The sequence below is a fragment of the Pseudomonas sp. GW821-FHT03A09 genome, assembly GCF_059421065.1.
The window spans coordinates 1-230,686 of sequence record NZ_JBWKUX010000006.1; the positions used below are offsets into that span (position 1 = coordinate 1).

Consider the following 230,686-nt stretch of genomic DNA (forward strand, 5'->3'; position numbering starts at 1 on the left):
GGGAGCTGGCTTGCCTGCGAAAGCGGTGGTACTGCCGATGAATAGTTCGCCTGTGCCGCCGCCTTCGCAGCCTCGCTGAAGCTCGACAGCTCTCACAGAGGTCGGCTTTGTCGAAAGGGTTCAACTGCCTGCCAGGCAACTGGGCGTGCCAGCCACCAAGGCATCGATGGCGCAGCGTACCTTGGCTGGCATGTGCGGTGCCGTCGGCCAGATCACATGGATCGGCGCCGGTTGGTCGCGGTGGCCTGGCAGTACCGCCTCCAGTTGCCCACGCAGTACGTAATGCGCAATCAACCAGCTCGGCAACCAGGCCAGACCGACGCCCGCAATCGCGGCATCGGCCACTGCCTGGAGGTCGTCAAGCATCAACGGCGATGTCACACCCGAGCGCTGGGACATATTGCAACGGTAGGCAATGCCTCGGTGACCGACGAGGTCATCGAGGCACTCAATCTTCCCGACACGCTGCAAGTAGGCCGGTGAAGCGGCCAAGCCTACCGATTGTTCGCCCAGGCGACGCGCGCTCAGGCGGTCGGTGTCCGGCAGCGGGCCGATGCGCACGGCAACGTCGAAGCCTTCCTGCACCAAGTCCGTCAACCGGTCCGAGAATGAAATCTCGACCTCCAATTCCGGATAACGGTCCATCAAGCCCCACAAGGCTGGCGCCGCGTAGTGGTGGCCGAACGCCAAAGGCAAGCTTGCTCGTAAACGCCCGCGTGGCTGCTGCCTGCCACTTTCGAGCACCGACTCGGCGGCTTCCAGCTCGGCCAGTGCGCGCAGGCAATGTTCGTAATAGGCCTGTCCATCTTCGGTCAGGCGCTGGCGGCGGGTGGAGCGCTGCAACAAGCAGGTGCCCAAGCGCGCTTCCAATCGCGCCAACCCCTTGCCCACGGCGGAGCGTGTGAGGTTCAGGCGCTCGGCGGCTTCGGTCAGGTTGCCGCTTTCGACGATTTGCAGAAACAGTTCAACGCCGTCAAAACGTGGAGTGGCCATGGCTCAATTGTCGCTCTTGATTCCCCTATCAGAGGAAAACTTATCACGAATAACGAATCATGTTCCCGTGAGAATAAAGCCCTCATTCAACCGAAAGGAACATCCCATGCCGCCCGCCGCCGCTGTATCGGCCGTCAGCGCCCCACGTACCGCCAGAGATGGGCTCGCGCTCACCGCCGTGTGCCTTGTTGCCCTGATGTTCGGCCTGGAAATTTCCAGCGTGCCGGTCATCCTGCCCACCCTCGAACAACAACTGGGCACCGGCTTCCAGGATGCCCAATGGATCATGAACGCCTATACCCTGGCCTGCACCAGTGTGCTGATGGCGGCGGGCACGCTGGCTGATCGTTTTGGTCGACGGCGCATGCTGGTGTTGTGTTTGTGGCTGTTCGGCCTGGCCTCGCTGGCCTGCGGGCTGGCCGACACGGCGCCTACGTTGATCGTGGCGCGCTTCGTCCAGGGCGTGGGCGCCGGGGCGATGATGATCTGCCAGTTCGCGATACTGTCGCACCAGTTCCGGGAACCGGCAGCGCGTGCACGAGCGTTCGCGGTATGGGGCGTGATTGCCGGTGTGGGCCTGGGCTTCGGGCCGATGGTCGGGGCGTTGATCCTGGCGGTGGCGGATTGGCGCTGGGTGTTCCTGGTGCATGTACCTCTCACCTTGCTGACCTTGGTGTTGCTGCGGGTCAGCGTGCAGGAATCCCGCGACCCGGCCGGCCATCGCCTCGATATTGCCGGCATGCTCACCTTGACGCTGTCGGTGTTCGCGCTGGTGTACTTCATTACGCAGGGCAGCGAGCACGGCTTCGGCACACCGGCCATGCTCGGCTGGGCGGTTTTGTCCCTGGTCGGGTTACTGCTATTCATCGTTATCGAGCAACGCAGTGCCCACCCGATGTTCGATTTCTCGGTGTTTCGTATCCGGCGTTTCAACGGGGCACTGATGGGCTCGGTCGGCATGAACTTCAGCTTCTGGCCGTTCATGATCTACCTGCCGCTCTACTTCCAGGCGGGCCTGGGCTACGACACCCTGACCACCGGCGGTGCCTTGCTCGCCTACACCTTGCCCACCCTGTTGGTCCCGCCGTTGGCTGAACGCCTGGCCCTGCGCTATGGCGCCGAGCGCATCATCCCCGTGGGCCTGGGTTCAATGGGCACTGGTTTCATCGCCATGGCCGTCGTCAATGCCGTGCAACAGCCGAGCATCGTGCTGGTGCTGTTCAGTTGCGTGATCGCGGGCGTAGGGTTGGCACTGACCAACTCACCGACCACCAACACCACCACCGGCTCGGTCTCGGCTGACCGTGCTGGCATGGCGTCGGGCATCGACCTCAGCGCACGGTTGATTACGCTAGCGCTGAATATCGCGCTGATGGGTCTGGTGCTGTTGCTCGGGATCAGCCATCAACTGGCCAATGTGCTACCCGCAACCACTGCAATGGATTGGCCCGCCATCAGCCAACACATTGCGGCGGGCAAACTGGACGTGTCGGGCCTGACCACCCAGGACGCCCAGGCGGCACTGCGCCATGGCGCCGGTTGGGCGATGCTCTTTGCCGGTATCGGCGCTGGCGGGTTGGCGCTATTGAGCCGGTATTTTTTCCGCAGCCACTAAACGAAAACGGGCCTGCGTATGCAGGCCCGTTTGGGTAGGGATGAAAGCGCTGTCAGCTGTTAATCGCTGCCTGCAGGTTTTCTTCAAACTCCGCTTCAAGCGCACCCTCGTTCACTTTGTTGGCTGGCAGGCCTTTCCCGGCAGCGCGTGGCTTGCCCTGCAGTTTGCCGAACAAATGTTCCAGCGCGTGCTCCAGCTTGATGGCCGCACCGTCAATCGCCTGTTCCAGCGTATCGGCTTTATCGCAGACCGAGACCGGTTGATGGCCCTTTGGCCGTGCTTCCAGACGGCAACTCAAATCATGGGGACCGGGCTTGTCGCCGTTCTCATCCCGCAGGTAGACCTCAACGCGGGTCAGGTGCTCTTCATAACGTTCGAGCGTGCTCTCAATGGTAGTACGTACCCACTCCTCCAGTCGGATGCTGCTTTCAATATGGTTATCGCTATTGACTTGGATTTGCATAGTTCTTCCCTTATTTCAGCTAGCTCGCGGGAGGTCACAACTGCAACACCGATGTGGTGAAACCATGACCTCTTGATTACACAATTGAGCAGTCAGAGAAACAATTCAACCCCTTTGCAAAGATAAATCCCACATTACAAATTAAGTCTGACTACGAGCAAAAACGCTGTTAGGGTGGGGAGTTAGTTGCATCTTCCTATCCCCTGCAAACCTTACAATTGCCCCTCTCCCAACGGGTGCAATCCACGAAAAATCCCCGCTTCTTCCACCAGCCAGTCATGCACCGCACGCACGCCCGGATGGTTCAGCGCGCCCGGCGCATACAGCAGCACGTAACGCTTGTGGTTGGGCACGGCCACGCCGAATGGCACGATCAAGGTGCCGCGCTCCAGTTCATCGTTGAGCAAGGTACGCCGGGCGATCGCGACGCCCATGCCGGCGATCGCGGCTTCAATGGTCAGGTGATTACGGTTGAAGGTGTGCCCGCGCCGCACATCGGCATCGTGATAGCCGATGGCATTCAGGTAGAACTCCCACTCGGCGTACTCGTAACTCCCACGCCAGGCGGTGATGTCGTGCAACAACGGGAAATGCACCAGATCCGCCGGGCCGTGCAGCGGTGGCCGGCCGCGCAGCAGGCTGGGAGCGCACACCGGGAATATCTGCTCGTCCAGCAGGGCTGTGGATAACAAACCGGGATAGCTGCCGTCGTTGAGGTCAATCGCCAGGTCAAAGTCGCCCTCATGCAGGGCGATACTGCTGTCTTCGGCCACCATGCGCAGCTGGATATCCGGGAAACGTTGCTGCAAACGCGGTAAACGCGGAGTCAGCCACTTGCCCAGAAACGACGGGATGGAGCGCAGGCGCAAAGTGCCACTGATCATACCCGCGTCCAACCGCTGCAATTCGGCATCGATGCTGCCGTAGGCCTCCCCCACCGTTGCCGCCAAACGCTGGCCCTCGGCACTCAGCTCAACCCCACGCGCCCGGCGATGGAACAGCCGAAACCCCAGGCGCTCTTCCAACTGGCGAATTTGCTGGCTCACCGCCCCCGGTGTGATGTGCAGTTCTTCGGCGCAACGGGTGAACGACAGGTGCCGTGCCGCACAGGAAAAAACGTGCAACCAGACGTAGGTCTGACCGTGGAGAGGGCGAGCCATAGGGTTTAGTCCTGCTAAAGGGTGTCTTAGGATAATTCGTTGGTCAGTGCCGATCCAGAGGATCAGTATCGCGCCAATTGCGCTCGTCCTACAAAAATGGCAGCGATTTCTACTCCATTGCTTGTAAGGCTTTAGCATGGCTATCAGTGTTTTCGATCTATTCAAAGTGGGCATCGGCCCGTCCAGCTCCCATACCGTCGGCCCCATGCGGGCGGCAGCGAGCTTTGCCCAGGCACTGACCGACCAACATTTGCTGAGCGACACGCGCCGGGTCGAAGTGCGCCTGTATGGCTCGCTGTCCGCCACCGGCGTCGGCCACGCCACCGACCGCGCCTGCGTCATGGGCTTGATGGGCGAGTGGCCGGATCAGGTCGACCCGACCTCGATCAACACCCGTATCCAGCAACTGCGTGAGTCCGGCCGGCTGTTGCTCGCCGGCACCCAGGACATTGCCTTTAACTGGCACACCGACCTCCTGCTGCTGGACGAAAGCCTGCCCTACCACCCCAACGCCATGTCGCTGCACGCCTACGGTGAAAACGGTCTGCTGAGCGAGCAAACCTATTACTCGGTGGGGGGCGGTTTCATCATCGAAGCGGCTGAAGCGGCCTCAGGCGTTGCTCCGACCAGCGATGTTGAATTGCCCTACGACTTTTCCAGCGCGGTCGAATTGCTGGCCTTGTGCAATAAGCACGGCTTGCGGGTTTCCGAACTGATGATGGCCAACGAACGGGCGTGGCGCAGCGACGAAGACATCCGCAGCGGCCTGTTGCATATCTGGTCGGTGATGCGCGAATGCGTGGAACAAGGCCTGCGCGACGAAGGCATCTTGCCCGGTGGTCTGAATGTGCCGCGCCGCGCGGCAAAATTGCACCGTAGCCTGCTGGAAATCGGCAAGCCGAATGTCATCACCTCAACCCTCTCCGCGATGGAGTGGGTCAATCTGTTCGCCCTCGCCGTCAACGAAGAGAACGCTGCCGGTGGGCGCATGGTGACGGCACCGACCAATGGCGCAGCAGGGATCATCCCGGCGGTACTGCACTACTACATGAAGTTCAACGCCGATGCGTCCGACGACGATGTGGTCAATTTCTTCCTGGCGGCCGCTGCCGTCGGCATCCTGTGCAAGAAAAACGCCTCGATCTCCGGCGCCGAAGTCGGTTGCCAGGGCGAAGTCGGCTCGGCCTGCGCCATGGCCGCTGCCGGGCTGGCCGATATTCTCGGCGCCACCCCTGAGCAACTGGAAAACGCTGCCGAAATCGGCCTGGAGCACAACCTCGGCCTGACCTGCGACCCAGTCGGCGGCCTGGTGCAGGTGCCGTGCATCGAGCGCAACGCCATCGCCGCCGTGAAGGCGATCAACGCCACGCAAATGGCCCTGCGCGGTGATGGCAAACACTTCATTTCCCTCGACCGGGTGATCCGCACCATGCGCGATACCGGCGCCGATATGCATGACAAATACAAAGAAACTTCACGGGGCGGCCTGGCGGTCAGCTGGGTGGAGTGCTGATCGGAGCACTGCTACCCGCCCCAACGTGAGCCCGCGCAAAAATAATAACGAGGCAATATCGATGACTGATGTACGTACACCCGCTGCCGAAAGTCCCGCTACCAGCACTACAACCGTGAGCAAAGGCTGGACCAAACACGACACCACCTGGATGCTCGGCCTCTACGGCACCGCCATCGGCGCCGGCACCTTGTTCCTGCCGATCAATGCCGGTGTCGGCGGCTTCTGGCCACTGATCGTGCTGGCGTTGCTGGCCTTTCCGATGACCTTCTTCGCCCACCGTGGGCTGACGCGCTTTGTGCTGTCAGGCAAATCCGGCGATATCACCGAAGTGGTCGAAGAGCACTTCGGCGTCGGTGCGGGCAAACTGATCACCCTGCTGTACTTCTTTGCGATTTTCCCGATCCTGCTGGTGTACAGCGTGGCGCTGACCAACACCCTGGGCAGTTTCATGGAACACCAGTTGCACATGGCACCGCCACCCCGGGCGATCCTGTCGCTGGTGCTGATCCTCGGTTTGATGGCCATCGTACGTTGCGGCCAGGGCGTGATCGTCAAGGCCATGAGTGTGCTGGTGTACCCGTTCGTCGCCGCCCTGCTGCTGCTGGCCTTCAGCCTGATCCCCAACTGGAACGGCGCCTTCTTCGCCTCGGCAGGTGAAGGCATGCCGCTGTCGCTGTTCTTCAAGACCCTGTGGCTGGCGATTCCGGTGATGGTGTTTTCCTTCAACCACTCGCCGATCATCTCCGCGTTCGCCGTCGACCAGAAACGTGTCTATGGCGCCCAGGCCGAACGCAAAAGCAGCGGCATCCTCGCCACCGCCCACGGCATGATGGTGCTGACGGTGATGTTCTTCTGCTTCAGTTGCGTGCTGGCCCTGTCACCCGCAGACCTGGCGGCCGCCAAGGCGCAGAACATTTCGATCCTGTCGTACCTGGCCAACCACTTCCAAACACCGGTCATTGCTTACGCCGCACCGTTGATTGCGCTGGTGGCGATTACCAAATCGTTCCTGGGCCACTACATCGGCGCCAGCGAAGGCTTCCAGGGCTTGATCGTCAAATCCCTGCGCGGGCGTAACCGTTCGATGTCGTCCAAAGCGCTGGAACGCTGCACCGCACTCTTCATGGTGCTGACCTGCTGGGCCGTCGCCACGTTCAACCCAAGCATCCTGGGCATGATCGAGACGATGGGCGGGCCGATCATCGCGTGCCTGCTGTTCCTGATGCCGATGTACGCCATCCGCCGCGTGCCATCTCTACGCCAGTACTCGGGCCAGTTGTCGAATGTGTTTGTGGTAGTGATCGGGCTGATTGCGCTGTCTGCGATCGTTTTTTCCGTGTTGCCCTGAAACGGGTCACCTACCTAAAAAACAACACAGAACAAATGTGGGAGGGGGCTTGCCCCCGATAGCGATCCTCCAGCCGAGTATTCATTGGCTGACACACCGCTATCGGGGGCAAGCCCCCTCCCACATTGGGACCTCAACGTCTGACAAGTCGCTATACGGCACGCCCCTTGCTGTACAGCCTATGAGGCAAACGGATTTTGTGAAACCTCAGCGACGGAGTGGCCGGTGGTCAGGCAACGCGAACTATTCCCGACACCGGCCGTCAATGACTGCATGTTCCTATCAGGCGGTAACGCACCATGGACAATCCATTTCAGATCATCACGGACACTTTCACCCCCCACTACCGCGTCAACCTGAGTATCCAAAGGCTTGATGGCAGCATCATGCTCACCCTCTCGAATGAAACAGGCGTGGTGGCCAAGCGCATGATCAGCGCCGCGCAACGCAACGACCCGCAACGGCTCAGACGGCTGGTGCAAAGCATCCAATTCGGTATCGCCATCGAACAGGGCCACAGCGCCATGGAAATCCTGGCAGTGATGACGGACGGCGACAGCCACAAACTCCTGCAGCCGCCACCTTCTCGCCCCCTGCCCTTCAGCGTCGGACTTTAAAGCTCGCCCTTCTCGGTGTCCTGGCTCGCCTCGCCCTTGCGACGCGGGCCTTCAACCTTCACCGAGGGGAACGCCGACGAAGCGTAACGCACCACCAGAATCGAGAAGGCCAACAGCAGAATGCCGCCGCACAGGTAGATGATGCCGATGTCCGGCGGGTTGTGGTGGGACACGTTGGAGATCAGCAGCCGCGTCAGTGCGGTGATCGCCACGTAGATCAGGAAGCGCACCGGCATGTGGTTGGTCTTGAAGTAAATCCCGACCATCGCGCCCAATTCCAGGTAGATGAACAGCAGCAAGATGTCGTCGATCTTGATGTGACCGTTCTCCAGCATCCCCAGGAATTCCATCACCGCCGCCCAGGCCGTCACCGCGCCAATGGCGAACAGCGCCAGGTAATGGAACGACTCGACAAACAGGTTACCCAGCGACTCGGCCAGCCCATGCACGTTCTGGCGCAGCCTTTCGGCCCAGTTGATTTTCACGATGATACTTCCTTAGGTCAGCTCGACCGGATAATGCGGGTTGGACGTGACGGTTGTTCTGCATGCAGAAAAAAGGCCAGCGGCTAGGAAATAAGATGATGGCTGCGTGATATGAGGCACGCCAAACCTGCATTTCCCGACTACATTAAAAAACTGCTACCCAAACCCCACGGTTTGGCTTACCCTTTTAGCTGTATATAAATACAGTAGTCGCAAAAGACAACTATCGTGAAGGCATGTGAGGTGGTGAATGGCCGTCGAAGTGGTATACCGCAGCAGCCGAGATCTGGAGCGTTTGTTCATGGATAAAGCCGAAGCTGACCGTCATGACAAGATGCTTGAACTCGCTGAGTTGCTGGCAGAAGTGTTGCAAAAAGCCGTGCCGTCCCTGAGCGAACAGCAGGTGGAAGAGGCCGGGATCTACATGGCGAAGAATCGCGATGTGTTTGCCAAGGCGTTCAAGAGCCAACCGGACGCGCTGTCCGAGTTGCTGAACCCTGCGGCGGAATAAAGCCCGAATTGAACAGGCCCTGAGTCACTGACTCAGGGCCTTTTTAATACCTGGGTTATTTGTACAGCAGGCGCTCGGCCAGCTCATCCGCGACACGGGCGGGGGAGCGCTTTTCGGCTTGGGCATGGGCAAAGATTTCGGTCAGGCGCGTGCCGATGTTCGACAGGTGGGCAGTGATGCTCGGCAGCTCGGCGCCACCGTGCTTGAGGGCGACGTAGATCAGGCCTCCGGAGTTGATCACGTAGTCCGGCGCATAAAGGATGCCGCGCCCTTCCAGTTGATCGGCAATGTCCAGGTTGGTCAGTTGCGCACTGGCAGAACCGGCCACGGCGGCGCAGCGCAGTTGGCCGACAGTGTGACGGTTGAATACCGCGCCAACCCCGCAGGGCGCGAGGATGTCGCAGGGGGTGCTGAGCAAGGCGTCGTTGGCGATGGGGTGCGCGCCGAGTTGCTCCATGGCCAGTTGTACCTTGCCATGGTCGATGTCGCTGACCAACAGCTCGGCACCCGCCGCGTGCAGTTGCTCAGCCAGGGCATACCCCACATTGCCCAGGCCCTGGACTGCCACGCGCAAGCCTTCAAGGTTGTCGCTGCCCAGGCGGGCCATGGCGGTGGTGCGGATGCCGGTGAACACCCCCATGGCGGCGTGGGGCGCTGGATCGCCAGCGGCGGTGGTGCTAGTGACGAAACGGGTGTGCTGGGCGATGCAATCCATATCCGCGACCGAGGTGCCACTGTCGATGGCCGTGATGAAACGGCCGTCGAGTTTTTCGATGCAGCGGCCGAAGGCTTCGAACAAGGCGGCACGGTTTTCCACATGCACGGGGCGGATGATCACCGCCGTACCGCCGCCTACCGGCAGGCCAGCCAGGGCGGCTTTGTAGCTCATGCCTTGGGCTAGGCGCGCAGCGTCCGCCACGGCACTTTGATCGTCGGGGTAAGCGAGGTAACGACAGCCGCCCAAGGCAGGCCCCAGGCGACTGTTGTGGATGGCGATGATCGCCTTCAGCCCGGTCACAGGGTCGACGCTCAGGTGCAGCGATTCAAGGCGGGTGCTGTGCATGAGCGCAAACATCAATGAGCTCCCGAATCACTTCTGGTAGTGGCCCAAGTATAGGCTTGCGGTAAAAAACTGCTGGACTGCACTGGAATAAGACTCCCGGTTTTGTAGGCCGTAAGACATAAGGCAGCGGGATATTTCTCAAGACGCTGGACGAAAATACACAGCAAGGCTAAAACGGGGCATCCGCCGGAGAACGCAATGAATCCCCGCCAAGCCTTTTTCGCCTGCCTGGAACGTTCACCCCCTGCGCTGTTTGAAGCGGCGCTGTGGATTGCCGCCGAGCACGACCCCGCCGTGCAGCCGTTGCTGATCCTGCAAGATTTTACCTTGCTGCAACAACAGGTCGCGCAGGGTATGCCCATGTTGCCGGCGGACGAACTGGGCCAGCCACTGTTGCGGCGTTTGAACGACCTGGGGTTTGCCCAGGATGATTTCACCCCGCTACGCCCCGCCGCCGCCCTGCTGGACAAGGTCCTGCAACGCAAGCGCGGGCAGCCCTTGGCCATGGGGCTGATTGCCTTGGAGATGGCACGTCGCTTGGACATCCCCATGGTGGGCGTGAATTTTCCCGGGCACTTTCTGCTGCGGGTGCCCGGCGCCGACCATCTGCTAGACCCTTGCGGCGGTCGACGCCTGTACCCCAATGACTGCCGTGAATTGCTGCACCGCCAGTACGGGCCGAACCTCAAGTTGCAGGCCGACCACCTGCACACCGCCGAGCCACGCGCGATCTTGCAACGGCTGTCACGTAACCTGCGCCAACTGCATCTCTCCAATGACGCCCCGCTCGACGCATTGGTCGATGCCGAGCGCGTGCTGGAACTGGGCAATGCCAGCGCCGCCGACTACCTCGCCCGAGCCAGCCTGTATCAACGCCTGGACTGCCCAAACGCGGAGCGTTTTGACCTGGAACACGCGCTGCTGCTCAGCGAAGACCCGATCCAGCGCCTGCGTCTGGCCGAACGGTTGGGGCATCTACCGCCCAACACCGTGGTGCATTAAACCTGCGGTTCCTTAAGGATATCGGTATGCAACGGGCTCTTCGGTTCGCTCACGGCGGGCGAACGCACCTGAATAATCAACAACGTCGCAATCACCGCCGGAATCGCGCAGAAGAAGAAAATCTGCTGCACCGGAATGTGCATCGCCAACAGCATGCTGCCAAACAGCGGCCCCAGGATTGAACCGAATCGTCCCACACCCAAGGCCCAACCCGTGCCGGTCGCGCGCACGTGTGCCGGGTAGAAGTTGCTGGCGAAGGCATTGAGAGTCAACTGGCCGCCAATGATGCAGAAGCCGGCGGCGAACACGCAGGCCACCAGATACCGTGGGTTGTCATGGTTCAGCCCCAACAGAAGGGTGCACAGCGCCGCTGCCGCCAACACTGCGGACAACAAGCGCACTTTGCTTTTCAGACGGTCGGCGAACCAGGCCATGCCAATGGCGCCCAGGGTGCCGGCGAACAGGAACATCGACGTCACCAGGTTGGCTTCTTTCAAGGCCAGGCCACTTTCCAGCAGCAGCGACGGCAGCCAACTGATCATGAAATACAGCAGGATCAGGCTGACAAAAAAGGTCGCCCAGATCAGTACGGTCGGGCGTGCGTAGCCATTACGGAATAACTCCACCACCGTCAGTTTGCTGCCCTGCTCCTGCTGGTTTTCGGCCTCGGTGGCCAGTGGTGGCTGCCAGTTGGGCAGCATGCGCGCCGTGACCTTTTGCAGCCGTAAATAGGGCGGCGAATCACGCAGCAAACGCGGCAGGGACTCCGGTAGCAGCCACACCAGGAATGGGAAGAGCAGCAACGGCGTCACACCACCCGCCAGGAATACCGCCTGCCAACCGTAGTTTTCGATAAACCCCGCTGCGACAAAGCCACCCGCTGCGCCGCCGAACGAGAAGCCGCACGCGGCCAACGTCACCATCAAGGTGCGCAAACGGGGCGGGGAATACTCCGACATCAATGCCATGGCGCTCGGCATCGCACCGCCCATGCCAATGCCACAGATAAAGCGCGCGGCCATCAGTGTGGTCAGGGAGTTGGCGAAGACCATCAGTACCGTGAGGCTGGCGTAGATCAGCACGCAGCCCAGCAGGATGCGCCGCACGCCAAACCGGTCGGCCAGGGGCGTCACCAGCAACGAGCCCAGCGTCAGGCCCAGCAGGTTGGCACTGAATACCGGGCCGAACGCGGCTTTTTCCAGGCCCCAATCCTTGGCCAACGCCGGCACCACATAGCCCAGCACCTGGGCATCGTAGCCATCGGTCACCAGCAGCAGCGCCAGCAACAGGAGAATCAACCACTGATAGCGCGACACCGGACGGGCATCGAGTGCCGCGCGAAAGCTGGCAATCTGATTGTGCATCGCAAGGTACCTATTATTGTTCTATGGATGACGCCGACCTAAATGTGGGAGGGGGCTTGCCCCCGATGGCAGTGGGTCAGCCACACTTTTGGTCACTGATGTACCGCAATCGGGGGCAAGCCCCCTCCCACATTGGTTTTGTGCAAGTGTTGGGGGTTAGGGTGTGTCTGGTTGATTGGCAGGGTGGGCTTGAATGAACGCCGGATGCTGCGCCGCCAACACCGCTACCCGCCCGATACGCGGATACGCCGCCAACGACACCTTGAAACGCTCGGCCGCATACAGCTGAGGAATCAGAAACACATCCGCCATCCCCGGCTGCTCGCCAAAGCAAAACCCTTTGTCGCCAATCAACTGCTCCACGGCGCCCAAGCCCTGGCTGATCCAATGGCCGATCCATTCCAGCAACTGCGCCTCGTCATGCCCCCACTTGCGTAGCAGGTTCTGGGTACTGGAGTTGTGCAGCGGGTGAATATCGCAGCCGATGATCGACGCCACCGCACGCTCATGGGCGCGGGTCGCCAGGTCCTTGGAGAGCAGCGGTGCCTGTGGATAACGCTCCTCCAGGTACTCGATGATCGCTGGCGACTGAATCAACAGCTCGCCCTCATCAGTCCGCAAGGCCGGTACACGGCCCTGGGGGTTGATCGCCAGGTATTCCGGCTGACGGTTCGCACCACCGGCCGGCACCAGCAAGTTGACCGGCACGGCGGTGAAATCCAGCCCCTTCAGTGCCAGGGCGATACGCACCCGGTACGACGAGGTGGAACGGTAGTAGGTATAGAGTTCCATCGCCCTGCCCCCTTAGCGCGCCGCAACCACGGTACCCCGGCATTCGCCGAAGCCAATGGAGGTAAACCCTTCGCGGCTGCAACGGGCGCGCAGGATGATTTCGTCGCCGTCTTCGAGGAACTTGCGCACCTCGCCGGAGGCCAGTTCAATCGGCTTTTTACCACCTTCAGTGATTTCCAGCAGGCTGCCGAACTGCCCCGGCTGCGGCCCGGACAAGGTGCCCGAACCAAACAGGTCACCGGCCTGCAACTGGCAACCATTGACGCTGTGGTGTGCCACCATTTGCGCCACGGTCCAGTACATGTGCTGGGTGTTGCTCAAGGTCAGGCGATGGGCCGGCAGGTTCTGCTCGCGCATCGAAGCGGTGGTCAGCAGCACCTCCAGTTCGATATCGAAAGCGCCCGCTTTCTGGTCACGGTTATCCAGCAGGTACGGCAGCGGTTGCGGGTCGCCTGCAGGGCGTGCCGGCTGCGCTTTGCGGAACGGCTCCAGTGCTTCGGCCGTCACCACCCATGGCGAGATGCTGGTGATAAAGCTCTTGGACAAAAACGGCCCCAGCGGCTGGTATTCCCAGGCTTGGATATCCCGCGCCGACCAGTCGTTGAGCAGGCAGAAACCGGCGATGTGTTCAGCCGCGTCGCCAATGGCAATCGAGTCCCCCATGGCATTGCCCTGGCCGATCCAGATACCCAGTTCCAACTCGTAATCCAGGCGCGCGCACGGGCCGAAGGTCGGCTCGGTCTGGCCTGCTGGCAGGGTCTGGCCCTTGGGACGGCGCACGTCCGTGCCCGATGGACGAATGGTCGAGGCACGGCCGTGATAGCCAATCGGCACGTATTTGTAGTTCGGCAGCAAGGGGTTGTCGGGACGGAACAGTTTGCCGACGTTCTGCGCGTGTTCGATACCGACATAGAAATCGGTGTAGTCGCTGATCTTCGCCGGCAAGTGCATCTGGCAATCCACGGCGCGGTGCAGCACCTGGGCCTCGCGGGTTTGCAATGGGCTGCCTTCGGCCAGCAGCTCCAACAGGCGCTCGCGCAGGGCAACACGTGGGCCACGGCCCAGTTCGAAAAAACCATTCAACTGGCCGCCAGCCGTTGCCTCGATGGCACGCCGGGCTTCACCCTCGAACTCGTTCAGGGCGGCGTGCAGATCGAAGATTGCGTCGCCAATCGCCACGCCGCTACGCGGGGCCGAGCCATTGATGCTGAACACCCCCAGCGGCAGGTTTTGCAGGGGAAAATCGCGGTGACCGTTGGCGGAGGCCACCCAGCTGCGGGTTAGCGTTGGTTGGGTCATGGGTTATCTCCGGTTCGGGTTGAAGGTGGCGGGCAGCGAAGCCCAGCACGCGTCGTAAGTGTTTTGCAACTGCGGGCAGTCCAGAGCGAACTGCGTGGGACGCAGCACTTGGCTGGTCTCGAACATGAAAGCCATGGTGTTATCGATCCTGTGCGGCGCCAGCTCCACGTTGATGGCCTTGGTGCAGGTCTCGCCGTCCGGGCCGTGGGCGCTCATGCAACTGTGCAGCGACGCGCCACCGGGCAGGAAGCCTTCGGCCTTGGCGTCGTAGACGCCCTGGATCAGGCCCATGTACTCGTTCATCAGGTTGCGGTGGAACCAAGGCGGACGGAAGGTGTTCTCGGCCACCATCCAACGCGGCGGGAAGATCACGAAGTCGAGGTTGGCCAGGCCGTGAGTGCTGGTGGGTGAGGTCAATACGGTGAAAATCGACGGGTCCGGGTGATCGAAACTCACGGTGCCGATGGTGTTGAAGCGACGCAGGTCGTATTTGTACGGCACGTTGTTGCCGTGCCAGGCCACGACGTTCAACGGCGAATGGTCCAACTCGCAGGCCCACAGCTCGCCGAGGAATTTCTGTACCAGCGTGGTCGGTTGCTTGAGGTCTTCGTAATGCGCGACCGGCGTCAGAAAGTCACGCGGGTTCGCCAAGCCGTTGCTGCCGATAGGCCCGAGATCCGGCAGGCGCAGCGGCGCGCCGTGGTTTTCGGCAACGTAGCCGCGGGCTTCGGCGTCCAACAGCTCGATGCGGAATTTCAATCCTCGCGGCAGCACCACGATTTCCAACGGTTCGACATCCAGCACGCCCAGTTCAGTGGCAATGCGCAGGCGGCCCTGCTCGGGCACGATCAGCAGCTCGCCGTCGGCGTTGAAGAACACGCGCTCCATCGAGCGGTTGGCGCGGTAGTTGTAGATACTGATGCCCGAGGGTTTTTCCGACCCCGAATTGGCAACCATGCCGACGAGCCCATCGATAAAGTCCGTCGGTTCGCTGGGAATATCCAACGGGTTCCAACGCAAGCGATTCGGCGTCACTGCGCCCAGTGGCCCACCCGCCAGTTGACGATCCAATTTTACGAACGCCGGGTGATTGGCCGACGGCTGAATACGGTACAGCCAGGTGCGGCGGGCTTCGCTGCGCGCCATGGTGAAAGCCGTGCCGGAAAACAGTTCGGTGTAGAGGCCGTAGGGCGCTTTTTGCGGGGAGTTCTGGCCGACGGGCAGCGCGCCAGGCAGGGCTTCGCTGGCGAATTCATTGCCAAAACCCGATTGGTATTCGAGGTTCATGGATCATCCTCTGTATGGAAGTTGTTTTTATCGTAATCCAGTTACGCATAACGTAATTTGAACACTATCGACCGTCAAGCTATAAAGACGCCCATTCATCTCTCGGATTCTCGCCCTTCCATGGAAAAGCCCCGCGACACCGGTAAACAGAAAGTCCGCTCGGCCGAAGTGGGCACCGATATCCTCAAGGCCCTCGCCGAACTATCGCCGGCCACCTCACTGTCGCGCCTGGCCGAACATGTGCAAATGCCGGCGAGCAAGGTCCATCGCTATTTACAGGCGCTGATCGCCTCGGGCTTTGCCGAACAGAATACCGCCACCAACCATTACGGCCTGGGCCGTGAAGCCTTGCGTGTGGGCCTGGCCGCGCTGGGCAGCATGGACGTATTGAAAGTCGGTGCGATGCCCCTGGCGGAACTGCGCGACGAGTTGAACGAAACCTGCTTCCTGGCGGTGTGGGGCAACCAGGGCGCGACCGTGGTGCAGATCGAGCCGGCCGTACGCGCCGTCACCGTGGTGACGCAATTGGGTTCGGTGTTGCCGCTGCTCAGTTCGTCCACCGGGCTGGTGTTCAGCGCCTACCTGCCGTCGCGGGAAACGGTTGAATTGCGCGAGCGTGAGATCCAGGCCGGTAGCGCCCACACCCTGGCCGACGACCAGGCTTACGCCAGCGCCTGTGAACAGATCCGCAAGCGCGGCCTGCACTTTGTGCACGGTTTGCTGATGCCTGGCGTGGACGCGTTGTCGGCCCCCGTGTTCAACGCGGTCGGACAAGTGGTGGCGGTGATGACCGTGGTTGGCCCCACCTCCTTGTTCCACGCCGATGAAGATGGCCCGGCGGCGCAGCACTTGCTGGCGGCGACCCGGGCCGTGAGCTGGCGCATGGGCTATCAGCCCTGAATCAATCGTTCCAGCGTGACAGCGCCTCTGCCACACGGTTTTCCACGCCCTTGACCTGCGCGCCCGCCACCACATAGTTGTTGCTGATCATGGAGAACACCAACCGGCGTCCGTGGGCGTCGGTGATGTAGCCGCTCAAGGACGACACACCGCCCATGGAGCCGGTCTTGGCATGCAGGTTGTTTTCCGCTGGCGTGCCCTTCAGGCGATAACGCAGGCTGCCGCCGGTCATGCGGTCGATATTGCCGGCCACCGGCAGCGCGTTGTACCAGGCGTTGAACCACGGCTGCTTGCTGGCGGCCAGCAGCACATCCGTAAGGTTTTGCGACGACACCAGGTTACGCCGCGACAGACCCGAGCCATCCACCTGGTTCAGCGTCGCCGTATCCAGCCCCTGACGCTTGAGAAACCCGGCCACCGCCACCGCGCCCGCCGCCGCCGTGCCGCTGTTGGCAGTCTTGCGGCCCATGGCCTTGAGCAAGGCTTCGGACATATTGTTGTTCGAGAGCTTGAGCAACGGAGTGATCAACTCCTGCAGCGGCGCTGATTGGTGCTCAGCCAGCACGGTCGCCGTGGCCGGGCTCGTCCCGCCCATCACTCGACGCCCCGACACGCTGATGCCCTGCTGTGCCAGCGCTTGCTCAAACAGGTTGGCCACCAACTGCGTCGGCTCCCACACGCTGACCAATTGCTCGCTCTGCTTGCCCGGGGCGACAGCGCCGCTGAGCTGCAACAGGTTGGTGCCATGACGGCGGTTGATCCCGTAGGTGTTGCCCGGGCCGCTGGTGGCGTGGTTGCTCAGTTGCAGGTAGTTGGTCGGCGGAAAAATATCGACCGTCACCGGCAAACCGACGCGCACCGGTGCCTTGGCCGTGACCAACACACTGCCTGCATCAAAATCGGTATTGGGTGATACGGTCAGCGCCGAAATCTGCGCGCCGTAGTAGGTGGTTTCATCATCATGGGACCAATCCACACCCAAGCGCTCGGCATCGAACCAGGTGTCATCAAACACCAGGTCGCCCTGTACCTGGCGGATGCCCTGGCTGGCCAACTGCGCCGCCAGTGCCTGGTAGTCGGCAAACTGGATGGTCGGATCGCCCAAGCCGCGTAGGTAGAGGTTGCCGGTGAGGCGATCACCCTGGCGTAGGCCATTGCTCAACAGCTGTGTCGAGAAACGGTATTGCGGGCCCAACACGTCCATCGCCGCCGCAGTGGTCAACAGCTTGAGGTTGGAAGCCGGCACCAGCCGTGTACGCGGGTTGTGCTGATAGAGCGTGGCACCCGTATTGGTATCACGCACCATCAAGGAAACGCTGGCGCCGTGCAGTGCCGGGTCGGCCAGCAGTTGGTCCAGGTTATGCCCGCCCGCCGTCTTCGACGGCGTGGCGCAACCACTGAGCAACAGCCCAAAACCCAGCGCCATTGCGCCGGCGTGTATCCATCGTCCCCACTGCATAAACCTGGCATTCCTGAATCGTCGAGAGTGCGCAGCTTGGTTAATTAACCGCGCTCAATCAAGTGCCAGGGTGGTGACAGAGAATGTACCAGCCTGAAACTGCGGGTCGGGCTTGGGTTCGGCCTGGCTCGGTGCGGGCTGGTTGAAATCCATCGCCGGCAGGTAAACCCGCTGGCGTTGCGCGTCGAAGGCCATGTTGTAGGCCATCGGCACGGTGCTGACGGTGGCTGCCAGGGCGTAATGATCGGCATCCTGCTGATCGATCACCATCAGGTTCGCGTCCACGCCGCTGGGAATCAGCAAACGACGATGTTGCGCGTCATAGGCCAGCGCGTTCACATCGCGCCCAATCGGCAGCTTGGCCTTGACCTCACCGGTTTCACGATCCGCAACGATCAGTACCGGCGCGTCACCTCGGCATGCTACGAACAAACGCTGGCGTTCGACATCCTGGGCCAATGCACTGGGTCTGGGGCAGTCAGTGAATTGCCAGGTGTCGAGCACGGCAAAGGTGTCGGCCGCATATCGGGCGACCTTGCCTTCATCACGCATTGGCAGGAAGAAACTGCCATCGCCCTTGAGCAGCAGCGGATCAATCTTCTTCACCGCCAACTCATGGGCGCCTGTAATGCGCTCCTGCTTGGGATCGAACTCAAACAGCGTCGAGCGATCCGCCCGGCGCCCACTGACGATGATCACCTTGCCGGTCGACGGCTCGTACACCGCGCTGTTGAGGTTGCTTTGCGCCACGGCAATGCGCTTGAGCGATTTGAGTGTGGATAACTGCACCACACTCAAGCTGCCATCGGTGTTGAGCACGAACACGCGGTCCAACTCAGGCACGAACACCACACCGTTGGCGCCGTCGGACTGCGCGACGGTCTTGACCACTCGCTGATGCTGTACGTCAAACACCGTCAGGCCGTTCTCGCGGCGGGCCAGGAACAGATAGGGGCGCGTAGGATCGAGGCCGACGAAACCCCAGCTGTGCCCAGAGCCGGGCAAGGTCACCCGGTGTTCGCGGTGAATGGCGGCAGTGTCTGCTGCCGCTGAGGTGCTGATAAACAGGGCCAGTAACCAGGCGTACTTTTTCATCAGAAGGTCAACGTGCTGGAAATCGACACCTGCCGGGCATCGCCGACAGATACGAACTGCGTGTTCACCGAAGAGGTGTAGTAGGTGCGGTCGAACAGGTTCTTCACGTTGAGCTGGAACTTGACCTTCTGCCCATCAATCTTGGTGTCATAGGTGGCAAACGCGTCGGCGACGGTGTAGCTCGGCAGTTCGAAGCTGTTGGCCGCATCCCCTGCCCGCTCGCCCACATAACGCGCACCGGCACCGACCCGCAGTTGATCGCCGCCGAGGATACTGCCGAAGTCATACACTGCCGACAGCGAGGCGGTGTTCTTCGCCACGTTTTGCAGGTCGTTGCCTTTGTATTTGCTGTCCTCGACCACCACCGCATCGGTATAGGCGTAGCTGCCGATCAGGCTCCAGTTGTCGGTCAACTGCCCGCTGGCATCCAGTTCCAGGCCACGGGAACGCACCTTGCCGGCGACGCTGTACACCGAGGCCAGCCCATCGCCCACTTGCACCAGCACGTTGCGTTTTTCGATGTTGAACAGCGCCGCACTCGCGGTAATGCGCCCCGGCATGTCGAACTTGGTGCCCAGCTCCCAGGCTTTGGATTGCTCCGGTTCAAGGCTGCCGTCCAGTACGGTTTTGTTGGCCAGCGGCGCGATGGTGGAGTTGGGTTTGAACGACTCGGTGTAGCTGCCATAGAACGACAGCTGGTCGGTGTAGCGGTACACCAGGCCGGCACGTGGCACCCACTTCTGACCATTGCCATCGGTGTTGGCGGTGAACGGCACGCCTTTGCCGGCGTATTGGTCGTACATCTGGTAGCGCGCGCCGCCCACCAGGATCCACTGGTCAGTCAGGTGGATGGCATCCTGGAAGAACAGCGAGTCGCTGCGCAGCAGGTCCGTCTGGTTGCTGTCCGGAGCACTGACGGTGGTGCCGGCGACTTCGTTACCGTACACCGGATTGTTGTAGTTAAAAACGCCACGCGGCGACTGGCGGATCAGGTCGGCGCGGTAGATCTTGCGGTACTCATCGTCCAGGCCGAACACCAGGTCGTGCTGCATGCCGGCGACGTTGACCTTGCCTTCGAGGCTAGCGGTGGCGAAGCGGTCGGTGGTCAGTGCACCTTGAGTGCCGTCCATGCTGCGGGTCAGGGTGCCGTTGGTGTTGACCTTGACCACGCGTACCTGGCTGGCGTCGTAGGTCTCGCGGTTCCAGCTGTAGCCGAAGTGGGCTTTCCAGTCTTCGTTCAAGTCGTGGTCGACTTCCAGGCGGTACAGGTCGGAGCGGCCTTCCATATTGTTGAACGGCTCGTCCAGGCGGCGGGTCGAGGGGATGTTCAATGGATGGTTGGTCTTGGGATCGATGGCGGTGCCACGGTCGAACGGCGAGAGGAATTCGCGGTGTTCATAGGCGAAGACCACCTTGGTGGTGTCGCCGTACCAGGCCAGGGATGGCGCCACCAGCGTCTCGCGGTGGGTGCCGAAATTGCGCCAGTAGTCTTCGTCTTCATGGTCAACGATCAGGCGATAAGCCAAGCCGCTGTCACCAACCGGGCCGGTGGTGTCGAGGTTGCCGCCGCTGCCGTTCTTGCCGTCGCCGAAGGTCGAGCCACGGACCGTCAGGGAGGTGGACTGCACCAACTCGGGCTTTTTACTGACGATATTGACCACGCCGCCCGGGTCCTGGATGCCGTACAGCAACGACGACGGGCCTTTGAGCACTTCGACGCGCTCGGCGGTGGAATTCAACGCGCGGCCCTGCACCAAGGGCATGCCGTCTTGCATGATCGAGCCGTTACGGTTGTCGCCAAAGCCGCGCAACATGACCGCGTCCTGGGTGCTGCCGAGGGTGTTGGCCTGGGTGATGCCGCTGATGTTACTCAGCGCGTCATCCAGGTTGCGCGGTTGTTGATCACGCAGCACTTGGGCAGGCACCACGTTGACGGTTTGCGGGGTTTCCAGCAGCAGCCCCTGGGAGCGCATCACCGAACTGGTGGGTGGCGGCTGGTAGCTGGTGGTGTCCTGGGATGGGCTGGCACCGCTGATGGTCGTCGCACCGAGGTTGACCGCACCTTCGGTGAGCGCAGGTTCCAGGGCCAGGGTCCGGGCGTCGATCTGGCGGAAGGTGAAACCGGATTGGCTCAGCAGACGCTGCAAGGCCTGGGTCGCGCTCATCTGGCCACTGACCGCCGGGGCGTTGAGACCGTAGGGGGCTTCGTCGGTGTAGATCACGCTGATCCCGGTGACCCGGCTGAAATCGCTCAAGGCCTGGGGCAGCGGCTTGGCTGCCAGGGCAAAGTTGAACTGGGCGCTTTGCTGCTCCTGCGCCTGTGCCACGGCCAGGGGCAGCAACGCCAGCCCCGACACCGCCAATACCGAGGCTCCCAGCCACTGTTTAACCAAACCGCCCGCCGTCGACTTCATGCTGTGAGAACCCGTGTAGAAAACGCTGTTAATGCGAATAGATCGCAGTTTCAAGCACTACACGGATGGGCTGGCGATTTACCTCACCTTTGTTTGCAAATATTTTTGTTTATTGCGCCTGAATGCGAAAACCCATGCGCGGGAAGTGCACATGCACGGTGCCGGCGCGGTCATCGGTGCGGCGCAGGATCAGCTCTTCGCGGCCTGCGAACAGCAGCTCACCCGCCACTGGGTCGGTGCCGTAGTCGGTGGCCGAAATGGTCACCTGCTGGCCCGCCTTGAAGCCGTTCAAATCCTCGAACACCTCATCGGGCAGCACGGCTGGAGCGGCATGACGCGCCACCTCCAAGGCTTGCGCGGCGCTCATCTCACTGGCGGTGCCATGACCGAAACTCAGCACCCGCGCCAGCCAGGCGCTGACGGTGGGATAGGCATCAACGAGCGGCGCCGTCACCGACGAGCCTTTGAGGAACCACAACGGGTGGGCCAGGGCAAAGTCGGCAATCGAAGGCTCGCCGAACAGGAAATCCCCCGCCTCGTGGCGCAATTGCTGGTCGATACGGCTGATGATCGCCGGCCATTGGTGCTTGGCCTGATCCAACTGTAGGCGGGTCATCGCACCGCCGCTGAACAGTTTGGCGCGGTCGGCCACCAGCACTTCGATCATCTGCGGTGGCACCTTGGCGAATTTAACCGCCAGGGATTCCGGCTGGAACACCAGCGCCACGGCATGGGAGAACACCACCGAGTCGGCCCAGGCGGCGAAGCCTTGGGTCACCAGTTCCAAGCCAAGGGGGAACAGTGCCGGCGAGGTTTTTTCCTGTTCCAGGCGTCGTGCGATCAATGCGGTGTCACAGTAGATATCGGCGCCAACCTGCAACACCGGTGTCTTGCGATAGCCACCGGTGAGCGCGGTGAGGTCCGGCTTGGGCATCACCGGCGAGATCATCACCGAGCGCCAGGACAACCCCTTGAAGCCCAGCAGCAGACGGGCTTTTTCAGCGAATGGGGACTGCGGGTAGTGATGGAGAATCAACTCAGACATACCAGGCTCCGCTCGAATAGGTGAGCCGCTAGCTTAGCCTGCCAGACCAGCAGTGCGTCAGATGGGAACCTATCAGTCAGGCTGATGAACCACTCGCCGCCAGGCATTCCTTGGCGCTTTTCCTGAGTTTCTTGATCAGCCGCTCCTGGCGCAGGGCATCGGCTTTGCTGGCACACGCTTCGGTGTACACCAACGCAACTGCCGGACTGGAAAGAAAGAACCGCGCCCCCTTGCCACTCTGGTGCATGGCAAACCGACGCACCGGATCATTGCTGATGCCGCAATACAGCGCGCCATTGGCGGCGCGCACCAGATAAACGAACCAGGGTTTGGGGTCAGGCGTGTTCACAGATGGCGTCGGCAAGGGAAAGAAGCGCCAAGCTTATCAACGACTGGCCTGGAATGCCTTCAAACCGCGCAGTGCCTGGGTACGCACGGCGTTTTTCACCAACGGTGTCCAGCCCAACAGCAGCCCCTTGGCACCCAGTGCCTGACGCGACCAGCGCCACAGGTCGAAGCTGTCGTGGTGTTCGCAGATCTTGCCGTCCCGGAATACAAAGCGTGCCTGGATATCATTGACCACGGTGTTGCCGGTGGCGCTGAACAGGTAGCTGGCGACCCAATGCGCACTGCCGCTGCGTTCATCGCTGCGCACGTTGTCGAAGGTCAGGGAGAAATCCTTGGCGCGAGTGGTGAGCATGCGCCACATATCGCCAACATCACGCCCACGCAGTTCGCCGAAGGCCGGGTCGCTGAAGACCACGTCGTCGGTGTAGCAGGCAGCCATGGCTTCGGCGTCCAGACGCTGGAATGCCTCGTAGAAACGGGTGATCAGGGCAGTGTGGGCATCACTCATGGGCAGGCTCTTCGATTATGGACAGGTGAGCTGCACGATAATCCGCAGCGTAGGGGAAAGCCATGGGCATTCGCCAGCCGAATGAGTGATGCACTTGTCGTTACAGGTAGACAATATCCAAGGTCGCGCTGCCGTCGATCAGGATTTCCTCTGTCACCGGTAGTTGGCGCTTGTCCGTGATCGTCGTTGCAATGACCACATCGGTTTTAAACACCTGCATGGGAAGTGGTACGGCACCTATCCCCCCGGCGCTCGTGAGGGAACGCATCCAGTTTGGCTGCCAGATAGTACCATCAGAAGCATCCATCCAGGTTTGACCATTCACGGACTCAATGACGGCCTTCGGAATATCGTCAGCGGTAGCGTTAAGCATTTTCAATCTATACCAGCCGATTTTCTTGTTGCCCGTGGCCAGTCCCAAACCGTAATTGGGCATTCCATGATCCGGCTCCGCAGAAGTTCCTGCTCGGTTATCCGTCCCCTTGAGAGCGATCAAGGTCGCAGCGTCACAATTGACTATCAATTGCAGGGTAGCTTCGGGTAATGGGGTAGCTGAGTTGCCAAGGTCCTGAACCGATATTTTCCCATGGTCCACCACCCCGCCGGCCGACAGCGTCGGTGTACAGGCTGATGGGGTAATGGTTCCTGTGACATTCAAGTCCACGCTGGAAGCGGCATACACAGGGGACACTGCTGCCAATACGAAGGCAGCAGCCATTAAAGTCAACGACTGTTTCATAAGGGTTGCACTCATACTTAGAATCTAAGTAAACGATTCAATTATCAGACTAGGGTTTTAATGCCACCTTCTAACAAGACGGCAGCACCCAACCAATGTAATAGATTCACAAACCCGTCCAAATACAAGTATTACGAATACCCTCTCACAACTAACCACAAATAAAACCCAAACCATCACAGGAAATAATTTTAAATTTTAGGCACCATGCCACTTTCCCTGGCATACGCGTACAAATCGACGTCGGTCGAAATACACAACCGCAACATCGCCGTACTCTTTTGCTTACTGATGGTGGAAATACTGCGATTGACCTGAGCGGCGATCTGGCTGACGGTCATGCCACTGGCCAGCATTCGCACCACTTCGCGCTCCTTGCCAGAAAGTTGAGGTAACTCCCTTGTACTCGAAGTGCCCGCAAGATCCATCTGGGCACGAAGGCATTCACTGACGAAAGTTCGCCCATTGATCACCGTCTTCAAGGCCAACGGCAGTTCCCTCGCTGAAGCGCTCTTGGCCACAATGGCCCGAGCACCATGGTTGAACGCGGCCCTCAGTGTGGTGACATTGGCAAACATGGTCACCAGAATCACCGGCAGCGACGGGTACTGGCGCTGGAGCAAACCCAGCAACCCATAACCGTCAGCCTGCTGGTCACCCGGCATGGCGAAATCCGTGACGATTGCATCGCACGGCATACTGGCAACCAGCGCCAGCAGTTGGTCGGGGCCATTGGCCTCACCGACGACTTTGCATAAACCACTGGCCTCGATCACTACTTTCTGCCCAACACGAACAATCGGGTGATCGTCGGCAATAATTATCCGAAGCATCGTATTTTCCATGATGGCAAGTTGAATTCTTTCAAAATACATCGACAAGTCTTACACAACAACCAGCGTTCTCGGACAAACTCCCCGCAGGTAGCCAGTACTTATGAAGCACCAACTTACACCTACAAAATAAAAAGAATTAGACGACAGAAACAACCTACAAACAAAATTAAAAATTCCTACATATTCATATAAACAATCACAGACTCGCCAAATACAACAGGTAACGCTCGATGTCTCCGTTAAAGCGCTCAAGCAGTGAACGGTTCGCCGTGACCCCTGTGCGATTCACCCGTTCGATCAGGTGTATCGCACGCTGCTCAAGACCGGTATCGCCCAAAAACGCTACGCCACCGACCAGCCGGTGCAAGTGCTGGGTGGTCAGGGTGACGTCAAGGTCGTTACGCGCTTGATCCAGCGCGGCCAGATCATCGTGGGCTTCCTGAATCAGGCAAAACAACAGCGGCTCCACGATCTCCCAGAAACCGAAGGTGGCGATCAGGCTGGCACGCGTGGGGTACCTGCCGTGTAGACGCGCCAAATTGGCGGGGCGCCTGGCCTGCCGCCAATACGTTGCGGGGTCAGGCAACCAATACAACAGCACCTCGCGCAATTGCCCAAGGGTGATGGGTTTGAGCATCCAGTCATCCATGCCGCACGCCACGCAACGCTGGATCTGTGCCATATCCAGGCAGGCAGTCAAGGCAATCACAGGAATACGCGCCGCCCCTGTTTCACTTTCGCGGTGGCGCAGTTCGCGGGTCATGGCATAGCCATCCATCACCGGCATACGACAGTCGCTGATAACCAGATGAAATGGGCGTACAGCCAACACATCAAGCGCCTGCTGCCCATCCTCGACCGTTTCATGAGCCACTCCCAGCGTGTGCAGAAATGAGCCGATCAACAAGCGATACGCGCCGTGGTCATCTGCCAGCAACACCCGGATCGCTTGCCAATGCGGCGACTGGGGCATTGCACTGCCAGGACTACGACCGGCACTCGTATGCTGCATAACGACCTCACGCAAAACGATCAGCGCGTCGGCCCTGCAAGTGGCTGACGGGTGCCGACCTGACGGTCGACCTCACTCGAATAAAGGCTCTTTGATGGCGCGAAAAATATCCGAATGAGCAAATCAAGGCGATACAACAACTACGACAATTCAGTTTTTCCTACAGGCACAACCTCATTTTCCAGAGAACACCGGCACAGTCGACCACTATCGTAATAGTTGCATTCAACCGCTGAAGCCCCATCGATAAAGTTGCCGTCGCTCAGGCTAAAGAAGGCGCGATGGGGCTAAAAACCATAAGCACACTGCCAACCCCCATCCGCGCACCGCCAGAGCTCCCTGAGTCCCATTCGTTACTAGGAGCCCGATTCGATGAAAGCCTCATTTGCCACGCTGGTGGCTGCCACACTGTTTGGTGCTACATCAGGTGTACTGGCCGCCAGTAGTGTGGATTTGACCGTCAAGGGAAGTATCACCCCCAGCGCGTGCGTTCCCAGCCTTTCCCAGGGTGGCACGGTGGATTACGGCAAGATCCCGGCCAAGGATCTGTCTGTCGACACCCCAACCGAATTCCCCCCCGCCACCCTCCAGCTGAGTATCCACTGTGAGACCCCGACCCTGTTTGCCCTTAACGCAAAGGACAATCGCTTTGGCTCGTCAATCTTCCCTAGCCTGAGCTGGTATTACGGCCTGGGCTATATCAATGGTGATGAGAAATTAGGCAGCTACTCCCTGGAACTGCTTAACCCTGTCTCTGACTCCGCCGTATTCACGATCAGTTCATTCAATCAAGGCCAGAGTTGGTTGAAGTGGGGCGGCGATATGAGACATACCTACTGGAACTCATTTAGCGATACCCCGGGCACCGGTGGCCCTTACTTCCCCAAAGCGCTGAAAACGGTAACCGCCGACCTTCAGGTCATCACCTTTATTGCGCCCACCAATAGCCTGACCTTGAAGGGAGAAGCGCCCCTGGACGGTAGTGCTTCGTTGGATCTTCTGTATCTCTGACCCCGCAACTCAAACGCCACTCACAAGGACCTGTGCCCATGGATAAAACCCCCTCTGCTGCGCTTGCCATCCTGCTGGTGACGTGCGCACCCAGTGCATTTGCTTCCAGCAATACGGACTTGAGCGTCACCGGGATCATCACCCCGGCGTCCTGCACCCCCAGCCTGTCCGGTGGAGGTGTTATCGACCACGGCAAGCTGACCGCCAAGGACTTGCATCTGGAAGCGCCGACCAGCTTGAAACCCGGAGAAATGAACCTGCAAGTGCATTGCGAAGGCGAAACATTTTTCACCCTGACCACCGTCGATAACCGCGCGGGAACCTCGGCGATCAACCCGATGCACCACGGGCTGGGCATGATCAACGAGAGCCAGAAGCTAGGTAGCGTGGCCTTCGGGGTATTCGACCCAATGGCCGACAGCGTGCCAGTGCAGGCTATTTTTTCTAGCGATGGCGGGGCCAGCTGGCGTACGTCGTCGTACTTGGGGCACGCCGGCTTGACCTCGTTCGCCGCACCGAGCGATCCCACCACACCCATTGCTCTGCAAGACCTGAGCGCACGCCTGCGTGCCTTCACCATCCTCGTGCCTGCTACCGACCTGACGTTGCTCGACGAAGTACCGATCGACGGCCAAGCCACGCTGCAAATCAAATACTGGTAAGCCACCTCTCCCCTCTGCCTCTACTCAGGAGCCACACCATGAACACCGCTTTCAAATCCCTTACCGCCGCCCTGTTGCTCGCCTGCAGCACCAGTGCCTTCGCCGCGTCCAGCGTCGACTTGACTGTCAAAGGCTTGATCACTCCAAGCGCCTGCACCCCAGCCATGTCCAGTGGCGGTCTGGTGGACTACGGCAAAATTTCGGCCAAGGACCTGAATGTCGACCAAGTAACCCAGCTCGGCGAGCAAACCGTGCAACTGACCGTCACCTGTGACGCCGCAACCCTGATGGCTTTGGACGCCGACGATAACCGCGCCGGTTCGAACTACGGCAACGACATGATGGAGTTCGGCCTGGGCCTGATCAATGGCACGGAAAAACTTGGCGCCATGACCCTGCGCTTGCTCTCACCGGTCGCCGATGGCGTGGCAGCCAGGGCCATCGGCTCCGTAGACGGCGGCGTGACTTGGTTCAATGAGCCAAACCTGATGCCTTACAACCTGATCTCGGTGGCCGACGCCACTGTCGACGCCCCCATCCCGGTTCAGGTGCTCACCTCGGACCTGGTCGTCAGTCCAAAAATCGCTCCGTCCAGCCAATTGACGCTGACCAACGAAGCCGCCATTGACGGCTCGGTGACCGTCACTGTGCGCTACTTGTAAACACACCTTGAAGCGAGCAACGGCAGGTCTCGAAACCTGTCGTTACCCCCTATCGAAACGATGAACCAGGCAACCGGTGAACCTCCCCCATGAAGCACACCTCTTCACGCCTTCTTGCCATGTTTTACCTGTTGAGTGCTGGCCCCATGGCGCTGGCGGCATCCAGTACCGAATTGAACGTTACCGGGCTGATCACACCCAGTGCCTGCACACCTACATTGTCGGCCGATGGCATCGTCGACCACGGCATGGTGCCCGCACGCAGCCTCAACCAGTACGAATTCAGTGCCTTGCCGCCCCAGACCCTGGACCTGAATGTGAGCTGCAACGAGTTGGTGCTGTACGTATTGGTGGGAATGGACAATCGCGCCGATTCATCCCTGGGCCCAGGTTTTTACTATGGCCTGGGCAATAACATCCATGCGCCCGCGGAACGACTCGGCACGGTATCCGTCGCCTTTCGCGAAGTGATGGGCGATGGCAAGCGCGTGCTGGTCCTGGCATCCAGCAACCAAGGCCTGACCTGGTTCCCGGAAACCAATGCCTACCCCAACAACTACATGGGCTTTGCCCAACCGGGAACGTTGGTGCCAGAACCCCACCGTCTGATCACGGCCACCTTGCAAGTCAACACGTCCATCAACGCGGCCGCCTATTTGACCCTCAAGCAGGAGGTGCCGCTGGACGGCTCCATCGTGCTTGACCTGAGGTATTTGTAATCATGCCCCCCCTACCTTGTTTAACCAGAACGTTCCTCGTTGCTCGCTTCACCGGCCTCTACCTCGGTGCGCTGGCCCTGGCGTTCGGTACCCCCGCGTGGGTTCTAGCCGACGGCATGGTGCCGGACACCTCGGTGGTGATCGTCAATGAGGCCGATGGCGAAGCCTCAGTCACCGTGACCAACACCGATAACAAGCTGGCGCTGCTGCATGTGACCCTCGAAGACATTCCCGAGGACAAAGCCTCTCTGTTGTTCGTGACCCCGCCCCTGGCCCGGGTCGAGCCGGCCAAGAGCCAGCTCATCCGCTTCATTCTGCAATCGCCTGAACCCTTGACGACACAACGCCTCAAGCGGGTGATTTTCGAGGGTATGCCCCAAGGCCGCTCAACGGCCCAGGCCGGGCATGCGCGCGTCGGTGTGACGGTCCGTCAGAACCTGCCAGTGATCCTGCATCCCAAGGGGCTCGCGCCCAATCGCACGCCTTGGACGGGACTTGAGTGGCGTTTGAACAGCGATCAATTAAGTGTGAGCAACCCGACACCGTATGTAGTACGCCTGGCCCAGGAGCTTCGGCTGCTACCCGGCAATGGTTCTGCCCTGTTGCCACGCACCTATGTGTTGCCCGGCGAAACCCTGAAAGTGACAGCCAGCGGCGTCGGTGCCAACCGCGTACAACTGCAGCCAGCCACCGTGTATGGCTTCGCTGTTGCGCCCTATGAAGCACCGTTCTCCCTTTAGAAAAAGAGTGGCCTGCCAACGCCACCCACCAGCCTGACTGCACCGCAGAGTCAGCAGGCAACCACATGAGTATGACCTTGTGAGCACAGCAATAACTGATCGCGACGGCACAGCCGTGCCTGGCGTTTCACCGCGCCGCGCACGCAAATTACTGGCAGGGCTGGCGCTGACGCTGGGCGGCACGCTGCCGTCCGAGGCACCACTGGCGAGTGACAACCTGATTGCCGGTTCTTTCGACCCCCAAACCTTGTCCCGTAGAGGCATCGACCCGGATCTGGCCAACCTGCTACTGGAAGCTCCGCGCTTTGCCGCGGGCCGACATGCCGTCAACCTGAGCGTCAACGGCCAACGCCGGGGTCGGGTGGATATCGAGTTTGATCGCCAAGGGGGGCTCTGTTTCAGCCGGCCGCTACTGGATGCGGCCAACCTGACTGTGCCTGACGACACAGGCAACCCAACCTGCCATCGTTTTATAGAACGCTACCCGCAAACCGTGGTCGAGCAAGACCCGGCCAGCTTGAGCCTGACCCTGGTCGTGCCCACCGATGCCCTGCGTCCTGCCCAACAAGATATCTCCGGCTACCAGACCGGTGGGTTCGCCGGCCTGCTCAACTACGACCTCACCGGTCTCTACAACGAGTTCGGTGACAACACCAGTCGCTTCGGCTCAGCCAACACCGAAGTGGGTTTCAATGCCGGTGACTGGATCGTGCGCAGCCGTCAGGTCAAGACCTGGCAAGACAGCCGCTCGCGCACCACCCACCTGGATGCTTATGCCCAGCGTACCTTTGCCGAACAGCAGGCGGTGTTGCAAGCCGGACAGATCAGCCTCTACAACCCGGTGCTGGCGGGTACGCAAATCACCGGCGCCCAAGTGCTGACCGAAACCGCCCTGCAAGACCAGAACCAAGGCGCGACCATTACCGGTATCGCCAACAGCCCGGCCCAGGTGGAGGTACGTCAGAACGGTGCGTTGATTCACTCCACGGTAGTGCCGGCAGGGCCGTTTGCGCTGACCGATGTACGTCGTTTGAACAGCCGCTCCGACGTGGAAGTGACGGTCAAGGAAACCAGCGGCGAAGAGCGCCGCTTTACCGTGCCTGCCGCCATGCTGGGCCTGGGCTTGCCAGCTCCGGGCTATTCCGTGGCCGCCGGGCGCGTGCGGCAGATCGGCGACAGCGACGGCACCGAACCCTGGGTAGTCAGCGCGGGCTGGAGCGGTGCCGTGCACCCGCAAGTCAACCTGGGCGGCGGCGTGCTGGTGGCCGACGCCTATCGCTCGGCGGGTATGAACCTGGGGTGGCTGCCCTGGCAGGACAGCCAATTGCAGTTTTCGGCACAAGCAGCCCAAGCCAATCATCAGGGGCGTGAACGGGGCGTTCAGACCGACCTGTCGTGGTCCCAGCGCTTCAGCGAAAACTGGTCGGTGAGCACCGCCAGCTCGTGGCGCTCACAAGGCTATCGCGACCTCGAAGACTCGACCTTCGTCGGCAACAGCCGTGACCAACAGCGTTCGCGCTATCGCGACCAGCAAAGCCTCACGGCGTCCTGGGCACATCCGCAACTGGGTGCATTCAGCGCAGGCGTCTCGCGAACAGCGTCCTATAACGGTGAAAGCAGCAGCCGTGCGCTCGCGTCCTGGGGCACCAGTTTTGGCCGGGTGTCGGTGTCCGCCAGTGCCGAATGGCAAGTGGGCGGCCGTCAGCAGAACGATGACAGCCTCTACCTGAACATCAGCATGCCGCTGGGTGAAAACCGCCGAGTGCGCACCTGGGCGCGCAGGACCGGGAGTGAGCACCGACTCGGCGCGGGCTTGAGCGAACAACTCAACGACCAACTGAGCTACCGGGTGGGCGTGGAACACGATAGCCGTGACCGCGAAGTGGAGTCGTCGATTGGTGTGTCCGCACTGCCGTGGTACAGCCAACTGGATTTCAACTACACCCGCAGCGACGACGAGCGCACCAGTTATCAGGGCGGCGCCCGCGGCGGCGTGGTACTGCATGGCGACGGTGTGACGTTCTCGCCGTACCCGGTGCGCGACACCTTTGCCGTGATGTCAGTGGGCGAAATGGCAGGGATCAAGGTCAGCACCCCAAGCGGCCCAGTCTGGACCGATTGGCAAGGCCGGGCGGTGGTGCCGCAAGTCAGCGCCTATGGCCGTAGCCCGGTGGAAGTACAGACCCGCTCGCTGCCGCGCAATGCCGATATCCACAATGGCCTGGCGGTGATTTCTGCCGGGCGCGGAGCCGTGGACAAGGTGCAATTCGGCGTAGCCCTCACCCGTCGTGCGCTGCTCAACGTAACCACCGACAACGGCCAACCGCTACCGCGTGGCGCCACCGTGAGCACTGCCGAGGGTGAGTTCATCACCCTGGTACAAGAAGGCAGCCAAGTATTCCTGCCCGACGTGCTGGATACGCGCCCCTTGTGGGTCAAGGCCCCCGGCCACGCGCGCTGTCGCCTGAGCTTCGAACTGCCGAAAGAGGCTGACCCCGAGGTGTATTTCGAAACCGCACCGGCCCGGTGCCACCAGCCATGAGGACTTTGATCATGGACCTGAAACCTGCTTTGTACGTTCTGGGCATTCTGCTAAGCCATCACGCCCTGGCCACTGAAGAATGCCAGCTCAACCTCAGCCAGACGCACGTGGACTTCGGCTTGATGAACCGCGCCGTGGCGTTGGTCCCCGCGCCTGAGCGGTTGCTGGGAGAGCGGCGTATCACCCTCACGCTGAACTGTGCGCAGCCCACCGACATGAGCGTGTTTTATCGCGGTCCGGGCGCGGGGCCCGAACGCTTTCGTTTTACCGAGCGCGGCAGCTACGGCCTGCGCATCAGCGACGCGGTCCTCGACGGTCAGGCGGTGGAGCTGGGTTTGATTGCTGGCCAGGGGCAGGCGCCGTCCGCTGTCAGCACGCAACTGCCCTGGCAACCGGACCACGGCATAGTACCGATGCGCGGTGGCGTGGCGGTGACCGGGCGCAACTTGTCGCTGCAGATCGATGCCAGCGCCTGGGCCAACGAGAACGCAACGCGAGTACGCGACGCCGTCACCTGGGACGTCGCCGGATTATTCGACGCCCTCGCTGCCGGGCGTTCGCGGGAGCTGCACCTGCAAGCGCGATTTGCGCCGGCAGCTTGCACACCCACCCTGTCCAACGGCGGGCATGTGGAGCTGGGCAAGTTGTCGGTCAGCGACCTGAATGTCGACAAGGACACTGTCTTGGCACCACGCACCGTGTCGTTCAGCGTGACCTGCGACGCCCCCACGGCCTATGCCCTGCGCATGCAGGACAACCGCCAGGGTTCGGCAACCGGCGCGGGCGACGAAAGCACCTACGGACTGGGCCTGGACGCCCGCCAGCAGAAAATCGGGCGCTATCGGTTGCTGTTCGATCCCACCCATATCACAGCCGACAGCGTCACTCAGGTCTTCAGCACCGATTCCGCCACGGGCGGCCTGCCCTGGAGCAGTGCCAGCCTGCGCATTGCGCCCATCGGTGCCAGTCGTTACCTGGGGTTCAGCGCCACCTCCGGCAGTAACGGTGGACCCGACGCCATTCAGAACCTCAACACCACTCTGAGCCTGGAGGCAATCATTGCCCCCCTGGGCTCCTTGGACTTAGGCAATGAGGTGCGGCTCGACGGTTCGGGCACCCTCGAAATTCATTATTTATAGGAGCACACCGTGAAATTATTCCTGGCCCCCCTGGCCTTCCTAGCAGGGCTGACCACAACGATGTCGGCCCATGCCGCCTCCGCCGTTGACTTGAACGTCACCGGCCTGATCACCCCCAGCGCCTGCACACCGAGCCTATCCAATGGCGGCGTGTATGACCTGGGCAAGATTGCCGCCAAAGAGCTGAACGTCGATCAACCCACCAAATTGCCGACGCACAACCTGCAATTGTCGATCAGTTGCGAGGCGCCAACATTATTGGCGCTGGAGCCCAGGGATAACCGCCTCGGCTCCAACAGTGAAGTGGGAACGACGCGGTTCGGCCTGGGGATGGTCAACGGCACCGTACCGCTTGGCTATATGTCTCTGAACCTCAACTCGATCGTAGCCGACGGCGTCGGTATGTACCCCATCGGCTCCAGCGGCACCTCTACCTGGGCACCAATAAGCCTGCTGTCCCATTACTTTCTCTCCTCGTTTTCACTTACCCCAAATCCAACAGTGCCGGCACCGGTGCAACAAGTCACCGCCGGTGTGCTGATCACGCCCACCATCGCTCCGAGCAACACGCTGCCTTTGACCGAAGAAGTCCCCATCGACGGTTCCGTGACCCTGTCCATGAACTACCTGTAGGAGCTTGACCATGAAAACGTTACTGATTCCTCTGACGGCCTGCGCATGGTTGTCTTGCATAGGAACAGCCCAAGCCGCCTCCACCGTCGAACTGACCGTCGGCGGGCTGATCACACCTATGGCCTGCACACCGGTGCTCTCAGGAGGCGGGTTGATCGACTTCGGCAAGATCTCCCAACAAGACCTCAACCAAACCACCGGCACTCGGCTGCCGCTCAAATCACTGACGTTGACGGTGAGCTGCAACGCGCCTGGCCGCTATGCCTTGCGCATGCGCGATAACCGTGACGGCAGCGCCCATGTCAACAGTGAAATCTACTACGGCCTGGGCCTGGACAGCGCAAGCAACAAGATTGGCGTGTACTCGGTGAAATTCGACCCCAAGCAGACCGTGGCCGATGACCTGCCCGTGACCTACGGCACCGAATCGACCACCGGTGGTCTGGCCTGGCGCACATCCAACACCAACCCCATCGACATCGGTTCGCGCAGCTTGCTGGGCTTCACCGATGTGGCCGGCAGCACGGCTGGCCCTTCGGCGATCCAGAACCTGACCAGCACCCTGAGCCTGGAGGCGGTGATCAACGCCAAGCAGAACCTGGACCTGAGTGTGGAAACGCCGATGGACGGCTCCGCCACACTGGAAGTGGTGTACCTGTAATCAGGCCTTCTCGCTGGTGACTTCGACGTACCGCGCGCGACCTGCGCCGCAACCGGTAATGATAGCCCCCACGCCGATCACTCCGAACACCCAACCGGTGGCGCCCCAGCCACCGGTCCAATCATGCAGTACACCCACCGCCAGCGGCCCCATCGATGCCAGCGTGTAGCCGATACCCTGGGCCATGCTCGACAGGTTGGCCGCCACATGGGAATCCCTCGAGCGCAGCACAATCAACGTCAGCGCCAGGCTGAACGTACCACCCTGCCCCAGGCCCAACAGGATTGCCCATCCCCACAAGCCATCAATCGGCGCATATAGGCAGCCGAACAGACCGCCAAGGGTCAACACCATCACCACCACGATTGCCAGGCGCTGGTCCTTGCCACGGGTGGCCAGCCACGGCGCGGCAAGGGAGCTGACCAATTGCACGATGATGGAACCCGACAACGCCAATCCTGCCTCGGTGGCACTCAAGCCACGGCCGATCAGGATCGATGGCAGCCAACCAAACACGATGTATGCCAGGGACGATTGCAACCCCATGTACAAGGTCACTTGCCACGCCAATGGATCACGCAATAACCCCTTCACGCGATAGGCCACCCGGTGCGCGCCGTGTTTCTGCCCCACTTGCGGCAACCAGAACAGCGCCGCCACCAATGCGGGAACAATCCAAAAACCCAGGCCTAAGGCCCAGCTATCGCCGAAGTATTGGCTGAGGGGCACCGTGGCTCCCGCGGCCAGCGCCGCGCCCAGGCACAACGCCATGGTGTAGACACCGGTCATGGTGCCCGCCTGCTTGGCGAAATCACGCTTGACGATGCCCGGCAGCAACACGCCGATGATGCCGATGCTCGCACCAGCGATCAGGCTGCCGGCAAACAAACCGACTTCGCCAAAAGCACTGCGCAGGATGATCCCGGCGGCCAGTGTCAGCAGGATGCCCAGCACCACCCGCTCGGCACAGAAACGCCGGGCGAGGATCGGTGCCGTCGGCGCGAACAGGCCCAGGCACAACACCGGCAAGGTGGTCAGCAACCCCGCCTTGGCCGCCGACAACCCGAGGCTGGCGGAGACCTCACTGAGCAAGGGCGACAAGCTCGACAGCGCCGGGCGCAGGTTCAGCGCCACCAGGATCAGGCCCAGCAGCAACAGCCAGGGGCGACTCACCACCGGGTGAGTGTGTTGCACCACTTCATCATCGGCTTCGGCGTCAATCAACAGTTCTTCAAGCTTGGTTTCAGGGTTCATTGATCAACTGCCGGCAGAGGGATTTGGCGCGTTCCGGGTCTTGGTTTTCCACGGCGTCGAGCAAGGCGATATGCAGGTCGAACACCGCCTGGCGACGCGGTGAGATGTTCAAGGTCTGACGCAACTGGGCGGCGACGATGGCCGAGAAGTATTGGTACAGCTCGCTCAGTGCCGGGTTGTGGGCGGCGTCCACCAAGTGTTTGTGGAAGGTCAGGTCAGCGCTGATGTAGGCCTCCAGGTCACCGTGGTACAGCGCCGCGCTGACATCAAGGGCCTCGCGTAGCACCATGAGGTCTTCCTCGGTGCGGCGAAGCGCTGCAAGACCAATGGCCTCCACTTCCAAAATCTGCCGCGTCTCCTGCGCCTGCTCCAGCGTGCAATGGGAAAGCGCGCGCATGGCCCCCATCGGGTCGGTCATCGAGCGCAGGTAACTGCCGTCGCCCTGGCGTATCTCGATCAATCCGGAAAACGCTAACACACGCATGGCCTCACGCACGGTATTGCGGCTGATGCCGAGTTCGGCGGACAGCTCCGGCTCGGTGGGCAAGCGCTCGTCAATGGCCCACACGCCCTGGCTGATGCGCAAGCGCAGTTGCTCCAAGGCCTGGTCCACCAGAGAGCGTTTGATCAGGGGGGTGATGTCTGTCATGGGCTTTGTACTTTCGTCCAATCATAGGATGAATTTTCCTACAGCCTATTAGGAGTTGCCTACAAAGGCAACGCACTAGGGTTCTTAGGCAGGGAAAGGAGCAGTATTTTCGATTGGTAAAATTACCCTCTGAGGGTAATTATTGGACTCAGGTGTCTTATGGAAAAGTACACACCTCACTATGATTTGGCGGTGATAAAGGCGGATGTGAGGCGGCTTGGCAGGAGAGCGTTTACCCAGACAGCACAACGGTGCGGCAGGGAACTCCACTTCAGTATCAAGGAGATGCAGCATGCCATCTATGAGTTACAAAACTGGATGTTGTACAAGTCGATGACCACTCATAGGGACCATCGAATTTGGCAGGACGTGTATCACACGCACTCAAAAGATAGGGAGATTTACATCAAGGTCACTTACTCCCCGGACGGTGACCCTCCGGTGATCTCCTTCAAGGAGAAGAACCTATGAAGGTAAAAAATTGCTACATCTGTGGCGCCCCCGAAGCATTGCATTATTTTGAGGGCCGCAGTGAAACCATCAGGGTCAAAGGTATGGAGCGCCGGGTAGACAATCTTTCCGGCTGGGAATGTCACGTATGCGGCGACGGCTTTTGGGACCCAGATACCGATAGTGCGGATCGTTATGGAGAAGCAGGCGATGAACTCGTCATAGCTGCCCAAAAGATGATTGGCGCGGAGATGAAACGTATCCGCCGCAAATTGCACCTTACCCAAAAAGAGGCGGTGAAATTGCTGTCCGGTGGCGGCCACAACGCCTTCTCTCGCTACGAACGTGGCGAGCTTCTTCCTCCCAAGCCGCTGGTATTACTGATGCGGTTATTGGATCGTCACCCGCATTTGCTGGCGGATGCAGAAGTCTTAGCCGAAGGCGCTGACATGCGTGGCGCCTTCACCTACACCGTGAACAACGACACTGAAGCACTCAAAGCGTCCTAGCACCAAAAAATAAACCCGGCACCAGGCCGGGTTTATTTATTCAAACCTCGATCAATGCAAAATCTGGCTCAAGAACAACTTGGTCCGGTCATTCTGCGGGTTGTCGAAGAAGTCATTCGGTGCCGCCTGTTCCACGATCTCGCCCTTGTCCATGAAGATCACGCGGTTGGCCACGGTGCGCGCAAAGCCCATTTCGTGGGTGACGCACAACATGGTCATGCCGTCTTCGGCCAGGCCAATCATGGTGTCCAGAACCTCTTTCACCATTTCGGGGTCGAGTGCCGAAGTCGGCTCGTCGAACAGCATGATTTTCGGTTTCATGCACAGAGCACGGGCAATCGCCACACGCTGCTGCTGACCACCGGACAACTGCCCGGGAAACTTGTGGGCCTGCTCCGGAATACGCACGCGCTCCAGGTAGTGCATGGCGATTTCCTCGGCCTTGCGCTTGGGCATCTTGCGCACCCACATCGGCGCCAGCGTGCAGTTCTGCAGGATGGTCAGGTGCGGGAACAGGTTGAAGTGCTGGAACACCATGCCGACTTCACGGCGGATCGCTTCGATCTGCTTGAGGTCGTTGGTCAGTTCCACGCCATCGACCACGATGCGGCCCTGCTGGTGCTCTTCCAGACGGTTGAGGCAGCGAATGGTGGTGGACTTGCCCGAACCCGACGGCCCGCACAGCACGATACGCTCGCCCTGCTTGACGTTGAGGTTGATGTCTTTCAACACGTGGAACTGGCCGTACCACTTGTTGACGCCCTGCATCTGGATAATGCCTTCAGGGCCCACAGGCTTTTTGATTGCTTCGCTCATAAAAGAACTCCTAACGCTTGTGGCCTGTGTCGAGCTTGCGTTCCAGATGCATGGAATAGCGCGACATACCAAAACAGAAAATCCAGAACACCAGGGCCGCGAACACGTAGCCTTCGGTGGCCATGCCCAACCATTTCGGGTCGGCGGCGGCTTGCTTGACGCTGTTGAGCAGGTCGAACAGGCCGATGATGATCACCAGGCTGGTGTCCTTGAACAACGCGATAAACGTGTTGACGATGCCCGGGATCACCAGCTTCAAGGCTTGGGGCAGAATCACCAGGCCCATGCTGCGCCAGTAACCCAGGCCCATCGCCGCAGCCGCCTCGTATTGCCCCTTGGGGATCGCCTGCAGACCGCCGCGCACCACCTCGGCCACGTAGGCCGACTGGAACAGGATCACGCCGATCAACGCCCGCAGCAGCTTGTCGAAGTTCATGCCTTCGGGCAGGAACAACGGCAGCATCACCGAGGACATGAACAGCACCGTGATCAACGGCACGCCGCGCCAGAACTCGATGAAGGTCACGCAGACCACTCGAATCGCCGGCATGTTCGAACGTCGCCCCAACGCCAACACGATGCCCAACGGCAAGGCTCCGGCGATACCGACGGTAGCGATCACCAGGGTCAGCATCAGGCCGCCCCATTGGCTGGTCGCCACGTTGGTCAGGCCGAACACACCGCCGTGCAGCAAGAAGTAGGCAATGATCGGGTACAGCACCAGGAAGCCCAGGCCGTATATCGCCTTGCGTTGAAAGCGCGAGATGAACAGCGGCGCCACGCCGACGATGGCCAGCCACACGGTCAGGTCCACACGCCAGCGCAGATCGGCTGGGTAATAGCCGTACATGAACTGCCCGAAGCGCTGTTGGATAAACACCCAGCAGGCGCCCTCCTTCGTGCAATCAGCGCGTGTCGTGCCGACCCAGTTGGCATCCAGGATGGCCCAATGCAGGATCGGCGGCACCACCAGGTACACCAGGTAAATCGCCAGCAAGGTCAGCAGGGTGTTGAGCCAGCTGGAGAACAGGTTGGCGCGCATCCAGGCCACCGGGCCGAAGACTTTGCTCGGCGGCGGCATGTCAGGTTTGAAAGTATGCGTAGTCATGCTGGTGTCCTCACCGCTCGATCAGCGCAATGCGCTTGTTGTACCAGTTCATCAGCAGGGAAATGCTGATGCTGATCGCCAGGTACACGCTCATGGTGATGGCAATGACTTCGATGGCCTGGCCGGTCTGGTTGAGCACCGTGCCAGCAAACAGCGAAACCATTTCCGGGTAACCGATACCAGCGGCCAACGACGAGTTCTTCGCCAGGTTCAGGTATTGGCTGGTCAGCGGCGGAATGATCACCCGCAGGGCCTGCGGGATGATGACCTTACGCAAGGTCGGCCCAGGGCGCAGGCCCAGGGAGCGCGCGGCTTCGGTCTGGCCGTGGCTGACCGACTTGATGCCCGAACGCACGATCTCGGCGATAAACGCTGCCGTGTAGACGGTCAGCGCCAGGGTCAGTGCCAGCAGCTCTGGGATCAGTACCCAGCCGCCGACGAAGTTGAAACCTTGCAGCTTCGGCATTTCCCAGTGCAGTGGCGCGCCGAAGATCAAGGCGCACAACGCCGGGATCACGATGAGCAACGCCAGGCCCACCCAGAATTTGTGGAACGGTACGCCAGTCGCTTCGAAACGCTTGTTGGCCCAACGCGCCATGAACACGATTGCCACGATGGCAACCACGATGCTTGCCACGAACGGCCAGAAACCGTCAGCGGCGATCGCTGCCGGCATATTCAGGCCGCGGCTGCTGACAAAGAAGGTGTCGCCGAAGTTGTGGCTGTTACGCGGCCCCGGCATGGTCAGGAATACCGCGAAGTACCAGAACAGGATTTGCAGCAGCGGCGGAATGTTGCGGAAGACTTCCACATACACCGTCGCCAGCTTGTTGATCATCCAGTTCGGCGACAAGCGTGCCACGCCGACGATAAACCCCAGGATCGTCGCCAGCACCACGCCGATCACAGTCACCAGCAGGGTGTTGAGCAAACCGATCACAAAGACGCGGGCGTAGCTGTCCGATTCGGTGTAGTCGATCAAGTGCTGCGCGATGCCGAAGCCAGCACTGCGCTCAAGAAAGTCGAACCCCGAGGTAATGCCCCGGTGTTGAAGGTTGGTCTGGGTGTTGTTGAAGAGGTACCAGCCCAGCGAGACCACCGCCACAATCGTGATGATCTGGAAGAGCCACGCACGCACTTTGGGATCGCTGAAGCTGAGCTTCTGCTTGGGTGCGCCGATTTGATTTTGCATGAAGTGCCCCGAAGAGAATGGAACAGAACATCACCCGGCGGTTGGCCCACCGGGTGACAGAACCATCAGCGATCAGCGCACAGGGGGTGCGTATTGAATGCCGCCGTTGTTCCACAGCGCGTTCAGGCCACGGTCGATTTCCAGCGGGGTGCTCTTGCCGAGGTTTTTCTCGAAGATTTCGCCGTAGTTACCGACTTGCTTGACGATCTGCACAACCCAGTCTTTTTTCAGTTTCAGGTCTTTGCCGTATTCGCCGTCAGCACCGAGCAGACGTGCAACGTCCGGGTTCTTGGTGGACTTGGCTTCTGCTTCGACGTTTTTCGAAGTGATACCGGCTTCTTCAGCGTTGAGCAGGGCGTAGCCCACCCAGCGCACGATGGCCAGCCACTCGTCGTCACCGTTACGGACCACCGGGCCCAGAGGCTCTTTGGAAATGGTTTCCGGCAGCACCGAGTAGTCTTTCGGCGAGGCCAGCTTGCTGCGCTGGGCGAACAGCTGGGACTTGTCGGAGGTCAGCACGTCGCAACGCCCGGATTCCAGCGACTTGGCGCTTTCATCGGAGGTGTCGAAGGTGATCGGGGTGTATTTGAGGTTGTTGGCGCGGAAGTAGTCGGAGACGTTCAGTTCTGTGGTGGTACCGGCCTGGATGCAGATGGTTGCACCGTCCAGTTCCTTGGCACTCTTCACGCCCAGCTTGTTGTTCACCAGGAAGCCAACACCGTCGTAGTAGGTGATGAAACCCGGGAATTTCAAGCCCATGCCCGCATCGCGGGAGCTGGTCATGGTGGTGTTACGCGACAGGATGTCGACTTCGCCAGACTGCAGCGCGGTGAAACGCTCCTTGGCGTTCAACTGGCTGAATTTGACCTTGGTCGCATCACCGAAGACGGCAGCGGCAACGGCACGGCACACGTCAGCGTCGATCCCGAGGATCTTGCCGCTGGCATCCGGCACCGAGAAACCCGGCAGGCCGTCACTCACGCCACATTGCACAAAGCCTTTCTTCTGTACGGCGTCCAGGGTGGCGCCGGCTTGGGCGAACCCACTGACACCCAATACAGCGGCCGCGGTGACGATGGCCAGGGTGGATTTCAATACCTTCATTCAAACCTCCAGTTGCTCTTGTTGTGTCGGAGCTCGAACCTCAGCGCACCCTTATGAGGCGATATCGACCCGTGTTGGCTTTTTATAGGGTCAAGCGGCATGAAGTCGTCGCGGTAATTCCAGTTGCTATCCCACCAACGGCACTCACTGATAGTGTTACCGTCAGCGAACAGTTCTGACATCGACCTACACATAGCAAGGCGCGTACCAGAGTGCCGGCGGAGTCGCTTCAGCCCCTGTTCAATAGAAAAAGATTCAACCTTGCGACATTCTCTTAACAGATCAACCTTTCACGCACCGTTCCGACGCACCCAATCGGAGCGCACGCACATAGATGGAGCAGACATGACCGAACCCTTGATTCTTCAGCCCGCCAAGCCCGCAGACGCCTGCGTAATCTGGTTGCATGGCCTGGGTGCCGATCGCTACGACTTCCTGCCGGTGGCCGAAGCGTTGCAGGAAAATTTACTGACAACCCGTTTCGTTTTGCCCCAGGCACCGACCCGTCCAGTGACGATCAACGGTGGTTATGAGATGCCCAGTTGGTACGACATCAAGGCCATGAGCCCGGCGCGTTCCATCAGCCTGGAAGAGCTGGAAGCATCGGCGAAAATGGTCACCGATTTGATCAAGGAACAAAAAAGCACCGGGATAGACGCTTCGCGGATTTTCCTCGCCGGTTTTTCCCAAGGTGGCGCCGTGGTGTTCCACACCGCTTTCATGAAATGGCAGGGCGCCCTCGGTGGTGTGATCGCCCTCTCCACCTACGCACCGACGTTCGGTGATGAGCTGGAATTGTCCGCCAGCCAACAGCGCATTCCAGCCCTGTGCCTGCACGGCCACTACGACGACGTGGTACAGAACGCCATGGGCCGCAGTGCCTATGAGCATTTGAAGACCCGTGGTGTCACCGTGACATGGCAGGAATACCCAATGGGCCACGAAGTGTTACCCGAAGAGATCCGTGATATCGGTGCCTGGTTGAGCGCTCGCCTGGGCTGAAAACCAGCGTTTATGTAGCCGTATGACAGACGCACTACGCCGCGCCCGATTCTTGCATTACACTGGCCGGCGTACATTCCTTAACCAATTAATGAGATCACCGTGCTCAAAGCACTTAAGAAGATGTTCGGCAAAAGCGAGGCTGAGCCGCTCGCGCCAGTTCCCAGTGCTCCCGTTCCGACGCCCGGCAGCCGCAATGACGGTCAACAGCCCGCCCGGACCGCACCTGCCGCCCAGCCGAAGAAGCCAACGGTGACACCACCCGAACAGGCAAAACCGGCCGAGGCCACACCCGCGCCAGTCGCGCCAAAGCCACGCCGCGAACGTGCGCCAAAACCGCCGGTCATTCCGTGGAAACTCGAAGACTTCGTCGTCGAGCCCCAGGAAGGCAAGACCCGCTTCCATGATTTCAAGCTCGCCCCGGAACTGATGCACGCCATCCAGGACCTGGGTTTCCCGTACTGCACGCCGATCCAGGCGCAGGTACTGGGCTTTACCCTGGCCGGCAAAGACGCCATCGGCCGTGCCCAGACCGGTACCGGCAAGACTGCCGCGTTCCTGATCTCGATCATCACCCAATTGCTGCAGACGCCGCCGCCGAAAGAGCGCTACATGGGTGAACCGCGCGCCCTGATCATCGCCCCCACCCGGGAGCTGGTGGTGCAGATCGCCAAGGACGCCGCCGACCTGACCAAGTACACCGGTCTCAACGTGATGACGTTCGTGGGCGGCATGGACTTCGACAAGCAGCTCAAGCACCTTGAAGCCCGTCACTGCGACATCCTGGTGGCCACGCCGGGCCGCCTGCTGGACTTCAACCAGCGTGGCGACGTGCATTTGGACATGGTCGAAGTGATGGTGCTGGACGAAGCCGACCGCATGCTCGATATGGGCTTTATCCCACAAGTACGCCAGATCATTCGCCAGACGCCACCGAAAACCGAGCGCCAGACCCTGCTGTTCTCCGCGACCTTTACCGACGACGTGATGAACCTCGCCAAGCAATGGACCACCGACCCGTCCATCGTCGAGATCGAAGCGGAAAACGTCGCCAGTGAAAACGTCGAGCAACACATCTACGCCGTCGCCGGGGCCGACAAGTACAAGCTGCTCTACAACCTGGTCAACGATAACGGTTGGGAGCGCGTGATGGTCTTTGCCAACCGCAAGGACGAAGTACGCCGCATCGAAGAACGCCTGGTGCGTGACGGCGTCAACGCCGCGCAGTTGTCGGGCGACGTGCCGCAGCACAAACGCATCAAGACCCTGGAAGGCTTCCGCGAAGGCAAGATCCGTGTGCTGGTGGCCACCGACGTGGCAGGTCGCGGGATTCACATCGACGGCATCAGCCACGTGATCAACTTCACCCTGCCGGAAGTACCGGACGACTACGTGCACCGCATTGGCCGTACCGGTCGTGCCGGCGCGGCGGGTGTGTCGATCAGTTTTGCCGGTGAAGATGACTCGTATCAGTTGCCGTCGATCGAGGCGCTGCTGGGCCGCAAGATCAGCTGTGAAACACCGCCGACGCATCTGTTGCGGGCGGTGGAGCGCAAGCGCCCCTAGGCTGGGACGCAGTAAGAAATGTGGGAGCTGGCTTGTGTGGGAGCTGGCTTGCCTGCGATAGCATCACCGAGGTGTGACTGACACATCTCGGTGCCTGTATCGCGGGCAAGCCCGGCTCCCACACAAGCCAGCTCCCACATTTGTTTGGCGGTGCTTTCAAGTAAGTATTCCAGGAGGAACCATGAACCACGCCGACTACATCATCATCGGCGGCGGCATTGCCGGTGCATCTGCCGGTTACTGGCTGTCGCAGCATGCCCGAGTCATCGTGCTGGAACGTGAGTCGATGCCGGGTTATCACTCCACCGGACGCTCCGCCGCGTTGTATATCGCCGCCTACGGCACACCCCAGGTACGTGCCCTGACGCTGGGCAGCCGCCCATTTTTCGACCACCCACCCGCCGGTTTTACCGAACACCCTCTGCTGACACCCCGTGGCGAACTTCTGGTGGATTTGCTCGGCGATGAGCAAGAATTGCAGCGCCACTACCAACGTGCCAAAGCCCTGGTGTCAGCCACTCGCCTGCTGGACGCCGATGAGGCCCTGGAACTGGTGCCGATCCTGCGCGCAGAAAAAATCCATGGTGCGATCTACGACCCCACCGTGTGTGACATCGATACCGACGCGCTGTACCAAGGTTATTTGCGCGGCATACGGCGCAATGGCGGCGAGATTCATACCCACAGCGACGTGCAGCACCTGGAGCGTGACAGCCAGGGCCAGTGGCAAGTACAGACCTCGAGCGGGCACTTCTGCGCGCCCATCATCCTCAACGCAGCAGGTGCCTGGGCCGATGCGATTGGCGAACTGGCCGGCGCGCAAAAAATCGGCCTGCAACCCAAGCGCCGCAGCGCCTTCATCTTCGCCCCACCACCGGACACGGATATCCATGCATGGCCAGAGCTGGCGGCACTGGACGGCTCGTTCTACATGAAGCCGGATGCAGGCATGTTCCTCGGCTCTCCCGCCAATGCCGATCCGGTAGAGCCCCACGACGTGCAGCCTGAGGAACTGGACATCGCCATGGGCATTTACCAGATCGAAGAAGCCACTCACCTGACTATCCGCCGCCCTACCCGTACCTGGGCGGGGCTGCGCAGTTTCGTCAGCGACGGTGATCTGGTGTGCGGGTTTGATCCCCGGGTGGAAGGCTTTTTCTGGATTGCTGCCCAAGGTGGCTATGGCATCCAGACCTCGCCCGCCATGGGCCAGGCCAGCGCGGCGCTAGTGCGGGGCGAGCCATTGCCCGAAGCGCTCAGCGGTTTGGGCCTGACCGAAACGATGCTGTCGCCCAAGCGGCTTGGCTGATCACTTCCAGCGATCCGCCGCCGCGTGATCGCTGCTGCGCCCTTCCACCCAGCGCGGGCCTTCGGCGGTGTTCTCTTTCTTCCAGAACGGCGCACGGGTCTTCAGGTAATCCATCACAAACGCACACGCATCGAACGCAGCCTCGCGGTGGGCGCTGGCCGCCGCGACGAAAACGATCGGCTCACCCGGCTCAAGCGCGCCGATGCGATGCAGCACCTCAAGCTTGAGCAACGGCCAACGCTGCTCGGCCTCCACGGCGATCTTGGCCAGGGCTTTTTCGGTCATACCGGGGTAGTGCTCCAGGAACATCCCCGACACTTCACGGCCATCGTTGAAGTCGCGCACATAACCGACAAAACTCACCACCGCGCCTACGCCGACATTGGCGGCGTGCATCGCGTTGACTTCAAAGCCTGGATCAAACGCCTCGACTTGCACACGAATGGCCATGTTCAGCCTCCGGTCACAGGAGGAAAGAACGCCACTTCGTCACCTGCCTGCACCGGCTCATCGAGGCCGCACAGTTCCTCGTTGCGGGCACACATCAGGCTGGTCTCGTTGAGTACGGCAAACTCCGGGTCACTGGCCAACGCCAGACGTACAGCATCGACAGTGGCGAAATCACCCTCCATCTCCAGCGAATCAAAGCCCACCGCCTCCGCGTAACGCGCAAAAAACAGTACGTTGATACTCATGCCTGGTCCGCCTTGAAATGCCCGCTTTTGCCGCCGAGCTTTTCCAGCAGGCGAATGTTTTCGATGGTCATGCCGCGGTCAACCGCCTTACACATGTCGTAGATCGTCAGTGCCGCGACGCTGGCGGCGGTCAGGGCTTCCATCTCCACGCCGGTCTGGCCGGAGAGTTTGCACCGCGCCAGGATATGCACCGCGTCCACGCCATCGGCGCGCAGTTCGACCTTGACGCCAGTGAGCATCAGCGGATGGCACAGCGGGATCAGATCACTGGTTTTTTTCGCGGCCTGGATGCCGGCGATACGGGCCACGGCAAATACGTCGCCCTTGGGGTGGGCGCCGTCGACAATCATTTGCAGGGTTTCGGGCAGCATGCGCACCCGCGCTTCGGCCACGGCCTCACGGAACGTCACGGCTTTTTCGGTGACGTCGACCATATGGGCGCGACCTTGGGAATCGAGATGAGTCAGCACAGGGATACTCCTGATCAGGAGCGGCAATTGTAAACCCGTGGGTCAATTTGCGCAGGGCTGTTTATCCCATACAAAAAGGGGCGCAATGCGCCCCTTCATGCACAACAAGCAGGGTCAGAAGCGGAAGGTAAACCCGGCATTGATCCCGTTGTTGTTACCCCGGTTGGACAGCAAACCGCTGTAGCTCAAGGACACCAGTGTGTCCGGGGTCAAGGCCATTTCCGCACTGGCCTTGATCACCGCACCATCGCGGGCTACGGGCACGCTGTTGACCGCAAATGCCGTGTCGCTGCCGGCGAACTTCAAAGAGGCTTCGCGATCGGTATCACCGAACTGATGCTCCCAACCCAACTCACCGCGCAACGTCACCGCCGAAGTCGAGCTGACCGGCAATTGGGTATGCGCGCGCAGGCCCAGTGTGGAGAGCGTGGCATCCTGGCTTTGCTTGCTGGCATGCAAGGCTGCGGCACCGCCTTTTTCCTTGAACGAGTCGCTCTGATAGTTCAGGTAAGTGAGGTTGGCAAAGGGTTCGAACTGGCTCCATTGGGTGTAGCCGATCTCGCCGAACACTTGGTCGGTACGGGCGTTGTAGTCGGCTTTGTCGTAATCCGACTGGTTGGCGTAGGCCACACGGCGCGAGGCGTCGATACGGTGCCACGTGGTGCCGCCGCCCAGGCGCAGGGCAATCGTGTCGAAGCGTTTACCACCGTAGATCGACAGGTGATAGTTGTCGCTGTCCGCCGAAGCCGATGCGCCATTGAGGTGACTCTGGGTATAGCCGGTAGCGGCACCCACACGCCAGCCGTCACCAACCTCGGTGTCCAGGCCTAGCAGCACACCGCTGGTGGACGACGAATAACCGCTGGCGTTGTTGTCACCACTGACGTTGTTGCGACCGCCCAGCAACTGCACCCAGCCGCCGTTGTCGCTGGCCTGGATCTGCGCGCTGGAATCCAGTGCCTGAGCCTGTTGCAGGCGGCCGTTGACCGCTTCACGCAGGTAACGGCTGTCGGCCATGTGCGCCGCTGCCACGTCCGAGTGCAATTGCCCGGACAGTTGCTTGAACGCCTCTCGCGCCTGCACCGCCGAGTCGGAAGCCAACAGGCTTTCATACACAGGGCTGCCGGCACCCAAGGCCTCGGCCGCCGTCGCTACCGCACGCTCGTTGCGGGTTTGCGCAACACTGGCGAAGGTCGTCTGGTTACGCGCCACCGCCAGGCTCAGTTGATTCGGCTGATAGTTAAGCTGAGTGCCGATAAACAGGTAGTTGGGGGTGATCGCGGCAAACTGGCCGTTGATGCCCTGGCTGGCGCTGAGGATGTTGAACTGCTGGCCCAGCAGGCTGCGTGCTTCGCTGGCGGACAGCAGGTTGGGGCTGTTCTCCAGGGACACGGTCACCACACCGCCGTTGAGGGTCGCGACACCGCTGCTCTGGATCTGGTCGCTGCGCCCATTGGGGCCCACTTCGACGGCGTACACCGAGCCTGGGTTGAAGGTCACGTTACCCGTGTGCAGCGTGCCAATCGAATGCCCCGGCGCCACGCGGCCGCCACTGTTGACGGTCAAGGCACCCACCGTGCCGTTGCCGGCCAGTGTGCCACCCAACGTGGTCGCCACGCCGTTATCCGTATTCCGTGTACCCACGGCACTGCCGTCGACTGTCACGGCGGAGGTCAGCGAGCCGTCCACCGACAGCTTGCCGCCACGCACCCAGGTGCTGCCCGAGTACGTGTTCTGGCCTTCCAGTACCAGCTCGCCATCTCCGGACTTGGCCAGGCTGCCAACATAGGTGTTGCCAGTGAGCAAATCCTTGCCCCGAGCCAGGGTAGCTTGCTCCCGTGCGCTGCCGATCTCGTACTCGAACTGATCATCCGCCGAGGCATTGGTGGGCAGGCCATTGATCCAGCCTTTTTGCTGTTTGGTCGCCGCCCAGGTCGCCTGCTCGGTGGCGTCTTCTACACGGCGAGCGCGAATGGCTTCATCGGAAATAGGGTTGGCCCAGATGTCACGCGTAGCCGAAGGCAAGGCCACCGCCACCGAACCCAGGAACTGCCCCGGCCCTTGCATGGCTTTCTGCAGGTTGGGCAGGCCCCAGCCACTGACCACTCCCGGCACTTGCGGCGTGCCCGGCGCGGCATCGTGCACCGGTTGCAGGTTGTCGTAGGTGCGGCCACCAGTCAGGTTGCCCACCGGGGTGTCCGGGCCATCCGGTGCTTGCAGGCTGGAGGTGGTCAGCAACACATCCCGGGCCTGGCTCGCGGTCATGTAGGGGAAGCGCTGGATCACCAGCGCCAGGGCGCCGGAGACGCTCGGTGCAGCGGCCGATGTGCCGTTGGCGTTGGGGATGATTTCCCCTTCGGGCCCGGTGGACGGAATCCCTGAAACGCCCATCACGCACCACCATTTCGAGGTGCCGCAGCGGTTGTAGACCTGGGCACTGGTCTCGTCATAACCAGTGATCGAGAGGAACTTGGTTTCGATATCCGGCTTGAAAAACGGCAGGTTGGCGTTGGTGTCCGGGTTGGCGCCGTGGCTGTCGTTGCCTGCCGAGATGATCTGGATAAAGGTGTTTTGCCGAGCGGCGTCGGCCATCGCGTCCATCCAGGTTTTCTGCCCGGCGTGAGCCTTGTCCCAGAATGGGCGGTAGGCGGCCTTCATGTCACGCAGGTTATCCGCCGCGCTGTCGCCGACATTACCGAAGTGGTTTTCCACGTCATTGCGCGAGTTCTGCCCCCAGCTCTGGTTGACGATCGACACGTTCTTCGCGGCGAGGGCATTGTAGCTGGCCATGAACGCGTTGTAGTCCAGGTCGTTGGAGCCCTGAAAACGGTTGTCGTCGGTGCCGCCGGTATTGGCGACGAAAATGTTCGCGTCAAAGGCAATGCCATGCATGCCAGTGCCGTTACGACTGGCGCCCAGCACACCGGACATTTCCGTACCGTGACCGTCGTTGATGGTGGGGTCATACTCGCCGGAAATACTGAAGTGCTCACCCTTTTGAAACTCGCCGTCCGGGGTGTCGTGGATATAACGCGGATGGGTAGCGTAGTACTCACCGGTCGCCGTCACCGCCTGCACCCGGTCCTGGCCCTGGGCATTCTTGCCCTGGAATTCGAAGTGTTCTGTGAGGATGCCTGAGTCGAGCACGCCAACATTCACGCCCTTGCCGGTCATGCCCAAGGCATAGGCGTAATAGGCGTTGGTGCGGTCCAGACCGGAGTTGACCTCGGCTTCGGGAGTCTTCCAGGTTTGTGCGTTGGCGCTCCAGTCACGGGTGGCGACGGCCCAGGACTGGCCGGCGTTGAGTTGCCCGTTCAGGTTGCTGCTGACGCCCGGTTCTACATAGGTGTAGGGCTTGGCAGCCGGCAGGTTGGCGATGATGGCCTTGGAGAAATCGAGAATATTGGTGGTGTAGCGGCCGCTGTTGCTGAACAGCCGGCTGCGGTAGTAATCCAGCCGCGAGGCGTAGTCCAGCGGACGCTTGGTGTCGCCGAGCATGGCGCCGATGGTCAGGTTTTCCGGTTGCAGCTCGTAGTTTTGCTTGAGGGCTGAATCAAACTTGGCGGACTGGGCTGCAAAATCCTTTGCGGCGAGATCGACGATATCCGGAAATGCGAACCGCAGGTTCTTGTACACATCGGTGTTGGGGCCGAACGAGGCGACCGCTTTGCGGAAGGCCGACTCCAGCACTTGAGCCGTGTAGGGGTTGCTGTCATCCGCCCAGGCCATTGGGCCTTGGCCCAGCCATAAAGCCAGCCCGAGTGCGATAGGGGTGAGTGGTATCGATTTGAAGCGCTTGCGTTGAGACAAAATGAAGCCATTACCTGCTACGTCCATTTTCCTTTCCCTTTGGATATGTGCGTCGTCAATGAGCGATGTATCGGGCTTTTTGTAATAGGCAGGATCACGCGAAAAACCCATGAGGGTTTTCAAGGTTTCGTCGAATGAATGCGGTGGTTTTCCGACGGGGTCACGCAGCGTTCTTATTGTTTTGGTAGCGGCAAAAAATGTAACAAAATAATTACAAATACTACAAGCACCCTAGGCGCATTAACGAAGACAAATGTCGCCCACAACAAAAACCCCGGATTTCGTGAAAAATCCGGGGTGGTTCGTGGCATTTAGCCACCAACTATTACAGGTGTGTTTTTACAGGTGCGACTCGGCGTATTCAGCCAGGATCGAACGAGGCACCCCTTGCAGCGCGATGTGCACGCCGTTCGGGAAATCCTTGAAGCGTTCCGTCAGGTAGGTCAGCCCGGAGCTGGTCGCGGACAGGTAAGGGGTGTCGATCTGTGCCAGGTTGCCCAGGCACACCACTTTGGAACCGGCACCGGCACGGGTGATGATGGTTTTCATCTGGTGCGGTGTGAGGTTCTGGCATTCATCGATCAAAATCAGGCTTTGCTGGAAGCTGCGACCTCGGATGTAGTTGAGGGATTTGAACTGCAACGGCACTTTGCTGAGGATGTAGTCGACGCTGCCATGGGTGTTTTCGTCATCCATGTGCAAGGCTTCGAGGTTGTCGGTGATCGCCCCCAGCCACGGTTCCATTTTTTCCGCCTCGGTGCCGGGCAGGAAACCGATCTCCTGGTCCAGGCCCTGCACACTGCGGGTGGCGATGATGCGGCGATAGCGCTTGGTCACCATGGTCTGTTCGATGGCGGCGGCCAGGGCAAGGATGGTTTTCCCCGAACCTGCGGCACCGGTCAGGTTGACCAGGTGAATGTCCGGATCAAGCAGCGCATACAGCGCCAGGCTCTGGTAGATGTCACGCGGTTTCAGGCCCCAGGCTTCCTGGTGCAACAGGGGTTCCTGATGCAGGTCGAGGATCAGCAGCTTGTCGACCTGGATCTCTTTGATCCAGCCCACAAAGCCCTGTTCGTCGACGATGAACTCATTGATATGCACGGCCGGCAGGTTTTCGATCAGCTGTACCTGGTGCCAGGTGCGGCCATGGTCCTGACGGGTTTCGACCTTGCTGACGCGGTCCCAGAACGAGCCGGTAATCATGTGATAACCACGGGACAGCATCGACACGTCGTCGACCAGTTGGTCGGTACTGTAGTCCTCGGCAGCGATCCCACACGCTCGTGCCTTGAGGCGCATATTGATGTCTTTGGTCACCAGCACGACGCGCAGGTCCTTGTCGCGTGCATGCAGGTCGATCAATTGGTTGATGATTTTGTTGTCGTTCAGATTCTCCGGCAGCAGGCTGTTGGGCTCGCTGCGCCTGCTCATCAGAATCGACAGCAAGCCCTTGGGCCCGCCTTTGCCACGCTGGATCGGCACGCCGACTTCGACATCCTCGGGCGAGGCCTCGCCCAGGGTCTTGTCGATCAGGCGGATGGCCTGGCGGCATTCGGCGGCCACGCTGTGGTGCCCGCTTTTGAGTTTGTCGAGCTCCTCAAGCACGATCATCGGGATGGCGACGTGGTGTTCTTCGAAGTTAAGCAGTGCGTTTGGATCGTGGATCAATACGTTGGTATCAAGCACATAAAGGATTGGCTGGTCGGAAGAAGGGTTACGTCCATGATCATCCATACTCGGTCACCTTTGTGGGAGCCAGTCGACGCAATACCTGGGCGGTGCTGCGCCTCGATTCGACCACCGACCGCACCTGAGTGACATCAAGTGCAGTGCCCACATGAGGAGTCTTGGAAGACGCCACCTGTGCTGCAGGTTTCGGCGATCTGACTTCGTAATACCGCAAAAACCATGACAGGAAAAAGCACTTTGACGCTTTTTTGAAGTTTATTTTTCAGGATGACGAATAGCACTAGCCGAGTGCTGGCCACCCCGTTAAAGTCGGAAGTCCGCCTGCATCGATTTGTCGCACAAAATCGCCCCCAGAATGCCTCATCCCCAACAGGGCCGGGCACTTCATCTTTTTAACGAAATGCTTCCCGGCAGTCCTGCCAGCCCAACCCACTCTGCGCCGTCGCCTGCAACAACATAGGCAAAGCGAGCCGTGCCTTGTCCTGGGTGTCGTGAAACACAATCACCCCTTTGCGCCACAACAGCATCAGCGTCAGCACCCGCTGCGCCGACTCATCGGCCTTGAGCTGGCCTGGGTCATCCTGGGAATCGATGTCCCACAACGCCACTTGCAGACCTTGGGCCTGGAAGAAACCCTGGCTGTCCCCACGACGCTGGCCGTAAGGCGGGCGAAACAACGGCACGTAGTTTTCCGGCATCAGGTTTTGCGTCAGCGATGCACTGCGCGTGATGGAGCTTTGCCAGTCGACCCAATGGCTGTGGGAACGATACTGCCAACCCTGGATGCCCACGCACTGATCTTGGTACAGCGCCTGCACATCACTGGCGGAGCTGCGCTCTACCCGGGTTTGCAGGCTGCTGCCAAGGATGAAGAACGTGGCGCTCATCTTCTGTTTGCGCAGGTAGTCGGCAAGCCAATCCGTGTTGCCGTTGAGCGGTGCCGGGCCGCCTTCGAAGGTCAGCAGGAACATGCGGTCATTGAGTTCGTCGCCATTGCGCTCATGGTCGCCGAAGCGCGCCACTTCACTGCTGATCTGCGGGAACAGCGCAGCCTTGCGCAGCAGCTCATCAAGGTAACGCTCATGGAAGCGGTGGCTCGGGCCAGCCCAACCTATATAGAAGGAGTTTTCACTGACCTCGAACTTGCCGGCCTGCTCGCGCAGGTCATCCATGTTCTCGACCAGATAGCAGAACGACGCATCCTCCTCGCAGCTCTGTTGGGCGAAGGTGTAATTCTCCAACAGACGCTGCCAGAGTTGGCGCCGCACGTCGTTGATGGACGCCAGGTTGATGATCTTCAAGCCCAGGCGCTGCTTGAGCGCCATGTCATCCTGGGCCTCACTGGCCAGCAGGCTGTGGGCGAACATCAGGATTTCCGCGCGCGAAGCCACATCGAACAGCGCCGGGCTGCTGAGCTTTTCGGGCCAAGTGCCACGGTCCAGGCTCGCCACATCCACCGGCGCGGCCTGGACGTTCAGGCATAACAAACAAGCCGAGATTAAAAGCGCGATTCGCACACAGGGTCTCCCTCTCCAGAGTTGTCGGGCACTATAGCCGATCGCCTACGCAGGCTCTTGGGTTGGTGTGTATATCCGGTGTTTGGGTGATGGCAAAAACGGTCAAATGTGGGAGCTGGCTTGCCTGCGATGGCCTCTACTGGGTATGCCTGATGTACCGAGGTGCTTTTATCGCAGGCAAGCCAGCTCCCACAGAAAAGCAGCGAACAAAAAACCACACCCCTCTATCACCATCATAGGTGGAGTCAAAACGCCCCAGCCCCTAGAATCCCCCCACGATTACAGGAGCCAAACTCATGCTGATGGTGATTTCCCCCGCCAAAACCCTCGATTTCGAGTCCAAGCCGGTCACCCCGCGCTTCACCCAGCCGCAATACCTCGACCACTCCCAGGAGCTGATCGAACAATTGCGCGAACTGAGCCCAGCGCAAATCAGCGAGTTGATGCACGTCTCTGACAAGATCGGTGGCCTTAACGCCGCCCGCTTCGGCAGCTGGACGCCCGCCTTCACCCCGGCCAACGCCAAGCAGGCACTGCTGGCCTTCAAGGGTGATGTGTACACCGGCCTGAACGCCGAAACCTTCACCGACGCCGATTTCAGCTACGCCCAGGACCACCTGCGCATGCTCTCTGGCCTCTACGGCCTGCTGCGCCCCCTGGACTTGATGATGCCGTACCGCCTGGAGATGGGTACCAAACTGGCCAATGCCCGTGGCAAGGACCTCTACGCGTTCTGGGGCACGCGCATCAGCGAGTGGCTCAATGAAGCCCTGGCCGAACAAGGCGACGATGTTCTGCTCAACCTGGCCTCCAACGAGTACTTCTCGGCGGTCAAGCGCACAGCCCTGAACGCGCGCATCATCAATACCGAGTTCAAGGACCTGAAGAACGGCCAGTACAAGATCATCAGCTTCTATGCCAAGAAGGCCCGGGGCATGATGAGCCGCTTTGTGATCGAAGAACGCATCAACGATCCAGCCAAGCTCAAGCAGTTCGATGTGCAGGGTTATCGCTTCAATGCGGAGCAGTCCAAGCCGGATAACCTGGTGTTCCTGCGCGATCACGCCCCGGAATAAAGCCGAACCTGCTTCTTCCAGGCAATTAAATCCAAATGTGGGAGGGGCTTGCCCCCTCCCACAATTTCATTCGCATTTCAGCCCAAGAAATGACATTTATTTGACGTCAAAAAATATATTGACGCACTCCTAACGAATCTTTCACTCGACATTCGTCATTTTTTTTCGTAGTGGCACCACTTTTTTCAAACGGTAGTGGCACAAAACTATCCCCTCTCTGTAACTCCCTACAACTACTGGCCCAAGTAGCAAGTGCTATCAATATAGTACCAGTGCCATCTTTCCTAATAATTCAAGAAATTTCAGGAAACAGGATGAGCGGCTCGGAACTTCACCCAAACACGCGGCTCATACCACCGGTAACGAAATTCTCTGTTTCTGTAAGAGATAACTTACATAACGGCTCGAGCAGTAATTAAGTTGTCATAACAACTTATAAGGCGAGGTCACATCATCAACTGATTGAGTTGAGGGCGGCGATAAGGATGAGTTGCCACCCCCTACAGGCCAAGGCAACGCTTACCTAAATGTGTCAGTGACAAAACCCAAGACATTGATTTTCAAGGCCTAAAAGCCACGATCAAATCCTTGAGGCACTGGCGCCAGGCTCACTCCACCAGGAAGCCTGGCTGCATTTCGGGGCAAGCCCCAATAACAAGGCCAAGTTGCGCACAACTTGAGTGCAATAGTTAGTCACTCGTTATTCAACATGCCTATCTGCGGTAAGTCGGCGTCTATTCGCCCAACTTTCGCGGCATCCGTGACGTTTGCAAACATGAACTCCAGCCATCTAATGGCATGATTTAAACAAAGAGGTAATTGCGATGCGCATCAGCATATTTGGTTTGGGTTACGTTGGCGCAGTCTGTGCCGGTTGCCTGTCTGCACGTGGCCACGAAGTGGTTGGCGTAGACATCTCCAAGGACAAGATCGACCTGATCAACGCAGGCAAATCGCCCATCGTTGAACCGGGTCTGGGCGAACTGTTGAGCCAGGGCATCGCAAACGGCCGGCTGCGCGGCACCACCAACTTCGCCGAAGCGATCCGTGACACCGACCTGTCGATGATCTGCGTTGGTACGCCGAGCAAGAAGAACGGCGACCTGGAACTCAACTTCATCGAATCGGTGTGCCGTGAAATCGGTTTCGTCCTGCGTGACAAGACCACCCGCCACACCATCGTGGTGCGCAGCACCGTGTTGCCGGGCACCGTGGCCAATGTGGTGATCCCAATCCTCGAAGACTGCTCCGGCAAGAAAGCCGGTGTCGACTTCGGCGTCGCGGTCAACCCGGAGTTCCTGCGTGAGTCCACCGCCATCGCCGACTACGACCAGCCACCGATGACCGTCATCGGCGAGTTTGACAAGGCTTCCGGCGATGTCCTGCAGTCGCTGTACGAAGAGCTCGACGCGCCGATCATCCGCAAGGACATCGCCGTCGCCGAGATGATCAAGTACACCTGTAACGTATGGCACGCCACCAAGGTCACCTTCGCCAACGAGATCGGCAACATCGCCAAGGCCGTCGGCGTCGACGGTCGCGAAGTGATGGAAGTGGTGTGCCAGGACAAGACGCTCAACCTGTCCCAGTACTACATGCGTCCCGGTTTCGCCTTCGGTGGCTCGTGCCTGCCCAAGGATGTGCGCGCCCTGACCTATCGCGCCGGTTCCCTCGATGTGCAAGCGCCGCTGCTCAACTCGCTGATGCGCAGCAACGAGTCCCAGGTACAGAACGCCTTCGACATCGTTTCCAGCCACGACAAACGCAAAGTCGCCCTGCTGGGCCTGAGCTTCAAGGCCGGCACCGACGATCTGCGTGAAAGCCCATTGGTGGAACTGGCGGAAATGCTGATCGGCAAGGGCTACGACCTGAGCATCTACGACAGCAACGTCGAGTACGCCCGAGTACACGGCGCGAACAAGGACTACATCGAAGGCAAGATCCCCCACGTGTCGTCCCTGCTCAACTCGGACTTCGATGATGTGATCAACAATTCCGACGTGATCATCCTCGGCAACCGCGACGAGAAATTCCGTGCCCTGGCGCACAACGCACCGCACGGCAAACAAGTGGTCGACCTGGTGGGCTTCATGTCCAAGGCCACCAGCGTCAGCGGCCGTACCGAAGGCATTTGCTGGTAACAGCAACGGCAAGTTCCAGGCTGCAAGCGTCACTGTCCCCAGCGCTTGCAGCCGGGAGCCTTCTTCACCTTCGGATGACGCTTATGTCCAAGTTAAAACACGTACTGCTCCAATCGGCCGGCTGGCTGTTCTTTCTCAGCCTGCTGATGGGACTCGCCCTGCTGCTGCCGGCGAGTACGTTCGACTCGCAGTCGAAGAATTTTATTTTCCTGATTGGCGCCGTGGGTATCTGGCGCTACTCGATGGGCATCACGCATTTCTTTCGCGGCATGCTGTTCCTGTATGTGGTCTACCCGCACCTGCGCCGCAAAGTGCGCAAGCTGGGCAAGGCGGCGGACCCGTCCCATGTGTTCCTGATGGTCACCAGCTTTCGTATTGATGCGCTGACCACGGCGCAGGTGTACAGCTCGGTGATTCGCGAAGCCATCGAATGCGGCTTCCCCACCACGGTGGTCTGCTCGCTGGTGGAAATGTCCGATGAGCTGTTGGTGAAGAGCCTGTGGGAGCGCATGAACCCACCGGCACACGTGAAGCTCGACTTCGTGCGCATCGCCGGCACCGGCAAGCGTGACGGCCTGGCCTTCGGTTTCCGCGCCATCTCCCGTCACCTGCCGGACGACCGCGCCGTGGTGGCCGTGATCGACGGCGACACCGTGCTCGCCGAGGGTGTGGTACGCAAGACCGTGCCGTGGTTCCAACTGTTCGGCAATGTCGGCGGCCTGACCACCAACGAGTTCTGCGAAGTGCGCGGCGGCTACATCATGAGCGAGTGGCACAAGCTGCGCTTTGCCCAGCGCCACATCAACATGTGCTCCATGGCCCTGTCCAAGCGCGTGCTGACCATGACCGGGCGCATGTCGGTGTTCCGCGCCAGCGTGGTCACCGACCCAGGCTTTATCGCCGATGTGGAAAGCGACTCGCTGCAACACTGGCGCCTGGGCCGCTTCAAGTTTCTGACCGGGGATGACAAGTCCAGCTGGTTCAGCCTGATGCGCCTGGGCTACGACACCTTCTACGTGCCGGATGCCGCGATCAATACGGTGGAACACCCACCGGAAAAGAGCTTTATCAAGGCCAGTCGCAAGCTGATGTTCCGCTGGTACGGCAACAACCTGCGCCAGAATTCCCGCGCCCTTGGCCTGGGTGTGAAGCGACTCGGCCTGTTCACCAGCATCGTGCTGTTCGACCAACGTGTGTCGATGTGGACCTCCCTGCTCGGCCTGACCGTGGCAATCATCGCCACCGTCAAATACGGCGGCGCGTTCATCCTCGCGTACCTGCTGTGGATCGGCATCACCCGTCTGATTCTCACCCTGTTGCTGTCGTGCTCCGGACACAGCATCGGCCCGGCTTACCCGGTGATTCTCTATTACAACCAGATCATGGGCGCGCTGGTGAAGATCTACGTGTTCTTCCGCCTCGATCAACAGTCCTGGACCCGCCAGGACACCAAACTGACCCGCGATTTGGCCAGCTTTCAACGTTGGTTCAACACCTGGTCGTCTCGGACCATGACCTTCTCCGCCGGCAGCATTTTCGTCGCCGTGTTGCTGATGATGGTCTGACCCTACCAAGCCTGAATTAACTCTAGGAAATTGCCCTGATGAACAGCCAAGTAAACGCCAACGTAGTCCACGAATCCGAAGCCCAGCGTCAACACGCCCGGGTCAAGATCCCGGCCAAACTGCGCTTCTTCAACACTGACCGCACACCGACCGAAGCACGGGTGATCGACCTGTCCGCCGGTGGCCTGGCCTTCACCTCCACCCAGCCGCTGACCGTCGGCGAAGTGCACAAGGGCCGCCTGCAATTTGTGATCGATAACCTGGGCCTGGCGATGGACGTGGAGCTGCAGATCCGCTCCTACGACCGCCAGAGCGGCCGCACCGGTTGCCAGTTCCAGAACCTGGAGCCGCAAGACATCTCCACCTTGCGCCACCTGATCACCTCGCACCTGTCCGGCGACATCGTGACCATGGGCGACGTGCTCGCCACCCTGCAACGCGACAACTTCACCAAGGCGCGCAAGGTCAAGGACAGCGGCAGTGGCATGACGGCATTCGGTCGCCTGCGGGCGGTGACGTTCAGCGCGGGAATCTTCATCGTCGGTCTGGCCGCGTTCGGTTTCGTCTTCAAATCGGTGTACGGCATGTACTTCGTCAGCCACGCCCAGGCCGGTCTTGTGAGCGTGCCCGGCATGAACGTGACCATGCCGCGCGACGGTACCGTGCAGAGCCTGCTCAAAGGCGACGCCGTTGCCGCCAAGGGCGCGCCGCTCGCCACCTTCAGCACCAGCATGCTGGATGTGCTCAAGGGCCACCTGGACGAAGATCAACTGCAACCGGCCAAGGTCGAAGAGCTGTTCGGCAAGCAAATGACCGGCACCCTGACTTCGCCCTGCGATTGCGTGGTGGCCCAGCAACTGGTCGCCGACGGCCAGTACGCCAGCAAGGGCGACGTGATTTTCCAACTGGTGCCGCGCGGCAGCCTGGCCAACGTGGAAGCCCGCTTCACCTATCGCCAGTTCGCCGACGTTCGCCCAGGCACGCCAGTGAACTTCCAGGTGGCCGACGAAGAACAGGTACGCACCGGCACCATCATCAGCAGCACCAGCCTGAACAGCGCCGATTTGTCCTCCGACATCCGCGTGCAGATCAAGCCTGACGCCCCGCTGGACAGCACTTACGCCGGTCGCCCGGTGGAAGTGACCAGCGACCGCGGCCCATCGTTGAACTGGCTGATCGATAAAGCCATGGCTCACGGTCTGTAAGCGAGGACATGCCTGTGATGACTCTTCCGAATACGCCGTTGACCTCTGTGGGAGCCGGGCTTGCCCGCGATGGCGGTGGTGAATCCAACACCGCCATCGTAGGCAAGCCAGCTCCCACACAGAGCAGATCCCACTTCGCTTTGGGGTATTGCGCACTGGCACTCGCCGTGAGCCTCGCCGGTTGCGCCGGCCTGCCCGACCAACGCCTGGCCAATGAAGCGCTCAAGCGTGGCGACACCGTCACCGCGCAACAGAATTACCAGCAACTGGCAGACCTGGGTTACAGCGAGGCCCAAGTGGGTCTGGCCGACATCCAGGTCGGCACCCGCGACCCGGCGCAAATCAAACAGGCTGAAGCCACCTACCGTGCGGCGGCGGATACATCGCCCCGCGCCCAGGCCCGTCTCGGTCGCCTACTGGTAGCCAAGCCCGGCGCTACCGAGGCCGAGCAGCACGAAGCCGAGGGCCTATTGAAAAAGGCCTTCGCCAATGGCGAAGGCAACACCCTGATTCCGCTGGCGATGCTGTACCTGCAATACCCGCACAGTTTCCCGAACGTGAATGCCCAGCAGCAAATCAGTCAATGGCAGGCCGCGGGCTATCCGGAAGCCGGTCTGGCCCAGGTGCTGCTGTATCGCACCCAGGACACCTACGACCAGCATCTGGATGATGTGGAGCGCATCTGCAAGGTTGCGCTGAACACCACCGATATCTGCTACGTCGAGTTGGCCACGGTCTACCAGAAAAAAGCCGAACCGGAGAAACAAGCCGAACTGCTCAAGCAGATGGAGGCCGGCTACAGCCGTGGCACCGTCACTGCGCAGCGTGTCGACAGTGTTGCGCGCGTACTTGGCGATGCGACTCTCGGCCAGCCGGATGAAAAAACCGCCCAGGCCCTGCTGGAAAAAATCGCCCCCGGCTACCCGGCATCCTGGGTCAGCCTGGCGCAACTGCTCTACGACTTTCCCGAGTTGGGCGACGTCGACCAGATGATGAAGTACCTCGACAACGGCCGCGCCGCCGACCAGCCGCGCGCCGAGCTGCTGCTGGGCAAGCTCTACTACGAAGGCAAGTGGGTGCCGGCTGACGCCAAGGCCGCCGAAGCCCACTTCGAAAAAGCCGTAGGCCGTGAAGTCGCCGCCGATTACTACCTCGGCCAGATCTACCGCCGTGGCTACCTGGGCAAGGTCTATCCGCAAAGAGCCCTGGACCATCTGCTGACCGCTGCGCGCAACGGCCAGAACAGCGCCGACTTCGCCATTGCCCAATTGTTTTCCCAAGGCAAGGGCACCAAACCCGACCCATTGAACGCTTATGTCTTCAGCCAATTGGCCAAGGCCCAGGACACCCCGGAGGCCAATGAGTTGGCGACGCAGCTCGAAGCTCCGCTGACGCCTGAACAACGCACCCAAGGCCAACGCCTGGTGCAACAGGAGCTGGCCACCCGCGGCACCCTGGCCCAGAGCACGCTGCAACTGCACGCCCTGCAAGAAGAAGACGGCGAGGAATCCCTATGAAGCTCAACCCATTCGTCAAGGCCGGCATCGGCCTGACCTTCGCCCTGCTATGGTCGTGCCCGACCCTGGCCGCGCTGACCGAAGCCAAGAACTTTGGCCTGGAAGTGAAAATCACCGGCCAGTCCGAAGACGACCGCGACCTGGGCACCAAGCCCGGCGGCGACGTCAACGGTATCGGCCTCGACCTGCGCCCGTGGGTCTATGGCGAAAGCGGCGCGTGGAGTGCCTACGCCATGGGCCAGGCCGTGACGTCCAGTGACATCATCGAGACCGATACCCTGCAACAGTCCGCCGATGACGCCACCCAGCAGTCAAGCAACGACGACCGCAAAACCAAGAAAAACTACCTGGCCCTGCGCGAATTCTGGGTCGGCTACAGCGGCTTCACCCCCTACCCCGGCGAGATCCTCAAGCTGGGCCGCCAACGCCTGCGCAACGACGACGGCCAATGGCGCGACACCAATATCGAAGCACTGAACTGGACCTTCGACACCTCCTTGCTCAAGGCCAACGTCGGCGCCGCCGAACGCTTCAGCGAATACCGCACCGACCTCAAGGAACTGTCGCCCAAGGACAAGGACCGCCAGCACTTCTACGCCGATGCGTCCTACCAGTGGATGCCGGGCCAGTGGATCGGCCTGCGCGGCCACCACACTCACGACGACGGCAAGCTCGACTACGCCGAACCGGGTGTCGCCACAGACCCGTTGGACAAACGCGAAAATGGCGACCTGACCTGGCTCGGCCTCGAAGCCAACAGCGACGCCTATAACTGGCGCAACACCAACACTGTCAACTACTGGGCGAGCATCACCGGCATGCAGGGCAACCGCGACACGGTCAATGCCTTGAATGCCGACGGCACTCGCCCAAGCAATGCCAAGCGCAGTGATGACGTGAATGGCTGGGCCACCGATATCGGTGTGCGCCTGCGCCTCGATCCGCAATGGCAAGTCGGTGCGGCCTACTCCCGCGCCAGCGCCGAGTACGAACAGAACGGCCTGCAGAGCAACCGCTCGAACTGGACCGGCACCCAGTCCCGCGTGCACCGCTTCGGCGAAGCGTTCCGCGGCGAGATGAACAATATGCAGTCCATGAGCCTGTTCGGTTCCTGGCAGTTGCGCGAGGACTATGACGCCAGCCTGGTGTACCACAAGTTCTGGCGCGTCGACGGCAACAAGCCGGTGGGTAGCAACGGTATCGATGCGGTACAGAACAACACCGATGACGTGACCGGCGCGATCCTCTCCAGCACCTCCCTGCCCCTTGAGGACGGCAAAAAAGACCTCGGCCAGGAGATGGACCTGGTGGTCACCAAATACTTCAAAAAAGGTCTGTTGCCGGCCGCGTTGAGCCAGTCGATCGATGAGCCCTCGGCCCTGGTGCGCTTTCGTGCCGGCGTGTTCAAACCGGGTGACGCCTATGGCAGCCAAGTCGACTCGTACATGCACCGCGCCTTTGTCGACGTGATCTGGCGATTCTGATGGGAACCTGCGCAATGAATGCTCAAAGCCTACTCGTCGCAGCAATCCTGCTGGCCAGTGCCACGGCCTCTGCCGACCCGGTGGCCAAGGCGCCAACCATCGCCAAAGGACTGCAACAGGCCAAGACCTACACCATTTCCAGCCCGCCCACCGCGCCGCTGGAAATGGCCAAGCCAGCCTTGCCTGACCTGAGCGGCTACACCGCTGCGGCGATGGAAAAGAAAATCGTACGAGCCCAGCCAGGCAAGATCAGCATCCGTCGAATGATGCAGGAAGACGCGCTCAAGGACTTCATCGGCGGTGACAACAAGATGGCCGAATGGGTGGTCCGCCAACACGGCATTCCCCAGGCGATCTTTGTCGACGACGGCTACATGAACCTCAAGGACCTGCTCGGCAAGGTACCCAAACAGTACCTCAGCGAAATGTCGCCGGGCGTGTTCCTGGCCAAGCTGCCGATTGTGGTCGGGCGCAAGGGCATCCTGGAGATCGACAAGAGGACCCAGGAACTGCGCCTGTCCCAAGAGTCGGGTTCGTTCCTGATCAACGACGGCCAGCTGTTTGTGCGTGATACCAGGATCACCGGTTGGAGCGAAAAGGCCAACGGCCCGGCGCTGTTCAAGTCGCCCAAGGAATTTCGCCCGTTCCTGTTGGCCTGGGGTGGTACCGAGACCTACGTCGCCAACAGCAAGATGGCCAGCTTCGGCTACGCCAACAGTAAGTCGTACGGGGTGAGTATTTCCCAGTACACGCCGAACATGGCCAAGGTGCTCAAGCGCCCCGAACCCACCGGCTGGATCATCGACTCCGAGTTCTCGGACATGTGGTACGGCTTCTACTGCTACGAGACCACGGGTTTTGTGATCAAGGGCAATACCTACAAAGACAACATCGTCTACGGCATCGACCCCCACGACCGTTCCCACGGCCTGATCATCGCCGACAACACCGTGTACGGCACCAAGAAGAAGCACGGCATCATCATTTCCCGGGAAGTGAACGACAGCTTCATCTTCAACAATCGCAGCTACGACAACAAACTCTCGGGCCTGGTGATCGACCGTAACAGCGTGAACAACCTGATCGCCGACAACGAGATCTACCGCAACCACACCGACGGCATCACCCTCTATGAGAGCGGCGACAACCTGCTGTGGGGCAACAAGGTCATCAGCAACCGTCGCCACGGCATCCGCGTGCGCAACAGCGTGAACATCAAGCTGTACGAGAACACCGCCATGGCCAACGGCCTGACCGGCGTGTACGGCCACATCAAGGACTTGACCGACACCGACCGCGACATCGCCCTCGACCCGTTCGACACCAAGGTCTCGCTGATCCTGGTCGGTGGTGAACTGGCGGGTAACGGCAGCGGGCCGCTGTCCATTGACTCGCCGTTGAGTGTCGAGCTGTACCGCGTGGCGATGTTGGCGCCGACCAAGTCCAGCGGCATCAGCTTCAACGGCGTGCTGGGCGACCGCCAGGAAGAAATTCTCGACCTGCTGGTACGCCAGCAGAAAGCCGTGTTGATCGACCCTGTCGAACGCCAGACCGAAATGCAGGACTGAGGATGACCCTTATGCACCCACACATGATCAAACTGTTGAGCCTCTCGGGTCTGACCTTCGGCCTGCTGGCGGCCAGCCAGGGCGTACGCGCCGATGAAGTGAAGGCCCCGTCCTTTACCGCCGAACCGTGCTGCAGCCTGTGCCCGGCCGCCCACGACGCGAAGAACTACACCACGCGCTACCAGCAGAACTTCACCACCCTGGTGCAAGCCCAGGGCGACTGGCTGTTCCGGACCCAGGAAGACTTGCGCACCGAATTCGACACCAGCCCCGCCGGCTACAAACGCATGCAGCAACTGCACGATGCGTTCAAGGCCAAGGGTGTGGAACTGGTGGTGGTCTACCAGCCGACCCGTGGCCTGGTGAACCGCAACAAGCTCAACCCCGAGGAAAAAGCCAAGTTCGATTTCGACAAGGCACTGGGCAACTACAAGACCATGCTCGGCCGTTTTGCCAAGATGGGCTATGTGGTGCCGGACTTGTCGCCGTTGACCAATGAGCAGTTGCCCGATGAATTGCCGGCCCACGATTTCTACTTCCGTGGCGATCAGCACTGGACCCCGTACGGCGCCCAGCGCACGGCGAAAATCGTCGGTGCCAAAGTGCGCGCGATGCCTGAGTTCGCCGATATTCCAAAGCGTGAATTCGAAACCAAGCGCTCCGGACGCATGGGCAAGACTGGCACCCTGCACAACATGGCCGGACAACTGTGCGGCACCAGCTACGCGATCCAGTACATGGACCAGTTCACCACCGAGCCCAAGGGCGAAGCGGGTGACGGCGATCTGTTCGGCGATTCGGGCAACCCGCAGATCACCCTGGTGGGCACCAGCCACAGCGGCAAGAACTACAACTTCGCGGGCTTCCTGGAGCAGGAAATCGGTGCCGACATCCTCAACGTCGCCTTCCCTGGCGGTGGTCTGGAAGGTTCGATGATCCAGTACCTGGGCAGCGATGAGTTCCAGAAGACGCCGCCGAAAATTCTCATCTGGGAATTCTCGCCGCTGTACCGCCTGGACCAGGAGACCATCTACCGCCAGATGATGGCACTCCTCGATAACGGCTGCGAAGGCAAGACCGCGCAGATGTCCGCCAGCACCACACTCAAACCCGGCAAGAACGAGCTGCTGGTCAACAGCTCGAACAAAGACCTGCGCAATGCCAACCATCAGGTTGATATCCGCTTCGCCGATCCATCGGTGAAAACCCTGCAAGCCACCCTCTGGTACATGAACGGCCGCCATGAGGACATCAAGATCGAGAAACCCGAGACATCCGATACAGACGGGCGTTTCGCCTTTGAACTGCGCACCGATGAAGACTGGGCCTCGCAGAACTTGCTGGCCGTGGAAGTCCAAGGCCCCGAAGCAGGCCAGGCCGCGCAGAAGGTTGAAGCGAAAATTTGCACACGCAACGTATTCCCAAGCGGCGGTCAACGCACCGCTCAACTTGGGCAATGAGGTTACCTATGCAGAAGTTATTGATCCCCACGTTACTCGGCCTTGCGATGTTTGCAGGCGTGGTCAACGCCGCCGCCCCACTGCGTCCACCCCAGGGCTACTTCGCCCCGATCGAGGCGCTCAAGACCGGCGACTTCAAGAATGACTGCGACGCCATGCCAGCGCCGTACACCGGCTCACTGCAATTTCGCAGCAAGTACGAAGGCTCGGACAAGGCCCGCGCCACCCTGAACGTGCAATCCGAAAAAGCCTTTCGCGACAGCACCGCCGACATCACCAAGCTGGAGAAAGACACCAGCAAACACGTGATGCAGTTCATGCGTGACGGTCGCCCTGAACAACTGGAGTGCACGCTGAACTGGCTTGCGTCGTGGGCTCGGGCAAATGCCTTGATGTCCAAGGACTTCAACCACACCGGCAAGTCCATGCGCAAATGGGCGCTGGGCAGCATGGCCTCGGCCTATGTACGCCTGAAGTTTTCCGATTCCCATCCGCTGGCCAGCCATCAGCAGGAATCACAGCTGATCGAGGCGTGGTTCAACAAGCTGGCCGATCAAGTGGTCAGCGACTGGGACAACCTGCCGCTGGAAAAAACCAACAACCATTCCTACTGGGCCGCCTGGTCGGTGATGGCGACCTCCATCGCGACCAACCGTCGCGACCTGTTTGATTGGGCGGTGAAGGAATACAAGGTCGGCGTGAACCAGGTCGACGACCAAGGCTTCCTGCCGAATGAATTGAAGCGCCAGCAACGGGCTTTGGCGTACCACAACTACGCCCTGCCGCCACTGTCGATGATCGCCAGTTTTGCCCTGGTCAACGGTGTGGACCTGCGTCAGGAAAACCACGGCGCGCTCAAGCGCCTGGGCGATAAGGTACTGGCCGGAGTGAAAGACCCAGCGATCTTCGAACAGAAGAACGGCAAGGAACAAGACATGAAGGACCTCAAGGAAGACATGAAATATGCCTGGCTTGAACCCTTCTGCACCCTCTACACCTGCGCGCCGGATGTGCTGGAGCGCAAGCACGGGATGCAGCCGTTCAAGACGTTCCGCCTGGGGGGTGACCTGACCAAGGTCTACGACCCGACGCATGAAAAAGGCAACAAAGGTTCCTGAATAGCTGACTGACTGAACTGAATTCAAATGTGGGAGGGGGCTTGCCCCCGATAGCAGTGTGTCATTCAACACAGATGGCGACTGTTGCACAGCAATCGGGGGCAAGCCCCCTCCCACATTTAGAGCCAGTTTTGACAGTAGGAATGTTGTACAGCCCTCCTCGAATTTTCGTGGGGGGTTTGGGGGGGCTTTGGCCCTTGAATGTTGGCTAAACATGGAGAGATCGGGATGGTTTTCTCGTCCAATGTGTTCCTGTTTCTGTTCTTGCCGATTTTTCTCGGCTTGTACTATTTGAGCGGGCAACGCTATCGCAACCTGCTGCTGCTGATTGCCAGCTATGTGTTCTACGCCTGGTGGCGAGTGGACTTCCTGGCGCTGTTCGCCGCCGTGACGCTGTGGAACTACTGGATCGGCCTCAAGGTCGGTGCAGCGGGCGTGCGCACCAAGCCGGCCCAGCGCTGGCTGCTGCTCGGCGTGGCCGTTGACCTGTGCATCCTCGGCTACTTCAAGTACGCCAACTTCGGTGTCGATAGCATCAATGTGATGATGAAGTCGGCGGGCCTGGAGCCGTTCATCCTTACCCACGTGCTGCTGCCGATCGGTATCTCGTTCTACATCTTCGAGTCCATCAGCTACATCATCGACGTGTACCGTGGCGACACGCCGGCCACGCGCAACTTGATCGATTTCGCTGCATTCGTGGCGATCTTCCCGCACTTGATTGCCGGCCCCGTGTTGCGTTTTCGCGACCTGGCCGACCAGTTCAACAACCGCACCCACACCCTCGACAAGTTCTCCGAAGGCTGTACGCGGTTCATGCAGGGTTTCATCAAGAAGGTCTTCATCGCCGACACCCTGGCGGTGGTGGCCGACCATTGCTTCGCCCTGCAAGACCCGACTACCGGGGATGCCTGGCTCGGCGCGCTGGCCTACACCGCGCAGTTGTACTTCGACTTCTCCGGCTACAGCGACATGGCCATCGGCCTGGGCTTGATGATGGGTTTCCGCTTCATGGAAAACTTCAAGCAGCCGTACATCAGCCAATCGATCACCGAGTTCTGGCGGCGCTGGCACATCAGCCTCTCTACCTGGCTGCGCGACTACCTCTACATCACCTTGGGCGGCAACCGCAAAGGCACGCTGACCACTTACCGCAACCTGTTCCTGACCATGCTGCTCGGTGGCCTGTGGCACGGTGCGAACATCACCTACATCGTGTGGGGCGCGTGGCACGGCATGTGGCTGGCGATTGAAAAAGCCATTGGCCTGAACACCTCGCCACGCAGCTTCAACGTGGTGCGCTGGGCCTTTACCTTCTTGCTGGTGGTGATTGGTTGGGTGATCTTCCGGGCCGAAAACCTGCACGTCGCGGGCCGTATGTACGGCGCGATGTTCAGCTTCAACGAGTGGTCGCTGTCGGAACTCAACCGCGCCAACCTCACCAGCCTGCAAGTGGCAACCCTGGTGGTGGCGTACGCGACACTGGCGTTCTTCGGCCTGCGCGATTTCTATCGCGACCATCCAGCCACGCCGAACCCGGCTCGCAGCGTACCGGGCTATGCCATGCGCGCCTGTGTGCTGCTGCTGTTCGCGGCGTCGATCCTGAAACTCTCGGCGCAGAGCTTCTCGCCGTTCCTTTACTTCCAATTCTGAGGGAGCCGACATGACCCGTTCATTCCGCGTGCTCTATATCGCCCTGTTCCTGGCCATGCTGCTGGTGCTGGGCCTGTGGTCGATGCGCAGCTTCTTCGGTTTCAGCACCAACGCCGATGCCACCGTGCTCAACGGCCGCTGGACCAAGGCCGTCGAGACCCACTACGACGACGAGTTCCCGATCAAGCGCCTGGGCACCAACCTCTGGGCGGCGCTGGACTACAAGCTCTTCAATGAAGGCCGCAAGGGCGTGGTGCTTGGCCGCGATCACTGGTTGTACAGCGACGAGGAGTTCAACCCCATCGTCAACGAAGACCAGAACCTGCAAGGCAACTACGCGCTGGTCGAAGGCGTGCGTCAGAAGCTCAAGGCCCAGGGCGTTCAATTGGTGATGGCGATCGTTCCGGCCAAGGTGCGCCTGTACCCGGAGCACTTGGGCGACGTGAAACCGGCGAGCATCCACGCCAATCTGTACCAGGACTTCCACGCCCGCGTGGCGGCCGACAAGATCATCGCGCCGGATCTGCTTGGCCCGTTGCAACAGGGCAAGCTGGGCGGCAAGCAAGTGTTCCTGCGTACCGACACCCACTGGACCCCGGACGGTGCGGAAATTGCCGCCAAGCAACTGGCCAAGGTGATTGCCGACAAGACTCCCCTGAGCGGCGAGCCACAGCGCTTTGTCACCGAAGCTGAAAAGACCGCGCCCCATACAGGCGACCTGCGCCTGTTCCTGCCCCTGGACCCACTGTTCGAAAACCTGATGCCACCCAAGGAGCCGCTGGAAAAACGCGTCACCCACCTGGCCGAAAACAAAGGCGACGACGCCCTGTTCAACGACAGCGAAACCCCAGTCGCCCTGGTCGGCACCAGCTACAGCGCCAACCCCAACTGGAACTTCGTCGGCGCGCTCAAGCAGGCCTTGCACAGCGACGTCATCAACTATGCCGAAGACGGCCACGGCCCGATCCAGCCGATGCTCAGCTACTTGAAAAGCGACGACTTCAAGAACAGCCCGCCCCAGGTGCTGATCTGGGAATTTCCCGAACGTTATCTGCCCGTGAACAACGAAATCGGCGATGCCGACCCACAGTGGGTCGCGCAACTTAAACAAGCCGGTACGCGCCAACAGCACATGGCACTGAACACCCCAGTCAATAACCAAAAATCCGAGACGCCCGACCGGGCGCAAAACTGAAAGAGAGGTAACTCACATGACTTTCACTACTACTCCGCGTCGTCTCGCCAAGACCCTGGCTATCGCTGCCGGCCTGAGCTTCGTGTCGATGTCCGTTTTCGCCGGCGGTGACGCTGCGCTCTACGGTCCCACCGCACCAAAAGGCTCCAGCTTCGTGCGCGTCTACAACGCCAGCAACCAGGAAGTCAGCGCCACCGTCGGCGCCACCAACCTGAGCGACGTCGCCCCGCTGGCCAGCAGTGACTTCAGCTTCATGCCGGGCGGCGACTACAGCGCCAAGGTTGGCAGCCAGACCGTGCCGGTCAAACTTGTCGCCGACCACTACTACACCCTGGTCAACAGCGGCAGCGGCCAACCGCAACTGATCGAAGAACCGCCGTTCAAGAACAAGCAGAAATCCTTGGTGCGCGTGCAGAACCTCAGTGACAAGGCCCTGACGCTGAAGACCGCCGACGGCAAGACCGATGTGGTCCAGTCGGTGGCGGCCAAGGGCCGTGGCGAGCGTGAAATCAACCCGGTGAAGGTGAGCCTGGCGTTGTATGACGGAGACAAGAAAGTCGGCGATGTGAAGCCGGTTGCGTTGGAACGTGGTGAAGCGGCGGTGCTGTATGTGACGGGCTCCGGTTCGAGCATCTCGTCAGTCTGGGTGAAACGCCCAGTGTCGGCCCGCTAATGATTTTTTCGGATTGACACATCCCCCCTGTGGGAGCCGGGCTTGCCCACGATGGCGGTGGTGAATCCAACACCGCTATCGCAGGCAAGCCAGCTCTCACAGGGACCGAGGTGTCCATTCGGACCGAGACAAAAACAAGAGTGAAACGACAAACCCTCGTAGCTCTGACCCAAATCGATTCAAGGAGAAACACCCATGATCCCAGTAATCCTTTCCGGTGGTAGCGGCTCACGTCTTTGGCCGCTTTCGCGCAAACAGTTCCCCAAGCAATTCCTGGCCCTGACCGGCGAGCACACGTTGTTCCAGCAAACCCTGGAACGCCTGGTGTTCGAAGGCATGGACTCACCTATCGTGGTCTGTAACAAAGACCACCGTTTTATCGTCAACGAACAGCTGAACACGCGTAACCTAGACTGTCAGCGCATCCTCATGGAACCCTTCGGCCGCAACACCGCACCAGCCGTGGCCCTGACGGCGATGATGCTGGTCAATGAAGGCCGCGACGAGCTGATGCTGGTGCTGCCCGCCGACCACGTGATCGACGACCAAAAAGCTCTGCAACGTGCCCTGGCCCTGGCCACCGTGGCCGCCGAGCGTGGCGAGATGGTGCTGTTTGGCGTGCCGGCGACCCGCCCGGAAACCGGCTACGGCTATATCAAGTCCGCCAACGATTCGCTGCTGCCCGAAGGCGTGAGCCGCGTGCAACAGTTCGTGGAAAAGCCCGATGAAAAACGTGCGGTGGAATTCGTCAAAAGCGGCGGTTACTTCTGGAACAGCGGCATGTTCCTGTTCCGCGCCAGCCGCTTCCTCGAAGAGCTGAAAAAGCACGACCCGGACATCTATGACACCTGCGTATTGACCCTCGAGCGCAGTGCGCAGGATGCTGACACCGTGACGTTCGACGAAGCCACCTTCGCCTGCTGCCCGGACAACTCCATCGACTACGCCGTGATGGAAAAGACCCAACGCGCCTGCGTGGTGCCGCTGAGTGCCGGTTGGAGCGACGTGGGCTGCTGGGCCTCACTGTGGGCGGTCAATGATAAAGACGTGCACGGCAACGTGAGCAAAGGCGACGTGGTGATCCAGGACAGCCGCAACTGCATGATCCACGGCAACGGCAAGCTGGTGTCGGTGATCGGCCTGGACAATATCGTGGTGGTGGAAACCAAGGACGCGATGATGATTGCCCACAAGGACAAGGTCCAGGGCGTCAAGCAGATGGTCAACACCCTCAACGATCAGGGCCGCAGCGAAACCCAGAACCACTGCGAAGTCTATCGCCCATGGGGCTCCTACGACTCGGTGGACATGGGTGGCCGCTTCCAGGTCAAGCACATCTCGGTCAAGCCGGGCGCGTGCCTGTCACTGCAGATGCACCACCACCGCGCCGAACACTGGATCGTGGTCAGCGGCACCGCCGAAGTCACCTGTGACGAGAATGTGTTCCTGCTGTGCGAGAACCAGTCCACTTATATCCCGATTGCCTCGGTGCACCGTTTGCGCAACCCGGGCAAGATTCCGCTGGAGATCATTGAAGTGCAGTCGGGCAGCTACTTGGGCGAGGACGATATCGAGCGCTTTGAAGATATCTACGGGCGATCGACGCCGGTTGAACGTGGTGTGTCGGTGAAAACCATCGCACAGTAACACTGTCGTACAAGAAGCCCCCGTCCAGCCGACTGCGTCCCCTATCCGCAGCCGGTTGGGCGGGGGCTTTTTTATTTGAACCGCATCCTGTTATGACGTGCTCTGGCCTCCCCAGTTCGAGGGGGAGTAGGCGTTGTAATTGCCGGTACTGTTAGTGGTGCTACCCGCGCTGTCGAATCTATCCTTGCCATATTCCTGGGCAGTCCTGCCCCCATAGACCATGGCGGCGCCCAGGACTTTACTGAACATACCGCCACTCGAGCCAAGTCTTTTCCCAATACCCTCTGCGGCGGCACCGCCCACCATATAACCAGCTCCCTTCGCCTTCTCAGTGTCCGTACCCTGGTTATAGAGTGCGGTGGGAAAAAGCGCAGAAGTCCCTTGCAGCAGTGTCTGTCCCAGGTTGGTAAGCCTTTGATTTTGCATACGAGGCGATACATGGGCGTCGCGGTCTGTCGCTGGATTGGATGCTCCAGCAGTGCTACGCGCTGGCGCAGGTTGAGGCGTAAGGAGAGAGGTGGCCACTGACCCAATTGCGGAGATGGCAGCCGGTGTAATAAGGGCTGAAGCAATCATAGTTCGTCTCACTCAAGTAACCGAGGTAAGTACCCTCCTGGATAATCCGCATTTCCCTATGCTGACTCTGTGGAAAAAATGAGTTATCAGGTTCCCTCGTAAACGAAAACTGATCCCCACGATAGGCATCACGCCCAACCCGCGAGTAGGATGTTTTATCTGCGTATGAGGTTGTCATCATGTTCTTCGGCGTCCTGCTCATCATCACCTGGCTGGTCCTGCTGCTGCGCTACCCGGCCAAAGCCTTGCCAGTGTCGTTGGCCGCTGCGGTCGGCCTGGGTTTCGTGGCGATCTGGGTGGTGTGGCTGGATAACCGTGAAGCCTCACAGCTGGCACGCCTGGAACTGCGCATCACCTATGCGCCACAAGACTGCCAGGCCGACCGGCCACTGAAGCTGACCTTGAAGAACACCAATGACGTGCCCTTGACCGAGCTGCGCTGGCGTGTGGCAGCCTATGCGCCGGGCGACACGGTCAACCTGGCCGACAACGTCTACGCCGCTCCACGCTATCGCGGCCCCGGTGAACTGCAGGCCGGTGAAACCTGGGAAGACTGCCTGCCCACACCATCACTGCGCCCCGGCTACCGCCCGCAAACCCTGGAATTTCGCGCCGAGCACCTGCAAGGCAGTTTCTCGGACTGACAAAGGATTGACCCATGCCTAACGTACTCATCACCGGTTGCTCCAGCGGCATCGGTCGCGCCCTGGCCGAGGCCTTCAAGACGTCCGGTTATCACGTGCTGACCAGCGCCCGTCGCGAAGAAGACGTGATCGCCCTCAACGACGCCGGCTTCCATGCCGTGCTACTGGACGTGAATGACAGCGCCGCCCTGCAAACCCTGGCCACCCAGGTGGATGAGCTGGACGTGCTGGACGTGCTGATCAACAATGCCGGCTACGGTGCCATGGGCCCGCTGCTCGACGGCGGCACCGACGCGATGCAGCGCCAGTTCGAAACCAACGTGTTCTCCATTGTCGGCGTGACCCAGGCACTGTTCCCCGCCCTGCGCCGCAGCAAAGGTCTGGTGGTGAATATCGGCAGCGTGTCGGGTGTGCTGGTCACGCCGTTTGCCGGCGCGTACTGCGCCTCGAAAGCCGCCGTCCATGCCTTGAGCGATGCACTGCGCATGGAACTGGCGCCGTTTGGGGTGCGGGTGATGGAGGTCCAACCGGGGGCGATCAACACAAGCTTTGCCAAAAACGCCGGCGCCCAGGCTGAACTGTTGATCAATGAACAATCGCCGTGGTGGCCACTGCGGGATGGCATCCGGGCGCGCAGCCAGGCTTCCCAGGACAAACCGACCCCGGCCAACGTGTTTGCGGCAGATGTACTCAACGCAGTGCAACAAAATCAGCCGCCGCGCCTGTTGCGTTCCGGTAATGGCAGCCGGGCGTTGCCGTTGATGGCCGCACTCTTGCCCAAAGGGCTGCTGGAGAAAGTCTTGATGAAACGCTTCGGGCTGACGAAAACGCTCTAACTTTTCATAAAATCAATAAACGCCCGCACCTTCATCGGCAAATGCCGCGTATCCGGATACATCGCATAAACCCCCTGTGGGGCGAAGCGATGGTCCGGCACCAGCCGCACCAGCCTTCCGGCGTCCAGATCATCCTGCACCAGCCATTGCGGCAGCACCGCTACACCATGGCCGCGTACGGCAAATGCTTGAAGAACAGCGGCACTGTCGGCCACCAGTGAAGAATGCCCTGGCCGATATTGATGCTCGCCACCTGACGGATCAGTCAGGCTCAACTCGGTCAGTCGGCCATGGCCCAGCTTGGGCAACTGCTCCAACTCATCCAGCGTATGGACGCCGACAAATGCCGGGGCGGCCACCGCGAACACCTCGAATGTCGACAACTGTAGCGCGCGGTGGCTGGAGTCCAGCAGGCGCCCCAATCGAATCGCCACGTCAAAGCGCTCTGAAATCAAATCGGCGTGGGTGGAGGATGTGGATAAATGGATATTCAGGTCCGGGTGCAAGCGGCGGAATGCTTCCACCGCCGGGGCAACCACCGCCAGCGCATATTCCACGGTGGTGGTGATGCGCAACGTGCCTTTGAGCTGATCATGTTCCGAACGGGCTTCTTCCACCGCCAATCGCGCTTCGTCCAACATCCTCGTGCAACGCAGGTAGAAGCGCTCCCCGGCATCGGTCAACGCCAGTTGGCGGGTGTTGCGGGTCAGCAGCGTGACGCCTAGCTCGGCCTCCAGGCGCTTGAGGTTGAAGCTGACCACCGCGCGGGTCTGGCCCAGCAGATCGGCTGCGGCAGTGAGTGAGCCGGCCTCGACCACGGCTTTGAAAGTGTCGAATCGATCCAGGCTGACCATGGGCCAGGCACTCCTTTGTCAAAATATTTTTGACAAACTAACAGGCAAACCGGCGTATCCCAAACATGGCATCACCCTTACCCTGCCCGCTTCACTCGCAGGATCGCGTCCATGACCTACCGCTCGAAAGTCGCCTGGATCTTTTTGCTGGGCTTTGCCCTGGACCTGGTGAACATGTTTGTCGCCACGGTCGCCTACCCGGATATCGCCCAAGAATTGCACGCCTCGGTGACGCAACTGGCGTGGATCAGTAACGCCTACATGCTCGGCCTGACCGTGATCATTCCGTTCAGTGTCTGGCTGGCAGCCCTGTTGGGAGAACGTAACTTGATTGCTGCCAGCCTGCTGCTGTTCGCCGGGGCCTCGGTGATGGTGAGCCAGGCAGGCTCCATTGAAGCGCTGATCGCTTGGCGCTTGCTGCAAGGCTGGGGCGGCGGCCTGCTAATCCCGGTGGGGCAAGCGTTGGCTTACCGACACTTTCCACCCGCAGAGCGTAGTCAGCTCACCGCTCGGGTCATGTCGGTGGCCCTGTTGGTGCCGGCGCTGTCCCCGGCATTGGGCGGGCTGATCGTCGACAGTGTGTCGTGGCGCTGGATTTTCTACGCCAACCTGCCGCTGGCATTGATCACCCTACTGCTGGCGTTGCTGTGGATAAAACCGGACGCACCTGCGAGCATCCGCCCGCCTCTGGACCTAGTCAGCATTTTCAAGCAGGCCCGTAGCCCCATGTTGCGCGTGGCAATGCTGGTGTACCTGTGCATCCCCGGCATATTTATTGGCACCAGCCTGATCGCCATCCTTTATCTGCGCGGCCTGGGCTATGACGCAACGCGAACCGGCGCGCTGATGTTGCCGTGGGCGCTGGCCTCGGCACTGGCCATTTACCTCAGCAAAAAGCTGTTCAACCGCTGCGGCCCGAAGCCGTTATTGTTGGCGGGCATGGCCCTGCAATGCATCGGCATCCTGTTGCTCAATGGGCCAGCCCTGATCATTCCTGCCTACCTTTTGATGGGCTTGGGCGGTAGCTTGTGCAGCAGCACCGCACAGACCCTGGCCTTTCTGGATATCCCCGCCGAACGTATGGGCCACGCCAGCGCCTTGTGGAACATCAATCGACAGTTAAGCTTCTGTCTGGGCGCCGCAGCGATGAGTGCGATGTTGTCGGCCTTGGATTCCTTCGCCATTACCTTCACGATGGCGGCAGCCATGACCCTGCTGCCTCTTTTTGCAGTGCTGCGCCTGGATGCATCCAGAGTACGCACACTGCTTCACCTTGCCAGCGAGCCTCACCGATGATTGATTACAGTGACTTTTTTGAAGAAGTGATCCAGACCCACGTCGAAATCGAGCAATGGTTTGCCGGAGTCGCGCCTGAAGGCACCTTGCAAAGCCTGCTCGCGCGCTTCTCCCCGGAGTTCAGCATGGTCGCCCCGGCCACCGGAGCCCGCGTGAATGCAGCCGGGGTCAATGCCCTATTCACCCGTCTGGGCGGCATGCGTCCTGGACTGAAGATCACCTTGAGCGAGATGGCCGGTATTGACCGGCATGCTCGCGGGGCAACCGTGACCTACCGCGAGCATCAGGTGGATGACAGCGGCACCCAGACAGATCGGCGGGCCACGGTGGTGTTCGAAAAACAGGCCAGCGGTGTACTGCTATGGCGTCACCTGCATGAAACCTTTATCAAGGCTTGAATCAGACAACTATCCTAAGCCTCTACAAGACATTCATTACGCTTCAATACAATTTCGCTACAGAACTGAACGGGGGCCACGCGTAAAGTGGCGCCCTGATTGCACACTCGAAGTTACAAATAATCACCTCGCCCCTATCCCGTTTATCATTGATCGCAGTCCGCACAGCTCTACTAAAGCAGTCCTGGTCTCTCTTGGGTGAACCCTATCAAGCCTTTTAACAGATCGCGCTCTTGCCGCACGCTTTGCACACTATCACTGGTGTTGGTAGCAGTGACTGGCTGTTCAGTAGCTCCTCTACCGGCGTTAAAGCCACCCACGCCAGAGGCATGGCGTAACGCGTCGTCTCCTCTGTCGCCGCTCAAACCTGACCTGACTCAGTGGTGGCGTGCATTCAATGACCCCGAACTCGATACCCTGGTGGATCGGGCCTTGCAAAACAATCTGAATGTCGCAGCGGCAATCGAGCGCCTGCGTGCCACGCGTGTCCTGACCCAACATTCACAGTCCCCCTATTTACCCTCGCTGGCGATAAAGACCCACGATGCCATAAGCCCTGACACCAGCACTTCGTACTTCCTGATCGGCTTCGACTCGCAGTGGGAGCTTCCATTGTTTGGAGCCAAGCAAAGCGCCGATCGCCTGGCCCAGGGCAACGAAGCATTGGTACAAGCCGACTTGCGCAGCATCCAGGTCTCATTGGTCGCGGAGGTCACACGGCATTGGATTGAACTGCGTTCGGCGCAGCAGGCAGAACGTGCGCTGACGGCCATCCGTGACACTCAGCGTGAAAAACTGCGGCTGTTGCAGGTGCGCGAACAACTCGCACTGGCACCCCACTCTGACGTGGTTGGCGCGCAGGCTGATCTGGCGCGTGCCGAGATGATGCTGACCGGGCCGCGACAACTGATTAACCGCAACGCACAACAGTTGGCACTACTGTCCGGCAAACCTGAACCCGACGCTCTCTGGCTGCAGCCCGGCCCGCCACCCACGCTTGGCCAATGGCAACTCAACGGTGTACCGGCGGACCTTTTGCGTACTCGTCCGGAAATTGCCAGCGCTGAAGCCGAGGTCCTGATGGCCGCCGGGGAACTGGGGATGAGCCGAGCCGATATGTACCCGCACCTCAGCTTGGGCGCCTCGTTGCAGTGGTCGCTGAACATTGCCAGCAATCGCAAGCACACACCCAGCGGCAACAGCATTTTCTCGGCTGGACCCGGGATTAATATCCCATTGCTCGACTGGGGCCAACGTGCCGCGACGGCGCAAGCCAAGGACCATCAGATGCAAGCGGCGGTCCTGGCTTATCGGCAGGCCGTCTTGCAAGGCGTCGCAGAAGCCGAGATCGCCATGGGTGATCTCGAACAAATGCGTCTACGCGAACAAGCGTCCCGCCAGGTCTATGCCGAGACGCAAACCCGTCTGGATGCGTTGCAACAGCGGGCTACCCTGGGGCTGATGAGCACACTGGATCTGGCGACGGCCCGGGTGGAAGCGCTGCATGCCATGCAACAGGCCGACAGCGCGAGTACTGAACGAGGTATCGCCTATATAGCGCTCTACAAGGCGCTCGGCGGAGCGCCATTGCCGGCGACGACGTTGAAGGATGCTGACTGATGGTAGCGCTTGCCCGCCTGACACTGATCCATGAGTGGCGCCGCTTCCTACCCGCGATGATTGCGGTGGGTTTCGCAGGCTTGCTGCAATTGCTCCAGGCCGCCCTGGTACTGGGGATCTTCGGCAGTGCCAGCCTCTATATCACCGGCTCCACGGCTGACCTTTGGGTCGGCTATCCCGGCACCCAAAGTGTCAACCTCGGAAGGCCGATCGACCCAGGGGTAGAAATGCGCTTGCGCATGGATGCCGACATACTCAAGGTGGAATCGTACCGCTGGGTAGACGCCGACTGGCGCGGTACACGAGACACCGGTGGCGTGTCGGTCTTTGTCTCCGGTATCGATGCCGGGCCACACGGCATGATGTTTGGTCGCGTACTGTCGCCGGAGCTGCGTGCCCGCCTGGACGAACCCGGTGCGGTGATCGTTGATCGGGCCGACCTGGACAGCCTGGGCGTCAACCTGGGGGATACCGCGACCATCAACGGTCATCGTGTCCGCGTGGTCGGCGTCACCAGCGGCTTGCGTGCGCTGGGCGGGGTGAATGTGCTGGCGTCGCTGTCCAGCGCTCGGCAACTCGACACCACGGCCACGACTGACGGCATTACCTACCTGGTGGCGAAGCTGCGCGATCCCGCCCAGGCGGATGCGGTTGCCACGCGCCTGGGCACCGGTTCCGCGTTCGGCAGCTACGCCGTATGGACAGCAAAAGAGTTCGCCCAGCGCTCGCAGATGTATTGGATGTTCGACACGGGTGCCGGCGCCGGCGTGCTATTTCTGGCGGCGATTGTCTTCCTCGTGGGCGCGGTGATTACCAGTCAGACGCTGGTCGCCGCCATCGTGGGTTCAATCCGCGAATACGCAACCTTGAACGCCCTTGGCGTCGGCGTGAATGCCTTGCGCAAAGTGGTGATGGAGCAGGCGTTCTGGGTCGGGGCACTGGGGCTGCTTGGCAGTTCGGTCCTGGCCGGCCTCTTCTTCGTACTGGCGGGGCACTACAACGTGCCGGTGGAACTCTCGCCCGTCGCGGCCCTGGCTTGCCTGTTCCTGAGCATGATCCTGGCACTTGTGTCGGGCCTGGCGGCCATCCGTACCTTACGCCACGCCGACCCAGCAAGCCTTTTGAGATAGACCGCCCATGAGCCTCCTGACTTCAGCCACACCCGTCACGCTTCAAGCCAGCGGTATCAGCAAATCGTTTACCTCAGGTCGAGTCGTAACCCCAGTGCTGCATGATATTAGCCTGACGATACATCCCGGCGAACTCACCCTGATCTCAGGTCCGTCCGGCTGCGGTAAAAGTACACTGTTGGCCATTCTCAGCGGCTTGCAGCGACCGGACCAGGGTAGCGCGACAGCGCTTGGGCAAGACCTGGCCAGCCTGGATACTCGGGCGCTGGAGCACTTTCGCCTGCAGCACACCGGCTTCGTCTTCCAAGGCTTCAACCTGTTTCCAGCCTTGACTGCGCTGCAACAGGTCGAGTTGCCGTTGAGCTACCTCGGGCTACCGGCAAGGCAAATACGACAACGCGCCATCGAAGCCCTGGAAGACGTCGGGCTGGGCCCGCGCATGAAACTGCGCCCGGCCGAATTATCGGGCGGCGAAAAACAGCGCGTCGCCATTGCCCGCGCCGTGGCCAAGGCCCCGCAGTTGTTATTCGCTGACGAGCCCACCAGTGCCCTCGATGCCGCTAACGGCCAAATCGTGATCGACATTTTGCACAGGATCGCACGCACGCGTGGGACCACGGTGCTGTGTGTCAGTCACGACCCCCGCCTGATCAGCAACTCCGACCGGGTATTGACCATAGAAGACGGCCGCATCTTGAGCGATCACCCCATCCCCTTCCAACCGGCCACTGCGGCCGGAGCCCAGGAACACTCCGTATGAACGCGCGTTCGCTTCGCCCATGGCTGGTTCTAAGTACCGCACTTTTGCTGCTGACCGGCTGCTCCCGTGAAGACCCACCTTCGAAGCCGGCGGCATCAACCCCGACTTACCTCGCGGTGGCTCGCGGCCGTATTGATGTGGAAGGCGGTTTGCTCAAGCTCGGCATCACTCGCGACGGCGTCGTTGCCGAGATCAAAGTCAGTGAAGGTGAGCATGTCAAAAAGGGCCAACTGCTCGCCACCCTGGACAGCGAACTGGCGCAACTGGCCGTCAGCGCCGCACAGACCGAGCAACAACAGGTTCAGGTTCAAGCCAAACAACTCGCAAGACAGCTTAAGTTTGCCGAGCAGAAGGCCAGTCGCCTGACAACGGCAGCCACTGCAGGCGCGGGCGACAGGCAAAGTGCCGATGAGGCTCATGAAATCGCCGAACGGTTACGCGACGATATTGAAAGAAATAAAGGAGAGGCCGACGTTGCAGCGAGAAAACTGACGGCTGCTCGCTACGAACTGGCGAAGCGCAGTCTGCGGGCGCCGATAGACGCCGAGGTGGTCCGTCGCCTGATCCAACCTGGCGCCACGGTCTCTTCACAGTCCGGGCCGGCCTTTGTCTTGCTGCCGAACCAGGCACGTATCGTGCGGGCCGAGCTGAATGAATCGTTCACCGGCGCGGTACTCCCTGGCATGAAGGCTGAAATTACGGATGACAGCGGCAATGGTTCAGCCCCCCTGTCGGGCCACGTTGTACGCATCAGCTCGGTATTGGGCAACAGCACCCTTGAAGAGGATGCATTGGTCAGGGCCAACATGCGCACAGTTGAATGCATATTGGCTTTCGATCAACCACCGCCGGAGTCACTGCGGGTGGGTCAACGCATGCTGGTGCGGTTCGGGCCTTAGGTCTATCTCATGAACAGGCAGCGCGGCTTGCACATTCCTAGTGGTGTGTTGGGTCGACGATTACCGTGCAAGTAATCCCCGCTGCCAGCAACACCCCTTCCGGTACTTCATCAATATGAATCCGCACCGGCACCCGCTGGGCCAAACGCACCCAGTTGAAGGTCGGATTCACATCGGCAATCAACTCGCGACTTTCGGGGTTGTCACGGTCATAGATGCCCCGCGAGATGCTTTCCACGTGGCCCTTGAGCGTCTCGCCACTCATCAACTGCATATCGGCTTTGTCACCGACTTTGACGTGGGGCAGCTTGGTTTCTTCGAAGAAGCCATACACCCAGAACGAGTTCATATCCACCACGGCCATCTTGGCTTCGCCGATGCGTGCGTAGTCGCCGCGATGCACATTGAGGTTGGTGACATAACCGTCGACTGCCGCGACCACTTGCGTGCGTTTCAGATTCAGTTCAGCCGCTTCCAATTGCGCCAGCGCGTGTTGGTAATCCGCCAACGCCGAGTCAGCGATGTTGCTGGCGTCGTCACGGTTTTCCTTGGAGATCACCAGCGCATCCAGGTCAGCCCGGCGATGCGCGTTGACCTTGCGCATCTCCCAGGTGGCTTTGCGTGAAGCCACCAGCGATTGCGCCTGCTTGACCGCGATGCGGTAGTGCTCAGGGTCGATCTGCATCAGCAGGTCGCCTTTTTTAACCAACTGGTTGTCACGCACCGGCACGTCGACCACTTCCCCGGTCACGTCGGCGGCGACGTTGATGATGTCGGCGCGCACACGCCCGTCGCGGGTCCACGGGGTTTCCATGTAATGCACCCACAACGTGCGGCCAATCCAGATCGCCAAGGCCAGTACCAACAAGGTGGCGAGCAGGCTGAAAAACTTTTTCATCGGGGCATTCTCAACGGTAGACGGTCAGCGCCAGGGCGCCGAACAGGCAAACGAACAGGCTCAGGCGCAGCAACGCCGGGTGCCAGAAAAAACGGTACAGGTCGAACCCGGCCAGGAAGCGGTCCACGCCCCAGGCCAGCCCCGCCGCGATCAGGAACATCAGGGTCATGGTCGGCATGTAGATGCCGTGGAACGCGATTTCACGGGGCATGCGCAGCTCCTTTGAAGGCAGCGAGTGGCGATTGCGGGTCCAGCAACGAAGTGCGGATAAAGTGCAGGTAGCTTTTCACCCGGCGCAGGGCCGAGGTGTCGAAGTGCGGGGCGAAGGGTTCGTCGGTGGCCTGCACGCGGCTGATGGCATGGTCGACGGCGATCAGGCCGCGCTCCAGGTTGCTCGCGCTGGGTTGCAGGAACAGCCGCACCAGCGAGCGCCCCATCACGCGGATCGCTTGGCGCCACGGTTGGGATTCGGCGTACGCCGGGTGCACCGGCAAGATCGCCTGTTCCTTGCGCAGTTCGATGATCGCGTGGCCGACTTCCAGCACCACGAACATCCAGCGCAGCAGGTCGCGCTGTACTTGTGGCTGGCCCGCGGCAAGGCCGTAGGCTTGGTGCAGCAAATCGCGGGTGCGGCTTTCAAAGCTCGACGCCAACCCCTTGAGCTTGCCACTGATGGCATACACCACCTGCTCGCGCAGGTCTTGCTCCAGGCGGCGCCACAGCCAGCGGCTGTTGGGCGGCAGGATGATCGCCCCCGCCGCCGCGCAGACCAGCATGCCGATGACCATGGCGATGTAGTCGTTGATAAAGGTGTAGGGGTTGTAGATCGTCAGGTTGTCCGGCACCGAGCCGGTGCTGAAGAAGATCAGCAGACCTACGCCGACACCGGCGTACTGCGGGCGTGAAGCGAGGAACGCACCGAAGATGATCACCGGCGCGAGCATCACGCATAACAGCGGGAACCCGTCGATCCACGGGAACACGAAAAACATTTCGACGAAGCCCACCAACGCGCCGATCAAGGTGCCGCAAGCCATTTGAAAGGCCATGCGTTTCGGGTTGGGCGTGGCGGCGGACAGACCAACGGTGGCGGCGGCGATCAGGGTCATCGTCGCACCGCTGGGCCAGGCAGTGGCCACCCAGTAACTGCCCAGTACGATCAGGATGAACGACGCGCGAATCCCTGAGGCGGCGCAGGCCAGCCAGTTGGTTTTCGGCGTGTAGGGCTCGTCCCAGTCTTCCCGTGCGTGACTGTGGTCGGCCAGGGAAGCGTGGGTCAGCGCGTAGTTGTGCAAGTCGTCGACGAAGCGATACAGCAACTCGTAGGCGGTGTGGAAATCCAACTGCTCGGCGTCGCTTGGGTCTTCCTCCTGAAAGGCTGCACGCAAGGCACGCACCTTGGCGGGCAAGCTGTCTTTGTAGGCGCTGAGTTGAGTCACCAGCCGCGCCGCATCAGGACTGGTGAGGGCACGACCGGAGAAACCGTCGAGCACTTCGGCCAGATCCTGCAGTCCAGGTTTGATCGCCGCGACGACGTGATCCGCTGCATCCGTGCGCAGCCGCTCCAGCAGTTGATGCAACGCATTGAAGCGCGTGGTGATGCTCATGAACTCGCTGTTGAGGCGACTGAGCCGGCCATTGCGCCGCCGCATATGCGGGTCTTCGAACACGGTGACGCTGCGCAAACCTTCCAGGCCCACGGCTTCGGCGATGAAACGCACGTTGCTGGCCTCGAAACCTTCGCGCTGGCTGCGCCCACGCAGGCCATCGGTGACGAACAGCGCGAACACGCCAAAGCGTTGGTACAGCGCGTTGCGCATGGCGGCACTGGAGGTCTGCGGCAGGATCGCCGCGCTGACCAGCGTGGAGCACAGAATCCCCAGGGAGATTTCCAGCACGCGCCACACTGCCGCCATGAAGGCACCGTCCGGATGGGCCAGCGCGGGCAAACCGACCATCGCCGCCGTGTAGCCTGCCAGCACGAAACCATAGGCGCGGAAGTTGCGGTTACGGGTGGCACCGGCAGTGCAAATACCGACCCAAATCGCCAGGGCACCGAGGAACAGCTCGGTGTTCTGCGCAAACAGGGCGATCAGGAACACCATCACCGCCGAGCCCGCCAGGGTGCCGAGGAAACGGTAGAAGCTCTTGGCAAACACCTGGCCGCTTTGCGGTTGCATCACGATGAACACCGTGATCATCGCCGTGCGCGGTTGCGGCAGTTCCAGGCGCATGGCCAGCCATAACGTGAGGAACGCGGCGATCAGCACCTTGAAGATGTAGACCCAGGTCACGCCGTCGCTGCGTGCCCAGTCGAAAAAGCCACGGCGCCACTCAAGGGAATGCAGCCAGCGCAGCGGTGCAGGCAAGGGAGTCATCAAATCCTACTCAGTGATCAAACACGGCGAGTGCCGCCGGGGTCTTGCTCGGGAGGGTCTTGGCCGGTTGTGGCACATCGTCGCCGGCCTGGATGCCGCCACCCAGGGCCGTCACCAGCTCGGCGTGGGCGCTCAAGCGTGCGGCCTGCACCTGTTGCTCGACCTGTTGCTGGCGGAACAGCAGGGTCTGGGCGTTCAGCACGTTGAGGTAATCGGTGAGGCCGCGTTGGTAGGCGATCATCGCGATGTCATAGGTTTTCTGTGCCGAAGCCACCGACTGCGCGGCGAAGGCCGATTGTTTGTCCATGGACTCGCGGCGGATCAGTTGGTCGCTGATGCCCTTGAGCGCGTTGACCAGGGTCTGGTTGTACTTGGCCACGGCGATGTCATACCCGGCACTTGCCTCGCCCAATTGCCCCCGCAGCCGGCCACCGTCGAAGATCGGCAAGCTGATCGCCGGGCCGACGTTGTAATTGAATTTCTGACCGCTGAGAAAACCGAGCATAGTGCCGCCGGTAGCCATATAGCCGAGGCTGCCGACCAGGTCGACATTGGGGTAGAAACCGGCATGGGCCACATCGATACCCCGGGCCTGGGCCGCCACCTGCCAACGGCTGGCGACCACGTCGGGGCGCTGGCCGAGCAATTGCGCAGGCAGGCTGGAAGGCAGCTTCAGCGCAGCGGCGAGGGACAGCGTCGGGCGCTGCAACGTCGCGCCTTCCCCCGGGCCTTTGCCCGCCAATGCCGCCAGCTGGTTGCGGCTCAGGGCGATTTCTTCGTCGAGAGCATCCAATTGGCGGTGGGTTTCCGGCAATGGGGTCTCGGCCTGGCTGACGTCGAAATGCGTGCCGATCCCGGCGTCCAGGCGCTTGTTGGCCAGGTCGAGGATCTGCTGTTGCTGGGCCAGGGTGGCGGCGACGATATCGCGGCTGGCGTAGTGCAGCGACAGCTGGATATAGGCGCGCACCACGTTGTTCTGCAATTCGAGCTGGGCTTGGCGCGCTTCGGCGACGCTCATGTGGGCCAGGTCAACGGCCCGTTCGGTGGCGTTGCTTTCGCGGCCCCACAGGTCGAGGGCATAGCTCAGGCCCAGGGTGGAATTGTTGTCCCAGGTGTTCGCGCCGCTCAATTCTCCCGGGCCGTAGAACTGATCCTTGGGCCAGTTGTGACGTTTGAGGGTGGTGTCGCTGTTGATCTGCAACGACTCGGCCGACTCGGCAACCCCCGCCATGGCCCGCGCTTCACGCACCCGTGCGGCGGCCATGGCCATGCTTGGGCTGTTGTGCGTGGCGAGTTCGACCCAGCGGTTCAGTTGCGGGTCGCCGTAGGCCTGCCACCAATGGGCTGTGGGCCAGTGGGCGTCCTGGGCGGCGCTCTGGATGGCTTCGTCGGTGGCCAGGGTATTGGCGTCGAGGGTTTGGCCTTGTGGGGCGATTCCTCCGGTTCCGATGCAGCCGCTGATTGCTAACGATAAGGCGCAAACACTGAGAGCCTTCAGCCCTCTGTTAATGAGAGTCTTCAGCTCTCTGCTGATGCAAAGCGGCACGGCAAGCGAATTCCTGAGAGGGTGGAGCGGGGAAAGTGGCGCAATTCTAGGCGGCGGCATGGGCAACGATAAGCTGGCATTCCTGTGAATCTTTGTTACCGTTCAGGCGATAATCCGTTGGTAGGGATCACTGGACGGCGTAACTTTCTGTCACAATTTGTTATCTCCCTTGAGAACACTCCATGGACACTTTGCAAAACATGCGCGCCTTCAGTTGTGTGGCCGAAGCCGGCAGCTTCACCGCCGCCGCCGTGCAACTGGACACGACCACTGCCAACGTCTCGCGCGCGGTCTCCAACCTTGAGGCCCATCTGCAAACCCGCTTGTTGAACCGCACCACCCGCCGCATCGCACTGACCGAGGCCGGCAAGCGCTATTTGCTGCGCTGCGAGCAAATCCTCGCGTATGTCGAGGAAGCCGAGGCCGAAGCCAGTGACGCCCACGCGCGCCCCGCCGGGCAGCTGAAAGTGCACACCATGACCGGCATCGGCCAGCATTTCGTGATTGATGCGATTGCCCGCTACCGCCGTACCCACCCCGACGTAACCTTCGACCTGACCCTGGCCAACCGTGTGCCGGACTTGCTCGATGAGGGTTATGACGTGTCGATCGTGCTGGCCAGCGAGCTGCCGGATTCGGGTTTCGTGTCCCAACGCCTGGGCATCACCTACAGCATCGCGTGCGCCTCGCCGGATTACGTCAAGGCCAAGGGTTGCGCGCAGCGTCCACAGGATTTGCTCAACCATGCGTGCCTGCGCCTGGTCAGCCCGGTGATTCAACTGGATAAATGGACCTTCAACGGCCCCGAAGGCCAGGAGAGTGTGGCGATCAACACCTCGCCGTTCCTGGTGAACTCGGCCGATGCGATGAAAACCGCGATCACCAGCGGCATGGGCGTCGGCCTGCTGCCGGTGTACGCCGCCATCGAAGGCCTGCGCAATGGCACGTTGGTGCGGGTGATGCCGACCTACCGCTCGCAAGAGCTGAACCTGTACGCCATCTACCCTTCGCGCCAATACCTGGATGCGAAGATCAAGACCTGGGTGGAATACCTGCGCGGCTCGCTGCCGGAGATTCTGGCGGCGCATCAGGCGGAACTCGCGGCGTATGAGCTGACAGGTGGCCTGGGCACGGCTCGTCTGGTGAACTGATCTCTGTCAGGCAACAAAGATCCACTGTGGGAGCTGGCTTGCCTGCGATAGCGGCGGATCAGCCATTGTGATGTTGGCTGAAACACCGCCATCGCAGGCAAGCCAGCTCCCACATTTACCCTGCCCGCTTTAGATCTGCAGTGTCCTGACAACCGTGGCCAAGAATGTTAGCGTGCTTGGCATTCTCCCGTAGTCGATGAGCCCGCCTGCAATGAAAAAGACTGTCCTCGCCTTCAGCCGTATCACCCCGCCCATGATCGAACGCCTGCGGCAGGAGTTCGAGGTGATCGTGCCCGACCCCAAGCGTGGGGACATCAACGCTCAATTCAATGAAGCCCTGCCCCACGCCCACGGTCTGATCGGTGTGGGCCGCAAGCTAGGCCGTGCGCAGCTCGAAGGCGCGAGCAAGTTGGAAGTGGTGTCCAGTGTCTCGGTGGGCTACGACAACTACGACGTGCCGTACTTCAACGAACGCGGGATCATGCTCACCAACACCCCCGATGTGCTCACCGAAAGCACCGCCGACCTGGCTTTCGCCCTGCTGATGAGCAGCGCGCGCCGTGTGGCCGAGCTGGACGCCTGGACCAAGGCCGGTCAGTGGAAAGCCAGTGTCGGCGCACCGTTGTTCGGTTGCGACGTGCACGGCAAGACCCTGGGTATCGTCGGCATGGGCAATATCGGCGCGGCCGTGGCTCGACGTGGGCGGCTAGGCTTCAACATGCCGATCCTGTACTGCGGCAATAGCCGCAAGACGGCACTCGAACAGGAGTTGGGCGCGCAGTTCCGCAGCCTGGAGCAGTTGCTGGCCGAGGCCGATTTCGTCTGCTTGGTGGTGCCACTGAGCGAGAAAACCCGTCACCTGATCAGCACGCGGGAGTTGGCGCTGATGAAGTCCAGCGCGATCCTGATCAATATTTCCCGTGGTCCCGTAGTCGATGAACCGGCACTGATCGAGGCCCTGCAAAACCAGCAAATCCGTGGTGCCGGCCTCGATGTGTATGAGCAGGAGCCATTGGCTGAATCGCCGCTGTTCCAACTGAGCAATGCCGTGACCCTGCCGCATATCGGCTCGGCGACCCATGAAACCCGCGAAGCCATGGCCAACCGCGCCCTGGACAACCTGCGTAGCGCGTTGCTGGGTGAACGCCCACAGGATCTGGTGAATCCGCAAGTCTGGAAGGGCTGACATAGATCCCCTCCCACATTGACCGAGTTCAACAAAAGATCCGGTTAAAGCCTGGCTCTCCCAAGTCGATAACTCTGTATAGATCGTCATCCCTGATCCACAGAAGGTTTTTATGTCCACCACCAAAGCCCGCGCAGACTCACTCTCGCTTCTGCTCTTTACCTTGCGCAGCGGCAAGCTGATGGCGATCAACCTGCTGAAAGTCAGTGAAATCATTCCCTGCCCGCCGCTGACCCGGTTGCCAGAGTCTCACCCCCACGTCAAAGGCATCGCCACCTTGCGCGGCGCTTCGCTGTCGGTGATCGACCTGAGCCGAGCCTTGGGTGAAATGCCGTTGCAGGACCCGGACGGCGGCTGCCTGATCGTCACCGATGTCAGCCGGTCCAAACAGGGCCTGCATGTGCAGGCGGTGAGCAAGATCGTGCACTGCCTGACCACCGATATCCGCCCTCCGCCCTATGGCTCCGGCGGCAACCGTGCGTTTATCACCGGGGTCACCCAGGTCGAGGGCGGATTGGTGCAGGTTTTGGATATCGAAAAGGTCATCCACGGCATCGCACCGGCGCCGATTGAAGCGGCACCGACCGACCTGACCATGGAAGAAGCCGAAGTACTGGGCAATGCGCGCATCCTGGTGGTGGATGACAGCCAAGTCGCGTTGCAGCAGTCGGTGCATACCCTGCGCAACCTCGGCTTGACCTGCCACACCGCACGCAGCGCCAAGGAAGCCATTGATGTGTTGCTGGAGCTGCAAGGAACAGCCGAGCAGATCAACGTGGTGGTGTCGGACATCGAAATGTCCGAAATGGACGGTTACGCCCTCACCCGCACCTTGCGTGAAACCCCTGACTTCCAGGCGCTTTATGTGCTGTTGCATACCTCCCTGGACAGCGCAATGAACAGTGAGAAAGCGCGCCTGGCCGGTGCCGACGCGGTGCTGACCAAGTTCTCCTCGCCCGAGTTGACCAAATGCCTGGTAGTCGCCGCCCAGACCGTGGCGCAAAAAGGTCTCTGAGCCATGAGTGCGTTCTTCCAATTGCTGCGCCGTGACCTCACGGGCAGCTTGCCCGCGCCGCAGTGGCCGGCGGGAATCCTGCTGGACCATTACCGCGACGAACTGGCCCCCGCCATCCATTCGGTGTTGTGCCTGACCCAGGATCAAGGTGGTGGCCGCGTGGCCAGCCTGGAAAAATGGCAACAGCAGTTCATCACCGATGCCGAATTCGACCCGACACTGTGCCTGGTGGTCAGTAACAGAGAGGGTGTGCTCGGTGTGGCGCAATGCTGGACCAGCGCCTTTATCAAGAATCTCTCTATTCATCCCTGCGCCCAAGGCCAGGGGCTGGGCCGAGCCCTGTTGTTGCATGCCTTCCAAGTGTTCAAGCAGCGCGGCGAACCCTGTGTGGACCTCAAGGTATTGGAGAGCAACCTGCGCGCCCGGCAGTTGTATGAAAGCGCAGGGATGAGATTTGTCCTTCGCGATACAGTGCCCGAGGACTGACAGGCACTGGCGTGCAACTTGCTTCAAGAGAGCCCGAATGGTGGATAGAGGTAAAAACCCGTCACCGTTCCCGTGTGCCCTCTGACCTTGCCTGGTGACAGATCCGCCATGAACACTCACTTTTCCTGCGTAGGTTGCGGCAAATGCTGCAGCGACCATCACGTCCCCTTGACCCTCGACGAAGCCCGACAGTGGGCGGCGGACGGCGGTCATATCATCGTTCTCGTCGAAGGTTTCCTGGCCAGCGGCCTGGGTTTGCCACAGCAGCAACGCGAACACGCCGAGCGCCGTTCGGTGGTGGTGCCCAGCGGCAATGTCGAGGCCTTTGTGGCAATCACCTTCGCCGCTTACAACGCCGGGCGCTGCCGGAATCTTGACGAAGACAACCGCTGCCGCATCTACGAGCGCCGGCCGCTGGTGTGTCGTATCTACCCGATGGAGATCAACCCGCATATTCCGTTGAACCCGGCCGCCAAGGATTGTCCGCCGCAATCCTGGGAACAAGGGCCGGCCCTGATCGTCGGGGGTGAGCTGATGGACCCGGAGTTGGTCGAATTGATCCGCCGCTCGCGCCAGGCTGACCGCGATGACGTGCAGACCAAAGAGGCGGTGTGTGCCTTGCTCGGCATTCGCACTACAGCGCTGAAGGGGGATGGATTTACCGCCTACTTGCCGGACATGAATGCCTTTGCCCAGGCGCTTGAGTTGGCGGTTGATCGGCCATCCGTGGCCAATGAGTGGGTGTTTCATGTGTCCGGGATGGATATCGCCGAACAGGTATTGGATGCCGGGGCGCAAATCGCGACCGAAGTGCCGGCCAACTACGCCTTCATCTCCTTGCGCGCCACCTGACCGCGGCGGCCCCAGAACTCCTGCGCCAACTGACGCAGGTCTTCCGCCAGCGCCGCCACATCGCCTGAACTGAGTTGGCTCTGCTGCCCGGCGCTGACCGTGGCTTCGCCAGCGTTGCGGATGTTGACGATATTGCGGTTGATGTCCTCGCTGACGGCGCTTTGTTCCTCCACAGCCGTCGCGATCTGCTGGCTCATGGCCGTGATCTGGTTGACCCGCTGGCTGATGCCGTCCAACGCTGCCGCTGCCCGCTGCACGTGTTCGACACTGGCGTCGACATGCTCGCTGCTATGGGTCATGGCTTGCACAGCATCGCGGGCGCCGCCCTGCAGTGTGCTGATCATGCGCTGGATTTCATTGGTCGATTGCTGGGTACGTTGCGCCAGGCCACGCACTTCATCGGCGACCACGGCAAAACCACGTCCCTGCTCACCTGCTCGCGCAGCTTCAATGGCCGCGTTAAGGGCCAACAAATTGGTCTGCTCGGCAATCGTACGAATCACATCCAGCACACCGCTAATGTCCCCGCTGTGGCCTTCCACCTGATGAATCACCTCGGTGGCGTGTGCCAGCTCCTGGGACAAGCGCAGCACCGCGTCGCGGCTTTCACCCACGCGTTGATGACCCTCGCGGGTTTCGCTGCCGGCCTGGTCCGCCGCCCTGGAGGCCTCCAACGCATGACTGGCGACCTCGGCCACACTCGCGGCCATCTGGTGGATAGCGGCCGCCACCTGGTCGGTCTGGGCTTGTTGGCCAAGGGTGCTGGCGTGGCTGCTGTCCAATTGCTCGACCAGGCGGGCGGCATGCCCCGACAGGCGCTGTGACGCATCACCGATCCGCCCGACCACCGCCCCCACCTGGGCTTCGAGCATTTGCAGGGCAAACTCGATCTGCCCGCATTCGTCGTGGCGACCGGTGTAGATCGCCTGGCTCAAGGGGTTGTCGGCGATCAAGCGGGCACGCTGACTCAACTGCGCCAGCGGGCGAGCAATCGTCCTGACCCCGACAATGCCGATTGCACACCCGCCCACCAGCCCCATTAACTGCCATACCAGCGAGTAGGCCGCCAGGCCCAGGCACAAAGCCCCGGTCACCGCGCCAGTGCCCGCCACCCATGCCGACAACTTTACGCCCATGCCGAGGGCAGGCAGGGCCTGACGCTTACCCGCTCGCAACTGCGCGTAGGCACGCTCCGCCACCACCACACTGCGCGCATCTGGCTTGGTGCGCACCGACTGATACTCCACGGCGATCCCATCCCGAGTGACCGGGGTGACATAGGCGCTCACCCAATAGTGATCGCCGTTCTTGCAACGGTTCTTGACCATGCCCATCCATGAACGGCCGCGCTTCAAGGTCTGCCACATATGCGCGAACGCCACGGGTGGCATATCCGGGTGGCGCAGCAGGTTGTGCGGCGAACCGATCAGCTCATCACGGCTATAGCCGCTGACGTCAATGAAGTCTTGGTTGGCGTAGGTAATCGCGCTGGTCAGGTCGGTGGTCGAAAGAATGTTGGCGTCGGGGGCAAAGTCCACATTTCGACCGGTGACCGGCAGATTGATCTTCATGGATAAGCGCGCTCGTAATTATTGGAGGAGTCGGCAGGGCCGTCGACTCTAAGCGCACCAATGGGGTAAAGATTGATCCAGCTCATGTTCCGCGCAATTAATTAGCCATCATGGGCAGGAATGCAGCGCGTTAAGACGGTAAGGCGCAAGGATGCGTTGGTATTCACCGTTCTGCATCAGTTGCTCAAGCGCATGATTGAGTTCACTGAGCAACGCCGTATCGGTTTTGCGCACCGCAATCGCTACGCTGTTGCCCAACAGATCCGCCGAGACAACGGGGCCGACAAAATCGAAATCCAGGCCATAAGGCGTGTCGAGCAGTGCTGTGCGAATTTCCGCCGAGCCTTGCAGGGTCGCATCAATATCGCCCTCGACCAGGCTGCGAACCAGTTGGTCATTGAGCCAGAAGCTCTCGATGATCACACCCGCCGGCGCCCACTGCGACAGGGCAAAGGCTTCACGATTACTCTTTACCAATACCCCGACACGCTTACCCTTGAGCGACCGTCGGTCAGGGGTCAAGCCCGATGATTTACGGGCCACCAGGCGGGTAGTGATCGGGTAGAGGTCATCGGTGAAGCTCACCCACTGACGCCGAGCCGGCGTAGGTGTCATACCCATGATTGCGTCGAATTGTCGGGCCTCAAGAGCGGGGAAGTTTTCCATGACCACTTGGTCAACCCAGGTGCAATGCACATTGAGCTGCACGCATAGGGCGTTGCCCAGTTCAATATTCAGCCCCACCAACTGGCCTTGCTGATTACGGCTTTGAAAAGGAGGGAAATGGGCGGCGACAGCGAAGCGGATTTCGTGTCGGGGTTGATCACTGGCAGTTGCAGTACTGAACATGACGAACAGCGGTAACACGGCAAACGCAGCACAGAGCTGTTTCAGCATCCGGGGATATCCTTTCCAGAAAAGCCTGCCTCATCCCACCTCCGCCCCAGCAAAAACAGCTAGGGTGGCGTGGGTACTGTGCAAGCTTTCAAGAAAGGTCTGCGAGCCTACAATACGAAATTTCATATATTGCCGTAGGCAATGATCGGTATTGCTCGCGATTTTTTACTCTTAACGTTTACCCATCGAACGGCGAGTCCCTGGCGGTGCCATGCCTGGCGTCTTGGTATGGCCGTTCTTGACGCCGCCCTTGTACCAAGGCTGGCTGGCATTCTTGGCCCCAGCCAGTTCACCCGGTTTGAAAGGGAACTTGAACGCCGGGATCTCGGCCTTTTCAGCGCCGTCGGCGGTGACCGAATCGACGAGGTCGGCCGCTTCAACTGGGGGTTGGGTCGGGGAAGTCATGGAAGCTCCGGAGCGGGCAAAAAATAGAGGGAGGCCGACTTGCGGGCCACACAGGCGCGCAGTATACCTGCGGCCCCCGGATCTTTAACTACTGCCGTACGAATGGTCGGGCCTTAACTGACAGCCCTGTCAGACAGCGGTCACCTTGCTGACCCGGTCGACGGGCTATAAAGGAGCTCTCATTCTCCCGACCCTTTGCCCTGGCGCCTCACCTATGCAAATAAAACGAAACACAGCCCTGATGGTGGGCGTCCTTTTGGTGCTGGCGGTTGCAGCCTGGGCATTGACCCGGCCAGCCAAGACCAAACTGGCCGCGCCGGTCGCCATTCCCGTGCGTGTGGTGAGCGTTGCGCAACAGGATGTTCCGCGCTTTGTCAGTGGCATCGGCTCGGTGTTGTCGTTGCACAGTGTGGTGATTCGCCCACAAATCGACGGCATCCTTACCAAACTACTGGTCAAGGAAGGCCAGTTGGTCAAGGCCGGCGACCTCTTGGCAACCATCGATGACCGCTCTATCCGCGCCAGCCTGGACCAGGCCAAGGCCCAGTTGGGGGAAAGCCAGGCCCAGCTGCAAGTGGCATTGGTCAACCTCAAACGCTACAAGGAACTGAGTGTCGACGACGGCGTATCCAAGCAAACCTATGACCAGCAACAAGCCCTGGTCAACCAGCTCAAGGCCACCGCGCAAGGCAACCAAGCCGCGATTGACTCGGCTCAAGTACAACTCTCCTACACGCAGATTCGCTCACCGGTCAGTGGCCGCGTCGGTATTCGCACCGTGGATGAAGGTAATTTCCTGCGCATGAGCGACACTCAAGGTCTGTTCTCCGTCACCCAGATCGACCCGATTGCCGTTGAGTTTTCCCTCCCCCAACAAATGCTGCCGACCCTGCAACGCCTGATCTCCGCGCCAACCCAGGCCAGTGTCGATGCCTACCTGGGCGCCGACACCGACGGCCAGACTGGCGACTTGCTCGGCGAAGGCCACTTGAGCCTGATCGATAACCAGATCAGCTCCACCACCGGCACCCTACGTGCCAAGGCCGAATTCAACAACGCCTCCCAACGCTTGTGGCCGGGGCAACTGGTGACCATCAAGATCCAGACCGCCGTGGACAAGAACGCTTTAGTGGTGCCGCCAACAGTGGTGCAACGTGGCCTGGATTCGCACTTCGTGTACCGGCTCGCCGGTGACAAGGTGGACATAGTGCCCGTGCAAGTGGCCTATCAGAACAGCGACATCAACATCATCAAGGGCGTGCAGGTCGGGGATGTTTTGGTCAGCGACGGTCAGTCACGACTCAAGGCGGGTGCCCTGGTGGAGGTGCTCAAGGAACCACCACAGGTGATCCAGACCGCTGACGCCAAGGTGCAGCCATGAGCGGCAGCCGTTCACCTTCGGCGTGGTGTGTTGACCACCCGGTCGCCACCCTGCTGCTGACGTTCGCCCTGGTACTGCTGGGGCTGATTGCCTTCCCACGCCTGGCCGTTGCCCCACTGCCAGAAGCGGAGTTTCCGACGATCCAAGTCACCGCCACCCTGCCCGGCGCCAGCCCGGACACCATGGCGTCGTCGGTCGCAACGCCCTTGGAGGTGCAATTCAGCGCCATCCCCGGCATGACACAAATGACGTCCAGCAGCGCCTTGGGCTCAAGCCTCCTTACCCTGCAATTCACTCTGAATAAAAGTATCGATACCGCCGCGCAAGAGGTGCAGGCGGCGATCAACACCGCATCCGGCAAACTGCCCAGCGATATGCCAAGCCTGCCGACCTGGAGAAAGGTCAACCCCGCGGACAGCCCAGTGCTGATCCTCAGCGTCAGTTCCGACAGCATGCCCAGCACCGAGCTGAGCGACTATGTGGAAACCTTGCTGGCCCGCCAGATCAGCCAGATCGATGGCGTCGGCCAGATCAACATCACCGGCCAGCAGCGCCCGGCGATTCGCGTTCAAGCCTCGCCAGACAAACTCGCCGCCATCGGCCTGACCCTCGCCGACGTACGCCTGGCCATCCAGCAGTCGAGCCTGAACCTGGCCAAGGGCGCAATCTACGGCGAGAACAGCGTGTCGACCCTGTCGACCAACGACCAGCTGTTTCACCCGGACGAATACGGCCAACTGATCGTTTCCTACAAGAACGGCGCACCGGTTCAACTGCGTGACATCGCCAAAGTCATCAACGGCTCGGAAAACGCCTACGTGCAAGCCTGGTCGGGCGATACGCCAGGGGTCAACCTGGTGATTTCGCGCCAGCCCGGCGCCAACATCGTCGAGACCGTGGACCGTATCCAGGCCGAACTGCCGCGCCTGGAAGGCATGCTGCCGGCTTCGGTCAAGGTCAGCGTCTTGACCGACCGTACCAAGACCATCCGTGCGTCGCTGCATGAAGTGGAAGTGACCCTGCTGATCGCCATCCTCTTGGTGGTGGCGGTCATGGCGCTGTTCCTGCGGCAGTTGTCGGCGACGATGATTGTGTCCAGCGTGCTCGGCGTGTCGCTGATCGCCAGTTTCGCGTTGATGTATGTACTGGGGTTCAGCCTGAACAACCTCACCTTGGTGGCGATCGTGATTGCCGTGGGCTTTGTGGTGGACGATGCCATCGTGGTGGTGGAGAACATCCACCGTCACCTTGAAGCAGGTCTCGACAAGCGCGAAGCCGCGATCAAGGGTTCTGGCGAGATCGGCTTTACCGTCGTGTCCATCAGCTTCTCGCTGGTGGCGGCGTTTATTCCGCTGTTGTTCATGGGCGGAGTGGTCGGACGGTTGTTCAAAGAGTTTGCGCTGACAGCCACCTCCACCATCCTGATTTCGGTGGTGGTCTCACTGACCTTGGCGCCTACCCTGGCCGCACTGTTCATGCGCGCACCGACCCACCGCGCTCACGGCAAACCGGGCTTCAGCGAACGGTTGCTGGCCGGCTATGCGCGCAATCTGCGCCGCGCCCTGGCCCATCAGCGCAGCATGGCGACGATCTTCGTGGTGACCTTGGCCCTGGCCGTAGTCGGCTATGTATTTATCCCCAAGGGTTTCTTCCCGGTCCAGGACACCGGCTTTGTGCTCGGCACCAGTGAAGCGGCGGCCGATGTGTCGTACCCGGACATGGTCGCCAAACACAAGGCCCTGGCCGAAATCGTCAAGGCCGACCCGGCGGTGGAAGCGTTTTCTCATTCGGTGGGTGTGACCGGCAGCAACCAGACCATCGCCAACGGCCGCTTCTGGATTGCCTTGAAAGACCGGGGTGATCGCGATGTGTCCGCCAGCCAGTTCATCGACCGCATCCGCCCGAAACTGGCGAAAGTGCCGGGTATCGTGCTGTACCTGCGCGCCGGCCAAGACATCAACCTCAGTTCCGGCCCCAGCCGCGCCCAATACCAATACGTGCTCAAGAGCAACGACGGCCCGACGCTGAACACCTGGACCCAGCGCCTCACCGAAAAACTGCGCGCCACCCCGGCCTTCCGCGACCTGTCCAACGACCTGCAACTGGGCGGCAGCATCACCCACATCAGTATCGACCGCCAGGCCGCCGCCCGCTTTGGCCTGACCGCCACCGATGTCGACCAGGCGCTGTACGACGCCTTCGGCCAGCGCCAGATCAACGAGTTCCAGACCGAGATCAACCAGTACCAAGTGGTGCTGGAACTGGACACCCAGCAACGTGGCAAAGCCGAGAGCCTGAACTACTTCTACCTGCGCTCGCCGCTGACCAACGAGATGGTGCCGCTGTCGGCGCTGGCCAAAGTCGACGCGCCCAGCGTCGGGCCGTTGTCCATCAGCCATGACGGCATGTTCCCGGCCGCCAACCTGTCGTTCAACCTGGCGCCCGGCGTGGCCTTGGGTGACGCGGTGATCATGCTCAATCAGGCCAAGAATGAAATCGGCATGCCCTCCACGCTGATCGGCACCTTCCAGGGCGCGGCCCAGGCATTCCAGAGCTCGCTGGCCAGCCAACCGTGGCTGATCCTCGCGGCACTGGTGGCGGTCTACATTATCCTGGGTGTGCTGTATGAGAGTTTCGTACACCCGCTGACAATCATCTCCACCTTGCCTTCGGCGGGCCTGGGCGCGTTGATCATGCTGTGGCTGCTGGGCCAGGACTTTTCGATCATGGCGTTGATCGGCCTGGTGTTGCTGATCGGTATCGTCAAGAAGAACGGCATCCTGATGATCGATTTCGCCCTGGAAGCGCAACGCGTGCGCGGGCTGCCACCGCAAGAGGCGATCTATGAAGCGTGCGTCACGCGGTTCCGGCCGATCATCATGACCACCCTCGCCGCGTTGCTCGGTGCAGTGCCGTTGATGCTGGGCTCCGGCCCGGGTGCGGAGCTGCGTCAGCCGCTGGGCATAGCGGTGGTCGGCGGCTTGCTGGTGAGCCAGGCGCTGACGCTGTTCACCACGCCAGTCATATACTTGTACCTTGAAAAGTTTTTCCACCGGCCCAAACCAGCGCTTGAGCTGGCGACCACACATTGAGGCTGAGGCCCCGCCCTGGAGCAAAAGGCTCATGCGCGTTCTGATTATTGAAGATGAAGAGAAAACCGCGGACTACCTGCACCGCGGCCTGACGGAGCAAGGCTACACCGTTGATGTGGCACGCGAAGGCGTCGAGGGTCTGCATCTGGCGCTGGAGAATGACTACGCGGTGATCGTGCTCGACGTGATGCTGCCCGGTCTCGACGGCTTTGGCGTGCTGCGTGCCTTGCGCGCGCGCAAGCAGACGCCGGTGATCATGCTCACGGCCCGCGAGCGCGTGGAAGACCGCATCCGTGGCCTGCGCGAAGGTGCCGATGATTATTTGGGCAAACCGTTTTCGTTCCTGGAACTGGTGGCGCGCCTGCAAGCGTTGACCCGCCGGAGTGGCGGGCATGAGCCGGTACAGGTCACCGTCGCCGACCTGTGGATCGACTTGATCAGCCGCAAGGCCAGTCGCAACGGCCTGCGCCTGGACCTGACGGCCAAAGAGTTTTCGCTGCTCAGCGTATTGGCGCGGCGCCAGGGGGAAATCCTGTCCAAGACTGCCATTGCGGAAATGGTCTGGGACATCAATTTCGACAGTGACGCCAACGTGGTGGAAGTGGCGATCAAGCGCCTGCGGGCCAAGCTCGATGGACCGTTCGAACAAAAATTGCTGCACACCATTCGCGGCATGGGGTATGTGCTGGAGAGTCGCGCCCTGGAGAGCCAAAGTGGCGGCTAATTCCATCGCCCTGCGCCTGAGCGGCATGTTCACCCTGGTGGCGCTGCTGATCTTCATGCTGATCGGCGGCGCTCTGTACCAGCAAGTCGACCGTGGCCTGGGCTTGCTGCCCGGCGCCGAGCTGGACGCGCGCTACAGCGTGCTGGAATCCTCGGTGACACGCTTTGGCACGCCGGACCATTGGGCAAAGATCACCGCCAAACTCAAGCTGTTGGGTGAAGAAGACAAGCGCATTCGATTTTGGGTGGTCAGCAGCGATCCCAATTATGAATACGGTCAACCGGATGCACAGATTCGCGCCTTCGCCGCCGGCCCCACCGGCAAGCGTGACCTGCGGCTGCCGGGGCATGAATACCCGTTCAAAGTGCTGGTGAGCCAGTTCCCGGCTAAAGAGCAACGCCCGCCTTTGCGCTTCATGATTGCCATCGATACCGAAAACTTCCGCGCCACCCAACATCAGTTGTTGATGGCCCTGATCGGCCTGGCCTTTGTCGGCGTGGCTTTGGCGGCGTTGCTGGGATTCTGGGTATCGCGCATCGGGCTCAAGCCCTTGGGCAAACTGTCGGATGAAGCGCAGAAGCTCGCGCCGCCAAAATTGTCCGGCCGCCTGCAGTTGTCGCCGCTGCCGCCGGAACTGAGCCAGTTCGTCAACTCGTTCAACTCCACCCTCGACCGTGTGGAGCAAGCCTACTCGCGCCTGGAGTCGTTTAACGCTGACGTGGCCCACGAACTGCGTTCGCCGTTGACCAACCTGATCGGCCAAACTCAAGTCGCGCTCACGCGGGGGCGCTCGGCGGAGCATTACTTCGAGGTGCTGCAATCCAACCTTGAAGAGCTCGAACGCCTGCGCTCGATCATTAACGACATGCTGTTCCTGGCCAGCGCCGACCAAGGCAGCAAGGCGACCAAGCTGATTGAAAGCTCATTGGCCGATGAGGTCGCGACCACACTCGATTACCTGGACTTCATCCTCGAAGACGCCCAGGTCAAGGTGCGGGTCCGTGGCGATGCCTTGGTACATATCGAAAAGGCTCACCTGCGCCGTGCGCTGATCAACCTGCTGAGCAATGCGGTGCAGCACACCGCACCGGGGCAGGTCATCGACGTGAAGATTGAACAGCAGGCGCATCAGGTAACGATCGGGGTAACCAACCCTGGCGATGAAATTGCCAGCGAGCACTTGCCACGCTTGTTCGAACGCTTTTATCGGGTGGACGCGTCACGCAGTAACAGCGGGGCCAATCATGGATTGGGGCTGGCCATCGTCAAGGCGATTGCGCTGATGCACGGTGGCGATGTGTTCGTGCGCAGCGAGGGTGGCGGCAATACCTTTGGCATCACCCTGCCCGTCTAAACATCAAGAACACCTCAATCAAATGTGGGAGCTGGCTTGCCTGCGATGCAAACGCCTCGGTCCGTCTCTAACACCGCGGCGATGCTATCGCAGGCAAGCCAGCTCCCACACAAACCGCTTCCACCTGTGATTGCTAGCGACCTTACTGTTGCGATTTGGGCAACAGTCATTATCTTGTTACACTCTATATCGCACCGCTCACCTGCGTTACTTTGACGCACCGATGAGCGCGACGGCAAAGACAGCTTCCCGCTCACCCGAATTTCCCTCGACTTTTTTCCAGGGCTCTACACTGGGAATCTGTCTTAAAGCCGCTGACTTCAGCGGCTTTTTTTTGCCGTAAAAAAGGCCAGGCACACCCCCACGACATTGGCCGTTAATGATTGACCAAAGGAGCTCCACCGGTGAAAACCTCGCTGACGTTCACCCCGTTATTCATCGCCATCGCAGCAACGATCGTCCCTCTCGCCCAAGCAGCAGATACCACCCCCGCCGACGGTTTCGTTGAGGGCTCACACCTCAACATCAACACCCGCAACTACTACATGAACCGCGACCGTCGCGACATTCACACCGATGACAGCAAGGAATGGGGCCAAGGTTTTATCGGCACATTCGAGTCCGGCTACACCCAGGGCACGGTCGGTTTCGGCCTGGACCTCAATGCCATGCTCGGCCTCAAACTCGACGGCGGCGGCGGCACCGACGGCTCCAGCATCCTGCCTTACGGTAGCGGCAACGGCAAAGCGCCGGGCTCGTTCTCCACCGCGGGCGGCACCTTGAAAATGCGGGCGTTCGACACCGAGCTGAAAGCCGGCGATTTGTTCCTCAATAACCCGGTGATCGCCGGCGGCATGACCCGTATGCTGCCGCAGACCTTCCGTGGCGTGAGCCTGACTAACCACAGCTTCGACGGCTGGATGCTTGAAGGCGGCCAGGCCAGTTTCACCAAGCTCTACAACCAGAGCGGCCACCGCCGTATCGGCACCAGCTACGGCACCCTGCCGAACCACGCCGATAGCCAGCATCTAAACTGGGCCGGTGTGTCGTTCAGCGGTATTTCGGGCCTGACCAGCAACCTGTACGCCTCCGAACTCAAGGACGTTTGGCACCAGTACTACTACGACTTGGACTACACCTACGCGCTGAACGACCTGGTCAGCCTCAATCCGGGCCTGCACTACTACCACACCCAAGACACCGGACAGGCGTTGCTGGGCAACATCGACAACAACACCTACAGCCTGCATTTCACCGTGGGCATCGGCCACCACAGCGTCACCGCCGCCTACCAGCGAGTCAACGGCAACACGCCGTTCGACTACATCACCCAGGGCGACAGCATTTACCTGGACAACTCCCAGCAGTACTCGGACTTCAACGGGCCTAACGAGCGCTCGTGGAAACTCAAGTACGCCTATGATTTCGCGGGCTGGGGCCTGCCCGGCCTGACTTCGGCCGTGTCGTATATCAGCGGCAAGACCGACCTGACCAAGGTCGACCCCAACAGCCGTGGCTACAGCGCCTGGTACAGCGCCGACGGTAAAGACGCCAAGCACTGGGAACGAGACATCGACCTCAAATACGTGGTGCAGGGCGGCAAGGCCAAGAACCTGGCCGTGCGTCTGCAATGGGCGACCAACCGCGGTGGCAACGGCTACTCGGCGGTCGATCGGGATGTGGATGAGTACCGCGTGATCGTGGATTACCCGATCAACGTGTTCTAACTCGCTGATCTTTCTTGTTAACCAATCATTTAATTTTCATCGCGTAGAACTAAACTGCCAGCATTCTCCTTGTTGAAGGCTGCGCGATGAGCCAACCCCGCATTCGTACCCTGCCCGCACGTCCAGAGCTGCTGCTGATGATGGGCAGTGGTCTCACCGTCATCCTGATTGTGGTCATCGTCGCGGCGTTGCTGAGCCGCGAACACGCCAGCACGTTGCAGGCGGCCAAGCGCATGACCACTAACATCACCCAATTGATCAATGCCGATGCGCTGCGCAACGTCGAGCTTTACGATCTGGCGTTACAGGGCTTGATCGCGGCTACCTCGCGCAAGGAACTGACGCAGATGCCTGCTGATATTCAGCACCTTGTGCAGTTTGATCAATCCAACGCGGCGCCCTTCAAGGGCGAAGTGCTGTTGCTGGATGCCGATGGCGCGGTAGTTGCCGACTCCTCGACACTGCGACCGACACCGCGTAACTTTGCCGATCGCGATTACTTCCAGGCACAGAAACAGAACCCTCAAGCGGGGCTGTTTATCAGTCGCCCCTTCAAGATCCGCTGCGACTGCGATCAAGTGTGGCGCATTGCATTCAGCCGACGTGTCCCGGGGCCCAATGGCGAGTTTGCCGGCGTGGCGGTGGCGACCATGCGCCTGGCGTATTTCGATCAGCTATTCAATCGCCTCACCATCGGCAATAGCAGCAGCGTCAACCTGATGAACACCCGGGGCATTCTCCTGGCCCAGCAGCCGTTGCTGGAAAGCGACATGATCAACAAGGACCTGAGCGACCGCCCGAATTTCAAGCGCATACTGGGCCAAGGCGAAGGCAGCTTCCAGGCCATTTCCGCCGTCACCGGCACGGAGCGCTTGTACACGTTTACCGCTGTGGGTGATTTGCCGCTGATCGTAGTGGTGGCCCTGTCCAGCGAGGATGTGTTTGCCCCTTGGAAACGTGCCGCACTGCTGACCAGTGGCGCCACCGGCGTACTGTGCATCGGCTTGTTATGGCTGACCTGGATGCTGCGCCGGGAACTGCGCCGTCGCTATCGCGCCGAACAGGTGCTGTCGGAACTGGCCGCCACCGATGCCCTGACCGGCCTGGCCAACCGTCGCACCCTGGACCAGCGCCTGCGCCTGGAATGGGACCGTGCGCAGCGCTCCACCGAGCCGCTCACCCTGCTGATGATCGACGTCGACCACTTCAAGGACTTCAACGACCGCCATGGCCATCACGGTGGTGACGAGGCGCTGCGCACGGTTGCCCAGGTGATCGGCGGCAACATCCGACGCCCGGCCGACCTGGCGGCACGCTACGGTGGAGAAGAGTTTGCGGTGGTGCTGCCGCATACCGACGTCAAAGGCGCCTGGGTAATTGCCGAGCATATCCGCAGCAGTGTCGAGCACCTGCCACGGGTGGCCGGCGCCGAGCAGCCGATTACCGTGAGTATCGGCATGAGCACCTGGGATAAAGGCCACCGCCTTTCGCTGGAAGCGTTGTTGCTGGGTGCGGATCAGGCGCTTTACGAAGCCAAGAACACCGGGCGCAATCGGATTGTGGACGCCGCCGTACTCTGACCTTGATCGCTCATCAGCAACCTGTACCCTGCAAAGCCCTACAAGTACTACGCTATTGGCATCCAGGAAGCAGAAGTAAGCCCGATGAGCCCGAGCCTCTCACGCCCTACACGTCGCCCGGAACGTTTGCTGATCCTGGGCAGCGTCTTCACGGTCATGTTGATCGTGGCGATCGTCACCGCCTTGCTGATTCGAGAGCACGGCAATACCCTGCAGGCTGCAACACGCACGGCGAACAACATCACCCAGCTGATCGAGGCCGATGTACTGCGTAACGTCGAGCTTTACGACACGGCGCTCAACGGCCTGATCGCCGCCGCCCAACGCAATGACTTGCAGGGCGTTTCAGCGAGCATCCGCCACCTGGTGCTGTTCGACCGCTCGGCAGCGGCGCCGTACAAGGGCGACATTCTGCTGCTGGACGCTGATGGAGAAGTCATTGCCGACTCCTCGTTGCTCATCCCCAAGACCGGCAACTTCGCCGACCGTGACTATTTCCAGGTGCATCGCGCCAACCCCGATATTGGCTTGTATATCAGCCGCCCGTTTTCCGCGCGCTGCGTGTGCGACGACCAATGGCGCATCGCGTTCAGCCGCCGCCTTTCCGCGCCGGACGGCAGCTTCCAGGGCGTCGCGGTCGCCTCCATGCGCCTGTCGTATTTCCATCAGTTGTTCAGCAGCCTGAATATCGGCAGTAACAGCACCATCAACCTGATCAACCACCAAGGCATCTTGCTCGCGCAGCAACCGATGCTGGAGATGGACATAGTCGACAAAGACCTGAGCCAACGCCCGAACGTGGCGCGCATGCTCAAGGAGCGGGACGGCAGCTTTCGTGGCATCTCCAGTGTCGACCATCAGGAGCGGCTCTATACCTTCTCCACGGTCGGCAACTTGCCGCTGATCGTGGCGGTGGCCTTGTCTACCGATGATGTATTCGCCCAATGGAAGCGTGCAGCCGTGCTGATCAGCCTCGCCACGGGGGTACTGTGCACCGGCCTGCTGTGGTTGACCTGGATGCTCAGCAAGGAACTGCGCCGCCGCCATCACGCCGAACGGGTGCTGTCAGAACTGGCAGCTACCGACGCCCTGACCGGCGTTGCCAACCGCCGCACCCTGGACGAACGCCTGCGCCTGGAGTGGGACCGCGCGCAGCGCACCACTGAACCGCTGACGTTGCTGATGATTGATGTCGACCACTTCAAAGCCTTCAACGACCGTCATGGCCACCACGGTGGCGACGAGGCTCTGCGCACGGTTGCTCAGGTGATTGAAGACAACATCCGCCGACCTGCCGACCTGGCGGCGCGCTATGGCGGAGAGGAGTTTGCGGTGGTGTTGCCACATACGGATGCCAAGGGCGCCTGGGTGATTGCCGAGCACATCCGCAGCAGTGTCGAGCATTTGCCACGGGTGGCGGGTGCCGAGCAGCCGATTACCGTTAGCATCGGCATGAGTACCTGGGAAAAACGCAGTCGCTTGTCGCTGGAGGGGTTGCTGCTCAGTGCGGATCAGGCGTTGTATGAGGCCAAGCATACGGGGCGCAATCGCATCGTGGATGCCACGACTCTTTGACTGTGGGACCGCATTTGAAATGAGAGCAGGCATAAAAAAAGGCCACCCGAAGGTGGCCTTTCAAAACTAAAGAAAGAGAGTTGTTACTTACACCGCCGCAACGGGACGCATGTAAGAGATCGGTGCGGTGCTGGCATCTTCGAAGGTCACGACTTCCCAAGCGTCTGTCTGCTCAATCAACTTGCGCAGCAGCTGGTTGTTAAGGGCGTGGCCCGACTTGAAGCCTTTGAACTCACCTATCAGGCTATTGCCCAGCAGGTAGAGGTCACCGATTGCATCGAGGATCTTGTGCTTCACGAATTCGTCTTCGTAGCGAAGGCCGTCTTCGTTCAGTACACCATCCGCGTCGACCACAATGGCGTTTTCCACGCTACCGCCGAGTGCGAGGTTGTGCTTGCGCAGGTACTCGATGTCACTCATGAAACCAAAGGTACGGGCGCGGCTGACTTCTTTTACGAACGAAGTGCTGGAAAAATCCACGCTTGCACTTTGGGTGCGGTCACGGAATACCGGGTGATCGAAATCGATCTCAAAGCTCACTTTAAAGCCTTCGAACGGGACGAAGGTGGCGCGCTTGTCGCCGTCTTCTACTGTCACTTCCCGCAGAATGCGAATGAACTTCTTGGCTGCGTCCTGTTCTTCCAGGCCGGCAGATTGAATCAAGAATACGAAGGGTCCAGCGCTGCCATCCATGATAGGGACTTCGGACGCGGAGAGCTCGACGTAGGCGTTATCGATGCCCAGGCCAGCCATGGCCGAGAGCAAGTGCTCCACCGTGTCCACTTTGACGTCACCGTTGACCAATGTGGTCGACATAGTGGTTTCGCCAACGTTTTCCGCGCGAGCAGGAATCTGCACCACAGGGTCCAGGTCGGCACGCACAAACACGATGCCGGTGTCGACAGGTGCAGGCTTGAGGGTCAGGTATACCTTCTCCCCGGAGTGCAGACCTACACCTGTGGCACGAATAATATTCTTCAGGGTGCGTTGTTTAATCATGGCTTGGACCGCTTCAGCGCAAATTGCGAACTGGTATCAACAAAGGCTGGCGATAATAGCAGACCAGACCTTTGCTGAACACCAATCACCTTCATAGCCCTGATACATTCCATTAATCGGCCTGACGACGCAAGAATGCCGGGATGTCCAGGTAGTCCAGATCATCTTGCGGATTCAGGCTACGGGACGCCGCAGCACCGGCCTGGGCCTGGTTGCGCATCACGGTCGGACGGTCCAGATCACGGTAGTTCACCGACGGCAGTTCCTGGCGAGCAGGTGCTGGAGCGGCGGCCGCCTGGCTCGCTTGGCTGTTGTGCAGGGTGTTGTCGATCACCTTCACAGGCTTCTCGATTTTCGCACCCAGGCCGGTAGCAACCACGGTCACGTGCAGTTCATCACGCATGTCCGGATCGATCACGGTACCGACTTTGACCATCGCGTGCTCGGAAGCGAAGGCTTCGATGATGCTACCCACGTCGGAGTACTCACCCAGGGACAGGTCAGGACCGGCGGTGATGTTCACCAGGATGCCGCGTGCGCCTTGCAGGTTCACGTCTTCCAGCAACGGGTTGCGGATCGCCGCTTCAGTAGCTTCACGTGCACGGTTCGGACCGCTGGCGCAGCCAGTGCCCATCATCGCCATGCCCATTTCGCTCATCACGGTACGCACGTCGGCAAAGTCGACGTTGATCATGCCTGGACGCTTGATGATGTCGGAGATACCGCGAACGGCACCGGCCAGTACATCGTCAGCCTTGGCAAAAGCGGACAGCAGGCTTGCGTCCTTGCCCAGGATGGTCAGCAGCTTCTCGTTGGGAATGGTGATCAACGAGTCGACGCTTTCAGACAGCAGACGGATGCCTTCGTCGGCGATCTGCATGCGTTTGCGACCTTCGAACGGGAACGGACGGGTCACGACAGCGACCGTCAGAATGCCCATTTCCTTGGCCACTTCGGCGATGATCGGCGCAGCACCGGTACCGGTACCACCGCCCATGCCGGTAGTGATGAAGACCATGTTGGTGCCTTGCAGCACTTCAGCGATACGCTCGCGGTCTTCCAGAGCGGCTTGACGGCCGACCTCCGGGTTGGCGCCAGCGCCGAGGCCCTTGGTCACGGCTGTGCCCAGTTGCAGGATGGTCCGCGCGCCAATGCTTTTCAGCGCCTGGGCATCAGTGTTGGCGCAGATGAATTCAACGCCTTCAATGTTGCTCTTGACCATATGGTTGACAGCGTTGCCGCCGCCACCGCCGACACCGATCACTTTGATGACCGGGCTTGCGGGGATGTTGTCTACGAGTTCGAACATGTTCCCTCTCCTTTCATTTCTCTAGTTTTTTCGCCTACTGCTTACAACGGTGTTGCGGTGTGTCGGTGTTGCGGTAAATCGTTAGAAATTGCCCTGTACCCAGCTTTTGATCCGATCCAGCAATGGCGCTTTCTCATCATCGTCGCTGCGGTAGCTGTCACGAATGCTCGGGCCCGACAGGGAAATGCCGTCGGTCTGCTTCTGCAGCCCGTACAACAGCAAGCCCACGCCAGTGGAATAAATCGGGTTGCGCACGACGTCGCCCAGGCCCTTGACGCCATGGGGTACGCCCAGGCGCACCGGCATGTGGAAGATTTCCTCGGCCAGTTCGACCGCGCCTTCCATCTTCGAGGTGCCACCGGTCAGCACGATGCCGGCCGGGATCAAATCTTCATAACCGCTGCGACGCAGTTCAGCCTGGATCAGCGTGAACAGCTCGTCGTAGCGTGGCTCGACCACTTCAGCCAGGGCCTGGCGCGACAGTTCGCGCGGTGGACGGTCGCCCACGCTCGGCACCTTGATGGTTTCACCGGCACCGGCCAGCTTGGCCAGGGCGCAGGCGTAGCGGATCTTGATTTCTTCGGCGTACTGGGTGGGTGTGCGCAACGCCATGGCGATGTCGTTGGTCACCTGGTCGCCGGCAATCGGGATCACGGCGGTGTGACGGATCGCACCCTCGGTGAAGATCGCGATATCAGTGGTACCGCCGCCGATGTCCACCAGGCACACACCCAGTTCTTTTTCGTCGTCGGTCAGTACCGAGTAGGCAGAAGCCAGTTGCTCAAGAATGATGTCGTCGATTTCCAGGCCGCAGCGGCGCACGCACTTTTCAATATTCTGTGCGGCGTTGACGGCGCAGGTCACCACATGGACCTTGGCTTCCAGACGTACGCCCGACATACCCAGGGGCTCGCGAACGCCTTCCTGGTTGTCGATCACATAGTCCTGCGGCAGGGTGTGCAGCACGCGCTGGTCGGCCGGGATCGCCACGGCCTGGGCGGCGTCGAGGACGCGTTCAAGGTCGGCCGAGCTGACTTCGCGATCGCGGATCGCCACGATGCCGTGGGAGTTCAGGCTGCGAATGTGGTTGCCGGCCACGCCGACGAACGCCGAGTGAATCCGGCAACCGGCCATCAACTGCGCTTCTTCGATGGCGCGCTGGATCGATTGCACGGTGGACTCGATGTTCACCACCACGCCCTTCTTCAGGCCCCGGGACGGATGCGTGCCAATACCGACGATCTCGATAACGCCGTCTTCCCCGACCTCGCCCACCAGCGCCACCACTTTGGAGGTGCCGATATCGAGACCGACGATCATTTTGCCGCTTTGCACGTTTGCCATGGGTCCTGCCTCTTCTTAATTCTTCGCGACAGCGGGTTTGGCTGTCGTCGGCGCAGCTGGTTCACGCCAGCCGACGGCCAGGCCGTTGGCGTAACGCAGGTCGACGCTCGCAATGTTCGTAATCTGTTCTTTCAAGGTTTTGTCATAGATGGCAATAAAGCGGCGCATCTTTTCCACCAAGCGGTCGCGTCCCAGCAACAACTCGATGCCCGGGCCGGAACTGCCTGCCCCGGTCGTCAAAAACCAGCTGCCCCGCTCACGCAATTCCAGGCGTGCGATGGAGAAGCCCAGTGGCCGCAGCATCTGGCTCAATGCCTGGTACTGCTGCATCACTTGCTGCTGTGCCCGCTGCGGTCCGAACAACTGCGGCAGGTGCTCATAGTTGGCCACTTCACGCGGCGCGAACGCTTGGCCCTGGTTGTTCAACAGGGCACCATCGCCCCAACGGGCCACGGGCAGTTGTTCTTCCAGGCGGATCGTCACCTGGTCCGGCCATACACGGCGGACTTCGGCGTGGGCGATCCACGGCATCTGTTCCAGCTCCGAGCGCATACCGGCCAGGTCGATGGTAAAGAAGCTCGCCGCCAGGTACGGGCCGATGCGCTGCTGTACCGCTTGCTGACTGATGTAGCTCAAGTCGCCCTGCACGCTGATCTTGGTGATCGGTCGGTCGGCATACGGCAACAGACGCTGGGCGCCCTCGTAGGTACCGAAGCCCAACACCACCAGCAGTACCGGCCAGAACAGCGCTTTGAGGAAACCAAAATTGGCTTTCGGCAAACGCACCGACATCGGCTCTTTAGCCACCATTCGGCTGGCACCCCGTGGCACCGGCTTGCGGCTCGGTACTGGTGGGGGCTGATGACGAAGCGATGCGCCTTTCATGTTCTTAGCCTCTTGGCTCAATGCTTGCGGCCAGAATCGCCAGCACCAACTGCTGGAAATCCAGACCGGCAGCACGGGCTGCCATAGGTACCAGGCTGTGATCGGTCATGCCGGGAGCGGTGTTGACTTCCAGGAACCAGAAGTTCCCTTGGTCATCCTGCATCACGTCTGCCCGCGCCCAACCGGCGATACCCAGTGCCTCACAGGCTTTCGCCGTGAGGTCCATCAATTCCTGTTCCTTGGCTGCGTCGAGGCCACATGGGATCCGGTACTGAGTATCGGAAGCCAGGTACTTGGCGTCGTAGTCATAAAAGGTGTGGGGCGTGCCCAATGCGATAGGCGGCAATACCTGGCCACGCAGGGTGGCGATGGTGTACTCGGGACCCTGGATCCACTGTTCCACCAACACTTGCGAATCGTAGGTACTTGCCGCTTTCCATGCGTCGATCAATTCGGCGGCCGAGTTCACTTTAGCCATGCCGATACTGGAGCCTTCATGGGCAGGTTTGACGATCAAAGGCAGGCCCAGTTCCTTGGCTGCGGAAATACAATCGTCTTCGCTGCACAGAACACTGTGACGCGGGGTTGGAATACCCAGGCTGTGCCACACCTGCTTGGTGCGCAACTTGTCCATGGCCAATGCCGACGCGAGGATGCCACTGCCGGTGTAAGGAATGCCGACGCACTCCAGCAAGCCCTGCATGCTGCCGTCTTCACCACCGCGGCCGTGGAGGATGATGAAGGCGCGGTCGATTTTCTCGGCCTGCAGGCGGGCGAGGAAATCATCGCCCACATCGATGCCGAACGCGTTCACGCCCGCACTTTGCAGCGCCTCAAGCACAGCGTTGCCGGACTTGAGCGACACTTCGCGTTCAGCGCTTTTACCGCCGAACAGGACTGCTACGCGACCGAAGTCAGCCGGTGTGATTGTCGAGAACAGGGAGCCGTAGGCGTTGATCATTTCGACTTCCCCTTCGCGGCAGCAAACAGCGGGCTCGCCAACAATTTAGGGGCAAGGCCACCAATGTCACCGGCGCCCTGGCACAGCAAAATGTCACCCGCACGCAGCAGCGGCTTGACGATCGGCGCCAGGTCCACACCGCGTTCGATGTAGATCGGGTCCAACTGGCCACGTTGGCGGATGCTGTTGCACAGCTTGCGGCTGTCAGCGCCCGGGATCGGTTCTTCACCGGCCGGGTAGACTTCCATCAACAGCAACACGTTGGCATCGGCCAATACATTGACGAAATCGTCGTACAGGTCGCGGGTGCGGCTGTAGCGATGTGGCTGGTAGACCATCACCAGGCGGCGCGTAGGCCAGCCACCACGTACGGCCTTGATCACGGCAGCGACCTCGGTCGGGTGGTGACCGTAGTCGTCCACCAGCATCACGTCACCACCTTCTACCGGCAGTTGGCCGTAGACCTGGAAGCGACGGCCCACACCGGCAAAACGCGACAAGCCTTCAACGATGGCTTCATCGCTGACGCCCTCGTCAGTGGCGATGCAGATGGTCGCCAGGGAGTTCAACACGTTGTGGTTGCCCGGCATGTTCACCGACACATCCAACGGCTCACGGTCGGGACGCAGTACGGTGAAGAAGGTTTGCATGCCTTCCTGGCGAACATTGATGGCACGTACGTCAGCGTCTTCGCTGAAGCCGTAGGTCACGGTCGGACGCTTGACCAGCGGTAGGATTTCACGCACCACCGGATCGTCGAGGCACACCACGGCCAAACCGTAGAACGGCAGGTTGTGCAGGAACTCAACGAAGGTTTTCTTCAATTTGTTGAAGTCGCCATCGTAGGTCGCCATGTGATCCGCATCGATGTTGGTCACTACAGCGACCAGCGGCTGCAGGTGCAGGAAGCTGGCATCACTTTCGTCGGCTTCGGCGATCAGGTAACGGCTGGTGCCGAGCTGTGCATTGGTGCCGGCTGCATTCAGGCGGCCACCAATCACGAAGGTCGGGTCCAGGCCACCGGCGGCGAACACCGAGGCGATCAGGCTGGTGGTGGTGGTCTTGCCATGGGTACCGGCAACGGCGATGCCGTGGCGATAGCGCATCAGCTCGGCCAGCATCTCGGCGCGTGGCACCACTGGAATACGGCGTTCAAGGGCAGTGGCCACTTCCGGGTTGGAGGTGTTCACGGCACTGGAAACTACCAATACGTCAGCCTCGGCGGCGTTTTCGGCACGGTGGCCGATAAAGATCTGCGCACCGAAGGACTTCAGGCGGTCGGTGACCGGCGACTCTTTCAAATCCGAACCGGATACCTGGTAACCCAGGTTCAGCAACACCTCGGCGATACCGCACATGCCCACGCCGCCGATACCGACGAAGTGGATGCGACGGATACGGCGCATTTCCGGTTGTGGCATGGCTTTCTGATTCTCAACCATGGGCCACCTCCAGGCAGATATCGACCACGGTGCGGGTTGCGTCAGGTTTGGCCAGGCGGCTTGCGGTGCTCGCCATGCTGTTGAGTCGTTCCGGTTGCATCAAAACCTCGGTCAGGCGTGCGGCCAAATCGGCGGCGCCAGTCGTTCTTTGCGGCAGCAGGAAGGCAGCGCCCTCCCCGGCCAAATATTCGGCGTTGCGGGTCTGGTGATCGTCGATGGCGTGGGGCAAAGGCACCAGCAACGACGGCAGACCGGCGGCAGCCAATTCACTGACAGTCAGCGCACCGGAGCGGCAGACCACCAGGTCGGCCCAGCCATAGGCATGGGCCATGTCTTTGATGAAGGGCTGCACATTCGCCTCCACACCGGCCTCGCGATAACGCGTGGCGGTGACTTCACCGTGATCTTTGCCGGCCTGATGGAAGATCTCCGGGCGCAGTTCCACAGGGAGTTGCGCCACTGCTTCCGGCAGCAGCTTGTTCAGCGGCTCGGAACCCAGGCTTCCGCCCAGGATCAGCAAGTGCGCCTTGCGCCCGACCAGGGCCTGGCGCGCGATATCCATGAACAACTCGGTACGCACAGGGTTGCCAGTGGTACGCAGTTTGTCCGAGGCACCAAAGGTCTTCGGGAACGCCTCGCAGACCCGGGCGGCCAAAGGCACCAGCAGGCGGTTGGCAGTACCGGCGACGGCGTTCTGTTCGTGCACGATCACCGGCACACCCGCGAGCTTCGCTGCAACACCGCCTGGGCCGGTCACATAGCCGCCGAACCCGAGTACGCACACCGGCTTCAATTCGCGGATGATTTTGCGTGCCTGCCATACCGCCTTGAGCAGCACGAACGGTGCCTTGAGCAACGACAACTTGCTCTTGCCACGCAGGCCGGCGACGTTGATCAAATGCAAGGGCAAGCCGGCATTCGGCACCAGATCGTTTTCGATGCCGCGCGGTGTACCCAGCCAGTGCACGGTGTAGCCACGGTTCTGGAATTCGCGGGCGCACGCCAGGGCCGGGAACACATGGCCCCCGGTGCCGCCCGCCATGATCAGCACGTTAGCGCCCATGGGTCGGCTCCTCGGCAAAATCGCTTTCGCTGAATTCCATCTCTTCGCTGCCCAAGTGGGTTCGACTCTCCCACTCGATGCGCAGCAACAAGCCCAGGCACACACAGCAGATCACCAACGAACTGCCGCCGTAACTGAGGAACGGCAAGGTCAGGCCCTTGGTCGGCAGCAGGCCGACGTTCACCCCGATGTTGATCAGGAACTGGCCGATCCACAGGAACGACAAGCCGTACGCCACATAGGCGGCGAAATACTGTTTGGCCTTCTCGGCCCACAAGCCGATGTACATGCCCCGCACGCAGACGAACAAGAACAGCCCTACGGTACACAGCGAACCGACCACACCCAACTCTTCGGCAAGTACCGAGAACACGAAGTCGGTGTGGGCTTCCGGCAGGTAGAACTGTTTCTGCACGCTGTTGCCCAGCCCCACGCCCAACCACTCGCCGCGACCGAAGGCGATCAGCGCCTGGGTCAACTGGTAGCCGGAACCGAACTGGTCGGACCACGGGTCGGTAAAGGTGATCAGACGAGCCATCCGGTAGGGTTGCGCCTGAACCAGAATCGTCACCGCCGCGACCGCCAGCACCACCATCAAGGTGAAGCGGAACAGGCCCACGCCCCCCAGAAACAGCATCGCCGCTGCCGCGCCCATCATTACAACGGTGGCACCGAAGTCAGGCTCCATCAGCAACAAGCCGGCCATCGGCAGCAGCACGATGAAAGGCTTGAAGAAGCCCATCCAACTTTCGCGCACTTCTTTCTGGCGACGCACCAGGTAACCGGCGAGGTAGATCACCACGAACACCTTGGCGATTTCCGACGGTTGTACGTTGAACGCACCGAAGCCGATCCAGCGCATCGAACCGTTCACCTCGCGGCCGATACCGGGCAGGATCACCATGATCAACAGGCCGAACGCACCGATCAGCATCATCCAGCCCAGGCGTTGCCAGGTGGCGATAGGGATCATCATGGTGACGATGCATGCACCGAGGCCGATCACCAGGTACACCAGGTGACGGATCATCATGTACAGGGTGTTGCCCGACTGGACGGCGGCCACTTCAGAGGAAGCCGAAGTGATCATCACCAGGCCCAGGCCCAACAGCGCGAGGCAGCCGGCGAGCATAGGGAAATCAAGGTCGATACCGCGCCCGGTAATGATCGGCGAAGGGTACGGCTTGATGATGTTCCGCAAGTTGATGCTCATGCCAAGGCCTCCACGCCGCGAGCGAACAGCTGGCCGCGCTCTTCGTAGTTCTTGAACATGTCGAAACTGGCACAGGCCGGCGACAGCAACACGGCATCGCCGGGCTGGGCCAAGGCCTTGCATTGGGCAATGGCGTCGTCCAGGGAGATCGCCCGTACCTGTGGCACCGCCTCACCAATGGCCGCGCCGATCAGGCCCGAATCACGGCCCATCAACACCACGGCGCGGCAATGTGCAGCGACCGGGTCTTTAAGATCCTTGAAGTCGGCACCCTTGCCGTCACCGCCGACGATCAGCACCAGCTTGCCTTCGATATCGGCACCAAGGCCTTCGATAGCCGCCAAGGCGGCACCGACGTTAGTGGCCTTGGAGTCGTTGTAATAGCTGACGCCATCCAAGTCGCGGACCCACTGGCAGCGATGCTCAAGGCCGCCGAACGTGCGCAGCGCCGACAGCATGGCGTCGAATGGCAGACCAACAGCATGCCCCAGCGCCAAGGCCGCCAAGGCGTTGGACTGGTTATGGGCACCACGGATTTTCAGCTCGCGCACAGGCATCAGGTTCTGGAATTCGAAGGCCAGGTATTTCTCGCCATTCTCTTCACGGATGCCGAAGGCCTTGAAATCGGGTTTGCTCAGGCCGAAAGTCCAGCACGGCAGGCCCTCGCCCATCAGCGGACGGCTCAAGGCATCCTGGCGGTTGACCACCACTTGCCTGGCGCCGCGGAAGATCCGGTGCTTGGCCAAGTGGTACGCCGGCAAGCCACTGTAGCGGTCCATGTGGTCTTCACTCACGTTCAACACAGTCGCCACTTCGGCACCGAGGTCGTGGGTGGTTTCCAACTGGAAGCTCGAGAGCTCCATCACGTACAGCTCGACGTCATCGCTGAGCAAGTCCAGTGCCGGGGTGCCGAGGTTACCGCCCACAGCCACACGCTTGCCGGCCGCAACGGCCATCTCGCCAACCAGGGTAGTCACGGTGCTTTTCGCGTTGGAGCCGCTGATGGCCACGATCGGCGCTTTCGCGTTACGCGCGAACAGGTCGATATCGCCCGACAACTTCACGCCACGGGCCGCAGCCGCTTGCAGGGCCGGTGTCGCCAGGGCCAGGCCGGGGCTCACGTAGAGCTCGTCGGCACGGCACAGAAACTCGACATCCAGCTCGCCACAACGCACTTCCACGTGCGGGTAGTCACGGCGCAGCGTGACCAGCTCCGGTGGATTTTCCCGCGTATCAGCCACGGCGAACGACACACCCCGGTTCGCCAGGAAGCGAACCAGGGACATGCCGCTCTTGCCGAGGCCGACAACGATGCGGAAGTGGTCTGAAGCGATCAAGGACACTCGTTTCTACCTCAGTTTCAGGGTGGCAAGGCCGATCAGCACGAGAATCACGGTGATGATCCAGAAGCGGACGATCACACGCGGCTCGGGCCAGCCCTTGAGTTCAAAGTGGTGGTGAATCGGTGCCATGCGGAACACACGACGCCCGGTCAATTTGAAGGAAGCCACCTGGATGACCACCGACAGGGTTTCCATCACGAACACACCGCCCATGATGAACAGCACGATTTCCTGGCGAACGATCACGGCAATGGTGCCCAAGGCCGCACCCAGCGCCAGTGCGCCAACGTCGCCCATGAAGACTTGTGCCGGATAGGTGTTGAACCACAGGAAGCCCAGGCCGGCACCGATCAGCGCGCCGCAGAATACGATCAGTTCACCCGCACCCGGTACATAAGGAATCAGCAGGTATTCGGCGAATTTCACGTTACCCGACAGATAGCAGAAGATGCCGAGCGCGCCGCCCACCATCACCGTCGGCATGATCGCCAGGCCGTCGAGGCCGTCGGTGAGGTTCACCGCGTTGCTCGAACCGACGATCACGAAGTAGGTCAGCACCACGAAGCCGACGCCCAGGGGAATGCTGGCGTCCTTGAGCATCGGGATGATCAGGGTGGTCTCCACGGCGCTTGGCGCAGTGGTGTACAGGAAGATTGCAGCGGCAAGGCCGAACACCGACTGCCAGAAATACTTCCAGCGGCTTGGCAGCCCCTTGGAGTTTTTCTCGATCACTTTGCGGTAGTCATCGACCCAACCGATGGCACCGAACAGCAGGGTCACCAGCAGCACGACCCACACGTAGCGGTTGTGCAGGTCGGCCCACAGCAAGGTGCTGATGCCGATGGACGACAGGATCAACGCACCGCCCATGGTCGGGGTGCCGGACTTGGACAGGTGCGACTGCGGGCCGTCATTACGAACCGATTGACCAATTTGCAGGTTCTGCAGGGTGCGGATCATCCACGGCCCCAGAAACAGCGACAGAGACAACGCGGTCAGCACACCCAGAATCCCGCGCAGGGTCAGGTACTGAAAGACCGCGAAGCCTTTGTAGAACTGTTGCAGATACTCAGCCAGCAGCAGCAGCATTAATGTTTCTCCGTACTTGAGCCACACAAGGCCGCGACGACGTTTTCCATCACCGCGCTGCGCGATCCCTTGATCAAAATAGTGGTGTGTTTGTCTTGCTCAGTCGCTGTCAGCGCCTGGATCAATTCAGCCTGGGTCGCGAAGTGACGCGCACCGGGGCCGAAGGCGTTGATGGCATGAGCCATGTTCGGGCCAACGGCGTAGAGCGCGTCGACTTTGCCAGTGGCATAAGCGCCGACTTCGCGGTGGGACTGTTCAGCCCAGTCACCCAGCTCGGCGATATCGCCCAGCACCAGCACCTTGCGACCAGCGAAGCCCTTGAGCAGATCAATGGCGGCGCAGACCGAAGACTGGTTGGCGTTGTAAGTGTCATCAATCACGCGCATGCCGTTGGCAGCCAACTGCGCCACGGTACGGCCCTTGACTGGCTGTACCGCTCCCAGACCGGTGGCGATCCCAAACAGCGACACACCCAGGGCGTGGGCGGCAGCCGCGGCGGCCAAGGCATTGGCGACGTTGTGATTGCCCAGCAGGTTCAGTTGCACGTGTTCGTCACCTTGCGGGGTATGCAAGGTAAAGGATGGGCAGCCACGGGCATCCACCGTGATATTGGAGGCGTGGAAATCGGCCGCTGCGTTCAACACGGCAAACGTCAGGACCTTGCGCCCGGCGGCGCGTACACGCCAGGTTTCGAAGGCCTTATCGTCCAGGTTCAGTACAGCTGTGCCGGAGGCATCGAGGCCTTCAAGGATTTCGCCCTTGGCTTCGACGATCTTCTCCGGGCCGCCGAATTCGCCAACGTGGGCTGTCCCGGCATTGTTGATAATTGCCACGTGAGGCTTGGTCAGCGCCACGGTGTAGGCAATTTCGCCGATGCGCGAAGCGCCCAACTCAATCACCGCCGCCGTATGTTCCGGGGCCAATTCGAGCAGGGTCAGCGGAGCGCCAAAATCATTGTTCAGGTTGCCACGGGTGGCGAGCACTGGCCCGCGCGTGCGCAATACTCCAGCGAGCAGTTCCTTGACCGTGGTCTTGCCGCTGGAGCCGGTGATGGCTGCAACCGGCTTGCTGAAGGCAGCACGGTTCAGCGCCCCCAGTTGGCCCAGTGCCAGGCGGGTGTCGGCGACCAGCAATTGCGGCAATGTGGAGTCTGCGACTTCACGCTGCACCAGCGCGCCAACGGCGCCTTTGGCGGCAACGTCATTCAGGTAATCGTGACCATCAAAACGCGGGCCGGCCAAGGCGACAAACAACTGGCCCGGCTTGATGTTGCGACTGTCGATACTGACGCCGTCGAAGCTGCAATCGCTCGACAACACACGGGCCGACAGGGCCTGGGTCAGCTCGCTGAACTTCATCGCTTTAAGCATGGGCAACCTCCCAAGCGGTCAAGGCGTGATCGGCTTCGACCAGATCGGAGAAAGCGTGACGTTCGCCGTTGATTTCCTGGTAGTCCTCGTGACCTTTACCGGCCAGTACCACCACGTCATCAGCGCTGGCGCTGGCGATCAATTGAGCGATGGCGGCACCGCGCCCTGCAACGAAGGTAGCCTTGGTGGCGTCTTTGAAACCGACACGAATGTCATCGAAAATCCGGCTCGGGTCTTCGCTGCGCGGGTTGTCATCGGTGACGAGTACGCCATCGGCCAGACGCTCGACAATTTCAGCCATCAACGGGCGTTTACCGCGATCGCGATCACCGCCACAGCCGAACAGGCACAACAACTTGCCCTTGGCGTGTGGACGCAGGGCCACCAGGACTTTTTCCAGTGCATCCGGGGTGTGGGCATAATCGACCACCACCAGCGGCTGTGTGCCGCCACCCAGGCGCTGCATGCGACCGACCGGACCTTCCAGTTTCGGCAGCACACGCAGGATTTCGTCGAGGGCGTAATCCAGACCGAGCAGCGCGCCAACCGCGGCGAGGACGTTGCTCAGGTTGAATCGACCGAGCAGGCTACTGCGCAAATGGTGCTCGCCTTGTGGCGTTACCAGTGTGGCGCGCACGCCTTCGTCATTGAATTGGGCTTCACGGCAATACAGGTAAGCGCCGGCGTCTTCCAGGCTGTAGCTGATCAGACGCGATTCATGCTCTTGCGCCGCCAACTGACGACCAAATTCGTCGTCCAGGTTGACCACGCGGCACTTCAAGTCATTCCAGGCAAACAGCTTGGCCTTTTCGGCAGCGTAGGCCTCCATGGTGCCGTGATAGTCCAAATGATCGCGTGACAGGTTGGTCATCACCGCCACATCAAAAGCCAACGCAGCGACGCGGCCCTGATGCAAACCGTGGGACGACACCTCCATGGCGATCGCCTTGGCACCGGCCTTTTTCAGGTCGGCCAAGGTGGCTTGCACGGCAATCGGGTTTGGCGTGGTGTGCAGGCCGCTTTGCAGCGCGCCATAAAAGCCAGTACCCAGGGTACCGACAATGCCGCAGTGCTGGCCCAACAGATCAAGCGCCTGGGCGACCAATTGGGTCACGCTGGTCTTGCCGTTGGTACCGGTCACGCCCACCAGGTTCAGTTGACGGCTCGGGTCGCCATAGAAACGCCCGGCGATGTCGGACAGTTGCGCAGCCAGGCCCTTGACCGGAATCAACGGCACATCGGTGATTGGCAGCACGGTGGCGCCTTCCACTTCATAAGCCACAGCCGCCGCGCCGCGCTGCAAGGCATCGGCAATATGTTCACGGCCGTCGAACTTGCCGCCAGGCACCGCCAGGAACAGGTCACCGGCACGTACGTTACGGCTGTCCAGGCTCAGCTCGCGAATCAGCAAATCGCGACCGGCATGGGCAAAAATCTTGTTCAGGCTAAGAGACATCAACCGCGCCCTCCATTGGCTTTTACAGCAGCGGCCGGTGGTCCGGCGTTCGCTTGTTGGGTCGGCGGCAGGTTGTCCGGCGTGATGTTCATCAGACGCAGGGTGCCGGACATCACTTTGCTGAATACCGGCGCCGATACCAGGCCACCGAAGTAGCCGGCTTTACTTGGCTCATCGATCACGACAACGATGGCGTAGCGCGGATCACTCATCGGACCGAAGCCTGCGAACAGCGAACGGTAGGAGTTTTCGGCATAGCCCTTGGTACCCACCGACGTCTTACGCGCGGTACCGGACTTGCCCGCCACGTGATACGCAGGCACCTGGGCACGGAATACGCCGCGTGGCGCTTCGATCACTTGTTGCAGCATGCCTTGCATGGTCTTGGCGACTTTTTCCGGGATCACCTGGGTGGCTTTCGGCGCTTCATCGACGTGGATCAGGCTCAACGGAACCATCCGGCCATTATTGGCCAATACAGAGAAAGCATGGGCCAGCTGGATCGCCGTCACCGACAGGCCGTAGCCGTAAGACAAAGTGGCTGTCTCGGCCTTTTTCCAGTCGCGATAGTTCGGCAGGTTGCCGACGCGCTCGCCTGGGAAGTCCAGGCCGGTGGGTTGGCCCAAGCCGATTTTCTGCGCCAGGTGGTAGATGGTTTCGCCGCCGATATCGAAGGCGACCTTACTCATGCCCACGTTACTGGAGTTGATCAGGATACCTGTCAGATCCAGCACCGGACCCTCGGTACGGGACACGTCACGAATAGTGTATTTACCCAACTGCAGGGTGCCTGGGTAGACCTCGACTTTGTCACTGGGCTTCCAGCGTCCCGTTTCCAGGGCGGCACTCATGGAGATGGCTTTCATGGTCGAACCTGGTTCGAACACGTCGATCATTGCGCGGTTACGCATCATCGCCGGTTGCAGGTTACGACGGTTGTTCGGGTTGTAGGTCGGCTGGTTGACCATGGCGAGGATCTCGCCGGTCTTCACGTCCATGATCACCAAGCTGCCGGCTTTGGCGCCGTTCTCGATGATTGCGTTACGCAGCTCGCGGTTGGCCAGGTATTGCAGACGCAGGTCAATCGACAACGCCAAGGGCTTACCGGCCTTGGCGTTTTTGGTGACTTGCACGTCCTTGATCAGTCTGCCGCGCCGATCCTTGATGACTTGCCGCTTGCCAGGAACCCCAGCCAGCCATTCGTCGTAGGCCAGCTCGACACCTTCGCGACCGTGGTCATCGATATCGGTGAAGCCAACCATATGCGCGGTGGTCTCACCGGCCGGGTAGAAACGACGAAACTCTTCGATGCCGTAGACACCGGGGACTTTGAGGTCGAGTACTTGCTGACCTTGTTCAGGCGTCAGCCCGCGAACCAGGTAGATGAATTCCTTATTGGCCTGGGCCTCCAGACGCTCAGCCAAGGCCTTCGGGTCTTGACCCAGGGCGGCTGCGAGCTCCGGCCATTTTTCCTTGGCGGTCTGCAGTTCCTTGGCGTTGGCCCACAGGGTCGTCACCGGGGTGCTAACGGCCAGGGGCTCGCCGTTGCGGTCGGTAATCAGGCCACGGTGCGCAGGAATAGGAATATGACGCAGGCTACGGGCATCGCCCTGGCCGATCAGGAAGTCACGGTCAACGACCTGCAGGTCGATGATCCGCCAGGCGATTGCGCCCACCATCAGCGCGAGCAAGCCGAGCACCACACGGAAGCGCCATGGGTAGAGTGCGCCTTCGAGTTTCATCATGGCGCCACCATGCGGACTTCAGCCGCGCCCGGGATGTGCATTTTCAGCTGTTCGGTGGCCAGCACTTCGATACGGCTGTGGGCGGTCCAGGTGCTTTGCTCGAGAATCAACCGCCCCCACTCCGCCTGCGCCTTATCGCGCACGCTCAATTCCCCGTACAGGGTATTGAGCAACTGGCGGTTCCAGTGGGCGCTGTAGGACACCGCAATCGCGGACACCAGCACGCCGATAAACAGCAGCATCATAAAGAAGCTGCCGCCCGGGAGGGGCTTGGCGAAAAGCTTGCTCACCGTAGTTTCTCCGCGACACGCATGACGGCGCTACGGGAACGTGGGTTGGCCTTGAGTTCGGCTTCGGAAGCGAACTGCGCTTTGCCATGGATTTTGATTTTCGGCACAAAGGCTTCGAAACGTACCGGCAGGTTGCGCGGCAGGTTGTCGGACTCGCCCTTGACCAGACGACGCATGAACAGTTTGACGATGCGGTCTTCCAGAGAGTGGAAGCTGATCACCACCAGGCGACCACCCACTTCCAAGGCATCCAGAGCGGCTTCAAGGCCGGCCTCCAGATCGCCCAGTTCGTTATTGACGTGAATACGCAGGCCCTGGAACGCACGAGTGGCCGGGTTCTTGCCCTTTTCCCATGCAGGGTTGGCGACCTTCAGCACTTCGGCCAGGTCAGCGGTGCGTTCGAATGGCTGGATCTCGCGGCGCTCGACCACGGCGCGAGCCATGCGGCCGGCGAAACGCTCCTCACCGTACTCTTTGAACACGCGGGCGATTTCTTCCACTGGCGCGGTGGCGATGAACTGGGCAGCACTGACACCCCGGGTAGGGTCCATGCGCATGTCGAGGGGGCCGTCGTTCATGAAGCTGAAGCCGCGCTCCGGGTCGTCGAGCTGTGGCGAAGACACACCCAGATCGAGCAAAACCCCGGCCACCTTACCTGCCATGCCGCGCTCGGCCACTTCCGCACCCAGCTCGGCAAAGCTGCGCTGCACAACGACAAAGCGGCCGTCTTCGGCCGCTAGCGCTTGCCCGGTGGCAATCGCTTGAGGGTCTTTGTCGAAACCGAGGAGCTTGCCGTCGGACCCGAGCTGGCTGAGTATCAACCGGCTATGCCCACCCCTGCCGAAGGTGCCATCCAAATAGCAGCCATCCGCGCGTACGGCGAGAGCCTCAACGGCTTCGTCAAGCAGTACGGTGATGTGGTTAAAGCCGCTATCAATAGTCACAGGATCAAATCACGCAGTTCATCAGGCATGGCGCCCGGTTGTTGAATAGCAGCCAGGTCAGCTGCAGAAACAGCATCCCAGGCATCTTCGTCCCACAATTGGAACTTGTTCAGTTGGCCCACCAGCATTGCGCGCTTGTCGAGCTTGGCGTACTCGCGCAGACGCGGCGGCACCAGGAAACGACCGCTGCCATCGAGCTCGAGGTCGACGGCGTTACCAATCAGCAAACGCTGCAGGCGTCGGTTTTCTTCACGCAATGAAGGCAGTGCGCGCAACTTGGTTTCAATCAACTCCCACTCATCGAGGGGGTAAACGCACAAACAAGGATCAACGGCATCAATCGTGATGATTAATTGGCCTGAACTTCGCGAAATGAGCTCGTCACGATACCGACTCGGCATAGCGAGACGGCCTTTTGCATCGAGACTGATAGCGTTAGCTCCGCGAAACACAGATGCGTTTCTCCAAATTTTAACGTTTTACGTTCAAAAAACCCACTTTGTGCCACTTTCCGCCACTTGCGCACACTATAGGAATGCGCCCACCACACCGTCAAGGCGCGGATTCAAGGAAAAGCCTTACAGAACGGAGATTTAGGAACGTAAAAGGAGGAGAAACGGGAGTTTGGCGATGTTTTTGACTCAGCAACCGTAAATAGCTCATAGAGCTACGGCTTAAAGTTAAAGTAATTTATTAAGAGTAAGATTTTTTTGGTATTACGAAGATGCATCTGCCAATGATTTGGCAGGGAGGGATTCTTGCGTTACTACCGGTTTTCTGCCCGAGATTCGGACAGAAGGAAAAAGGTGGAGAGTCGATCTATAAGCCGGGTTCTGTCTTGAACAGTCATTCGTCTACGATGGCCATCACTGGACACCTTTAGCAACCTACCCGGTCCCAGCGCGGGCCACGCCTTGGGACCCTATTTGGTCTTGCTCCAAGTGGGGTTTACCTAGCCACGAACTGTTGCCAGTCGTGCGGTGCGCTCTTACCGCACCTTTTCACCCTTACCGGCACCGAAGTGCTTAGGCGGTTATTTTCTGTGGCACTTTCCGTAGGCTCACGCCTCCCAGGCATTACCTGGCACTTCGCCCTATGGAGCCCGGACTTTCCTCCCCCCCCTAATTTTCATAGAAGGCAGCGACTGTCCAATCGACTCTCCGCCGCGCAGGTTAACGGCACGGCGGGCTTAGGACAAGTAATAAAAGTTCAGGATTGCCATCACGTTCAGACGAAATACAGGTTAACCCCCGGAACTATTCGGCCTTCTGTTTATCCAGCGCCACTTGATACAGCACGTTCTTGCGCAAGCCGGTAATTTCCGCCGCCAGGGCTGCGGCACGCTTGAGGGGCATTTCCTTGAGCAGCAAATCCAGGATGCGCATCGCCTCACTGCCAACCGCCTCTTCATTCTCAGGAGCAGTCCAGCCAGCGACCAATACCACGCATTCGCCTCGCTGCTGGTTGCTGTCACCCTCGACGAAGGCCCGTAACTCTTCCAATGGCAGGCCCTTGAGGGTCTCGAAGGTCTTGGTCAGCTCACGGGCCAGCAGCGCTTGGCGCTCACCGCCGAAGACCAGCTCCATGTCTTGCAGGCATTCAAGGATACGGTGCGGCGCCTCGTAGAAGATCAAGGTACGCGGCTCTTCCTTCAAAGCTTGAAGACGCGCGCGACGCCCGACGGCCTTGGCCGGCAAGAAACCCTCGAAGATAAACCGGTCCGACGGCAGACCGGCGGCAGATAATGCGGCAATCAGCGCGCACGCCCCCGGAACAGGCACTACATTGATACCAGCGGCACGCGCCTGACGAACCAAATGGTAGCCAGGATCGGAAATCAGCGGCGTGCCCGCATCGGAGATCAACGCCACGTCATCCCCCGCCAACAGACGGGTGATAAATCGGCTGCCCTCTTCGCGCTCGTTGTGTTCATGGCACGCGGCTAATGGCGTGCTGATACCAAAATGCTGCATCAAACGCTGGGAGTGGCGCGTGTCTTCCGCCGCAATCAGTTTCACCTCGCGCAACACCTTCAGCGCCCGGGCACTGATGTCGTCCAGGTTGCCAATGGGCGTCGCCACGACAAAAAGCGAGCCTGCAGTGGAATTCAAAGGACCTGGAGCAGTCAAAGCGCACACCTCGATGGTTGGCAAAAGCCACATTGTAGCGTGTAGACGCTTGGAAAATATGCCATCACGGTGGATGCCTTCTAAGCCATCGACGACCGTTTGCAACATCTGCACGACCTAAATCGACGCTTTCACGCCAGTAACATCGCGCCTGAGCCAGTGCTTGGGTACAATTCCACGCTAATTTGATCGGTATCAGGAACACTTACATGATCGCTTGCCTGCGGCTGCTCTCCGCCCTCTGCCTCGCTGCCCTCCTGGCCGCTTGTGCCAGCTCGCCCTCGTCCAGCCTTGGCGACCTTCCCCGGACCCCGGATGCCAGTATCGAGCAACTGCTCGAACAGGCAACCACCGCCAAGACACCAGAAAAGGCCGCACTGCTGCGTCTGAGTGCGGCTGACCTGGCATTCCACCAGAACAACCCTGGCCGCTCGTCGCAGATTCTTGCGCAGGTGCCCCTGGATGTCCTGAAACCGGCCGCACAAGTATTTGCCAACACCCTGGCCGCTGAACTGGCCATGGCCCGCAATCAGCCCAAGGCGGCACTGGCAGCGCTTAATCACCCTAGCCTGCAAAGCCTGAAGGACCTGCCGGCAGACCAGCAGATCCGTACCGGCACCGTGCATGCCCGCGCCTATGAAGCCGACGGCCAGACCCTGGCCGCCGCTCGTGAGCGCGTGGCCATGGCCCCGCTGCTCACCGGCGACGCCGCCAAGAGCAACCATGAAGCTATCTGGGTATTAATTGCCGCGTTACCAGCCGACCAGCTGCAAACAAGCGGCAACCCTGCCCTGGATGGCTGGATCAGCCTGGCCCAAGCGGTCAAGGGCGCCGGAACCCTGGAGCAGCAACAAGCCGCTATCGATACCTGGCGCGCGCAGAACCCGGGCCACCCAGCGGCGGTGCAACTGCCCCTGCCCCTGACCAAACTCAAGGAACTGGCCAGCCAGCCCTTGAACAAAATCGCACTGCTGCTGCCGCAGGAAGGCCCGCTGGCCTCCGTCGGCAAGGCACTACGCGAAGGCTTCATGGCCGCGCACTACCAGGCTGAACAGGCCGGGCAGAAGCCACCGGCGATCGAGTTCTATGACAGCTCGCGCCTGAGTTCCATCGACGACTTCTACGCCAAGGCCCAGGCCGCTGGCGTGCAACTGGTGGTCGGCCCACTGGAGAAGCCGCTGGTCAAGCAACTCAGCACACGCCCACAATTGCCCATCACCACCCTGGCACTTAACTACAGCGAGTCTGATCGCAGCCCGGCCCAACTGTTCCAGTTCGGTCTGGCCGCTGAAGATGAAGCCCGCGAAGTGTCGCGCCGGGCCCGTGCCGATGGCCTGCACCGCGCTGCCGCCATGGTCCCCCGTGGCGAATGGGGCGAGCGCGTCTACAAGGCGTTCCGCCAGGATTGGGAAGCCAATGGCGGCACCGTCGTTGGCGTCGAGTATGTCGATCAGCCAGTCGCCCTCGCCCAACAGATTGCCGACTTGTTCCAACTGCGTAAAAGCGAAGGCCGCGCCAAGAGCCTGCAAAGCACCGTCGGTACTGACGTAGCGGCTCAACCATCGCGTCGCCAGGATATCGAGTTCATCTTCCTGGCAGTCACTCCGCAACTGGCCCAACAGATCAAGCCGACCCTGAACTTCCAGTACGCCGGTGACGTACCGGTTTACGCGACCTCCCACGTGTTCAGCGCCAGCGGTGACAAGAACCAGTACCTGGACATGACCAACGTCATGTTCTGCGAGACCCCATGGCTGCTCAACAGCACCGACCCGCTGCGCAATCAGGTCGCTGCGCAATGGCCACAGGCCAACGGCAGCCTCGGCCGTCTCTACGCAATGGGCGTTGACGCCTACCGCCTGGCACCGCGCCTGGGCCAGCTCAAGGCACTGCCGGATACTCGGGTTGATGGGCTTTCGGGCAGCCTGGGTGTCAGCGCCAACCAGCGCGTCGACCGCCAGATGCCTTGGGCGAAGTTTGTCGGTGGTGACATCCAACGCCTGCCGGACACCCCGCGCTGATGCCCGAGCGGTCCAGCGCACAAAGCGGCAAGGATGCCGAACTTCAAGCTCTCCAGTATCTGCAACAACACGGTCTGCGCCTGTTGGCGCAGAACTGGTTATGTAAACGCGGTGAGCTTGATCTGGTCATGCTTGACGGCGATACAGTAGTATTCGTCGAAGTCCGCTACAGAAAACACGCACAATGGGGTGGCGCGCTCGCCAGTATCGACGGGCGAAAACGTCAGAAGCTGATACTCGCTGCGCAGTTTTTCCTGCAAAAAGAGCATCGCTGGGCTGACTCTCCCTGCCGTTTCGATGTGGTTGCCATAGAAAGCTCACCGACAGGCTTTGCTGGTCTGAACTGGCTCAAAGATGCCTTCGACAGCTGAATTACTGCACACCTTCACCACACACTTTTGCTCTTTGCATTGCGGGCTGCACATTTCCGTGCCACTCAGCCGCGCTACTTAAGGTCACACAGATGGACATGCAATCCCGAATTCGCCAGCTTTTCCAGGCCAGCATCGACACCAAGCAACAGGCGATGGACGTACTTGCACCGCACATCGAGCAAGCCAGTCAGGTCATGGTCAATGCCTTGCTCAACGAAGGCAAAATGCTTTCGTGCGGCAACGGCGGCTCGGCCGGCGACGCCCAGCATTTCTCCTCTGAGCTGCTCAACCGCTTCGAGCGTGAGCGTCCGAGCCTGCCGGCCATTGCCCTGACCACCGACTCGTCGACAATCACCTCGATTGCTAACGACTACAGCTACAACGAAATCTTCTCCAAGCAAATCCGCGCCCTGGGCCAACCGGGCGATGTGTTGCTGGCGATTTCCACCAGTGGCAACTCAGCGAATATTATTCAAGCGATCCAGGCCGCACATGATCGAGAAATGATTGTCGTAGCATTGACCGGCCGCGACGGCGGTGGCATGGCCTCGCTGTTGCTGCCTGAGGACGTGGAGATCCGCGTCCCGGCCAATGTCACTGCACGCATTCAGGAAGTCCACCTGCTGGCGATCCACTGCCTGTGCGATCTGATCGACAGCCAACTGTTCGGGAGTGAAGAATGACCGTTAAACGCCTCAGCCTTTTGGCCATTACGCTGTGCCTCGCCATCAGCGGCTGCAGCACGGCAATCACCGCAACACGTGACACCCCCATTCAGGACGATAAGGGCACTCGTACCTTCGGCAGCAAAATCGATGACTCGCTGATCGAAACCAAGGTCGAGGTGAACGTCGCCAAGGCCGCACCGGACCTGGGCAACGGTGCCTCGCGCATCGTCGTGACCAGCTTCAACGGCGTGGTACTGCTGGCCGGGCAAACCCCACGCGCCGACCTCAAGGCCCAGGCTGAACAGGCCGCATCCAGCGTTCAGCGCGTCAAGAAGGTCCACAACGAACTGCAGGTGATGGACCCGATCACCCTGCTGGCCATCAGCAGCGACGCCCTGCTGACCACCAAGATCAAGACGCAGATGCTGACCGATAGCGCGATTCCCGGCTCGCGCATCAAGGTCGTCACCGATAACGGCATCGTCTACATGATGGGCTTGCTGACCCAGGCGGAAGCCACGCGTGCAGCCAACCTGGTGCAAGGCGTTTCCGGCGTGCAGAAGATCGTGAAGGTGTTCGAATACATCGACTGATGTAACCGACAACCACAAAAAAGGGCGCCGTGCATTGTCTGCACGGCGCCCTTTTTTGTGGCCAGCGTTTATTGGTATTGCTGGTACGGATTGCCTTGGAACTGGTTGTTCTGCTGTGGCGCCTGTTGTTGCTGGGCAGGCTGGCCGTATTGCTGGCCTGGGATCGGGCCGAGGTTAACCTCTACACGGCGGTTCTGGGCGCGGCCATTCACGTCGGCGTTGCTGGCAATCGGGTTATCCGGGCCGGCACCGCGGGCGCTCAGGTTGGTTGGGCTGACGCCTTGAGAGGTCAAGTAGTTCGCCACGCTCTGTGCACGACGCTGGGACAGATCCATATTGAGCTGGCGGCTGCCGGTGCTGTCGGTGTAACCGACGATCTGGATCGTGTTCTGGTTGAACTGCTTGAGGGAGTTGGCCAGATTGTTCAGCGGCGAATAGAAGCTGCTGGCAATCGCATCCGAGTTGGTGGCGAAGGTGATGTTGCCCGGCATGATCAGCTTGATCTGATCACCCTGGCGCTGAACTTCAACCCCGGTATTGGCCATGCTGGCCCGCAGTTTCTTTTCCTGCTGGTCGGCGTAGTAGCCATAGCCCGCACCACCCAGGCCTGCAACGGCAGCACCAATCAGGGCGCCCTTGCCACGGTTGTTATGGTCGATGGCCGCACCGGCCAGACCACCGGCGATAGCAGCCAGGCCGCCGTACTTGGCCGTATTGCTCATGCCCGATGAGCCGTTCGCCTGTCCTTGGCTACCATCGTAAGGGTTGGGAGAAGCACAGCCGGACAACAAGGCAACAGCCGTGGCAACGACGAGCAGACGACGCGAAGTGAACATGAAGGAAGCTCCTACTTTTGCATTCTGTGATGCAGAGGACATTGGCAATGGACCTGTGCGGAGGTTGGAACACGACAAACGGCAAAAATTCCATGCCCGGCAGGCTCCCGCTCTACAACAGCTGAGCACATTAAAACCCTAGCAGACGGTTGCTGAACGGGAATTGTCATTTTCTTTATAAGTGTCGCCGGACAGTCGCCACTTGGTATCCGGAAAAATACCGAGGTCACTCTTAAGCCCGGACAAACGGATTCTCACGCATTTCATCGCCCAGGCGCGTGTCCGGACCATGCCCTGTCACCACCGTCGCCTCCTCGTCCAAGGTATACAAGCGTTGCTTGATCGAACGCACGATCGTCGCCTGATCGCCACCCCACAGGTCCGTGCGCCCCACGCCACGCCGGAACAAAGTGTCCCCGGCAATCAACAGCTGGGCATCGGCAAACCAGAAACTCATCGAGCCCGGCGTGTGCCCCGGCGTATGCAGTGCCACTCCGCAGCCGCAGGCCAGCTCCTCTTCGTCTTCCAGCCAACGATCCGGTGACGGCACCGGTGTATAGGGCACACGAAACATCTGACATTGCATTTCCAGGTTATCCCAGAGGAATTGATCCTCCTTGTGCAAATGCAAGGTCGCGCCCGTCTTTTCCTTCAACTGACCGGAGGCCATGAAGTGATCAAGATGGGCGTGGGTGTGGATGATGCTCACCACCTTGAGACCCAGCGCATCAAGACGCGCCAGGATCAGCTCGTGGTTGCCGCCAGGATCGACCACGATGGCTTTTTTGGTGATGGGATCGCCGATGATGGTGCAGTTGCACTGCAAGGGCCCGACGGGGAATGTTTCGCGGATAAGTGTCGGTTTTGCAGAGTTCATGCAGGGTCCTCAAGTGCCAGTTAATTAACGTTTCGGGGCAACTATCGCTGGAATAACTGCATGAGTAAAACAGACCTTACCCAATCAACTTCAATTCCTGCGCCCGTGCCACCGCTTGAGTCCGGCGCTCCACCCCCAGTTTGCTGTTGATATGGCTGGCGTGAGTCTTGACCGTGTGCAGTGAAATAAACAGCCGATTGCTGATTTCCTGGTTCGAACACCCTTGGGCGATCAACTGCAGCACTGCCAGTTCACGTGCGCTCAGGGTTTCGTGGGCTGGCGAAGATTCAGCCGGAACAACCACGGGCAGTAGCGCCAACAGGCTCTGGTTCAGCAAACCATGGGAGTCCTTGCCAAGTTGCTCGCGCATCCAGTCCGGGTGGTTTTCCAGTAAGCGCTGGAAAGGTTGCAAGGCCCCGCCAGCGCCCGCTTCCAACGCCTTGGAGAGGATCAGCCGAGCCTTGGCTTCCTGGCCGCACTCCAGGAGCAAATGCACCTGCTGAGTCAGCGCCATCAGCGCGATCATCTGGCGCCCGCTGTTTTGGGCTTGTTGCGTCAACGCTTCAAGCCTGCGCAGCGAAGCCTCAGATTGATGACGCGTCGCATCCAGCGCAGCCTGTTGCAGCTCGATATGTTGCGGCAAGTGCGGATGAAACTCCGGCGCAGCGGCCGCATGCTCACCATTGTAGGTCTGCCCCAAGCGGGCCAGCCAAGCGTCGGCCAGGTCAGTACGTCCCTGGATCAGCCACAGCTCACATTTGATCAGTGTGATCATCGCCAGGTAGTAGATCGGCGGTACATCCCAGATATGCATCAGGCGCTCGGCCTCGGCCAGTTCGGCAAATGCCTTGGGGAAATCGCCACGGCGCCCTTCGAAGTTGGCAATCACGCAATGCCCGATCAAGACGCTGATGTCCCGGCAGGCACGGGCTTCTGCCAGGCCGGCGCGCAACCGCGCAATGCCGGCTTCAGGCTGATAACGCACCAGCAGCAGGTAGCCTTCATACAGCGACAGTCGCGCTCTCACAGCATACAAGCGCTGCGGCGCCAGCCCGTGTAAGCGCTGCAAGCCTTGGCGCACTTCATCCAGGGAGCGCAGGATTTCGCCACGCGCCTGCAGCACCCGCGCCCGGTCGTAATGGGCCAGCGCTTCAAACAGAGGGTTGCCGACGCGCTGTGCCAGCTCCAGGGACTCGCGATTCAAACCACGGGCTCGCCACAGGTCAGCGTCGACGATGGCCAGGTTGGAAAGCGTCGACAAGCACATCAGGCGCTGGCCGTAGCGTTTCTGCGGCAGGCTTTCCAACGCCTCGCTGCAATAGCGCTGGGTCGATTCGCGATCTCCACGGCCACGGGCGATGATCCCGCTCAGCGCCAACCATTGGGCCAGCATGGACTTCTGCGCAGTGGCCGACGGGGCCGGCAGGAAGCGACTGAGGTAGCTGGACAACTCTTCCGCCGCATCCAACTGGCAGGCCAGGCCCAAGGCCCAGCTGTACAACACGATCAGCCGTGGCGTGCTGATCAACAGACTGTCAGGCAAGTCCATCTTCCAGCGCAGCAACATGCCGATATTCTGCTCGGCCAGCAATTGCTCTTCGGATAGGTTCTGTACCAAGTTCGCTGCCACATCAAGATGGCCGGCCCGCAGCGCCTGCTCTACTGCCTCATCGATCAAGCCTTGGGTGTTGAACCAGCGGCATGCGCGCAGATGAATACTGGCCAGGGGCAACGTGGCGCTCTTGGCGCGACGAGTGCGCAGCAGGTCGGAAAACAGATGGTGATAACGATACCAATGTCCTTGCTCGTCCAAAGGCACCAGGAATACCTGATGGGACAGCAGGTAGCGCAGGGTTTCCCCACTGTCATGGGCTTCGCGTACGGCGTCACACAGCTCGCTGCAAAAACGATCCTGCGGGGCAGTGTCGTACAAAAATGCTTGAACCTCGACCGGCAGGCAGTCGATGACTTCCTCCAGCAGGTAGTCACGGATCAGCCCTTCTCCACCGTGCAGGCTTTGCGGCAAGGCGCCTTCATTGCCGGCTTCGGAGGCCGCCAACAACCAGAAACGCAGGCCGGCAACCCAACCTTCACTGCGGCGGATCAGATTATCCAGGGCCTCACCCCGCAATGAGCTGCTATGACGATCCAAAACAGCCAGGGATTCATCATGAGTCAGGCGCAGATCTTGTTCGTGCAGCTCCAGCAGATGTCGCGACAAACGTAATCGCGCCAGATGCCAATCCGGACGCTGTCGACTGGTGACCAATACCACCAAGCCATCAGGCAAATGGTTGAGGAAAAACTGCAGGCAGCGGTCCAGCACCGGCCCCTGGGCCAAGTGATAGTCATCCAGCACCAGCAATAAAGGCGCCTGGGTTGAAAGGCATTCAGCGAGCTCATCCAGCAAACCATCGAGCCACTCTTCGAAGGCGAAGGGTTGATGGCGCTGACGCATTTTCAGCAAGCCAAGGGACTGGGCGCCGAGTTGCGGGAAATACTGTTGCAAGCCATCGAGCAGGCGCTCAAGAAATCGGCCTGGGTCGCTGTCCCGTGGGCTCAGGCCTAACCACAGGCTTTGCCAATTCGCCGGCAGAGCCTGGCAGAACTCGACTGCCAGCGAACTTTTACCGAACCCGGCCGGTGCGCTGACCAACAACAATCGCCCCTCCAAACCGGCGCTCAAGCGCTCGCACAGGCGGGGTCGCAGCACATAGCCGTCAGGCAGCGGCGGCCTGTAGAAGCGCGCTTCCAGCGTCGGAATCACTGCGCTTGCAGGCCCTTGGATTCGGGACAGATCAGTCATCGCCGGGCTCTTGTAGAAGGCTGTTGTCGGCATTGCAGATGTCCGCAGACTAGCGGTAAAAGCGGCAGGTTTGTAGATCTTTGCAACATTTGCCTGAAAAAGAACTGCGACAAGAAATGTGAGAGGGGGCTTGCCCCCGATGGCAGTGGGTCAGTCAATGCATAGGCTGACTGCCACACCGCCATCGGGGGCAAGCCCCCTCTCACATTCGAACGCCCGAGCTGTTTAGCGAACACCGTCCTGGCGCAGGGCCGCAGGGGTGAAATCGCTGGTGGTAGCGGTGAAACCAAAGTCATACGCCTGCTTCTCTTCGTTCTTCATGCCCAGCGCCAGATAGCGACCGGACTGCAGGTCGTAGAGGGTTTCCAAGGCATACCACGGCACTTGCTTGTCGTAGTAGTTCTCGGCATGGGCTTCGGCAACGCGCCACAGTTGGCCACGGCCGTCATAGTGGTCGATCACCGCCGCTTGCCAGGTGTCTTCGTCGATGAAGAAGTCACGCTTGGCGTAGATGTGGCGCTGACCTTCCTTCAAGGTGGCGACCACATGCCAGACGCGGCGCAGCTCGTAACGCGCCAGGTCCTGGTTGATGTGGCCGGCCTTGATGATGTCGGTGTACTTGAGCTTAGGATCGTCGACCTTGTAGCTGTTGGAGGCGATGTAGATTTCTTTCTTGCCTTCCAGCTTCCAGTCGTAGCGATCCGGGGCGCCGTTGTACATGTCGAGGTTGTCGGAAGTGCGCAGGCCGTCGGCAGCCGTACCCGGCCCGTCATAAGACACTTGCGGCGCCCGACGCACACGGCGCTGACCGGCGTTGTAGACCCACGCCGAACGCGGTTCCTTTACCTGGTCCAGGGTTTCGTGCACCAGCAGTACACCACCGGCCAGACGCGCCGGTGCGGTCACTTGCTGCTTGAAGTAGAACAGCACGTTGCCCGGGTTTTTCGGGTCGTAGTCCTTCATCTTGTCGCGGAAAACGAACTGGTCCTTGAAATACACCAGGCTGAACGAGCCGTTGGTTTGCGGCGTGGCCTGGGTTACCAGGCGAGTCACGCTGCCGCCGCGATAGCGGGTGATGTGGTTCCAGATGACTTCCACACCGCTTTTCGGGATCGGGAACGGGATCGCCGTCTCGAAGTTTTCCAGGCCGTTACCGCCGGACACAAGGTTAGTGTGGGTGGCGTTCTTCTTGATGGAGGCAAACACCTCAGCCGGCACGGTCGCGCCGCGATGGGTCTCGTACACCGGCATCTTGAAAGTGTCCGGGTAGCGCTTGAACATCGCGTACTGCCCAGGCGCCAGCTTGTCTTTGTACTGCTCGACATTCTGCGCGGTGATGACGAACTTCGGTTGTTCATTGGCATACGGGTTGGCCAGGAAGCCACGGGCATCCACGGCGCCAGCATTGGTGGGCAGTGGCGACCATTTCGGGATAGTGCCCGCCGCGTTACCCGCCATCTCGGCGCCCATCGGGGTGAGGCTCGTGCCCAGTTTGGCGGCTTCATCCGCCGATACCGCCGCCATGACGTTGCTCGCCAGGATCGACAGCCCCAGCACACCCACGTGCAACAGACTTTTTGTTATTTTCATGCTCTGGTCTTCCTGAAATTCAGTCGCTTAGAAGTTGGCGCCGACGCTGAGTGCGATGAAATCGCGGTCATCCACAGTGGAATACTTGCCGCCGAAGAAGTTGGTGTAGGCCAGGCTCGCGGTGTAGGTGTTCTGGTACTCGGCATCCAGCCCGAGACTGACGGCCTTGCGCCCTTCTTCGAAGTTGCCGCCCGGGCCGGGCGAGTAACCACTGACGTCATGGGACCAAGCCACGTTGGGCTTGAGGTTCACACCGGCAAAGACATCCGGGTATTCCCAGATGGCCCGGGTGCGGTAGCCCCACGAGTTGGCGGTGGTGAAGCCGTCGTTGTTGCAGTTGGCCGTCAGGTTGCTGCGGTCTGTACCAGGACCGGCGCCCTGGATCGTGCCGGCGTTGAGTGCCGCACACAGCGGACCGCGACCAGGACCAAACACCGGGTCACGCCCATAACGCGCTTTGGAACTGCTTTCCAGGCCACCCACGTGGGTCAGGCCGACTTCACCCACCAGTGTCAGGCGGCTGGCGCCCATGACCTGATCGAAGAAGTGCGTGAACGTGGTCTGGATCTGGGTAATTTCCTTGCGGCGATAGCCATTCAGATCTTGCCCGGCAACCCCTTTGAGCGGCGACGCGCCACCCAAGCCAATCAGCGGCGTCACACCCGCATACAGGATATCGGTGGTGTTGAGCTGTACCGGCGCGTTTGGCCGATAGCTGACCTCGCCGCTCCAGGCGGTGCCGGTGGGCAATGTGGTCGAGAAGCTCAAGCCGTACAGGCGGATGTCTTCAGGGTACTCCACGAAGTAGCTGGAGTTGCCGGCCACGATCAGCGGCCGCAGGGATTGTGCCGGGGTTGGCGTCAGCGCGTTGGCCGCCGCGTAGGTCGCCGCCGAAGCACCTTTTGCGCTGAAGATCGGCGCACGGCTGTGGTAGTTCATGAAGTACGCGCCGAATTCCGTGTCCAGCGGTTCGAAGTTGTAGTGCATGGCCACGCCGAACTGGCCACCATCACGGGCATCACGATCCGGGCCACGCTTAACCAACACGCCTTCTTCGTTGATATTCACGCCAAATTGGTTCATCAGCGGCAAACCACCACCGGCTGCGATCACCGAGCGCTTGCTGAGCAACCGCAGGTTGTCGTTGCAACCCTTGGTAATCACGTCGGGCTGGGAGAAGAAGGTGCCGCAGTTATCGGTGACGGTCTTGTCCCAATCCAACTGGTAGAAACCTTCGGCCGACAGGTTCTCAGTCAAGTTCTGCGACAGGTAGAACATGTTGACCGGAATCAGGCCTTCCTTGATTTCGGCCCCCGGACGACGGAACGCGGCCACGTCAATCGGGTTGATGGCGTTGATACCACCACCAATGAAGGTACTCTCGCCCCAGCTCACAACTTGCTTACCCAACCGCACGGAGCCCGGCTCATCGGCAATCGAATAGTTGTGGTAGATGAAGGCGTCGAGAATCTGCCCACCGGACGAGCGCGCGCCCATGGGCCGGCCTTTGTCGCTGATGTCCTTGAACTCACGGTTTTCGTCCTTGAGTTCGAAGTCGTACCAGTACTTGCCACGTACGAACACACCGGTATCGCCGTACTTCAGTTCCAGGTCATGAATGCCCTTGAAGATCTTCGAGAAGGTTTCCCCACGCTTGAAGTTCAAGTGGCCGTCATCCGACGTCTGTGACAAACCTTTGCCACCGTTGTTGACGCCGATCAAGTCGCGATTGGCCTTGGAAGTGCTCCAACTGGCACCCACCGACAGGGATGAGTCAAAACTCCCTTCGATTTCACCCACGTTGAAACTGACGCCGAATGCGGGCCCGGCGAGCGTAGAAGCGAGACTGACGGCCAGAGGCAGTCTTGCCCGGCGCCAGAACTGGTTTACTGAGGTCATCGACGCTACTCCATGTGCATTATTGTTATGGCAGTGAGTTCTTTCTTACAGATGCATGTATCAGCCGGAATACAACGATCCCAATGCCGAACGGCAACCGAGCCCCCATGGCCCGAAGCGCAACATCCGCGAAAAACTCTGGAAGGGACTATAGCCAGCAGGGGGTAGCGCTTGATCCCTCTAAAGTGTGATTTGCATCACCAACCCGTCTGCCACAACCCTTTCGCCACACCGATGAAGATCGGCGCGGCAAGGATGGCTGAAAATCGATAAATCACAAGTGAAGGCTTGAGATAGAGCATTGCCGCGCCCAAACGGGCGCGGCGAAGGGCGTCAGAGAGTCGACAGGAACGTACTGTTGTTGGCCTGCCACTCGATGATGTCGATACGGATACGTTTTTTGTCGAGTTTTCCTACACTGGTCTTGGGAATTTCAGTAACAATGGCGATTTGGCTTGGAATGGCCCACTTGCTCAAGTGGCCCAGTTCGACGAAAGGTTTGAGGTGCTCCTTGAGCTCTCGCGCACCTATCACATGGCCATCACGCACCACCACCAGCGCAAACGGGCGCTCGCCCCATTGCGGGTCGGCGATGCCCACCACTGCTACTTCGCGTACCGCAGGATGGCGGCTGACCAGATCTTCGAGGGCCAGCGAGGAGATCCATTCGCCGCCGGTCTTGATCACGTCCTTGATGCGATCACGGATGTCGATCACCCCAAAGGCGTCGAGGGTCGCCACATCACCAGTGTGCATCCAGCCGCCAGCCCACAACTCGGCGCCCTTCTGCGGCTCGTTGAAATACCCTTCGGTGAGCCACGGCGCGCGCAGTACCAGTTCACCTTGGGACTCGCCGTCGGCGGGCAGGAAGTTGCCATCAGCATCGACAATCGCCGCCTCCACCAAGGGCCCGGGTACACCGGCCTTGATGCGATAGGTCGTTCGCTCATCTTCGCTGCCGGCCATCAGTTCTTCGTTGAGATGGGCACAGGACACCAACGGCCCGGTCTCGGACATGCCGTACGCGGCGGTCAGTTGAATACCGCGGGCCTTGGAGGCTTCATACAACGAGCGATTCAACGCGCTGCCGCCGATGACAATCTTCCAACCGCCAAAATCCACGCCCTGAGCGGCCTTGGCGTTAAGCACCATTTGCAGGATGGTCGGCACACAGTGGGAGAAAGTGACCTTTTCCTTGCGCCACAACTCCACCAGGTATTCAGGGTCGTAGCGGCCGGGATAGACCTGTTTGAGCCCAAGCATGGTCGCCACATACGGCAGGCCCCAGGCATGCACATGGAACATCGGCGTGATCGGCATATACACGTCGTTGGTGCCCAGCAGACGCACGCTGTCGACGCTCCCCATGATGGTTGCCACGCCTATGGTGTGCAGTACCAGTTGACGATGGGTGAAATACACGCCCTTGGGGTTGCCGGTGGTGCCGGTGGTGTAGAAGGTGGTGGCTACCGAGTTTTCGTCGAAGTCCTGGAAGTCGTATTTCGGGCTGGCAGCGGCCAGCAGGGTTTCGTACTCACCCACCAGGTTCGGTAATTCGGCGGTCTTGGCGTCACCGTCGGTGAGCAGCAGGGTCTTGTCGACGGTAGTAAGGTGCCCGGCGATCGCTTGGTAAAGCCCCACAAACTCGCTGTTGACCAGCACAAAGCGGTCCTCGGCGTGGTTCATGGTGTAGAGGATTTGCTCCGGCGACAGGCGCACGTTGATGGTGTGGATCACCGCACCGATCATTGGAATGGCGAACATGCATTCCAGGTAACGGTGGCTGTCCCAGTCCATGACCGCGACCGTATCACCGGCTTTCACTCCTGCGGCGGTGAGCACGTTGGCCAGGCGGGCGACGCGCTCGATCAGGGTGGGATAGGTATAACGCAGCTTGTCACGGTAGATGATTTCCCGGGTCTTCTCGTAACGGGCTCCGGACATCAACAGGCGTTTGATCAACAGCGGGTATTGGTACGCGCCTTCGGCGGGCGGGATAACACGGGTCTGCAACATACGAATCCCTTATCTGACTGCACGGTCTTGGCTTGAAGACCTGCACTTTAGAGAGCTTATGTGCCAGCCAAATCAGCCAAAGGAATGATTTGCAGACCGACACCAGTGCTAGCTTTGCGCCACCATCCAGAGCTGAAGAAGATCCAATGTGGGAGGGGGCTTGCCCCCGATAGCGGTCATTCAGCTAAGTATTCATTAGCTGATACTCCGCAATCGGGGGCAAGCCCCCTCCCACATCACTCAATGAACTTGATTATTTCATGCTGGTAAAAGCCAACTTCACACCAATGGCAATCAGCACGGCGCCCATCGTCCGATCAAACCAATGCCCCATCCGCGCAAACCCGGCGCGCACGCGCTGCTGGCTGAACAACATGGCAACCAGGCAGAACCACAGCGCCGTCGCCACCGCCAGGTACACGCCATAACCGGCTTGAATGGCCAGTGGCGTATGCGGGTTGATCACCACCGTGAACAGAGAAAGGAAGAACAACGTGGCCTTGGGGTTCAAGCCATTGGTCACGAAACCTGCGGTAAACGCACCACGCGGGGTGCGTTCGCCCGCTTCGCGGTGCAACTCGCCTTCGGCGGCAGGCTTGGCCGGCTGGGCGCGCAATGCCTTGAAACCGATGTACAGCAGATACGCCGCGGCGGCCCATTTCAGCGCGTTGAACAGCACGATGGACTGGGACACGATCAAGCCGATGCCGAGCAACGAGTACCCCACGTGCAGGAAAATCGCCGAGCCGACTCCCAGCGCGGTCCAAGTCCCGGCGCGGCGGCCATGGGTCACACTCTCGCGCACCACCACGGCGAAGTCCGGGCCGGGGCTGGCCACCGCCAATAAGTGAATCAGGGCTACGGTCAAAAACTCGGCAACGTACATGCTCACTCCATGAAGTAACTGATTATTTCATCTGATAGGCTCGGCAGATTACGCCTTCGAACCCTGTCGCAAAAGGTACAGTTGATGACGAACAATCGCCGCGCGGTCTTCCTTGATCACCCGTCCCTGGACCTCGGGGACCTCGACCTCAGCGAGCTGCGAAATTGCTTTGGCGAACTGCAGTTGTACGAACAGACAACCCCGCAGAATGTAGTCGAACGCCTGCAAGGCGCTGAAGTTGCGATCAGTAACAAAATTGCCCTCAACGCTGAAACCCTGGCCGCCTGCCCCACGCTCAAACTGATCCTGGTATCGGCCACGGGCACCAATAACGTCGACCTGGAAGCGGCACGCCACCACGGCATCACCGTGAGCAACTGCCAGGGCTACGGCACTCCGTCGGTGGCGCAGCATACGATCATGCTGCTGCTCAACCTGGCGACACGCTTGAAGGACTATCAACGAGACGTCAGCGCGGGCAAATGGCAACAGGCCAAGCAGTTTTGCCTGCTGGATCACCCTATCGTCGAACTTGAAGGTAAAACCCTCGGTTTGCTCGGCCATGGAGAATTGGGCAGCGCCGTGGCGCGCCTGGCCGAAGCCTTCGGCATGCGCGTTGTGTTGGGCGCCATCCCGGGGCGCCCTGCCCGCGCCGACCGCATGCCGCTGGATGAATTGCTGACACAAGTGGACGCGCTGACCCTGCACTGCCCGCTCAACGACCACACCCGCAACTTTATCGGTGCCCGCGAGCTGACGTTGCTCAAGCCCGGCGCGTTTGTGGTCAACACAGCACGCGGTGGGTTGATCAATGAACAGGCCCTGGCCGATGCGTTGCGCAGCGGTCATCTGGGTGGCGCCGCAACCGATGTGCTGAGCGTGGAGCCTCCGGCGGCTGGCAACCCGCTGCTGGCGAGCGATATTCCTCGGCTGATTGTCACGCCCCACAACGCCTGGGGCAGCCGCGAAGCACGGCAGCGCATCGTTGGCCAACTGGCGGAAAACGCCCAAGGCTTTTTCAACGGCGCCCCGCTGCGCGTCGTCAGTTGATAAACTGCGCCCCTTTTCAAGGAGCAGACTATGGATCCGCGCAGTGAAGTACTGCTTCGTCAGGCCGAACTTTTTCAAGGCAACCTGCTGCTGGTCGGTTTGCCTGCCGACGACCTGCTGGGGCGCCTGCCCAATGCCCACGGCTGGTGCTGGCATGCGGGCGACCAGGCAGCACTCGATGCACGCTTCCCCGAGCGCAGCCAGTTCGGCGTGAACGTACCTGAGCGTTCGTTCGATGCGGCAGTGATCTTCCTGCCCAAGTCCAAGGACCTCACCGATTACCTGCTCAACACCGTGGCCGCACGCCTGCCCGGCGCCGAGCTGTTTCTGGTCGGGGAGAAAAAAGGCGGTATCGAAAGCGCCGCCAAGCAGATGATCCCGTTCGGCAAGCCCCGCAAGCTCGACAACGCGCGGCATTGCCAGCTGTGGCAAGTCACCGTGGCCAACGCCCCGCAAGCGGTCGAGCTGGAAAGCCTGGCGCAAGTGTTCGACGTGCCGCTGGCCGAAGGGCCACTCAAGGTGGTGAGCCTGCCGGGCGTGTTCAGCCACGGGCGCCTGGATCGCGGCACCGAGCTGTTGCTGGAACACCTGGACAAACTGCCCAGCGGTCATTTGCTCGACTTCGGCTGCGGCGCGGGCGTATTGGGCGCGGCGGTCAAACGTCGCTACCCGCACAACAGTGTGACGATGCTGGATGTGGATGCCTTTGCCGCCGCCAGCAGCCGCCTGACATTGGCAGCCAATGGTCTGGAAGCCGAGGTGTTGACCGGTGACGGAATCGACGCCGCGCCAATGGGTTTGAACGCGATCCTGAGCAATCCGCCGTTCCATGTCGGGGTGCATACCGACTATTTCGCCACGGAAAACTTGCTGCGAAAAGCCGCGAAACACCTGGCAAAAGGCGGCGAACTCCGGCTGGTCGCTAATAGCTTCCTGAAGTATCAACCGCTGATCGAAGAGCACCTGGGCGTGTGTGCGATCAAGGCCGAAGGCAATGGCTTTCGCATTTACCGTGCCAAGCGCGGCTGACGGGCGTTTGAAAAAGAAGGCTTGCCGAATGGATTTTGCCTAGGCAGAATCCGCTCCGTCCTAGGGGAGTAGTCTCCCACGAGCGCCACGCTCGTCCGGCATACGTCAACATACTTGGTCAGCAGACCATGGCGTATGCGACCCAGGAGTCCGCACAGACGGACCGGGGTTTGACAAGACCTATGACACGCACACCTTACCCGGGGCGGGAAGGCTGTACGTGTCATAGCCGTGTCGACCCGCCCCTGGAAACCTACCTGATGCTGGATTCATTACTCGTTCCTACCGCAATCGTTGCCTTGGCCGAAATCGGCGACAAGACGCAACTGCTCGCGCTCATCCTGGCCGCACGCTTTCGCAAGCCCTGGCCGATCATCGCCGGTATTGTGGCCGCAACCCTGGCCAACCATGCGGCCGCCGGTGCCGTGGGGGCCTGGTTCGGCAGTTTCTTCTCGGATGCGGTGTTGCACTGGATTCTGGCGGCGAGCTTCTGCGCCACGGCACTGTGGACCCTGGTGCCGGACAAACTCGACGATGACGAAGCCAGTACCACTCGCAAGTTCGGGCCGTTCCTGACTACCCTGATCGCATTCTTCCTCGCCGAAATCGGCGACAAGACACAGATCGCCACGGTGATGCTGGCGGCGCAGTACCCGGAGTTGTGGCTGGTGATTATCGGCACCACCTTGGGCATGCTGATTGCCAACGTGCCGGTGGTATTGGCGGGTAATTTTGCAGCGGAGAAGCTGCCGCTGACCTTGATTCGTCGACTGGCAGCCACGGCATTCTTCATCCTGGCTATCGTCGCCGTATACAAAGCCATGCAAAGCAGCGGCTGGATCTAAACCTGTAAATCCAACCCAATGTGGGAGCTGGCTTGCCTGCGATAGCATCGGCCCGGTTCAACTGCCAGACCGAGTTGCCCGCATCGCAGGCAAGCCAGCTCCCACACTTGGATTTTCACAGGCTCAGGATTTTTTGGCCTGCTGGTACAGAGGCATCACCTTCGGAATCGCCGCCTGCAACGAGGCGATTCGGCTGTCGGAAGCCGGGTGAGTGCTCATGAACTCCGGTGGCGCACCTTCAGAAGCCTTGGCCATTTTGTTCCATAACGTGATGGCGGCGTTCGGGTTGTAGCCGGCGCGGGCCGAAAGCTCCAGGCCAATCAAGTCCGCCTCGTTTTCATTGGCGCGACTGTTGGGCAAGGTCATACCGTAGTTGGTCACAGTATCGGCCAGTGCCAGGCTGTCCTGGGTCAGGCCAAACAACGCGCCAGCACCCTGCTTGGCCATCTCGATGCCATACGCCTTGGACATGGCTTCACGACCGTGCTCACGCAAGGCGTGGGCAATCTCATGACCCATCACCGCAGCCAGCTCGTCATCAGTGAGCTTGAGGTTATCGATCAAGGCGCTGTACACGAAGATCTTGCCGCCAGGCCCACAGTTGGCGTTCATCTCATCGCTCTTGATCAGGTTCACTTCCCACTTCCACTGCGCCGCATCCGGGCGGAAGGACGGCGCCTGGGCGATCAGGCGGTTGGCAATGGCCTGCACGCGCTTGGCGTTGGCGCTGGTCTTGTCCACCAAGCCCTTGCCGCTCGCCTCACCCAGGGTCTGCTGGTAGGACTGGGCATACATCTGGTCGACTTCCTGGCTCGACAGCATGCTGAACATGTACTGCTTGCGCTCCACACCCACGGCGCCGCCACTGGTGGTGTTGACCGACTGACAACCGGCCAGCAGTACTGCTGAACTAAGTAGGCTTATCGCCAATGCTTTCTTCATGACACTCTCCCTGAAAATCAGGCGCGTATCGTAGGCGGTCATTTATATCGGCGCCAGATACAGCAGACGTGTAACCGTTAAATTTCGGATACATCCCACTACGCCAGCCACCATCCCATTTGCGACGCCACCGACTTTTTTGCAGGACACGCCTTAAGGCTCCCCTCGGCGTGGCCGATATAAAAATGCAGCCCATTCCCCTCTGCGCCCGGAGCCTTCATGAAATTCAAGTCGATTCAGTTTTCCGTCGCGGCACTGACCGGCGCCATCGTGCTGAGCGTAGTCGCCGTACTGGTACTCTACGCCTTGTTTGCTGGTGCGCGAACCCAGGAGATGGTGCAAGAGCGCACCCAGGCGCAGTTCGAACAGATCATCAAGGAGCGCCTCACCACGCTGGCGCAAACCCAGGCCACACTGATCCAGCGCGAACTGGAAGCGCCGTTGGTGACCGCCAAAGGCTTGGCCACCACCAACGCCCTGCTCGGCATGAAGGACGCCAAGGGCGAACCGGCCTTACAGATCGGCCGCGAACAACTGATCAGCCTGCTGCATGAAACCGTGGTGCGTAACCCGAAAATCCTCGGCGCCTACATCGGCTGGGAACCCAACGCCATCGATCACAACGACGCCAATTTTGTGAACAGCCCCATCGTCGGCATGGGCACCGACGGCCGCTTCCTGCCGTGGTGGTACCGCAATGCCGATGGCAGCCTGGGCCTGGACAAGCTGGCCGACGTCAACGACCAGAACATTCTCTCTACCGGCGTGCGCGCCAGCGAGTACTACCTGTGCTCCAAGGAAAGCCAGAAGCCCTGCGCCATCGACCCCGCCCCGTACAAGGTGGGCAACGCCATGGTGATGCTGGCGTCGTTCATCGAGCCGATCATGATCGATGGCAAGTTCCAGGGCATCGTCGGTGCCGACCTCTCGGTAAACTTCATCCAGGACATGCTGACCCGTGCCGACCAGAGTCTCTACGACGGCGCCGGTGAACTGGCGCTGATCTCCAGCAACGGACGCCTGGTGGCCTACACCAAGGACGCCAGCAAGCTCGGCGAGAAGGCCAGCGACCTGCTCGACAGCAATGAACTGGCCAACCTTGGCCAACTGAAAGTCGGCGAAGTGCGCTACGACATCGACAAGACAAGTGGGCATATCGAATTGCTCTTGCCGTTCAACATCGGCCAGGCCGAAGCGCGCTGGACCTTGATGTTGCAACTCCCCCTGAGTGCCGTGATGGCGGACTCGAACGCATTGCAAAGTGACCTGCAAGCCCAACGCAAGACCGACACATTCGGCATGGCCATGGTCGGCCTGGTGATCGCCGGCATCGGCTTGCTGGTGATCTGGCTGGTCGGCCATGGCATCGCCCGCCCGCTCAAGCAAATGGTGGCCATGCTCAACGACATCGCCCAGGGCGAAGGCGATCTCACACGGCGCCTGACCAGCGATCGCGCCGACGAATTGGGGGCGATCGCCGGTGGCTTCAATACCTTCCTGATCAAGCTGCAAGGCATGATTACGCAAGTGGTGAGTTCAGTGCAGAAAGTCAGTGACTCTTCGGAACACACTGCCGACATTGCGATTCGGACCAACCAGGGCGTGCACAGACAAATGGTCGAGATCGACCAGGTGGCGACCGCCGTGCATGAGATGACCGCTACCGCGCAAGATGTGGCGCGCAATGCCACCCAGGCTGCGCAAGCCGCCAGCCATGCCGACCAGGCAGCCAGCCAAGGTATGCGTATTGTGCGTGACACCTCGACGTCCATCGGCGCACTCGCCGAAGAAATCGGCAAAGCCGTCGGCGTGGTGCAGACCCTGGCCAAGGACAGCGAGAACATCAACGCGATCCTCACCGCGATTCGCGGGATTGCCGAGCAGACCAACCTGCTTGCACTCAACGCCGCCATCGAGGCGGCACGAGCCGGCGAGCAAGGCCGTGGTTTTGCCGTGGTCGCGGATGAAGTGCGCAACCTGGCGCAGAAAACCCAGAAGGCCACCGAAGAAATCCAGGCCATGATCCAGCAGTTGCAACAAGGTACGCGCGATGTGGTGCGGGTGATGGAAGACAGCCAGAACCGCACCGATGAAAGCGTGCAGCACGCAGCAAAGGCAGCGCAAGCGCTGGAGACCATCACTCAAGCGGTGTCGGTGATCAACGACATGAACACCCAGATCGCCAGCGCTGCCGAGGAACAGAGCGCGGTGGCCGAGGACATCAATCGCAACGTGATCAATATCGGCCAGGTTGCGAATGAAGTGGCGGGCGGCGCGGACGAGTCCAGCGCGGCGAGTGCGGACTTGACCAAGTTGGCGGAGCAGCAGCGGCGCTTGATCAATCAGTTCAAGGTTTGATATTTACTGCGATTTTTAGGCCGCCTTCGCGGGCAAGCCCGCTCCCACATTTGGATCTGTGAATACATTCAAAATGTGGGAGGGGACTTGCCCCCGATGAGGCCGGTGAGTCCAACCACTAGGCCGGAGTCAGGCACTCCGGCCCATTGAGTTTGGGATCGTTGACCATATTGGCCAGGACTCGCTCGCGCAACGCGGTGGGTTCACTGGCCAGCAAGCCTTGCAGCACATGCAAGGGCGTTTCGGGATTGAGCCAGGCTTCCTGCCCCGCTGCATCCAGAATCAACGGCCGCCGCTGACTTTGCGCGGCCTGGGTGATCACTGCCGTACTCAGCCATACCTGCTCCTGCACGGGGTACGCTTCCCAGATCGCCGCAAAAAACAACGTGGAACCTTCCCCCGGCGTGAGCCAATACGGGCGCTTGCGCTGGGTGCCGCGCCATTCGTAAAACCCGTTGGCTGGCAACAGGCAACGGCGCTGGCGGAAGGCCTCGCGAAACATCGGTTGTTCGGCCAGGGTTTCGGCGCGGGCGTGGGCCGGCGTGCGGGACAGATCGGTCAGCCAGGGTGGCGTGAGGCCCCAACGGGCACGCGCCAGGGTGCGCTGACCCTCGCTCAAGCGCTGGATCAGCACCGAATCATTCGGGGAGATATTCCACTGGGCTTGCTGATCGGCGGGAAAACCCGGCAGTGCAGCAAAGGTAGGGGTCCAGCGAAACAGGGCATAACGTCCACACATGGGGTAACACGACTCTTGGGGGTAAACCGACCGACAGCCTAACAGACCAGCACGTCGGGGAAGCTGTCGGGTTCATCGCCAGGCAGGGGCTGCGCACCGATGTAGGCGGTAATCAGCTCACGGGCGTAGGCAGCCTGGTCGTTGTCCACTTCCAGGCCCAACAGTCCGAAAATCGGCAACTCACCCGTGCCACCCAGCAAGTGGCGCCCCACCAGGTGCGCCTCGACACCTTCGCTGGCGAGCATCTGTTGCAGTAACTCGCCTTCCATCAGGTTTTCCGGTTCGTAGATTCGCTGCATGGGTGTACCTGTTATTCGTTTTCGCTGCGGGTTTCCAACATCCATTCGTCACCATGGACCTGCAGGCTGAAAATGATCGGTCGGCAACACACCTGGCAGTCTTCGATGTACGTCTGATCGCCGCCGGACAAATCCACGGTGGTCTCGACCTCTTCGCCACAATAAGGACAATCGTACAGCGCAGTTTCCAGCATCGCGGTCTCCTAGGTGACTTGTGCGTATAATCGCCGGTCTATTTACAGGGCTATTCACGGCTGAGCCAATATTACGGCCGCACCCTGATATTTCCTTTACTTACCCTAGCCGTTTCTAACAAGAGAGCATGATGGGCGAATTCGATACCATCCGACCTTACAACGACAGCGAAGTCCCGGCAGTGCTGGCGCGTCTGTTCAGTGACAAGGCCTTTCTGGACATCCTGACCCACTTCCGCTTCCCGCGCTTTGCCGGCGCCCTGGGCTGGTTGCTCAAGCCGATGATCGCCCGCAAGTTGCGCCGTGAGTTTGCCGGCGTCACCACCGTGGCGACGCTGCAGGACAAAGTCGAGTATTACGTCGACCACACCATTGATCGCGCGACCGACGGCGTGACGTATACCGGTGTCGAGCAGCTCAAGTCGGGCACCGCCTACCTGTTCCTGGCCAACCACCGTGACATCGTGATGGACCCGGCGTTCGTCAATTACGCTGTGTACCACGCCGGGCTACCGACACCCCGCATCGCCATCGGCGATAACCTGCTGCAAAAGCCGTTTGTCAGCGACCTGATGCGCCTGAACAAGAGTTTTATCGTGCACCGCTCGATTACCGGGCGAAAGGAAAAGATGGCGGCCTACCAACTGCTGTCGGCCTACATCAACCATTCGATTCGCAATGACGGCCAATCCATCTGGATCGCCCAGGCCGAAGGCCGTGCCAAGGATGGAGATGACCGCACCGAGTCGGCGATCCTCAAGATGTTCCACGTCAGCCGCAAGGACGAGCCGTTCGCCGAGGTCATTCAGTCGCTGAACCTGACGCCGGTGTCCATCAGCTACGAATACGACCCGTGCGATGCAGCCAAGGCCCGTGAGCTATACATCCGCGCCACCACCGGCACCTACACCAAGGCACCGGGTGAGGACGATGTGAGCATTGCCTTGGGCATTACCGGCTACAAGGGCCGCGTACACGTGAACTTTGCGCCGCCGATCACCGAGCGCTTTGAAGACACCAAGCTGCTCGCCGTGGAAATGGACCGGCAGATCCTGGGGGGCTACCGGTTGTTCCCGGTGCACTACCTGGCCTATGCACAATGGAATGATGCCGACCCGCAGTTGCAAGTGCCGAAGGCAGCAGACCTGTTCCCAGCGGATGAACTGGCCAAGGCAAAAGCGGAATGGGAACGACGCTTGAACGAATGCCCAGTCGAGCATCGACCGTATCTGGTGGTGCAATACGCAACACCGGTGCGCAATCAGTACCGGGTCAAGGCCGGGATTCCTCTCTAAGCACCTATCAGAAATGTGGGAGGGGGCTTGCCCCCGATAGCGGCAGGTCAGTACCAGATGGACTGGCTGATACACCGCAATCGGGAGCAAGCCCCCTCTCACATTTGTTTTGTGGTGCTTTTACAGATGGGTACTGAGCCAGGAGGTGGCCAGCGCCAGCCCGAGGCAGGCAAAGCCAATACGGTATGCCAGGCGGTACGCCCGCTCGGTGTGTACATCCAGAAACAGCATCGGCTGGTCAATGGCGCGCTCTTCGCTTCGTGCGCTGAGGTCGGCCATGGCACGCTGGGATCGCAGGCGGGTAATGAATAGCAACGCAGCGCCCGGGCAGGCAACCAGTAGAGCGACAGCATTGATGAGCAGTGCGGGCATTGCCATCGCAAACCTCGATGTATCAGTGGCTTGGTATCAGCTCAGATACAAACCTGAACGATAGTCGCCTCCTGCGCAGTCCTGCTCCTTTCCCCATTGCCGCTAATGTATCCAGTAATTTACAGCGTCACCTGAACGTCACCTTAACAAGCCACTCTGTTGCCCTTCGACGCTTGAGGAGCTTGTCATGCTGCATGCGCAAAACCAGGATCGGCTGTATCTGATCGCACAAAGCGACGAGCAGGAGGCGCTGATCGGCAGCCTGGCGTTCAACGTTCAAGACCGCCATTGGCTGGTGTATTGCGCCCTCGCCGGGCACCAGCATGCCGACCTGCCGGAGCTGGATTTGCTCACAGGTGTGAGTGTGCTGGAGCTTTATGTCGAAACGGCTGCATAAAAACGACAGGCGAAAAAAAACCGGGCTCATCACTGAGCCCGGTTCTTTTTGAGCAGCGGTTACTGCGAGCTGAGCAGTTGGCCGATGCTTGGATCTTTGAACAGGCGGCTCAAGGCGTCACTGAGCACATCGCTGACCAGCTTGGTATTGGTTTCCTGGTTCGGCGACATGCCGAAACGCTGATTCAGGGACGCGCCGTAACGACCACTGTAGCGACGGGTGCCAGCACTCACGTCGGATTTGAACGTCGCACCGATAGAGGCTTCCGTCACATACAAGCCTTCTTTAGGCGACTGGTACTTCAGTTCGGCCAGGGTGATGGTCAGTTGAGGGGCACCCGGCGAGTTGGCCGGCGTGAAACCCAGCAGACGCACAGCAGCTTCGGCCTGGGCTTGCAGTTTGGGCAGCACATCCTGACCCTGCACTGAAATCAGTGCGGTCTCAGGGTACAGACCACCACGGGAGCCGAGGGTTGGCGACGGACGGCCATCCACCACACGCACCGACACCGGCTGGCCATGGCCCACAGGCGCCAACTGCGCGGTGACTTTAGGTTGCGGGCTGAGTTGTTGCGGGCTGTTGGCGCAGCCAACCAGGGTCAAACTGGTCACAGTGATCAAACCGAACAACAGGCGTTGCAACATACTCATTTCTCCAGGACTAGGTGCAAACAGGCCGCCAGTATAACGGTGCGGGTATGCCGCTCACCAGCAATCCTGAACGGCAGCTGAAGGCACGTGGAAATTACAATTTCACATAAATTCGTCACTCCAGTGTCATGGCACACTGGCAACCTTCGAGCATGTAACGTAACAGGTACAAAGCCATGCGCCTTCTCAAGTCATTGTTCATGCCACACGCCCACCATCGTCACTTCGCCTTGCTCGATGCCAATGGCCATTGCCTGGCATTCAAGCAATGCAGCCTGCCGCCCGTCGGTGAAGGCTGGGTGGAAGTTGCCGAGACTCACCTGGGCTGGATGAACCGTCCGCTGCCGGCCAGCGCCCGGGTCTGCCCACAGCCTGTGCATGCACAACCCCAGCAAGCGTTGGCCTCCTGACCGAAGCGCTAATAAAAGTCATAAAACACGCCCATTTCCCTGGCGTTCTTCGCTACAATCTCCCCCCGATTATAAGGACGTCTCCTGATCGGGCCTCGCAACATCGTTAATGCCTCGGCATTAACCCCCAAATCGCCCACAGAGAGCCGCCCACACAGATCGAGTGAAGCTGGCGTGCTTGCTGTTTTTTTGCAAACCCTCCGCCTTTACCGAATCTGCCAGAGCTGCCATTGCGCTCGGCCACTTGAGTTGTTTGCCCGTTTTGCCGCGTGTCGGCAAGGTATCCGGGCCAGGTGCCAGGCTGGGGCAGCCCTTTTTTGAGGTTCACGTCTTCAAAAGAGCGTGAAAAAACGGGTTTTCACAACTTCACAAGAGTGTGGCGAGCAAATGAATAGTTTGGCGTTTGTACAAGCACCATCAGCGTCTGGAACAGCCCAACACAGGACCGAGTACTCCCCAAGAAACGGAGCTTGAAACCTGTCCGCTACGGATTTGGTTGCACGAATCGCACGCTTTGACCATAAGTCGAATTGCCACAGGCGCCCATGAATGCGTTCATAGGCAGATTAGCCCGGCAGGAAGCGTGCGCTGAAGTTGCAAAAAAATTGCGAAGAATCGGACATGGCGATCCTGGCCATGGGTAACCTGGGGCAACACGTGAACCGCCCCGTCACTCCTGGCAGCCATGCCGTCAATTTGGTGCTGCAGATTTTGGAGACGCGTTAAATGGCGCATAACGAAGCAGTCGACGTAGTACTGGTAGGGGCCGGCATCATGAGTGCCACCCTGGCCGTATTGCTCAAAGAGCTCGACCCCGGCCTCAAACTGGAAGTCGTTGAGCTGATGGACTCGGGTGCCGCGGAAAGTTCCAACCCGTGGAACAACGCCGGCACCGGCCACGCCGGGCTGTGTGAGCTGAACTACACGCCGCAGGCGGGTGACGGCTCCATCGACATCAAGAAAGCCGTACACATCAACACCCAGTTCGAGGTGTCGAAGCAGTTCTGGGCGTACCTGACCAAGAAAGGCACCTTTGGCTCGTCCAAGTCCTTTATCAGCCCGGTGCCGCACCTGAGCTTCGTGCAGGGCGAAAAAGGCGTGTCCTTCCTCAAGAAGCGCTTTGAAACCCTCAGCCAGCACCACGCGTTTTCGGACATGCATTACACCGAAGACCGTAGTGAAATGGCCGAGTGGATGCCGCTGATGATGCCGGGCCGCCCACTCGATGAAAAAATCGCCGCCACTCGCGTAATGAACGGCACCGACGTCAACTTTGGCGCCCTGACCAACCAACTGCTCAGCCACCTGACCAGCTCGGCAGACGCCCAGGTCAAGTACAGCAAGCGCGTCACCGGCCTCAAGCGCAACGGCGCAGGCTGGACCGTGAGCATCAAGGACGTCAACAGCGGCAATACCCGTGAGGTGGACGCCAAGTTCGTGTTCCTCGGCGCCGGTGGTGCTGCACTGCCCCTGCTGCAAGCCTCGGGCATCGAAGAAAGCAAAGGCTTCGGCGGCTTCCCGGTCAGCGGCCAGTGGCTGCGTTGCGACAACCCGGAAGTGGTCAAGCACCACCAGGCCAAGGTCTACAGCCAGGCGGCAGTGGGCTCCCCACCGATGTCCGTGCCGCACCTGGACACCCGCGTGGTGGAGGGCAAGAAGTCCCTGCTGTTCGGGCCATACGCCGGCTTCACAACCAAGTTCCTCAAGCACGGCTCGTTCCTTGACCTGCCCCTGTCGATTCGCGCTGGCAATATCGGCCCGATGCTCGCCGTAGCGCGGGACAACATGGACCTGACCAAGTACCTGGTCAGCGAAGTGCGCCAGTCCATGGAGCAACGCCTGGAATCCCTGCGCCGCTTCTACCCTGAGGCAAAAGCCGAAGACTGGCGCCTGGAAGTGGCCGGCCAACGGGTGCAGATCATCAAGAAAGACCCGAAGAAAGGCGGCGTGCTGCAATTCGGCACCGAGCTGGTCGCAGCCAAGGACGGCTCGCTGGCCGCCCTGCTGGGTGCGTCCCCAGGTGCTTCGGTGACCGTTTCGATCATGCTGGAGTTGATCGAGAAGTGCTTCCCGGAGAAAGCCGCCGGTGAATGGGCAGCCAAGCTGCACGAGATCTTCCCGGCGCGGGAAAAGGTCCTGGAGACCGATGCCGAGCTGTATCGCAAGATCAACACGCAGAACAACATCAGCCTGGAACTGGTTGAGCCTGCCGCCGAGACCGAGAGCTACGCTTAAGACGTTGAGGCCATAAAAAACGCCCCGCCCTCTGCATGAGGACGGGGCGTTTTTTTATACCTCGGATAATCAGCCGCGAGCGTTTTCGATCAACTCGATGTACTCGTCCGCGTGGCGCTGATCCTTGATCAGGTCGACGAAGGTCTTGCCGTGCTCATCCTTGCCATCAAGGTCCAGGCCGGCCTCCTTGAAAAAGCCCAGGAACCGCTCGAAATCGTCGATACGCAGGCCACGGTAGGCCTTGATCAGTTTGTGCAGGGACGGTGAAGTCGCGTCAACGGGCTCGAAGTCCAGGAACAACTTGATCTGATCGTCACCGATCTCATCACCAATCACCTGTTTCTTATCTTTACGCATTACCGACTCCAGCCTGCGGACATTTACACGGGGGTTGAAGTCTACCTGCGAGGCTCGGCCTTGTGTAGGCGCGGATCAACAGGGTTCCGCTGGCGCTCAATCGAACTGGGCGAGCATCCAACGATGGTACTCAGCCATGCCGGCTTCGCCCTCACGGGGTGCCCAACTGGCCAGCTCATCTTCGCCAACAGGACGGTAAGGGCCGGCCTTGCACTCAAACATCACGCTGTCAGGTTCCAGCACGACCAAACCATGGAAAACACCTGGCGACAGATCAACCCCCTGGCAGTCTCCGCCGGCCTGCAAGACACGCTTGCCAAGCACTTCACCGATATCGTTGAAAATCAGGATGCCCAGACGCCCTTTCAGTATCAGCAAAGTTTCGGCCTTGTCGGCCGTCAGATGGCGATGAGGCTGCACATAGGTGTTCGGCTGCAAGCCCACCACCATGCGATGACAGGGTTCTTCCATTGCATGGAGGTTGATGTTCTGACGCCCACGAGGGTTGGCCGCCGCTTTCTCGGCCAGCTCAGCAAATAGCGATTGATCAAGAAAGCGGGCCATTCATTACATTCCTTTAACGGCGAAGATGCCATTGGCATTACGCCAGTAGCCTTTGTAGTCCATGCCATAACCGAAGATGTAGCGATCGACGCACGGCAGGCCAACGTAATCGGCTTTCAGGTCCGGGCGAGCCTTGCGGTCGTGGTCTTTGTCGATCAACACGGCGGTGTGCACTTTGCGCGCGCCGGCGTGTTTGCAGAAGTCGATGATTGCGCCCAGGGTGTGACCTTCATCGAGAATGTCGTCGATGATCAGCACATCGCGGTCGATAAACGAAACTTCCGGCTTGGCTTTCCAGAACAGGTCGCCGCCACTGGTTTCGTTGCGATAGCGGGTAGCGTGCAGGTAGGACGCTTCCAGCGGGAATTGCAGGTGAGTCAGCAATTTGCCGGCGAAGATCAGGCCACCGTTCATCACGCAGAAAACCACCGGGTTGGTATCGGCCATTTCACGGGTGATGTGTGCGCCAACCTCGGCGATCGCTGCTTCGACTTGCGCTTCGGTGTACAGGCAGTCAGCCTCGCGCATGATTTGACGGATATGCTCGAGATCAGCGGACATGGCGCTCTCCAAGGGGTGCTGTGGCAAGAAAAGCGGGCGAAGGTACGCTTCTCGTGCGCTCCAATCAAGCCTTTATGGACTAACGTACTTGATGTCTATAGGACAACACCCTCGGATAGATTAATCTAGGCCGGTTTTTTTGCCCGCTGCCGGAGCTTTCCCCATGCCCACTCGCGAGATCCGCCATCCGCTGATCCGACACAAACTCGGTCTTATGCGCCGTGCCGACATTAGCACGAAGAACTTCCGTGAGCTTGCTCAGGAAGTCGGAGCGCTGCTCACTTACGAAGCCACCAAGGATTTGCCCCTGGAAACCTACGAGATCCCCGGTTGGGCCGGTCCCGTCCAGGTGGAAAAAATCGCCGGTAAGAAAATCACCGTGGTGCCGATCCTGCGCGCCGGTATCGGCATGCTCGAAGGTGTGCTCAGCCTGATCCCAGGCGCCAAAGTCAGCGCTGTCGGCGTGGCCCGCAATGAAGAAACCCTTCAAGCCCACACCTACCTGGAAAAACTGGTCCCGGAGATCAACGAGCGCCTGGCGATGATCATCGACCCGATGCTCGCCACTGGCAGCTCCATGGTCGCCACCATCGACCTGCTGAAAAAGGCCGGTTGCAAGGACATTCGCGCCATGGTGCTGGTCGCCGCCCCCGAGGGCATTGCCGCCGTCGAGAAGGCCCACCCGGACGTGCAGATCTACACCGCCTCCATCGACGAACGCCTGAACGAACACGGCTACATCATCCCTGGCCTGGGCGATGCCGGTGACAAAATCTTCGGCACCAAGCAGAAGGACGCGTGAGCATGCAGGATGAATTCAACGACCCGCTTTGGCGCCAGATCCTGTCTGGCGCACAAATGCTCTTCGTGGCATTTGGCGCGCTGGTGTTGATGCCGCTGATCACAGGTCTTGATCCAAACGTCGCACTGTTCACCGCGGGCCTGGGCACATTGCTGTTCCAGGTGGTGACAGGGCGGCAGGTGCCGGTATTCCTGGCATCAAGTTTCGCGTTTATCACCCCGATCATTCTCGCCAAGGGCCAGTTCGGCCTCGCGGCGACCATGGGCGGCGTGATGGCGGCCGGTTTCGTTTATACCTTCCTGGGCCTGGCGGTGAAGATCAAGGGCACAGGGTTCATTGATCGGCTACTGCCACCTGTGGTCATTGGCCCGGTGATCATCTCCATCGGCCTGGCCATGGCACCGATTGCCGCCAATATGGCCATGGGTAAAGCCGGTGATGGCAGCGAGCTGATTCATTACCAGACCGCCATGATGATCTCGATGCCAGCGCTGCTGACCACCTTGATCGTGGCCGTGTTCGGCAAAGGGATTTTCCGCCTGGTACCGATCATTTCCGGCGTTCTGGTCGGCTTCGCCATGTCGTTCTACTTTGGCGTAGTCGACACAGCGAAGATCGCCGCCGCACCGTGGTTCGCCCTGCCCCACTTCACCGCGCCGGAGTTCAACTGGCAGGCGATTCTGTTCATCGTCCCGGTGGCCCTGGCCCCGGCGATCGAACACATCGGCGGCGTGATCGCGGTAGGCAGCGTGACCGGCCGCGATTACCTGAAAAAGCCCGGCCTGCACCGTACCCTGCTGGGTGACGGGATCGCCACTACGGCCGCTGGCATGTTTGGCGGCCCGCCGAACACGACCTACGCCGAAGTGACCGGCGCGGTGATGCTGACGAAGAACTACAACCCGAAAATCATGACCTGGGCGGCAATCTTTGCCATCAGCCTGGCGTTTATCGGTAAGTTCGGCGCATTGCTGCAAAGCATTCCAGTGCCGGTGATGGGCGGCATTCTGTGCCTGCTGTTCGGTTCGATTGCCGCGGTGGGGATGAACACGCTGATTCGCCATAAGATCGACCTGGGGGAAGCACGCAATCTGGTGATTGTGTCCGTGACCCTGGTGTTCGGCATCGGCGGTGTTCTGGTTGGCACCGGCACCGGCCCGGATGATTTCGGCCTCAAGGGCATCGCCCTGTGTGCGGTGGTGGCGATTGGCTTGAACCTGTTGCTGCCGGGCAATGATGGTTGGAAGAACAAGAAGTCGGATGAGCCGCTGATCTAACTGTCAGCGCAAAACCAATGTGGGAGTGGGCTTGCCCCCGATAGCGGAGTATCACTCGATACATGATCGACTGATCTACCACCATCGGGGGCAAGCCCCCTCCCACATTTTTTGATCTTCAGTGCGGCTTAGAGCTCACCGAGCCCATCGATCAGCGCCTGGTTCTGCTCCGGCGTACCGATGCTGATCCGCAGGAACTGGGCAATCCGCGCCTGCTTGAAGTGCCGCACGATCACGCCTTGCTCACGCAGCTTCGCGGCCAAACCGGCTGCGTCGTGTTTCGGGTGACGGGCGAAGATGAAGTTGGCGGCCGAGGGCAACACTTCAAAACCTTTACCTTCCAGCTGCGCGACCAGCGTGTTGCGGCTGTCGATCACCCGTCGGCAAGTCTTCTCGAAATACTCACGATCCTCGAACGCCGCCGCCGCACCGACAATTGCCAGGCGATCCAACGGGTAGGAGTTGAAGCTGTTCTTGACTCGCTCCAGCGCCTCGATCAGGTCCGGGTGGCCCACCGCCAGGCCCACACGCAAACCGGCCAGTGAGCGCGATTTGGAGAAGGTCTGGGTCACCAGCAGGTTCGGGTAGCGATCCACCAGGCTGATCGCGGTTTCGCCGCCAAAGTCGATATAGGCTTCATCGACCACCACCACCGAATCCGGGCTGGCCTTGAGGATCTGTTCTACTGCATCCAATGCCATCACGCAGCCGGTAGGTGCGTTAGGGTTAGGGAAAATGATCCCACCGTTAGGCTTGGCATAATCGGCCACGCGAATCTGGAACTGCTCGTCCAATGGCACCGGATCGGACTTGATGCCGTACAGGCCGCAGTAGACCGGATAGAAGCTGTAGCTGATGTCCGGAAACAGCAGCGGCAGATCGTGCTGGAACAAACCGTGAAAGATGTGCGCCAAGACTTCATCGGAACCGTTGCCGAGGAATACCTTGCCGGCGTCGATCCCGTAGTACTTGGCCACGGCCTGCTTGAGCAAGTCACTATTAGGGTCCGGGTACAGACGCAGGTTGTCGTTCAACTCGGCCTGCATGGCCGCCAGCGCTTTCGGCGACGGACCGTAGGGGTTTTCATTGGTGTTGAGCTTGACCAGCTTGGTCAGCTTGGGTTGCTCGCCGGGCACGTAAGGCACGAGGTCCTTGACGAAAGGGCTCCAGAATTTGCTCATGCCTTACTCTCCCTTGAGGATGCGATATTCGGCGCTGCGCGCGTGCGCGCTCAGCGATTCACCACGGGCCAGCACCGAGGCGGTCTTGCCCAGCTCGGAGGCACCCTGTGGCGAGCAGAAAATGATCGACGAGCGCTTCTGGAAGTCATACACCCCCAGTGGCGACGAGAAACGCGCAGTGCCGGAGGTCGGCAGCACGTGGTTGGGACCGGCACAGTAGTCGCCCAAGGCTTCGCTGGTGTGGCGGCCCATGAAGATCGCGCCGGCGTGACGAATCGACGGCAGCCAGGCTTGTGGGTCGGCGACGGACAACTCCAGGTGTTCCGGCGCGATACGATTGGCCACTTCGATGGCTTGTTCCATGTCACGTACAAGAATCAACGCGCCACGCCCATTGATCGACTTCTCGATGATCTCGGCGCGCTCCATGGTCGGCAAAAGCTTATTGATGCTGGCGGCCACCTTGTCGAGGAACTCGGCATCCGGGCTGACCAGGATCGCCTGGGCATCTTCGTCGTGTTCGGCCTGGGAGAACAAGTCCATGGCGATCCAGTCCGGGTCGGTCTGGCCGTCGCACACCACGAGGATTTCCGAAGGACCGGCAATCATGTCGATACCAACCTGACCAAACACGTGGCGCTTGGCCGTGGCGACGTAGATGTTGCCAGGGCCCACCACCTTATCGACCTTCGGCACGCTTTCGGTGCCATAGGCCAGGGCCGCAACGGCTTGGGCACCACCGATGGTGAAGACGCGGTCGACACCAGCGATGCACGCCGCGGCGAGCACCAGTTCGTTGATTTCACCTCGCGGCGTCGGCACCACCATGACCACTTCGGTCACGCCCGCCACCTTGGCCGGGATTGCGTTCATCAGTACCGACGACGGGTACGAGGCTTTACCACCCGGCACGTACAAACCGGCGCGGTCCAGCGGCGTGACCTTCTGGCCCAATACGGTGCCATCGGCTTCGGTGTAGCTCCAGGAGTCCTGTTTCTGTTTTTCGTGGTAGCTGCGCACCCGCGCCGCCGCGACTTCCAGCGCTTCGCGCTGTGGCACGGTGATACGCGTCAGGGCCAGCTCCAGGCGTTCACGGGGCAGGATCAGGTCGGCCATGGACTTGACGTCCAGGCCATCGAACTGACGGGTGAAGTCCACCAACGCTGCATCACCGCGCTCGCGCACAGCCTTGATGATGTCGAGTACTCGCTGGTTGACCGAGTCGTCGGACACACTTTCCCAGCTCAGCAGATGATCCAGATGATGGGCGAAATCCGGGTCGGCAGCGTTGAGTCGGGCAATTGCAGTGGACGTGGTCATAGCGAGGGCCTCAGAGGATTGGCAAAAATGCTCAGGCGCCGAAAGTTAGCAGTCGATCCGCTTGGGCACCTGAGAATTCTGGCTATGAGGCGGATAGACGGGCGCGACCGAAGGCCGCGCGGGTGAGTCAACCGCGGTGTCGAGACTCCACCGCCTTGCGCAGGGTGTCGATCAACGTCTGGATACGGGCGTGTTGCATTTTCATCGAAGCTTTGTTGACGATCAGGCGGGAGCTGATGTCAGCAATGAAATCCTGGGGTTCCAGGCCGTTGGCACGCAGGGTGTTGCCAGTGTCGACCACGTCGATGATCTTGTCGGCCAGGCCGATCAGCGGCGCCAGCTCCATCGAGCCGTAGAGCTTGATGATGTCGACCTGACGACCTTGCTCGGCGTAGTAGCGCTTGGCGACATTGACGAACTTGGTCGCCACCCGCAGACGGCCTTTGGGCTCGACATCACCGACACGGCCGGCAGTCATCAGCTTGCACAGGGCGATACGCAGGTCCAACGGCTCATACAGGCCCTGGCCACCGTACTCCATCAGCACGTCTTTACCGGCAACGCCCAGGTCGGCCGCGCCATGTTCAACGTAAGTCGGCACATCGGTAGCCCGTACGATCAGCAGGCGAACGTCGTCCTGGGTCGTGGGGATGATCAGCTTGCGGCTCTTGTCCGGATTCTCGGTTGGCACGATGCCCGCTTCAGCCAGAAGCGGCAAAGTGTCGTCAAGGATGCGGCCCTTGGACAGTGCGATGGTCAACATGGGAAACGTCAGTCCTTCATCAGGCTATTGCTGTCCGGTCGCAAACGGCGCCAGACACAGATCGAGGCCATGACAGCCTCGACTTGAAACAAATTCACGTCAAGCCTCTGTAGTGAGCGGGCTTGCCCCGCGCTGGAGTGCACAGCGCTCCCAAGATTTTCAGGGCCGCTTCGCAGCCCAGCGCGGGCGGTGCGACGATTCGACGAGCCCGCTCACTACAGTGATAGCGTTTGCAGCAGCGGGACTAGCCCGGTACGCGGCGGATTTTCGCGCCGAGCATCTGCAGTTTCTCTTCGATGCACTCGTAGCCACGGTCTATGTGGTAGATGCGGTCGATGAGGGTGTCGCCTTCGGCGCACAGTGCCGAGATCACCAGGCTGGCCGAAGCACGCAGGTCGGTGGCCATTACTGGCGCGCCCTTGAGCTTGTCGATACCGGTGACGATGGCAGTGTTGCCTTCGACCTGGATTTTGGCACCCATGCGGTGCAACTCATACACGTGCATGAAACGGTTTTCGAAGATCGTCTCGATCACGGCACCGGTGCCTTCGGCAATCGCGTTCAGGGAGATGAACTGCGCTTGCATGTCGGTCGGGAACGCCGGGTACGGTGCGGTGCGCACGTTGACAGCCTTGGGCCGCTTGCCGTGCATGTTCAGCTCGATCCAGTCATCACCCGTGGTGATCTCGGCACCGGATTCCTTGAGTTTTTCCAGGACGGCTTCAAGGATGGTCGGATCGGTGTCCTTGACCTTCACGCGGCCACCGGTCACGGCAGCAGCAACCAGGTAGGTGCCGGTCTCGATACGGTCCGGCATCACTTTATAGGTGGCCGAGTGCAGACGCTTCACACCGTCGATGGTGATGGTGTCGGTGCCGGCGCCACTGATGTTGGCGCCCATGGCGATCAGGAAATTGGCCAGGTCGACCACTTCCGGCTCGCGGGCGGCGTTTTGCAGGACGCTGCGGCCATTGGCCAGGGCAGCGGCCATCATGATGTTCTCGGTGCCGGTCACGCTGACGGTATCGAAGAAGAAGTTCGCACCGCGCAAACCACCTTCCGGCGCCTTGGCCTTGATGTAGCCGCCTTCGACGTCGATGGTCGCGCCCATGGCTTCCAGGCCACGGATGTGCAGGTCGACCGGACGCGAACCAATGGCACAGCCGCCAGGCAGAGCGACTTCGGCTTCACCGAAACGAGCAACCATCGGGCCCAGAACCAGGATCGACGCACGCATGGTTTTCACCAGCTCGTACGGAGCAACCAGGGTCTTGATGGTGCGCGGGTCGATTTCGACTGACAGTTTCTCGTCGATGACCGGCTCGATCCCCATGCGACCGAACAGTTCGATCATGGTGGTGATGTCGTGCAGGTGCGGCAGGTTGGCCACGGTCACCGGGCCATCGCACAGCAGGGTCGCTGCCAGGATCGGCAAGGCAGAGTTTTTCGCACCGGAAATGCGGATTTCGCCATCAAGGCGGGCACCACCGGTAATAATCAATTTATCCATAAGAATCTCGACGCCTTGGGGGCTCAGGTGCGCTCGGACCAAGCCGCGCGGCTGAAAAATTTCATAGTGACCGCGTGGATGCTGCCATCGGTGATCCACGGGTTCAAATGGGCATAGATCTGCTGTTGACGCTTGACCGGGCTCAATGCCGCCAGTTCATCGCTAATCACGTTCAGCTGGAAATTGCAGCCTTCGCCTTCAACTTCTACGATCGTTTCCGGCAGCTTTCCTTCAAGGAAGCTCTTAACTTCTAGGGCCTGCATGCTCAACCTCTATCGGCGCCCAGTGCGCACGGGTCGCACATCATACAAAAAAGCCCCGCGCCTGCGAACCCCGCATAGCAGGACTCTGACGGGGGGCTTTCTTGATAATGGATATTAAGGATGCGCCAACAGCTCAGTCAGACCAGAGACCTGGGCAATTTCACGCATATCTTCGGGCAACGCACGAATGCTCACGGTCTTCTTGACCGCCGCCGCATCACGCATGAAGCACAGCAACAACGACAAGCCGACGCTGCTGGACTTGGTTACAGCCGAACAATCCAGCACCAGCTCGGGCACGGTACTGGCCTTGATCAGCGCCTGGCCCTGCTTGCGCAGGTCAGGTCCGGTGCGGTAATCCAGCACGCCGCTGAGCAGCAACTCGCCGGCATCGCCAAGACGAACAGCCGACTCGGTCATTGCGCAGACTTCCCGGCTTCTTTATCGGACGTTTCCTTGGCCTTGGCGACTTCACCGGCCCAACCATTGATGGTTTTGTCCAGATCGTTGCCATTGCGCTGCATCGCATCGGCGAACTGATCACGGAACAGCTTGCCGATGTTGATACCGTTAATGATCACGTTACGCAGCTTCCATTCGCCGTTGACCTTCTCCAGCGTGTATTGCACTGGGTAGACGGCGCCGTTGTTACCTTTGACGGTCATGCCCACGCTGGTGCGGTCGCCGGACTCATCCTTTGGCGCATCGACGGTAATGCCCTGGTTGTTGTACTCCAGCAGAGCGTTGCCATAGAACTGGAACAGGCCCTTCTTGAAGTTTTCCTGGAAGGTCAGCATCTGCGCCGGCGTCGCCTTGCGCGAATACTTGACCGTCATGATGCTTTTGGAAATGCCTTCAGCATCAACCACAGGCCCGACAATGGTGTTCAGGGCATCGTAAAACCTGGTTGGGTCTTGCTTGTACTGCTCTTTGTTGGCCTTCAAGTCAGCCAGCATCCTGCTGGTCGTGTCCTGCACCAGATCGTGCGCAGAACCCGCCGCGTTGGCCATCAGCGGCAGCGCTGCAAGCAGTACCAGCAGGCCACGTCGCAAGGTAGAGATCATGAACAGATTCCTCATTTGGCGTCTTTATTGACCGTATTGAGCAGGAATTTACCGATCAGGTCTTCAAGCACCAACGACGACTGTGTGTCGTGGATTGTCGAACCTTCCTTGAGCAGGGCTGTTTCCCCACCCACGCTGACACCGATGTACTTCTCGCCCAGCAGCCCCGCAGTGAGGATAGATGCCGTGGAGTCAGTTGGCAGATTATCTACCTTCTTGTCCACTTGCATGGTCACTCGACCAGTGAAGCTGTCACGATCCAGATCGATTGCCGTGACCTTGCCGATGGTTACACCAGCCATGGTCACTTTAGCTCTGACCGTCAGACCGGCGATATTGTCGAAGTACGCGTAAAGTTTATAAGTATCGGCGGTGGGGCTGGCCGAAAGGCCGCTGACTCGCAGCGCCAGTAACAGTAAAGCCAGGATGCCAGCCAGCAAGAAAAGGCCGACACCGATTTCCACAGTGCGGTTTTGCATCAGAAATCTCCAAACATCAAGGCGGTCAAAATGAAGTCAAGGCCCAGTACCGCCAACGAGGCGTACACAACGGTCTTGGTGGTGGCGCGACTGATCCCTTCTGAGGTGGGCTCACAGTCGTAGCCTTGGAATACGGCGATCCAGGTCACTACAAAGGCGAAAACAACGCTTTTTATGATGCCGTTGAGCACGTCACCACTGAAGGTCACGCTGTTCTGCATGTTGGCCCAGTAGGAGCCGTCATAGACTCCCAGCCAGTCCACCGCCACCCACGAACCACCCCAGATACCCACTACGCTGAAAATCATCGCCAGCAACGGCAGGGAAATGAAGCCGGCCCACAGGCGCGGGGCAACAATATACTTGAGCGGGTCCACGCCGATCATTTCCAGGCTGGACAGTTGCTCGGTGGACTTCATGTTACCGATCTCGGCGGTCAGCGCCGAACCGGCACGCCCCGCGAACAGCAAGGCCGTGACCACTGGGCCGAGTTCACGCAACAACGTCAGGGCGACCATCTGCCCTACCGCCTGCTCCGAACCGTAGCTGGAAAGAATATTGAAGCCCTGCAATGCCAGCACCATGCCGATGAACACGCCGGAGACGACGATGATCACCAGGGACATCACACCGACCGCGTGCAGCTGCTTGACCAGCAGCCCAAAGCCGCCGCCAATGCCGCCACGGCCGAGCAAGGCGTGAAACAGGAAAATAGTCGAACGACCCAGCACTTCGACAATGTCGATGCCTGAGCGGCCGAAAAGGCGAACCTTCTCGATAAGAGATGTCTTGCGCATCAGCGCTTCCCCAGAAGATCTGAGCGGTAGTCCGCTGCCGGAAAGTGAAAAGGCACCGGGCCATCCGGGTCGCCGGTCATGAACTGGCGAATACGCGGGTTATCGGCATTCATCAACTCTTCCGGCGTACCCTGCCCCAGCACCTGACCATCACCCACTACATAGAGGTAGTCGGCGATACTCGCGGTTTCGGCCAAATCATGGGACACCACGATACTGGTGATCCCCAGCGCATCGTTGAGCAGACGGATCAGACGCACCAGCACGCCCATGGCGATAGGGTCCTGACCGACGAAAGGCTCGTCATACATGAGGATTTGTGGGTCGAGAGCGATAGCCCGCGCAAGAGCAACACGACGCTTCATACCGCCGGACAACTCGTCGGGCATCAGGTCGATGGCACCGCGAAGGCCGACGGCCTGTAGTTTCAACAACACAATGTCACGAATCATCTCATCGGACAGTTGGGTATGCACCCGCAGCGGGAAGGCTACGTTTTCGAAAACGTCGAGGTCGGTGAACAGCGCACCGCTCTGGAACAGCACACCCATATGCTTGCGCGCATCGAACAGATCGCTGCGCGACAGCGTCGGCAGGTTCTGGCCGTTGACCCACACTTCGCCAGCACTGGGGCGCAACTGCATGCCCATCAGGCGCAACAGGGTGGTCTTGCCACAACCGGAAGGCCCCATGATGCCCGTGACCTTGCCACGGGGAATGCGAATATCGACGTTATTGAAGATGCTGCGCGTCCCGCGCTTGAAGGTAAGGCCCTTCAGCTCGACCGCGTAGGCGTTATCGGCACTCATCTAATCTCCTTGGGATGCAGCCTTTCACTCAGACACCATGATTGCGACTTTCGTTAGCAACGCCTGCGCAATAATTATCCACATGGGCTGGGCGGACCGAACTGGCGGCGAACTATATCACTGCTGGTACAGAGCGCCCAAGGCCGGAACAGCGCTCGTTCAGATTCACGACAGGGAAAAAGCGTTGCTGAGCTTGAATCTCAAGCCCTCAGCGAATAAAGCCTGACGAACTTGCGTGAGGGAATTGATCATTACCGCTATAATCGCCGACTTTTCGTCAGGCTATACGATTTCAGACATGAGCCAATCCAGCGATCTCATTCAATCCGCACAACGCACCATTCGCCTCGAACTGGAAGCCGTAGAGGGCTTACTGGCCCATATCGACGCGGATTTCGTACGCGCCTGCGAGATGATTCTGGCTAGTAAAGGCCGCGTTGTCGTGGTCGGCATGGGCAAATCCGGCCATGTCGGCAACAAGATTGCCGCCACTCTGGCAAGCACCGGCACCACGGCTTTTTTCGTACACCCGGCCGAAGCCAGCCATGGCGACATGGGCATGATCACCAAGGATGACATCATCCTGGCGCTGTCGAACTCCGGCACCACCAACGAAATCGTGACCTTGCTGCCGCTGATCAAGCGCTTGGGCATCAAGATGATCAGCCTCACCGGCAACCCGGAATCGACGCTGGCCAAGGCCTCCGAAGTCAATTTGAACGTGCATGTAGCTCACGAAGCGTGCCCACTGAACCTGGCACCCACCTCTTCCACCACCGCAGCCCTGGTCATGGGCGATGCCTTGGCTGTGGCATTGTTGGAAGCTCGCGGTTTTACCGCAGAAGACTTCGCGTTTTCCCACCCGGGCGGTGCCCTCGGTCGTCGCTTGCTGCTGAAAGTGGAAAACGTGATGCATGCCGGCGATGAACTGCCCCATGTCCAGCGCGGCACGCTGCTCAAGGACGCGCTGATGGAAATGACCCGCAAAGGCCTGGGCATGACCGTGATCCTGGAGACCGATGGACGCCTGGCCGGGGTCTTCACCGACGGCGACCTGCGCCGCACCCTGGACCGCACCATCGATATCCACACCGCGACCATCGATGCGGTGATGACGCCCCACGGCAAGACAGCTCGCCCTGAGATGCTGGCGGCCGAAGCCTTGAAGATCATGGAAGACCACAAGATCGGTGCACTGGTGGTGGTCGATAGCCACGACCGCCCGATTGGCGCATTGAACATGCACGACTTACTGCGTGCGGGAGTGATGTAAATGACCGACGATCTGTTGCAACGCGGTAAAAACATCAAATTGGCAATTTTCGACGTTGACGGCGTGCTGACCGACGGTCGCCTGTATTTCCTCGAAGATGGCAGCGAATTCAAGACCTTCAACACACTCGACGGCCAAGGCATCAAAATGTTGATGGCGGCGGGTGTGCAAACGGCGATTATCAGCGGTCGAAAGACACCGGTTGTGGAACGCCGCGCACAAAACCTGGGTATTCCTCACCTGTATCAGGGCCGCGAGGATAAACTAGTGGTTCTGGACGAGCTTCTTGGCCAACTGAACCTAAGCTATGAGCAGGTCGCCTACCTGGGCGATGACCTGCCCGACCTACCGGTCATTCGCCGGGTGGGCCTGGGCATGGCCGTCGCGAACGCCGCAGCTTTTGTGCGTGAACACGCCCACGGCATAACCACCGCACGTGGCGGTGAAGGTGCCGCCCGCGAGTTCTGCGAATTGATCCTGCGCGCCCAGGGCAGCCTTGAAGCGGCCCACGCCGCCTACCTATAGAGCGTTTTATGCTGAGCAAAAAGATTCGCAACTTCCTGTTATTCGGGGTCATCGCCGCGATCTTCCTCGCGGTGGGCTACTGGAATATCAGCCCGGAGCGCTTTCTCGACAAACCTGTCGTGCAGGTTGACGAAGGCGTCATCGACTATTACGCAACCAATGCCTACAGCGTGCAGTTCCTGCCTGATGGCAAGGTGCAGTACGAGATGACGGCCGACAAGGTCGAGCATTTGAAGGCCTCCGAGGTCACCTTGCTGACCAACCCGGACATGAACTTGTATCGGGGCACCGAGTTCCCATGGCATGTCACCAGCCTGCGTGGCGAAGTCAATCCCGATGGCACCCAGGTAGAACTGATTGACTCGGTACGCGTTGCGCGCACCGACGAGCAGAAGCGCGACACCATTATTACCAGCAGTCGCATGACCGTATTCCCACAACAGCAATATGCGCAGACCGAGCAAGACGTTAGAATCGACGGCGCTGGCGGTGTATCGACTGGCAAGGGAATGAAAGCGTATTTGAAAGAAAGCAGGATACACCTGCTATCGAACGTAAGAGGACAGTATGAGGCTCGTTAAAACCCTCCCTATTTTGCTCGGTCTGGGCGCAGCACTGGGAAGCGTGAGCGCCTGGGCTCTGCCGAACGATAGCCAGCAGCCGATCCATATCTCGGCTGACGATGCGCAGCTGGATGACAAGCAAGGCGTTGCCACCTACACCGGCGCCGTGATCATTACCCAGGGCTCGATGAAAATCACCGGTAATACGGTGACACTCACGCGCACCCCAGCTGGTGATATTGATGTCGTGACATCGGTAGGCAATCTGGCGTATTTCGAGCAGAAGCAGGCGCCTGCCGATACCGCCCCGATGAAGGGCTATGGCAAGACCATCCAGTATCACGCCCAGCAGAATCGTATCATCCTGATCGACCAGGCCAAGGTGCTCAGCCCCGATGGCAACTCCACGGAAGGTGAAAAAATCACCTATGACACCGTGAAGCAGATCGCTAACGCCGGTCGCGCCAATGGCAACAAGGTCACCGCACCTCGCCCGCGTGTCGACATGGTTATCCAGCCGAAGAAGAAGGCCGAGTAATGGCGACCCTGAAAGCCCAGCATCTGGCCAAGGCCTATAAAAGCCGTCAGGTCGTGCGCGACGTCAGCCTGTCGATCGACAGCGGCCAGATCGTCGGTTTGCTCGGCCCCAACGGTGCCGGCAAGACCACCTGCTTCTATATGATCGTCGGCCTGGTCCAGGCGGATCAGGGTCGTGTATTGATCGACGACCTCGACGTCAGCCACCAGCCTATGCACGGTCGTGCGCGGGCCGGTATCGGCTATCTTCCCCAAGAAGCATCGATCTTCCGCAAATTGTCGGTGGCCGACAACATCATGGCGATCCTCGAGACCCGCAAGGAACTCGACCGTGATGGCCGCCGCAAGGAGCTGGAAAGCCTGCTGCAAGAGTTCCATATCAACCACATTCGCGACAACCTCGGCATGAGCTTGTCCGGTGGTGAGCGTCGCCGGGTGGAAATCGCCCGCGCCCTGGCCACCGCGCCGAAGTTCATCCTGCTGGATGAACCCTTTGCTGGCGTCGACCCGATCTCGGTTGGCGACATCAAGCAGATCATCCATCACCTCAAGGCCAAGGGCATCGGCGTGCTGATCACCGATCACAACGTTCGCGAGACCCTCGATATCTGTGAAACCGCCTATATCGTCAACGATGGCCAACTGATCGCCGAAGGCGACGCCGAGACCATCCTGGCCAACGAACTGGTCAAGGAAGTGTACCTGGGCCACGAGTTCCGCCTGTAAGCACGGTGATGTCACGGCTGTTCGCCAAAGCGCGCGGGAGTCAATAAAAACCTCAGTTTTTTTATTGTTACCGCGCTCTAGGCAAAGCCCCCGATTTCAGGCATATAATTTGCTTATGTTTGGCGCTCACGCGCTCTGTCGTGGATGGCGCAATGCGCCGGCGAATAAGGTGTTAAGCCCCTGCCATGAAACCATCGCTAGTCCTGAGAATGGGCCAGCAGCTGACGATGACACCGCAGCTGCAACAGGCCATCCGCCTGCTCCAATTGTCGACCCTGGACCTGCAACAGGAAATCCAGGAGGCCCTGGAGTCGAACCCGATGCTCGAACGCCAGGAAGAAGGCGACGACTTCGATAATGCAGACCCGCTGGCCGACAACATCGAGCAAAAACCCAATTCCGACGTGCAGGAACCTTCCTATCAGGAAACCGCCCCTACGGTGGACAACCTTGAGGACGGCGAATGGAACGAACGCATTCCCAACGAACTTCCCGTGGACACCGCCTGGGAAGACGTCTACCAGACCAGCGCCAGCAGCCTGCCCAGCAATGACGATGACGAGTGGGACTTCACCACCCGTACGTCCGCCGGCGAGAGCCTGCAAAGCCATTTATTGTGGCAGTTGAACCTGGCGCCGATGTCCGACACCGATCGCCTGATCGCCGTCACGCTGATCGATTGCATCAACAACCAGGGCTACCTGGACGAAACCCTTGAGGAAATCCTCGAAGCGTTCGACCCCGAGCTGGATATCGAGCTGGATGAAATCGAGGCCGTTCTGCACCGTATTCAGCAGTTCGAGCCCGCCGGCATCGGCGCCCGCACCCTCGGCGAATGCCTGCTGCTGCAACTGCGCCAGTTGCCTGCCAAGACCCCCTGGCTCGCCGAGGCCCAGCGCCTGGTTACCGACTACATCGACCTGCTCGGCAGCCGCGACTACAGCCAGCTGATGCGCCGCATGAAACTCAAGGAAGATGACCTGCGCCATGTGATCGAACTGGTGCAGAGCCTCAACCCGCGCCCCGGCTCACAGATCGAGTCCAGCGAAGCCGAGTATGTCGTTCCCGATGTGATCGTCCGCAAAGACAACGAACGCTGGCTCGTCGAGTTGAACCAAGAGTCGGTGCCACGCCTGCGCGTCAACCCGCAATATGCCGGTTTTGTACGCCGCGCCGACACCAGCGCCGACAACACCTTTATGCGTAACCAGTTGCAGGAAGCGCGCTGGTTCATCAAGAGCCTGCAAAGCCGCAACGAAACCCTGATGAAAGTGGCCACCCAGATCGTCGAGCACCAGCGCGGCTTCCTGGAGTATGGCGACGAGGCGATGAAACCGCTTGTTCTGCACGATATCGCCGAAGCGGTGGGTATGCACGAATCGACGATCTCCCGGGTGACCACGCAAAAATTCATGCATACCCCACGAGGTATTTATGAGTTGAAATACTTTTTCTCCAGCCACGTCAGTACCTCCGAAGGCGGCGAATGCTCGTCCACGGCAATCCGCGCGATCATCAAAAAACTGGTTGCCGCGGAAAATCAGAAAAAGCCATTGAGTGACAGTAAGATCGCTGGTTTACTGGAGGCACAAGGCATTCAGGTCGCCCGTCGAACCGTCGCCAAGTACCGCGAGTCCCTCGGGATCGCGCCTTCCAGCGAGCGTAAGCGTTTGATGTGACGGGCGGGCCAAAGCGTTCCAGTGGCAGGCACCTTTGCCTGCCGCTTTATGCACTGGCAACGAAGGAGAAGCTGTATGCAAGTCAACATCAGTGGACACCAGCTGGAAGTCACCAAGCCCCTGCGTGAATACACCGAAAGCAAGCTGAACAAGCTTGCGGGGCATTTTGACAAGATCACCAACGTGCAGGTCATCATGGAGGTCGATAAGCTCAAGCAGAAAATCGAGGCCACCCTGCACGTACCGAATGCCAAGCTCGTTGCCAATGCGGAACATGAAGACATGTACGCGGCGATCGACTCGCTCTACGACAAGCTGGACCGCCAACTCATAAAGCATAAGGAAAAGAATCTGCACCTGATGCAAGGTACAGGTCGTTAACTCTCCCCCCATGATCCGACTTGAAACCATCCTGACCCCCGGCCGTTCCCTCGTGAACGTGCCGGGTGGCAGCAAGAAGAAAGCCCTCGAACAAATTGCCAACCTGATCGCACGCGAAGTGCCAGATCTGGAGATGCAAGATGTCTTCGACGCGCTGATTGCCCGTGAAAAACTTGGCTCCACCGGTTTTGGCAACGGCATCGCCATTCCTCACTGCCGACTCAAGGGCTGCGAAACACCCGTCAGCGCCCTGCTGCACCTGGAAGCTCCCATCGATTTCGACGCCATCGACGGCGCTCCGGTCGACCTGCTGTTCGTTCTGCTGGTCCCGCAAGCCGCCACCGATGCGCACCTGGAACTGCTTCGGCAGATCGCCAGCATGCTCGACCGCAAGGAAGTACGCGACAAACTGCGCAGTGCCAACAGCAATGAGGCGCTCTATCAGGTTGTCCTGGATGAACAAAACGGGCAGTAATCATGCGTTTGATCATCGTCAGCGGCCGTTCCGGCTCAGGTAAAAGCACTGCCCTCAACGTACTTGAGGACAACGGTTTCTATTGCATCGACAACCTGCCCGCCGGCCTGCTGCCTGAATTAGCGGAACGTGCATTGATCCACACCGAACTGGCGCAGCCGTTGGTGGCCGTATCGATTGATGCGCGTAACCTGCCAAGCCATCTCTCGCGGTTCCCGGAATTGCTGGAGGAAGTGCGGGCCAAGCATATTCATTGCGATGTGTTGTACCTGGATGCCGACGAAGAAACGCTGCTCAAGCGTTTCTCCGAAACCCGTCGACGCCACCCTCTGAGCAGCGCCCATCGCTCCTTGGCCGAAGCCATTGAGGACGAGACCTCGTTGCTGGGGCCGATCATCGACCTGGCCGACCTCAAGATCAATACCACCGACCTTAACCTGTACCAACTGCGCGACGCCATCAAGCTACGCCTGCTGAATCAGCCGGAACCAGGTACGGCATTTCTTGTGGAGTCCTTTGGCTTCAAGCGTGGGATGCCGGTAGATGCGGATCTGGTGTTTGATGTGCGCTGCCTGCCCAACCCATACTGGAAACCAGAGCTGCGTGATCAGTCCGGGCTGGATCAGCCTGTGGCCGAATACCTTGCCGCACAGCCGGATGTGGAAGAGATGTTCCAGGACATTTCCAGCTACCTGCTCAAATGGTTGCCGCGCTTCGCCGCAAGCAATCGGGCCTATGTCACGATTGCCATTGGTTGCACCGGAGGCCACCACCGTTCCGTCTATCTAACCGAACGCCTGGGCCAGGTTTTGCAACAAACCCTCAAGAACGTCCAGGTCCGCCACCGCGACCTTAGCTGAAAGGAACACCCCCGCGATGCCCGCTCTGGAAATTGAAATCATCAACAAGCTGGGCTTGCATGCCCGGGCCTCCGCCAAGTTCGTCGGCGTTGCCGGGCAGTTCCCCTGCCAGATTCGCGCCGGGCGCACCCCCGAGTCCATGGTCGATGGTAAAAGCATCATGGCCATGATGATGCTGGCTGCCGGCAAGGGCACCAAGATTCACTTGAAGACTGAAGGCGAGCAGGAGCAGGAAGCGATGGATGCCTTGGTGAAACTGATCAACAACTTCTTTGATGAGGGTGAGTAAACCCACCCTTCAAGAACGGCGTGAAGCTGCAACGGTTTCACCCCAACGCAGTATCCATGACCATCATCAGGCAAAAACCGATGCACAGCCCCAGGCTGGCAAGCTTTTCGTGGCCATTGCGCCGCGACTCGGGGATCACTTCATGCGTCACCACCAGCAACATTGCCCCGGCGGCCAGCGCCAACCCTAAAGGCAGTAACACTTCAGCAAGACTCACCAACCAGGCACAGAGCACCGCAAATACCGGCTCCACCAAGCCTGACGCAGCTCCGATCAAGAACGCCCTGACCCGCGACATTCCTGCTCCCGCCAGTACGAGTGCAATCACCAGCCCTTCAGGCACGTCCTGCAGAGCTATGCCCATGGCCAGGCTGTCGGCATCCGGCATGCCGCCGCCTGCGGAGACGCCCACCGCCATGCCTTCCGGAATATTGTGGGCAATGATGGCAAATACAAACAGCCAGATGCGCGGCGGGATTACCGGTTTTTCCGGTGTACCCACCAGCGTTTCCGGGCTGGCGCCCGAGACCTTGCGATCAACCAGATACAGCCCGAAAGCACCCAACATGATACCGAAGCTGATCAGCCCACTCGCCCCCCAAGGCGAAAGCCCCAAGCTTTGAGCAGCAGAAATACCAGGCACGATCAACGAAAATGCGGTCGCCGCCAGCATCACTCCTGCACCAAACCCCAGTAGGGAATCACTCAGCGCCACCGGCATCCGCCGAATCACCAGCACCGGCACCGCGCCCAGCGCTGTGCCGAGGGCACAGATCGCCCCGCCCTGCAGGGCTCGTAGGATGCGCGGCTCCAGGTCCAGCCAGACCAGCCCGTGGGCCACCAGTAGTGCCGTACCTGCCAATAGCAGCAGAGAGCCAAACGCATAGCGAAACATTCGCCCGCTGCTGATCGCCAGTATTTCAGTGCCCATAGTCGGCCTTAGATCTTGTTATAGGGAGTGAGTGTCAGGCCAAGGCAGCCTGATAGCGAGCAGCGACTTCCGGCCAGTTGATGACGCTATAGAAGGCATTGATGTATTCCGGACGGCGGTTCTGGTACAGCAGGTAGTAGGCGTGCTCCCAGACATCCAGGCCGAGGATCGGCGTGTTGCCGCTCATCAACGGGCTGTCCTGGTTGCCGCTGCTCTCCACCACCAGGGTCTGTTCCGGTGTGACGCTGAGCCAGGCCCAGCCGCTGCCGAAGCGCGTCAACGCAGCTTTGGTGAAGGCTTCCTTGAAGCGGTCGAAGCCACCCAACTGGTCGTCGATGGCGGTGCCCAGTGCGCCTTCGGGCTTACCACCGCCTTTGGGCGACATCACCGCCCAGAACAACGAGTGATTGGCATGACCGCCCCCCTGATTGATCACCGCTGCGCGCAGTTTCTCCGGCAGTTGCTGCACGCTGGACACCAGCTTCTCGACCGGCCAACCCGCGAACTCGGTACCTTCGACCGCCGCGTTGAGGTTGTTGATATAAGTCTGGTGATGCTTGGTGTAATGAATCTCCATGGTTTGCGCATCGATGTGCGGCTCCAGGGCGTCATACGCGTAAGGCAAGGCAGGCAAGGTGTAAGTCATATCAATGTGCTCCGTATTGAGGCGTGACGGGCTGTGCCGCAGCACCGCCCAGCAAGCGATGGGTGCGTGGGTACTCGCCGTGATCGCTGATGAAATTCAACAGTTCGACATAGGTTTTGCTGCTCTGGCGCAGGGCCGCCTCCCGCAGTTGCGGGCTCAGGCGCGGGTCCTGCATGGTCTGTAAAAGTCGCTGGTGAATAGCGCAGAGGTACTCCGCGCTTTCTTCCGGCTGGTTCAGACGCAAGTGCAGGTCCGCCAGGTTGTGATGGGAAATGACGCAAGCCGCCACTGCTTCGTCGGCATCCGCCCAGCGTTCGAACAGCACTTGGGCCAGGGCCAGGGCCTGCAAATAGGCCTCGCGAGCGTCAACCAACTCGCCGGCCATAAAACAGCGATTGGCCCGTTCGATCGTGCGTTTCCAGTGCTCCATGGTGAGCCTCCAAAGCAGAATCGGTGATTACACGCCGCCGGCCGTGAGCTTTTCTGGGTCCAGCAGGACTTCCAGTTGGCTGCGCGGCAAGTCGGTGTGCTCGAGGGCGACATCAATGACCGGCCGGCCCTGCTGATAGGCCGTCTTGGCAACTTCGGCAGCCTTTTGGTATCCAATGATCGGGTTGAGCGCCGTGACCAGGATCGGGTTGCGAGATAGCGCTTCCTTGAGCTTGGCTTCATTGACCTTGAAGCTGGCAATGGCCTTGTCCGCCAGCAAACGGCTGGAATTGGCCAGCAATTCGAGGCTGCTGAGCAGATTCTGCGCGATGATCGGCAGCATCACGTTCAGCTCGAAGTTGCCCGACTGGCCGGCAACGGTGATGACGGTGTCATTGCCGATGACCTGCGCCGCCACCATCGCGGTGGCCTCGGGGATAACCGGGTTGACCTTGCCGGGCATGATCGACGAACCAGGCTGCAGGCCCTCCAATTCGATTTCGCCAAGACCGGCGAGCGGGCCGGAGTTCATCCAGCGCAAGTCGTTGGCAATCTTCATCAGCGACACGGCAGTGGCTTTCAACTGGCCGGAGACAGCGACGGCCGTGTCCTGGGAACCGATCAAGGCGAAGAGGTTCTTGCCCGACGTGAATTTCACGCCCGTCAGGCTGCTCAGTTGCTGGCTGAACCGCACCGCGAACTCCGGATGCGCGTTGATCCCGGTGCCGACCGCCGTACCGCCCTGGGCCAACGCCTGCAAACTCGGCAGAAGGTCCTGTAAATGCCCGATATTGGCCTTGAGCTGCTGTGCCCAGCCGTTGAGCACCTGGCTCATGCGCACGGGCATGGCGTCCATCAGGTGGGTACGGCCGGTCTTGATGAAGGGGTGGACTTCTTCAGCCTTCTGCTCGATCACCTGGACCAGATGCAGCAGGGCCGGCAGCGTTTGCTCATGCAGCACCAGCGCGGCGCTGACGTGAATGGTGGTCGGAATGATGTCGTTGCTGCTTTGGCCGCAATTCACGTGGTCGTTGGGGTTGACCGCCTCGCCCAGCAAGCGGCTGGCAAGAGTCGCAATCACTTCATTGGCGTTCATATTGGAACTGGTGCCGGAGCCGGTCTGGAAAATATCCACCGGGAAGTGCTGCATGAAGTCGCCTTCGAGCAAGCCTTGGGCAGCGTCGACGATGGCTTTGCCCTGTGCTTCGCTGATTTGCTTGAGGTCGACATTGACCTTGGCGGCAGCGGTCTTGGCCAGAATCAGGGCACGAATGAATTGCGCCGGCATGCGCTGGTTGCTGATCGGGAAGTTGTTCACTGCGCGCTGGGTTTGTGCGCCATACAGGGCCTCGGCAGGTACTTGCAGTTCGCCCATGCTATCGCGTTCGCTACGGGTGTTACTCATCGTTAGATCCTTGCACCAGGTCAGAAACAGAAAGGGAGGGCAGCAATTCGCATGTCGCCAATTGCCAGGCAAAGGTCTGCCAGCGCTTGAGGCGGCAGGCACAGCGGGAGAGTTTTTCCAGATCGCGCAACGGGCGCCATGCCTGGTCCAGGCACAGGGAGCGCCAGTGCCAGGGCAACGCAATGTCGCTGGCAGTGTCGAGCAACAACCGGAATGAGGTCTCAGCAATCGTCCACGGATGGGTTGCGGTGCAACACGCCAGGTATCGACCTTCGTTGAGGTAATGTTCGATCAGGCGAGGTTCGTTGGGGTCGAGGCCGCAGCGAATCTGACGGCTCATCCAGCGCCAGCTTTCCAGGTACGGATCCTCATGCAGGACAGAACTCATGATCCACACTCACTCGGTAATGATATTTATTATTAAATGATATTGAGAATCAAAACAATAGCAGTGAATTAATCCACCTTTCACGCAGCCACAAAAAAAGGCGCGCCATTTTCAGAATGGCGCGCCTTTTTTTGCGAAGCGTTACAGGATCAACTGCCGGCGACGGTCATCCGTTCGATCAGCACCGAACCCGTGCGAATGTTGCTGCGCAGCTCAAGATCGTTACCCACTGCAACGATTTGCTTGAACATGTCGCGCATATTGCCGGCGATGGTCACTTCCTGGACGGCGAACTGAATTTCACCGTTTTCCACCCAGAAACCCGCCGCGCCCCGAGAGTAGTCGCCAGTCACCATGTTCAAACCATGGCCCATCAACTCGGTCACCAACAGGCCCCGGCCCATGCGACGCAGCAATGCAGCCTGGTCTTCATCACCGTGAGTGACGAACAGGTTGTGCACACCACCGGAGTTGGCCGTGCTTGGCAAACCCAGCTTGCGACCGGCGTATGTGCCTAACACGTAGGACACCAATTCACCTTTCTCGACGAAAGGCTTGGCATAGGTCGCCAAGCCATCACCGTCGAACGCCGAGCTGCCCATGGCACGCATCAGGTGTGGGCGCTCATCGATAGTCAGCCACTCAGGGAACAGCTTCTGGCCGATTGCACCCTCAAGAAACGAAGATTTGCGGTACAGGTTGCCGCCGGAGATCGCCCCCAGGAAACTGCCGAACAAACCACCGGCCAGTTCCGCCGAAAACAGCACCGGCACTTCACAGGTCGGAACCGGGCGCGCGCCCAAACGGCTGGCGGCTCGTTGTGCGGCGCGCTGGCCGATGCTGACCGGGTCGGCCAGCAGCTCACCCTGACGATTCACGTCATACCAATAATCACGCTGCATCTGGCCATTGGCTTCGGCGATCATCACACAGCTCAAACTATGGCGAGTGGATGCATATCCACCGATAAAACCATGGCTGTTGCCGTAAACGCGGCAGCCCTGGTGAGTACTCAAGGTAGTGCCATCGGCGTTCTTGATGCGGGCATCAGCGTCGAAAGCAGCCGCTTCGCATTTGAGTGCCTGCTCAATCGCCTGCTCAGGGGTGATGTCCCAGGCGTGGAACAGATCAAAATCCTTCAAGTCCTTGGCCATCAATGCCTTGTCGGCCAGGCCCGAGCTTTCGTCTTCGGAAGTGTGCTTGGCAATGGCCAACGCGGCAGCGACCGTCTCGCGAATCGCTTCGGGGCCGCTGGCCGACGTGCTGGCCGAGCCTTTGCGCTGCCCCACGTACAAGGTGATACCAAACCCCTGGTCGCGGTTGAACTCAACGGTTTCCACTTCCCGCTGACGCACTGACGTAGACAGCCCCTGCTCCAGCGACACCGCCACTTCACAGGCGCTGGCCCCCTGGCGCTTGGCCTCGGCAAGGATCTGCTCGACTTGTTCCTGCAGTGCCGGTAACGCTTGCGGACCGACGCTTTGGGCTGCACTCATGGTTTTCTCCACTCAAATTCTGCTTTCGGTTAAGGCCATCGAGCGACCGGGCCGGACAAGCGGCCCCCGACTGGTTATCATGGCGGCGTTTCTTTGCGGACTGCCACCATGGTTGATTCTTACGACGACTCCCTCGATGGGGAGAAAAGCAAATCCCAGGTCAAACGCGAGCTGCATGCTCTGGTTGACCTCGGCGAGCGCCTTACAACGCTCAAGAAGGATTTGATTGCAAAACTGCCACTGACCGACGAAATGCGCCGGGCCCTGGCCGATGCACCCAAGCACACCGCGAATATCGCGCGTAAACGGCACATCGCGTTTATCGGCAGGCTGATGCGTGATCAGGACACTGACGCCATCCTCGCCTTGCTCGATCAAACCGATGCCTCCACCCGCCAGTACAACGAACGCTTCCACAACCTGGAACGTTGGCGTGACCGCCTGATCGCGGGCGATGACGCCGTGCTGGAGAAATTCGTGGCGGAGTACCCAGACGCGGATCGCCAACAACTGCGCTCCCTGATCCGTCAGGCTCAACACGAACTGGCGCATAACAAGGCGCCGGCCACCAGCCGTAAAATCTTCAAGTACATCCGTGAGCTGGACGAGACTCAACGCGGCCTGCGCTGATCCTCTTCCCCGGGTGGCGGCCTTCGCCACCCGAAGCTCCCGGCTTACGACCCCGTACCCCCTACGGTAATCGCATCAATTTTCAGCGTTGGTTGGCCGACACCCACCGGCACCGACTGCCCATCCTTCCCGCATGTGCCTACACCACTGTCCAACGACAGGTCGTTACCGACCATCGACACCTTGCTCATGGCTTCCGGCCCATTGCCGATCAGCGTCGCTCCTTTGACCGGCGCGGTAATCTTGCCGTCTTCGATCAAATACGCCTCACTGGTGGAGAACACGAACTTGCCGCTGGTGATATCCACCTGGCCGCCGCCGAGGTTGGCGCAGTAGATCCCGCGTTTCACCGATGCGATGATTTCCGCCGGGTCGCTTTCGCCACCGAGCATGTAGGTGTTGGTCATGCGTGGCATCGGCAGGTGCGCGTAAGACTCGCGACGACCGTTACCGGTCCGGGCCACCCCCATCAAGCGGGCATTGAGCTTGTCCTGCATGTAGCCCTTGAGCACGCCGTTTTCGATCAGCGTGGTGCACTCGGTCGGCGTACCTTCGTCGTCGACGCTCAGCGAGCCACGACGGCCAGCCAGGGTGCCATCATCGACAATGGTGCACAGCTTGGACGCAACCATCTCGCCCATGCGCCCGCTGTAGGCTGAACTGCCCTTACGGTTGAAGTCACCTTCCAAGCCATGGCCCACGGCTTCGTGCAGCAGCACCCCAGACCAGCCCGAGCCCAGCACCACAGGTAAAGTACCCGCCGGCGCCGGAATGGCCTCCAGGTTGACCAGCGCCTGGCGCAGCGCTTCACGGGCATAACCCATGGCGCGGTCGTCAGCCAGGAAGTAACGGTAGTCGGTACGCCCGCCGCCGCCGTGGCCACCGCGCTCGCGGCGGCCATTCTGCTCAACGATCACGCTGACATTGAAACGCACCAACGGCCGTACATCCGCCGCCAGGCTGCCATCGGTGGATGCTACCAGGATGCGTTCCCATACACCGGCCATGCTTACGGTCACCTGCTGAATGCGCGGGTCCAGGGCACGGGTGGCCGCGTCGACACGCTTGAGCAGCTCAACCTTTTCCGCACGGCTGATCACTTCGAGTGGATTATCCGGGGCGTACAACTGGGCCACATCCTGAGTGCTGAACGCCTGTACCGTGCCATTCTGGCCAGCACGCGAGATCGAACGCGCCGCGCGGGCCGCCAGGCCCAAGGCTTCCAGGGTGATGGCATTGCTGTAGGCGAAACCGGTCTTCTCACCCGATTGCGCCCGCACGCCTACGCCCTGGTCAAGATTGAAGCTGCCTTCCTTGACGATGCCGTCTTCAAGGGCCCAGGACTCGGAAATCTGCCCCTGGAAATACAGGTCGGCGGCGTCGATGCCCGGTCCGGCCAGATCGCCCAGCACGGTCTGCAAGCTTTCGATGGTCACGCCACCGGGTGCCAGGAGGTGTTCACTGACTGAGGACAACAACTCGCTCATAGATTTGGCCTTAAATTCATCGTTCCGAAGCAGGCCGCTGTGCGCCCTGCGAGAAAAAGCGCCGATGGTTGACCACCGGCATGCGCGCCCGTATCGACGCCTGTTCACTGCTATCGCGTTCGGCCAACAACACCGCTTCGCCTTGATCCTGTTGTGTCAGCACACGCCCCCACGGGTCGACAATCGCCGCATGGCCAAAGGTTTCCCGCGGCCCTGGATGCACGCCGCCTTGAGCAGCCGCCAGCACGTAGCACTGGGTCTCGATGGCCCGCGCGCGAATCAACACGTCCCAATGCGCGGCCCCCGTCACCGCTGTAAAGGCCGAGGGGGCAGTAATCAGCTCTGCGCCCGCTGCACGCAACTCGCTGTACAGCTCGGGGAAACGCAGGTCATAACACACGGTCAAGCCCAGCCGCCCCACCGGCGTATCCGCCACCACCACCTTGCCACCGAAAGCATAGTCGTCGGATTCCCGATAACGACCACGGGCATCGGCGACATCGACATCGAACAAATGCAGCTTGTCGTAACGGGCAATGATCTCGCCCTGATCATCGATCAACAGCGAGCAGGCGTTGGATTTTGCATTCGGCTGGCCCTCGGGCGGCAGCGGCAAAGTGCCGGCCACTATCCATAAGGTGAGGTCGCGGGCGGCCTGTTTCAACCAGGGCAGGATCGGGCCTTCACCAAGAGCCTCGGCGCGACCGATATCGGCCACATCACGGCGCCCCATGGCGGCAAAATTCTCCGGCAACACGGCAAGCTTCGCACCGCCAGCCGCCGCTTGTTCCAGCAAACGTCGGGCCTGAGCCAGGTTGGCAAGCACATCGCTCTGGCTGACCATTTGAATTACCGCAAAAGACATGGGCCCACACTCCGTGATTGGCATAGGGCCATGCTACTCCACAGCTTCTCAGTTTGGCTTTTCAAATGGCTTGTCGAAGGTGATTTTCGGGTCTTTCCAAGGCCCTTCCACTTTGTATTGCACACTGGCGAAGCGCGAAACCCGATCACCGATCAATTTGTCGATCAGGAACAACGCACCACCAATCGCTGGCGCACCGACAATCAGCGCCGCGATGGGCAGGTTGTTGGTCACCGGTAACGTCACCAGCAGCTTGGCATCGACTCGATCAGCCACCAGGTCCAGGGTGCCGTTAAGTTCCAGATTGGTCGACGGACCGGTCATGGTAATGGGCTCACGGGTCACGAACACACCGTTACTGGCGGCCAGCAAGCCTTTGACTCGGTCATAGCTCAACCCCTTGCCGAGCAGGTCAGAGAAATCCAGACGCAAACGACGGCCAATGGAGTTGAAGTTCAAGAGGCCGAACACCCGCAATGCCTGGGCGCCACCCTCCACTTCCACAAACTGGCCTTTACGGAACGCCGCGTCCAGGCTGCCGGAGAAACGCTTCGGCCCGACCCACGCCGGCGAACCCGGCCAACGGCCGTCCACATCCAGATGGAAGTCCTCGCTGGTCACCGTCGGCGCAAACCCCCAGCCTTTCAGCACATCGGCGATATTCTTGCCATCCAGGCGACCTTTGTACCAACTGCTACTGGCCCCTGGCGCACCTTCCCAACCGCCTGCGCCCTTGAGCAGCATGCCCTTGAGGCCCAGATCCAGGTCGGTAAATGCCAGGCCCTTGGCGGTCGACCGAATCTTCAACGACCAGGCCCCCACCAGGTCCGGCCCCTGGAACAGCTTGTCGATGGCGATATCCAGCGCCGGAATGTCTTTGGGATCAATATCGGCCAACGGGTCAGGCGCGTTTTCATCCGCCTGCACCGTCGGGTCCACTGCCGGAAGTTTTACGTACTGCAGGTTGATCGCAATCGGTACAGCCTTGGCGTCCGGCAGGTTCACCGAGCCTTTGGCTTGCTGGCTGTCGATCTGCAAGCCCCAGGCGGCGGGCTTGCGATCAAGCTGCAGGTTGACCTGATCCAACTGGGTACCGAAGCCCGTCAACTTGCCCACCTTGAAATCGGCACCACTGAGCAGTTGCTTGGCACTGCCGCCAGGATCGTTACCCGCGTACCGGTTAACCAGTTTTTTCCACGGGTCCACGTCCAGCTCCGACAGTACACCGCGAATGCGCAGCCCCTTGGTTGTCGGCAACAAAGCATTGCCATCGCCGAGGAACAACTCGCCGCGTCCGTCATTGAACTTGTCCGGTGGCGCTGCGAAGGTGAAACTCGCCAGCTCGCCGTAAGTGAACCAATAACGGCGCTCGGCACCTTGCAAGGTCATACGGAGGACACTGTCACGCCCTTGGCTCGCGGGCATGCCAAAGGGCGCAGGCAGATCCACCGCAACGCCCTTCATGTTGGAGCTGACCATCAGCTGGCTATCTGCGCCGTCCAGGGTCAGTTGCAACTGGTACGGGATATCGCCGGAAACCGGCAGAGGCTGGCTGATCTTCAACCAGTCGGTCAGACGCTTCACCGTGACCTGGCCCTTGGCGGTCACACGGGTGCTGATACTGCCCGGCTTGCCGTCGGCGACAATCTGCGCGGTGATGGGGCGATCAAACGCCTGCGCCGCGATGTTCTGCCCGCTCAAGCCCTTGGCACTGTCGAAACGGAAGTCGCCTTTGAGCTGGGTCAGGTCCAGGGGCGGCTCCGACAATTGCAGGCGGGCCTTGTCGGTCTTGAAGTTCACCACGATCTTGGGATCGGTGCCCTTGGCCAGCGGCACGTCCAGGTCCAGATCACCTTGCAGATCACCCTCGCCTTTCCAGCCGGCGAACGTCGAGGCAGTCCCTATCGGCGCTTCCTGAAGGATTTTCAGGCCGTCCCCCAAGCCACCGGCAAACCCACCGGTCAGCAGCAGATGGCTGTCTTGCCCGGCCAGTGCGTGGGGAATATTGACGTAGACATCCTTGACCTTGGTATCGAGCAATTGCCCCTTGCTGGCCAGGATGCGCACACCGCTTTCTTCGACGAACACTTCACCGTTGACCTTGCTCACATGAGGCCAACCCGGCTGGAACGCCAGCTCGGCGTCATGCACCTTGAAGAACAGGCTGATATTGCGCGAAGCCGGCAGTGCGTCGTGATTCAGCGAGCCTTGGTACTGGAAAAAGCCTTGGTCAACCGCCCCCTTGAGGATCGCTGTGCGCAACCACTCATCCAACGACGGGCTTAGTACGGCCGGTAGATATTTGGAGGTGAAACGCCCATCGCCATCGACCATGCCGACGCGCAGGTCCATGTAGTCTTCCTGGCTGTGGTCGAAATGCAGACGGATCAGGAAGTCGGCGGCGACCTTGCCTTCCTCGCCCAGCACCTTGATGTAAGGCGCGATCAGGGTGAAACCTTCTTTATCCAGCTTCCAGGTCAGCCGTGCATTAGCCTGGATGTACTGCCAGGGCTTGGCGAAGATCGGGAACAGATGCAGGGAAAAATCCTTGCTGTCCATACGCAACTCGCCATGGCCCAGGTCACCACTGATGCTGCCGGATACGTTACGCGCAGCCGGCGCACCGAAATACGCATCAAAGCCAATTCGCTCCAAGTTGGCGGCAAAGCTGACTTTCTGGTCGGTGGTATCCTGTGGCCGGAAGTCCACCAGCACATTGTGCAGTACGCCCGTCGCCTTCAGATGCTCCAGGGTCTTGGCAAAGCCTTCCGGCAACGGCGCCAAGGCGTTCAGCAAGGGTGTGATGGGGGTCAAGTCGAGGCGATCGGCCTGAAGCTTCCAGACTTCCTGCTCCTTGTCGGTAGCCAGGGTTTGCTGCAGCTGCAGGTGTGATTCCCAGCGGGCATCACCCAGGTTCATCGCGAGCGAATCAAACAGCACCTTGAGGCCGCCCTCACTGCGTTGCAGGTAAGCGGTCAGGGCCAGATTCTCGATATGCACGGACTTGCGATCGGCGTAGCTGCCCTTCACTTGCGGTGAATTAAGGCGCACTGCTGCGCTTTGGACAGTGCCTTTGGCCCAAGTCAGCCAGAACTCACCGCCGGCCTTGAACTGCGTGAGCTTCCATTGTTGGGTCAGCTTCGCGGGAATCCATTTGGCCCAATCGCTCTGGGGCAAGCTGAGGTAGGCTTCAACCTCGGCATCTCGCCATTGGCTGGCACGAATGCGGCTGCGCAGACTGACGGCAAGCGGCTGGCCATCAGGCAGCGTCAAGCGTGCGTCCAAACGCTGCCGAGTCATCCCGGCGTGCAGGCTCAAGCCCACATACGTCACGGTCAACGGCGCTTGATCGAAGGGCTGCAGGGTGACCTGGCTATCCAACAGCGATACGCGCTTGACCATTTGCATGCGCGTCAACAACTGCTCCGGGTCCAGCGGCTGGTCATTCTGCACCGGCAGACCTTGCAGCGCCCAATGACCGTCCTTGTCTTCCTTGACGCTCAATTGCAGGCCGCTGACTTCCAGATGGGCGATGCGCACTTCACGAGCTATCAGGCTGGCCCAGATATCGGGCACCACTTCGACCTGGTCCAGGCGCAGCGCACTACTGCCCTCACCAACCATCACGTCGTGGGCCAGCAATACCGGGGCGAAACCACTCCAGCGACCTTCGAGGCTGCCGATGTGCAGGGGCATATCAACCGCAGCCTGGGCCTTGGCCTCGACTTCCGCACGGTATTCAGCCACCAACGGCGTCAGTTCACGGCCCAGGCTCACGTACACCGCGGCCAATACCAACAGCAACGCACACAGGCCCAACCCCCAACGGGTCAAAGCGGCAAAAAAGCGTATCAGACGCTCCATGTCAGGCGACCCTCAAGGCAGTTAGCAGACGGCAGATCTTGGCCTGCACGTCTCATGGAAAGAAAGCGAATGGGGATCAGAGCAGCACCACGTCGTATTGTTCCTGGGAATACATGGTTTCGACTTGAAAACGAATAGTGCGCCCGATAAAGCCTTCCAATTCCGCGACGTTGCCGGACTCCTCATCCAGCAATCGATCGACCACTTTCTGGTTGGCAAGCACTCTATAACCTTCGGCCTGGTAGGCTCGCGCCTCCCGTAGGATTTCCCTGAAAATCTCGTAGCAAACCGTTTCCGGCGTCTTCAACTTACCGCGCCCCTGGCAACTACTGCAGGGTTCGCACAGCACTTGCTCAAGGCTTTCACGAGTGCGCTTGCGAGTCATCTGTACCAGGCCGAGCTCGGTGATACCGATGATGTTGGTCTTGGCGTGATCGCGTTCCAGCTGCTTCTCCAGCGTACGCAGCACCTGGCGCTGGTGCTCTTCGTCTTCCATGTCGATGAAGTCGATGATGATGATGCCACCGAGGTTACGCAGGCGCAGTTGGCGGGCAATCGCCGTGGCGGCTTCGAGGTTGGTCTTGAAGATGGTTTCTTCAAGGTTGCGGTGCCCCACAAACGCACCGGTGTTGACATCGATGGTGGTCATGGCTTCCGCCGGGTCCACCACAAGATAGCCACCGGACTTGAGCGGCACCTTGCGCTCTAGGGCCTTCTGGATCTCGTCTTCGACACCATACAGGTCGAAGATCGGGCGTTCGCCAGGGTAGTGTTCCAGGCGATCAGCAATTTCCGGCATCAGTTCGGCAACAAATTGCGTCGTGCGCTGGAAGGTTTCCCGCGAGTCGATGCGAATTTTCTCGATCTTCGGGCTGACCAAGTCGCGCAGGGTCCGCAGCGCCAGGCCCAGGTCTTCGTAGATGACGCTTGGCGCCCCGATGGTCTTGATCTGGGCGCCAATCTGGTCCCACAGCCGCCGCAGGTAGCGGATATCCATCAGGATCTCATCGGCCCCGGCCCCCTCGGCGGCCGTGCGCAGGATGAAACCACCCGCTTCCTTGATGCCCTCGGCCGCCACACAGTCGCTGACAACCTTTTTCAGGCGTTCACGCTCGGCTTCGTCTTCAATTTTCAGGGAAATGCCGACATGGGCTGTGCGTGGCATGTACACCAGATAGCGCGACGGTATCGACAGCTGGGTGGTCAGGCGTGCGCCTTTGGAGCCGATGGGGTCCTTGGTGACTTGTACCACCAGGCTCTGCCCTTCATGCACCAAGGCGCTGATGCTTTCCACCGCCGGGCCTTCGCGCAGGGAGATTTCCGAAGCATGGATGAAAGCGGCACGATCCAGGCCGATGTCGACGAAAGCCGCCTGCATCCCCGGCAATACGCGCACCACCTTGCCTTTATAGATATTGCCGACGATCCCACGTTTCTGGGTACGCTCGACGTGCACTTCTTGCAGAACACCGTTTTCTACCACCGCCACGCGCGATTCCATCGGCGTGATATTGATCAGAATCTCTTCACTCATGGCTGGGTCTCGTTCAGGCGTTTTCACAATAGTGACCAATCGCTTAAGGCTGGGCGCTGGAGTCAAGCGGTCAGCGCGCGGTAAGGTTTTGCCAACAGGGTATGCCGAATTGGCCCAGCAGTTGCGCGGTTTCACACACCGGCAGCCCGACCACGGCTGAGTAACTGCCATTGAGCCCGGCGACAAACACCGAGCCCAGCCCTTGGATAGCATAGCCGCCCGCCTTGTCCCAAGGTTCTCCACTGTGCCAGTAGGTTGTAGCCTCCTCGACAGAAACCTCGCGAAAACGTACACGACTGCTTACACATCGGGTTTCGCAGCGCTCGCCGTCAGTGAGTGCAATGGCAGTCAGCACCTCATGTTCTCGACCGGAAAGTGCCAACAACATCGCCAAGGCGTCGGCTTGGTCCACGGGTTTGCCGAGGATCTGCCCATCAACGATAACGGCCGTGTCGGCACCCAATACGCAAGTGCCCGAGTTTTTTTCAAGCGCAGCAAAACCCGCTGTCGCCTTGCCACGCGCAAGGCGCTCGACGTAGGCAACAGCAGATTCATTTGTAAGAGGAGTTTCATCAATAGCGGCGCTGACCACGGTGAAAGGCACGCCGATCTGAGTCAGCAGTTCACGTCGTCTCGGGGAGCCCGAGGCCAGATAAAGCGAATTCATTCCAGACTCTCCCTGTAGGGTTCGATAACCAGGCAGAGCCTCGCAATCCATTCAATTGATTTTGTAGCGACGACGTAACCCACGCAGGCCGAAACTGATCCATGGCCACAACAGCGCACTGACCAGGGCCGGCAATACCAACGCCAGGGTCGGTTGACGATTGCCGGTCAAGGCGCTGAGCCATAGCTGTACCAACTGCGCCAGGCCAAAGATCACCAGAATCACCAGGCACTGCTGCCACATCGGAAACATGCGCAACCGCTGCTGCAGCGACAGCACCAGGAAGGTAATCAAGGTGAGGATCAACGCGTTCTGACCGAGCAAGGTGCCATAGAGCACATCTTCCGCCAAGCCCAGAAACATCGCGGTGACCATGCCCACTTTGTGCGGCAGGTTCAGCGACCAGAAGGCCAGCAACAACGCCAGCCACAGCGGGCGCAGGATCTCCATGAATTGCGGCAGCGGCGAAACGCTGAGCAGCAAGCCGATGGCAAACGTCAGCCAGACGATCCAGCCGTTGCGCGAATGAGTACCGGCCATTATTCCTCCCTCTGCCGCGTGGATGCCGGAGGCTTGGCCGCAGGCGTCGCAGCCGGTGGTTTCGTCGCTGCCGGTTTAGCTGGGCGCGCACTGTGGGCTGCCGGCTTGGCCGGGGTTGCTACCGGCGCTGCCGGAGCTGCTGGAGCTACCGCCGGTGCTGGCGGCCCCACGAATGCAGGCTTGGGCACCGTGGCCGGAATGATCGGCGCAGTACCGTTTTGCTTGTCCTCCGCCTCCTGGGCCTGGGCGGCGTCGTTGGCACGCTCTTCCGGGGTACGGTTGTCACTGAAGACCAGCAGCAGGTAACGGCTTCGGTTCAGGGCAGCGGTCGGCACGGCACGGACAACGGCGAACGGCTGGCCGGAATCGTGGATCACTTCCTTGACCGTCGCCACCGGGTAACCGGCCGGGAACCGCTGGCCGAGACCGGAGCTGACCAGCAGGTCGCCTTCCTTGATGTCGGCAGTGTCGGCCACGTGCCGCAACTCCAGGCGCTCAGGGTTACCGGTGCCGCTGGCAATTGCGCGCAAACCGTTGCGGTTCACCTGCACCGGGATGCTGTGAGTAGTGTCCGTCAGCAATAATACCCGCGAGGTGTAGGGCATCAGTTCGACCACCTGGCCCATCAGGCCACGGGCATCGAGCACCGGCTGACCGAGGACCACGCCGTCACGCTCACCCTTGTTGATGATGATGCGATGAGTAAACGGGTTGGGGTCCATACCGATCAACTCGGCCACTTCGACCTTTTCGTTGACCAACGCGGAAGAGTTGAGCAACTCGCGCAGCCGAACGTTCTGCTCGGTCAGGGCCGCGAGTTTTTGCATGCGGCCCTGCAGCAGCAGGTTTTCAGTCTTGAGTTTTTCGTTCTCGGCGACCAGCTCGGTGCGGCTGCCGAATTGGCTGGCCACGCCCTGGTAGAGACGTTGCGGCAGGTCGGTGATCCAGTAAGTCTGCATCAACACCAGCGACATCTGGCTACGCACAGGCTTGAGCAGTGCAAAGCGGGCATCGACCACCATCAGCGCGACCGAAAGCACGACCAGCACCAATAAGCGCACGCCCAATGAGGGGCCTTTGGCGAAAAGCGGTTTAATAAGCCGCTCCTCCCAGGCTAATGTTCTCTTTATTCATACGGCATCTAACCGGCCTGGATGCAGATTGAAGAAGATAAACGCCAACAGGCAGCACTGCAAAGTGCTGCCTGCCGACGAAGCATGAACCGTCCAGGCGATCTTATTCGCTGGAGAGCAGGTCCATGGTGTGTTTATCCATCATTTCCAGTGCACGACCACCGCCGCGAGCAACGCAGGTCAGCGGGTCTTCGGCGACGATCACCGGCAGACCCGTCTCTTGGGCCAGCAACTTGTCGAGGTCACGCAGCAAGGCGCCACCACCGGTCAGTACCAGGCCGCGCTCGGCGATATCGGAAGCCAGCTCCGGCGGCGACTGCTCCAAGGCACTCTTCACAGCCTGAACGATAGTGGCCAGGGACTCTTGCAGAGCTTCCAGCACTTCGTTGGAGTTCAGGGTAAAGGCACGTGGAACGCCTTCGGCCAGGTTGCGACCACGAACATCGACTTCGCGAACTTCGCCGCCTGGGTAAGCGGTGCCGATTTCCTGTTTGATGCGCTCGGCGGTGGATTCGCCGATCAGGCTGCCGTAGTTACGACGCACATAAGTGATGATCGCTTCGTCGAAACGGTCGCCGCCTACGCGTACGGATTCGGCATACACCACACCGTTCAGGGAAATCAGGGCGATCTCAGTGGTACCACCACCGATATCCACCACCATCGAACCGCGTGCTTCCTCAACCGGCAGGCCGGCGCCGATAGCGGCAGCCATAGGCTCTTCGATCAGGAACACTTCGCGGGCACCGGCACCAAGGGCCGACTCACGGATGGCACGGCGCTCAACCTGGGTGGACTTGCAAGGAACGCAAATCAGCACGCGAGGGCTGGGCTGCAGGAAACTGTTTTCGTGAACCTTGTTGATGAAGTACTGCAGCATCTTCTCGCAGACACTGAAGTCGGCGATCACGCCGTCTTTCATCGGACGAATGGCAGCAATATTGCCTGGTGTACGGCCGAGCATACGCTTGGCCTCGGTGCCGACGGCAACGACACTTTTCTGATTACCATGGGTCCGAATAGCCACAACCGATGGCTCATTCAGGACGATACCGCGCTCGCGCACGTAAATAAGGGTGTTGGCAGTGCCCAGGTCAATGGAAAGATCGCTGGAAAACATGCCACGCAGTTTCTTGAACATGGGAAAGGGACCCTAGGCAACGCGTGGGTAAAAAAGTGCGGCAAACTCTAACAACGACAGGGATTTTGGGCAAGGCGCCAATGTGCTAAATTGGCCGACTTTCTGTGCACCAACCCCCACAATCGCGGCCATATGACCGTAGAAATGCGGTAGTGTTCCGACAATCTAACACACGGACGCCCTCCGTTCTGTTTTCCACTGGAGAATCCCATGGCGCTTGAACGCTCCGACGTGGAAAAAATCGCTCATCTGGCCTCGCTTGGCTTGAATGAAGGCGATCTTCCACAGACCACCGCAGCCCTGAACAGCATTCTCGGGCTGGTCGACCAAATGCAGGCCGTGAATACCGACGGTATCGAGCCTCTGGCTCATCCGTTGGAAGCCAGCCAGCGCCTGCGCGCAGACGTCGTGACCGAGCGCAATAATCGCGAGGCCTACCAGTCCATCGCGCCAGCGGTCGAAAACGGCCTGTACCTGGTTCCGAAAGTCATCGACTAAAGGGAAAGAGCCTTTCATGCATCACATGACTCTGGCCGAGATCGCCCGCGGTCTCGCCGACAAAAAGTTTTCTTCCGAAGAACTGACCAAGAACCTGCTGGCGCGTATCGCCGAGCACGATCCGAAGGTCAACAGCTTCATCAGCCTCACCGAGGAACTGGCCCTGAGCCAGGCCAAGGCCGCCGACGCACGTCGCGCCAACGGTGAAAATGGCGCATTGCTGGGCGCACCTATCGCTCACAAGGATTTGTTCTGCACCCAGGGCATTCGCACCAGCTGCGGCTCGAAGATGCTCGACAACTTCAAGGCGCCCTACGACGCCACTGTGGTATCCAAGCTGGCCGCCGCCGGGGCCGTGACCCTGGGCAAGACCAACATGGACGAATTCGCCATGGGTTCGGCCAACGAGTCGAGCTACTACGGCGCGGTGAAAAACCCGTGGAACCTGGAACACGTGCCGGGCGGTTCGTCCGGTGGCTCGGCTGCCGCCGTTGCCGCACGCTTCCTGCCGGCCGCCACCGCCACCGACACTGGCGGTTCGATCCGTCAGCCTGCCGCGTTCACCAACCTGACGGGCCTGAAGCCGACCTACGGTCGCGTTTCCCGCTGGGGCATGATCGCCTACGCGTCCAGCCTCGATCAGGGCGGCCCTTTGGCCCGCACCGCCGAAGACTGCGCGATTTTGTTACAAGGCATGGCAGGCTTCGATAAACAGGACTCCACCAGCATCGACGAGCCGGTGCCGGACTACAGCGCCAGCCTGAACACCTCGATCAAGGGCCTGCGCATCGGCGTGCCGAAGGAGTACTTCAGCGCCGGTCTCGACCCACGCATTGCTGAACTGGTCCACAACAGTGTCAAGGAGCTGGAAAAGCTCGGCGCTGTGATCAAGGAAATCAGCCTGCCGAACAACCAGCACGCGATTCCGGCGTACTACGTAATCGCACCGGCGGAGGCTTCCTCCAACCTGTCGCGTTTCGACGGCGTACGTTTCGGCTACCGCTGCGAAAACCCGAAAGACCTGACCGACCTGTACAAACGTTCCCGCGGCGAAGGCTTCGGCGTCGAAGTACAACGCCGGATCATGGTCGGTGCCTACGCCCTGTCGGCCGGTTACTACGATGCGTACTACCTCAAGGCGCAAAAGATCCGTCGCCTGATCAAGAACGACTTCATGGCTGCCTTTAATGAAGTCGATGTGATCCTCGGCCCAACCACGCCGAACCCGGCCTGGAAGATCGGCGCCAAGACCGGCGACCCGATCGCCGAGTATCTGGAAGACCTCTACACCATCACCGCCAACCTCGCGGGGCTGCCGGGCTTGTCCATGCCAGCAGGTTTCGTCGATGGCCTGCCGGTGGGCGTGCAATTGCTCGCTCCGTATTTCCAGGAAGGCCGCCTGCTAAATGTGGCGCACCAGTACCAGTTGAACACCGACTGGCACACTCGCACCCCTACCGGCTTCTGAGGAGAACACTATGCAATGGGAAGTTGTGATCGGGCTGGAGATTCATACCCAGCTCGCCACCCAATCGAAGATTTTCTCCGGTAGCGCCACCACGTTCGGCTCCGAGCCCAACACCCAGGCCAGCCTGGTCGACCTGGGCATGCCTGGCGTGCTGCCGGTGCTGAACCAGGAAGCGGTGCGCATGGCGGTGATGTTCGGCCTGGCGATTGACGCCGAGATCGGCCAGCACAACGTGTTCGCGCGCAAGAACTACTTCTACCCGGATCTGCCCAAGGGCTACCAGATCAGCCAGATGGAATTGCCGATCGTCGGCAAGGGCCACTTGGACATCCCTCTGGAAGACGGCACCATCAAGCGCGTAGGCGTCACTCGCGCCCACTTGGAAGAAGACGCCGGCAAAAGCCTGCACGAAGAATTCCCGGGCGCCACTGGCATCGACCTGAACCGCGCCGGCACGCCGCTGCTGGAGATCGTGTCCGAGCCGGACATGCGCAGCGCCAAGGAAGCCGTGGCCTACGTCAAGACCATTCACGCATTGGTACGCTACCTGGGCATCTGCGACGGCAACATGGCCGAAGGCTCGCTGCGTTGCGACTGCAACGTGTCGATCCGCCCCAAAGGCCAGGTCGAGTTCGGCACTCGCTGCGAGATCAAGAACGTCAACTCGTTCCGCTTCATCGAAAAGGCGATCAACAGCGAAGTGCGTCGCCAGATCGAGCTGATCGAAGACGGTGGCAAGGTCATCCAGCAAACCCGCCTGTACGACCCGAACAAAGACGAAACCCGCGCCATGCGCAGCAAAGAGGAAGCCAACGACTACCGTTACTTCCCCGACCCGGACCTGTTGCCGGTGGTGCTTGAGGACTCGTTCCTCAATGAAATCCGCGCCACCCTGCCGGAACTGCCGCAGCAGAAACGCGAGCGCTTCCAGGAGCAGTTCGGCCTGTCGGTCTATGATGCCAGCGTCTTGGCTTCCAGCCGTGAACAAGCCAACTACTTCGAAAAAGTCGTGAGCATCGCCGGTGACGCCAAGCTGGCGGCCAACTGGGTGATGGTCGAGCTGGGTAGCCTGTTGAACAAACAGGGCCTGGAAATCGACGAAGCCCCGGTTACCGCCGAGCAACTGGGCGGCATGCTGCTGCGCATCAAGGACAACACCATCTCCGGCAAGATCGCCAAGACCGTGTTTGAAGCCATGGCCGCAGGCGAAGGCAGCGCCGACGAAATCATCGAGAAGCGCGGCCTCAAGCAAGTCACCGACAGCGGCGCTATTTCGGCCGTTCTCGATGAAATGCTCGCGGCCAACGCCGAGCAGGTCGAGCAGTACCGTGCGGCGGACGAAGCCAAGCGCGGCAAAATGTTCGGCTTCTTTGTCGGCCAGGCGATGAAAGCGTCCAAAGGCAAGGCCAACCCGCAACAGGTGAACGAACTGCTCAAGAGCAAGCTCGAAGGCTGATAGCGGTGAAGAGACCGAGTGAGCTCGGTCTACTGTGGGAGGGGGCTTGCCCCCGATGAGGGTGTGTCAGTCAGCAATTTTATTGACTGACTCATCGCTATCGGGGGCAAGCCCCCTCCCACATTTGATAGGGGGATAACCTGGAAATGAAGCGTCTATTAGGCCTCCTGGCCCTGTTCTCCCTGTTGGCCGGTTGCGCCAGCGGCCTCATCGACCCCAACGGCTACGACGAAACCGGCACCGCTTCCTATTACGGCGCCAAACACCATGGCAAAAAGACCGCCAGCGGTGAACCTTTCAACCAGAACTCCTTGACCGCCGCCCATCGGCGCTTGCCCTTCGGCACCCAGGTCAAGGTCACCAACCTCGCCAACAACAGATCCGTGGTGGTACGCATCAATGACCGCGGCCCACATACCCGTGGACGCCTGATCGATCTTTCACGCAAGGCGGCTGAGCAACTGGGTATGCTCGGTAGCGGCACCGCACGGGTTCGCGTGCAAGCCATGCGCAACTGAGCGAGGCCGCCTTGAGTATTTTCGGATTGAACGCCCTCTCGCCCTGGAGCCTGGCCGAACTGATCAGCGGCCTGCTGCTGTTGATCATCGGCGCGGAAATCCTGGTGCGCGCGGCAGTACGCTTGGCCGCCAGCCTCAAGGTGCGGCCACTGATCATTGGCTTGAGTATCGTCGCCTTCGGCAGCAGCGCACCGCAGATGACCGTCAGCCTGCAAGCCACCCTGGCCGGCAATACCGATATTGCCGTGGGCAGTGTGATCGGCAGCAGTATCTTCAACATCCTTGTGACCCTGGGTTTGTCTGCGCTGATCATCCCATTGCGGGTATCGCGGCAACTGGTGCGCCTGGACATTCCGGTGATGATCCTCGCCGGGGGGCTGGTATTTGCCTTGGCGGCCAATGAAACACTGACGCCGTTCGATGGCCTGCTGTTGCTCACGGCTTTGGTCGGTTACCTGGGCCTTTTGCATTACCAGACCCGCCACTCGCGCCGCCCGCGCACGTTGGACACCGTGGCCAAGGCGCCTTGGTTGAGCAGCGTATTGCTGATGGTGGGTGGGTTCCTGGTACTGGTGCTGGCCGGGCATCTGCTGTTGGGGGCGGCGGTGGATGTCGCGGGAGACCTGGGCCTGTCGGAACGCATCATCGGCCTCACGCTGATCGGCGTCGGCACCTCACTGCCCTGCCTCGCCACCTCGTTGATTGCAGCGCTGCGCGGCGAGCGGGAAATCGCCGTGGGTAACGTGATTGGCAGCAATTTGTTCAACCTGCTGGGGGTGTTGGGCTTTACCGCGATGGTGGCGCCGTCGCCACTGTCGGTATCACCCAACGCCCTGGACTTCGACCTGCCGGTGATGCTCGGCGCGATCACGCTGTGCCTGCCGGTGTTCTATACCGGCTATCGCGTCACTCGTGCCGAAGGCCTCGTACTGCTGGGACTGTATCTGGCGTACGGCCTGCATGTGATTGCGTTCACCACCGGCATGCCCCTGGCCAACAAGCTTGAACAGTTGATGCTGTATTACGTCCTGCCGGCGCTGGTGATGTTGCTGTTATTCACATCGCTACGGGCCTGGCGCCGCCAACACAAGAGGGAATCGCAATGACCGATCAGAAAAAGCCCGGGGTTGAAATGCGTCGCCAGGTGATGGGCGACGTGTTCGTCGACCGCGCCTTGGGCAACGCCACCGAATTCACCCAGCCGTTGCAGGACTTCGTCAACGAACACGCCTGGGGCAGCGTGTGGAGTCGCGAAGGTTTGCCGCTGAAGACTCGCAGCCTGATCACCCTCGCCGCGCTGACTGCGCTCAAGTGCCCGCAGGAACTCAAAGGCCATGTGCGGGGCGCACTGAATAATGGCTGCACAGTGGAAGAGATTCGCGAAGCGCTGTTGCATTGCGCGGTGTATGCCGGGGTGCCGGCGGCGATCGATGCGTTTCGGGCGGCGCAAGAAGTCATTGAGGCGTATCAGGCCGACCAGCAGTGACGGTCAGATAGCATTCGCGGGCAAGCCCGCTCCCACATTTTGATTTGCGAACACATTCAAAGGTGGGAGGGGGCTTGCCCCCGATTGGCCCTCACAAACACCTGAGAAATCAGATCCATCCACCCGCCTGCAACACAAAGATCCCGATATTCGTGGTCACCGCCGCCATCAAGGTGGTGATCACGATAATGGCTGCCGCCAGTTCATGATTACCCTCGGCCGCCCTGGCCATGACGAAACTGGCTGCTGCCGTGGGTGCGCCGAAGTACAGAAACAGAATACCCAGCTCCGGCCCGCGAAAGCCCAACAACCAGGCACCGAGCGTCGCCAGGACCGGCAGGCCGATCATTTTCACCAGGCTGGCACTCAGGGCGATGTTCCCGCTTTTGCGCAACGCCGCCAGCGACAGGGTGCCGCCGATACAGATCAACGCCAGCGGCAAGGTCATGTCCGCCAGGTACCGACCGGAAGACTCCAACCAACCCGGCAGGCCGATCTTGAAAATCGCGAACGGCGCAGCCGCAATCACACTGATGATCAGCGGGTTGGCCACCACACTTTTGAAGATGCTCCACGGGTCGGATTTGATCACCGGGCTGTACACCGCCAGCACAATGGTCGAGAGCGTGTTGTAGAACAGGATCACCAGGGCCGCGAGGATCGCGCCGAGGGAAATGCCGTAGTCGCCGTACATGCTGGCGGCCAGCGCCAGGCCGATCACGCCGTTATTGCCACGAAACGCGCCCTGGGCGTAGATGCCCCGGTCCTCACGCGGGCAACGAAAAATCGCCCAGCCCCAGGCCAAGGCAAAACTGAGCAAAGTGGCCACGGCAAAGTAGATCAGCAGCCCCGGCTTGAGCGCCGAGTGCAGGTCCGCATGCAGGATGCCCAGGAACAGCAGTGCTGGCATGGTGACGTTGAACACCAGGGACGAAGCGGTGTGGATAAAGTTGTCGTTGATCCAGTTGATGCGCTTGAGCAGCACCCCCAATAGCAGCATGGCAAACACCGGCGCGGTGATGGTCAGGGTGGTGAGGAAAATTGCCAGCATGCCGGGGAGAACCTTGGTGGGTGTCGTCAGGTGGCTAATGATAAGCCATGCAATCCGGTTCGTCTGGGCAACACCGATCAAATGTGGGAGCTGGCTTGCCTGCGATTGCAGTATGTCAGTCAACAAATGAGTTGCTGACACTCCGCAATCGCAGGCAAGCCAGTTCCCACAGAGTCAGGTGATGGGGGCTGGGTTGAACAAGGTGATGTCGTTATGCAGCTTATGCCGCTCCGCCCACGTCTGCTTTTTGCCACTCGCCACATCCAGGTAGAAATGAAACAGCTCCCACCCCAACTCTTCGATACTCGCGCGCCCGGTGGCAATACGCCCTGCGTCGATATCGATGAGGTCCGGCCAACGCTGCGCCAACTCCGTGCGGGTCGACACCTTCACCACCGGCGCCATTGCCAACCCATACGGCGTACCACGCCCGGTGGTGAACACATGCAGGTTCATCCCCGCCGCCAGTTGCAAGGTGCCACACACAAAGTCGCTGGCCGGTGTCGCGCAGAAAATCAGGCCCTTGCCCTTGAACCGCTCGCCTGGGCCGAGCACGCCGTTGATCGCACTGCTACCGGATTTGACGATCGAACCCAGGGACTTCTCGACAATGTTCGACAGCCCGCCCTTCTTGTTGCCCGGCGTGGTGTTGGCACTGCGATCCGCCTCGCCCTTGGCCAGGTAGCGGTCGTACCAGTCCATTTCCCTGACCAACTCCCGGGCAACGTCCTCGTTCTGGGCACGAGACGTCAGCAAGTAGATGGCATCGCGGACTTCAGTCACTTCGGAAAACATCACCGTCGCCCCGGCCCGCAACAACAAGTCCGAGGCATACCCCAACGCCGGGTTGGCGGTGATGCCGGAAAACGCATCACTACCGCCGCACTGCATCCCCAGGATCAGCTCAGACGCCGGCACGGTTTCACGGCGACGCTGGTCGAGCTTCTTCAAGCGGGTTTCGGCCAGCGCCATGATCTGCTCGATCATTTCCGTGAAGCCGTGGCTGGAATCCTGCAGGCGATACAACCACGGCTCACTCAGGTCGACGGAACTGTCGTTGTCATGCATCACCTGCCCGGCCTGCAATTTCTCGCACCCCAGGCTGATCACCAACGCTTCGCCTCCCAGGTTCGGGTTGCGCGCCAGGTTGCGTACCGTGCGAATCGGAATGTAAGCATCTGTCGCGGTGATCGCCACGCCACAACCGTAGCTGTGGGTCAGTGCTATCACGTCATCGACGTGCGGGTACTTGGGTAGCAGTTCGGCCTTGATGCGCTTGACCGCATGGTCCAGCACACCGGTGACGCACTGCACCGTGGTAGTAATGCCGAGGATATTGCGCGTCCCCACGGTGCCATCAGCGTTGCGATACCCCTCGAAGGTAAATCCTTCCAGTGGCGCTTGAGTCTCAGGCACCTCGGTGGATAGCGGCAAACTGTCCAGTGGCGGCGCAGTAGGCATGCGCAGTTGGTCTTCCTGCACCCAACTGCCACGGGGAATCGGCGCCAGGGCGTAACCAATGGTCTGACCATAGCGAATGATCCGACCGCCTTCGGGAATGTCTTCCAGGGTCACCTTGTGGCTCTGGGGGATGAAATCCACTGTCACCAATCCGTCCGGAAACTCGGTGCCAGCCGGTACGCCTTGGTCGTTGACCACGATCACCACGTTGTCGCGTTCGTGCAAACGAATGGAGCGCGGCGAATCGGCATGTTCAATCAACTGCATCACATCGCCCCTCAGGAATGCGCTTGGGTAAATTTAGTCAACTCAGGCCCTTGGCTGCTGGGCGGTTCTTTGAGCACCACACGCTTGATCGGGCCGACAATCACCAGGTAACTGAACACCGCCAGCAGCGCGTTGGCACCGACGAACACCAGCGCCCACTTGAACGAGCCGGTGGTGCTGATGATGTAACCGATCACGATCGGCGTGCTGATGGAGGCCAGGTTGCCAAACATGTTGAACAAACCGCCGCTCAACCCTGCGATTTGTTTCGGCGAAGTGTCGGACACCACCGCCCAACCCAGTGCGCCAACGCCCTTGCCGAAAAAGGCCAAGGCCATGAAGCCCACCACCATCCACTCGATATCCACGTAATTGCACGCCACGATGCTGCACGACACCAGCAACCCACCAATGATCGGCGCCTTGCGTGCGAACGTCAGCGAATGGCCCTTGCGCAACAGGTAGTCGGAAATCAGGCCACCCAGCACCCCACCGATAAACCCGCAGATCGCCGGCAACGACGCAATGAACCCGGCCTTGAGAATGGTCATGCCGCGCTCCTGCACCAGGTACACCGGGAACCAGGTCAGGAAGAAATAGGTGATGCCATTGATGCAGTACTGGCCCAGGTAAACGCCGAGCATCATGCGATTGGTCAGCAGTTGGCGGATGTAATCCCACTTGGGGCCGTCGGTTTTCTGGCCTTTGGCCTTGTCCTGATCCATGTCGACCATCGCACCGTTTGCGGCGATGTGGTTGAGTTCAGCCTCGCTGATCATCGGGTGCTGACGCGGACTGTGGATAACTTTCAGCCAGATCAGCGAGAACAGGATGCCGATGCCCCCCATCACGATAAATACGTGCTGCCAGCCGAAGGTGTAGACGATCCAGCCCATAAGCGGTGCAAACAGCACGGTGGCGAAGTACTGCGCTGAGTTGAAGATGGCCGATGCCGTACCGCGCTCCGCGGTAGGGAACCACGCTGCGACAATACGGGCATTTCCGGGAAACGACGGTGCTTCAGCCAACCCCACCAAGAAACGCAACATGAACAGCGCCACCACTGCCGTGGACACCCCGAACTCACCCACATAGCCTTGCAACACAGTGAACAGTGACCAGGTGAAGATACTCAGGGCATAGACTTTTTTCGAACCGAACCGGTCCAGCAACCAGCCACCGGGGATTTGCCCGGCCACGTAGGCCCAACCGAATGCAGAGAAGATATAACCGAGGGTGACCGCGTCGATGCCGAGGTCTTTTTGCAGGCTGGAGCCGGCGATAGCGATAGTGGCCCGGTCGGCGTAGTTGATCGTGGTCACCAGAAACAGCATGAGCAGGATCAAATAGCGGACGTGGGTCGGCTTGGTCGCTTGCATGAAGAAGTACTCCCACTAATTATTTTTTTTGCGGGTAATGGTTTTCTGTTTTCAGCGTGGGGACCGCTTTATGTGGGAGCCGGGCTTGCCCGCGATGCAGGCACCTCGGTGTGTCTGTGACACCGCGGTGATGCTATCGCAGGCAAGCCAGCTCCCACAGGAGCCGGTGCCGACAGGTGTTGCGAGTTACGAACCGATGTAGCTGGTCTTCACCACCGTGTAGAACTCTTGCGCATAGCGACCTTGCTCACGCGAACCGTAGGATGAACCCTTACGGCCACCGAAAGGAACGTGGTAATCCACGCCCGCGGTCGGCAAGTTAACCATCACCATCCCGGCCTGGGAGTGGCGTTTGAAGTGGTTGGCGTACTTCAGCGACGTAGTGGCGATACCGGCCGACAGACCGAACTCGGTGTCGTTGGCCATGGCCAGCGCCGCTTCGTAATCCGCCACGCGTACCACGTTGGCCACCGGGCCGAAGATCTCTTCACGGCTGATGCGCATGGCGGCCTCGCTGTCGGCAAACAGTGTGGGCGCCAGGAAGTAACCTTCGGTATCGCATGTCACCAGACCGCCACCGCTCACTAGCCGTGCGCCCTCGCTTTGACCGATATCGATGTATTTCAAGTCCTGGTCCAGTTGGGCCTGGGACACGACCGGGCCGATATCAGTGCCGCTTTTCAGGGCGTGCCCGACCTTGATCGACTTCATACGCTCGGCCATGGCCGCAACGAAGCGGTCGTGGATGGCGTCGGTGACAATCAAGCGACTCGATGCGGTGCAACGCTGGCCGGTGGAGTAGAACGCACTCTGCACCGACAGCTCGACGGCCTGCTTGAGGTCGGCGTCATCGAGGATGATCTGAGGGTTCTTGCCGCCCATTTCCAACTGCACTTTGGCCTGGCGCGACACGCAACTCACGGCGATCTGACGGCCTACGCCCACGGAGCCAGTAAAACTGATGCCGTCGACTTTCGGACTGTTGACCAACACATCACCGACTACACGGCCGCTGCCCATCACCAGGTTGAACACACCGGCGGGGAAACCGGCGCGGGAGATGATTTCCGCCAGGGCCCAGGCGCAACCCGGCACCAGTTCAGCCGGTTTGATCACCACGCAGTTGCCGTAGGCCAAGGCTGGGGCAATTTTCCAGGCGGGGATAGCAATCGGGAAATTCCACGGGGTGATCAGGCCAACCACGCCCAAGGCTTCGCGGGTGACTTCAACATTGACGCCCGGGCGCACCGACGGTACGTAATCACCGGACAGGCGCAGGCATTCGCCGGCGAAGAACTTGAAGATATTCCCGGCGCGAGTCACTTCGCCGATGGCTTCGGGCAGGGTCTTGCCCTCTTCCCGGGCCAGCAAGGTGCCGAGTTCTTCGCGACGGGCGAGGATTTCGCTGCCGACTTTATCCAGGGCATCGTGACGAGCCTGAATGCCCGAGATTGACCATGCAGGAAACGCAGCGCGGGCCGCATCGATGGCGGCGTTGACCTGGGCTACGTCAGCCTTGGCGTATTCGCCGATGACATCGGACAACTCCGATGGGTTGAGATTGACGCAGTAGTCGGCACCGGCCACCCACTCGCCGTTGATGTAGTTTTCAAAACGCTTGGCTTGGGACACAAATCCTCTCCTGACGCAAAAGGCCGCTGATTACTCAGCGGCCTTGTTGATAAGTTACTGCGGACCTTGCTTGTCGATCAGCGCGGCCAAGGCTTCATACTCTTCCGGCAGCAGGTCGGTCAGCGGAGTACGGACCGGGCCTGCGTCGTAGCCGGCGATCTTGGCGCCAGCCTTGACGATGCTCACGGCATAACCCGCCTTGCGGTTACGGATATCGAGGTAAGGCAGGAAGAAGTTGTCGATGATCTTGGCGACGGTGGCGTGGTCATCCTTGGCAATCGCGTGGTAGAAGTCCATCGCGGTTTTCGGGATGAAGTTGAACACCGCCGAGGAGTACACCGGCACGCCCAGGGCCTTGTAGGCAGCGGCGTAAACCTCTGCCGTCGGCAGGCCGCCCAGGTAGCTGAAACGGTCGCCGAGTCGACGGCGGATCGACACCATCAACTCAATGTCACCCAAGCCATCCTTGTAGCCGATCAAGTTCGGGCAACGCTCGGCCAGGCGCTCCAACAATGGCGCAGTCAGGCGGCAGACGTTGCGGTTGTACACCACCACGCCGATCTTGACCGATTTGCACACGGCTTCCACGTGGGCGGCAACACCGTCCTGGCTGGCTTCGGTCAGGTAGTGCGGCAGCAGCAGCAAGCCTTTGGCACCCAGGCGTTCGGCTTCCTGGGCGTACTCGATGGCCTGACGGGTCGAACCACCCACACCGGCCAGGATCGGCACGCTGGTCGCACAGGTATCAACAGCAGTCTTCACCACTTGGGAATATTCGCTGGCGGCCAGGGAGAAAAACTCACCGGTGCCACCGGCAGCGAACAAGGCCGTGGCGCCGTAAGGGGCCAGCCACTCCAGACGCTTGATATAGCCCGCCTGGTGGAAGTCACCCTGGGCATTGAAATCGGTCACCGGGAAAGACAGCAGACCGTGGGAGAGGATGGACTTCAGTTCTTGTGGATTCATTATTCGAACACCCTGGGCAAAGACTTTCTGTCGAAAGGTTGTTGTTGGTTTTGATGATGTCGTACGTCATCGTACAACTATAAAAAGATTCGTCAACTGCAATTCATCGGCCCTCCCTCACGACCGAACGTTTAGACACCCGTGCTTGACGTAGGGAATTATTCCTCTATGATCCAAATAACTGTATATACATACAGTTATTAAGGAAGATTCCTACGACATAGCAAGGAGCTAACATGTCAGGTCTTGAACTCGCGACACCCGAAAAAAACCCACCTACCCTGCGCTTCGAAGGGGGTGAACACACCGCCATCGGTGATGACACCCTGCTGCGTTTCGTCAAGGACGCGCCAGCGATCCCGGCACGACAAGTCGAACTGCATCTGCCCAACGGACTGGCGCTGACCTACGGCCAAGTGATTGCCTTGGGGGGCGACTTCTACGGCATCCCTGGACAGGCCATCAGCGATGGCGCTTCCCCAGCCGATCGCGTGCAGCGCTTTACCGCAGCATTCAATTCGCTGGCCGTGCTACCGGCGTCGCGGGAAGAAGCCAAGAAAATCCTCGCGGTGATGCAAAAGGAGATCAACGCGGTCAACCAGGCCATCAAGGATGGCAAGCAACCCCATGAAGTTTATGACGCGCTGGGTGATACGTTGTCTGAAGAATGGAACCGCATTACCGGTGGCGGCAGTGCCGTTTCCGCGCTGGTTCCGCTGGGACGCTACTTGAAGTTGGCGGCGGACAACGCCGACCACTTCGGTGAATGGGCGCTGTCGGCGTACCTGGCTGGCCATACGGCAGCGCTGCAACAGGCAGTGGTTGCGCATCAAACCGGTACCGACCAGGCACTGGAGCTGGCCTATGCCATGAACAGTTTTGCTGACCACTTCTTGACCGACCTATTCTCCGCCGGCCACCTGCGCGTGCCGCGCAAGCAACTGGCCGCCGTGGTGACACCGGGTGAGCTGGGCTCGCTAATCAGCCGTTTCATGCACGATGAAGACAGCAAGTTCGGGCTCAAGGTACGCAACGCCATGGGTGATCAATGGCATGCCTATGGGGATAAACGCTACTTCGACACCATCGATGCGGACAATCGGGTACAGGTCAAACGCGCAGTACAGGCGTCGGCCGATGAAATCTTCGCCACCTTTATCAGCGGCGTAGCCCCCTCCCCGGCCAATTTCAAGGCACCGTTGTATGTGCCCGACCTGAATGCGGCGCAGAACCCGGCGAATAACTTCTCGCCGTTGTTCAAGATGGAAGGGGACAAAGTGCTGCGCCGTCAGGATGTGAATGACCTGAACGACAAGCGCTGGACGAACGATTGGTGGGGGTGGAGTACGTATTTGTTGTTGAAGGATTACAAGCCGAATACGCCGCTGCCTTGAGCTGAGTTTGCCACAGGCGTATTCGATACCGCTCGTCAGAACTGTGAGTTCTGACAGTATCGACACTTCAATAGCCCTCTTAACGTGGATGTGCCCGCACTGGACGTGCGGGCACTCACCCAATCGTCTTCTTGCTCGATGAGACCTAATCATGGCGACTAAAATCCAGGCTAAATTCAAAAGCCCCAAGAAAAACAGCACTTCAAACGTCGACATTAGCGAACTGCCCATCAAAGGTGACTATATCAACCAGGATGGGCACCTTTTTGTCGTTGTGAAGAAAACGTTCTACTCGGAGAACGATGTCTTCACTGGCGTTGAATTCGAGCTGGCTGAAGCCTGACAGGCCTCTCTAAATTCGCTGCGCCTCCGCCTCTTCATGGGCATGGCGCAGCCGCTCCCGGCTATTGGTCAAATGCAGCCTCATCGCCGCCCTTGCCGCATCCGAATCCTGGCGCGCAATCGCCTCATAAATCTCTTCATGCTCGCGGCTCAAGCGGCCCATGTAATGCTGTTGGTCGTCATGGGCCAGGCGCGCCGAATTCAAGCGGGTACGCGGGATGATGCTGGTGCCCAGGTGGGTCATGATGTCGGTGAAGTAGCGGTTGCCGGTGGACAATGCGATCTCCAGATGGAACGCAAAGTCCGACGCCACTGCATCGCCAGCATGTGCTGCGCTTTCATTCAGGGCATCGAGGGCTGCGCGCATGGCGGCCAATTGTTCATCGCTACGGCGTAAAGCGGCCAGGCCGGCAGACTCCACTTCCAGGCTGATTCGCAGCTCCAGGATCGCCAGCACATCTCGCAAGGTCACGACCGTGGCCGGGTCAATCCGAAAGCCGCTGGGGCTTGGCGTATCCAACACAAAAGTGCCGATACCGTGACGGGTTTCCACCTGCCCTGCCGCCTGCAACCGCGAGATCGCTTCACGCACCACTGTGCGGCTGACCCCATGGGCGTCCATGATCGCCGACTCTGTGGGCAACTTATCACCGCGTTTGAGTTGACCGTCGCGGATCTGCTCGGACAACACCGTGACCAATTCCTGGGCAAGGCTGCGGCGCTTGCGGGGAAGACGAGGGGCGGTGTTGGCGTTATCCATGATGAATCATCTTTCTCGGCGAACTTGAGCACGCATCATAGCCCATGGCGGTTGTACGATCACCGTCCACTCACGACTTTCATCGTTATCATCCGCGCAAAAAAATGCCCCGGCACAAGCCGAGGCATTTTCAGGGTTCACACTTGGGTGAGAACCGCTTACTTCACCACTTTCAGGCTTGGCCGACCGCTAGGGCGCGGTGGCTCGGCATCCGGTGGCGGCACATCATCGCCGTCTTCGCCTTCGATCGATTCGTCTTCCCCTAAAGGCGACTCCAGATCAAATACCATGCCTTGGCCATTTTCTCGGGCGTAGATCCCAAGAATGGCGCCAATCGGCACGTACAGCGTATGTGGCACACCGCCAAAACGTCCTTCGAAGCTGACCGCTTCGTTGTCCATGTGCAGATGGCGCACGGCACTGGGTGATACGTTCAGAACGATCTGCCCATCACTGGCAAAACCCTGCGGTACCTGAACCGCAGGAAATTCGGAATTGACCAGCATGTGCGGGGTGCAATCGTTGTCCACAATCCACTCATAGAGCGCGCGGACCAGGTAGGGTCGACTGGAGTTCATCAGCGGCTCCTTAAGCCTTAGCGCATATCGCGTTCGACACCAGACAGACTCGCCTGGAAAGCCTCACGCGCAAACTGGCGCTCCATGTAATCAAGCAGCGGCTTGGCCGGCCGCGGCAATTCAATACCGAGAATCGGCAAACGCCAGAGTATCGGTAATAGGCAGCAATCCACCAAACTTTGTTCCTCACTGAGGAAAAAAGGCTTATCGGCAAACAGCGGCGAAACGCCGGTCAGGCTCTCGCGCAATTCCTTACGCGCCTGTACTCGAACGGCTTCCTTTGTACGTGAATCCAGAATCACATCCACCAGCCCGCACCAGTCACGCTGGATCCGATGGATCAGCAGGCGGCTGTTGGCACGCGCCACCGGATACACCGGCAGCAAAGGTGGATGCGGGTAACGCTCATCCAGGTATTCCATCACCACGGTCGACTCCCACAACGCCAGGTCACGGTCGACCAGGGTGGGCAAGCTGCCGTAAGGGTTCACTTCGATCAGCTTAGGCGGCTGACGGCCCGCCTCCACACTGATGATCTCGGCGCTGACACCCTTCTCTGCGAGTACGATGCGCACTCGGTGGGAATAGTGGTCGGCGGGGTCGGAGTAACAGGCCAACCGATTGGTCACGCCCATGGCGGTCCTCCTCGCTTGTTGAAATTATCGAAAGCTCAAAAACGAGCGCGCCCAGAGAGCATCTCCGTAACGTCCGGTTCAACCAGACTGCTACATGTTCAGAGATGCCGCTGGGCGCGCAAGATTAACAGCAATTGCTTACGGTTGGATCAATGCACATCCTTCCAGTATTCGCGCTTGAGCAGATAAGCGAATACGAAGAAGAAAGCCAGGTACAGCAACACATAGGTACCGATACGTTGGTGCTGCAATTTGACCGGGTTGGCCGAGTAGGCCAGGAAGGTCACCAGGTTCTTGACCTTCTCGTCGAACTGCTCTTCGTTCAGCGCACCGGTCTTGGGCACAATGGTCAGTTGATCGCACGCTTCGTGAGTCAAAGGCGTACCGGTCAACGGATCATATTGCTTCTTGCCGTCTTCAACGACCTGAACCTGCTTACATCCTACCACTTGGCGGCCCTGCAGGCTGACCAGAACGTTAGGCATGCCGACGTTCGGGAACACCTTGTTGTTGACGCCCCATGGACGCGCCGGGTCTTCGTAGAAGGATTTCAGGTAGCCATACAACCAATCCGTGCCACGCACACGCGCTACCAGCGTCAGATCAGGTGGTGCAGCACCAAACCAGGCCTTGGCGTCCGCCGGCTGCATGCCGATGTTCATGTGGTCGCCAATCTTGGCGCCGGTGAACACCAGGTTGTCGAGCATCACTTCGTGAGGAATGCCCAGGTCATCGGCAACACGCTCATACCGCTGGAACTTGGCGCTGTGGCAGCCCATGCAGTAGTTGGCGAACGTGCGTGCACCGTCTTGCATGGCGGCCTTGTCGGAGACGTCGATATCGACTTTTTCCAGATCAGGACCATGTTCGGCAGCGAAGGACAGAAGCGGCAGCGCCGCAAGCATCAAAGCAACGAATAACTTTTTCATCAGCCAGTCACCCTTTCCGGAACCGGTTTGGTCTTCTCGAGCCGGGTGTAGAACGGCATCAGAATGAAGTAGGCGAAGTACAGGAAGGTGCAGATCTGCGACAGCAGCGTGCGCTCTGGGGTCGGCGCCAATACGCCCAGTACACCCAGGATCACGAACGCAATGCAGAACACCCACAGCCAGATTTTGCTCAGCCAGCCTTTATAGCGCATGGACTTGACCGGGCTTCGGTCGAGCCACGGCAGCACGAACAGCAGCGCGATCGAAGCGCCCATCGCCATCACGCCCATCAGCTTGTCAGGGATTGCCCGCAAGATGGCGTAGAACGGCGTGAAGTACCAGACCGGGGCAATATGCTCAGGCGTCTTGAAGGCGTTGGCCTGTTCGAAGTTAGGCTTCTCCAGGAAATAACCGCCCATCTCCGGGAAAAAGAACACGATCGAGCAGAAGATAAACAGGAAGACGACTACGCCGACAATGTCCTTCACGGTGTAGTACGGGTGGAATGGAATGCCATCCAGCGGCACGCCGTTCTCGTCTTTATGCTTCTTGATGTCCACGCCATCCGGGTTGTTGGAACCCACTTCGTGCAGCGCCAGGATGTGCAAGACCACCAGGCCGAGAATCACGATCGGCAACGCGACAACGTGCAGGGCGAAGAAGCGGTTCAGGGTGATGCCGGAGATCAGGTAGTCACCACGGATCCACTGGGTCAGGTCGTTGCCGATGACCGGGATCGCACCGAACAGCGAAATGATCACCTGGGCGCCCCAGTACGACATCTGGCCCCATGGCAGCAGGTAGCCCATGAAGGCTTCGGCCATCAGCGCCAGGTAAATCAGCATGCCGAAAACCCACACCAGCTCGCGAGGCTTCTGGTACGAACCGTAGAGCAAGCCCCGGAACATATGCAGGTAGACGACGATGAAGAACGCCGAAGCGCCAGTGGAGTGCAGCAGACGCAGGATCGAGCCGTACTCGACGTCACGCATGATGTACTCGACAGAGGCGAACGCTTCTTCTGCCGACGGCGTGTAGCTCATCGTCAGCCAGACGCCTGTGACGATCTGGTTGACCAGCACCAGGAGCGCCAGGGAACCGAAGAAATAGAAGAAGTTGAAGTTTTTTGGCGCGTAATACTTGCTGAGGTGGTCTTCCCACATTTTAGTGGCGGGGAAACGCGCATCCACCCAATCCATGAACTTGCTCATCAGGCTTTCTCCCCCTCGTCGACGCCAATGACAATGACACTGTCAGTCTCGTAATGATGTGGCGGAACCGGCAGGTTCAAGGGTGCGGGTTGTGACTTGTAGACACGGCCAGCCAGATCGTAGTGAGAACCGTGGCAAGGGCAGAAATAACCACCGACCCAGTCTTTGCCGAGGTCGGCAGGAGCAACTTCCGGACGGAAAGTAGGCGAGCAGCCCAGGTGGGTGCAGATACCGATCAGCAGCAGGATCTCTGGCTTGATCGAACGAATTTCCTTATCGACGTAAGCGGGTTGGTCGGAATTCTTCGAGTCCGGGTCAGACAGCTGACCTTCGATTTTCTTCAGATTCCCCAGGATCTCCTCGGTACGACGAACGATGAACACTGGCTGACCGCGCCACTCAGCAATCATTTGCTGGCCTGGGTCGATCTTGCTGACATTCACCTTCACCGGTGCACCTGCGGCTTTCGCCTTGGCACTGGGAAACCATGACCCCACGAACGGGACCGCAGCCCCCACCGCTCCTGCAGCACCCACCACGGATGTGGCTGCTACCAAGAAGCGACGCCGGCCTGCATTCACGCCGTCATTGCTCATTCAGTCCTCTCCCATCAGCTTTTTGGCCTGTTAAATCAGGCGTCTACTAAGTGTTGAATCTTTACTTATAAAAATTTTGACGGATGGTAATGAAAAGCCCCACGTATGACAAGGGAATTGCCCGGAGCTCCCCCTCCAAGCCTTGTAGTATAGGGGGTCTACGGATGTGGCAAGTTGTCACGGCGAAATTTCTGCATAAATCGCAGGCAATAAAAAACGCCCAGCTCCGTGAGGAGGCTGGGCGTTTTTGTGGAACGTAAAGCGAATTAACGCTTCGAGTACTGCGGACGCTTACGCGCTTTACGCAGACCGACTTTCTTACGTTCAACTTCACGAGCATCGCGAGTAACGAAGCCAGCTTTGCGCAGAGCGCTACGCAGGGTTTCGTCGTAGCTCATCAGTGCGCGAGTGATACCGTGGCGGATTGCGCCAGCTTGACCACTTACACCGCCACCGATAACGGTGACGTAGATGTCGAACTTTTCAACTGTCTCGGTCAGTTCCAGCGGCTGACGAACTACCATGCGGGCAGTTTCGCGACCGAAGAAGTTGTCCAGGGAGCGGTTGTTGATCGAGATGTTACCAGTGCCCGGACGCAGGAAAACGCGTGCGGTTGCGGTTTTGCGACGGCCAGTGCCGTAATTTTGAGTCGCCGACATAATGAACTATTCCGTTAAAACTTCAGTTCTTGGGGCTGCTGAGCAGCATGAGGGTGAGCTGCGCCCGCATAGACTTTCAGCTTGCGAAACATATCGCGACCCAGTGGGCCCTTCGGCAGCATGCCTTTGACCGCGATTTCGATCGGGGCTTCAGGCTTCTTGGCAATCAGGCCTTCGAAGTTGGAAGACTTGATACCGCCTGGGAAACCGGAGTGACGGTAGTACATTTTGTCGCTTGCTTTGTTGCCGGTTACACGAACCTGCTCAGCGTTGATGATGACGATGTAGTCACCGGTATCAACGTGCGGGGTGTACTCAGGCTTGTGCTTGCCACGCAGACGGCTGGCGACTTCAGTGGCCAGACGACCCAGGGTCTGACCAGCGGCGTCGACGACAAACCAGTCGCGCTGAACTGTTTCCGGTTTTGCAGTAAAAGTTGTCATTCTTTAATAGCCTCAGGGGCCGCCTGTAAATTTAGACGGCGGATCTTACTGAATAGTGCGTACTTTGACAAGGTCAAAGGCAGCCGGATACAGACGCTATCGGGGGCTCGGGTCGGCGCGTCCGTTCAACGGCAAGATTCTTCGGCAGGCGGCGCATCACTTCCACTGCAGAAAGAGGTGGGCAATTATGCAGATTGCGAAAAAAAATTCAACCTGCTTTTATGATTGTTTTCCCTGAAGGAGTACCCGATGGATTATCGACAGCTGGGCCGTACGGATCTGAACGTGAGCGCGATAGCCTTGGGCACCATGACCTGGGGCGAGCAGAACAGCGAGGCAGAGGCCTTCGCGCAGATCGAGCGGGCCAAGGCCGCGGGGATCAACTTCCTCGATACGGCCGAGATGTACCCGGTGCCACCCAAGGCCGACACCTATGCCACCACCGAGCGTTATATCGGTAACTATTTCAAAAGCCGAGGCGACCGTGCCGACTGGATTCTCGCCAGCAAGATCGCCGGCCCTGGCAACACCATCGACTACATCCGCGATGGCCACCTGCGCCATAACCGCAAGCATATCGTCGAAGCCCTGGATGCCAGCCTCAAGCGCCTGCAGACCGACTGGATCGACCTCTACCAGTTGCATTGGCCGGAGCGCAGCACCAACTTCTTCGGCCAGCTGAGCTACAAGCACAAGGACGAAGACAACCTCACCCCGCTGGAAGAAACCCTCGAAGCGCTGGACGAGCAGGTGAAGGCCGGCAAGATCCGCCACATCGGCCTGTCCAACGAAACCCCGTGGGGCACCATGAAATTCCTGGCCCTTGCCGAAGCTCGAGGCTGGAGCCGTGCGGTGTCGATCCAGAACCCCTACAACCTGCTCAACCGCAGCTTTGAGGTGGGCCTGGCGGAAGTTGCCATTCGTGAACAGTGCGGCTTGCTGGCGTATTCGCCACTGGCGTTCGGCATGCTCACTGGCAAGTATGAAAATGGCGCCCGCCCGGAAAAGGCACGCCTGACGGAATACAGCCGCTTCAGCCGCTATTTCAACCCGCAGTCGGAAATAGCGTGCAGCCGTTATGTGGCATTGGCGCGCGAGCATGGCCTGGACCCGGCACAGATGGCGCTGGCGTTCGTGACACAGCAGCCGTTCGTAACCAGCAATATCATCGGGGCTACGTCGCTGGAGCAACTGGACAGCAACATCGCTAGTGCTGACCTGAAGCTGTCCAAAGAGGTGCTGGAAGGGATCGAGGCGATCCAGAAGGATCATCCGAATCCTGCGCCTTGATGGACCTGTAGTCCGCTATCGCAGGCAAGCCAGCTCCCACATCTTGAATTGTGAATACATTCAAATGTGGGAGCTGGCTTGCCTGCGATGAGGCCTTCAGCAACACCACAAGATCAAAGCGCCCGCGCTATGATCTCCTTCATGATTTCATTGGTCCCCGCATAAATCCGCTGCACCCGCGCATCCGCCCAGGCCCGGGCAATCGGGTATTCCCACATGAAGCCGTAGCCGCCATGCAGTTGCACGCACTCGTCGAGCACCTTGCATTGCAGATCCGTGGCCCAATACTTGGCCATCGCCGCAGTCGGTACGTCGAGCTTGCCCTCAAGGTGCAATGCCATGCACTTATCGACGAACACGCGGCCAATCTGAATCTCGGTCGCCATTTCCGCCAGCTTGAAGCGAGTGTTCTGGAAATCGGCAATCGCCTTGCCGAACGCCTTGCGCTCGCGGGTGTATTCCAGGGTCCACTCCAGCGCCGCCTCGGCTGACGACAAGGCGCCAATCGCCACCGTCAGTCGTTCCTGCGGCAACTCCTGCATCAGGTACGCGAAGCCCATGCCTGCCTGGCCGAGCAGGTTTTCCTTGGGCACCCGCACATCCTGGAAGAACAGCTCGGACGTGTCCTGGGCCTTCATGCCCACCTTCTCCAGGCGCTTGCCCTTGTCGAAGCCCGGCGTATCAGCCTCCACCAAAAACAGGCTAGTGCCTTTGGCGCCAGCCTTGGGATCGGTCTTGGCCACGACGATTACCAACTCGGCAAGGTAGCCGTTGGTGATGAAGGTTTTGGAGCCATTGATCACATACTCATCGCCATCCAGCACGGCAGTGGTCTTCACCCCTTGCAGGTCGGAGCCAGCCCCCGGCTCGGTCATGGCAATGGCCGTGACCATCTCGCCCGCAATCAATTTGGGCAGGTATTTGTGCTTCAGCGCCTCGCTGCCGTAATGCAGGATGTATGGCGCGACAATATCCGAATGCAAAGAGAAACCGATGCCGGTCAACCCCAGTCGACTGATCTCCTCGATCACCACCGCACTGTAGAGAAAGTCCGCACCCAACCCGCCATATTCCTCCGGCAAGTGGGAACACAGCATCCCCGCCTCCCCCGCCTTGCGCCACAAGCTGCGATCTATGTAACCCTGCTTCTCCCATTGCCCATGGAAGGGCGCCGCATCTTTTTCAAGGAAGGTGCGCACACTCTCGCGAAAGAGTTCGTGCTCTGGGCTGAACAAGGTTCTGGGAATCATGTGGGTCACCTGCGTGAGTGGTCGGACAAGGACGAGCCCACAGAGACTATGCCGCACGGGCATCACGGACCACTGGACACATGCGACAAAAAATAAGACGATCCAGCCGTCTGGTGACCACTTTCCCCTATAAGAATAAATGAAATTATGTCTAACCAAATCTCCACGCCCTTGCGGCGCGTCAGCATTTTGGCCATTGATCGGGTGTTCGCTTCAACCCTCATGCAAGCCAAGGATTTTTTCCACCTCGCCAGCCTGCGTTACGGCAAGCAACAGGGCCTGGGCCTGACCCCAGCGTTTGAAACACGCCTGGTCAGCCCGGACGGGCAATCGGTGCGTAGCTTCAGCGATGTGATCATGCCGGTGGACGGCGGCCTGGAAAACGCCGATATCATCGTGTTGCCGGCCTTCTGGGACGACTTCGACGCCCTGTGCACGCGCTACCCACAAGTGTTGCCATGGCTTCGTGAGCAACACGCTCGCGGCGCCGTACTCTGCGGCGAAGCCACCGGGGTGTTCTGGCTGGCCGAGGCTGGCTTGCTCGATGGCAAGGAAGCGACCACCTATTGGCGTTTCTTCAACGCCTTCAGCGAGCGCTTCCCAAAGGTACAGCTCAATCAGGACAAACACCTCACCGACGCCGACAACCTTTACTGCGCCGGCGGCACCACGTCGGCATGCGATCTCTACATCTACCTGATCGAACGTTTCTGCGGTGCCAACATCGCCCAGGCCGTGGCCCGCGACATCCTCTACGAAGTGCAGCGCAGCTATTCGCCAGGACGCATTGGGTTTGGTGGGCAGAAGCTGCACCAGGACGTGATCATCCTGCAGATCCAGCACTGGCTCGAAGAACACTTCGCCGACAAATTCCGCTTTGAAGACGTCGCCCGTGAACACGGTATGAGCATCCGCAACTTCATGCGCCGCTTCCAGACCGCCACAGGTGACAAGCCGCTGCATTACCTGCAACGCCTGCGTATCGAAACGGCCAAGGGCTTGCTCTCGGGCAGCCGCAAGAGCATCAAGACCATCAGTTATGAGGTGGGGTATGACGATGCGAGTTTCTTTGCACGGTTATTCAGGCAGCACACGGAGCTGTCGCCAAACCAGTACCGCCAGCAGTTCCAGCAGGCCGCCTAAGCACGGATGTACACAAAGCAAAATGTGGGAGGGGGCTTGCCCCCGATGGCAGAGTGTCAGTCACTGCATATATGGCTGATAGACCGCTATCGGGGGCAAGCCCCCTCCCACATTTGATTTGTGTGGCGGCTAAGGCTTGTGCCCGCGCGACAGGAACTCGTGGGACTGCATTTCCAGCAAACGGCTCAGCGTTCGCTGGAATTCGAAGTTCAAGCGACCACCGGTATACAGGTCCTTGAGCTCGACTTCCGCCGAGATGATCAGCTTCACGTTACGATCGTAGAACTCGTCGACCATGTTGATGAAGCGTCGCGCGATGTCGTCGGTGGTGACGCTCATCTGCTCTACGCCGCTCAAGATCACCGCGTGGAAAATCTTGCCCAGCTCGATGTAGTCGTTCTGGCTGCGCGGGCCGTCGCACAATGCGCGGAAGTCGAACCAGGCCACGTCATCACAGGTACGCAACGCAACGATTTCGCGGTTCTCGATCATCAGCTTGTCGTTTTCCACCGCCTGGGTGCATTCCGGCGTCAGCGCACGGAAGCTTTTTTTCAGGCTCTCGTGGGCGGCTTCGTTCAGCGGGAAGTGGAACAGTTCCGCTTGCTCCAGGTGACGCAGGCGATAGTCGACGCCACTGTCGACGTTGACGATCTCGGTGTTCTGCTTGATCAACGCGATGGCCGGCAAGAAGCGCGCGCGTTGCAGGCCGTCCTTGTACAAGCCGTCGGGCACGATGTTCGAGGTGGCGACCAGCGTCACGCCATTCTTGAACAGCTCTTCCATCAAGGTGCCGAGGATCATGGCGTCGGTGATGTCGGAGACGAAGAACTCATCGAAGCAGATCACCCGCGCTTCGTCGGCAAAACGCTTGGCGATGATGGTCAGCGGGTTTTTCTCGCCTGGCAGGGTCTTCATCTCTTCGTGCACACGCTTCATGAAGCGGTGGAAGTGGGTACGGACCTTTTCCTTGAACGGCAGCGCTTCGAAGAAGGTGTCCACCAGGTAGGTCTTGCCGCGGCCGACGCCGCCCCAGAAGTACAGGCCCTTGACGGGCGTGCGGTCTTTCTTGCCAAACAGCTTGCTGAGCATCCCCGGCTTGCTTTGCGAGGCCGCGAGCAGGTCGTCGTAGAGGCGCTGCAAATGACGCACCGCCGTTTCCTGGGCCGCGTCATGGAAGAATTCAGGGCGTTTCAGATCAGCTTGATATCGTTCTAGGGGCGTCATAATTTCGTTAGCAAGGCAACAAAAACGGGCCGTCACTGTAGCGACGGCCCTGGATAATGGCAATCAACCCTTGGTCGGGTTAATCCTCGACGGGGGTCAACGCAACGCGCAAGGCGGCGACGGCGGCATCGCGCGACGCTTCGTCGGCGAATTCGGCGCTGTCAGCCACGACGGCACCGTCCAGCCATACGCTGAAGCCCAGGGCTTCGGTACGCACGTCCAATACGTCGCCATTTTGCAGTTGCTTGGTCACCGCGCCCGCCGCCTTGCCGTCGGCAAAGTGGCGCGACAGCAGCAGTTGTTCGCCATCGGCTGCCAGCAGGCGGAAGCGGAAGCTGCCGTCGTCTTCGCGAAAACTCACGAAGCGCGCAGCTTTCGCGGCTTTCTTCTTGGTCGCGACCGGCGCCGCAGCCTGATTGACGAACGAGCGCAAACCCACCGCCTCACGCAACTCGGCCAGGAACGGCGCCGCCACGGCCCGCGCCTTGTTGGCGCCAACCAGCAGCAGGTCTTCCATGTCCGACGGGCGCGACATCAATTGATGGTAGCGCTCGCGAGCTTCGCCCAACTGACCGTCCAACAGCTGGAACAGACGGTTCTTCGCCTCGCCCCAGCCCAGGCCTTGCAGCAGTTCGGCACGGAACTCTTGCTCCTGAGCCGCAGTGGCAAAAGCCTGGTACAGGGTAAACAGGTGCGAGTTGTCCGGGTCCTTGGCTTCGCCCGGTGCGCGGGAGTCGGTGACGATGCGCGAGATTGCGTCCTTCATATCCTTGGCGCTGGTGAACAACGGGATGGTGTTGTCGTAGCTCTTGGACATCTTGCGACCGTCCAGGCCTGGCAAGGTGGCGACGCTTTCTTCGATCAACGCCTCGGGCATGGTGAAGAACTCTTTACCGTTGCCGAACAGGTGATTGAAGCGCTGGCCGATATCACGGGCCATTTCCACGTGCTGGATCTGGTCGCGACCGACCGGCACCTTGTGCGCGTTGAACATCAGGATGTCCGCCGCCATCAGCACCGGGTAGCTGTAGAGGCCCATGCTGATGCCCGCATCCGGGTCTTCGCCGGCTTCCACGTTCTTGTCCACCGAGGCCTTGTACGCATGGGCGCGGTTGAGCAGGCCCTTGGCGGCAACGCAGGTGAGCAGCCAGGTCAGCTCGGGGATTTCCGGGATGTCCGACTGGCGGTAGAAAGTCACCCGGTTCACATCCAGGCCACCGGCCAGCCAGGTCGCGGCGATTTCCATGCGCGAGCGCTGGATGCGCTGCGGGTCATCGCACTTGATCAGGGCGTGATAGTCGGCCAGGAAGTAGAAGGAGTCGGCATTGGCGTCCTGGCTGGCGAGGATCGCCGGGCGGATCGCACCGGCGTAGTTGCCCAGGTGCGGCGTGCCGGTGGTGGTGATGCCGGTGAGGATACGGGTACGAGTCGTCATGGGTAATCGCTTATCAGACTGCTATCAATTCGAGAGACGCGGCAGCACCAGATCCTTCAGATCGGTGAGCTTGCCGTGAAAAAAGTGTCCGCATTCTGCCACTTTCAGCAGCTCATGGGGGCGTTTCAAGGCGGCGGACCAGTCGTAGACGGTCTGCGGGTCGACCACTTCGTCGGTTTCCGGCTGGATCAGCGTCAATGGGCAACCCTGTGGCAGCGCATCGGTATCGCGCAGGCGCATCACCGCCGCCGCAACCATGAACAAATGTGACAGTTTTTCGCCCTTGGCTTCCAGACGACCACCGAGGCTGGCGGCCACGTAGCCACCAAAGGAAAAGCCGAGCAAGGTAATCGGCAGGTCCGGGTGTTTTTCCCGCAACCAGGTGGCGGCCGCTTCGGCATCGTCCACTTCACCGGTGCTCATGTCGTGGGTGCCGGCACTGGCGCCGACGCCACGGTAATTGAAACGCAAGGTAATCAAACCGGCATCACGGGCGGTGCGTTGCAGGGTCGATACGACTTTATTGAGCATGGTCCCACCCTGCACCGGGTTGGGGTGGCAGATCAGCGCCAGGCCACGTGGCTCGGGGTGATCCAGGTACAGGGCTTCCAATTGGCCTACCGGGCCATCGATCAAAACGGGGGTTTCACGCATGAGCAAGAGATGAACTCCGTGACCTCACTAAGGGTCGACTCGTCTAGCTAAAAGTCTGTGCATGGCATCATTGCGAGCTTAATCGCGGTATACAGCGCAGGTTTGAGCCGTTAACGTAAAGCAAAGCCGTTTATAGAGGAAGGACTCGTGGAACACTCGCTCTTAGTTTGGTTGTTGCCGACTCTTGCCCTGGTTGCCGGTGTCGCCATTGGTTTCCTGGTTGCTCGCTTGCTGCCGAATGCCGCGCCTAACCGCACGCAGCGTCAGCTGGATGACATTCAGGAACGTTTTGACAGTTATCAGAACGAGGTTGTTACCCACTTCAACAGCACCGCGACCCTGGTCAAGAAGCTCACCCAGAGCTACCAGGAAGTACAGGATCACCTCGCCGATGGCGCCAATCGCCTGGCTCTCGACGACATCACCCGTCAGCGCCTACTGGCCGCGCTGCATTCCGATGCACCGCAAGCCCCACGGGAGCGCCTGACCCCGCCACGGGAAAACCAGGAGCCACCACGGGACTACGCGCCCAAAACGCCAGACGCCCCTGGCATGCTGGATGAGCATTACGGATTGAAGAAGTAAGTCATCTTCAAGCACTAAAAAGCCCGGCTGATCGATGATCAGCCGGGCTTTTTATTGGGTGCTCACTCTCAAGCACACCAGAGATCCACTGCGGGAGGGGGCTTGCCCCCGATAGCGGTCTATCAGTTACAGATGCTGTGACTGACCCACAGCCATCGGGGGCAAGCCCCCTCCCACACTGACCGAGTACGACCTTAAGCCGGTTGTTGTTCCCGCAGTTGACCACCCTCGATCCGCACATGCCGCCCATGGAAGCGCTTGAGGCTGCTGCGATGGCCGACACTGACGATGCTCAGCCCTGGAAGCTCATCAATCAGCGCTTGATACAGCGTGGCCTCATCTTCCTCGTCCATGGCCGACGTGGCCTCGTCCATGTACAACCACTGCGGTGCGAACAACAACGCGCGAGCAAAGGCCAGGCGCTGCTGCTCACCCGGCGAAAGCATGCGCTGCCAGTGGTTGGCTTGATCAAGATGATCGACCAGATGGGGTAAGCGACAGGTATTCAGCACCTGTGCATAACGTTCGGCAGGATAGACGCTGTCGTCTTGTGGATAACTCAACACGGCCTTCAGCGTGCCAATCGGCAGGTAGGGCTTTTGCGGCAAGAACAGGTAACGTGCGGCCGGCAGGCGAATGCTGCCGTGCCCCGCAGGCCACAAGTGGCCCATGGCACGCAGCAACGTACTTTTACCGCTGCCGGAACGTCCGCTGAGCATTACGCGCTGGCCTGGCTCCACAGACATATCGGCATTCGTCAGCAGATGACGGCCGTCAGCCAGGTCCATGCCCAGGTCTTGTACCACCAGACGCTCGCCTTGTGGGCGTACGTCGATGGCTGCCGGGCGCTGTTCGTTTTCACTCATGGCCTGGTGGAAACTCAGCAATCGATCACTGGTTGCGCGCCAACTGGCCAAGTCGGTGTAGGCACTGATAAACCAACTGAAATTGCCCTGCACGTTGCCAAACGCCGAGTTGATTTGCATCAGCTCGCCCAACTCGATCTTGCCCGAAAAGTAGCGGGGGGCAGCCACGATAAACGCAAACACAATCGCAATTTGCTCGTAACCGGCGGTGAAAAACGTCAGGCGCTTGGACACTTTCATGATGTCCCAGTAGTTATGCCAGACCTTGCCGAACCGCGTGCTCAACCGTTGATTTTCATTTGGTTCGCCATTGTACAAAGCAATGCTCTCGGCATTCTCCCGCACCCGTACCATGGAAAAACGCAGGTCTGCTTCAAAACGTTGTTGTTGGTTACTCAGGCCGATCAAGCGGCGACCGATCAAGTGGGTCAACCAACTGCCGACCCCGGCATAAACCAATGCACACCAGAACATATAGCCAGGGACGGTGATACCGAACACTTCAATGCTGCCCGACACGCCCCACAGGATGATAGAGAACGACACCAGGCTGACGACGTTGCGCAGCAGCCCCAGCCCCAGGCTCAGGGTGTTCTGAGTGAAACTATTGAGGTCTTCGGAAATCCGTTGGTCCGGGTTGTCGGTATAACCGCCCTGCTCCAACTGGTAGTAGTTTTTGTGGCCAAGCCAGCGGGCAAAGTGCTTTTCGGTGAGCCAGGCACGCCAGCGGATGGTGAGCATCTGGGTCAGGTACAGGCGGTATACCGCGCCGACAATCGCGACGGTTGCGATGCCGCAAAAATAGCCGATCTGTTGCCAGAAGGCGGCGGTGTCCTTCTTTTGCAGCGCGTTGTAGAAGTCCTTGTACCAGTGGTTGAGCCACACGGAGATCGCCACGCTGAACAGTGACAGACCGATCACTGTCACCAGCAACAACCAGGCCTTGCCCTTCTCTTCACTGCGCCAATAGGGCGTGATCATCGCCCAGGCTCGGCGGAAGAATTGCCCACGCACCGCGTCATTGACCGCAGAATACTCAGCGTTCTGGTTCATTGTTCAGGCTCTGTAAGAAAATGTGACAGGCGTTTGAACCGATCATAGACGATCGGTTCAGGGCTCCGCGCAGCCTGAAGCAGATTGTTCAGACTTTATTCAGCGCCGTACCGGGCGCTTCTGCAATTTGCGCTGCAAGGTGCGACGGTGCATGCCCAGGGCACGGGCAGTGGCGGAGATATTACCTTCGTGTTCGGTCAGCACGCGCTGGATGTGTTCCCACTGCAGGCGGTCCACCGACATCGGGTTTTCCGGTACCAGGGTGTCGAGGTCGGCGTGCTCGGAGAGCAAGGCAGCCAGCACGTCATCGGCGTCCGCGGGTTTGCACAGGTAGTTGCAGGCGCCGCGCTTGATCGCCTCGACGGCCGTGGCGATGCTGGAATAACCGGTGAGGATCACCACGCGCATTTCCGGGTCGAGCTCCAGCAGCTTGGGCAGCAGTACCAAGCCGGAGTCGCCATCCATTTTCAGGTCGAGCGCGGCGTAGTCCGGCAGGTCGGCCTGGGCGATGGTCAGTCCTTCTTCGGCGGAACCGGCGGTGCTCACGCGAAAACCGCGACGGCTCATGGCACGTGCCATGACGCGGGTAAAAGTGGCGTCGTCATCTACCAGCAACAGGTGCGGCAGTTCTTCGCCTTCGACTTGGATCTCGTCACTCATCGATATCTCCTCGTGCGACACGGGGCAGGCGCAGCTCGGTAAGCGTGCCACCTTCCTCATGACTATAGAGCTTCACTGAGCCGCCCGCGCGGGTCACGCTGGCCTTGCTCAAAAACAGGCCCAGGCCGAAACCTTTGCCCTTGGTGGTAAAGAAAGGTTTGCCGATCTGCTCGGCAATGGCCAGCGGTACGCCCGCACCATGGTCACGAATACTGATGGTCACGTTTTCCGCGTCCCAATCCAGCTGCACGCCCAAGCCTTCAGGGCAGGCATCCGCTGCATTGTTCAGCAGGTTGAGCAACGCCTGGGTGAGGTCCGGCGGCGGCGCCATGCGCGGTACAGTGCCCTGGCCCAGCAGGTTGAAGCGATAACTGGCTTCAGGGCGCATCAGGTGCCAGCGGTTCAGGGCTTCGTCGAGCCACTGGGTCACGTCCTGCATCTCCACCGCCAAACGGCGATTGGCTTCAGCAGCGCGCACCAGTTGCTGCAAGGTGTGCTTGCACTGCTTGACCTGCTCGCGCAGCACGCCGAGGTCCTCCTGCAGCGCCGGGTCGTGGTGATCCTGAGCCATTTCGTTGAGCAGCACGCTCATGGTGGCCAGCGGCGTGCCCAGCTCATGGGCGGCACCAGCGGCCTGGGTGGCGACCGCCAACAACTGCTGGTCACGCAAGCCCTCCTCACGGCGAATGGCGCGCAACTCTTCCTGGCGGCGCAGTTCCTCGGCCATGCGCGCAGCGAAGAAGGTGATGACCGCGGCGGACAACGCAAAACTCAGCCACATTCCGTAGATTTGCAGGTTTTCCCGGGCGATGGGGAAGGTTTGCAACGGATAGAACTGCGCCAGCAGCAGGGTATAGAGCGCCAGCGCAATGCCCGACAGTATCACTGAGTAGCGCCATGGCAGCGTCACCGCAGCGATGGTCAGTGGTACCAGGTAATAAGAAACAAAGGGGTTGGTGGAACCACCGGAGAAATATAGCAACACACTGTGGATAAACAGGTCACACGCCAATTGAAGCGCATACTCCAGTTCAGTCACGGGCCACGTGGTACGCAAGCGGATAGCGGTGAACACGCACAGCACGGTGGAAAACGCCAGGGTCACGCCCAACTGCAGCCACGGTAGCGGCAACAGGTCGAACCAGTAGGCGAGCCCGACGGAACCGGCCTGTGCGGCCAGCACCAGGGTGCGAATGAACGTCAGGCGCCAGAGGTTCTGGCGGGTGGCGGAAGTCAGTTTTACGGCGGCGAGCATGAGCTCTCCCGGTGAGCGCTGCAGGCGGATCGGCAGGAGTATAAACGAAGCGGACCGCCTGGCACGGCGCGTGTGGCTCTTTGACGCAGGCCAGGCAAATGACCGTTCGTCGCCTGCGTCAACCTTGTAGGTAATGTGTAAACCCGAAGAACCCAACACCACCGTCTACAGTCATACCGAACACGAATACCTCAAGGAGCTTCCATGTCTCGTTTCACTCGCAGTGCAGCTGTTATCACCCTCGGCGTTGCCACCCTGGCCAGTCTTCCGGCCGTGGCCGCCGACGGGCTGAACTACAACCAGATTTCCCTGCGCGCTGAGGTCAGCCAGGAGGTTGCCCGCGACAAGATGATCGTCACCCTCTATACCGAATCGCAAAACAGCGACCCGGCCAAACTCGCCGCCGAAATCACCACCACCATGAACACGGCCCTGGGCCAGGCGCGTGAAGTCAAAGGCGTGACCCTGCGCCAGGGCAGCCGCAACAGCTACCCGATCTACGACAGCAAGAACCAGAAGATCACCGGCTGGCGCGAGCGCGCCGAACTGCGCCTGGAAAGCGCGGACTTCCCGGCGCTGTCCAAGCTCACCGGCGAATTGCTCAACACGCTGAAAATGGAAAACATGGACTTCGCCATCGCCGACGCCACCCGCAAGGCCAGCGAAGATGCCCTGCTCAAAGACGCCGTGGCGGCCTTCAAGGCCCGTGCACAGCTGGCCACCGACGCACTGGGCGGCAAGGGTTACAAGATCGTCAACCTCAACTTCAACACCAACGGTTACCCGATGCCGTACGCGCGCAATGGCGGAATGATGATGAAAGCCGCCATGGCTGATTCGGCACCAACGCCTCAAGTGGAAGCCGGCACCAGCCAGGTCAACATGAGCGCTGATGGCGTGATCGAAGTGCAAATGCAGTGACCCCTACCTGACAGACCTGAACGGCGGTAACCTCGGTGACCGCCGTTTTCGTTTGGGCAGCTTATATATGCCTGCCATCTCAGGGGTCTCCATGGAAAGAATCGCCTTAAAACCGCTCCTCCTCGCCGCAGGCCTCCTGGCCTTTATGCCAATGGCCCAGGCAGCCAGCACCCTGGTCTACTGCTCCGAAGCAAGCCCCGCCGGTTTCGATCCCAGCCAGTACACCAGCGGCACAGACTTCGATGCCTCTGCCGAAACCGTGTTCAACCGCCTCACGCAATTCAAGCGCGGTGGCACCGAGGTCGAGCCCGGCCTGGCGACGAGCTGGGATATCTCCAAAGACGGTCTGGCCTATACCTTCCACCTGCGGGACGGCGTCAAGTTCCACACCACCGACTTCTTCACACCGACTCGCGACTTCAACGCGGATGATGTGCTGTTCACCTTCAATCGCCTGCTGGATACCGAAAGCCCGTTTCGCAAGGCTTACCCGTCCGAGTCGCCCTACTTCACCGACATGGGTTTGAACACCACGATCAAGAGTGTCGAAAAACTCGACGACCACACCGTGCGCTTCAACCTGAACAACGTCGATGCGTCGTTCGTACAAAACCTGGCCATGAGTTTCGCCTCGGTGCAATCGGCCGAATACGCTGCGCAACTATTGAAGGAAGGCAAGGCTGAAGACATCAACCAGAAACCAGTCGGTACCGGGCCCTTTGTATTCAAGCGCTACCAGAAAGACTCGCAGATTCGCTACGCGGCCAATAAGCAGTACTGGAAGCCCGAGGATGTGAAGCTCGACAACCTGATATTCGCCATCACCCCGGACGCCGCCGCGCGCCTGCAAAAACTCAAGGCCGGCGAATGCCAGGTCAGCGGGTACCCGCGCCCGTCCGATATCGAAGTCATGAAGCAAGACCCCAACCTGCGCGTACTGCAACAAGCCGGTTTCAACCTGGGGTTTCTGGCCTACAACGTGACCCACCCGCCACTGGACCAGCTCAAGGTGCGCCAAGCCCTGGACATGGCCATCGACAAGCCGGCCATCATCAAGGCGGTGTACCAGAGCGCCGGACAATTGGCGCAGAACGCGCTGCCTCCGGCGCAGTGGTCTTATGACCCGACCATCAAGGACGCGCCCTATGATCCGACCAAGGCGCGTGCGCTACTAAAAGAAGCAGGGGTTGCACCCGGTACCACCATCAATCTGTGGGCAATGACGGTCCAACGTGCTTCCAACCCGAATGCACGGATGTCCGCGCAAATGATCCAGCAGGATTGGGAAAAGATTGGCATCAAAGCCAACATCGTCAGCTATGAGTGGGGCGAATACATCAAGCGCGCCAAGAATGGCGAACACGACGCGATGATTTATGGCTGGACCGGCGACAACGGTGACCCGGATAACTGGCTCGGTGTGCTCTACAGTTGTGCCGCAGTCAAGGGCAGCAACTACGCCAAATGGTGTAACCCCGCCTACGACAAACTCGTGCAACAGGCCAAGGTCAGCAATGACCGTGAACAGCGCATCAAGTGGTATCAACAGGCACAGAAAATCCTTAAAGAACAAGTACCTATAACACCTATTGCGAACTCGACGGTTTTCCAACCTCTGCGCAAGGAAGTGCGCGACTTCAAGATCAGCCCCTTTGGGCTCACACCGTTCTATGGTGTCAGTCTAGATAAGTAACATCAGCGCCCCAACCAAGTGCGCTAGACGCCTTGGTTGGGCTTTTTTGGTGCGCACTCTGCACCGAAAAAACCCTGTAAATGTACGCAATTATGTACAAACTTTCAGAATTGCGACATTCCTGTACGTTCGTACCACACTTTGAGTGTCGCAACGGTTCTGCATCTTGCAATGGGTATGGCCCCTGCATAAGTATCCGCAGGCCGACTCACGAGGTCGCCCTCACCACCAAAAATGACAACAAATCATGAGGCCAACATGCTTAAACACGCAGTCATTCCGTTAATTGTTAGCGCTGGCCTTATGGCAGCAGCCCCTTTCGCCCAAGCGGCGACTAACCTGGTGTTCTGCTCCGAAGGCAGCCCCGCTGGTTTTGACCCGGGCCAGTACACCACCGGAACAGACTTCGATGCCTCGGCCGAAACCATGTTCAACCGCCTGACCCAGTTCGAGCGCGGCGGCACCGCCGTGATTCCTGGGCTGGCCGCCAGCTGGGACGTGTCCCCGGACGGCCTGACGTACACCTTCCACCTGCGCGACGGCGTGAAGTTCCATACCACCTCATACTTCAAGCCCACTCGTACCTTCAATGCCGATGACGTGCTCTTCACGTTCAACCGCATGATCAACAAGGACGATCCGTTCCGCAAAGCCTACCCCACCGAGTTCCCGTACTTCACGGACATGGGGATGGACACCAACATCAAGAACATCGAGAAAGTCGATGACCACACCGTCAAGTTCACCCTTGGCACCGTGGACGCCGCCTTTATCCAGAACCTGGCAATGAGCTTCGCGTCGATCCAGTCGGCTGAATACGCCGCCCAACTGTTGAAAGAAGGCAAAGCTGCGGACATCAACCAGAAGCCTATCGGCACTGGCCCGTTCGTGTTCAAGAGCTACCAGAAAGACTCGAACATCCGTTACACCGGCAACAAGGACTACTGGAAGCCGGAAGACGTGAAGATCGACAACCTGATCTTCGCCATCACCACCGACCCGTCGGTGCGTATCCAGAAGCTCAAGAAAAACGAATGCCAGATCACCCTGTTCCCACGTCCGGCCGACCTCAAGGCGCTGGGCGAGGACAAGGATCTGAAACTGCCGCACCAGGCCGGTTTCAACCTGGGTTACATCGCTTACAACGTGATGCCGGTCCTCAAGGGCCAGACCGCCCCCAACCCTCTGTCCGATCTGCGTGTACGCGAAGCGCTGGACATGTCGGTGAACAAGCAGCAGATCATCGACTCCGTGTACCAGGGCGCCGGCCAACTGGCCGTCAACGCCATGCCACCGACTCAGTGGTCCTACGACACCACGATCAAGGACGCGAAGTACGATCCTGCCAAAGCCAAGGAACTGCTCAAGGAAGCCGGTGTTAAAGAAGGCACCGAGATCACCCTGTGGGCGATGCCGGTTCAACGTCCGTACAACCCGAACGCCAAGCTGATGGCCGAGATGCTGCAGAACGACTGGAAACAGATCGGCCTGAAGGTCAACATCGTTAGCTACGAGTGGGGCGAGTACATCAAGCGCTCCAAAGGTGGCGAGAACCAGGCCATGATCATTGGCTGGAGCGGTGACAATGGTGACCCGGACAACTGGCTGAACGTGCTGTTCGGCTGCGACTCCCTGAATGGCAACAACTTCTCCAAATGGTGCGACAAGAAATTCGACGGCATCGTAAAAGAAGCCAAGGCTACGTCGGACGTCGCCAAACGCACCGAGCTGTATAAGCAGGCGCAACATATCCTCAAAGATGCTGTCCCGATGACACCTATCGCGCACTCGACGGTGTATCAACCCATGCGTTCCACCGTGCAGGACTTCAAGATCAGCCCGTTTGGCTTGAACTCTTTCTACGGTGTCAGCGTAAGCGGCAAGTAAGGATCATTGACGGCGACGCTTCATAGCGTCGCCGTTATTGCATCCGCCTAGGCCGTAGGAAACAGACCACGACACAGCCCATTGCCGTCCTACAGTAATGAGCTGCGACACGTGGCCCCGTTGCCTACAAGGTCAGTCAGATTCGACGCATTTACTGCAAGATCCACGACCCATAACGTCGTAGGACAGCAGCAGCTTCATTCTGAGAAAGGCACTTGCTGCGTGTGGGATCAGTGAGGTCTCCCTTGGCTGAAGGCCAGGGAGATTGCTCGCTGATTGATAACTACAAACAAGGATCGGGATCGTCATGCGCCATACCACCGTTCTATCCGCAATCTTTGGCACCAGCCTGCTGGCTGTCGCCACGATGGGCCAAGCCGCCGAAAAGAAGAGCCTGGTGTTCTGCTCTGAAGGCAGCCCGGCTGGGTTTGACACCGCGCAATACACCACCGCCACCGACAACGATGCAGCCGAACCGCTGTACAACCGCTTGGTTGAGTTCGAAAAAGGTGCGACCAACGTGGTGCCTGGGCTGGCAACCAAATGGGATATTTCGCCGGACGGCCTGACCTACACCTTCCACCTGCGTGAAGGCGTGAAGTTTCACAGCAACAAGGAGTTCAAGCCGACCCGAGACTTCAACGCCGACGACGTGCTGTTCACTTTCAACCGCATGCTTGACCCCGAGCATCCGTTTCGCAAGGCCTACCCCACCGAGTTTCCGTACTTCAACGGGATGAGCCTGAACAAGAACATTGCCAAGGTCGAGAAAATCGACCCGCACACCGTGGTGATGACCCTGAATACGGTCGACGCCGCGTTTATCCAGAACATTGCCATGAGCTTCGCCGCGATCCTGTCCGCCGAATACGCCGGGCAGTTGCTCAAGGCCGGCAAGCCGAGCGACATCAACCAGAAGCCAATCGGTACCGGCCCGTTTGTGTTCCAGCGCTACCAGAAAGATTCGCAGATCCGTTATGTGGCGAACAAACAGTACTGGGACCCGAACCGGGTCAAGCTCGATCAACTGATCTTCGCCATCAACACCGATGCTTCGGTGCGGGTACAGAAACTCAAGGCCGGCGAATGCCAGGTGACTCTGCACCCGCGCCCGGCCGACGTCGACGCCCTCAAGGCCGACCCCAACCTGCAACTGCTGACCAAACCCGGCTTCAACCTCGGCTACATCGCCTACAACGTGCGCCACAAACCCTTCGATCAACTCGAAGTACGCCAGGCGTTGGACATGGCAGTGAACAAGCAGAGCATTCTGAACGCCGTGTACCAGGGCGCGGGGCAATTGGCCGTCAACGCCATGCCGCCGACCCAGTGGTCCTACGACGACACCATCAAGGACGCCGCCTACAACCCGGAAAAAGCCAAGGAATTGCTCAAGGCAGCCGGCGTGAAGGAAGGCACCGAGATCACCCTGTGGGCGATGCCGGTGCAGCGGCCGTACAACCCCAACGCCAAGCTGATGGCTGAGATGCTGCAGAGCGACTGGGGCAAGATCGGCCTCAAGGTCAAGATCGTCAGCTACGAATGGGGCGAGTACATCAAGCGCACCAAGAACGGTGAGCACGATATCAGCCTGATCGGTTGGACCGGTGACAACGGTGACCCGGACAACTGGCTGGGCACCCTCTACAGCTGCGACGCCATCGGCGGGAACAACTACTCCATGTGGTGTGACCCGGCATACGACAAGCTGGTCAAGCAAGCCAAGGTCGTGACCGACCGTGAACAAAGGACTGTTCTGTACAAACAAGCGCAGCAACTGCTCAAGCAGCAGGTGCCGATCACGCCCGTCGCCCACTCAACGGTCAACCAGCCGTTAAGCGCCAAAGTCGAAGGTTTCAAAGTAAGTCCCTTCGGCCGCAACGTGTTCTCGGGCGTCAGTATCACCCCATAAGAATAAATAACCGGATTGCGCAGAGCGGGAACGGCTCTGCTGCAAACGTGCAGCTTTTTATTAGGAATTTTCCTACGCCAAACGTTTGCAAAAGCTTGAACGAGTTACACACCAATAGCCGGTTCACCTAAAAAGACCGGCATAAAAAAGAGAACCAAAGGAGCTCCACCCATGAAACTGAGCAGCAAAGCGCTTCTGGCCCTGGCCATCAGCAGCATCACGGCAACCGCCTTCGCTGAACCGCAAAGCCAGGACTTCGTTCCAACCACATTGGCCGGCACCAGCGCCCAAAGCGAGGCCAAAGGCTTTATCGACGGAGCAAGCCTGGGCGGTACCACCCGTAACTGGTTTTCCAACGAAAACAAGTTCCGCGGTCAAAAATTCACCTACGTGAAACATGGCCAAGAGCGTACCGACGCATACCGCACCAACTGGGTACAAGGCACGATCCTCAACGGCACCTCGGGCTTTACTCAGGGCACCATTGGCGTGAGCACTGAAGTTGCCGTGTACAACGCTCTGGTTCTGGACCGCAGCAAGCGCGACATCAAGGGTGGCTCCAACCGTACCTTGGCCGACTCCAACGGCGACGCCGTTGACCAGTGGAGCAAACTGGGCCTGGCCAACGTGAAGTTCCGTGCATCGAACACCACGCTGACCGCCGGTCGTCAGAACTTCAGCAGCGGCATCGTCGACACCATCGGCAACCGGGCCCTGCCTTCGAGCTTTGAAGGTGTTTCGATCGATAGCCAGGAATTCAGCAATCTGTCGTTCCAAGGCGGCATCTTCGATCGCGTTTCGCCACGTACCGAGCAAAGCTTGTCGAAGTTCCGCTCCGAATACGGTAACGGCCAGACCACCGACAAGGTGAAAACCCTGGGCTTCAACTACCAGCCGTTCAAGAGCCTGAAAACCAGCGTGTTCGCGGCGAACGTCGAGGACTTCTGGAACCAGTACTACGTCGGCGCCACCCATGAACTGGGCGATAGCAGCGTCCTGGGCCTGACCACCGGCCTGAACTACTACAAAACCACCGATACCGGCAGCAAGAAGATGGGCAAAATCGACAACGACACGTACTCGTTGTCTCTGGGCCTGACTCACCAAGCCCATAGCCTGACCTTCGCCTACCAAGCCATCAACGGCGACGAATACTTCGACTACCTGCACGAAACCAACGGCATCTACCTGGCCAACTCCCTGACGTCCGACTTCAACGGACCGAACGAGAAGTCCTTCCAGATCGCTTATGGCATCAACATGGCTGAATACGGCATTCCTGGCCTGAAGTTCAATGCCTACTCAGCACGCGGCTGGGGTATCGACGGTACTCACTACACCGGCACCGCCTACGGCGAATCGGGTGTACGCCGCAGCGACCTGCGCCTGATGGACGGCGAAACCCACCAGGAATACGGTGTGGGCGCCTCCTACGCAATTCAGAGCGGCTCACTCAAGGCAACGACCATTCGTGGTACCTACGTGACCCACCGCGCCAGTGAAAACCAGGCTGACGGCAACATCCGTGAGTTCCGCCTGGTCACCACCATCCCGTTCAACATTCTTTAATTAGCGCCAGGTAAACGGCAGGCTCAGGACGAGCCCGCCGTCTACGCTTGTCTGGCTCCATCGATTGCAGAGGGCTCTGAATGAAAATGCTCCCGTTACAAGCCGCCATGGCCGCTGCGCTGTTGAGCGTGGCGATCGGCGTTTCGGCCAAACCGCTGGTGGTCTGCACCGAAGCCAGCCCGGAAGGTTTCGACCCGGTCCTGTACACCACGGCCGTCACCGCTGACGCCGCCGCGGAAACCATGTTCAACCGTCTGGTGGACTTCAAGCCCGGCACCACCGAAGTGGTTCCTGCACTGGCCAAAGCCCTGCCGGACATCAGCGCCGATGGCCTGACCTACACCTTTCACCTGCGTGACGACGTCAAGTTCCACACCACCGACTACTTCAAACCCACGCGCAACATGAACGCCGACGATGTGCTTTGGAGTTTCCAGCGCCAGCTGGACCCGAATCACCCGTGGCATAAAAAGTCCAACGTGGGCTACCCGTACTTTGAAAGCATGGGCTTCAAGGAGCTGCTCAAGAGCGTAGAGAAGACCGACGATCATACCGTCGTCTTTACCCTGACTCGTCCTGAAGCACCGTTCCTGGCCGACCTGGCCATGGCGTTTTCCTCGATCCACTCCGCCGAATACGCCGACCAGTTGCTCAAGTCCGGCAAGACCGATGACCTGAACGCCAAGCCGATCGGCACCGGGCCGTTCGTTTTCACCCGCTATCAGAAAGATGCCCAGGTACGCTTCAAGGCCAACCCGGAGTACTTCCGTGGCAAGCCACCAGCGGATCCGCTGATCCTGGCAATTACCACCGACAACAACGTACGCCTGCAGAAGCTCAAGGCCAACGAGTGCCAGATCGCGCTGTATCCGAAGCCGGATGACGTGCCGAGCGTCAAGGCCGACCCGAACCTGAAGGTCGATGAACTGGCGGCGATGACCACCGCTTACACCGCCTTGAACACCACGCATAAGTACATGAGCGATGCGCGGGTGCGTCACGCCATCAACATCGCGTTCGACAAAAAAGGCTACAACGAATCCCTGTATGGCAAAGGCAACGCAGTGGACGCCACCGGCCCCTATCCAAGTACCCTGCTGGGCTTTAACGACAAGCTTAAAAACCCAACCCGCGACCTCGACAAGGCCCGTGCCCTGCTCAAGGAAGCCGGCGTGCCGGAAGGTACCGAGTTCACCCTGTTCACTCGTAACGGCGGCGGCCCGACCAACCCTAACCCGCTTCTCGGCGCCCAGCGCATGCAGGCGGATTTGGCCCAGATTGGCCTGAAGGTCAATATCAAGGTCATGGAATGGGGCGAGATGCTCAAGCGCGCTAAAAACGGCGAGCACGACATGGTGTCCGCCGGCTGGGCGGGGGATAACGGGGACCCGGATAACTTCCTCACACCGAACCTGAGTTGCGACGCAGCGAAAAACGGCGAAAACTACGCCCGCTGGTGTAACAAAGAGTTTCAGGACTTGATCGACAAGGCGCGCGCTATCGCTGAACCCGCCCAGCGCGCTGCACTCTATGAACAAGCCCAGGACGTTTTCGAGAAAGACCAACCCTGGATTCCAATGGCCTATCCGAAAATGTTCACCGCCATGCGCAAGAACGTCGAGGGTTATACCCAAAGCCCTCTGACGACCAATAACTTCGCCACTACCCAGGTGAAGTAATAAGAAAAACGCTCGGCGCCGTCGACATCGACGGCGCCGGACCTGCCTAACCGGCTGATTGAGGTACACAACAAGATGTTTAGTTTTATTGCCCGCCGATTGGGGTTATTGATCCCCACGTTTTTCGGCATCACGTTGCTCACGTTTGCGTTGATTCGCATGATCCCTGGCGACCCCGTCGAAGTCATGATGGGCGAGCGGCGCGTCGACCCCGAGATGCACGCACAGGCAATGGAACGCCTTGGTCTTAACAAACCGTTATATGCGCAATACCTGGATTATGTCGGCAAGCTCGCCCACGGCGATCTCGGCGAATCCCTGCGCACACGCACCAGCGTGTGGACCGAATTCACCGCCCTCTTCCCGGCGACCCTGGAACTTTCCATGGCCGCCCTGCTGTTTGCCGGCGTCCTGGGCCTGTTGGCCGGGGTGATCGCAGCCCTTAAACGAGGATCCCTATTCGACCATGGGGTGATGGGCATCTCCCTCGCGGGATATTCGATGCCGATCTTCTGGTGGGGTCTGATCCTGATCATGTTCTTCTCGGTGAGCCTGGGCTGGACCCCGGTTTCCGGGCGGATCGACCTGCTCTACGACATCGAGCCGCGCACCGGCTTCATGCTGATCGACACCCTGCTGGCCGACGAGCCAGACGCGTTCTTCGATGCACTGCACCACCTGATCCTGCCGGCCATCGTGCTCGGCACCATCCCGCTGGCGGTGATTGCGCGGATGACCCGCTCCTCCATGCTCGAAGTATTGCGTGAGGACTACATCCGTACCGCCAAGGCCAAGGGCCTGTCGCCAGCGCGCGTCGTCTTCGTGCATGGCTTGCGCAACGCGCTGATCCCAGTGTTGACCGTGGTTGGTCTGCAAGTGGGCACGCTGCTGGCCGGTGCGGTATTGACCGAAACCATCTTCTCGTGGCCTGGCATCGGCAAATGGCTGATCGAAGCCATTGGCGCGCGGGACTACCCGGTGGTGCAAAACGGCATCTTGCTGATCGCCTGCCTGGTGATCCTGGTGAACTTCGTGGTGGACATCCTCTACGGCTTCGCCAACCCACGCATCCGTCATCAGCGCTGAGATCATGACCATGACTACCTCTACACAAGCGTCAGCAGTCGATCAAAGCCTGCTGTACCCGTCCCCGTACAAAGAATTCTGGCAAGCCTTCTCCAAGAACAAAGGCGCGGTAGCCGGTTTGCTGTTCATGTTGCTGATCGTGTTCTGCGCGATCTTTGCTCCCTGGGTTGCGCCACATAACCCGAGCGAGCAATACCGCGACTTCCTGCTGACCCCGCCAGCCTGGCTGGAAGGTGGGCAGATGCAGTTCCTGCTGGGCACCGACGAATTGGGCCGTGACCTGCTCTCGCGCCTGATCCAGGGCTCGCGCCTGTCGCTGTTGATCGGTTTGTCGTCGGTGGTGATGTCGCTGATCCCGGGCATCCTGCTGGGGCTGTTCGCCGGGTTCTTCCCGCGCTTGCTTGGCCCGACCATCATGCGCCTGATGGACATCATGCTGGCGCTGCCATCGCTGCTGCTCGCCGTTGCCATCGTCGCGATCCTCGGCCCTGGCCTGATCAACACCGTGATCGCCATCGCCATCGTCTCGCTGCCGTCCTATGTGCGTCTGACCCGCGCGGCGGTGATGGGCGAACTGAACCGCGACTACGTGACGGCCGCCCGCCTCGCCGGCGCCGGCCTGCCACGCCTGATGTTCATCACCGTGCTGCCTAACTGCATGGCACCGTTGATCGTCCAGGCCACCTTGAGTTTCTCGTCGGCGATCCT

213 protein-coding genes, 1 other RNA gene, 1 pseudogene and 1 riboswitch (1 of these 216 cut by a window edge) are annotated in these 230,686 nt (G+C 59.9%); of the genes and pseudogenes, 99 read left to right on the forward strand and 116 right to left on the reverse strand.

Annotation, left to right across the window (positions count from 1 at the left end; genetic code table 11):
- Positions 1-120 precede the first annotated feature (120 nt).
- Complete coding sequence (locus AC07V4_RS12600) at positions 121-993, reverse strand: LysR family transcriptional regulator (RefSeq protein ID WP_492636959.1); 873 nt, start codon at positions 991-993, stop codon at positions 121-123.
- A 106-nt stretch (positions 994-1,099) separates the two neighbouring features.
- Here AC07V4_RS12600 and AC07V4_RS12605 point away from each other — a divergent pair, with 106 nt between their 5' ends.
- Entirely contained in the window at positions 1,100-2,608 is a 1,509-nt protein-coding gene (locus AC07V4_RS12605; RefSeq protein ID WP_492636958.1) for an MFS transporter, read from the forward strand.
- Positions 2,609-2,660: 52 nt separating this feature from the next.
- On the opposite strand, the gene AC07V4_RS12610 is transcribed toward AC07V4_RS12605, so the two are convergent.
- Both AC07V4_RS12610 and AC07V4_RS12615 read right to left on the reverse strand, forming a co-directional pair.
- Positions 2,661-3,071, reverse strand: coding sequence for an HPF/RaiA family ribosome-associated protein (locus tag AC07V4_RS12610; protein ID WP_492636957.1), 411 nt, complete (start codon positions 3,069-3,071; stop codon positions 2,661-2,663).
- A gap of 212 nt (positions 3,072-3,283) precedes the next feature.
- A complete protein-coding gene (locus AC07V4_RS12615; protein ID WP_431749141.1) occupies positions 3,284-4,231 on the reverse strand; it encodes a LysR substrate-binding domain-containing protein in 948 nt (315 codons plus the stop codon).
- Between the two features lie 136 nt (positions 4,232-4,367).
- On the opposite strand from AC07V4_RS12615, the gene AC07V4_RS12620 reads away from it, so the two are divergent.
- The 3 genes from AC07V4_RS12620 (at position 4,368) to AC07V4_RS12630 (ending at position 7,712) form a co-directional block, all read left to right on the forward strand.
- Positions 4,368-5,744: an L-serine ammonia-lyase gene (locus AC07V4_RS12620; protein ID WP_492636956.1), complete on the forward strand. Its 1,377-nt coding sequence runs from the start codon at positions 4,368-4,370 to the stop codon at positions 5,742-5,744.
- Between the two features lie 61 nt (positions 5,745-5,805).
- Entirely contained in the window at positions 5,806-7,095 is a 1,290-nt protein-coding gene (locus tag AC07V4_RS12625; protein ID WP_492636955.1) for a serine/threonine transporter, read from the forward strand.
- Between the two features lie 299 nt (positions 7,096-7,394).
- Positions 7,395-7,712, forward strand: coding sequence for a DUF3509 domain-containing protein (locus AC07V4_RS12630; RefSeq protein WP_492636954.1), 318 nt, complete (start codon positions 7,395-7,397; stop codon positions 7,710-7,712).
- Here AC07V4_RS12630 and AC07V4_RS12635 read toward each other — a convergent pair.
- A complete protein-coding gene (locus AC07V4_RS12635; protein WP_431749145.1) occupies positions 7,709-8,197 on the reverse strand; it encodes a phosphate-starvation-inducible protein PsiE in 489 nt (162 codons plus the stop codon). The genes AC07V4_RS12630 and AC07V4_RS12635 overlap by 4 nt on opposite strands.
- Before the next feature lie 250 nt (positions 8,198-8,447).
- Here AC07V4_RS12635 and AC07V4_RS12640 point away from each other — a divergent pair, with 250 nt between their 5' ends.
- On the forward strand, positions 8,448-8,708 hold the full coding sequence (locus tag AC07V4_RS12640; RefSeq protein ID WP_003188807.1) for a YebG family protein: 261 nt from the start codon (positions 8,448-8,450) through the stop codon (positions 8,706-8,708).
- A 55-nt stretch (positions 8,709-8,763) separates the two neighbouring features.
- Here AC07V4_RS12640 and AC07V4_RS12645 read toward each other — a convergent pair whose 3' ends face one another.
- Positions 8,764-9,783 (reverse strand): Glu/Leu/Phe/Val dehydrogenase family protein, encoded by a 1,020-nt coding sequence (locus AC07V4_RS12645; protein WP_431749146.1) that lies wholly within the window; start codon positions 9,781-9,783, stop codon positions 8,764-8,766.
- A gap of 186 nt (positions 9,784-9,969) precedes the next feature.
- Between AC07V4_RS12645 and AC07V4_RS12650 the strand changes: the two genes are divergently transcribed.
- Positions 9,970-10,773, forward strand: coding sequence for a SirB1 family protein (locus tag AC07V4_RS12650; RefSeq protein ID WP_492636953.1), 804 nt, complete (start codon positions 9,970-9,972; stop codon positions 10,771-10,773).
- Here the strand turns inward: AC07V4_RS12650 and AC07V4_RS12655 are convergent.
- The 4 genes from AC07V4_RS12655 to hmgA all read right to left on the reverse strand — a co-directional run bounded on the left by AC07V4_RS12655 (position 10,770) and on the right by hmgA (position 15,515).
- Complete coding sequence (locus AC07V4_RS12655) at positions 10,770-12,137, reverse strand: MFS transporter (RefSeq protein WP_492636952.1); 1,368 nt, start codon at positions 12,135-12,137, stop codon at positions 10,770-10,772. The genes AC07V4_RS12650 and AC07V4_RS12655 overlap by 4 nt on opposite strands.
- A gap of 156 nt (positions 12,138-12,293) precedes the next feature.
- Positions 12,294-12,929 (reverse strand): maleylacetoacetate isomerase, encoded by a 636-nt coding sequence (gene maiA / locus AC07V4_RS12660; protein ID WP_492636951.1) that lies wholly within the window; start codon positions 12,927-12,929, stop codon positions 12,294-12,296.
- Between the two features lie 12 nt (positions 12,930-12,941).
- Positions 12,942-14,228 (reverse strand): fumarylacetoacetase, encoded by a 1,287-nt coding sequence (fahA, locus tag AC07V4_RS12665; RefSeq protein ID WP_492636950.1) that lies wholly within the window; start codon positions 14,226-14,228, stop codon positions 12,942-12,944.
- 3 nt (positions 14,229-14,231) lie between these two features.
- Complete coding sequence (gene hmgA / locus AC07V4_RS12670) at positions 14,232-15,515, reverse strand: homogentisate 1,2-dioxygenase (protein ID WP_492636949.1); 1,284 nt, start codon at positions 15,513-15,515, stop codon at positions 14,232-14,234.
- A gap of 120 nt (positions 15,516-15,635) precedes the next feature.
- Between hmgA and AC07V4_RS12675 the strand changes: the two genes are divergently transcribed.
- Positions 15,636-16,415, forward strand: a complete 780-nt coding sequence (locus AC07V4_RS12675; RefSeq protein ID WP_492636948.1) for an IclR family transcriptional regulator — start codon at positions 15,636-15,638, stop codon at positions 16,413-16,415.
- A 1-nt stretch (position 16,416) separates the two neighbouring features.
- Here AC07V4_RS12675 and dacB read toward each other — a convergent pair whose 3' ends face one another.
- The 9 genes from dacB to AC07V4_RS12720 all read right to left on the reverse strand — a co-directional run bounded on the left by dacB (position 16,417) and on the right by AC07V4_RS12720 (position 25,871).
- A complete protein-coding gene (gene dacB / locus AC07V4_RS12680) occupies positions 16,417-17,874 on the reverse strand; it encodes a D-alanyl-D-alanine carboxypeptidase/D-alanyl-D-alanine endopeptidase (protein ID WP_492636947.1) in 1,458 nt (485 codons plus the stop codon).
- A 54-nt stretch (positions 17,875-17,928) separates the two neighbouring features.
- Complete coding sequence (locus AC07V4_RS12685; protein ID WP_492636946.1) at positions 17,929-18,969, reverse strand: YncE family protein; 1,041 nt, start codon at positions 18,967-18,969, stop codon at positions 17,929-17,931.
- On the reverse strand, positions 18,969-21,383 hold the full coding sequence (locus tag AC07V4_RS12690; protein WP_492636945.1) for a TonB-dependent siderophore receptor: 2,415 nt from the start codon (positions 21,381-21,383) through the stop codon (positions 18,969-18,971). The genes AC07V4_RS12685 and AC07V4_RS12690 overlap by 1 nt, the downstream gene beginning before the upstream one ends.
- 109 nt (positions 21,384-21,492) lie before the next feature.
- Entirely contained in the window at positions 21,493-22,428 is a 936-nt protein-coding gene (locus AC07V4_RS12695; protein WP_492636944.1) for a glutathione S-transferase family protein, read from the reverse strand.
- A gap of 76 nt (positions 22,429-22,504) precedes the next feature.
- Positions 22,505-22,777: a GIY-YIG nuclease family protein gene (locus AC07V4_RS12700; RefSeq protein ID WP_431752735.1), complete on the reverse strand. Its 273-nt coding sequence runs from the start codon at positions 22,775-22,777 to the stop codon at positions 22,505-22,507.
- 36 nt (positions 22,778-22,813) lie between these two features.
- Positions 22,814-23,284 (reverse strand): nuclear transport factor 2 family protein, encoded by a 471-nt coding sequence (locus AC07V4_RS12705; protein ID WP_492636943.1) that lies wholly within the window; start codon positions 23,282-23,284, stop codon positions 22,814-22,816.
- A gap of 100 nt (positions 23,285-23,384) precedes the next feature.
- Complete coding sequence (locus AC07V4_RS12710; RefSeq protein WP_492636942.1) at positions 23,385-24,023, reverse strand: DUF1120 domain-containing protein; 639 nt, start codon at positions 24,021-24,023, stop codon at positions 23,385-23,387.
- Positions 24,024-24,214: 191 nt separating this feature from the next.
- Positions 24,215-24,856: a response regulator gene (locus tag AC07V4_RS12715; protein ID WP_492636941.1), complete on the reverse strand. Its 642-nt coding sequence runs from the start codon at positions 24,854-24,856 to the stop codon at positions 24,215-24,217.
- 199 nt (positions 24,857-25,055) lie between these two features.
- A complete protein-coding gene (locus AC07V4_RS12720) occupies positions 25,056-25,871 on the reverse strand; it encodes a response regulator (protein ID WP_492636940.1) in 816 nt (271 codons plus the stop codon).
- Positions 25,872-26,243: 372 nt separating this feature from the next.
- Here AC07V4_RS12720 and AC07V4_RS12725 point away from each other — a divergent pair, with 372 nt between their 5' ends.
- From AC07V4_RS12725 to AC07V4_RS12765, 9 genes are all read left to right on the forward strand, one after another.
- Positions 26,244-26,882, forward strand: coding sequence for a DUF1120 domain-containing protein (locus tag AC07V4_RS12725; protein ID WP_492636939.1), 639 nt, complete (start codon positions 26,244-26,246; stop codon positions 26,880-26,882).
- 38 nt (positions 26,883-26,920) lie between these two features.
- Positions 26,921-27,544: a DUF1120 domain-containing protein gene (locus AC07V4_RS12730; protein ID WP_492636938.1), complete on the forward strand. Its 624-nt coding sequence runs from the start codon at positions 26,921-26,923 to the stop codon at positions 27,542-27,544.
- A 38-nt stretch (positions 27,545-27,582) separates the two neighbouring features.
- A complete protein-coding gene (locus AC07V4_RS12735) occupies positions 27,583-28,206 on the forward strand; it encodes a DUF1120 domain-containing protein (RefSeq protein ID WP_492636937.1) in 624 nt (207 codons plus the stop codon).
- An 89-nt stretch (positions 28,207-28,295) separates the two neighbouring features.
- Positions 28,296-28,925, forward strand: a complete 630-nt coding sequence (locus AC07V4_RS12740) for a DUF1120 domain-containing protein (protein ID WP_492636936.1) — start codon at positions 28,296-28,298, stop codon at positions 28,923-28,925.
- Between the two features lie 2 nt (positions 28,926-28,927).
- Entirely contained in the window at positions 28,928-29,665 is a 738-nt protein-coding gene (locus tag AC07V4_RS12745) for a fimbria/pilus chaperone family protein (protein WP_492636935.1), read from the forward strand.
- A 79-nt stretch (positions 29,666-29,744) separates the two neighbouring features.
- Entirely contained in the window at positions 29,745-32,207 is a 2,463-nt protein-coding gene (locus tag AC07V4_RS12750) for a fimbria/pilus outer membrane usher protein (RefSeq protein ID WP_492636934.1), read from the forward strand.
- Between the two features lie 11 nt (positions 32,208-32,218).
- A complete protein-coding gene (locus AC07V4_RS12755) occupies positions 32,219-33,346 on the forward strand; it encodes a DUF1120 domain-containing protein (RefSeq protein ID WP_492636933.1) in 1,128 nt (375 codons plus the stop codon).
- Between the two features lie 9 nt (positions 33,347-33,355).
- A complete protein-coding gene (locus tag AC07V4_RS12760; RefSeq protein ID WP_492636932.1) occupies positions 33,356-33,979 on the forward strand; it encodes a DUF1120 domain-containing protein in 624 nt (207 codons plus the stop codon).
- 10 nt (positions 33,980-33,989) lie between these two features.
- Entirely contained in the window at positions 33,990-34,640 is a 651-nt protein-coding gene (locus AC07V4_RS12765; RefSeq protein ID WP_492636931.1) for a DUF1120 domain-containing protein, read from the forward strand.
- Here AC07V4_RS12765 and AC07V4_RS12770 read toward each other — a convergent pair whose 3' ends face one another.
- Together AC07V4_RS12770 and AC07V4_RS12775 are read right to left on the reverse strand one after the other, a co-directional pair.
- Positions 34,641-35,894 carry a CynX/NimT family MFS transporter gene (locus tag AC07V4_RS12770; protein ID WP_492636930.1) on the reverse strand — a complete coding sequence of 418 codons (1,254 nt, stop codon included), beginning with the start codon at positions 35,892-35,894 and terminating at the stop codon, positions 34,641-34,643.
- The gene (locus AC07V4_RS12775) at positions 35,884-36,543 is read right to left on the reverse strand and encodes a FadR/GntR family transcriptional regulator (protein ID WP_492636929.1); all 660 of its coding nucleotides are present in this window, start codon (positions 36,541-36,543) and stop codon (positions 35,884-35,886) included. The genes AC07V4_RS12770 and AC07V4_RS12775 overlap by 11 nt, the downstream gene beginning before the upstream one ends.
- A 159-nt stretch (positions 36,544-36,702) precedes the next feature.
- Here AC07V4_RS12775 and AC07V4_RS12780 point away from each other — a divergent pair, with 159 nt between their 5' ends.
- Positions 36,703-37,014 (forward strand): type II toxin-antitoxin system MqsR family toxin, encoded by a 312-nt coding sequence (locus AC07V4_RS12780; RefSeq protein ID WP_038849978.1) that lies wholly within the window; start codon positions 36,703-36,705, stop codon positions 37,012-37,014.
- Positions 37,011-37,502: a type II toxin-antitoxin system MqsA family antitoxin gene (locus AC07V4_RS12785; RefSeq protein WP_492636928.1), complete on the forward strand. Its 492-nt coding sequence runs from the start codon at positions 37,011-37,013 to the stop codon at positions 37,500-37,502. The genes AC07V4_RS12780 and AC07V4_RS12785 overlap by 4 nt, the downstream gene beginning before the upstream one ends.
- Positions 37,503-37,553: 51 nt before the next feature.
- Here AC07V4_RS12785 and AC07V4_RS12790 read toward each other — a convergent pair whose 3' ends face one another.
- From AC07V4_RS12790 to AC07V4_RS12805, 4 genes are all read right to left on the reverse strand, one after another.
- Positions 37,554-38,318 carry an amino acid ABC transporter ATP-binding protein gene (locus AC07V4_RS12790; protein WP_003221897.1) on the reverse strand — a complete coding sequence of 255 codons (765 nt, stop codon included), beginning with the start codon at positions 38,316-38,318 and terminating at the stop codon, positions 37,554-37,556.
- A gap of 10 nt (positions 38,319-38,328) precedes the next feature.
- The gene (locus AC07V4_RS12795) at positions 38,329-39,426 is read right to left on the reverse strand and encodes an amino acid ABC transporter permease (protein WP_492636927.1); all 1,098 of its coding nucleotides are present in this window, start codon (positions 39,424-39,426) and stop codon (positions 38,329-38,331) included.
- 10 nt (positions 39,427-39,436) lie between these two features.
- Positions 39,437-40,618 carry an amino acid ABC transporter permease gene (locus tag AC07V4_RS12800; protein ID WP_492636926.1) on the reverse strand — a complete coding sequence of 394 codons (1,182 nt, stop codon included), beginning with the start codon at positions 40,616-40,618 and terminating at the stop codon, positions 39,437-39,439.
- A 72-nt stretch (positions 40,619-40,690) separates the two neighbouring features.
- Positions 40,691-41,722 (reverse strand): amino acid ABC transporter substrate-binding protein, encoded by a 1,032-nt coding sequence (locus AC07V4_RS12805; RefSeq protein WP_431751391.1) that lies wholly within the window; start codon positions 41,720-41,722, stop codon positions 40,691-40,693.
- Positions 41,723-42,067: 345 nt separating this feature from the next.
- On the opposite strand from AC07V4_RS12805, the gene AC07V4_RS12810 reads away from it, so the two are divergent.
- The 3 genes from AC07V4_RS12810 to AC07V4_RS12820 all read left to right on the forward strand — a co-directional run bounded on the left by AC07V4_RS12810 (position 42,068) and on the right by AC07V4_RS12820 (position 45,599).
- On the forward strand, positions 42,068-42,724 hold the full coding sequence (locus AC07V4_RS12810) for an alpha/beta hydrolase (protein ID WP_492636925.1): 657 nt from the start codon (positions 42,068-42,070) through the stop codon (positions 42,722-42,724).
- A gap of 96 nt (positions 42,725-42,820) precedes the next feature.
- Positions 42,821-44,290: an ATP-dependent RNA helicase RhlB gene (gene rhlB / locus AC07V4_RS12815; RefSeq protein ID WP_492636974.1), complete on the forward strand. Its 1,470-nt coding sequence runs from the start codon at positions 42,821-42,823 to the stop codon at positions 44,288-44,290.
- 181 nt (positions 44,291-44,471) lie between these two features.
- Positions 44,472-45,599 (forward strand): NAD(P)/FAD-dependent oxidoreductase, encoded by a 1,128-nt coding sequence (locus AC07V4_RS12820; protein ID WP_492636924.1) that lies wholly within the window; start codon positions 44,472-44,474, stop codon positions 45,597-45,599.
- On the opposite strand, the gene moaE is transcribed toward AC07V4_RS12820, so the two are convergent.
- The 6 genes from moaE to AC07V4_RS12850 form a co-directional block, all read right to left on the reverse strand.
- Positions 45,600-46,049, reverse strand: coding sequence for a molybdopterin synthase catalytic subunit MoaE (gene moaE, locus AC07V4_RS12825; protein WP_431753219.1), 450 nt, complete (start codon positions 46,047-46,049; stop codon positions 45,600-45,602).
- Positions 46,050-46,051: 2 nt separating this feature from the next.
- Entirely contained in the window at positions 46,052-46,294 is a 243-nt protein-coding gene (gene moaD / locus AC07V4_RS12830) for a molybdopterin converting factor subunit 1 (RefSeq protein WP_033899587.1), read from the reverse strand.
- Complete coding sequence (gene moaC / locus AC07V4_RS12835; protein ID WP_431753221.1) at positions 46,291-46,764, reverse strand: cyclic pyranopterin monophosphate synthase MoaC; 474 nt, start codon at positions 46,762-46,764, stop codon at positions 46,291-46,293. Before moaC ends, moaD begins: the two co-directional genes overlap by 4 nt.
- Before the next feature lie 114 nt (positions 46,765-46,878).
- A complete protein-coding gene (locus AC07V4_RS12840) occupies positions 46,879-50,601 on the reverse strand; it encodes an autotransporter domain-containing protein (RefSeq protein ID WP_492636923.1) in 3,723 nt (1,240 codons plus the stop codon).
- 312 nt (positions 50,602-50,913) lie between these two features.
- Positions 50,914-52,308, reverse strand: coding sequence for a PhoH family protein (locus AC07V4_RS12845; protein ID WP_492636922.1), 1,395 nt, complete (start codon positions 52,306-52,308; stop codon positions 50,914-50,916).
- A 347-nt stretch (positions 52,309-52,655) separates the two neighbouring features.
- Positions 52,656-53,780: a polysaccharide deacetylase family protein gene (locus AC07V4_RS12850; RefSeq protein WP_492636921.1), complete on the reverse strand. Its 1,125-nt coding sequence runs from the start codon at positions 53,778-53,780 to the stop codon at positions 52,656-52,658.
- A gap of 296 nt (positions 53,781-54,076) precedes the next feature.
- Between AC07V4_RS12850 and yaaA the strand changes: the two genes are divergently transcribed.
- The 15 genes from yaaA (at position 54,077) to AC07V4_RS12925 (ending at position 74,138) form a co-directional block, all read left to right on the forward strand.
- Complete coding sequence (gene yaaA, locus AC07V4_RS12855; protein ID WP_492636920.1) at positions 54,077-54,856, forward strand: peroxide stress protein YaaA; 780 nt, start codon at positions 54,077-54,079, stop codon at positions 54,854-54,856.
- An 824-nt stretch (positions 54,857-55,680) separates the two neighbouring features.
- Positions 55,681-56,997, forward strand: coding sequence for a nucleotide sugar dehydrogenase (locus AC07V4_RS12860; protein WP_492636919.1), 1,317 nt, complete (start codon positions 55,681-55,683; stop codon positions 56,995-56,997).
- Between the two features lie 83 nt (positions 56,998-57,080).
- Complete coding sequence (gene alg8 / locus AC07V4_RS12865; protein WP_431751462.1) at positions 57,081-58,562, forward strand: mannuronan synthase; 1,482 nt, start codon at positions 57,081-57,083, stop codon at positions 58,560-58,562.
- 38 nt (positions 58,563-58,600) lie between these two features.
- Positions 58,601-59,767: a PilZ domain-containing protein gene (locus tag AC07V4_RS12870; protein WP_492636918.1), complete on the forward strand. Its 1,167-nt coding sequence runs from the start codon at positions 58,601-58,603 to the stop codon at positions 59,765-59,767.
- Positions 59,768-59,784: 17 nt separating this feature from the next.
- Positions 59,785-61,284, forward strand: a complete 1,500-nt coding sequence (algK, locus tag AC07V4_RS12875) for an alginate biosynthesis TPR repeat lipoprotein AlgK (protein ID WP_492636917.1) — start codon at positions 59,785-59,787, stop codon at positions 61,282-61,284.
- Positions 61,281-62,768: an alginate export family protein gene (locus AC07V4_RS12880; protein WP_492636916.1), complete on the forward strand. Its 1,488-nt coding sequence runs from the start codon at positions 61,281-61,283 to the stop codon at positions 62,766-62,768. The genes algK and AC07V4_RS12880 overlap by 4 nt, the downstream gene beginning before the upstream one ends.
- Positions 62,768-64,336 carry a mannuronan 5-epimerase AlgG gene (algG, locus tag AC07V4_RS12885; protein ID WP_492636915.1) on the forward strand — a complete coding sequence of 523 codons (1,569 nt, stop codon included), beginning with the start codon at positions 62,768-62,770 and terminating at the stop codon, positions 64,334-64,336. Before AC07V4_RS12880 ends, algG begins: the two co-directional genes overlap by 1 nt.
- A gap of 11 nt (positions 64,337-64,347) precedes the next feature.
- Positions 64,348-65,796 carry an alginate O-acetyltransferase gene (locus tag AC07V4_RS12890; protein WP_492636973.1) on the forward strand — a complete coding sequence of 483 codons (1,449 nt, stop codon included), beginning with the start codon at positions 64,348-64,350 and terminating at the stop codon, positions 65,794-65,796.
- An 8-nt stretch (positions 65,797-65,804) separates the two neighbouring features.
- The gene (locus tag AC07V4_RS12895) at positions 65,805-66,914 is read left to right on the forward strand and encodes a mannuronate-specific alginate lyase (protein WP_492636914.1); all 1,110 of its coding nucleotides are present in this window, start codon (positions 65,805-65,807) and stop codon (positions 66,912-66,914) included.
- A 228-nt stretch (positions 66,915-67,142) separates the two neighbouring features.
- A complete protein-coding gene (locus tag AC07V4_RS12900; protein WP_492636913.1) occupies positions 67,143-68,567 on the forward strand; it encodes an MBOAT family O-acyltransferase in 1,425 nt (474 codons plus the stop codon).
- A gap of 10 nt (positions 68,568-68,577) precedes the next feature.
- Positions 68,578-69,762, forward strand: coding sequence for an alginate O-acetyltransferase (locus AC07V4_RS12905; RefSeq protein WP_492636912.1), 1,185 nt, complete (start codon positions 68,578-68,580; stop codon positions 69,760-69,762).
- Positions 69,763-69,778: 16 nt separating this feature from the next.
- Positions 69,779-70,435, forward strand: coding sequence for an alginate O-acetyltransferase AlgF (locus AC07V4_RS12910; RefSeq protein WP_492636911.1), 657 nt, complete (start codon positions 69,779-69,781; stop codon positions 70,433-70,435).
- A 195-nt stretch (positions 70,436-70,630) separates the two neighbouring features.
- On the forward strand, positions 70,631-72,082 hold the full coding sequence (locus AC07V4_RS12915; protein ID WP_492636910.1) for a mannose-1-phosphate guanylyltransferase/mannose-6-phosphate isomerase: 1,452 nt from the start codon (positions 70,631-70,633) through the stop codon (positions 72,080-72,082).
- Between the two features lie 755 nt (positions 72,083-72,837).
- A complete protein-coding gene (locus AC07V4_RS12920; protein WP_492636909.1) occupies positions 72,838-73,302 on the forward strand; it encodes a multidrug transporter in 465 nt (154 codons plus the stop codon).
- 14 nt (positions 73,303-73,316) lie between these two features.
- Positions 73,317-74,138 (forward strand): SDR family oxidoreductase, encoded by an 822-nt coding sequence (locus AC07V4_RS12925; protein ID WP_492636908.1) that lies wholly within the window; start codon positions 73,317-73,319, stop codon positions 74,136-74,138.
- Here the strand turns inward: AC07V4_RS12925 and AC07V4_RS12930 are convergent.
- Entirely contained in the window at positions 74,135-74,992 is an 858-nt protein-coding gene (locus AC07V4_RS12930; RefSeq protein ID WP_492636907.1) for a LysR family transcriptional regulator, read from the reverse strand. The two genes, AC07V4_RS12925 and AC07V4_RS12930, sit on opposite strands and share 4 nt — an antisense overlap.
- 111 nt (positions 74,993-75,103) lie before the next feature.
- Between AC07V4_RS12930 and AC07V4_RS12935 the strand changes: the two genes are divergently transcribed.
- The 6 genes from AC07V4_RS12935 (at position 75,104) to AC07V4_RS12960 (ending at position 81,095) form a co-directional block, all read left to right on the forward strand.
- Complete coding sequence (locus AC07V4_RS12935) at positions 75,104-76,288, forward strand: MFS transporter (protein ID WP_492636906.1); 1,185 nt, start codon at positions 75,104-75,106, stop codon at positions 76,286-76,288.
- Positions 76,285-76,686 (forward strand): DUF4440 domain-containing protein, encoded by a 402-nt coding sequence (locus AC07V4_RS12940; protein WP_492636905.1) that lies wholly within the window; start codon positions 76,285-76,287, stop codon positions 76,684-76,686. Before AC07V4_RS12935 ends, AC07V4_RS12940 begins: the two co-directional genes overlap by 4 nt.
- A gap of 273 nt (positions 76,687-76,959) precedes the next feature.
- Positions 76,960-78,306 (forward strand): TolC family protein, encoded by a 1,347-nt coding sequence (locus AC07V4_RS12945; protein WP_493075394.1) that lies wholly within the window; start codon positions 76,960-76,962, stop codon positions 78,304-78,306.
- Entirely contained in the window at positions 78,306-79,436 is a 1,131-nt protein-coding gene (locus AC07V4_RS12950) for an ABC transporter permease (RefSeq protein WP_492636903.1), read from the forward strand. Before AC07V4_RS12945 ends, AC07V4_RS12950 begins: the two co-directional genes overlap by 1 nt.
- A 7-nt stretch (positions 79,437-79,443) precedes the next feature.
- Positions 79,444-80,196 (forward strand): ABC transporter ATP-binding protein, encoded by a 753-nt coding sequence (locus AC07V4_RS12955; protein ID WP_492636902.1) that lies wholly within the window; start codon positions 79,444-79,446, stop codon positions 80,194-80,196.
- Positions 80,193-81,095, forward strand: a complete 903-nt coding sequence (locus AC07V4_RS12960) for an HlyD family secretion protein (protein WP_492636901.1) — start codon at positions 80,193-80,195, stop codon at positions 81,093-81,095. Before AC07V4_RS12955 ends, AC07V4_RS12960 begins: the two co-directional genes overlap by 4 nt.
- A 37-nt stretch (positions 81,096-81,132) precedes the next feature.
- Here the strand turns inward: AC07V4_RS12960 and AC07V4_RS12965 are convergent, their stop codons facing one another.
- Genes AC07V4_RS12965 through AC07V4_RS12980 form a run of 4 tightly spaced genes read right to left on the reverse strand, consistent with a single transcriptional unit; the run spans position 81,133 to position 85,977 of the window.
- Complete coding sequence (locus tag AC07V4_RS12965) at positions 81,133-81,993, reverse strand: efflux RND transporter periplasmic adaptor subunit (protein WP_492636900.1); 861 nt, start codon at positions 81,991-81,993, stop codon at positions 81,133-81,135.
- 10 nt (positions 81,994-82,003) lie between these two features.
- Positions 82,004-82,204, reverse strand: coding sequence for a DUF1656 domain-containing protein (locus tag AC07V4_RS12970; RefSeq protein WP_058422933.1), 201 nt, complete (start codon positions 82,202-82,204; stop codon positions 82,004-82,006).
- On the reverse strand, positions 82,194-84,371 hold the full coding sequence (locus AC07V4_RS12975; protein WP_492636899.1) for an FUSC family protein: 2,178 nt from the start codon (positions 84,369-84,371) through the stop codon (positions 82,194-82,196). The genes AC07V4_RS12970 and AC07V4_RS12975 overlap by 11 nt, the downstream gene beginning before the upstream one ends.
- A 10-nt stretch (positions 84,372-84,381) precedes the next feature.
- Entirely contained in the window at positions 84,382-85,977 is a 1,596-nt protein-coding gene (locus AC07V4_RS12980) for an efflux transporter outer membrane subunit (protein WP_492636898.1), read from the reverse strand.
- 122 nt (positions 85,978-86,099) lie between these two features.
- Between AC07V4_RS12980 and AC07V4_RS12985 the strand changes: the two genes are divergently transcribed.
- The 5 genes from AC07V4_RS12985 to AC07V4_RS13005 all read left to right on the forward strand — a co-directional run bounded on the left by AC07V4_RS12985 (position 86,100) and on the right by AC07V4_RS13005 (position 90,607).
- Complete coding sequence (locus AC07V4_RS12985) at positions 86,100-87,068, forward strand: LysR family transcriptional regulator (RefSeq protein WP_492636897.1); 969 nt, start codon at positions 86,100-86,102, stop codon at positions 87,066-87,068.
- Positions 87,069-87,279: 211 nt separating this feature from the next.
- Complete coding sequence (locus AC07V4_RS12990) at positions 87,280-88,254, forward strand: 2-hydroxyacid dehydrogenase (RefSeq protein ID WP_492636896.1); 975 nt, start codon at positions 87,280-87,282, stop codon at positions 88,252-88,254.
- A gap of 112 nt (positions 88,255-88,366) precedes the next feature.
- Entirely contained in the window at positions 88,367-89,269 is a 903-nt protein-coding gene (locus AC07V4_RS12995) for a chemotaxis protein CheV (protein WP_492636895.1), read from the forward strand.
- Positions 89,270-89,272: 3 nt separating this feature from the next.
- A complete protein-coding gene (locus AC07V4_RS13000; protein ID WP_492636894.1) occupies positions 89,273-89,755 on the forward strand; it encodes a GNAT family N-acetyltransferase in 483 nt (160 codons plus the stop codon).
- A gap of 108 nt (positions 89,756-89,863) precedes the next feature.
- A complete protein-coding gene (locus AC07V4_RS13005; RefSeq protein ID WP_492636893.1) occupies positions 89,864-90,607 on the forward strand; it encodes a YkgJ family cysteine cluster protein in 744 nt (247 codons plus the stop codon).
- Here the strand turns inward: AC07V4_RS13005 and AC07V4_RS13010 are convergent.
- From AC07V4_RS13010 to AC07V4_RS13020, 3 genes are all read right to left on the reverse strand, one after another.
- Entirely contained in the window at positions 90,577-92,178 is a 1,602-nt protein-coding gene (locus tag AC07V4_RS13010) for a methyl-accepting chemotaxis protein (protein WP_492636892.1), read from the reverse strand. The two genes, AC07V4_RS13005 and AC07V4_RS13010, sit on opposite strands and share 31 nt — an antisense overlap.
- A 108-nt stretch (positions 92,179-92,286) precedes the next feature.
- On the reverse strand, positions 92,287-93,075 hold the full coding sequence (locus tag AC07V4_RS13015) for a transporter substrate-binding domain-containing protein (protein WP_492636891.1): 789 nt from the start codon (positions 93,073-93,075) through the stop codon (positions 92,287-92,289).
- A gap of 171 nt (positions 93,076-93,246) precedes the next feature.
- Complete coding sequence (locus tag AC07V4_RS13020) at positions 93,247-93,480, reverse strand: hypothetical protein (protein WP_492636890.1); 234 nt, start codon at positions 93,478-93,480, stop codon at positions 93,247-93,249.
- 214 nt (positions 93,481-93,694) lie between these two features.
- Here AC07V4_RS13020 and AC07V4_RS13025 point away from each other — a divergent pair, with 214 nt between their 5' ends.
- The 7 genes from AC07V4_RS13025 (at position 93,695) to AC07V4_RS13055 (ending at position 104,913) form a co-directional block, all read left to right on the forward strand.
- Complete coding sequence (locus tag AC07V4_RS13025; RefSeq protein WP_492636889.1) at positions 93,695-94,861, forward strand: efflux RND transporter periplasmic adaptor subunit; 1,167 nt, start codon at positions 93,695-93,697, stop codon at positions 94,859-94,861.
- A complete protein-coding gene (locus AC07V4_RS13030; protein WP_492636888.1) occupies positions 94,858-97,953 on the forward strand; it encodes a multidrug efflux RND transporter permease subunit in 3,096 nt (1,031 codons plus the stop codon). Before AC07V4_RS13025 ends, AC07V4_RS13030 begins: the two co-directional genes overlap by 4 nt.
- A 31-nt stretch (positions 97,954-97,984) precedes the next feature.
- Complete coding sequence (locus AC07V4_RS13035) at positions 97,985-98,677, forward strand: heavy metal response regulator transcription factor (RefSeq protein ID WP_492636887.1); 693 nt, start codon at positions 97,985-97,987, stop codon at positions 98,675-98,677.
- Positions 98,667-100,031 (forward strand): heavy metal sensor histidine kinase, encoded by a 1,365-nt coding sequence (locus AC07V4_RS13040; RefSeq protein WP_492636886.1) that lies wholly within the window; start codon positions 98,667-98,669, stop codon positions 100,029-100,031. Before AC07V4_RS13035 ends, AC07V4_RS13040 begins: the two co-directional genes overlap by 11 nt.
- Positions 100,032-100,435: 404 nt before the next feature.
- Positions 100,436-101,758, forward strand: a complete 1,323-nt coding sequence (locus AC07V4_RS13045; RefSeq protein ID WP_492636885.1) for an OprD family porin — start codon at positions 100,436-100,438, stop codon at positions 101,756-101,758.
- 86 nt (positions 101,759-101,844) lie between these two features.
- Positions 101,845-103,338: a sensor domain-containing diguanylate cyclase gene (locus tag AC07V4_RS13050; protein WP_492636884.1), complete on the forward strand. Its 1,494-nt coding sequence runs from the start codon at positions 101,845-101,847 to the stop codon at positions 103,336-103,338.
- An 84-nt stretch (positions 103,339-103,422) separates the two neighbouring features.
- Positions 103,423-104,913: a diguanylate cyclase gene (locus AC07V4_RS13055; RefSeq protein ID WP_492636883.1), complete on the forward strand. Its 1,491-nt coding sequence runs from the start codon at positions 103,423-103,425 to the stop codon at positions 104,911-104,913.
- 87 nt (positions 104,914-105,000) lie between these two features.
- Here the strand turns inward: AC07V4_RS13055 and lpxC are convergent, their stop codons facing one another.
- The 18 genes from lpxC to rsmI all read right to left on the reverse strand — a co-directional run bounded on the left by lpxC (position 105,001) and on the right by rsmI (position 124,528).
- Complete coding sequence (gene lpxC, locus AC07V4_RS13060) at positions 105,001-105,912, reverse strand: UDP-3-O-acyl-N-acetylglucosamine deacetylase (RefSeq protein WP_003171886.1); 912 nt, start codon at positions 105,910-105,912, stop codon at positions 105,001-105,003.
- A gap of 112 nt (positions 105,913-106,024) precedes the next feature.
- Entirely contained in the window at positions 106,025-107,221 is a 1,197-nt protein-coding gene (gene ftsZ / locus AC07V4_RS13065) for a cell division protein FtsZ (protein WP_248748837.1), read from the reverse strand.
- An 81-nt stretch (positions 107,222-107,302) separates the two neighbouring features.
- Positions 107,303-108,565: a cell division protein FtsA gene (gene ftsA, locus AC07V4_RS13070; RefSeq protein ID WP_431751499.1), complete on the reverse strand. Its 1,263-nt coding sequence runs from the start codon at positions 108,563-108,565 to the stop codon at positions 107,303-107,305.
- Positions 108,566-108,580: 15 nt separating this feature from the next.
- Positions 108,581-109,450, reverse strand: coding sequence for a cell division protein FtsQ/DivIB (locus AC07V4_RS13075; RefSeq protein WP_431751498.1), 870 nt, complete (start codon positions 109,448-109,450; stop codon positions 108,581-108,583).
- 4 nt (positions 109,451-109,454) lie between these two features.
- Positions 109,455-110,411: a D-alanine--D-alanine ligase gene (locus AC07V4_RS13080; protein ID WP_492636882.1), complete on the reverse strand. Its 957-nt coding sequence runs from the start codon at positions 110,409-110,411 to the stop codon at positions 109,455-109,457.
- Complete coding sequence (gene murC, locus AC07V4_RS13085) at positions 110,408-111,853, reverse strand: UDP-N-acetylmuramate--L-alanine ligase (protein ID WP_492636881.1); 1,446 nt, start codon at positions 111,851-111,853, stop codon at positions 110,408-110,410. The genes AC07V4_RS13080 and murC overlap by 4 nt, the downstream gene beginning before the upstream one ends.
- A complete protein-coding gene (murG, locus tag AC07V4_RS13090) occupies positions 111,846-112,916 on the reverse strand; it encodes an undecaprenyldiphospho-muramoylpentapeptide beta-N-acetylglucosaminyltransferase (RefSeq protein WP_492636880.1) in 1,071 nt (356 codons plus the stop codon). Before murG ends, murC begins: the two co-directional genes overlap by 8 nt.
- Positions 112,906-114,129 carry a putative lipid II flippase FtsW gene (gene ftsW / locus AC07V4_RS13095; protein ID WP_492636879.1) on the reverse strand — a complete coding sequence of 408 codons (1,224 nt, stop codon included), beginning with the start codon at positions 114,127-114,129 and terminating at the stop codon, positions 112,906-112,908. Before ftsW ends, murG begins: the two co-directional genes overlap by 11 nt.
- Entirely contained in the window at positions 114,126-115,472 is a 1,347-nt protein-coding gene (gene murD / locus AC07V4_RS13100) for a UDP-N-acetylmuramoyl-L-alanine--D-glutamate ligase (RefSeq protein ID WP_492636878.1), read from the reverse strand. Before murD ends, ftsW begins: the two co-directional genes overlap by 4 nt.
- A gap of 6 nt (positions 115,473-115,478) precedes the next feature.
- Positions 115,479-116,561, reverse strand: a complete 1,083-nt coding sequence (gene mraY / locus AC07V4_RS13105; RefSeq protein WP_060753913.1) for a phospho-N-acetylmuramoyl-pentapeptide-transferase — start codon at positions 116,559-116,561, stop codon at positions 115,479-115,481.
- Positions 116,561-117,931, reverse strand: coding sequence for a UDP-N-acetylmuramoyl-tripeptide--D-alanyl-D-alanine ligase (locus AC07V4_RS13110; RefSeq protein WP_492636877.1), 1,371 nt, complete (start codon positions 117,929-117,931; stop codon positions 116,561-116,563). Before AC07V4_RS13110 ends, mraY begins: the two co-directional genes overlap by 1 nt.
- Complete coding sequence (locus AC07V4_RS13115; RefSeq protein ID WP_492636876.1) at positions 117,924-119,387, reverse strand: UDP-N-acetylmuramoyl-L-alanyl-D-glutamate--2,6-diaminopimelate ligase; 1,464 nt, start codon at positions 119,385-119,387, stop codon at positions 117,924-117,926. Before AC07V4_RS13115 ends, AC07V4_RS13110 begins: the two co-directional genes overlap by 8 nt.
- Positions 119,387-121,129, reverse strand: a complete 1,743-nt coding sequence (locus AC07V4_RS13120) for a peptidoglycan D,D-transpeptidase FtsI family protein (RefSeq protein WP_492636972.1) — start codon at positions 121,127-121,129, stop codon at positions 119,387-119,389. Before AC07V4_RS13120 ends, AC07V4_RS13115 begins: the two co-directional genes overlap by 1 nt.
- Entirely contained in the window at positions 121,129-121,422 is a 294-nt protein-coding gene (ftsL, locus tag AC07V4_RS13125; RefSeq protein ID WP_431752394.1) for a cell division protein FtsL, read from the reverse strand. Before ftsL ends, AC07V4_RS13120 begins: the two co-directional genes overlap by 1 nt.
- Positions 121,419-122,366, reverse strand: coding sequence for a 16S rRNA (cytosine(1402)-N(4))-methyltransferase RsmH (gene rsmH / locus AC07V4_RS13130; protein ID WP_004371992.1), 948 nt, complete (start codon positions 122,364-122,366; stop codon positions 121,419-121,421). The genes ftsL and rsmH overlap by 4 nt, the downstream gene beginning before the upstream one ends.
- Positions 122,363-122,818 (reverse strand): division/cell wall cluster transcriptional repressor MraZ, encoded by a 456-nt coding sequence (mraZ, locus tag AC07V4_RS13135; protein WP_003171868.1) that lies wholly within the window; start codon positions 122,816-122,818, stop codon positions 122,363-122,365. Before mraZ ends, rsmH begins: the two co-directional genes overlap by 4 nt.
- A 354-nt stretch (positions 122,819-123,172) precedes the next feature.
- Positions 123,173-123,526, reverse strand: an RNA gene (gene rnpB, locus AC07V4_RS13140) — RNase P RNA component class A.
- A gap of 96 nt (positions 123,527-123,622) precedes the next feature.
- Positions 123,623-124,528 carry a 16S rRNA (cytidine(1402)-2'-O)-methyltransferase gene (gene rsmI, locus AC07V4_RS13145; RefSeq protein WP_492636971.1) on the reverse strand — a complete coding sequence of 302 codons (906 nt, stop codon included), beginning with the start codon at positions 124,526-124,528 and terminating at the stop codon, positions 123,623-123,625.
- Between the two features lie 176 nt (positions 124,529-124,704).
- Here rsmI and AC07V4_RS13150 point away from each other — a divergent pair, with 176 nt between their 5' ends.
- From AC07V4_RS13150 to AC07V4_RS13165, 4 genes are all read left to right on the forward strand, one after another.
- Complete coding sequence (locus AC07V4_RS13150) at positions 124,705-126,516, forward strand: penicillin-binding protein activator (RefSeq protein ID WP_492636875.1); 1,812 nt, start codon at positions 124,705-124,707, stop codon at positions 126,514-126,516.
- Positions 126,516-126,887, forward strand: coding sequence for a YraN family protein (locus AC07V4_RS13155; protein WP_431752763.1), 372 nt, complete (start codon positions 126,516-126,518; stop codon positions 126,885-126,887). The genes AC07V4_RS13150 and AC07V4_RS13155 overlap by 1 nt, the downstream gene beginning before the upstream one ends.
- A 92-nt stretch (positions 126,888-126,979) precedes the next feature.
- Entirely contained in the window at positions 126,980-127,573 is a 594-nt protein-coding gene (locus AC07V4_RS13160; protein WP_007904374.1) for a phosphoheptose isomerase, read from the forward strand.
- Positions 127,570-128,151, forward strand: coding sequence for a BON domain-containing protein (locus AC07V4_RS13165; protein WP_492636874.1), 582 nt, complete (start codon positions 127,570-127,572; stop codon positions 128,149-128,151). The genes AC07V4_RS13160 and AC07V4_RS13165 overlap by 4 nt, the downstream gene beginning before the upstream one ends.
- Before the next feature lie 68 nt (positions 128,152-128,219).
- Here AC07V4_RS13165 and AC07V4_RS13170 read toward each other — a convergent pair whose 3' ends face one another.
- The 7 genes from AC07V4_RS13170 to AC07V4_RS13200 all read right to left on the reverse strand — a co-directional run bounded on the left by AC07V4_RS13170 (position 128,220) and on the right by AC07V4_RS13200 (position 139,061).
- Entirely contained in the window at positions 128,220-128,987 is a 768-nt protein-coding gene (locus tag AC07V4_RS13170; RefSeq protein ID WP_431753597.1) for a YiaD family glycine zipper/OmpA-like lipoprotein, read from the reverse strand.
- A 232-nt stretch (positions 128,988-129,219) separates the two neighbouring features.
- Entirely contained in the window at positions 129,220-129,864 is a 645-nt protein-coding gene (locus tag AC07V4_RS13175) for an MBL fold metallo-hydrolase (protein WP_492636873.1), read from the reverse strand.
- Between the two features lie 76 nt (positions 129,865-129,940).
- The gene (locus AC07V4_RS13180) at positions 129,941-132,670 is read right to left on the reverse strand and encodes a winged helix-turn-helix domain-containing protein (protein ID WP_492636872.1); all 2,730 of its coding nucleotides are present in this window, start codon (positions 132,668-132,670) and stop codon (positions 129,941-129,943) included.
- A gap of 225 nt (positions 132,671-132,895) precedes the next feature.
- Entirely contained in the window at positions 132,896-134,260 is a 1,365-nt protein-coding gene (locus tag AC07V4_RS13185) for a DUF1329 domain-containing protein (protein ID WP_492636871.1), read from the reverse strand.
- Positions 134,261-134,287: 27 nt separating this feature from the next.
- Positions 134,288-136,159, reverse strand: a complete 1,872-nt coding sequence (locus AC07V4_RS13190) for a DUF1302 domain-containing protein (protein WP_492636870.1) — start codon at positions 136,157-136,159, stop codon at positions 134,288-134,290.
- A 333-nt stretch (positions 136,160-136,492) separates the two neighbouring features.
- A complete protein-coding gene (locus AC07V4_RS13195) occupies positions 136,493-138,175 on the reverse strand; it encodes a fatty acid--CoA ligase (RefSeq protein WP_492636869.1) in 1,683 nt (560 codons plus the stop codon).
- 253 nt (positions 138,176-138,428) lie between these two features.
- On the reverse strand, positions 138,429-139,061 hold the full coding sequence (locus AC07V4_RS13200; RefSeq protein ID WP_025855566.1) for a LysE family translocator: 633 nt from the start codon (positions 139,059-139,061) through the stop codon (positions 138,429-138,431).
- 84 nt (positions 139,062-139,145) lie between these two features.
- On the opposite strand from AC07V4_RS13200, the gene AC07V4_RS13205 reads away from it, so the two are divergent.
- From AC07V4_RS13205 to AC07V4_RS13215, 3 genes are all read left to right on the forward strand, one after another.
- Positions 139,146-140,111: a 2-hydroxyacid dehydrogenase gene (locus AC07V4_RS13205; protein WP_492636868.1), complete on the forward strand. Its 966-nt coding sequence runs from the start codon at positions 139,146-139,148 to the stop codon at positions 140,109-140,111.
- A 30-nt stretch (positions 140,112-140,141) separates the two neighbouring features.
- Positions 140,142-141,140 carry a methyltransferase gene (locus AC07V4_RS13210; RefSeq protein ID WP_492636867.1) on the forward strand — a complete coding sequence of 333 codons (999 nt, stop codon included), beginning with the start codon at positions 140,142-140,144 and terminating at the stop codon, positions 141,138-141,140.
- 50 nt (positions 141,141-141,190) lie between these two features.
- A riboswitch (yybP-ykoY riboswitch) is annotated at positions 141,191-141,312 on the forward strand.
- A gap of 88 nt (positions 141,313-141,400) precedes the next feature.
- Positions 141,401-141,985, forward strand: coding sequence for a TMEM165/GDT1 family protein (locus AC07V4_RS13215; RefSeq protein ID WP_004372026.1), 585 nt, complete (start codon positions 141,401-141,403; stop codon positions 141,983-141,985).
- A 123-nt stretch (positions 141,986-142,108) separates the two neighbouring features.
- Here AC07V4_RS13215 and AC07V4_RS13220 read toward each other — a convergent pair whose 3' ends face one another.
- Positions 142,109-142,927: a M48 family metallopeptidase gene (locus AC07V4_RS13220; protein WP_492636866.1), complete on the reverse strand. Its 819-nt coding sequence runs from the start codon at positions 142,925-142,927 to the stop codon at positions 142,109-142,111.
- 1,305 nt (positions 142,928-144,232) lie between these two features.
- On the opposite strand from AC07V4_RS13220, the pseudogene AC07V4_RS13225 reads away from it, so the two are divergent.
- Together AC07V4_RS13225 and AC07V4_RS13230 are read left to right on the forward strand one after the other, a co-directional pair.
- A pseudogene (locus tag AC07V4_RS13225) lies at positions 144,233-144,427 on the forward strand (HAMP domain-containing protein); the annotation flags it as partial.
- A 114-nt stretch (positions 144,428-144,541) separates the two neighbouring features.
- Positions 144,542-145,285 (forward strand): methyl-accepting chemotaxis protein, encoded by a 744-nt coding sequence (locus tag AC07V4_RS13230; RefSeq protein WP_493075482.1) that lies wholly within the window; start codon positions 144,542-144,544, stop codon positions 145,283-145,285.
- A gap of 118 nt (positions 145,286-145,403) precedes the next feature.
- Here the strand turns inward: AC07V4_RS13230 and AC07V4_RS13235 are convergent, their stop codons facing one another.
- From AC07V4_RS13235 to AC07V4_RS13245, 3 genes are read right to left on the reverse strand one after another with little or no spacing between them, the layout of a single operon-like run.
- Entirely contained in the window at positions 145,404-146,024 is a 621-nt protein-coding gene (locus tag AC07V4_RS13235; RefSeq protein WP_492636865.1) for an SOS response-associated peptidase, read from the reverse strand.
- A 38-nt stretch (positions 146,025-146,062) separates the two neighbouring features.
- A complete protein-coding gene (locus AC07V4_RS13240) occupies positions 146,063-146,323 on the reverse strand; it encodes a putative signal transducing protein (RefSeq protein WP_492636864.1) in 261 nt (86 codons plus the stop codon).
- An 11-nt stretch (positions 146,324-146,334) separates the two neighbouring features.
- On the reverse strand, positions 146,335-146,517 hold the full coding sequence (locus AC07V4_RS13245) for a CPXCG motif-containing cysteine-rich protein (protein ID WP_492636863.1): 183 nt from the start codon (positions 146,515-146,517) through the stop codon (positions 146,335-146,337).
- 131 nt (positions 146,518-146,648) lie between these two features.
- On the opposite strand from AC07V4_RS13245, the gene AC07V4_RS13250 reads away from it, so the two are divergent.
- A complete protein-coding gene (locus AC07V4_RS13250) occupies positions 146,649-147,812 on the forward strand; it encodes a 1-acyl-sn-glycerol-3-phosphate acyltransferase (protein ID WP_492636862.1) in 1,164 nt (387 codons plus the stop codon).
- Positions 147,813-147,932: 120 nt separating this feature from the next.
- Here the strand turns inward: AC07V4_RS13250 and AC07V4_RS13255 are convergent, their stop codons facing one another.
- Positions 147,933-148,190, reverse strand: coding sequence for a hypothetical protein (locus AC07V4_RS13255; protein ID WP_431750619.1), 258 nt, complete (start codon positions 148,188-148,190; stop codon positions 147,933-147,935).
- A 181-nt stretch (positions 148,191-148,371) separates the two neighbouring features.
- Between AC07V4_RS13255 and AC07V4_RS13260 the strand changes: the two genes are divergently transcribed.
- A complete protein-coding gene (locus AC07V4_RS13260) occupies positions 148,372-148,581 on the forward strand; it encodes a hypothetical protein (protein WP_431750618.1) in 210 nt (69 codons plus the stop codon).
- A gap of 59 nt (positions 148,582-148,640) precedes the next feature.
- On the opposite strand, the gene AC07V4_RS13265 is transcribed toward AC07V4_RS13260, so the two are convergent.
- Positions 148,641-149,225, reverse strand: a complete 585-nt coding sequence (locus AC07V4_RS13265; protein WP_492636861.1) for a YajG family lipoprotein — start codon at positions 149,223-149,225, stop codon at positions 148,641-148,643.
- A gap of 182 nt (positions 149,226-149,407) precedes the next feature.
- Between AC07V4_RS13265 and AC07V4_RS13270 the strand changes: the two genes are divergently transcribed.
- Both AC07V4_RS13270 and mqo read left to right on the forward strand, forming a co-directional pair.
- Positions 149,408-149,641: a hypothetical protein gene (locus tag AC07V4_RS13270; protein ID WP_431750616.1), complete on the forward strand. Its 234-nt coding sequence runs from the start codon at positions 149,408-149,410 to the stop codon at positions 149,639-149,641.
- A gap of 726 nt (positions 149,642-150,367) precedes the next feature.
- A complete protein-coding gene (mqo, locus tag AC07V4_RS13275) occupies positions 150,368-151,876 on the forward strand; it encodes a malate dehydrogenase (quinone) (protein WP_431750615.1) in 1,509 nt (502 codons plus the stop codon).
- 69 nt (positions 151,877-151,945) lie between these two features.
- On the opposite strand, the gene AC07V4_RS13280 is transcribed toward mqo, so the two are convergent.
- The 3 genes from AC07V4_RS13280 to AC07V4_RS13290 all read right to left on the reverse strand — a co-directional run bounded on the left by AC07V4_RS13280 (position 151,946) and on the right by AC07V4_RS13290 (position 153,358).
- Entirely contained in the window at positions 151,946-152,233 is a 288-nt protein-coding gene (locus AC07V4_RS13280) for a PA4642 family protein (RefSeq protein ID WP_492636860.1), read from the reverse strand.
- Between the two features lie 96 nt (positions 152,234-152,329).
- Complete coding sequence (locus AC07V4_RS13285; protein ID WP_492636859.1) at positions 152,330-152,797, reverse strand: WbuC family cupin fold metalloprotein; 468 nt, start codon at positions 152,795-152,797, stop codon at positions 152,330-152,332.
- 3 nt (positions 152,798-152,800) lie between these two features.
- The gene (locus tag AC07V4_RS13290) at positions 152,801-153,358 is read right to left on the reverse strand and encodes a hypoxanthine-guanine phosphoribosyltransferase (protein WP_492636858.1); all 558 of its coding nucleotides are present in this window, start codon (positions 153,356-153,358) and stop codon (positions 152,801-152,803) included.
- A gap of 163 nt (positions 153,359-153,521) precedes the next feature.
- Here AC07V4_RS13290 and upp point away from each other — a divergent pair, with 163 nt between their 5' ends.
- Together upp and AC07V4_RS13300 are read left to right on the forward strand one after the other, a co-directional pair.
- A complete protein-coding gene (gene upp / locus AC07V4_RS13295; protein ID WP_017138223.1) occupies positions 153,522-154,160 on the forward strand; it encodes a uracil phosphoribosyltransferase in 639 nt (212 codons plus the stop codon).
- 2 nt (positions 154,161-154,162) lie between these two features.
- Positions 154,163-155,437: a uracil-xanthine permease family protein gene (locus AC07V4_RS13300; RefSeq protein WP_492636857.1), complete on the forward strand. Its 1,275-nt coding sequence runs from the start codon at positions 154,163-154,165 to the stop codon at positions 155,435-155,437.
- Positions 155,438-155,565: 128 nt separating this feature from the next.
- On the opposite strand, the gene hisC is transcribed toward AC07V4_RS13300, so the two are convergent.
- The 10 genes from hisC to AC07V4_RS13350 all read right to left on the reverse strand — a co-directional run bounded on the left by hisC (position 155,566) and on the right by AC07V4_RS13350 (position 163,623).
- Positions 155,566-156,618 carry a histidinol-phosphate transaminase gene (hisC, locus tag AC07V4_RS13305; protein ID WP_492636856.1) on the reverse strand — a complete coding sequence of 351 codons (1,053 nt, stop codon included), beginning with the start codon at positions 156,616-156,618 and terminating at the stop codon, positions 155,566-155,568.
- A gap of 3 nt (positions 156,619-156,621) precedes the next feature.
- A complete protein-coding gene (hisD, locus tag AC07V4_RS13310) occupies positions 156,622-157,938 on the reverse strand; it encodes a histidinol dehydrogenase (protein WP_431753647.1) in 1,317 nt (438 codons plus the stop codon).
- 127 nt (positions 157,939-158,065) lie between these two features.
- On the reverse strand, positions 158,066-158,701 hold the full coding sequence (gene hisG / locus AC07V4_RS13315; RefSeq protein ID WP_492636855.1) for an ATP phosphoribosyltransferase: 636 nt from the start codon (positions 158,699-158,701) through the stop codon (positions 158,066-158,068).
- Positions 158,702-158,945: 244 nt separating this feature from the next.
- Positions 158,946-160,211: a UDP-N-acetylglucosamine 1-carboxyvinyltransferase gene (gene murA / locus AC07V4_RS13320; RefSeq protein ID WP_492636854.1), complete on the reverse strand. Its 1,266-nt coding sequence runs from the start codon at positions 160,209-160,211 to the stop codon at positions 158,946-158,948.
- A gap of 23 nt (positions 160,212-160,234) precedes the next feature.
- Positions 160,235-160,474, reverse strand: a complete 240-nt coding sequence (locus AC07V4_RS13325) for a BolA family protein (protein WP_060754955.1) — start codon at positions 160,472-160,474, stop codon at positions 160,235-160,237.
- A 114-nt stretch (positions 160,475-160,588) separates the two neighbouring features.
- Positions 160,589-160,894 (reverse strand): STAS domain-containing protein, encoded by a 306-nt coding sequence (locus AC07V4_RS13330; RefSeq protein ID WP_492636853.1) that lies wholly within the window; start codon positions 160,892-160,894, stop codon positions 160,589-160,591.
- Positions 160,891-161,538: an MlaC/ttg2D family ABC transporter substrate-binding protein gene (locus AC07V4_RS13335; RefSeq protein WP_492636852.1), complete on the reverse strand. Its 648-nt coding sequence runs from the start codon at positions 161,536-161,538 to the stop codon at positions 160,891-160,893. Before AC07V4_RS13335 ends, AC07V4_RS13330 begins: the two co-directional genes overlap by 4 nt.
- A gap of 11 nt (positions 161,539-161,549) precedes the next feature.
- On the reverse strand, positions 161,550-162,017 hold the full coding sequence (gene mlaD / locus AC07V4_RS13340; RefSeq protein ID WP_492636851.1) for an outer membrane lipid asymmetry maintenance protein MlaD: 468 nt from the start codon (positions 162,015-162,017) through the stop codon (positions 161,550-161,552).
- Positions 162,017-162,814 (reverse strand): lipid asymmetry maintenance ABC transporter permease subunit MlaE, encoded by a 798-nt coding sequence (gene mlaE, locus AC07V4_RS13345; RefSeq protein WP_431750565.1) that lies wholly within the window; start codon positions 162,812-162,814, stop codon positions 162,017-162,019. Before mlaE ends, mlaD begins: the two co-directional genes overlap by 1 nt.
- A complete protein-coding gene (locus AC07V4_RS13350; protein ID WP_003171811.1) occupies positions 162,814-163,623 on the reverse strand; it encodes an ATP-binding cassette domain-containing protein in 810 nt (269 codons plus the stop codon). The genes mlaE and AC07V4_RS13350 overlap by 1 nt, the downstream gene beginning before the upstream one ends.
- A 298-nt stretch (positions 163,624-163,921) precedes the next feature.
- Here AC07V4_RS13350 and AC07V4_RS13355 point away from each other — a divergent pair, with 298 nt between their 5' ends.
- From AC07V4_RS13355 to AC07V4_RS13400, 10 genes are all read left to right on the forward strand, one after another.
- Positions 163,922-164,896 (forward strand): KpsF/GutQ family sugar-phosphate isomerase, encoded by a 975-nt coding sequence (locus tag AC07V4_RS13355; RefSeq protein ID WP_492636850.1) that lies wholly within the window; start codon positions 163,922-163,924, stop codon positions 164,894-164,896.
- Positions 164,897-165,421 carry a KdsC family phosphatase gene (locus AC07V4_RS13360; protein ID WP_492636849.1) on the forward strand — a complete coding sequence of 175 codons (525 nt, stop codon included), beginning with the start codon at positions 164,897-164,899 and terminating at the stop codon, positions 165,419-165,421.
- Positions 165,422-165,429: 8 nt separating this feature from the next.
- On the forward strand, positions 165,430-166,002 hold the full coding sequence (gene lptC, locus AC07V4_RS13365; protein WP_123714596.1) for an LPS export ABC transporter periplasmic protein LptC: 573 nt from the start codon (positions 165,430-165,432) through the stop codon (positions 166,000-166,002).
- Positions 165,989-166,522, forward strand: coding sequence for a lipopolysaccharide transport periplasmic protein LptA (lptA, locus tag AC07V4_RS13370; protein WP_492636848.1), 534 nt, complete (start codon positions 165,989-165,991; stop codon positions 166,520-166,522). The genes lptC and lptA overlap by 14 nt, the downstream gene beginning before the upstream one ends.
- The gene (gene lptB, locus AC07V4_RS13375) at positions 166,522-167,247 is read left to right on the forward strand and encodes an LPS export ABC transporter ATP-binding protein (protein ID WP_005784841.1); all 726 of its coding nucleotides are present in this window, start codon (positions 166,522-166,524) and stop codon (positions 167,245-167,247) included. Before lptA ends, lptB begins: the two co-directional genes overlap by 1 nt.
- A gap of 185 nt (positions 167,248-167,432) precedes the next feature.
- The gene (locus tag AC07V4_RS13380; protein ID WP_431750569.1) at positions 167,433-168,926 is read left to right on the forward strand and encodes an RNA polymerase factor sigma-54; all 1,494 of its coding nucleotides are present in this window, start codon (positions 167,433-167,435) and stop codon (positions 168,924-168,926) included.
- A gap of 75 nt (positions 168,927-169,001) precedes the next feature.
- Positions 169,002-169,307: a ribosome hibernation-promoting factor, HPF/YfiA family gene (gene hpf / locus AC07V4_RS13385; RefSeq protein WP_003171804.1), complete on the forward strand. Its 306-nt coding sequence runs from the start codon at positions 169,002-169,004 to the stop codon at positions 169,305-169,307.
- Positions 169,308-169,317: 10 nt separating this feature from the next.
- Positions 169,318-169,782 carry a PTS IIA-like nitrogen regulatory protein PtsN gene (gene ptsN, locus AC07V4_RS13390; protein WP_492636847.1) on the forward strand — a complete coding sequence of 155 codons (465 nt, stop codon included), beginning with the start codon at positions 169,318-169,320 and terminating at the stop codon, positions 169,780-169,782.
- A gap of 2 nt (positions 169,783-169,784) precedes the next feature.
- On the forward strand, positions 169,785-170,642 hold the full coding sequence (gene rapZ / locus AC07V4_RS13395; protein WP_431750570.1) for an RNase adapter RapZ: 858 nt from the start codon (positions 169,785-169,787) through the stop codon (positions 170,640-170,642).
- 16 nt (positions 170,643-170,658) lie between these two features.
- On the forward strand, positions 170,659-170,931 hold the full coding sequence (locus AC07V4_RS13400) for an HPr family phosphocarrier protein (protein WP_049709983.1): 273 nt from the start codon (positions 170,659-170,661) through the stop codon (positions 170,929-170,931).
- A 37-nt stretch (positions 170,932-170,968) separates the two neighbouring features.
- Here the strand turns inward: AC07V4_RS13400 and AC07V4_RS13405 are convergent, their stop codons facing one another.
- The 6 genes from AC07V4_RS13405 to pmbA form a co-directional block, all read right to left on the reverse strand.
- On the reverse strand, positions 170,969-171,862 hold the full coding sequence (locus AC07V4_RS13405) for a ZIP family metal transporter (protein ID WP_492636846.1): 894 nt from the start codon (positions 171,860-171,862) through the stop codon (positions 170,969-170,971).
- Positions 171,863-171,896: 34 nt separating this feature from the next.
- Complete coding sequence (locus tag AC07V4_RS13410; protein WP_492636845.1) at positions 171,897-172,508, reverse strand: superoxide dismutase; 612 nt, start codon at positions 172,506-172,508, stop codon at positions 171,897-171,899.
- A gap of 1 nt (position 172,509) precedes the next feature.
- Positions 172,510-172,938, reverse strand: coding sequence for a DUF2753 family protein (locus tag AC07V4_RS13415; protein WP_492636844.1), 429 nt, complete (start codon positions 172,936-172,938; stop codon positions 172,510-172,512).
- A 27-nt stretch (positions 172,939-172,965) separates the two neighbouring features.
- On the reverse strand, positions 172,966-174,342 hold the full coding sequence (locus AC07V4_RS13420; RefSeq protein ID WP_492636843.1) for a class II fumarate hydratase: 1,377 nt from the start codon (positions 174,340-174,342) through the stop codon (positions 172,966-172,968).
- Positions 174,335-174,730, reverse strand: coding sequence for a FagA protein (locus AC07V4_RS13425; protein ID WP_431750981.1), 396 nt, complete (start codon positions 174,728-174,730; stop codon positions 174,335-174,337). Before AC07V4_RS13425 ends, AC07V4_RS13420 begins: the two co-directional genes overlap by 8 nt.
- Positions 174,731-174,879: 149 nt before the next feature.
- Positions 174,880-176,226, reverse strand: coding sequence for a metalloprotease PmbA (pmbA, locus tag AC07V4_RS13430; protein ID WP_458291771.1), 1,347 nt, complete (start codon positions 176,224-176,226; stop codon positions 174,880-174,882).
- A gap of 108 nt (positions 176,227-176,334) precedes the next feature.
- On the opposite strand from pmbA, the gene yjgA reads away from it, so the two are divergent.
- Positions 176,335-176,856 carry a ribosome biogenesis factor YjgA gene (yjgA, locus tag AC07V4_RS13435; protein WP_176995088.1) on the forward strand — a complete coding sequence of 174 codons (522 nt, stop codon included), beginning with the start codon at positions 176,335-176,337 and terminating at the stop codon, positions 176,854-176,856.
- 44 nt (positions 176,857-176,900) lie between these two features.
- Here yjgA and tldD read toward each other — a convergent pair whose 3' ends face one another.
- The 8 genes from tldD to mreB form a co-directional block, all read right to left on the reverse strand.
- Positions 176,901-178,343, reverse strand: a complete 1,443-nt coding sequence (gene tldD, locus AC07V4_RS13440) for a metalloprotease TldD (RefSeq protein ID WP_492636842.1) — start codon at positions 178,341-178,343, stop codon at positions 176,901-176,903.
- 16 nt (positions 178,344-178,359) lie between these two features.
- Positions 178,360-179,208 (reverse strand): carbon-nitrogen hydrolase family protein, encoded by an 849-nt coding sequence (locus AC07V4_RS13445; protein WP_492636841.1) that lies wholly within the window; start codon positions 179,206-179,208, stop codon positions 178,360-178,362.
- A gap of 48 nt (positions 179,209-179,256) precedes the next feature.
- Positions 179,257-183,072, reverse strand: a complete 3,816-nt coding sequence (locus tag AC07V4_RS13450) for a YhdP family protein (protein WP_492636840.1) — start codon at positions 183,070-183,072, stop codon at positions 179,257-179,259.
- Positions 183,073-183,148: 76 nt separating this feature from the next.
- Entirely contained in the window at positions 183,149-184,606 is a 1,458-nt protein-coding gene (gene rng / locus AC07V4_RS13455; RefSeq protein WP_010213134.1) for a ribonuclease G, read from the reverse strand.
- A gap of 70 nt (positions 184,607-184,676) precedes the next feature.
- Positions 184,677-185,273 (reverse strand): Maf family protein, encoded by a 597-nt coding sequence (locus tag AC07V4_RS13460; protein WP_492636839.1) that lies wholly within the window; start codon positions 185,271-185,273, stop codon positions 184,677-184,679.
- Between the two features lie 51 nt (positions 185,274-185,324).
- Positions 185,325-185,813 (reverse strand): rod shape-determining protein MreD, encoded by a 489-nt coding sequence (mreD, locus tag AC07V4_RS13465; protein ID WP_003171788.1) that lies wholly within the window; start codon positions 185,811-185,813, stop codon positions 185,325-185,327.
- Positions 185,813-186,910 carry a rod shape-determining protein MreC gene (gene mreC / locus AC07V4_RS13470; RefSeq protein ID WP_492636969.1) on the reverse strand — a complete coding sequence of 366 codons (1,098 nt, stop codon included), beginning with the start codon at positions 186,908-186,910 and terminating at the stop codon, positions 185,813-185,815. Before mreC ends, mreD begins: the two co-directional genes overlap by 1 nt.
- A 139-nt stretch (positions 186,911-187,049) precedes the next feature.
- Positions 187,050-188,087, reverse strand: a complete 1,038-nt coding sequence (gene mreB, locus AC07V4_RS13475) for a rod shape-determining protein MreB (protein ID WP_002555108.1) — start codon at positions 188,085-188,087, stop codon at positions 187,050-187,052.
- Positions 188,088-188,297: 210 nt separating this feature from the next.
- Between mreB and gatC the strand changes: the two genes are divergently transcribed.
- The 6 genes from gatC (at position 188,298) to AC07V4_RS13505 (ending at position 193,513) form a co-directional block, all read left to right on the forward strand.
- Complete coding sequence (gene gatC, locus AC07V4_RS13480) at positions 188,298-188,585, forward strand: Asp-tRNA(Asn)/Glu-tRNA(Gln) amidotransferase subunit GatC (RefSeq protein WP_431750403.1); 288 nt, start codon at positions 188,298-188,300, stop codon at positions 188,583-188,585.
- Between the two features lie 16 nt (positions 188,586-188,601).
- Positions 188,602-190,053, forward strand: coding sequence for an Asp-tRNA(Asn)/Glu-tRNA(Gln) amidotransferase subunit GatA (gatA, locus tag AC07V4_RS13485; RefSeq protein ID WP_492636838.1), 1,452 nt, complete (start codon positions 188,602-188,604; stop codon positions 190,051-190,053).
- A gap of 10 nt (positions 190,054-190,063) precedes the next feature.
- Positions 190,064-191,509 (forward strand): Asp-tRNA(Asn)/Glu-tRNA(Gln) amidotransferase subunit GatB, encoded by a 1,446-nt coding sequence (gene gatB, locus AC07V4_RS13490; RefSeq protein WP_492636837.1) that lies wholly within the window; start codon positions 190,064-190,066, stop codon positions 191,507-191,509.
- A 146-nt stretch (positions 191,510-191,655) separates the two neighbouring features.
- On the forward strand, positions 191,656-192,027 hold the full coding sequence (locus AC07V4_RS13495; RefSeq protein WP_492636836.1) for a septal ring lytic transglycosylase RlpA family protein: 372 nt from the start codon (positions 191,656-191,658) through the stop codon (positions 192,025-192,027).
- Positions 192,028-192,086: 59 nt separating this feature from the next.
- Positions 192,087-193,133 carry a calcium/sodium antiporter gene (locus AC07V4_RS13500; RefSeq protein WP_492636968.1) on the forward strand — a complete coding sequence of 349 codons (1,047 nt, stop codon included), beginning with the start codon at positions 192,087-192,089 and terminating at the stop codon, positions 193,131-193,133.
- On the forward strand, positions 193,130-193,513 hold the full coding sequence (locus tag AC07V4_RS13505; RefSeq protein WP_492636835.1) for a carboxymuconolactone decarboxylase family protein: 384 nt from the start codon (positions 193,130-193,132) through the stop codon (positions 193,511-193,513). Before AC07V4_RS13500 ends, AC07V4_RS13505 begins: the two co-directional genes overlap by 4 nt.
- 109 nt (positions 193,514-193,622) lie before the next feature.
- Here the strand turns inward: AC07V4_RS13505 and AC07V4_RS13510 are convergent, their stop codons facing one another.
- From AC07V4_RS13510 to kdgD, 5 genes are all read right to left on the reverse strand, one after another.
- Complete coding sequence (locus AC07V4_RS13510; RefSeq protein WP_492636834.1) at positions 193,623-194,564, reverse strand: AEC family transporter; 942 nt, start codon at positions 194,562-194,564, stop codon at positions 193,623-193,625.
- Positions 194,565-194,738: 174 nt separating this feature from the next.
- Positions 194,739-196,292: a galactarate dehydratase gene (gene garD, locus AC07V4_RS13515; RefSeq protein WP_492636833.1), complete on the reverse strand. Its 1,554-nt coding sequence runs from the start codon at positions 196,290-196,292 to the stop codon at positions 194,739-194,741.
- Positions 196,293-196,303: 11 nt separating this feature from the next.
- Positions 196,304-197,671 carry an MFS transporter gene (locus tag AC07V4_RS13520; protein ID WP_492636832.1) on the reverse strand — a complete coding sequence of 456 codons (1,368 nt, stop codon included), beginning with the start codon at positions 197,669-197,671 and terminating at the stop codon, positions 196,304-196,306.
- A 186-nt stretch (positions 197,672-197,857) separates the two neighbouring features.
- Positions 197,858-199,303 carry an aldehyde dehydrogenase family protein gene (locus AC07V4_RS13525; RefSeq protein ID WP_492636831.1) on the reverse strand — a complete coding sequence of 482 codons (1,446 nt, stop codon included), beginning with the start codon at positions 199,301-199,303 and terminating at the stop codon, positions 197,858-197,860.
- Positions 199,304-199,357: 54 nt separating this feature from the next.
- The gene (gene kdgD / locus AC07V4_RS13530; RefSeq protein ID WP_106578655.1) at positions 199,358-200,269 is read right to left on the reverse strand and encodes a 5-dehydro-4-deoxyglucarate dehydratase; all 912 of its coding nucleotides are present in this window, start codon (positions 200,267-200,269) and stop codon (positions 199,358-199,360) included.
- Positions 200,270-200,505: 236 nt separating this feature from the next.
- Here kdgD and AC07V4_RS13535 point away from each other — a divergent pair, with 236 nt between their 5' ends.
- Positions 200,506-201,663, forward strand: coding sequence for a phospholipase (locus tag AC07V4_RS13535; RefSeq protein WP_492636830.1), 1,158 nt, complete (start codon positions 200,506-200,508; stop codon positions 201,661-201,663).
- Between the two features lie 151 nt (positions 201,664-201,814).
- Complete coding sequence (locus tag AC07V4_RS13540) at positions 201,815-202,006, forward strand: hypothetical protein (protein ID WP_178952014.1); 192 nt, start codon at positions 201,815-201,817, stop codon at positions 202,004-202,006.
- Between the two features lie 9 nt (positions 202,007-202,015).
- Here the strand turns inward: AC07V4_RS13540 and AC07V4_RS13545 are convergent, their stop codons facing one another.
- The 8 genes from AC07V4_RS13545 to rplM form a co-directional block, all read right to left on the reverse strand.
- Entirely contained in the window at positions 202,016-202,765 is a 750-nt protein-coding gene (locus AC07V4_RS13545) for a FadR/GntR family transcriptional regulator (RefSeq protein WP_492636829.1), read from the reverse strand.
- A 158-nt stretch (positions 202,766-202,923) separates the two neighbouring features.
- The gene (locus AC07V4_RS13550; RefSeq protein ID WP_431752031.1) at positions 202,924-203,343 is read right to left on the reverse strand and encodes a ClpXP protease specificity-enhancing factor; all 420 of its coding nucleotides are present in this window, start codon (positions 203,341-203,343) and stop codon (positions 202,924-202,926) included.
- 17 nt (positions 203,344-203,360) lie between these two features.
- Positions 203,361-203,978: a glutathione S-transferase N-terminal domain-containing protein gene (locus AC07V4_RS13555; RefSeq protein WP_016971566.1), complete on the reverse strand. Its 618-nt coding sequence runs from the start codon at positions 203,976-203,978 to the stop codon at positions 203,361-203,363.
- Positions 203,979-204,127: 149 nt separating this feature from the next.
- Positions 204,128-204,907 carry a cytochrome c1 gene (locus AC07V4_RS13560; protein ID WP_431752030.1) on the reverse strand — a complete coding sequence of 260 codons (780 nt, stop codon included), beginning with the start codon at positions 204,905-204,907 and terminating at the stop codon, positions 204,128-204,130.
- Complete coding sequence (locus tag AC07V4_RS13565; protein ID WP_123714564.1) at positions 204,907-206,118, reverse strand: cytochrome b; 1,212 nt, start codon at positions 206,116-206,118, stop codon at positions 204,907-204,909. Before AC07V4_RS13565 ends, AC07V4_RS13560 begins: the two co-directional genes overlap by 1 nt.
- A complete protein-coding gene (gene petA / locus AC07V4_RS13570; RefSeq protein ID WP_003216040.1) occupies positions 206,118-206,714 on the reverse strand; it encodes a ubiquinol-cytochrome c reductase iron-sulfur subunit in 597 nt (198 codons plus the stop codon). Before petA ends, AC07V4_RS13565 begins: the two co-directional genes overlap by 1 nt.
- Positions 206,715-206,980: 266 nt before the next feature.
- Positions 206,981-207,373: a 30S ribosomal protein S9 gene (rpsI, locus tag AC07V4_RS13575; RefSeq protein ID WP_016971570.1), complete on the reverse strand. Its 393-nt coding sequence runs from the start codon at positions 207,371-207,373 to the stop codon at positions 206,981-206,983.
- A 14-nt stretch (positions 207,374-207,387) separates the two neighbouring features.
- Positions 207,388-207,816 carry a 50S ribosomal protein L13 gene (rplM, locus tag AC07V4_RS13580; RefSeq protein WP_256454796.1) on the reverse strand — a complete coding sequence of 143 codons (429 nt, stop codon included), beginning with the start codon at positions 207,814-207,816 and terminating at the stop codon, positions 207,388-207,390.
- A 249-nt stretch (positions 207,817-208,065) separates the two neighbouring features.
- Between rplM and AC07V4_RS13585 the strand changes: the two genes are divergently transcribed.
- Entirely contained in the window at positions 208,066-209,106 is a 1,041-nt protein-coding gene (locus tag AC07V4_RS13585) for an NADP(H)-dependent aldo-keto reductase (protein WP_492636828.1), read from the forward strand.
- 113 nt (positions 209,107-209,219) lie between these two features.
- Here the strand turns inward: AC07V4_RS13585 and AC07V4_RS13590 are convergent, their stop codons facing one another.
- Positions 209,220-210,365 (reverse strand): acyl-CoA dehydrogenase family protein, encoded by a 1,146-nt coding sequence (locus AC07V4_RS13590; protein ID WP_492636827.1) that lies wholly within the window; start codon positions 210,363-210,365, stop codon positions 209,220-209,222.
- A gap of 213 nt (positions 210,366-210,578) precedes the next feature.
- Between AC07V4_RS13590 and AC07V4_RS13595 the strand changes: the two genes are divergently transcribed.
- Positions 210,579-211,499: a GlxA family transcriptional regulator gene (locus tag AC07V4_RS13595; RefSeq protein WP_431753216.1), complete on the forward strand. Its 921-nt coding sequence runs from the start codon at positions 210,579-210,581 to the stop codon at positions 211,497-211,499.
- A 129-nt stretch (positions 211,500-211,628) separates the two neighbouring features.
- Here the strand turns inward: AC07V4_RS13595 and zapE are convergent, their stop codons facing one another.
- From zapE to AC07V4_RS13610, 3 genes are all read right to left on the reverse strand, one after another.
- The gene (gene zapE / locus AC07V4_RS13600) at positions 211,629-212,723 is read right to left on the reverse strand and encodes a cell division protein ZapE (protein WP_492636826.1); all 1,095 of its coding nucleotides are present in this window, start codon (positions 212,721-212,723) and stop codon (positions 211,629-211,631) included.
- 79 nt (positions 212,724-212,802) lie between these two features.
- The gene (locus tag AC07V4_RS13605; protein WP_492636825.1) at positions 212,803-214,158 is read right to left on the reverse strand and encodes a tryptophan--tRNA ligase; all 1,356 of its coding nucleotides are present in this window, start codon (positions 214,156-214,158) and stop codon (positions 212,803-212,805) included.
- 24 nt (positions 214,159-214,182) lie between these two features.
- Positions 214,183-214,812, reverse strand: coding sequence for an alpha/beta hydrolase (locus tag AC07V4_RS13610; RefSeq protein ID WP_016976238.1), 630 nt, complete (start codon positions 214,810-214,812; stop codon positions 214,183-214,185).
- Positions 214,813-214,959: 147 nt separating this feature from the next.
- Between AC07V4_RS13610 and AC07V4_RS13615 the strand changes: the two genes are divergently transcribed.
- The gene (locus AC07V4_RS13615) at positions 214,960-215,397 is read left to right on the forward strand and encodes a Z-ring associated ZapG family protein (RefSeq protein WP_169374508.1); all 438 of its coding nucleotides are present in this window, start codon (positions 214,960-214,962) and stop codon (positions 215,395-215,397) included.
- A gap of 194 nt (positions 215,398-215,591) precedes the next feature.
- On the opposite strand, the gene AC07V4_RS13620 is transcribed toward AC07V4_RS13615, so the two are convergent.
- From AC07V4_RS13620 to AC07V4_RS13630, 3 genes are all read right to left on the reverse strand, one after another.
- Positions 215,592-217,316, reverse strand: a complete 1,725-nt coding sequence (locus tag AC07V4_RS13620; protein WP_492636824.1) for an ABC transporter ATP-binding protein/permease — start codon at positions 217,314-217,316, stop codon at positions 215,592-215,594.
- Between the two features lie 99 nt (positions 217,317-217,415).
- A complete protein-coding gene (locus AC07V4_RS13625) occupies positions 217,416-217,976 on the reverse strand; it encodes a response regulator transcription factor (RefSeq protein WP_003171731.1) in 561 nt (186 codons plus the stop codon).
- The gene (locus AC07V4_RS13630) at positions 217,969-219,231 is read right to left on the reverse strand and encodes an ATP-binding protein (protein WP_492636823.1); all 1,263 of its coding nucleotides are present in this window, start codon (positions 219,229-219,231) and stop codon (positions 217,969-217,971) included. Before AC07V4_RS13630 ends, AC07V4_RS13625 begins: the two co-directional genes overlap by 8 nt.
- A gap of 204 nt (positions 219,232-219,435) precedes the next feature.
- Here AC07V4_RS13630 and AC07V4_RS13635 point away from each other — a divergent pair, with 204 nt between their 5' ends.
- The 8 genes from AC07V4_RS13635 to AC07V4_RS13670 all read left to right on the forward strand — a co-directional run.
- Complete coding sequence (locus AC07V4_RS13635; RefSeq protein ID WP_431753196.1) at positions 219,436-220,152, forward strand: SIMPL domain-containing protein; 717 nt, start codon at positions 219,436-219,438, stop codon at positions 220,150-220,152.
- Between the two features lie 91 nt (positions 220,153-220,243).
- The gene (locus AC07V4_RS13640; RefSeq protein ID WP_492636822.1) at positions 220,244-221,845 is read left to right on the forward strand and encodes an ABC transporter substrate-binding protein; all 1,602 of its coding nucleotides are present in this window, start codon (positions 220,244-220,246) and stop codon (positions 221,843-221,845) included.
- A gap of 258 nt (positions 221,846-222,103) precedes the next feature.
- The gene (locus AC07V4_RS13645) at positions 222,104-223,732 is read left to right on the forward strand and encodes an ABC transporter substrate-binding protein (protein WP_492636821.1); all 1,629 of its coding nucleotides are present in this window, start codon (positions 222,104-222,106) and stop codon (positions 223,730-223,732) included.
- A gap of 367 nt (positions 223,733-224,099) precedes the next feature.
- Complete coding sequence (locus tag AC07V4_RS13650; RefSeq protein WP_492636967.1) at positions 224,100-225,644, forward strand: ABC transporter substrate-binding protein; 1,545 nt, start codon at positions 224,100-224,102, stop codon at positions 225,642-225,644.
- A gap of 171 nt (positions 225,645-225,815) precedes the next feature.
- A complete protein-coding gene (locus tag AC07V4_RS13655) occupies positions 225,816-227,213 on the forward strand; it encodes an OprD family outer membrane porin (RefSeq protein WP_492636820.1) in 1,398 nt (465 codons plus the stop codon).
- An 80-nt stretch (positions 227,214-227,293) separates the two neighbouring features.
- Positions 227,294-228,892, forward strand: coding sequence for an ABC transporter substrate-binding protein (locus tag AC07V4_RS13660; RefSeq protein WP_492636819.1), 1,599 nt, complete (start codon positions 227,294-227,296; stop codon positions 228,890-228,892).
- Between the two features lie 75 nt (positions 228,893-228,967).
- Positions 228,968-229,978: an ABC transporter permease subunit gene (locus AC07V4_RS13665; protein WP_106578740.1), complete on the forward strand. Its 1,011-nt coding sequence runs from the start codon at positions 228,968-228,970 to the stop codon at positions 229,976-229,978.
- A gap of 10 nt (positions 229,979-229,988) precedes the next feature.
- On the forward strand, positions 229,989-230,686 hold the 5' portion of the coding sequence (locus tag AC07V4_RS13670; protein ID WP_431751018.1) for an ABC transporter permease subunit. Its footprint extends 214 nt past the window's final position; only the first 698 of its 912 coding nucleotides appear in the window; its start codon is at positions 229,989-229,991; the stop codon falls past the right edge of the window.

Coding starts and splice junctions, on each gene's coding strand:
- AC07V4_RS12795 (WP_492636927.1), bottom strand. CDS start 39,426: ATGACTACGCATACTTTCAAACCTGACATGCCGCCGCCGAGCAAAGTC.
- rpsI (WP_016971570.1), bottom strand. CDS start 207,373: ATGTCGGCGACTCAAAATTACGGCACTGGCCGTCGCAAAACCGCAACC.
- AC07V4_RS13055 (WP_492636883.1), top strand. CDS start 103,423: ATGAGCCCGAGCCTCTCACGCCCTACACGTCGCCCGGAACGTTTGCTG.
- AC07V4_RS13020 (WP_492636890.1), bottom strand. CDS start 93,480: ATGACTTCCCCGACCCAACCCCCAGTTGAAGCGGCCGACCTCGTCGAT.
- garD (WP_492636833.1), bottom strand. CDS start 196,292: ATGCAGTTGATTGAACATGCCGATTCGCCGCGCTCCATTCGTTTGCAC.
- AC07V4_RS12950 (WP_492636903.1), top strand. CDS start 78,306: ATGGTAGCGCTTGCCCGCCTGACACTGATCCATGAGTGGCGCCGCTTC.
- dacB (WP_492636947.1), bottom strand. CDS start 17,874: ATGCAGTGGGGACGATGGATACACGCCGGCGCAATGGCGCTGGGTTTT.
- rapZ (WP_431750570.1), top strand. CDS start 169,785: ATGCGTTTGATCATCGTCAGCGGCCGTTCCGGCTCAGGTAAAAGCACT.
- AC07V4_RS12615 (WP_431749141.1), bottom strand. CDS start 4,231: ATGGCTCGCCCTCTCCACGGTCAGACCTACGTCTGGTTGCACGTTTTT.
- AC07V4_RS12655 (WP_492636952.1), bottom strand. CDS start 12,137: ATGCACAATCAGATTGCCAGCTTTCGCGCGGCACTCGATGCCCGTCCG.
- AC07V4_RS12650 (WP_492636953.1), top strand. CDS start 9,970: ATGAATCCCCGCCAAGCCTTTTTCGCCTGCCTGGAACGTTCACCCCCT.
- murG (WP_492636880.1), bottom strand. CDS start 112,916: ATGGGCGCTAACGTGCTGATCATGGCGGGCGGCACCGGGGGCCATGTG.
- hpf (WP_003171804.1), top strand. CDS start 169,002: ATGCAAGTCAACATCAGTGGACACCAGCTGGAAGTCACCAAGCCCCTG.
- mreD (WP_003171788.1), bottom strand. CDS start 185,813: ATGGCCGGTACTCATTCGCGCAACGGCTGGATCGTCTGGCTGACGTTT.
- AC07V4_RS13005 (WP_492636893.1), top strand. CDS start 89,864: ATGAACACTCACTTTTCCTGCGTAGGTTGCGGCAAATGCTGCAGCGAC.
- AC07V4_RS13410 (WP_492636845.1), bottom strand. CDS start 172,508: ATGACTTACACCTTGCCTGCCTTGCCTTACGCGTATGACGCCCTGGAG.
- alg8 (WP_431751462.1), top strand. CDS start 57,081: ATGTCCAAGTTAAAACACGTACTGCTCCAATCGGCCGGCTGGCTGTTC.
- kdgD (WP_106578655.1), bottom strand. CDS start 200,269: ATGAATCCACAAGAACTGAAGTCCATCCTCTCCCACGGTCTGCTGTCT.
- hmgA (WP_492636949.1), bottom strand. CDS start 15,515: ATGAACCTCGAATACCAATCGGGTTTTGGCAATGAATTCGCCAGCGAA.
- AC07V4_RS13050 (WP_492636884.1), top strand. CDS start 101,845: ATGAGCCAACCCCGCATTCGTACCCTGCCCGCACGTCCAGAGCTGCTG.
- AC07V4_RS13595 (WP_431753216.1), top strand. CDS start 210,579: ATGCAAGCCAAGGATTTTTTCCACCTCGCCAGCCTGCGTTACGGCAAG.
- AC07V4_RS12955 (WP_492636902.1), top strand. CDS start 79,444: ATGAGCCTCCTGACTTCAGCCACACCCGTCACGCTTCAAGCCAGCGGT.
- AC07V4_RS13550 (WP_431752031.1), bottom strand. CDS start 203,343: ATGAACTCCAGTCGACCCTACCTGGTCCGCGCGCTCTATGAGTGGATT.
- AC07V4_RS13620 (WP_492636824.1), bottom strand. CDS start 217,316: ATGAACCAGAACGCTGAGTATTCTGCGGTCAATGACGCGGTGCGTGGG.
- fahA (WP_492636950.1), bottom strand. CDS start 14,228: ATGACCCAACCAACGCTAACCCGCAGCTGGGTGGCCTCCGCCAACGGT.
- AC07V4_RS12965 (WP_492636900.1), bottom strand. CDS start 81,993: ATGAAAAAGTTTTTCAGCCTGCTCGCCACCTTGTTGGTACTGGCCTTG.
- AC07V4_RS12785 (WP_492636928.1), top strand. CDS start 37,011: ATGAAGGTAAAAAATTGCTACATCTGTGGCGCCCCCGAAGCATTGCAT.
- algK (WP_492636917.1), top strand. CDS start 59,785: ATGACTCTTCCGAATACGCCGTTGACCTCTGTGGGAGCCGGGCTTGCC.
- AC07V4_RS13495 (WP_492636836.1), top strand. CDS start 191,656: ATGAAGCGTCTATTAGGCCTCCTGGCCCTGTTCTCCCTGTTGGCCGGT.
- AC07V4_RS13425 (WP_431750981.1), bottom strand. CDS start 174,730: ATGAGTTCTGTCCTGCATGAGGATCCGTACCTGGAAAGCTGGCGCTGG.
- mqo (WP_431750615.1), top strand. CDS start 150,368: ATGGCGCATAACGAAGCAGTCGACGTAGTACTGGTAGGGGCCGGCATC.
- AC07V4_RS13585 (WP_492636828.1), top strand. CDS start 208,066: ATGGATTATCGACAGCTGGGCCGTACGGATCTGAACGTGAGCGCGATA.
- AC07V4_RS12780 (WP_038849978.1), top strand. CDS start 36,703: ATGGAAAAGTACACACCTCACTATGATTTGGCGGTGATAAAGGCGGAT.
- ftsA (WP_431751499.1), bottom strand. CDS start 108,565: ATGGCAAACGTGCAAAGCGGCAAAATGATCGTCGGTCTCGATATCGGC.
- AC07V4_RS13080 (WP_492636882.1), bottom strand. CDS start 110,411: ATGATCAACGCCTACGGCTCCCTGTTCTCGACAATCACACCGGCTGAC.
- AC07V4_RS12685 (WP_492636946.1), bottom strand. CDS start 18,969: ATGAAAAAGTACGCCTGGTTACTGGCCCTGTTTATCAGCACCTCAGCG.
- AC07V4_RS13560 (WP_431752030.1), bottom strand. CDS start 204,907: ATGAAAAAGTTATTCGTTGCTTTGATGCTTGCGGCGCTGCCGCTTCTG.
- AC07V4_RS13035 (WP_492636887.1), top strand. CDS start 97,985: ATGCGCGTTCTGATTATTGAAGATGAAGAGAAAACCGCGGACTACCTG.
- AC07V4_RS13235 (WP_492636865.1), bottom strand. CDS start 146,024: ATGTGTGGACGTTATGCCCTGTTTCGCTGGACCCCTACCTTTGCTGCA.
- ftsW (WP_492636879.1), bottom strand. CDS start 114,129: ATGAGCATCAACTTGCGGAACATCATCAAGCCGTACCCTTCGCCGATC.
- AC07V4_RS12735 (WP_492636937.1), top strand. CDS start 27,583: ATGAACACCGCTTTCAAATCCCTTACCGCCGCCCTGTTGCTCGCCTGC.
- AC07V4_RS13445 (WP_492636841.1), bottom strand. CDS start 179,208: ATGTCTTTTGCGGTAATTCAAATGGTCAGCCAGAGCGATGTGCTTGCC.
- AC07V4_RS13120 (WP_492636972.1), bottom strand. CDS start 121,129: ATGAAACTCGAAGGCGCACTCTACCCATGGCGCTTCCGTGTGGTGCTC.
- AC07V4_RS12675 (WP_492636948.1), top strand. CDS start 15,636: ATGGAAAAGCCCCGCGACACCGGTAAACAGAAAGTCCGCTCGGCCGAA.
- AC07V4_RS12810 (WP_492636925.1), top strand. CDS start 42,068: ATGACCGAACCCTTGATTCTTCAGCCCGCCAAGCCCGCAGACGCCTGC.
- AC07V4_RS13350 (WP_003171811.1), bottom strand. CDS start 163,623: ATGAGTGCCGATAACGCCTACGCGGTCGAGCTGAAGGGCCTTACCTTC.
- AC07V4_RS13335 (WP_492636852.1), bottom strand. CDS start 161,538: ATGATCTCTACCTTGCGACGTGGCCTGCTGGTACTGCTTGCAGCGCTG.
- AC07V4_RS13255 (WP_431750619.1), bottom strand. CDS start 148,190: ATGGCAATGCCCGCACTGCTCATCAATGCTGTCGCTCTACTGGTTGCC.
- AC07V4_RS13230 (WP_493075482.1), top strand. CDS start 144,542: ATGGTCGAGATCGACCAGGTGGCGACCGCCGTGCATGAGATGACCGCT.
- AC07V4_RS12990 (WP_492636896.1), top strand. CDS start 87,280: ATGAAAAAGACTGTCCTCGCCTTCAGCCGTATCACCCCGCCCATGATC.
- AC07V4_RS13010 (WP_492636892.1), bottom strand. CDS start 92,178: ATGAAGATCAATCTGCCGGTCACCGGTCGAAATGTGGACTTTGCCCCC.
- AC07V4_RS13545 (WP_492636829.1), bottom strand. CDS start 202,765: ATGGATAACGCCAACACCGCCCCTCGTCTTCCCCGCAAGCGCCGCAGC.
- AC07V4_RS13215 (WP_004372026.1), top strand. CDS start 141,401: ATGCTGGATTCATTACTCGTTCCTACCGCAATCGTTGCCTTGGCCGAA.
- AC07V4_RS12985 (WP_492636897.1), top strand. CDS start 86,100: ATGGACACTTTGCAAAACATGCGCGCCTTCAGTTGTGTGGCCGAAGCC.
- AC07V4_RS13185 (WP_492636871.1), bottom strand. CDS start 134,260: ATGAAAATAACAAAAAGTCTGTTGCACGTGGGTGTGCTGGGGCTGTCG.
- AC07V4_RS12695 (WP_492636944.1), bottom strand. CDS start 22,428: ATGTCTGAGTTGATTCTCCATCACTACCCGCAGTCCCCATTCGCTGAA.
- yaaA (WP_492636920.1), top strand. CDS start 54,077: ATGCTGATGGTGATTTCCCCCGCCAAAACCCTCGATTTCGAGTCCAAG.
- AC07V4_RS13400 (WP_049709983.1), top strand. CDS start 170,659: ATGCCCGCTCTGGAAATTGAAATCATCAACAAGCTGGGCTTGCATGCC.
- AC07V4_RS12645 (WP_431749146.1), bottom strand. CDS start 9,783: ATGTTTGCGCTCATGCACAGCACCCGCCTTGAATCGCTGCACCTGAGC.
- AC07V4_RS12800 (WP_492636926.1), bottom strand. CDS start 40,618: ATGCAAAATCAAATCGGCGCACCCAAGCAGAAGCTCAGCTTCAGCGAT.
- AC07V4_RS13290 (WP_492636858.1), bottom strand. CDS start 153,358: ATGTCCGCTGATCTCGAGCATATCCGTCAAATCATGCGCGAGGCTGAC.
- AC07V4_RS13265 (WP_492636861.1), bottom strand. CDS start 149,225: ATGTTGCAACGCCTGTTGTTCGGTTTGATCACTGTGACCAGTTTGACC.
- AC07V4_RS12895 (WP_492636914.1), top strand. CDS start 65,805: ATGCAGAAGTTATTGATCCCCACGTTACTCGGCCTTGCGATGTTTGCA.
- AC07V4_RS13665 (WP_106578740.1), top strand. CDS start 228,968: ATGTTTAGTTTTATTGCCCGCCGATTGGGGTTATTGATCCCCACGTTT.
- AC07V4_RS12725 (WP_492636939.1), top strand. CDS start 26,244: ATGAAAGCCTCATTTGCCACGCTGGTGGCTGCCACACTGTTTGGTGCT.
- AC07V4_RS12870 (WP_492636918.1), top strand. CDS start 58,601: ATGAACAGCCAAGTAAACGCCAACGTAGTCCACGAATCCGAAGCCCAG.
- AC07V4_RS13635 (WP_431753196.1), top strand. CDS start 219,436: ATGTCTCGTTTCACTCGCAGTGCAGCTGTTATCACCCTCGGCGTTGCC.
- AC07V4_RS12630 (WP_492636954.1), top strand. CDS start 7,395: ATGGACAATCCATTTCAGATCATCACGGACACTTTCACCCCCCACTAC.
- AC07V4_RS12840 (WP_492636923.1), bottom strand. CDS start 50,601: ATGGACGTAGCAGGTAATGGCTTCATTTTGTCTCAACGCAAGCGCTTC.
- rng (WP_010213134.1), bottom strand. CDS start 184,606: ATGAGTGAAGAGATTCTGATCAATATCACGCCGATGGAATCGCGCGTG.
- mreB (WP_002555108.1), bottom strand. CDS start 188,087: ATGTTCAAGAAACTGCGTGGCATGTTTTCCAGCGATCTTTCCATTGAC.
- AC07V4_RS12710 (WP_492636942.1), bottom strand. CDS start 24,023: ATGAAACAGTCGTTGACTTTAATGGCTGCTGCCTTCGTATTGGCAGCA.
- AC07V4_RS12920 (WP_492636909.1), top strand. CDS start 72,838: ATGTTCTTCGGCGTCCTGCTCATCATCACCTGGCTGGTCCTGCTGCTG.
- AC07V4_RS13360 (WP_492636849.1), top strand. CDS start 164,897: ATGACCGACGATCTGTTGCAACGCGGTAAAAACATCAAATTGGCAATT.
- AC07V4_RS12995 (WP_492636895.1), top strand. CDS start 88,367: ATGTCCACCACCAAAGCCCGCGCAGACTCACTCTCGCTTCTGCTCTTT.
- AC07V4_RS13355 (WP_492636850.1), top strand. CDS start 163,922: ATGAGCCAATCCAGCGATCTCATTCAATCCGCACAACGCACCATTCGC.
- AC07V4_RS13325 (WP_060754955.1), bottom strand. CDS start 160,474: ATGCAGGCCCTAGAAGTTAAGAGCTTCCTTGAAGGAAAGCTGCCGGAA.
- AC07V4_RS13165 (WP_492636874.1), top strand. CDS start 127,570: ATGACCGTTAAACGCCTCAGCCTTTTGGCCATTACGCTGTGCCTCGCC.
- AC07V4_RS12910 (WP_492636911.1), top strand. CDS start 69,779: ATGACTTTCACTACTACTCCGCGTCGTCTCGCCAAGACCCTGGCTATC.
- AC07V4_RS12975 (WP_492636899.1), bottom strand. CDS start 84,371: ATGACTCCCTTGCCTGCACCGCTGCGCTGGCTGCATTCCCTTGAGTGG.
- AC07V4_RS13520 (WP_492636832.1), bottom strand. CDS start 197,671: ATGCAAGCGACCAAGCCGACCCACGTCCGCTATTTGATCCTGCTCATG.
- AC07V4_RS13450 (WP_492636840.1), bottom strand. CDS start 183,072: ATGGAGCGTCTGATACGCTTTTTTGCCGCTTTGACCCGTTGGGGGTTG.
- AC07V4_RS13160 (WP_007904374.1), top strand. CDS start 126,980: ATGGACATGCAATCCCGAATTCGCCAGCTTTTCCAGGCCAGCATCGAC.
- AC07V4_RS13565 (WP_123714564.1), bottom strand. CDS start 206,118: ATGAGCAAGTTCATGGATTGGGTGGATGCGCGTTTCCCCGCCACTAAA.
- mlaE (WP_431750565.1), bottom strand. CDS start 162,814: ATGCGCAAGACATCTCTTATCGAGAAGGTTCGCCTTTTCGGCCGCTCA.
- murC (WP_492636881.1), bottom strand. CDS start 111,853: ATGGTTGAGAATCAGAAAGCCATGCCACAACCGGAAATGCGCCGTATC.
- AC07V4_RS13150 (WP_492636875.1), top strand. CDS start 124,705: ATGATCGCTTGCCTGCGGCTGCTCTCCGCCCTCTGCCTCGCTGCCCTC.
- AC07V4_RS13505 (WP_492636835.1), top strand. CDS start 193,130: ATGACCGATCAGAAAAAGCCCGGGGTTGAAATGCGTCGCCAGGTGATG.
- AC07V4_RS13640 (WP_492636822.1), top strand. CDS start 220,244: ATGGAAAGAATCGCCTTAAAACCGCTCCTCCTCGCCGCAGGCCTCCTG.
- AC07V4_RS13645 (WP_492636821.1), top strand. CDS start 222,104: ATGCTTAAACACGCAGTCATTCCGTTAATTGTTAGCGCTGGCCTTATG.
- AC07V4_RS12935 (WP_492636906.1), top strand. CDS start 75,104: ATGACCTACCGCTCGAAAGTCGCCTGGATCTTTTTGCTGGGCTTTGCC.
- AC07V4_RS12960 (WP_492636901.1), top strand. CDS start 80,193: ATGAACGCGCGTTCGCTTCGCCCATGGCTGGTTCTAAGTACCGCACTT.
- yjgA (WP_176995088.1), top strand. CDS start 176,335: ATGGTTGATTCTTACGACGACTCCCTCGATGGGGAGAAAAGCAAATCC.
- AC07V4_RS12690 (WP_492636945.1), bottom strand. CDS start 21,383: ATGAAGTCGACGGCGGGCGGTTTGGTTAAACAGTGGCTGGGAGCCTCG.
- zapE (WP_492636826.1), bottom strand. CDS start 212,723: ATGACGCCCCTAGAACGATATCAAGCTGATCTGAAACGCCCTGAATTC.
- ftsZ (WP_248748837.1), bottom strand. CDS start 107,221: ATGTTCGAACTCGTAGACAACATCCCCGCAAGCCCGGTCATCAAAGTG.
- AC07V4_RS13420 (WP_492636843.1), bottom strand. CDS start 174,342: ATGAGTAACACCCGTAGCGAACGCGATAGCATGGGCGAACTGCAAGTA.
- AC07V4_RS12940 (WP_492636905.1), top strand. CDS start 76,285: ATGATTGATTACAGTGACTTTTTTGAAGAAGTGATCCAGACCCACGTC.
- AC07V4_RS12745 (WP_492636935.1), top strand. CDS start 28,928: ATGCCCCCCCTACCTTGTTTAACCAGAACGTTCCTCGTTGCTCGCTTC.
- AC07V4_RS12720 (WP_492636940.1), bottom strand. CDS start 25,871: ATGCAGCATACGAGTGCCGGTCGTAGTCCTGGCAGTGCAATGCCCCAG.
- AC07V4_RS12730 (WP_492636938.1), top strand. CDS start 26,921: ATGGATAAAACCCCCTCTGCTGCGCTTGCCATCCTGCTGGTGACGTGC.
- AC07V4_RS12625 (WP_492636955.1), top strand. CDS start 5,806: ATGACTGATGTACGTACACCCGCTGCCGAAAGTCCCGCTACCAGCACT.
- AC07V4_RS13650 (WP_492636967.1), top strand. CDS start 224,100: ATGGGCCAAGCCGCCGAAAAGAAGAGCCTGGTGTTCTGCTCTGAAGGC.
- AC07V4_RS13250 (WP_492636862.1), top strand. CDS start 146,649: ATGGGCGAATTCGATACCATCCGACCTTACAACGACAGCGAAGTCCCG.
- tldD (WP_492636842.1), bottom strand. CDS start 178,343: ATGAGCGAGTTGTTGTCCTCAGTCAGTGAACACCTCCTGGCACCCGGT.
- rsmI (WP_492636971.1), bottom strand. CDS start 124,528: ATGTGGCTTTTGCCAACCATCGAGGTGTGCGCTTTGACTGCTCCAGGT.
- moaD (WP_033899587.1), bottom strand. CDS start 46,294: ATGAGTATCAACGTACTGTTTTTTGCGCGTTACGCGGAGGCGGTGGGC.
- AC07V4_RS13660 (WP_492636819.1), top strand. CDS start 227,294: ATGAAAATGCTCCCGTTACAAGCCGCCATGGCCGCTGCGCTGTTGAGC.
- AC07V4_RS13075 (WP_431751498.1), bottom strand. CDS start 109,450: ATGAAAGGCGCATCGCTTCGTCATCAGCCCCCACCAGTACCGAGCCGC.
- gatB (WP_492636837.1), top strand. CDS start 190,064: ATGCAATGGGAAGTTGTGATCGGGCTGGAGATTCATACCCAGCTCGCC.
- AC07V4_RS12980 (WP_492636898.1), bottom strand. CDS start 85,977: ATGCCGCCGCCTAGAATTGCGCCACTTTCCCCGCTCCACCCTCTCAGG.
- hisG (WP_492636855.1), bottom strand. CDS start 158,701: ATGTTGACCATCGCACTGTCCAAGGGCCGCATCCTTGACGACACTTTG.
- AC07V4_RS12930 (WP_492636907.1), bottom strand. CDS start 74,992: ATGGTCAGCCTGGATCGATTCGACACTTTCAAAGCCGTGGTCGAGGCC.
- lptC (WP_123714596.1), top strand. CDS start 165,430: ATGCTGAGCAAAAAGATTCGCAACTTCCTGTTATTCGGGGTCATCGCC.
- pmbA (WP_458291771.1), bottom strand. CDS start 176,226: ATGAGTGCAGCCCAAAGCGTCGGTCCGCAAGCGTTACCGGCACTGCAG.
- AC07V4_RS12820 (WP_492636924.1), top strand. CDS start 44,472: ATGAACCACGCCGACTACATCATCATCGGCGGCGGCATTGCCGGTGCA.
- AC07V4_RS13610 (WP_016976238.1), bottom strand. CDS start 214,812: ATGCGTGAAACCCCCGTTTTGATCGATGGCCCGGTAGGCCAATTGGAA.
- AC07V4_RS12620 (WP_492636956.1), top strand. CDS start 4,368: ATGGCTATCAGTGTTTTCGATCTATTCAAAGTGGGCATCGGCCCGTCC.
- gatC (WP_431750403.1), top strand. CDS start 188,298: ATGGCGCTTGAACGCTCCGACGTGGAAAAAATCGCTCATCTGGCCTCG.
- AC07V4_RS13195 (WP_492636869.1), bottom strand. CDS start 138,175: ATGTTGCAGACCCGTGTTATCCCGCCCGCCGAAGGCGCGTACCAATAC.
- hisC (WP_492636856.1), bottom strand. CDS start 156,618: ATGAGCAAATTCTGGAGCCCTTTCGTCAAGGACCTCGTGCCTTACGTG.
- AC07V4_RS13270 (WP_431750616.1), top strand. CDS start 149,408: ATGCGCCTTCTCAAGTCATTGTTCATGCCACACGCCCACCATCGTCAC.
- rplM (WP_256454796.1), bottom strand. CDS start 207,816: ATGACAACTTTTACTGCAAAACCGGAAACAGTTCAGCGCGACTGGTTT.
- AC07V4_RS12970 (WP_058422933.1), bottom strand. CDS start 82,204: ATGCCCCGTGAAATCGCGTTCCACGGCATCTACATGCCGACCATGACC.
- AC07V4_RS13510 (WP_492636834.1), bottom strand. CDS start 194,564: ATGCTGGCAATTTTCCTCACCACCCTGACCATCACCGCGCCGGTGTTT.
- AC07V4_RS13025 (WP_492636889.1), top strand. CDS start 93,695: ATGCAAATAAAACGAAACACAGCCCTGATGGTGGGCGTCCTTTTGGTG.
- lptA (WP_492636848.1), top strand. CDS start 165,989: ATGAGGCTCGTTAAAACCCTCCCTATTTTGCTCGGTCTGGGCGCAGCA.
- hisD (WP_431753647.1), bottom strand. CDS start 157,938: ATGACCACGTCCACTGCAATTGCCCGACTCAACGCTGCCGACCCGGAT.
- AC07V4_RS12770 (WP_492636930.1), bottom strand. CDS start 35,894: ATGAACCCTGAAACCAAGCTTGAAGAACTGTTGATTGACGCCGAAGCC.
- AC07V4_RS13170 (WP_431753597.1), bottom strand. CDS start 128,987: ATGTTCACTTCGCGTCGTCTGCTCGTCGTTGCCACGGCTGTTGCCTTG.
- AC07V4_RS12640 (WP_003188807.1), top strand. CDS start 8,448: ATGGCCGTCGAAGTGGTATACCGCAGCAGCCGAGATCTGGAGCGTTTG.
- AC07V4_RS12775 (WP_492636929.1), bottom strand. CDS start 36,543: ATGACAGACATCACCCCCCTGATCAAACGCTCTCTGGTGGACCAGGCC.
- AC07V4_RS13330 (WP_492636853.1), bottom strand. CDS start 160,894: ATGACCGAGTCGGCTGTTCGTCTTGGCGATGCCGGCGAGTTGCTGCTC.
- AC07V4_RS13245 (WP_492636863.1), bottom strand. CDS start 146,517: ATGCTGGAAACTGCGCTGTACGATTGTCCTTATTGTGGCGAAGAGGTC.
- AC07V4_RS13535 (WP_492636830.1), top strand. CDS start 200,506: ATGTCAGGTCTTGAACTCGCGACACCCGAAAAAAACCCACCTACCCTG.
- AC07V4_RS13300 (WP_492636857.1), top strand. CDS start 154,163: ATGCAGGATGAATTCAACGACCCGCTTTGGCGCCAGATCCTGTCTGGC.
- AC07V4_RS13540 (WP_178952014.1), top strand. CDS start 201,815: ATGGCGACTAAAATCCAGGCTAAATTCAAAAGCCCCAAGAAAAACAGC.
- AC07V4_RS12755 (WP_492636933.1), top strand. CDS start 32,219: ATGGACCTGAAACCTGCTTTGTACGTTCTGGGCATTCTGCTAAGCCAT.
- AC07V4_RS13460 (WP_492636839.1), bottom strand. CDS start 185,273: ATGAATTCGCTTTATCTGGCCTCGGGCTCCCCGAGACGACGTGAACTG.
- AC07V4_RS13200 (WP_025855566.1), bottom strand. CDS start 139,061: ATGTACGTTGCCGAGTTTTTGACCGTAGCCCTGATTCACTTATTGGCG.
- AC07V4_RS12860 (WP_492636919.1), top strand. CDS start 55,681: ATGCGCATCAGCATATTTGGTTTGGGTTACGTTGGCGCAGTCTGTGCC.
- AC07V4_RS12600 (WP_492636959.1), bottom strand. CDS start 993: ATGGCCACTCCACGTTTTGACGGCGTTGAACTGTTTCTGCAAATCGTC.
- AC07V4_RS13030 (WP_492636888.1), top strand. CDS start 94,858: ATGAGCGGCAGCCGTTCACCTTCGGCGTGGTGTGTTGACCACCCGGTC.
- AC07V4_RS13605 (WP_492636825.1), bottom strand. CDS start 214,158: ATGACGACTCGTACCCGTATCCTCACCGGCATCACCACCACCGGCACG.
- AC07V4_RS12880 (WP_492636916.1), top strand. CDS start 61,281: ATGAAGCTCAACCCATTCGTCAAGGCCGGCATCGGCCTGACCTTCGCC.
- lpxC (WP_003171886.1), bottom strand. CDS start 105,912: ATGATTAAACAACGCACCCTGAAGAATATTATTCGTGCCACAGGTGTA.
- AC07V4_RS13380 (WP_431750569.1), top strand. CDS start 167,433: ATGAAACCATCGCTAGTCCTGAGAATGGGCCAGCAGCTGACGATGACA.
- AC07V4_RS12890 (WP_492636973.1), top strand. CDS start 64,348: ATGCACCCACACATGATCAAACTGTTGAGCCTCTCGGGTCTGACCTTC.
- AC07V4_RS13110 (WP_492636877.1), bottom strand. CDS start 117,931: ATGCTTAAAGCGATGAAGTTCAGCGAGCTGACCCAGGCCCTGTCGGCC.
- AC07V4_RS12900 (WP_492636913.1), top strand. CDS start 67,143: ATGGTTTTCTCGTCCAATGTGTTCCTGTTTCTGTTCTTGCCGATTTTT.
- AC07V4_RS13625 (WP_003171731.1), bottom strand. CDS start 217,976: ATGAGTGACGAGATCCAAGTCGAAGGCGAAGAACTGCCGCACCTGTTG.
- AC07V4_RS13655 (WP_492636820.1), top strand. CDS start 225,816: ATGAAACTGAGCAGCAAAGCGCTTCTGGCCCTGGCCATCAGCAGCATC.
- lptB (WP_005784841.1), top strand. CDS start 166,522: ATGGCGACCCTGAAAGCCCAGCATCTGGCCAAGGCCTATAAAAGCCGT.
- petA (WP_003216040.1), bottom strand. CDS start 206,714: ATGAGCAATGACGGCGTGAATGCAGGCCGGCGTCGCTTCTTGGTAGCA.
- AC07V4_RS12605 (WP_492636958.1), top strand. CDS start 1,100: ATGCCGCCCGCCGCCGCTGTATCGGCCGTCAGCGCCCCACGTACCGCC.
- gatA (WP_492636838.1), top strand. CDS start 188,602: ATGCATCACATGACTCTGGCCGAGATCGCCCGCGGTCTCGCCGACAAA.
- AC07V4_RS13210 (WP_492636867.1), top strand. CDS start 140,142: ATGGATCCGCGCAGTGAAGTACTGCTTCGTCAGGCCGAACTTTTTCAA.
- ptsN (WP_492636847.1), top strand. CDS start 169,318: ATGATCCGACTTGAAACCATCCTGACCCCCGGCCGTTCCCTCGTGAAC.
- AC07V4_RS13240 (WP_492636864.1), bottom strand. CDS start 146,323: ATGCAGCGAATCTACGAACCGGAAAACCTGATGGAAGGCGAGTTACTG.
- AC07V4_RS12805 (WP_431751391.1), bottom strand. CDS start 41,722: ATGAAGGTATTGAAATCCACCCTGGCCATCGTCACCGCGGCCGCTGTA.
- AC07V4_RS13175 (WP_492636873.1), bottom strand. CDS start 129,864: ATGAACTCTGCAAAACCGACACTTATCCGCGAAACATTCCCCGTCGGG.
- murA (WP_492636854.1), bottom strand. CDS start 160,211: ATGGATAAATTGATTATTACCGGTGGTGCCCGCCTTGATGGCGAAATC.
- AC07V4_RS12790 (WP_003221897.1), bottom strand. CDS start 38,318: ATGAGCGAAGCAATCAAAAAGCCTGTGGGCCCTGAAGGCATTATCCAG.
- AC07V4_RS13260 (WP_431750618.1), top strand. CDS start 148,372: ATGCTGCATGCGCAAAACCAGGATCGGCTGTATCTGATCGCACAAAGC.
- AC07V4_RS12705 (WP_492636943.1), bottom strand. CDS start 23,284: ATGAGTGATGCCCACACTGCCCTGATCACCCGTTTCTACGAGGCATTC.
- AC07V4_RS13415 (WP_492636844.1), bottom strand. CDS start 172,938: ATGGAGCACTGGAAACGCACGATCGAACGGGCCAATCGCTGTTTTATG.
- AC07V4_RS13285 (WP_492636859.1), bottom strand. CDS start 152,797: ATGGCCCGCTTTCTTGATCAATCGCTATTTGCTGAGCTGGCCGAGAAA.
- mraY (WP_060753913.1), bottom strand. CDS start 116,561: ATGCTGCTGCTGCTGGCTGAGTATCTGCAACAGTTCTACAAAGGCTTC.
- upp (WP_017138223.1), top strand. CDS start 153,522: ATGCCCACTCGCGAGATCCGCCATCCGCTGATCCGACACAAACTCGGT.
- AC07V4_RS12925 (WP_492636908.1), top strand. CDS start 73,317: ATGCCTAACGTACTCATCACCGGTTGCTCCAGCGGCATCGGTCGCGCC.
- algG (WP_492636915.1), top strand. CDS start 62,768: ATGGGAACCTGCGCAATGAATGCTCAAAGCCTACTCGTCGCAGCAATC.
- AC07V4_RS13015 (WP_492636891.1), bottom strand. CDS start 93,075: ATGCTGAAACAGCTCTGTGCTGCGTTTGCCGTGTTACCGCTGTTCGTC.
- AC07V4_RS13115 (WP_492636876.1), bottom strand. CDS start 119,387: ATGTCTCTTAGCCTGAACAAGATTTTTGCCCATGCCGGTCGCGATTTG.
- AC07V4_RS13000 (WP_492636894.1), top strand. CDS start 89,273: ATGAGTGCGTTCTTCCAATTGCTGCGCCGTGACCTCACGGGCAGCTTG.
- AC07V4_RS12765 (WP_492636931.1), top strand. CDS start 33,990: ATGAAAACGTTACTGATTCCTCTGACGGCCTGCGCATGGTTGTCTTGC.
- AC07V4_RS13630 (WP_492636823.1), bottom strand. CDS start 219,231: ATGCTCGCCGCCGTAAAACTGACTTCCGCCACCCGCCAGAACCTCTGG.
- mlaD (WP_492636851.1), bottom strand. CDS start 162,017: ATGCAAAACCGCACTGTGGAAATCGGTGTCGGCCTTTTCTTGCTGGCT.
- maiA (WP_492636951.1), bottom strand. CDS start 12,929: ATGGAACTCTATACCTACTACCGTTCCACCTCGTCGTACCGGGTGCGT.
- AC07V4_RS13555 (WP_016971566.1), bottom strand. CDS start 203,978: ATGGGCGTGACCAATCGGTTGGCCTGTTACTCCGACCCCGCCGACCAC.
- AC07V4_RS12845 (WP_492636922.1), bottom strand. CDS start 52,308: ATGGATGATCATGGACGTAACCCTTCTTCCGACCAGCCAATCCTTTAT.
- moaE (WP_431753219.1), bottom strand. CDS start 46,049: ATGGCCATTCGTGTGCAAGTCGAGGCGTTTGATCCAGGCTTTGAAGTC.
- AC07V4_RS12715 (WP_492636941.1), bottom strand. CDS start 24,856: ATGCTTCGGATAATTATTGCCGACGATCACCCGATTGTTCGTGTTGGG.
- AC07V4_RS12740 (WP_492636936.1), top strand. CDS start 28,296: ATGAAGCACACCTCTTCACGCCTTCTTGCCATGTTTTACCTGTTGAGT.
- AC07V4_RS13405 (WP_492636846.1), bottom strand. CDS start 171,862: ATGGGCACTGAAATACTGGCGATCAGCAGCGGGCGAATGTTTCGCTAT.
- AC07V4_RS12610 (WP_492636957.1), bottom strand. CDS start 3,071: ATGCAAATCCAAGTCAATAGCGATAACCATATTGAAAGCAGCATCCGA.
- AC07V4_RS13180 (WP_492636872.1), bottom strand. CDS start 132,670: ATGACTGATCTGTCCCGAATCCAAGGGCCTGCAAGCGCAGTGATTCCG.
- AC07V4_RS12915 (WP_492636910.1), top strand. CDS start 70,631: ATGATCCCAGTAATCCTTTCCGGTGGTAGCGGCTCACGTCTTTGGCCG.
- AC07V4_RS13190 (WP_492636870.1), bottom strand. CDS start 136,159: ATGACCTCAGTAAACCAGTTCTGGCGCCGGGCAAGACTGCCTCTGGCC.
- AC07V4_RS13205 (WP_492636868.1), top strand. CDS start 139,146: ATGACGAACAATCGCCGCGCGGTCTTCCTTGATCACCCGTCCCTGGAC.
- AC07V4_RS13280 (WP_492636860.1), bottom strand. CDS start 152,233: ATGCGTAAAGATAAGAAACAGGTGATTGGTGATGAGATCGGTGACGAT.
- AC07V4_RS12905 (WP_492636912.1), top strand. CDS start 68,578: ATGACCCGTTCATTCCGCGTGCTCTATATCGCCCTGTTCCTGGCCATG.
- AC07V4_RS13220 (WP_492636866.1), bottom strand. CDS start 142,927: ATGAAGAAAGCATTGGCGATAAGCCTACTTAGTTCAGCAGTACTGCTG.
- AC07V4_RS13155 (WP_431752763.1), top strand. CDS start 126,516: ATGCCCGAGCGGTCCAGCGCACAAAGCGGCAAGGATGCCGAACTTCAA.